The sequence below is a fragment of the Bacillus sp. FDAARGOS_527 genome (genome assembly GCF_003812125.1).
In the GTDB taxonomy this organism is placed as follows: Bacteria; Bacillota; Bacilli; order Bacillales; family Bacillaceae_G; genus Bacillus_A; species Bacillus_A paranthracis.
In genome coordinates, this window is the sequence record NZ_CP033795.1 from 1,366,230 (window position 1) to 1,596,915 (window position 230,686).

Here is a 230,686-nt window from a genome sequence, read left to right on the forward strand (position 1 = left end):
AATTTCTTTATAACAAAATATAAAATAAAGCAGATTCTAAATATGGAATCTGCTTTATTATGAAATACTTCTAATCAACTATCCTCTTTCAAGTGTTTTTCCTACATATTTTACTTGCGTTATTCCAAAAGATTCACGAAGAATGCGAGCATAATCTTTTGATTCTATTGGTCGTTTGTTTTTGGTGCCTTTAAAGGTTTCTGTATAATTTTTATTTGTTAATGATACGTGACCATAATCAGTTAATTTACAAGTGATAGCCCCTTTATTAAAAGGAGATTCTTTATGTTCTACAATGACTTTCTGAATGTTATTCACCTTTTTCTCATCTATTGGATCTAAAGTGAAGGCATAGCCTATTTTCCATTCATCTGAAGGTTCAGATTGCAAGAAATTTGTAGATTCCCCGTTAGCTCCTTTTCTCATTTCTAAAATGTGTGTACCTTTTCGGGTAATTCGTTTGCGAATTCGATATTCACCCGTTTGAGAAGAGATGACTTCTCCGTTAAAAGGGACTGGATGTAAAGGTAGATGAGAGGCAAAACCGGCGTCTATAACATAATCTTTATTATTATGATGTAATATGATAATGACATGACCATCATCGGGTTTCCATTTATTATCATAAAGGTCATAAACAGTACCAGCTACTTTATATACTTGAAATCCACAATCCATTAAAAAGTAATACAATAAGGAGTTTAATTCATAACAAAGACCGCCTCGTTTTTGAATAAGTAACTTTTCTATTAAGTTATTTTTTGAGATGTTTTTAATAGTACCAGCCATAATATCGAGATTTTCATAGGGGAGAATCAATCCCATTTTTAAGAGAATTGCATCTAAATCATCAAATGTTATTTCTTTTGCAGGAATTTTTAACCGTTTAAAAAACTCCTTTTGTAAATCGGTCATCATAAAGCATTCTCCTTTCTTTTTACAGAATTTTCTTCTGCTCACCGATAGGTTAGTACTTCTAAAAGTTTAATTCAAGTCTGCGAAAATTATCATAATATATGTTTCTGGAAATGTTATTTTATATTCAGAAATTTCAGTTTAATATTTAATGGTAGGAAATTCTTATAAGATAAGCGTCTATTTTGTTTAGTTTGTATTTAATTAAATAAAAGTACATATCTTCATTACCTTTTTTTATAACTGGCTGGTAATAAAGTGTTTTTTTACTAAAGTTTTTTCAAGATTTGTATGCTTTATATAAACAATAATAATTGGGGGATATTAGATTCAGTAAAGTTAACAATTGTTGAGAAACTTTTTTGTAGCATTCACTCAAAAGGAAGAGATAGAAACAAAGAGAATAACGTGTGTTAAGGAAGAAGGGGGACTAGTAATCTCTTAAGAATAGGGACAGGGTCTTGTTTAAGTACAAAGATTATCTAGTATTAAGAGAGAAGATAAAAAATATTACAACGAGCACCTTCTTTCAAAAAAAGTGGGGGGAGTAACATGCGATTGATGAGAAGATGTGTTGCCTTACTAATTGTATTTTTTATCATGGTTCCAATGATTAGCACAAATGTGCGAGCAGAAGTTGTAAAAGAGCTTAAAACAGGCTTTCCAGATCAAGAAGTCTTTACACCTGGAGAATGGTTTTTAGGTCAAAAACCTGCTAATTATGATGAAAGTAAGCCTCCAATTCTCTTTGTGCAAGGAAGGAATGGTAATGCTGATAGTTGGTATGGAAAGACAGTATATCACGATATGAATGATATGTATGACTATGCTTTGAAAGCAGGCTATCAAACAGTATTCATACAATTATATGATGCTGCTGGGAAAGGGTCAGCTAGTCAGTGGGATAATGGAAAATTGTTGGCACAAAAATTAGAAGAAATATATAATCATTTCGGTAAAAAAGTTAATATTGTAGCACATAGTAAAGGTGGTATCGATACACAAGCTGCATTAGTAGGATATGGGGCAAATCGATTTGTCGGAAATGTTATTACACTTGCGACGCCACATCATGGATCGAACTTAGCGGATTTATCATATAGTTGGTGGGCAGGATGGCTTGCTTCTATATTAGGTCAAAAAGATGATGGTACGTATTCATTACAAATGGGCGAAATGGCAAAATTTCGTTCAACGATTGATAATAATCCAGCAGCTAAATTAAACCGTTATTATACAGTTACTGGGACTAGCTGGGGCCCTGTATTTTCGGCGTTATCAATGGGTGGATTATATTTGTCATCATACGGTTCAAATGATGGACTAGTAAATGAGTGGAGTGCTAAGCTGCCGTATGGAACGCATTTATTTACAGATTCTAGATTTGATCATGATAATATACGAAAAGGATCTGCTGTGTTCTCACGAATTGAACCATATTTACGTACGTCAAATGTAGCCGTACCAGATTTAGTAGCATCCAGCACTAGTTCAAATGAAAACATAGAACCATTAAATACAACTTCAAACCAAAACATTTTAGGCGGAGAATTGCCACAAAATCAGTGGATAGAGCAAACTGTTGCGGTTGATAAAAAGGCAGAAGGAATTGTTTCAATATTAACTGCTTCGTCGGATGTAGAAGTACAAATGATATCACCAAAAGGAAAAGTGTATACAAATAAAGATAGTGTTATAACTACTGGTGAAGATGAATCTTTCTTTGGTGGCGCGACAATTAAAACATTTAAATTTGATAAAATGGATGTAGGAGAATGGAAAGTTAAAATGGTGGCGAAGCAGTCGAAAGATGCATATTTAGTTGTAAGCGATTACAAGACTGGCGCACCATTTGTTCTTCAAATGCCTACAAAAGTAAAAGCAAATAAATCTGAGTATAAACTGAAAAAATCACCTGTGGCACCTGAAATGAAAGGAAATCTTTCCATAACAGTAAGAGTCGTGAATAAAGAAGGGAAACTAGTCTCTGAATATAATGAATTACAAAATGTGAATAACAATACATTTACTGGTGCTTTGAAGGACATAAAGCAACCAGGAGTATATAACGTTACGATGGATATAAAAGGGATGAATAAAGAAGGACAACCATATAATCGTACAATCGTTAAGTCGGTTTATGTGGAGAAATAAGAAAGAATGAGAAAAAAAGTACCGAACTTTTGTAGTAGTAAAGTTCGGTGCTTTTTCATGTTTATTAGATTAACAAAAAGGTACAAAGGTTAAGTATTTGGTAGAGAATTCTTGAAATGTAGCAGGAATGCTTTTTATACTGTAATTGCACCTGCAAAAGTAAAACGAGTATTTTCAGTTACAATGATGTGATTGTTTAAGTGAATTTATGTCTTTTAAATATTTGTATATATAAGGTTTGGAGTCGTTGACCTTTATTTACGTAGCACGGCAGGAAGAAGAGAAAAAGTATCGAATGAATGTACATATGTAGTATTGTTTGCTTTTGGTGTGAATAGTAGTTAAAGATACGTTGAAATATTTTATACGGTAACAAAAGAGTAATTAAATAATAGAGGGAGCAACTTACATGGAAAATATATTAAAAGTATCTTCAAAATCAAGCCCCAATTCAGTCGCAGGTGCAATAGCAGGTGTACTAAGAACAAGTGGAAATGTAGAAATTCAAGCGATTGGAGCGGGTTCATTAAACCAAGCGATTAAAGCAATTGCAATCGCAAGAGGATTTGTTGCTCCAGGTGGTATTGACTTAGCCTTTGTTCCAGCATTTCAAGAGGTTACTATTAATGATCAAGAAAGAACGGCGATTAAATTGATTATAGGGCCTAGGAAGAAAAGGTCTTAAAAGAAAGTGTTGATATGAATCATTTGAAAAGGTTGATAGATAAAGTAATAAAAAGACCACTCTCATTTTGAAGTGGTCTTTTGTATTTTCGTATTTCATATTGTGGATACGCCCCACATACTGAATTCGTAGTGATATTCAGTGCGCTCAATAACGATCCCGAATTCTAAATCATCCCCAACTAATACAAAATCTGCATATCCAGTTAGAAATTTTGATATGGTTGATAACGCTTCTAAATTCTCAAATACTTCACCAATGTTCAGTTTAACTGCTTCAATTTTACCACCCTTAGAGAAAAAGAGTCTCCCTTGATCAACTGGAAATTTAATGGTTTTAGCTGTTTCTTTTAACAGTACTATTGATAGTCTTCTGTTTTCTTCATAATTAGTGCTACCAAAGTTTTTTATGTTTGAAGTTTGTGTTAGCGTGTTAAATAAGTCTTTACAAAATAAATCATTAGATTTTGGATCCATAAATGAGTCCATAGAAACTGTAACAATATTAGAAAGTTCGTCTACGAGTTCTTTTCTACTACCAGTTCTTTTTGCTTTCATTTTTAGAATTTCAATTCGGCTTTTATTCATATTACTCAAAAATTTTCACACCTTTACTCGCGTAGTGGATGAATAAAACCACTTACTTCGACAAAGTAATAATAACATATGGGAGTAATCTTGGTGGGAATTAGAAAAGAAAATCTTGTTGAAATGACAGCTGAAATTGATTTAGAAATAAACGGAATATATATTGTTGAAAATGGTCAGGTTCAGCTAATAGAACCACCCAAAAGTGGATTTGGTGAACAATCATTTGTATATCAAAGTGGAAAAGTAATTCGGATAGAAGAGCGGAAGACAAGATTAATTTAATACTATTTTAGAAAAGATATAACGTGAAAAATAAAAAGTGCCACAAATGTTTGTACAGCAGACATTTGTGGCACTTTTATCTTTTTATATAGCATAAAATGAATGAAACTAAAACTGCTCATTCTTCTCCCAAGATTCTACAATATAATGCGCAATTGTCGGATTAAATCCTTTCCCAACTAAAAACATAATCGCAGCAACTTCTGTTAAAGCGTGTTTGTGTGATGTATGTTTCGCTTCATTTAAACCATAATCTACCCAAGGTTTTACGAAATCTAGTACAGGTTTCTTTAAAGGTAAGAACTGTGTACCGACAACTTGTTGAATCTGTTGTTGCGTTGGTTCTGTAATTGGTCCAGGTGGTAAAATTTGAGGCTGTGTAATATCCAGTGTTGGTCCAGGCGGTAAAATTTGTGGTTGTGTAATATCTAATGTTGGCGGTTTAGGTGGTGAGACACGTGCGTCGTAGTTTGGTGGATACATTTGTTGTTGTACTTGAGTTTGTTGTGGCTGAGTTTGGTATGGGTTTTGTTGAAACTGTTGTTCTTGAGTTTGTGCTGCTACATATGGATTTTGTTGAAATTGTTGTTCTTGAGTTTGCGGTGCTACATATGGATTTTGTTGAAATTGTTGTTCTTGAGTTTGCGGTGCTACATATGGATTTTGTTGAAATTGTTGCTCTTGAGTTTGTGGTACTGCATATGGATTTTGAGGATATTCGTAACTTGGACGTGTGTCATATGCATTTTGTTGAAATTGTTGTTCTTGAGTTTGTGGCGCTGCATATGGATTTTGTTCATATTGTTGCTCTTGTTCTTCATATTGTTCTGTATATCTTTGTTCTTGTTGCTGAGGGTAAAATGGTTGTTGTGGGTAAGGCGGTTGATTATTATAGAACATATTTATTCCTCCTTCATGATGATGCCTACCACCTAGTGTATGGGCGGACAAGAAAATATGTGATGAAAAAATGCGGGCGTGTTACAATAAGTAACTGGGTGAAGATAAAATGACAAAACAAGAAAAGATAGAAAAAACAATTACTTTTGTAAAACATATTTTAGAAAAAGATTCCAGTGGGCATGATTGGTATCATATTGAGCGTGTACATAAACTGGCGATTTCTTTATCCGAGCAAGAAGGAGGAAATCGTTTTATAATTGAAATGGCAGCATTACTTCACGATGTGGCAGATGAGAAGTTAAATGAAAGTGAAGAAGCAGGAATGAAAAAAGTTTCTGATTGGTTAGAAGAGTTACATGTTGAAGAAGAGGAAAGTAAGCATGTTCTTCATATTATCGCCAATATGTCTTATAAAGGTGGTCATGGCGGTAAAGTGGAGTCAATTGAAGGGAAGATTGTTCAAGATGCAGATCGCTTAGACGCTCTTGGTGCAATTGGAATAGCTCGCACATTTGCGTATGGCGGGGCGAAAGGGAGACTAATGTATGATCCAACTATTCCTCCTCGTGAAGTGATGACGAAAGATGAATATAGAAAAAATAATGACCCATCTTTAAATCATTTTTATGAAAAACTTTTAAAACTAAAAGACTTAATGAATACGAATGCAGCAAAAAAAGAGGCTGAAGTTCGTCATCGTTATATGGAACAGTTTATTGAACAATTTATGAAAGAGTGGAATGCACAAATATGAAAATGTTAACTGTGGAAAACTTATCAAAATCATATGGAGAGAAACCGTTATTTGATGGATTATCATTTAGTATTGCAGAAGGACAACGTGCCGGAATTATCGGTGTAAATGGTACTGGTAAATCAACGTTGTTAAAAATTATTGCAGGGGCAGAAATTCCTGACACAGGTGATATGACTCATTCACGTGGGTATACAATTAGTTATTTATCACAGCAACCAGAGTTTGATGAACAATTAACAGTATTAGAACAAGTCTTCCATGGTGATACACCTTTAATTCGTCTTCTTCGTGATTATGAAAAGGCGCTATTACATATCGAAAAAGATCCAAGTAATGAAAAGGTACAGGAACAATTATTTGCAGTGCAACAACGTATGGACGCAATGAGTGCGTGGGAAGCAAATGCGAATGCAAAATCGTTATTAACGAAACTAGGAATTACGGATTTCACAGCAACTGTTGGAAATTTATCTGGTGGGCAGAAAAAACGTATTGCGATGGCGCAGTGTTTTATTGAAACACCGGATCTATTAATTTTAGATGAGCCTACGAACCATCTTGACCATGAGACAGTTGAGTGGTTAGAGGAATATTTAGCAAGGTACACAGGTGCGGTATTACTTGTAACCCATGATCGTTATTTCTTAGATCGTGTGACGAATCGTATTTTCGAATTAGATAATGGAAAATTGTATAGTTATGAAGGGAATTACAGTACGTTTTTAGAAGCGAAAGCACTTCGTGAAGAACAAGAACTTGCACAAGAATCAAAACGTCAAAACTTATATCGCCGTGAACTAGCTTGGATTCGCCGTGGTGCAAAAGCTCGTTCGACAAAGCAAAAGGCACGTATTCAACGATTTGAAGAGTTAAAAGGTCAAGAAGGTCCAGCTGCAAAACAGTCAGTTGATATTGCGCTTAGCGGTAGTCGCCTTGGAAAAAAAGTACTTGAGTTAAAAGATGTAACGAAAAAATTTGGCGATAAAACAGTATTAAACAACTTCAATCATATCGTGAAACCAGGCGATCGTATCGGAATTATTGGAGCGAATGGAAGCGGGAAATCTTCGCTATTAAATATGCTTGCAGGTAAAATATCTCCTGATAGTGGTGAAATTGAAGTTGGGCAAACAGTAAAAATCGCTTACTATACGCAAGAAAATGAAGAGATGAATTTAAATCAACGTATGATTGAATACATTAAAGAAATCGCGGAAGTCATTCATACGACAGACGGAAAAGTAATTGGTGCGTCTCAAATGTTAGAACGTTTCTTATTCCCACCACATTCACATGGTACACCGCTTGGCAAATTATCTGGCGGTGAAAGAAGACGTTTATACTTATTACGTATATTAATGGGAGAACCGAACGTACTATTACTGGATGAGCCTACGAATGATTTAGATACACAAACATTAACGGTGTTAGAAGATTATTTAGAAGATTTCCCAGGTGTCGTTTTAACTGTATCGCATGACCGTTACTTCTTAGATAAAGTAGTAGATGAATTGTTCATCTTTACGGGAGAAGGAGAAGTGCGCGAATTTCTAGGTAGTTATACTGATTACTTAGAAATGGAAAAAACGAGAGAACTTATTGAGAAAGCGGAAGTGCAGAAAGAGAAAAAAGTGGTAGAAGAAGCACCGAAACAACAACGTAAGCGTAAACTTTCATATAACGAGCAGCGCGAATGGGAAACTATTGAAGATACAATTGCGGAACTTGAAGAAAAGCTAGAATCAATTGGAGAAGAGCTTGCGAATGTTGGTTCTGATTTTACGAAAGCGCAAGAATTGTCTGAAGCACAGCAGAAAACAGAAGAAGAGCTAGAAAAAACGATGGAAAGATGGAGTGAACTATCGGACATTGTTGAAGGATTAAAATAAAAACAAGCTGCATATATTGAAAAGTAAAGAGAAAAACTTTACACTATTGGTAGAACCTATTTTAGGAGGGAAAAAATGAGAACATCTAATCCAATGTTGAAAAAAGAGGCATTCCGTAAAGAAGGAGCAAGTGCTTCTGCGATGACTATTGGCGGAACAGTAGGCAAAACGTTTATTATGCTTATCTTGCTACTTGCAACGTCTGTCTATTCATACATACAGATGATAGAGGGTACGATGAAGATGCCAGTATTAATTGGCGCTTTAATCGTTGCGGCAATCATCGCATTTGCGTCTATGTTCTTCCCACGTATTTCACCTTTTGGTGCACCAATCTATGCAGCAGTAGAAGGGGTTGTGTTAGGTAGTATTTCAGCGGTTTATACAATGAAATTTGGCGATTCCATCGTTTTAAATGCTGTTTTACTAACAATCTCAATTCTATTTGCAATGTTAGTGTTATATGCAACACGTGTAGTAAAAGTAACGGATAAATTCCGTACAGGCGTGATGGCAGCGACACTTGGAATTATGGTTATGTACTTAGTCGTATTTCTACTAAACATGTTTGGTGTAACGGTTCCGTACATTCACCAAGGCGGTACAATCGGTATTATTATTAGTGCAGTTGTTATCGTAGTTGCTGCACTAAACTTATTACTAGATTTCGATTTAATCGAAAATGGTGTACGTAGTCAAGCTCCGAAATATATGGAGTGGTACACTGCAATGGGACTAATGCTTACATTAGTTTGGTTATACTTAGAAATTCTTCGTTTCGTTTCTTACTTTACGAAAAATGACTAATAAAAAATCCTGCATGAAAAATGCAGGATTTTTTTATTTTCAAAGATAAATTGATGATGTGGTATAATATGGATGTTGGTAACTTTAAATTGAAGTGGATGGAATATGATGAAAGAGAAGAAAGGGATTATGAAAAAATTATTTTCTAAAAGTTTTTTCATAGAACTAGATGATGCTTTAACGTATCCATCGGGAGAAGTTATTACTTCAGCTATTGAAAGTTATGCAGCTGAATGTAATGAACAACTTAAATTTGAGAGTAAAGTAAAACCGATAACTTTTTACTTAGAAGAAGTATTGTATCGTGCGGAAATAAAGATGGCTCGTGGAGGATATTACATTTCATGCAGTGAAGTATAATTTTTGAAACCTTACATGTTTAAAATATGTAAGGTTTCTTTTTTTCTTTTATAGCATAAAAAATAATCTTTTTTACTTTAAAATATATTATTTTACGCTTTTTACCCTTCATACATTTTTATTTACAATGAAGAAAAATATGTGAGGTGGTATAACTTATGATGAATCGAGTTGTATTAATCGGTAGATTGACAAAGGAGCCAGAATTATACTACACAAAGCAAGGCGTCGCATATGCACGAGCATGTGTTGCGGTGAATAGAGGATTTCGAAATAGTTTAGGTGAACAACAAGTAGATTTTATTAATTGTGTCGTATGGCGAAAATCGGCTGAGAATGTAACTGAATATTGTAAGAAGGGCTCACTTGTTGGGATTACAGGGCGTATTCAGACGAGTAATTACGATGATGAACAAGGCAAGAGAATATATAGAACTGAAGTTGTGATTGAGAGTATAACCTTTTTGGAGAGAAGGCGGGAGGGGGCATCGTAATAAGAGGGTCTAGTAACATAGCCCTCTATCACTTTTGATTAATACCTTCCCAAACAACATCTAATTGTTGATTGAGAATATTTTTCGCAATGATTTCATTTCCATGTAGTAGCGAATGCGACATTAGTGTATAAAAATAAGTGCTCATAACAGTAGAAGTGATAATATTTATATCCCATTGACTGTTTAATTTTCCTGCCTCTTTCGCTTCTGTAATAATTGAAGACAAACCTTCTTGTAGCTGTTGTATACTTTTTAATTCATTTTCTACTAAGTAGTTTGACTTTATAATCTCAAAGACGGCATGCTTCATTAAATCACCATGTCCAGTAAATCGATCCAGTAAATCGCCTAAAACAAGTTTGATTCTTTCTTTTGGATGTTCCACATTTTCGTAAGTTTTTAAACTTTCATTCCATAGCTCAATTTGAGAATCACCTAAAAATAATAATATGTTTTCCTTTTTCGGAAAGTAGTTGAAGAAAGTGCCCTTCGCTATCCCACATGCAGTAGTAATATCTTGAACCGTTACATTTTCGTACCCGCGTTCTTGAAAGAGCTGTACTGCTTTTAGGAATATAAGTTCCTTTAACTCTTTTTTTCTCGTTTCTCTAAGCATTTTATCTACTCCTAACAAAAACAATTATATCTGTTTAAGAGATAATCTCAAATAGAATCTTACGTCATAATTCTGTTTATAGTTTTCATTATAGTTACATGTTATAAATGAAAACTATATAGTTCATGTGTTTGCTTTTCAGAAACCCATTTTGGCATACGTTTCATTACTTCGTTTCTTACTATAGTTAAAGGTTTACTTTCTATTTGTGCCATTTTTCCAACTTTCCATGCAGTATTTGAGATTTTTTCAATTCTATCTCGTCGTTTTTGTTCGTATTCTAAAAATGCTTGACGATAATGAGCATTATTTTTAATGCATTCAGCCAGAATAATCGCATCTTCAATTGCTTGGCAAGCACCTTGGCCTAAATTCGGAGTAAGTGCATGGGCAGCATCCCCAATGAATACGATGCGTTTGTCAAAAAACTGTTTCATTGGAGTGATGTCTATAATATCACGATGAATCATATCAATGTCCGATGCGTTCTTTAAAATAGATGGGATTGGATTATGGTAAGTTTTGAAATGATTATATAAATCTGTTGTTGTGTAAGCTTTGTATTTTTGATCTCTAGCTTTCGCGTTTATGAGCGCATACCAGTATACTTCGTTGTTAGGAAGAGGGACGATACCAAATCTACCGTTTGTTCCCCAAGTTTCAATAAAATCATTTGTTAAAGAAAGATTATTAGCAGGAGTTACGCCGCGCCAACACGTATATCCTGCATAACGATAATTATCGCCTTGTGTTACTTGCTTTCGAATGACAGAATGAATACCATCAGCCGCAATGAGTATATTACCGAGTGCTTCACTACCATCTTGAAATACTATCTTTAAGGCGCTTGCTTCATTCTGTTCTATTTTTACGCATTCTTTTCCCCACTTGACAGTATCTTCTTTTAGTTCAGAAAGTAGTAATTGGTGTAAATCTTTTCTATGAATGGAGTACATTTTTGGATAGCAAGTTGGAATAATTAACTTATTGAAAGTAGTACCTTTTTCGGATACAAGGTTAAAACCGTCACTTTCGTTGCCGAATTTTTTGATTTTCTTAGAAATGCCGTATAGTTCAAGTGCTTGCATTGCGTTTGGGGCAATGATAATACCTGCACCAGCAACAGTAGGCTCATTGTTTTTATCATATACTTTTACTTCTATTCCTATTTTTTGTAAGGAAATTGCTGCGCAAAGTCCAGCAATACCGCCACCAATAATTATGACATTGTTCATTTGTTATCACTCCACCTTTGAATGACTTTGTTCATAAAATGACCACGGTCATTTTATGAGTTAAGGTTAATCCCTTTTTATGTAATTGTCAATTATACTTTTAACTATAGTTATGGAATGATTAGGTGAAAATAGAATGAATGAAACTTTCCGGCGATGTAGAAAGGTAAATAGTAAAATTAAGCATCCGAGTAGGAGTATAGCGTGATAACATGTTACAATACAGCTAAGAACATGCAATAAAGGAGAGTTATTTACGTGAAGATTAAAGCAATTGAACCGACGCCAAGTCCAAATACAATGAAAGTTATTTTGAATGAAGTATTACCATCAGGAGCACGTAATAATTATACAAATGAAAATAAAGAACAAGCGCCAATGCAAGTGCAAGAAATTTTGAAAATTGAAGGCATTAAAGGTGTATATCATGTAGCTGACTTTTTAGCAGTGGAGCGAAATGCAAAGTATGACTGGAAAGTGTTATTACAACAAGTTCGTGCTGTTTTTGGCGAAGAAGTAGTGGAAGAAAGTGAAGAACAACAACTTGCTCATTTTGGGGAAGTGAAAGTGTTTGTTCAAATGTTCTTTACAATTCCAATGCAAGTAAAGTTAACAGATGGAACGACGGAAGAACGTGTTGGTTTACCTGACCGTTTTAAAGAATCAATTATGAAAGTGCAAATGTCTGCACCAAACGTTGTAAAAGAACGTAAATGGGTGGAACAAAGTACACGTTACGGTAATTTTGAAGAAATCGGGAAAGAAGTAGTAGAAGAGATTGTTGCTGCTTATCCGGAAGAACGTGTAAATGAAACGGTTAAAGAATTATTAAATCAGGCAGGTGCTGTTGAAGTAACGATTCAAAAGCGTGAGCCATATAAAGTAACAGAAGAGATGATGAAAGGTGCTGACTGGAAAAAACGTTTTGCAGCTTTAGAACAAATGGATCCTACTGAAGAAGATATTCCAGTGTTGAAGATGGCGTTAGATGATGAAAAAGTTTCGATTCGCCGTTTAGCAACAGCATATTTAGGTATGGTAAAAGGTGATGAAGTATTACCGTTATTATATAAAGCCTTATTAGATCGCTCTGTAAGTGTTCGTCGTACAGCAGGTGATTGCTTATCAGACGTAGGTGACCCAGCAGCGATGTTCGTTATGATTAAATCTCTGAAAGATCCAAGTAAATTAGTACGATGGCGTGCAGCGATGTTCTTATTTGAACTAGGAGACGAAAGTGCGATTCCAGCATTAAAAGCAGCGCAAGATGATCCAGAGTTTGAAGTAGCAATGCAAGCACGTCTAGCGTTAGAGCGTATTGAAGGCGGAGAAGAAGCAAAAGGTTCTGTATGGAAACAAATGACGGAGTCTCGTAAAGGGGAATAATGTATGATTGTTTTCTATGATAGTTGGTGTCCGATGTGTACGGCGGTTGCAGAACGTACGAAAAAATTAGATAAAAAGGGTAAGGTGAAATTTTTTTCATTTCGAGATGAAGATGTAGTTGAGAAGTATGAACTTTCTCAAGAACTACAAAGTAAGATGGAACAAAGATTGTATATTTTAAAAAATAATAAGTGGTATGACGGCATTCATAGCATATATGTATTAGCAAAGGTCGTTCCATCTTATTGGTTTGCCGTACCTTTTATAAAGCTATCTATCGTACTTGGTTTTGGAAGTAAAGTATACGATTATATCGCTAACAATAGAAAACTTGTCCCAGTTGGACATTGCCGCGAAGGGATTTGTGAAATCCCTACAAAAAAATGAAATCATCGTTATCTTTCTTTTGCACCTATTAATAGAGCGTGATATGATGAATTTGGAATGAAAGTTGAAGGAGAGATTACAAGATGTCAAATGCTTATGAAGAATACATGCGCCAAATGGTAATCCCAATGCGCCAAGAGTTAGTGCGTTCTGGGTTTGAAGAGTTAACTACAGAAGAAGCTGTAACAGAATTTATGGAAAACGTAACAGGTACAACTTTAGTAGTTGTAAACTCTGTTTGTGGTTGTGCAGCTGGTTTAGCACGTCCATCAGCAGGTCAAGCGGTTGTTCGTGCTGAAAAACAACCTGATCATCTTGTAACTGTATTCGCAGGTCAAGATAAAGATGCTACTGCAAAAATGCGTGAATACTTCGGAGAAATTCCTCCGTCTTCACCATCTATGGCATTGTTAAAAGGAAAAGAAGTTGTTCACTTCATTCACCGTCATGAAATTGAAGGTGCAACTATGGACGAAATTATTACGAATTTAGAACAAGCTTTCGAAAAGAATTGCTAAAGAAGGGGGAGAGTAAATCTCCCTCTTTTCTTTATATAGAGGTGAAAAAATGATAGTAACAACAGCAGGAAGAACGAACAAAGAAATGACAGCTTATGCAAACAGGGTAGCAGCAGAATTAAATGCTTCTTTCGTTAAACGTAATGACATACCAGTACATAAGCTGCATGAACAGTATGAACAAGATGTACTTGTCGTAGGGAAGAACCGATTAGCTATTTATCCAAAAGGTACGGAAGAATCGTTTTTCTTTCATCCGAACTCAGCGATGTTTCGTGTGAAAAGGTTAATGCGCGGAGAACATGATCCGTTTGTACAAGCCACGCAATTAGAGAGAGGAATGACAGTGTTAGATTGTACGCTCGGGATGGCATCAGATAGTATTGTAGCTAGTTATATTGTTGGTGAAAGCGGAAAAGTAACAGGACTTGAAGGCAATGAGTATATGGCTTATATTATGGAAAATGGTTTGAAAACATGGTCTTCATCTGTTTCTGAAATTGATGAAGCAATGCAACGAATTGATGTAAAGCAAACGGAGCACTTCGCATTTTTAAAACAATGTGAAGATAATAGCTATGACATCGTTTATCTCGATCCGATGTTTGAAGAAACTGTCATAGAATCTGACGGAATTAAAGGATTAAAACATTTCGCTTTGTATCATGATATTACTGATGAAACAATTGCGGAGGCGAAGCGAGTGGCGAGAAAGCGTGTTGTATTAAAAGATCATTTCCGTAGTTCTAGATTTGAAAAACACAATTTTCACGTATACAAAAGAAAAAGTGCTAAGTTTCACTTTGGTGTAATTGACCCTTGCTAATTGTTTGAAAAGATGTATAATAAGCAATAATTAATTAAATATACTGTCTGTGATGAAGAGAGTAGTCTTTTTTAGAAGGAAAGCGAGCTAGGGATGGTGTGAGCCTAGTGCGGAAGAAAAAGATGAAGCGCACTTCGGAGATGCTTCTTGAACGAATAGTAGAGTAAGCCGAGGCCCCCTGTCCTCGTTATAAACGGGAAAGTGGTTCGTAATGAACAACAAGGGTGGTACCACGGGTTCAAACTCGTCTCTTTTTTAGAGACGAGTTTTTTGTATTTTAAAAATGAAGGAGGTTGTAGCATGGATTATAAAAAGCAGTTTGCAGAAAGTTTATCTAATATTTTTACGAATGAATTAACGCAACAGCAAATTTTAGATTTAATTGAAACACCGAAACAAGATGAATTCGGAGATGCAGCGTTCCCATGCTTTTCATTAGCGAAGCAATATAAAAAAGCACCGGCTATTATTGCAAAGGAAGTTGCACAGAAATTAAGTGATCCGTTTTTTGCGAAAGTAGAGGCTGTTGGTCCTTACGTAAATGTCTTTTTTAATCGTGAAACGGTAAGTGATACAGTATTAAAAACGATTTTAGCGGAGAAAGAAGAGTACGGTCACAATCATTTTGGATATGAAAAAACGGTCGTTATCGATTATTCCTCTCCTAATATCGCAAAGCCATTTTCAATGGGGCATTTACGCTCTACAATGATAGGAAATTCATTGAAACATATCGCTGAAAAATGTGGCTATGAAGTTGTAGGAATTAATTATATTGGAGACTGGGGAACACAGTTTGGAAAGTTAATTACAGCTTATAAAAAATGGGGAAATGAAGCAGTAGTGAAAGAGGATCCAATACGTGAATTATTTAAGTTATATGTTCAATTTCATGAAGAGGTAAAAGACGACGAAGAATTAGAAGAAGAAGGACGCGCTTGGTTTAAGAAATTAGAAGAAGGTGATGAAGAAGCTGTTGAGCTTTGGAATTGGTTCCGCCACGAATCCTTAAAAGAATTTTCTCGTATTTATGAACTTCTCGGTGTGGAATTTACTAATTTTCAAGGAGAAGCTTTTTATAATAATTTAATGGAAGACTTTATTGGGATTTTAGAGGAACATGATTTACTTGAAGAGTCAGAAGGCGCATTAGTCGTTAATTTAGAAGAAGAGGGAATGCCACCTTGCTTAATTAGAAAATCAGATGGTGCGACGATTTATGCAACGCGTGACTTAACAGCAGCGCTATATCGTCAAAACACATTTGGTTTTGATAAAGCGTTATACGTAGTTGGCCCGGAACAAAGTTTACACTTCAATCAATTTTTCACTGTATTAAAAAAGTTGGGCTACACTTGGGTTGACGGCATGGAACATGTACCGTTTGGGTTCATTTTAAAAGATGGTAAGAAAATGTCGACACGTAAAGGAAGAGTTATTTTACTAGAAGAAGTACTTGAGGAAGCAATCGAACTTGCAAAACAAAATATTGAAGAGAAAAATCCGAATTTAAAACAGAAAGAAGAAGTAGCAAAGCAAGTCGGTGTAGGCGCAGTTATCTTCCACGATTTAAAAAATGAGCGTATGCATAATATTGAATTCTCATTAGAAAATATGCTGAAATTTGAAGGGGAAACAGGCCCATATGTACAATACACACATGCACGTGCTTGCTCTATTTTAAGAAAAGAAAGCGTAGAATTTGAAACGTGTACGTTTGCATTAAAAGATGATCATAGCTGGAGCGTTGTAAAATTACTTAATAAATTCCCACAAGTAATTGAAATAGCCTTCAACAAAAATGAACCATCGGTTATTTCGAAATACGTATTAGATGTGGCACAATCGTTTAATAAATATTATGGAAATGTGCGTATATTAAATGAAAACGCCGAAAAAGACAGTAGACTGGCATTAGTGTATGCTGTGACGGTTGTATTAAAAGAGGGGTTACGTTTACTTGGGGTGGAGGCACCTGAGGAGATGTAACATAGTAATAAACTGACAAACTGGGTTTAGTATATAAACCTGGTTTGTTTTTTATTTGGATATATAATTAATTTTCAAAATCAATTAAAATCTTTTTAGAGAGGAGGATTTATATTGATTCGAAATATGATTTTACAAATTCCTTGTCATAGAAAATCAGATAGAAGTTTTCTTAAACTACAAAAATACATACCTTTATGTGCGCGTTGTACAGGCATGCTTATCGGTATATTAATGTTTCCAATTTATTTTTATATAACACTTTCATTTCTTTTTGCAATTATACTATCATTTTCTGCTCAAATTCCGTTACTTATTGATGGATTTACCCAAAAGTGGAAATGGAGAAGTAGCACAAATTTACTAAGAGTAACTACTGGTGTATTAAGCGGTAATGGTATGGGGTTATTTATTTCATCAAGTGTTATTTGGATATTATCTTAAGGTATATAGTAACGGAGGTATTTACATAGATGTTCTGGATTTACTTAATTCTAATTTTTATTTCAGGTGGAAGTGGAATTGGTTTTATGATTCAAAATAAGTATACAGAAGCAATAATAGCTTTTACTATTTGTATACTATTGTTTGGGCTACTGTATTATTATCTTAAGAGAAACAAAAGAAAGAGAAAAGCAGATTGTGGCGATTTAGATTGTACGGATTGTTTTGATTGTGATTGTACTTGTTAAATTTTTCTTCCAAATAAAAAGCTAGTGTATTTTTAATAACACACTAGCTTTTTGCTTTGAAATTTTAAGAAAAGTGTAGGAATACGACTATTATATAGAGAACTTTAGTTTTGTATATAAAAGGAGGCGTTAAACGTTGGAAACGTATGATTGGAACAGTAAACTAACTTATTTAAAAAATACAAGAGATTTATATTACAATGACGATTATGTAAGCTTTTTAGTAAATACAGTTTGGAGAATCACTAAGCCAGTACATATCGTTGATTACGGTTGTGGATATTGGTTATTTAGGCTTAATATTAATGCCATTACTTCCAAAAGGATCAAAGTATACAGGCATTGATAGCGGGGGAACATTAATAGCGGAAGCGAGAGAGTTGTTTCGTTTACTTCCGTATGATTCAGAATTTCTTGAAGGAGATGCTACAGAAATTGAACTGAACGATAAATACGATATAGCAATCTGTCATGCTTTCTTATTACATATGACTACTCCAGAAACAATGCTACAAAAAATGATACATTCAGTTAAAAAGGGCGGAAAAATAATCTGTTTTGAACCACATTGGATATCAAATATGTCTTCATACTTTTTAGATGGGGAGAATCAATCGGAATTTATTAGGTTAGGCACTTTGCAGAAGTTATTTGAAAGTGACACACAGAGAAGCGGAAAAGATGGAAATATTGGTATGAAAATACCGATATATTTAAGTGAATTAGGCGTGGAAAATATTGAATGTAGAGTAAGTGATAAAGTGAACTTTTTAGATTCTAATATGCACCATCATGGTAAAGCGAAGTTGTATCATTCATTAAAGGAAGAGGGGATTGCGGGGAATCCAGGTGATAAACAGCAATTTATAGGACGTTTAATAGACAGAGGATTAACATATGATGATGCGCTAGCTCAATATGAAGCTGAACTACGATTTTTTAAGGCATTTCATCTTCATTCTTCTTTAGTATATGCTCCGAATATGAAAATTACATTTGGTGAAATAGAATGTTGAAAGATAGCAATTTATTAAGGATTGCTACCTTCAATATATGGAACCATGATAGTCTTTGGTTGGAGAGATTGGAAGCTATTTGTGAGGAGATTCGAACTATTTCTCCACATATTCTTGCTCTACAGGAGGTTAGAAGTTGTGTTAATTTGAATTCAAAGAAAAATGTTGCACAGTATATAGCGGGTCAAATAGGGTATCCGTTTGGTATATTTAAGGAGTACCCTGATTCTCCAGATGAAGGCTTAGCCTTTTTAAGTAAAATACCTATTATAGCTGAAGAAGCAATTTGGGAAACTGATATAGAGGAATCAAATTATTGTGCTATTCGAATCACGTTTACATATAAAGGTTGCAAGTTCGGAGTTACGAATGTTCATTTAAATTGGAAATCTAGTAGGATAAGACAAGAACAAATGAACACTGTGAATAATTGGATTGAAAACAGAGCCAGTGATTATGAATTATTATGTGGCGATTTTAATGATGATCCATTTTCAATGGTGCATCAATACTTAATTCGGAAGCATTGGATAGATGTAGCTCAGTTTAAAGAAATCGAAGAGAACATGATAGCTCAACCAACTTTAGATTATAGAAAGAATCCGAATTTAAAAGACGATGTAAAGCAAGAAAAAAGATATGATTGGATTATGATACAAGAAAATGCTGCATTTGAATTTCCTACGATTGAAAACGTATCTATATTTGGGGATTCGGCACTAAATTCAACTGGTATGTTTCCTAGTGATCATTACGGTGTTTTTGTAGATTTGAAATTTAATGAGTGAGAAAAATGTCATCTTTTGTCGGTAAGTCGATATTCACCGTATAATCGCTGATATATTTTAAGAATCGCTGATATATTTGAATTATCGCCGATATAATTTTATGTACTGATTTCAGCTATATAAAAATAAGATCCACATGTTACGTTATTCCATATAATCAAACAAAATACAGAGAAAAACAATCATTTTGACTATATTTTGTTATAAATTTGAATAATATTAAATAATACTATCCATTATAGGAGATTTTAGTTGAATACATACAATATGATGTGTAAAATCTAAGCAAGTAGCAGTATAAATAAATATTCGAGGTGAATACATGCTAGATTTTAAGCAGTTAGATGCTTGTTTGAAAGACAAGAGATTTATAGATGGATTACAGGAAATAAATAATGAAATTTCATATATAAAAGAAAAGAATACTTTATCTTATGTAAAGAATTGGCTTGCTAATATTCCTTCACATAAGGAGTTTGATATATTAATACGTCTTACTGATGAAGGGCTTATGCACCAATACAGTTCATTCCTCATTCGCTATGCCTATAAAAAATTCCCAAATATGAGAACGCTCTCTTTATATTGTGATGAGTTAATTGATGAGCGGAAAATTCTTGAAGCAGAACAGTTGTTAAAAGACTCATTAGAAGAGGTAAATAAAGAAGAAATTGAAGTTGATCTTTTAGCGAAAACATATTTTACTTTAGTACGATGTTTGTTGGAAATGAAACGAAATGAAGAAGCGCTAATCTATATGCAAAAAGCAGAGGAGTACAGTGAACGTGCCGTGTTTGATAAATGGGGATACGTCTATATGCATACAGGTGAATGGGAGAAAGCAGAAGAACAATTTATAGCTGGTATGCAGCATAAAGATTGTGAAGAGTTATCTACCTATTTATTATCACAGTTATATGCGAATAAAGGAGAACAAAAACGTGCATTGCAGCTAATTGATGATGCAATTGTAAAGTTCCCACAAGTACCATATTTTCATTTTGAAAAGATAAAATATGTATTAGATTTAGGGAAGTACGAAGATATGTTATCAGTAATAGATAACATAAATAAACAGCTTCCTTATCATGCGTATAAAGCTTATTTCGTACATTTACGAGCAGAAGCACTGTACAAAATGAATAAACTTGTAGATTTACAACAGTTATTAAAAGAAGAAAAAAGTTTAAAAGGGTCTTTATATCATAATTTAGAAAAAAATCCAGATGGAAAAAAGGTTCACCTGCCGATCGTTCCCATCGTACAAAAGGATAATTATTGTGTGCCGACAAGTTTAGAAATGATGTTGCAATTATGGGGAGAAAAACGTACACAAGATGAAATAGCGGAGTTTATTTTTGATATGACAGGATCCAAGTTTTCAGATACTGTTTCTTATTTAGACGAATTAGGTTATGAATATCGTTATTTTAAAGGTAATGAAGAGAATTATAAGAGACTGATTGATGAAGGAATTCCCGTATTATTAAGTATAGATATTGAACATGCTTCACATGTACAAGTACTAGCTGGATATGATGATACATTGCAGGCCTTTTATGTTCAAGATCCGAACTTTATAGAGCCAGTTATTGTGGAATATAGTAAGTTACAAGAAAAATATCGTTATACAGGTTGTTTAGCAATTACGTTTGTTCCGCAAGAAAAGAAGGAACTACTATCATTTTTAAATGAAGAAGAACATCATTATTTTAAATCTATTTTTTCTTTAACAGATCATTTGGATGAACAAGATAAAGAGGGGATTCATGACTTAGTACAGTTTTTAAAAGGGACGAGTGATAATCCGAATACGTGGTTATATACGGTTAAGCATTTAGATGTTGAAGTAGATAAAGAATTTATTTTATATTGTATAGAAAAGTTAATGGAGAAATTTCCTAACTCAGATTTTGTTAAATTACATGGTGCACAGTGCTTTATTCGCCTGGAAGAGTTAGAAAAAGCCGGGCACATGCTTGCGAGTGTTGAGAAGAAAAATAATCGTGCTTTATATCATTTCATAAACGGAAGGTATGCTTTTGAGCAGGAGAGTTATATAGAAGCGATTTCAAGTTTTCGTTCCTCATTACAATTAGACGCAGATCAGCCGATTGCTTGGAGTTTCCTTGCGTTATCCTATATGTATATCGATCAATCTGATAAGGCATTGCAGTTTTCTCAAGTTGCTTTAGAACGTAGTCCAGAAAGATTTACTTTAACGAATCACGGGTTAATATTAATAGATTTAGAAAGATATGAAGAAGCGTATGAAATCTTTAACGACCTGTTAAGAGAGTATAAAAATGAGGCGCATGTATGGTATGAGCGAGCGAGATGTGCGCATCATTTAGGGAAATTACATTTAGCGATAAAAGGGCTTAAAGTAGCGATTCATTTGGATAGTAATGCACCTTACATTTATACGAAACTTTCGGAAATATACGAATCTGATTTGAAGGATGAGGAAAGTACGAAAGAAATTTTATTAAAAGGTATTGAGAATTGTGATGATAAGGCGCCTCTATATGTAAAACTGGGTGACTATCATTTTCAAAATGATAGCCTGGAAGAAGCAGAATCGTTGTATACTCGTGCTTTAGAAGAAAATCATGATGATGTTTATTCTCACTTCGGACTTACGCAAGTTTATATGGCAAGAGAACAATATAAGGAAGCAAAAGAATATATTCTCGGTATTGAAAAACAAATTGAAAAGAGCCAAGATTTTCTTATGAATGCAGGAATGGTTTTATGGGATGCTGAAGTTGAACTTGGTGGAAGTGAAGAAGGGTTTAAAGTAGCATTGTCTAAGTTAGAGAGTGGTATAAAGCAGAGCGAATATAATGTAGCAAGCGCGTTAGATGAATATGTGAACCGAATTAAAGGAACGGTATTTGTGCAGCGAGGTATAGCATTCTTAAGAACGTTACACAAAGAAAGAAATGAAGTAAGTGAATACGGTTGTTATACAGGTATTTTATATGAATCTATCGGACAGTATGGCCAAGCGATGAAAAGATATAATAAGGCGATAGAACAAAAGGAAACGGCATTACCGTATTACCGAATTGGTGAAACACTTATGGCATTAGGACAATTGACGGAAGCAAAACAGGCATATGAAACATGTTTAGAGCTTGATGGGAATTTCGTCGGTGTACATTTACAGCTTGCGGAAATATATGAAAAAGAAGAAAATCGTTCTAAAGAACAAAGTCATATGGTTCAGGCGATGAAAGAAGAGCCGCTGCATATTAATATGGAATATTTGGCGCAGCTTTCAGTAGAAATGAATCTTCAGGAAGAATTGCTGACTGAACTAGAACAATTAGTGGACGAAGTGCCTGAAACATGGCGATTAGATGCGATTGCATATGTGTATGGAGCGATGGATGAAATAGATAAAGAACAAGTACAGATTGAAGAGGCACTACGATTAGATAGTGAGCATACAGAAGTTTTATATCATTATGCAAAAGTATTATTGAAAAATAGAAATGCAAAAGCAATTGAAATTGCAATGAAGGTTATACAAAAAGATGTAAATAATGAACGTATATTTGATGTATATGTAAAAGCGATAGAACAACATAAGAAATGGTCTAACATACGAGATTTTCTTCACATATTAAAAGTAAAAAAGGCAGAAAGAAGTATGGCGTTTATGTATGCTGCATCTGCAGTTACAGAAAGATGGATTGAACGTCAACAAAATGAACAGCCGAAGAAATCCATATTTACGAGAGCTCTTTATCGTATGAAAAACCGTGCGAAAGAAATTTCGATTATTACTACAATCATTGATTTATATGAAATTTCGTTACAGTTAAATCCGAAAAATAGTATGGCAGCGCAGCGATTTGCACTATTTTATGAGAATGTGGCGATGTATAAAGAGGCGATAGATGTATTGCAAACATCATTAGAAAGTAAATGGGATTACGATGTAGCCAAGCAACTTGTAAATCTTTTCATAGAGTGTGAGGAAGAAGATAGGTTACGGGATGCTGCAGAATTAACGAAGCAAATGGTTCGAGAGTTACCAGATGATTACGATACTCTTCTTCTTCAGGCACAAGTATTCTTTAAAGCAGGAGAAGAAAGAAAAGCAGAAAAGATTACTTTACAATTAACGGAGCAAACACCATTTGTAAGTAGAGCATTTCTTGCTTTAGGAGAAATATATCAAAGTCAAGAGAGGTTTGAAGAGGCAATTCATGTATTAGAAAATGCTTCTATACATCATCCGAATGAAACAGCAATTCTTCTTTCTTTAGCATCTTCATATCATGGTGCTGGCCAAACGATAAAGGCAGAAAAAATAACAAATGAAGTAGTAACAATGGATGCGAGTGATTTGTTAGCAAGATATGATCGTGCTTGTTATTTAGCACAGTTAAACAGGAATGAAGAGGCGAAGGAAGAGCTTGAAATTGTACTTCGTGAGGATGAGTCGGGATTTTTCGCTGAACTTATCGAGGATGATGAAAATTTAGCAGCACTGCGAGAATTTGAAAAGTAATTGTATAAGAATAGTGAAAAAAGGGTATAATTAAATATATATTTCGAATTAGTTGACAATTGGTTACCAAATGGCATAAAATAGCTTTTAACAAAGTATACAAATCTGAAGACGAGAAAGAGTAAAATAGTGTACTGTTCCCCAGAGAGCCGGTATGTTGCTGAAAGCCGGTGTGCAGACGTTATTTGAAAATCATCTCCGAGGAGCCGAGGCTGAAAATGAGTAAGCTCGGACGGATGTCTACCGTTACAAAGAACACGTATGATAGTACGTTGCTAAGTGCTATTAGTGAAGAGCTAATAGAATTAGGGTGGTATCGCGGGTAAACCCGTCCCTATTTTATAGGGACGGGTTTTTTGTGTGCTTTAAAACATTCAAAAGGAGTGATTGTAGATGAAGAAAGTAGATGTAAAAGAGTCAGCTGTAGGGAGAGAAACACGTATTCGTAAACAGTGGAACGAGCAGAGCATTTTCGAACAATCAATTCAGAATCGAGAAGGCGCACAATCTTTTGTGTTTTATGAAGGACCACCAACGGCTAACGGACTACCGCATGTAGGTCATGCACTTGGACGAACAATTAAAGATGTAGTAGCAAGATATAAAACGATGGCTGGTTATAAAGTATTAAGAAAAGCGGGATGGGATACGCACGGCTTACCTGTAGAATTAGGTGTTGAGAAGCAACTCGGTATTTCTGGTAAACATGAAATCGAAGAGTATGGAATTGAACCATTTATTAAGAAGTGTAAAGAGAGTGTATTCACATATGAGAAACAGTGGCGTGAATTCACTGAAAGTATCGGTTATTGGGTAGATATGGATGATCCATACGTTACGTTAGAGAATCCATATATCGAAAGTGTATGGCATATTTTAGGGACGATTCATGAAAAAGGATTATTGTATAAAGGGCATAGAGTTTCACCATATTGCCCAAGTTGTCAAACTTCACTAAGTTCACATGAGGTTGCCCAAGGGTATAAAACAGTAAAAGATTTAAGTGCAACAGTTAAGTTTAAAGTGAAAGATAGTGACAATGAATACTTCCTAGGTTGGACGACAACACCTTGGACACTTCCAGCAAATGTTGCACTCGCTGTACATCCAAATATGGAATACGTGAAAGCGAAACAAGAAGGTCATGTATACATTGTTGCAAAAGAACGTGTACAAGATGTATTAAAAGAAGACTATGAAGTACTATCTGTCCATAAAGGTGAAGAATTAGTAAGCACATCTTATATGCCGCCATTTCCAATGAACGAAGTTACAAATGGCTACCACGTTATCGGAGCAGATTTTGTAACGGCAGATAGTGGTACAGGACTTGTTCATATTGCTCCAGCATACGGAGAGGATGATTATAGAGTCGTTCAAAGTGAAGGATTGTCATTCTTACATGTTGTAGATGAGAAAGGTGAATATACAGAAGCAGTACCATTTTTGAAAGGTAAATTTGTAAAAGATTGTGACGTAGATATCGTTCGTTATTTAGCGAAGGAAGGTTTACTTTATCATAAAGAAAAGTATGAACATAGTTACCCACATTGTTGGCGCTGTGATTCACCACTTCTTTATTATGCAGGCGAAAGTTGGTTAATCCGAACGACTGCAATTAAAGATACATTTTTACAAAACAACGATACTGTTACTTGGTATCCAGATCATATGAAACATGGAAGATTTGGTAAGTTTTTAGAAAACATGGTGGACTGGAATATTAGCCGAAATAGATATTGGGGAACACCATTAAACGTATGGGAATGTGAAAGTTGCGATCATCAATTTGCACCGAAAAGCATTGTTGATTTAAGAAAGCATAGTATGAAAGAGACACCTGAAGACTTAGAATTGCATAAGCCATATGTAGATGAAGTGCAAGTTTGCTGCGAAAAATGCGGAAGTACAATGAATCGTACACCAGAAGTAATTGATGTTTGGTTTGATAGTGGTTCGATGCCATTTGCGCAATATCATTATCCGTTTGAAAATAAAGAGTTATTTGAAGAACAGTTTCCAGCAGATGTAATTGCAGAAGGAATTGATCAAACACGCGGCTGGTTTTATAGTTTATTAGCTGTATCAGCACTATATACTGGAAAAGTACCGTATAAACGAGTGCTATCACTAGGGCATGTTCTAGACGAGGAAGGACAGAAAATGTCTAAAAGTAAAGGGAATGCACTAGATCCAGTTGATTTAGTAAATCAGTTTGGTGCAGATGCTTTAAGATGGGCACTTCTCGTTGACAGTGCTCCGTGGAATGCGAAGCGTTTTTCTGAAAGAACAGTATTAGAAGCAAAATCTAAATTTGTAGATACATTAGTCAATGTGTATAGCTTCTACGTTTTATATGCAAATTTAGATGAGTATAATCCGAACGAAACGTATGACGTAAAGCGGACGAAATTGGATGAATGGGTATTATCAAGATTGCATAGCACAACGAAAAAAGTGAGAACTGCACTTGATGATTATCAATTTACGAATGCAGCTCGTGAAATCGCGGCGCTTGTAGATGAAGTAAGTAATTGGTACGTAAGACGATCACGTAATCGTTTCTGGGAATCTGGTATGAATGCTGAAAAAGCAGCTGCGTATGAGACACTTCACGAAGTGCTTGTGACAATTAGTAAATTAATCGCACCGTTTACACCGTTTGTCGCTGAAGATATTCATTTGAATTTAACTGGAAGTAGCGTTCATTTAGAGGATTATCCAGTTGTAAATGAATCACTACTTCAGCCGAAATTAGAAGCGGAAATGGATGCAGTTTTACAAGTTGTTGAACTTGGAAGAAGTAATCGTAATCAACATTCTTTAAAAGTAAAACAGCCGTTAGCGGAACTTGTATTACTTGAGCATAATGAAAATGATATGGATTGGGAATCTTATCGTGATATCGTTATGGATGAGTTAAATGTAAAAGCGTTCCATGTTGAACTCGATGAAACGAAATACACGTCCTATCAATTAAAGCTGAACTTTAAAACGGCTGGGCCGAAGTTCGGTAAAAATGTGAATGCAGTAAATGGCTGGCTAAAACAATTATCACAAGACGAGGTACAAAACTTTGTCTCTACAGAAAGAGCAGTTTACGAAGTAGCATCAGGAGAAGAAATAGTTGTAACGACTGAAGATGTATTAGTAGAGAAAGTTGCGAAATCTGGATTCTCTAATACAACTAACGGACAATATACAGTAATGTTAGATACGAATGTAACGGAAGAATTGCTACAAGAAGGGGTAGCACGTGAATTCATTCGCGCCGTTCAAGAATATCGTAAGCAGTTGAATTTACCTGTTAATTTACGAGTAGATGTAATTCTTGATACAGAGGAAGAACTACAGCAAACGTTAACGAATCATAAAGAGTTGTTGGAAGAAAACTTACTCGTTAAACAATTTACATTTGGTCACTTAACGAATGAAGATGATGAACTATCTTTAGGTGAGACGAAAGTTCGTATTAAATTAAGCGCGACTAAGTAAAGAAAAGGAAGTTGGAATCATTCCAACTTCCTTTTTTGTATGATAGATATTTATCCGGCTAATTTTTTCATAATCGATTCGATAGGACCTCAAGAAAATTTCTTTCTAAAGTATTGTTTGCGCTTTACACATAAATATTGAGAAATTTTCACGCCTCTTTAATGGAAAGGTAATAGAACTGTTCATAGAGAATTACTCGTAGATTCAATTTTTATCCCCCCATTTTGTGGGGAATGATTGCCTAGTGGTAATGGGATAAGGTTGAGCTACTTTATTAGGGGGAGTGGTTCTATGTTTAATAAAAAAATGGTGGCAATGGCAATGACTGTGCCGTTAGTAATGGGGACAATTTCTACAGTTTCGGCATTGGAAAAACAACAGCAAGTAAAGCTAGAAGCTTATTCGCCGCAGAAAAAAGCAACAGAATATTTAAAAGAAAATGCTGCGCAGTATGGATTAAAAGCAGACCTTTCAGACTTACAATATATTTCTACAACAGAAACGTCAGTAGCTTCATATGTTAGGTTCCAACAAGTTGTGAATGGTGCGCCTGTATTTTCAAAACAAATTACAGTTACTCTTAACGGAGAGGGAAAGGGAGTACTTGCTGTTTCTGATTATCAATCTGTTAAAGGTGTGAAGGAAGCTACTACAAAAATTAGTGAAAAAGATGCAATACAAAAATCAATGGCGTATGTTGGAGAAGTAAGTGAACAAAACTTATGGGCTCCTACAGAGAAAGAATTTGGATATATTGTTGAAGAAGGAATTGCTCGTCCAGTATATAAAGTTGTAGTCCATTCTAATAATCCATTTGGTGCATGGGAAACATTTGTTGATGCAGAAAATGGAAAGTTAATTAAAAAGGTTGATATAAACCGTAAAGCAGAAGGATCAGGAAAAGTATTTTTACCTAACCCAGTCGTATCTAGCGGTAGTAAAGTAGGTTTAAAAGATAACAATGATGCAGATTCAACAGCATTAACGAACCAATTAAAGACTGTTACGTTAAAAGGTTTAGATGGGACAGGATTTTTAATTGGAGAGTATGTAACGATTTCCTCAAAAGCAAAAACGAAATCTACAAACTTACAATTTAACTATACACGTGCAAATGATAGCTTTGAAGATGTGATGTCGTATTATCATATCGATACTTTACAACGTTACATTCAAAGTCTAGGTTTTAAAAATATTAATAATCGCTCTATTAAAGTGAATGTAAATGGAACGACGGCGGACAACTCGTTTTATTCTCCGACAACGAAAGCTTTAACCTTTGGTACTGGTGGAGTAGATGATGCAGAAGATGCAGGTATTATCGCACATGAATATGGACATTCAATTCAAGATAACCAAGTTCCTGGCTTCGGTAGTTCTGCAGAAGGTGGAGCGATGGGAGAAGGGTTTGGTGATTTCTTAGGTGCTACGTATGAAGATGCAGTATCGACAACAGGCTACGGAAAAGCATGTGTTGGAGAATGGGATGCGACTGCTTATTCTAGTTCAGATCCGACGTGCTTACGCCGATTAGATAATAATAAAGTGTATCCGAAAGATATTACGAATGAAGTACATGATGATGGAGAAATTTGGGCTCAAGGACAATATGAGATGGCGCAAGCATTTGGTCGTGATGTAGCAACGAAAATTATTTTACAATCGCACTGGTCGTTAACACCAAACTCTAAATTCAGTGATGGAGCGAAAGCAATTAAGCAAGCAGATGCTCTTTTATATGGCGGACAACATGCCGCTGATATCGATCGTATTTGGGCAGCGAGAGGAATTAGTACGAATTAATATAAAAAGTCGTGGCATGTATAAGCCACGACTTTTTAATTTGCCTTAGAACTGGTACTAGTAAAGTAAGCTATATGAATGATAATGTGAATTTATTCGCATTTCATTTATTTTTTTTCGTCTTTAAAAACAAAATGCTCTTTAAATTTTCTAGACTCCACTTTTTGACCATTTCGCATGGAGCGGAAAGGGTGTTCTTGCCATGTAATAATAACATCAACTTCATCTGCTTTTGTAGCAACAGGTAAATTAGCGTGTTCAAATCCAGTTTTTCCACTTGCTAAACGACTTTCCTTTAGGGAGAAGAGTTCATATTTCGTTTTTGTTTTTGGTTCGTTGCGGAATACTTCGACTTGTACGTTATATACTTCACTGTTTCCAACATTTTTTACTGAAAATTGATAAGTTTGGAATTCATCTTTTTTAGCTTGAAGCTTTTTTTTGTTTACTTTTTTCGGTTCAGCAATATTCACTTGCCATTGATCAGAGTTTTGAGAGATTGGTAAAGATTTTGGTGAATAGGCGTATGTTTCGTTTACTACAATTAGGCAAAACAATAGGAGAAAGAAACTAATCGCTTTTTGCATATACACACCTCGCTATAAAATTTTTATTAATATGTGTAAATAAAACAGTAAGTATGTGATTTAATGGAAAAAGGTGATACTTTGATTCAGATGAATTTGAAAAAACTTGAAGAAGTAATAGATGGAGAAGGGTTATACGAATCATTTCATCATTTAGAAATACATGGTGTCTGTATAGATTCCAAAAACATGAAAGAAGGAAATTTATTTGTTCCAATCATTAGGATGAAAGATGGGCATGAGTATGTGAAAGAAGCAATGGATAATGGAGCTGTCGCTTCCTTGTGGAAAAAGTCTTACGGTACTCCGCCAAAAGGGATTCCAATTATATTTGTGGATGACACTTTGTTTGCTTTGCAACAATTGGCACAATTTTATCGAAGAGAGATAAATGTAAAAGTAATAGGAATTACAGGTAGTAATGGCAAGACTACGGTAAAAGATATAATAGGAAGCATTTTAAGTTCAACTTATAGAGTGCATAAAACAAAAGGTAATTTTAATAGTCAAATCGGTTTGCCGTTAACAATTTTAGAAATGGAACGAAATACTGAGTTCTTAATACTTGAAATGGGAATGAGTGAAAAAGGACAAATTCGAAATTTATCACGAATCGCACAGCCAGATGTAGCGATTATTACAATGATCGGACAGTCACATCTAGAGACGCTTGGATCAAGAGAAGAGATTGCGAAGGCTAAATTTGAAATTGTAGACGGATTACATGACGATGGACTGTTCTTATATAATGGTGATGAGCCATTACTTTCTCAACATATTAATACGCTAGGTATAGAAAGTAAGTCGTTTGGTGGAAAGTATACAAATGATTTGTTTCCAACGAACGTACAATTAGATGAATATGGTGTTCATTTTAAATTAAATCATTCAAAAATACAGTACGATGTTCCCTTACATGGAAAACATAATATTTTTAATACGATTGTCGGAATCGCTGTAGGTCAATTTTACAAAGTCTCTACAGAAAAAATACAAGAAGCATTGCAGCAAATAAATATTACACAAATGCGCTTTCAGTTTTTAACCGCTAAAGCAGGTTTTACGATTATTAACGATGCATGGAATGCCAATCCTTCCTCCATGAAGGCTGCAATTGAAACGTTACAGAAGTTAAATGCCTATAAGAAAAAAATGATAGTGATTGGGGATATGTTGGAGTTAGGCAAGAAAGCTGAAACATATCATAGAGAAATTGGTAAAATGTTAAATGAGGATAGTATTCAATATGTATTTACGTATGGAGAGTTAGCCAAAATTGTAGCGGAAGAAGCAAGAAAGAACTATCATGCAGGAAAAGTACAATCATTTGATAATAAAGCCGAGATAGCAGAGGAAGTATTAAAAGTAGTAACGAAAAAAGATGTTGTATTATTAAAAGGCTCACGTGGAATGGCTTTAGAGGAGATTGTACAAAAGTGGATTTGAAAAATTAAAATATATTTAAAAGTGCTTGCATTTTATAGTGCGAAGAGATAGAATACTCTGTAAATATAAAAAGTGATGATCAGGAAAAGTACATGATGCAAAGGTCTACAGAGAGCAATTGGTTGCTGAGAAGATTGCGATACTGCATGATAGAAAGACACCTGTGAGTGTTGCTTTGAACGTGATAATTAGTAAAAGCAAACGGTACCTACCGTTATCAGGACTAAGATGGTCATTATGACAATTTGGGTGGTACCGCGGAAAAATCCGCCCCTATTTATAGGGGCGGATTTTTGTATTCTTTTAAGGGAGGTGAGTGACCGTGGATGATGACGATGACAACAATAACGTAAATAAATATAAAATTACCGGAGGGAAAAATAATGGAGTCAATAATGAAGCGTTCACTCACAAAAGAATGTACAAAGCAAGGCGGAAAAGTTGTATTACTTCAAGGATGGGTAAAAAAGATTCGTCATCTTGGAAATGTTAGTTTTTTATTAATAAGGGATCGATCAGGGGTTATGCAATGCGTATTAGAAAACGAGCTAGCTGGATTTAAAGTAGATGTGGAGAGTGTTGTTCAAGTCGTAGGCCAAATAGTAGAGACTTCGAAAACAGAATTAGGGATTGAAGTGCTTGCTCACGAAGTGAAAATATTAAATGGCGCAGAACCACTTCCATTTGAAATAAATAAAAAGAAGTTACAAGTTGGCTTAGATCAGCTACTTAATGAGCGGGTATTATCATTAAGACATGAGAGAATCGCGGCGATATTTAAAGTGAAATCTACGTTCGTTCATAGTTTTAGTGAATTCCTTGCAGAGAACGATTTCACACGTATATTTACTCCGAAAATTGTTTCGCAAGGGGCAGAAGGAGGAGCAAATGTTTTTAAGCTTCCATACTTCCAAAAAGAAGCTTATTTAGCACAATCACCACAGTTTTATAAGCAAATGATGGTAGCTGGGGGATTAGAACGTGTTTTTGAAATTGCACCTGTATATAGAGCGGAACATCACAATTCTTCCCGTCATTTAAATGAATATATATCGTTAGACGTAGAGATTGGCTTTATAAATGATTTTCATGAAGTGATGCAATTAGAAACGGATGTATTACAATATATGTTTCAACAAGTAGCAAAAAACTGTGAGAAAGAACTACAACTATTACAAATAGAAGTACCTGTTATTACAGAAATACCGAAAATTACATTGTTACAAGCACAAGAAATTTTGAAAAGTAAGTATCGGAAAGAATCGCCAATTGGGGATTTAGATACAGAAGGTGAGAAGTTACTAGGGAAATATGTGAAGGAAACATATAAGAGTGAATTTGTTTTCATTACACATTATCCGAAAGAAGCGAGACCGATGTATACGATGCCGAATAACGAGAATCCATCTATTACTGATTCGTTCGACTTACTATATAAAGGATTAGAAATAACATCAGGGGCACAGCGAATTCATAATTATGAAATGTTACTTGCTTCTTTTAAAGAAAAAGGATTACATCCAGATAAATTTCAATCTTATTTAAATACATTCCGATACGGTTGTCCTCCGCACGGTGGTTTTGGAATTGGCTTAGAGAGAGTTGTTTGCAAATTGTTAGAATTAACAAACGTACGAGAGGCGAGTGCTTTTCCAAGGGACTGTACAAGGCTTATCCCTTAATAATAGGGGAAGGAATTCCGCATTTTCTCATTAAAATTTAATATGTCCCTTGACAGTTACTAATATAACCGATATACTTCATATTAATTTCAAAAGAAAATATATTCTAAATATTTAAATGTGTTGAATAGGAGTAGTAAGGTCGTATATTTGTACAGAGAGCTATGGGTTGGTGTGACATAGTCAAATGACATCCTGAACTCGCCTAGGAGCAGTAAGGTGGAACGGAATCACATTCTTAGTAAATCTTAACGGTTAACCTTCGATATTAGGTTTGTAATCAAACGATTACTACTAAGGTGGATTCATAATGGAATCAATAAGGGTGGTACCGCGTTAAGTAAATGGCTTAGCGTCTCTTTATATAGAGACGTTGAGCCATTTTTTTATTTTATGGAAATAGAAATGGAGGGTTTATTCGGAGTGGTCTATAAAATTTAATTATTTATATAAAATGATTTTATTAGGAGGAAAATGAGATGAAACAGACGGAGCAATGGACTTCGAAATTAGGTTTTATAATGGCAGCAGCAGGATCGGCAATTGGACTTGGCGCAATATGGAAGTTTCCTTATATCGCCGGCAAGAGCGGGGGAGGAGCATTCTTTTTAATCTTTATATTATTTACTGTATTAATTGGATTACCACTACTTATAGCTGAATTTATGATTGGACGTAGTACGCAGAAACGAGCAGTTGGCGCATTTAAAAGTATTGCACCAAATACAGGGTGGCACTGGATTGGACGCCTTGGCGTCGGAACGTGTTTTATACTACTTTCGTTTTATAGTGTTGTAGGTGGATGGGTGTTAATTTATTTATTCAGAGGAGTAACGGGACAACTTATTACTCCAGGACAAAATTACGGTGCATTATTTACTGAAACAATTGGAAATCCGGCTTGGGCGATTATGGGACATTTCGCTTTTATGTTCATTACGATTTGGGTCGTATCAAAAGGTGTACAAAACGGAATTGAAAAAGCAAGTAAATATATGTTGCCAGCGTTGTTCGTTTTATTTGTCGCTCTTATTATTCGTTCATTAACACTTGATAATGCAATGGAAGGTGTGAAGTTTTTCTTACAACCAGACTTCTCAAAGATTACTTCAGAAAGTATTTTGTTCGCAATGGGGCAATCTTTCTTTGCGATTAGTATCGGGATCTCGATTATGGTCACGTATAGTTCCTATTTAAATAAAAAAGAAAGTTTACCAAAATCAGCAATAACAATTGTTGGATTGAATTTATTTGTTTCATTATTTGCAGGACTTGCAATTTTTCCGGCCGTATTTTCATTAGGAATGGAGCCAACAGAAGGGCCTGGATTACTATTTATCGTATTACCATCAGTATTTAGTCAAATTCCATTTGGTGGGTTTTTCTTAACAGTATTCCTTGCACTATTTACATTTGCGACATTAACATCGGCATTTTCACTATTAGAGACAGTTGTTTCAGCAGTAGCAAATGGCGAACAAGAAAAAAGAACAAAGTTATCATGGATGATCGGTTTCTGCATTTTCTTAGTAGGTATACCATCAGCGTTATCATTTGGAGTATGGAGTGATATTACGATTTTCGGAAAAAATATTTTTGATGCAGTAGACTTCTTATCTAGTAATATATTAATGCCACTTGGTGCACTATTCATTAGTATTTTCGTTTCATTTAAAATGGAAAAGAAGGTATTAGAAGCAGAGTTTTTTGTAGGTGGAAATTATGGAAAGAAAGTATTTACTTGTTGGGCGTTTTTACTTCGATTTGTAGCACCACTCGCAATGATTATCGTCTTTTTAAATGTAATAGGGATTATTTAACAGTAGTTGTTATAATATTCAGTAAAAAAAGAAGGTGATGATCATAAAGGCGAATTTGATAGAAGCAGGGAAATACATGCATATTAGAGGAAAAAAGCTATACGTTGAAACGCATGGAAACCCTAAAAATAAACCAGTTCTATACTTGCATGGTGGACCAGGAGAAAGTTGTTACGATTTTTCATTTCATCAAGCGGAACGTTTAAAAGATTCTTTATATGTAATTATGATAGATCAAAGAGGTGTCTGTCGCTCAGAAGAAATTACTGAAGACGAAGCTTTTGGATTAAATGATTTGATTGAAGACTGTGAGGAATTAAGAAAATCATTACAAATTGAAAAGTGGTCTATAATTGGACATTCCTTCGGTGGATATGTAGCGTTGTTATATGCGTCGATATATCCAAGTTCAATAGAGAAAATAATATTTGAAGGACCAACTTTCGATTTTGCATTAACAAGTAAAGCTTTGTTACAAAAGACAGCGGACTTATTAAAAAAGTATGGAAAAGAAGAAGTAGCAAAAGCATGTTTAGTTTATTTATCTAGCAATGCTAGTTCAGAAGAGTTGTTAGACGCTTATATAAGACTAAGTGACGAACTAGAAGAAAATAGAATGGAGATTTACAATTACAAGGAAGATGTGACAGACGAGAGTTTATATAGTGATGAAGAGTGGGAAGTATTTTCAAATCGCTCCAAGATCCACTTTGATAGATTAAAATTAGAAGGAGCATTTCATACTTCATTATTACGAAAAATAAAAGATGTACAAAATCCAATGTTATTAATAGTAGGAAAACATGATGTAGTAACGTGTGAAAAACAAATTGAAATATTTAATAAAGATGCCCGAAACGGCAAGTATATTGTATTTGAAGAAAGTGGTCATTCACCTCATTATGAGGAAGCAGATAGGTTTGCAGAAACAGTCATACATTTTTTGAAATGAAGAAAAGGGTGCTTCTATAAATGAGAAGCACCTTTTTAAATTTATGGATATGTGATTGTAATGTTGGGCCAATTACTTTGCCAGTTCTTTTTAATAACTCTGTTTTTGTACATATGTATACGCTCTTTCGATTCCAGAAAATGAGCTGTTGGTCTCACTTGTAAGGAAAGAACATCTTCAATGCCGCACGGAGCTGTTAATATAACATTGTTTTTTTCGTCTAATGTAACCCCTAAAGACGTTGCTGTTTCAGGGAATTTAGAAATAGCATCAACAGAAGAAGAATACGGTGGCATATTATTTACTACGTGCATACGAGCTTGATTCTTTACAGACCAAGCGATAGAGGCATCCAAATTTATCAGTTTCTTTTCTAATAATTGTTCGTATATCTCATCTTTACGAAAAGGATCAAAATAAATGACATCAACGTCTGGTATAGTTGTTCTTATTTCGTAGTTATGTAAAGTATCCCAAATTTTAGAACGAACAAACCCGGCACAAATCCACCAATCAGGTAATTCTAGTGATTTTGCTAATTGTAATACGTCCATCATCCATTCGTCGTTTTCTATCAAGCGAATGATATGTTGCTCTGTTTGGATATTCATTGATATATTCACCTTTCTAGTAAATTAATGTATTAGTTCAATAATCCATAAAATCCAGTAAGCACCTGGTACAAATAGTAGTTGTGCTAATAATGTACCGAAAAGTCTAGAAATCATTAGCCAACCGTACATTTTACTCATAGACTCAGCACCATTCTCTGATTGTAAAGCACGTTCTGTTAAAAGAGCGATGCGTGGATCGAGTAGTACGGTTAATAAAATTGTAGCAAAACCATTTACAAGACCAGAAGCTGTACTTGCGTTTGTTGCATAATCTGGATTTAGAAATGAAGCGTAAAGGGCAGAAAGAACACCTGCTGTATAAATGGCAGTAGCAAACATATTAATAAGCATAATACGTTTTGGAATACCACCAATGCGTAGTCTATGAATCATTTCTAACTTTGGAAAGCGTACATATTTTTTTGTGTACTTTAACTTTTGAATATTATTCGTCTTCATCATTCGAATGAATGAACCATCTGTTTCAAAATTTTGAATGACGTATCCAAATAGTTTTGTCAAAGTTGGATACAGTATAATCGCAAGTAATGTACCGATAGAAGCAGATAATAGAACGAGACGTATAATATGCTCTAAATCAATAGAAGAATCTAGTTTTGCTTCATCGACAATACCACCGATTAAAAAGGCTTGTAGTAAGTTAGATGTTCTAGAAATAAGCAGTACCATTCCTACGACGGATAAGGCAACGGCAATCTTTTTTAAACGTACACCAGCTAATCGAATACTATAAGAGCTAGTTTCAACCGCATGGATAATAATTGTGAAAGCCATTATAAAAATTAACGTAATTGACATTTGTTTCACCAGTTTCTATTAAAATAATTGTAACTTTTTCACTTTACCATATGTATCTTTTTTTGTAACTGAAAGTATGTGACATAGGAAAAGTAATTTTTCAGAAAAAAAGATAATGATAGTATTATAATAGAAGGGAAAGAGGGGAGATCTGTTATAGGTTACTTATAAAGTAAAATGAGTGGGGGATTGAAACGTGTACACAACATATTTATTTGATTTAGATGGAACATTGACGGATCCGAAAGAAGGGATTGTCAATTCAGTATTGTATGCATTAAAAAAGGTTGGCATTGAAGAATTACATATAAGCGAGTTAGATTCATTTATTGGTCCACCCATCCAGCAATCATTTGTAGAGAGATATAATATGAATGAAGGAGAAGTTGAACGAGCTGTTTTTTATTTCAGAGAATATGTAAAGCAACGTGGATTGTTGGAGAATAATGTTTACGAGGGTATTCCAAATCTTTTAAAACAATTAAAAGATACTGGAAATCGTTTATTTATAGCAACTTCAAAGCCTACTATATTTGCTGAACAAGTTGTAGAGCATTTTCAACTAACAAATTATTTCGAAGGTATCATTGGAAGTAATTTAGATGGTACAAGAATAAAAAAAGAAGAAATCATTGCTCATATTTTACAAACAAATGAAGAACTTAATAAAGAAGAAATTGTCATGATTGGAGATAGAAAGCACGATATAATCGGCGCGAATCATAATGAAATTGCATCGATCGGCGTTTTATATGGCTATGGTAGTGAAACGGAATTGACTGAAGTTGGTGCGACTCATATCGTAAATGATGTAAAAGAACTACATCATTTTTGTTTAGAAAATAGTTTGATAAAGAAGTAAATATAGAGACTAATAATCCCTTTATAACGTATGATGATGAAATCGTTTTTTGTTTAAAGGGATTTTTCATATGTAATCGAATACTTATAATTAGACATTTTTAGCATGAAAAATTTGTATGAATAAGAGGAGGGATGTCAGAATCAAAAGATTAGTAGTAGAAGTTTATCAATAAAAGTTTGAATCTTCTGTTAAAGGAGGGGTATAATTGGAGCTAGTTATTATATTATTAGCACTTAGTTTACTTATGTTTGTAGCTTATAGAGGCTTTTCTGTTATTTTATTTGCACCGATTTTTGCTTTATTTGCAGTGTTTTTGACAGAGCCTAGTTTTGTATTACCTTTCTTTTCGAATATTTTTATGGAGAAAATGGTAGGTTTTATTAAACTATATTTTCCTGTATTTTTACTCGGGGCAATATTTGGGAAAGTAGTAGAAATGTCAGGAATTGCGGACTCAATTGCAAAGACAATTATAGAGTTAGTTGGTGAAAAACGTACAATATTAGCAATTGTATTAATGGGTGCTATTTTAACGTATAGTGGTGTTAGTGTGTATGTAGTAGTGTTTGCCGTATATCCGTTCGCAGCTAAGTTGTTTCGACAAGCGAATATTCCAAAACGTTTAATTCCTGGAACAATCGTTCTTGGAGCGGTCACGTTTACGATGGATGCGCTACCTGGATCACCACAAATTCAAAACGTAATACCTACAACGTTTTTTAAAACAGACATTTATGCTGCGCCGATACTTGGTATTGTAGGGGCAATTTTTGTACTTACGTTAGGTTTACTATATTTAGAGAGTAGACGTAAGAAGGCGAAAGCAGCTGGAGAAGGATATTTTGGTTTTAACGATGGGAATACGGAAATGGCAGCTTCTTTACAAGTAGAACAAAAAGATATGCCGTTACTGAAAAGCCTTGAAATTACAAGAGCACAGCAAGTAATTGCTTTTATACCACTTGTTTTAGTAGGTGTAATGAATAAAGTTTTTACTATCATGATACCGAAGTGGTATCCGAATGGTTTTGATTTTTCTACAATTGGTATGAAAGCATTTGGAAAAGTAGAATTAAGTGCAGTAGTTGGAATTTGGTCGGTAGAATTGGCACTTATAATAGGTATTGTAACAACGTTATTATTATATTGGAAACGAGTCGTAACAGGATTTCAAGCTGGATTGAATACAAGTATTGGCGGAGCGTTACTTGCGACAATGAATACAGGAGCTGAGTTTGGTTTTGGTGGTGTCATCGCCGCACTTCCAGGTTTTGCGATTATGAGAGATGGCATTTCTGCCACATTCACAAACCCTCTCGTGAATGGAGCAGTCACGACGAATATTTTAGCCGGTATTACAGGCTCTGCATCAGGAGGAATGGGAATCGTTTTAAGTGCAATGGGAGATAAGTTTATTGCAGCGGCTCATCAATTTGATATTCCGTTAGAAGTAATGCATCGTATCGTATCAATGGCATCAGGCGGAATGGATACACTACCACATAACGGAGCTATCATTACTATTCTTACAGTAACTGGATTAACTCATAAACAGTCATATAAAGATATATTTGCAATTACAGTTTTGAAAACGCTTGCTGTATTTTTAGTTATCGCGTTCTATACTTTAACAGGGATTTATTAAATAGATATTTTATAGACGAAAACATGAATTAGGGAAAGAAGGGGTGGAGTAGTTGCAAGAAGTTGCTTAGTTTCGTATGCCGAAGTCTGTATTATATGGAAGAAATTCGCTTGAAAAACTGGGGGAACAATCCAAGAAATTCGGGAAAAGAGCGTTTATAGTTACGGATACAATTATGGAGAATTTAGGATATGTTGAGAGGTGTATACAACAACTAAATACGAAAGGGATTACTGTTATTACATATAATAAAGTAAATGCTGAGCCTACAAATATACACGTGTTAGAGGCGCTAACTATTTGTAAAGAAGAAAAGTGTGATTTTATTATCGGTCTTGGTGGTGGAAGCTGTATTGATGCAGCAAAAGCAGTTGCGGTGTTATATACAAATGGCGGAGAAGTGGAAGATTATGTCCAAAAGGATAGGGAAATAGACAATGATCCGCTACCACTTATTGCAATTCCAACAACTTCGGGTACTGGGTCAGAAGTAACAAGTGTAGCAGTAATTACGAATAAACGAACAGATGTAAAAATGATGATGAAGCATCCGAGTTTTACCCCGCAAGTAGCGATTATTGATCCGATTTTAACACGTTCTGTACCACCTCATATTACAGCAGCAACAGGGATCGATGCATTATGTCATGCAGTCGAAGCATATATTTCTAAAGTTTCACAATCACTTACAGATGTACTCGCTCTTTCAGCAATTGAAAGTATTATGAAATATTTACGTATTGCTTATGAAGATGGGGAGAATATGGAGGCAAGAGAAGCGATGATGATTGCTTCCTTACAAGCTGGAATTGCATTTTCAAACGCATCTGTTACGTTAGTTCATGGAATGTCGAGGCCAGTTGGGGCATTATTTCATGTACCACACGGTATATCAAATGCAATACTATTACCTACAGTTTTAGAATATACAAAAGGTAGTGCGGTAAAAAGATTAGCGGAGATTGGCCGCTGTTTAAATAAAGATTTGTATTCCTATTGTGATGAAGAAGTAGCCGACTACACGCTGATGGAAATAAAAAAACTTTGTTTTGATCTTCGTATTCCAAATTTAAAAGAATACGGAATTGGTGAAGTTGAATTTGAAAAAGCTATTTCTAAAATGGCGTCAGATGCAATTGAAAGTGGAAGTCCAGCAAATAACCCACGTGTGCCATCATATGATGAAATTAAACAGTTGTATCGAGAATGTTTTCATTATCGATATGAAGATTCTATAAAAACATTAGGTAATTAATTTCAGAATATTCTTATAAAATTTCCTTGGAAATAGTTAAAGCAAGACTTTATATTTCAAATGTAAAGTCTTGTTTTATTATGTATAATATACATAATAAAATGTCGTGATTATCTTGAATAAATAGTATAAGGTGGGTGGTTATGAAAACGATAGGTCTTATTGGTGGTATGAGTTGGGAATCAACTGCTGAATATTATCGAATTATAAATGAAGAAATAAAAAGTAGATTAGGTGGGTTACATTCAGCTAAATGTTTAATTAATAGTGTAGACTTTGAAGAGATTGAAGGATTCCAGTCTAGCGGTGATTGGGATAGTGCAGGAGAAATTCTAGGGAATGCAGCATATTCATTACAAATGGGAGGCGCAGACTTTATTATTATTTGCACAAATACAATGCATAAAGTAATTGAGAAAATAAAGAAGAATATTCATATTCCAGTTTTACATATCGCAGATGCAACTGCGAAAGAAATGAAAAGAAAAGGTATTCAAACTGTTGGTTTACTTGGAACAAAATATACAATGGAGCAAGATTTCTATAAATCACGTATTAAAGAGAATGATATAAAAGTCATAGTGCCATTAGAAAAAAATAGAGAAAAAATAAACGAAGTCATATATACAGAATTATGTTTAGGAAAAATCGTATCTCAATCCAGAGAGTATTATAAAACAGTTATAGAAGATTTAGTGCAAAAAGGCGCACAGGGTATCATTTTAGGATGTACAGAAATAGGATTATTAATAAAGCAGGAAGACGTATCCATTCCAATATTCGATACGACTTATATACATGCAGTTGAAGCAGTTAATTTCGCCGTAGAAAATAGATTATAATTATATTATGTAACCTAATTTGTATATGTGGAAAACATTCAGAAAATATTTTATAATGTAAGTGGTTACATGTAAGGGGGAATGCGTATGTTTTCAGTTCAACCAATCGCATTTGTACATAATGAAAGAAAGGAAATAAAAGACGATGAGTGGGGAGAAGTAAAATCCTATATTACTTTAACGGAAATGTATACAGAAAAAAGTATACAAGGGATTGAAGATTTTTCTCATATTGAAGTAGTTTTTTATTTTCACAAAGTAACTGATGAACAAATTCAATATGTTGCTAGACATCCTAGAAATAATCATGATTATCCTAAAGTAGGGATTTTTGCACAGCGCGGGAAAAATCGTCCGAATCGTATAGGAGCAACAATTGTAAAGGTAATGAAAAGAGAAGGTAAATCAATTATTGTTGAGGGGTTAGATGCTATTGATGGCACCCCTATATTGGATATAAAGCCAATAATGAAAGAGTTTATGCCGAGAGAAGAAATTGTACAGCCTAAATGGGCAACGGATATAATGAGACAGTATTGGAAGGGGAATGGAATAAAATGAGAATATATGAGGCAACAATTGCAGATTTAGATGGACTAGCATCAGTTTTTAATAACTATCGTATGTTTTATAGACAAGATTCCGATCTAGAAGGAGCAAAAGTATTTTTACGAAATCGAATGGAGAGAAAAGAATCCGTTATTTTCGTGGCAGTTGAAGACGGTGAATATATTGGATTCACGCAATTATATCCATCATTTTCTTCTATTTCGATGAAAGAATTATGGATATTAAATGATCTGTTTGTACAAGCCACTAAGCGCGGAGCAGGAACAGGAAAAAAATTATTAGAAGCTGCGAAAGAATTCGCCTTAGAAAATGGTGCAAAAGGTGTAAAATTACAAACAGAGATTGATAATTTATCAGCACAGCGATTATACGCTGAAAATGGATATTTGAGAGATAATCGTTATTTCCATTATGAATTAACGTTTTAAATAATATTAGATGAAAAGAGGCGCTTTCATTTTGAAGGCGTCTCTTTTCATTTGCATTATAGTTGATTTAAAACCCAATTTGTCGCATCTTCAAAGTTTTCTGCAATGTAGTTTGGTTCAATATGTGCCCACTTGTCTCGGTACGTATGTAAAGCGTCGTATCCAGCGCCTGTTCGTACTAAAATTGTTGTCGCATTCACTTTTGCTCCTGCAACGATATCAGTCCAGCGATCACCAATTACAGCACATTGTGTTAAATCAAGCCCGTGTTTTTCAGCTGCTTGTAGCAGCATGCCTGTATTTGGTTTACGACATTCGCAACCATCACCGTGTTTATGAGGACATACATAAATATCATCAAAACCGAAGCCTTCTAATTCTTGTACAAAATCGGCTACAGTTGCTATCCCATCCGCGATACCTGGCTGGTTTGTAAAAGAGAAAATTTTTATATGATTAGCTTTTAGTTTTTGTAGAGCTACTTTTGTAAAAGGGAATAATGTAAAGGATCCTGGGTAATGTATGGTAGTATCGCCACCAATTGTACCGTCACGATCAATGAAAATTGCTTGAATGTTTGTCATAGTTATAGTCCTTTCAATTAACAAGTAGTTTAAAAATGTTTTACAAATCGATATCCATTCACTTCATATCCTAATTTTTTGTAAAAAGGATGAGCTTCTACTCTTTTTATTCCACTAACTAGCCATGTGCCAATGCAATTATGCTTCTTTGCTAATTGCTCAGCATAATCCATTAATACTTGCCCAATGCCTTTCCGGCGTATTGTAGAATCAACGCTAATAATTGAAATTTCCCCATAACGAGTTACATCTTCTAAATTTTCACGTATACGAAACCCAAGTAATCCAAATATAGTTTCTTCTTCCTCATAAACATATAAAAAATCAAAAGGACTCATTTGTACGAATTGCAATCGGTTGTTCATATCTTCATAGGAAATAGAGGAACCTTTTAATTCTTTCGTCAAAGAGCAAAGCGCATCTATATCGTCTATCGTAGCTTCACGAATTTGAAAAGACATATTATCCACTCCAATTAAATGTAATCAAACATTAAGTATTCTGTTAAAAAATATTTATTCCTGCTATGAAAGTAAATATTTTATAATGATATATAGATAGTTATATGTTATTCTTTTCCTAGTTTGTATTGGAAATGGAAAGAAGGGGAATGTATGTTAGAAGTAAATATCCGTTCTGCTGGATATGAAATAGGTGAAAAAACAATTCATGATATTGCCTTTTCGATTGAGCAAGGCGAATTAGTTGCTCTTATTGGCGCAAATGGTGCCGGGAAAAGTACGACGATTAAAACGATGCTCGGGTTACTTATAAATGTGGATGGTGAAATATCATTTGGCGAGAAGAAAAATCCGTATGCATATGTGCCAGAACACCCGACATATTATGATTATTTGACGCTTTGGGAACATATTGAATTATTAATGGCAGCTCGCGAGAACGAAGCCGGAAGCTGGGAACGGAAAGCTGAAGAGTTATTACATCTGTTTCGAATGGATAAGCATAAACATGAGTATTTATCAAAGTTTTCTAAAGGTATGAAACAAAAATCGATGCTTATATTAGCGTTTTTAACAGAACCAGATTTTTATATCATTGACGAACCTTTTATCGGACTAGATCCAGTAGCTACGAAAGAGTTTTTAAGTTATTTATATAAAGAAAAAGAACGCGGGGCAGGAATTTTACTTTGTACGCACGTATTAGATACAGCTGAAAGAATTTGCGAAAGATTTTTACTCATCTCTCAAGGTACATTAGTCGCAGATGGCCATTTAGAGGCAATTCAAACGTTAGCAGAAATGCCAGGAAGTTCATTATTAGATTGTTTTGATGTAATCGTAAGGCGTGAACAGCATGATTAAAAAACAATTTTATAAAAGATTACGCCATGAACTGGGGCGCAAATGGAAGTCCATACGTTCTATAACTGATTGGACGGTTGCGCTATATATTATTATTCCGGCACTTATATTTATGGGAATTTATTATCGCTCACTATGGATGGAGGAACTATCGATAGGAGAGACGGTTTATTTTGGATTAGGCCTACTCGCATTTTATGTGATTACATATGCAAGAGGAGTTCGCTCATTTTTTGAGCAAGCGGATAGTTTATTTTTAATTTCGTATCCTGCTCACATGCAAAAGTTAATCCAGTATGGCATGACATATACGTTTATTCGAATAGCAATAACGAATGTAGTAGTTGTTGTTGCGATGTTACCAGTGTTGATGAAAAGTATTGGAGTGACGAAGATACAAGTCGTATTAATTTGGCTATTCTTTACTATATTTCGATTTATGTTGTCGTTATTAACGAGATTTATTCATGTACGTGTGGGGAAGCGATGGTTACTATGGATTATAAAAAATGTAATATTTTCTATAAGTCTATCCTTTTTTGGATTGAGTTTGTTTCTTATTTATAAAAATCCATTGTATTCTATACTAAGTATCGGTCTAGCAATGTTTCTAATTATCATATTGATAAAAGAAAAATTAAATTATAAAAATTGCTTTTTTAAAGAAGTTGAGAGAGAAAAAGAAGAAAGTATGCGCTGGACGAGTGGGATTATGCAAGTTGGTGGTCATGCAGCTAAACCGAGTAGTTCGAATAAAAAGCCGTGGATGTTTCCGCGTTCTAAAAAGTTTTTAGGAAAGAAAACGGATTATCGTATTGTTGAATCCTTTTTAAAAGAATTTTTCCGTACAAGTAGTGCACGAATATTTTATATTCAAATTGTATGTATAAGCACTGTCAGTATTATTATGAGTCCGAAATGGATCGCCGCTATTATTCTTGCATTTGCTTTATTTGCAATTTCCCGTTATGCGCGCGACTATTGGAATGAGTTTACGAACAAAATGTTTCTTCATTTATATTGTGATGAAGGCAAATTACTCTTGTTAAGATGGAAGACAAATCGCTATTTATTACTTCCAGTAATACTTTTGTATGGAATAGTTATACTTTCTCATTTTTATTTATTGCCAGCTGTAATTGCCGGGATTATTTTTATAGTATTAATTGGTTGGATAGTATTCTTACCATAGAAAAAAGAGCCGAAAAAGGGCTCTTTTTTCTAATCCGTAACACATTGATAAATAAAATATACTAAAACGAGTATGCTTGCGGCGGAATACATGGCATCTAAAGTCATCGGATCTCCTCCTCATTGTTGTTGTATTTTATTGTATGAAATCTTACAATTTCATATTCAAGTGAAAAATATGTGAACGTTAACAAAATTGTAAAGTGCAAAAATTACAATCATTTTGTATAATAGAGGAAACAACCGTTATATAAAATATAATGAGTGAAAGGGGAGGAAACATACATGCCAAATTGGTTTAGAAAAACCTTAGTCGCATTAATTACCGTATTTACATTTGGTTTAGTGACGCCTCCTTCCATATTGCTTGATAATGCCAAAGCTGCGGACAAGCCTACGAGCACAGCTGGGCAACAAAATTTGGAGAGTACGTCCTATACATATGAAGAAACGAATGACAGGTTAACCACCGATACTTTTATTACGTATGCAATGCAAGAAGCAGAGAAGCAGTCGATGCAAAAATTTGGGACTAAAATTGGTCCGGTAATTGAAGATGAATTTAAAGATGTAATATTACCAAAAATTGAAGAGGCAATTGCTGAACTAGCAAATGATGTGCCAGAAGAATCGCTACAATCATTAGCGATTTCTCAAAAACCAGCGGGTGGAAATAATGAAAAGATTTTTCACGTTTACGATACGAAAACAGGAAATGACTTATTGCGTTTCCACGTAAGAAGAGATCATCCACCGCAAGATGGGTATTATTTTAATTTCCACTATCACCGTTTTGATGATGGGTACTCCGGACATCATGAGTTGGGAAATATTTATTGGAATACGAATGTGCCGCCAAAATGGCTTTCTTAAAAAGAACAAGAGAAATCTTGTTCTTTTTTTATGTTTATAGAAGGGTAAGACGACTATGTTGTTGAATAAAATAGGTTTAGAAAAAGAAGTAAAGGGAGTAGGACAATGCAAAAATATATTGTTTTTGACTTTGATGGCACATTAGTAGATTCACAAAATATATTTGTACCAATTTATAATCAACTTGCTGAAAAGCACGGATATAAAACGGTAAGGGAAGAAGAAATTGAGTATTTACGTAAATTAACGATGCCAGAAAGATGTAAACAACTTGATGTACCGCTGTATAAACTACCAATATTAGCGCTGGAGTTTTATAAATTGTATCAACCTGCCATAAAAGATCTTATTTTGTTCCATGGGATGAAGGAAGTATTAGATGAACTACATAAAAAAGGTTACGGAATTGCAGTCATATCATCGAACTCAGAAGAGCACATTCGGGCATTTTTACACAATAATGATATAGAAAATATACAAGAAGTGTATTGTTCTAAAAATTTGTTCGGTAAAGATAAAATGATTAAAAGGTTTTTAAAATCGAAAAAGATAACGGAGAAAGATATGTTATACGTCGGTGACGAACAGCGAGACGTAGCAGCGTGTAAAAAGGCTGGGGTGAACGTAATATGGGTATCTTGGGGATATGATGTCATTGAAACAGTGAAAAAAGATGCACCAGATTATATGGTTCATAAGCCGATAGAAATTGTGCAAGTAGTACAAGGAGCGTATTCTTAATATGAATACAATGCGAGCAGGTATTCATCATATTGAATTTTGGGTAAAGGATTTAGAGGAATCCATTTCTTTTTATGATATGTTATTTTCAATAATTGGGTGGAGAAAGTTAACTGAAGTATCATATAGTACGGGAGAAAGTGAAATATATTTTAAGGCAGTAGAGGAGGAAATCGTAAGGACTTTAGGACCAAGACATATTTGTTACCAAGCTATTAAAAGAGAAGTTGTTGATGAAATAGCAAATTTTCTTTCTAGTACGCAAGTTAACGTAATACGTGGTCCGATTGAAATGAATCATTATTCGGAAGGGTACTATACGATTGATTTTTATGATCCGAATGGGTTTATTATAGAAGTAGCTTACACACCAAATGTAGAAATGTAAGGGGAATAAAAATGAAAACAATGACAGCATGGCAAAATAATATAAAAATAGTAAAAGATGCAGTGGGTATTGAGGAAATTTCCAAAGGTTTTTCACCTGATAAGAAATATATCATTACGAGTGCAAATAATGAAAAATATTTATTACGGACGGGAGATATAAAAGAGTATAAAAGAAAGAAAATAGAGTTTCAAATTTTAAATGAAATGCAAAACCGTAGTGTGCAAGCACAAAAACCAATTGTAATGGGTTTGTTGGCAGAAGAAGGTTTATGCTATGGCATTTTTTCGTATTTAGAAGGGGAGGATGCGAAGAAGCTATTGCCTACGTATTCACCAAAAGAACAATATGAAATTGGTATAGAGGCAGGAAAAGATTTAGCAAAAATGCATACATATGAAGCTCCTAATGATATACTTCCATGGTATGAAAGAGCAATGAAAAAACATAGTAAATATTTAGAGGCATATAAAACATGTGGAATAAACATAAAAAATGATGATAAAATCATAAAGTTTATTGAAGAAAATGAAATATCTTTAAAGAACCGCCCCAATCGATTTCAACACGATGATTTTCATTTAGAAAATATAATTGTACGGGATGGAAAATATGTAGGTGTTGTTGATTTTAATGGCTACGACTGGGGCGACCCACTTCATGATTTTGTGAAAATTGCACTGTTTGCAAGGGACATTAGTATTCCGTATTCAATCGGACAAATAGAAGGATACTTTAATAGAAAAATACCAGAGGAATTCTGGAAATTATACACGGTGTACGTTGGTATGACAGTTTTCTCCTCAGTTGTCTGGACATTACGAGCAGCGCCGCATATGTTAGATGATATATTAGAGCGCCTTACTATAGTTTTAGAGGATCATAATAACTTTGAGTTATCGAAGCCAATTTGGTTTCAACCAGATAAGATTGATATGAAATAGAAAAGGTAGGTGTGATTCGCACCTACCTTTATTTTTTACCATCAAAATACTTATTTAATTTTCTTAAATGTAAGCGGCTGAGTACTTAATGTAGCTGGTACATGTAACTGAAGGGAAGGGAATTCACCGTTCACACTCATTTCATATGCAAATAATAGATTCATCTTCATTTGGAATAAATCAACTTTTGCAGAGAAGATGTCGTAATGATGATGTGTTAATTGAATGTCCATTTCCATGAATTGCACAAATAATGAATCATCACGCTCGTATACTTGTAATGTTCCGTATGCCGGATGTTCGAAAGTACCAGTATAATCCTCTAATTTATGAGAAGGTGTAGTTTCTTTAATTTGTTCTGGAATGGATTCAGTTGCTTCTTTCATCATTTCCTTCATTTTTTCAGTATCTTCTACAGCGCGTTTATGCCAATCAATGGATTCTAATTCAAGTAGTTCGTCATAAATTTGATTAGCGAGATAAGTAGGCAGTAATGTGCCTCCAGCATTCGTTAAAATGACAAGGCCGATGTTTTCTGTTGGTATGAAAGAAACAAGCGCTGAAAATCCATCAATATTACCGCCGTGATGAATCACCTTATTCCCACGATAAGCGCTAATAAACCAACCAAGCCCATAACTATTTAATGGAGATTCAGGAAGTGATAAAACTGGTTGATCTGGAATGGAATTGTGCGGTATATACATTTGTTGTAATAATTCAAAGGAGATTAATTCATGATCTCCAAATTTACCTTTGTTTAAGTGAAGAAGGACCCAATTGGCCATATCTTCAATTGTAGAATTAATACATCCAGCAGCTCCGACTGTATCGATGTTATGGAATGGAACTTCTTTTATTTCACCTTCATTTTCAACGTAAGGTAAAGCATAATCATCTGTAGTTTGTGAATCTGTAACAGAGAAATTTGTATGTCTCATATTTAAAGGATCTAAAATATGTTCTGTAGCGTATTGCTCCCACGTTTGATTTGTAATGTTTTCAACAATGTAGCTAATTGTTGCATACATTAAGTTGTTATAAAGAAATGCTGTGCGGAACGGTGCATCAAGTGGTAAATGTTTTATTTTTTCAACGAGGTCTTTTCGAGATAAGGAAGAGCTATACCAAAGAGCATCATGACGACTTACCCCAGTGCGATGAGAAGCTAAATCTCGTCCTGTAACTTGTGAGCTAGCAAGTAGTTCAGATAAAGAGAAGTTAGGTATATAAGACTGGACAGGAGTATCCCAATTAAACTTTTTTTGCTGTGCTAACAAACATAATGAAAGTGTGCCAAAAGCTTTCGTTGAGGAACCGATTGCGAACAAAGTACGCGGTGTAACAGGGTCTTTTGTGTCTAAATTACGATAGCCAAAGCCTTCTGAAATAATGACTTCACCGTCTTTTATAACAGCTACAGCAGCGCCAGGAACCTTTAAATCCTTCATCATTTTTTCAACAGTTGTTTGCAAAGAAGATATAACAGGAGTTTCAATTTTAGACATACTTCTAACCTCCAAATATAAATTTTGTTCTACCGCACAATACTTTCGGTAATAGAAAATAAAAACCTTTTTAATTATGGAAAGTTAATAATTTTGTAAGGATGAATAAAATTATTATTTATTTAGAATTTTATTTTTATTATAATTAATTTAAATTAAGATTTAGAAAAGATGGTGAAGAAGTGTGCTAACAATAAAAAAATTGCTCTGTGATAATAAAAATAATCCGATAGGTATAGATTCGAAAGTTGTTAAAATTAGTTGGCAACTCGAGTCGAGTAAACGAAATGTAAAACAACTTGCGTATCAATTGCAGGTTGCGAAGGATAAAGAGTTTCAAACTATAGTATTCGATTCACAGAAGGTAGAAACAGATCAAAGTTTATATATACCAATCAATTCGTTTTCATATAGTACGGAAACACGTTATTTTTACCGAGTGAAGGTATGGGATACTCATGAAGAAGAATCACCTTGGTCAGAAGTAGCATTTTGGGAGACCGGATTACAAGGGCAAGGTAACTGGAGCGGAAAATGGATTGCTGCGAAAAAAGAACGCACGCAAGTTATGTCCTTTCATAAAAGCTTTTCTATTAAAAAATTAGTTAAAAAAGCACGTTTATATATGACTAGTTTAGGATTATACGAGGCTTCTATAAATGGAGAGCGTATTGGAGATTGTTATTTTACCCCTGGATGGACAAGTTATGATAAAAGGATATTGTATCAAACATATGATATAACGCATGTATTAAAGATTGGGTATAATGATATTTCTACTCTGGTAGGTAACGGCTGGTATAAAGGGCCGATTACTATGCAGCATGTACGTAATTATTACGGGAAAAGACGTGCGATAATTGCTCAAATACATATAACATATGAAGATGGAACGAAAGAAAAAATTGTAACAGATGAAACATGGAAAGTAATGCCAAGCCCTATTTTGTATTCGGAAATATATGAAGGGGAGGTTTATGACGCTAGGCTAGAAGAAAGTGATCAAAAGCTAGAAGATGTTGAAGCAATTGTGCATTCTAAACAAATAATTGTTGCACAAGAAAATGAAGCAATTCGTAAAATGAAAATTATAAAACCAATCGCTATTTCAAAACTACCCAATCATGAATGGCTTATTGATATGGGGCAAAATATGGTAGGTTGGGTTCGGTTTAAAGTCCGTCATGTTTATACTGGACAAAAGATAGAATTGCATCATGCTGAAATATTAAATAAAGACGGTAGCTTTTATACTGGGAATCTCCGAAAGGCAAAACAAAAAATAGTGTATATAGCAAAAGGAGAGGAAGAGGAAACGTTTGAACCTCATTTTACCTATCAAGGCTTTAGGTATGTGAAAATAAGTGGATTAACCCAGCCCCCTCAAATAGCAGATTTTGAAGGGGTTGTATTACATACAGATATGGAAAAAGCGACTGAATTTGAAACGTCTAATCCATTAATCAATCAACTGCATCAAAATGTGGAATGGTCTCAAAGAGGGAACTTTTTTGATGTGCCAACAGATTGTCCGCAGCGAGATGATCGACTTGGATGGACAGGAGATGCACAAATGTTTATTGGGACAGCTACGCAAATTATGAATGTGCAATTGTTCTTTAAAAAATGGCTCCAAGACTTATCATTAGATCAAAATGTGAATGGAGCTGTGCCGTTAGTTATTCCAGATGCATTTGGGAAAAGAGCGGATTTTGATTTACATACTTCTGGCGGTTGGGGCGATGCAGCAATTATTTGTCCATGGGTTCACTATTTACATTACGGAGATGTATCCATTTTAAAAGAGCAATATGACAGTATGAAGAAGTATATAGATTACATACGTTCACAAGGTGAAAATGAGTATTTATGGGATACAGGCTATCATTTAGGGGATTGGCTCGCATTAGATACGAAACCTGATGTATATGAAGGCGGAACAGACAAGCATTTTATTGCGACAGCTTATTACGCGTATTCTACATCGCTTTTACGAAAGGTTGCTGAGATTTTAGGTAAAAATACAGATGCTAAGTTTTATGCTGAGCTACATGGAAATATTGTTCAAGCGTTTCAAAATGAATTTGTTACACCGAATGGTAGGTTAATTTCAAATACCCAAACAGCCCACATATTAGTACTTCTTTTTGAACTAGTGAAAGATAATGTGAAGGAGAAAGTATTTAATCGATTAATTGAGCTTTTAAAAGCAAATAAAAATCATTTAACAACAGGTTTTATAGGAACACCGTATTTAAATTTAATATTAAGCAAGTTTAACCGTCATGACCTTGCTTGTAAGCTTCTATTTCATGAAGATTATCCATCATGGTTATACCAAGTGAAACGAGGTGCCACAACGATTTGGGAACATTGGGATGGTGTGAAAGAGGATGGAACCCTTTGGAATGATAGTATGAATTCGTACAATCATTACGCATATGGTTCTATCGTTGAATGGATATACCGATATATTATTGGATTAGAAGTGGATGAAACAAAACCAGCATATAAACATTTTTATATTCAGCCTCATTTTAATTCTAATCTAGATTGGGTTTGTATTAAGCGTGAAACAGCATATGGGGAAATTAAAATTGATTGGCATGTAGAACATGGACAAGCAGTATTAAACGTTGATGTGCCAACAAATACATCTGCTACATTACGAATAGTGGAAGATGATTGGAGGTCAAGTGATATGCCTGAAATGAAATTAGGTTCAGGCGCATATGAATTTAGATTTTGTAAGAACATACAGAAGTAGAATTTTGTTAAGTATAGAAATGTTTTTTTATAAATTTAGTTTGTTCAATCTGTTAGCATTAAATTTATGATAAAATCCATATAGACTAGAGATTTGAAAGAAGGTTTTTCTACATATGAAACATGCTGAAAATGAATACTTAAATTTATGCCGCCATGTAATGGAGCATGGTACGAAGAAAGAAGATCGTACAGGGACAGGCACTGTATCTGTATTTGGTTATCAAATGCGTTTTGATCTAAGTAAAGGTTTTCCTTTATTAACGACAAAGAGGGTGCCATTTCGCCTTGTAGCAAGTGAATTGCTTTGGTTTATGAAAGGCGATACAAATATTCGTTATTTATTGCAGCATAATAACAACATTTGGAATGAATGGGCATTTAAGAGTTGGGTAGAAAGTGACGAGTATACGGGTCCTGACATGACTGATTTCGGTCTTCGCTCACAACAAGATGAGGAATTTAAAGTTCAGTACGATGAGCAAATGGAATTGTTTAAAAAGAACGTTTTAGAAGATGATGATTTCTCAAATAAATATGGTTATTTAGGAGACGTATACGGTAAGCAGTGGCGTGCTTGGAAAACGACAGCTGGTGAGACGCTTGATCAATTAAAAGATGTAATTGAAATGATAAAAAAAACGCCAGATTCACGTCGCCTAATTGTATCTGCTTGGAATCCTGAAGATGTACCAAGTATGGCATTACCACCTTGTCATACGTTATTCCAATTTTATGTAGCAGATGGCAAACTTTCTTGTCAGCTATATCAAAGAAGTGGTGATATATTCCTTGGAATTCCATTTAACATTGCAAGTTACTCGTTACTAACACATTTAATTGCACATGAATGCGGACTTGAAGTGGGAGAATTTGTTCATACAATTGGAGATGCCCACATTTATACGAATCATTTTGAGCAAGTAGAAAAGCAATTGGCGCGTGAACCACGTCCGTTCCCAAAACTTACATTAAATCCAGATGTGAAATCTGTGTTTGATTTTGAAATGGAAGATTTAACGATTGAAGGATATGATCCACACCCAGCAATTAAAGCACCGGTTGCAGTGTAATTGTAGAGGAGATGAAAAAATGATAGTTTCATTTATGGTCGCAATGGACGAGAATAGAGTAATTGGTAAAGATAATAATTTACCTTGGCGTTTACCGAGTGAATTACAATATGTAAAGAAAACAACGATGGGTCATCCGCTTATTATGGGAAGAAAGAACTATGAAGCGATTGGTAGACCACTGCCTGGAAGACGTAATATTATTGTAACTCGCAATGAAGGGTATCATGTTGAAGGATGTGAAGTAGCACATTCTATAGAAGAAGTGTTTGAGCTATGCAAAAATGAAGAAGAGATCTTTATTTTTGGCGGAGCACAAATTTATGATCTCTTTTTACCTTACGTAGACAAGTTATATATAACAAAAATCCATCATGCATTTGAAGGAGATACATTCTTCCCAGAAATGGATATGACAAATTGGAAAGAAGTTTTTGTTGAAAAAGGTTTAACGGATGAAAAAAATCCGTATACGTACTATTATCATGTATATGAGAAGCAACAATAGTAAAAAAGATTGATGTGAAAATTCGCATCAATCTTTTTATTTATATCCATCAATATAGGTTTATAGATGAGATTCGATAGTGCTATAATGAAAGGTAGCATGTGAAAATGCTAAAATTTTCAAGAGTATTAAGAGAGAAAGAGGAGGAGAATCGATTGAGAAAGATATGGGGGATTCTTTTTCTTTGCTTAACATTCATGTTAGTCGGATGCGGTAAAGAAGAAAAACCACAAGAAGCATTTGATACATATGCAAAAGCATGGAATAAACAAAAATTTGCAGAAATGTATGATCAACTATCAGAAAAGGCAAAAAAAGATATTTCAAAGAAAGAGTTCACTGAGAAATATGAAAAAATTTATTCTGGCATTGAAGTGAAAGACTTAAAAGTAGAAGCAGGAGAAGTAAAAGAAGATAAAAAAGATGAAGGTCCTGTTCCTTTTAAAGTAAGTATGGATACTGTTGGTGGTAAAATCAATTTTGCCCATGAAGCAAAAATGGTGAAAGAAAAGGATGGAGATAAAGAATCTTGGAAAATAGATTGGACTCCTGATTTTATATTCCCAGGTATGACGAAAGATAGTAAAGTGCGTATGCAAACGACAGAGCCGAAGCGCGGAGAAATATATGACCGTAACGGTAAATATCTTGCGGTAAATGGTAAAGCTTCTGAAATCGGATTGATTCCTGAAAAATTAGGGGATGCAGCTCCGCAAACGAAAGAAACGGTAGCGAAGTTACTAAATATGTCTATCGAAGAAATTGACCAAAAACTAGCAGCTAAATGGGTAAAACCAAATTACCTTGTACCAATTGGAATATTGCCTGAAGGAGCAACACAAAATACGTACATAGATTTACCTGGTGTTGCAACAAAGCCAGTAAATGTTCGCTCATATCCATTAGGAGAAGAAGCCGCACATCTTACTGGCTATATTGGAAAAGTGAATGCTGAAGATTTAAAAACGTTACAAAAGAAAGGTTATCAAGCAGATGATCCAGTAGGTAAAGCTGGTTTAGAGCAAGTACTGGAAGAAAAGCTACGCGGTAAAAAAGGTGGTCGTGTCTTCGTAGAAGATGCACAAGGGAAAGAAATTAAAAATTTAGCAAAAACAGATGCTGTTGATGGAGAAAATGTAACTTTAACGATTGACAGTGCAGTTCAAAGCGAAATTTATAATGAAATGAAAAATGAGGTAGGATCAAGTGCAGCAATTAATCCAAAGACTGGAGAAACACTTGCACTTGTGAGCACACCAGCTTATAACCCAAATACCCTTACAAGAGGGGCGTCAAAAGCGCAACGTGATGCGGTAAATAATGATCCGAAAAAACCGATGACGAATCGATTTACACAATTATCAGTTCCAGGTTCTGTATTTAAACCAATTACAGCAGCAATTGGTCTTGAAACGAAAACGATTGATCCAAAAGAAGAGTTAAAAATTGAAGGATTAAAATGGACAAAAGATTCTTCTTGGGGTAATTATTATGTAACGCGTGTAAAAGATGCAAATCCGATTGATTTTGATAAGGCGATGAAATACTCGGATAATATTTACTTCGCACAAGAAGCTTTAAAAATCGGAAAAGACAAGTTTATGAGTGAAGCGAAAAAATTCGGATTCGATGAGAAACTACCAATTGAATATGGATTCCCAGCTTCTAAAATCGCAAATGATAGTATTAAAAATGATATTCAAATGGCAGACACAGGTTATGGACAAGGGCAAGTATTAATGACGCCACTCCATCTAGCATTAACGTACGCACCAATTGTTAATGAAGGAAACATACCTTCCCCATATATTATTAGAACAGATAAGCAACCGAAAGTTTGGAAAGAGAATGTAATTTCAAAAGGCAATCAGGATATATTAAAAACTGCTATGACGAAAGTAATTAATGATCCAGATGGTACTGGGAAAATTGCTAAAATTGATGGCATGACTCTTGCTGGAAAAACAGGTACAGCGGAATTAAAAGTATCAAAAGAGGCTGAAGGAAAAGAACTAGGCTGGTTCGCTGCATTTGATTTAAATTCACCAGATATGGTTATTACTATGATGATTGAAGATGTAAAAGGTAGAGGCGGAAGTAATATTCCAGCTGAAAAAGTAAAACATGTATTTCAAAAATAATATGTAATAAAAGGTTAGCTCTATAATTTGTAGAGCTAGCCTTTTTCTATGAAAGAATTCTTAATATCTATATACTGAATTTTAAGGAAACAAAATAAATCATTAACTTACGAAAAAAAAGTAGCTATTTTTTATTGACATCGAATGAAACTTTTTGTATTATACTTACATAAGGTAAGTTATTTACTTTCAAATTATAAATCTCAAATTAAAGATAAAATGTAGAAAAGGGAGAGAATACAATGACAAAAGTACTATTTATTACAGCAAATCCAAATTCAGCAGAAGGTTCTTTCGGAATGGCAGTAGGGGAAGCATTCATCGAAGCTTATAAAAACGAACATCCACAAGATGAAGTTGTAACAATTGATTTATTCAATACTACAGTACCAGCAATCGATGCAGATGTATTCGCTGCTTGGGGTAAATTTGCAGCAGGTGAAGGATTTGAAGCTTTAACTGAAGCTCAACAACAAAAAGTTGCAGCAATGAACACAAACTTAGAAACATTTATGAATGCAGATCGTTATGTATTTGTAACTCCAATGTGGAACTTTAGCTACCCACCAGTAGTAAAAGCATACTTAGACAACGTAGCAATCGCAGGTAAAACATTCAAATATACTGAAAATGGTCCAGTTGGCTTATTAGAAGGTAAAAAAGCACTTCACATTCAAGCAACAGGTGGCGTATATTCTGAAGGAGCATACGCAGCTGTAGACTTCGGACGCAATCACTTAAAAACTGTATTAGGATTTGTCGGTGTAAATGATACTGAATATATTGCAGTTGAAGGTATGAATGCAAACCCTGAAAAAGCACAAGAAATTAAAGAAGCAGCAATTGCTAATGCTCGTGAATTAGCAAAACGTTTCTAATATATCATACTTAAAAATGTCCAAGCACTTGTTGTTTGGACATTTTTTCTTCTTTTTCCTTCGTTTGTCTAGTATAATGAAGGTCGGAATGATAATAGGTGGGGGTTCTGTATGATTCAAACGTTTTTTAAAATCTTTTATTTAATTTTAATCGTAATTGCGATTACACCGAGAATGTGGCGCCTTAAAAGACAAGTAAATACGATGTCGCCACAAGAAAAAGATAATGCTGTGTACAAAACGACAAATTGGTTTGGTAAGAAAATGGTACGTGTAGCTGGAGGAACAGTAGAAGTTAAAGGACTTGAAAATGTTCCGAAAGACAAGCCGGTACTAGTTGTAAGTAATCACCAGAGTAATATGGATATTCCTGTTTTACTAGGTTATTTAAATAAACCAATTGGCTTCGTTTCAAAGGCAGAGATTAAAAAGTTCCCAGTTGTACCAACTTGGATGGAACTTATGAATTGTGTATTTATGGATCGTAGCGATCGCCGCCAGTCACTTCAAGCGATTAAAGATGGGATTGAACTATTGAAGAATGGACATTCTATCGTAATTTTCCCTGAAGGAACGAGAAGTAAGGGTGGGGAAGTTGGAGAGTTTAAGGCTGGTAGTTTTCATCTTGCTGTAAAATCTGGTGTAGCAATCTTACCTGTAACATTAGATGGGACATATAAAATGTTTGAAGCGAATGGAAACCGTATGAAGCGAGCTCGTGCAACAGTAACAATTTCTAAGCCGATTACACCTGAAGAGTATGCGAATATGGATATTAAAGAGTTAACGAAGCATACACAGGATGTTATCGCATCACAATTACATAAGTAATAAAAAAGGTTTCAGCTTACATAAAGCTGAAACCTTTTTTATTATGCCGTAGGTAAGACGTAAAAGAGTACGCAGAAGAACATCATCGCGCTACCACCTAATACGAAAAGATGCCAAATGGCATGATTGAACGGTAACTTTTCCCAAAGGAAGAATATAGCTCCTACAGAATATAAAATACCACCTGCTAAAAGTAGTGAAAAACCATGTCCAGTTAGATTTTCATAAAGTGGTTTAATAGCAACGATTATGAGCCATCCCATTATGATATAACATAGCGTTGATGCCTTAATAAAGCGACGTACAAAGAAAATTTTGAAGATGATACCTCCGATTGCAAGGATCCATATAATAGCAAGTAATGTCCATCCTAATGGGCCGCGGAGTGTAATAAGTAGAAAAGGAGTATACGTGCCAGCAATCAATAAGTAAATGGCTGAATGATCTAAAATAGTAAATATTTTTTCTACTTTAGGATGATGAATGCTATGTAGCAACGTTGAAAATAAGTACAGTAAGAACATACTTACACCATAAACAGTAAATGCAACTACAGCTGATGCGGTACCATGCTTAGAAGCATGAATAATCAATATGATTAAGGCAGGGATGCTTAAAATGGCACCGATACCATGTGTTATTGCATTTGCAATTTCTTCTTTTACAAATTGGGTCATTCGTGTCATTTTTTCAGTCATAATGGTAATCCTTTCTACTATTATAAAGTGAAACTTTAATCAGTGGAGGGGCATCCCCCCCACTGATTATTAGTTGAATCAATCGGGCTTTTACGGGCAGCCCATCCCCCACGTAACTTCTTTGCTTGCACTGAATTTTAAGGTGGTGGTTCTTACTGCCCGTTAAAGCGGGATAAAATAATATGTCTTTTCCCTTACCATATCATACACAAGAGCAATAGAAAATGAAATTTGTATAATTGATTATATTTTTGAATTTTTTTGACAAAAGGTAATGGTTTTGTTGACGTTTTCAAACTTTTTTGACAAAATAAAATTATGCAATAGTAGGACAAGGAATCTACTAATAAAGGGGATGGAGAAATGTTTTCAAATATTGGCTTTCCAGGATTAATTTTAATTTTAGTAGCTGTACTTATTTTATTTGGGCCGAAAAAATTGCCGGAAATCGGAAAGGCTTTAGGGGAAACGTTAAAAGAATTTAAAAAATCAACGAAAGAATTGACTGATGATGCATTTCAAGAGAAGGAAAAGAAAGAAAAAATGTAATGAAATTTCTTCGAAATGGATAAATAAAGTGTGGTGAACGAGATGGAAGATCGGGAAATGAGTGTAGTAGAACATATAGTTGAGCTTCGCAAACGAGTAATATATACAGTGTTATCCTTTGTACTATTTTTAATTGTTGGGTTTACTTTTACGAAGGATATTTATTTTTGGCTTGTAAAAGACTTACCAATGAAATTAACTGTTCTCGGTCCAAGTGATGTATTGTGGATTTTTTTCTCGATTGCTACAGTATTTGCTATCGTTTGTACAATTCCTTTTGCTGCTATACAAATTTGGTTATTTGTAAAACCGGGTTTACATCCAAATGAACAAAAGATGACGTTAATGTATATACCGGTATTGTCTATATTATTTATTGCAGGTTTATGCTTTGGATATTTCGTTGTAATGCCGTTTTTATTTCATTTTTTAACTACGATAGGTAATGAAATGTTTAATACGATGTTTACGACAGAAAAGTATTTTCATTTTGTTCTTAATTTAACAGTTCCATTTGCTGTAATTTTTGAATTGCCAGTAGTAGTAATGTTTTTAACGAGTATTGGACTATTGACGGCGGAATTTCTAATAAAAATAAGAAGGTATGCTTACGTAGCATTGATTATCATTGCATCGTGTATATCACCGCCAGATTTTTTATCACATAGTTTAGTTGCGGTACCGCTTATTTGTATTTATGAAATTAGTATCGCTTTATCAAAGATTGTTAGTAAGCGAAAAAAGAAAAGAGAAGAAGAAATTCAGTCGAAAAGTGCCTCGTTATAAAGGCACTTTTTTTATCCCACTTTAATGGGCAGTAAGACCCCCACCTCAAAATTTAGCGAAAGCAAAGAAGTTAGGTGGGGGATCAACTGCCCATAAAAGTCCGATTGGTTCAACTAATAATCAGTGGGGCTGAAGAAAACCCCCACTGATTAAAGTTTCACTTTATTTATTTGTTATACTCTAGTTATAAACGTATACAATATAGAGAAGAAAAAAATTATAGAATCTCCAAAATTTAGACAAACTTTGCGCTTTTATAAGTTTATACTGAATATATTAAGCAATATACGGATAACGAGTCCTTATCTTATTAGGAATTTAGGGTGGGGGATGGATTAGGTGAAGATGAATAGAGTATAAATCTTCTAACCAAAAGGACTACAGAGATTGTCTAAGGATACTTTTGTATTCATGGGAGTCGCCACTTTAAACAACGTGTTACAGCGTAAAGTAGAAGAAGTTCAAAAATCCAATGAAAAAGAGGATTGATATTGTGATTACGAAAAGTTTTTATTTCACTCATTCAACAGGGGAGTGTATTAAAATATTTGAAATCCCTGTCCTACAAGCGCAGCATCCATTATCGTTTCTAATACAGTCTCGTCTTCAATTATTTATTGCAAAAATTCAAAAACAAAAACACCCAAGATTTTCGTATTCTTTCCGTGAATATTTACAAAATTGTTTGAAGTGGAATGATTATTTAAATGTATATAAAACAAATACTCTTGAAAAAAATGCATGATATAGAGTGGGGACAGGGTTAAGAGCTCTGTCTTTTTCATTTTAGATATAAAAATATAATTAATTTAATGAAATTTCGTTTCAAATTGTTGAAAGCAATGGGAATACTAGTATAATAACAAGGAGAGCGTATTGGAAAGGGAAGAATATAATATGCAAAAAATTAAAATTGTAACAGATTCAACGGCAGATTTATCACAAGAGGTAATTGAGAAGTATGACATCCATGTTCTACCATTATCAATCTCTGTAAATGGACAAACATATTTAGATCGCGTTGATCTACAACCAGATGAATTTATTGAAGAAATGATTAAATCAGAGGAACTACCAAAAACATCACAACCAGCAATGGGTACATTTGTAGAAATGTATGACAAGTTAGGGGAAGATGGAAGTGAAGTACTTTCCATTCATATGACAAGTGGAATGAGTGGTACTGTGGCAACTGCAAATAGTGCTGCATCAATGACCGACACAAAAGTAACAGTTGTTGATTCGCAATTTATTACACATGCTTTAGCATATCAAGTAGTTGAAGCTGCGAAAATGGCAAATGAAGGACGCTCACTAGAAGAAATTTTAAAACGTGTAGATGAAGTAAGGAAAAATACTCGATTATATGTAGTAGTAGATACATTAGAAAACTTAGTGAAGGGTGGGCGTATCGGTAAAGGAAAAGCGTTTATCGGTTCGCTACTTAATATAAAGCCAATTGCTAGCCTTGAAGATGGTGTTTATAACCCTGTAACGAAAGTGCGTAGCCAAGGTCAAATTGTAAAAACGTTAGCTAAGTTATTTGAGGAAGATACAGCTGGAAAAGTTGTAAAAGCTGTGGCAATTCCGCATGCGAAAGCAATTCCTTTAGCTGAAAATGTAAAAGCGGCTGTTGAAAAAGTAAGTGGATTTGCTCAATCAGAAATTTTCTTTACAACGCCTATTATTAGTACTCATACAGGTCCGGGTGCAATCGGATTTATGTATTTAGCAGAGTAATAAAAAAGCTACTTGAAATTTATTTCAAGTAGCTTTTTTATGTGAATAGAAAGTAAGAAATAAGAAGGGCTATACAGGCACTCCCGCTAATGATATAGCGAGTCTGTAAATATTCATTCATAAAAAACACCCTTTATGATTTTCTATATTATATGTTGAATATAGAAAATCAGTAGTTACGTTATACATGTAATGTTTCAATTTTTTCATTCACTTTCTTATAATGTGTTTCGCTATTATAAATGAAAGTTTGACCTAAAAAGAGTACATGCAGTTGTTCCCACGGTAACATACGTAAATTCCAATTATTTCGAAGCCTTGTTATTGCCTCGCGAGGTGTTTCATCAGCGAGTGCAAAAGCTCCGTAATGCATTGGTATAAAGTGTGTAGCATTTAAATCTAAATAAGCTTGCACTGCTTCTTCAGGTGAAACGTGAGATATTTTCATAAACCATTCTGGTTCATAAGCTCCAATTGGCATAAGGGCAACATCAATTGAAAAGCGTTTGCCAATTTCTTTGAAACCTTGGAAATAGCCACTGTCTCCACAAAAATAAATGGTTTCTTCCATATTGTCATTTTTAATAATCCATCCACCCCAGTGAGATGTGTTCATATCAAATAATGATCTTCTCGTCCAGTGCTGAGCAGGTACGAAGTGAAAGGAAACATCATGAATAGTCGTACTTTCCCACCATTTATACTCTTCTACATTATTGAATTTTTTACGAGTAAATAATTTTTTTAGCCCAATGGGTACTAGGTATAATACGTCATCATTAAGTTGGCGAAGTGTTGAAAAATCTAAATGATCATAATGACCATGTGAAATGAGGACAATATCAATTTTAGGTAGTTCTTGTATAGAAAGACCAGGTTCAGTAAGTCTTGAGACTAGCTTCAATTTATTGGCCCATACTGGATCCGTTAGTATATTAAGTCCATTCGTTTGGATAAGAAAAGTAGAATGCCCAATCCATGTGACAGTCGTTTTTTCAATATTACTTTGCAAAAATGCACTTTGTTTAACGGGTGATTGTTCTACTAAGAAAGAAAAATCTTTTTTGTTTTGCTTTCGTTCTTTACGCCAGCGTATAAAAGAGCGAATTGATTTTTTTGTACTCACATTATCCATATTTTCATAGCGCTTTGCCATGAACATCACCTCATTTAAAATCGTTGTAATTGTATTGTACCGAAATGTTGTTAAGGAATACAGTGTATAACATGGATGAATGTTTAAGGAATTGTTAAAAAATAGGGGGATCTATTTACAAAAGTAACAACAAAATTAGTTTTGCAACTTCTATTTAGAGAAATAATAGTAAAAAAATATCTTTTGTCTAGTAATTCGCTTGAAATAAAGAAGTAACATACGTAAATTCGTACGATTTCGTGAACAAATGTAGTAAACAATTTTCTCGTAGTGTTAACTTTTGTTATGATAAACATAACCTATTTAAATTTAGGATAGAGAAAAGAGGTTTATAAATGAAGCGTTATCAAAAAATAATTGGTCTTATGGTTGTATTTTGTCTCTTTGTACTTGCTGGATGTAGTGGATCAGGTTCAAAGCTTCGTAAACCATTGAATTGGGATTTAGAAACTTTCCAATTTACAAATCAAGATGGAAAGCCATTTGGTACAAAAGATTTAAAAGGGAAAGTTTGGGTTGCAGATTTTATGTTCACAAACTGTCAAACAGTTTGTCCGCCAATGACTGCTAATATGGCAAAACTGCAAAAGATGGCAAAAGAGGAGAAATTAGACGTTCAGTTTGTTTCGTTTAGTGTAGATCCAGACCTTGATAAGCCGGAGAATTTGAAGGCTTTCATTCAAAAGTTTACAGAGGATACTAGTAACTGGAATTTATTAACGGGTTATTCGTTAGAAGATATTACAAAGTTTGCAAAAGATAATTTCCAATCACTTGTAGATAAACCTGAGAATGGTCAAGTTATGCATGGTACATCATTTTATTTAATTGATCAAAACGGAAAAGTAATGAAAAAGTACAGTGGTATTAGTAATACGCCGTATGAGGACATTATACGTGATATGAAGCGATTAGTAGAATAAAAAGAAGGGTGCAGATTAAAGCACCCTTCTTTTTTTACATTAGTCTATGGATAAAATGTCATGTTGTTGAGGAAGTTTGGGTGCCCGAATTTCTAACACGCCATTTTGATACGAAGCTTTCGCTGCTTTTTTATTAATGGAGTACGGTAATTTAATCAATCTAGATGCTTCTGAAATGGAACGTTCTCGGCGATAATAGTTATGAGATGTTTCTTCTTCAGCCTCTTCAAGTATTTCTTCTTTTACAGAGACTTTTAAGTATTCACTTTGTATTTCAATTTGAATTTGTTCTTTTTGTATACCTGGTAGTTCAGCTGTAACAACGAGTTCTTCACCAACTTCATATAAATCTACAGGGAATGTTAATAAACGGTTTCCTTTTTGGAAAAAATGATTTAAATCAGCGATTACATTACGAAGTGGTGTTTGCTCGAAGAAATCATCAATTTGCTTTAAATAATTACGAACCGGTGGGCGAGAAGAGTCTTTTTTTTCTTCACTCATGATATTCCCTCCTAAAAATCAATTTGCAATATCATATGACAAAAGCGGAGAAAGGTGAGTGCCTAGTTTTCATGTTTTCATAAAAAAATGTTAAAAATGTGAAATGGAGTGATTTTTTTATAGTTTTTGGTCGCCATATTCAGTTGATTATGCTAGTATAAATAGGGTTGATATAGTAGTATAGAGACAGAATGAAAACTGAAAGAGGGTAAGAAGTATGTGTGGTTTTGTAGGATGTTTATGTGAAAACCCTAGAGAGTTTTCAGAAACAGAAAAACATCAATTTGAAAATATGAACACGATGATTTTCCACCGTGGTCCAGATGACGAAGGATATTTTCGTGATGAACATGTACAATTTGGCTTCCGCCGTTTAAGTATCATTGACTTAGAGGCAGGACATCAGCCGCTAACTTATGAAAATGATCGATATGTAATTATTTTTAATGGTGAAATTTACAACTATGTAGAATTACGTGAAATGTTACTTGAAAAAGGTGCAACGTTTGCAACGCAATCTGATACAGAAGTTATCATTGCATTGTATGCACATATGAAAGAAAAATGTGTAGACTACCTTCGTGGTATGTTTGCATTTATGATTTGGGATCGTGAAGAGAAGAAACTTTTCGGTGCACGTGATCACTTCGGTATTAAACCTTTATACATCGCACAACAAGGTGATACTACATTCTTCGCATCTGAGAAGAAAAGTATTATGCATGTGATGGAAGATAAAGGTGTTAATCCAACGTCTCTACAACATTACTTTACGTATCAATATGGTCCAGAGCCAGAAACATTAACAATTGATGTTAATAAAATCGAGCCTGGTCATTATTTCGTGAAAGAAATTGGTAAAGAGATGGAAATCCATCGCTACTGGAAGCCTTATTTCAATGCTTCAAGTGCAACGAAAGAGGAACATATCCAAGCAATTCGTGATGTGTTATATGATTCAGTAAAAGTGCATATGCGCAGTGATGTACCAGTAGGTTCATTCTTATCTGGTGGTATCGATTCATCTATCATCGCTTCTATCGCAAGAGAAATGAATCCAAATCTTTTAACATTCTCTGTTGGTTTTGAGCAACGTGGTTTCAGTGAAGTTGATGTTGCGAAAGAAACTGCTGAGAAATTGGGCGTTAAAAACCATAATGTATTCATTTCTGCAAAAGAGTTTATGGATGAGTTTCCAAAAATCATTTGGCATATGGATGATCCTTTAGCTGATCCAGCAGCTGTACCGTTGTACTTCGTTGCTAAAGAAGCACGTAAACATGTAACAGTTGTTCTTTCAGGTGAAGGGGCAGACGAGCTATTTGGTGGTTATAACATTTACCGTGAGCCAAACTCACTGAAAATGTTCTCTTACATTCCTAGCCCAGGTAAGAGCGTTCTAAAAGCATTAAGTGGTGCTCTTAAAGAAGGCTTTAAAGGAAAGAGCTTCCTAGAGCGTGGATGTACGCCAATTGAAGAGCGTTACTATGGAAACGCGAAAATCTTCCGTGAAGAAGAGAAAGCTGAATTAATGAAGTATTACAATGAAAGTGTTAACTATATGGATATCACGAAACCATTGTATAACGAGATTAAAGATTATGATGATGTAAGTAAAATGCAATACATTGACATGTTCACTTGGTTACGCGGTGACATTTTATTAAAAGCTGATAAAATGACAATGGCGAACTCATTAGAACTTCGTGTACCGTTCTTAGATAAAGAAGTATTCGATGTTGCATCTAAAATTCCAACTGAATTTAAGATTGCTAACGGAACTACGAAAGCTATTTTACGTGAAGCAGCACGCGGAATCGTTCCAGATCACGTATTAGATCGTAAAAAACTTGGATTCCCAGTACCAATTCGTCACTGGTTAAAAGACGAAATGCATGATTGGGCTATCAATATTATAAACGAGAGTAAGACAGAGCATTTAATCGACAAACAGTATGTATTAAACTTACTGGAAGCACATTGTGCAGATAAAGGCGATTATAGCCGTAAAATTTGGACTGTACTTGCGTTTATGGTATGGCATCAAATTTATGTTGAGCATAAATACGATACGAATAAGTTCCACGAAGAAACGAAACGTGCGTATAGCTTAGTTTAATTAGAAAAACCTTAAGATCGCATACGGTCTTAAGGTTTTTTTCATAAATAGGACGTATGATTGATACAATAATAGTAAAAGGATGGACAACATATGATTACGTTTGAAAAAGTAACTGTAGAAAATGAAAGCGTTGTTAAAGAAATGTTTCACTCACATAGTTTAAGTGAGAAACAGGTACAGTATTGTGTGAAAGTCGATGATACATATATTGGTGTAATAGATTATCGTGTTCAAGGGGAGACTGCGGTTTTATCTCAGTTAATTATTCACTTTGATTATCAAAGTTACGGTTATGGAACAAATGCGTATTTTACATTTGAAACAATGATGAAAGAAAGAAATGTGAAAGAGATAAAGGTAGTACAAACGGAATTAACAGAACAAGCAAAATCATTTATAGAGAGCTTTGGGTTTAATGAGGGAGATGGAATATATGTGAAGAAAATATAGTGATGAGTAGTTATGCGGGATAAATATAAGGCAGGTGGATGTATGACGATGACTTCAGGTCTTGTATTAATTGGAGGGTGTTTTTTAGTAGCGGAGCTAAGCCATATGCTTATTCAAAAAAGAATGAATAAGAAGAGAAAGCCGTATGAATTACAATATGCTCCAGTGTTTTTCCTTTTGTTTTGTATGCTACTTACATTACAAAACATAACGAACTTTCCACCGCTGTTAAATATTTTTTTGAAGTTTGGTTTGCTGTATAGTACCACTGGAATAGCCCTTTTATTTCTTTTATTTTGCATACGTTATATTCACTATCAATCGTATATATTTATATTAAATTGGTTAAAGCAAAATGATAGTAACCGCCTTACTTAAGGGCGGTTTTTTTATTTGTAATTAGAGTGATTTTGTATATAAAGCCCAAAAATTATTGGAAATCTATAAAAATGATTGGATGTTTTAACATGTTATCTATTATTAGTATGTGGTACTATATGTTCTTAACATGTAAAGTAAGTAGGTGTATAAATTTGAAATGTTAATCAACTAGTTTATCCCACTTTAATGGGCAGTAAGAACCCTACCTCAAAATTCAGCGAAAGCAAAGAAGTTAGGTGGGGGTCCGGCTGCCCATAAAAGTCCGATTGGTTAGGGCTAATAATCAGTGGGGGATGAAGAAAACCCCCACTGATTAAAGTTTCACTTTATATGAAGTGTTAAAAAATAGCAGAATTAAATTTTAGGGAGGTATCATTTTGTATGTTTAATATTGATATGTTATTTCTTGAATGGATGACAAGTTTCGAAGGAAGTGTACTTACAACATTTTTTAAACTTGTATCTAGTCTTGCAAATGAAACATTGTATTTAGTTATTATTTCGTTTTTATATTGGTGCGTTTCTAAAAGAAAGGCATTTTATATGATTGTTATGCTTTGTTTTTCTGGATATATAGGGATAGTGATAAAAGAATTTATGAAAATTCCACGACCGTATACATACGATGGAATTCAATCTTTATATGAAAAATCAGCTGTAAGTTATTCTTTCCCAAGTACCCACGTGCAGTTAGCGACAACGTTTTGGGGTTCATTCATGATTTTATGTAAAAAGAGAATCATTTGGATCATTGGTATTGTTTTTATTATATTAGTTGCTACTTCTCGTTTATATTTACGCGTACATTGGCTCAGTGATATAATGGGGGCTGTTTTAATTAGTGTCATCGTTGTTTATTTATATACGAAAGTAACAATAAAATTAAGTAATAGGAAATTTATATTGTTACAACGAATTGTATTGGTAGTTTCACTTATTCTGTATTTTATGACAGACCAAATAGATAATTTTAAATTGCTAGGAGTTTTGACAGGTTCTACGATTGGTATTATGCTAGAAAATCATTTTATTAAAATGAATGAAACTAATAATTTAAAAATACAAGTGTCAAAAACAGTATTGGGTCTTAGTATTTTGTTAGTGGTACAGCTCCTATTAAAAAAAGTCATACCTGATATGTATTATTTACGTTATGTATTGACTGGATTTACAATTACTTTCTTATGTCCATTTATGTTTCACATGTTACGAATAAAAAATGTGAGTAGCAAATAAATATAAAAATAGTTTGAATAAAAATGAGGTCTAAATTATATATATTGAAAAAGTTTTCTGATATATCTATTGACAATGTATGATATATACATTAATCTTTAAAAAGTAAATGATAATCAATTTCAACTAGGAGGACTTATGGCACGCACTAAAAATATACTTATATTTTGCGTTATGCTACTAACGATCATAATCGCAGGGTGTAGTAAAGAAGAGAAGAAAGAAAATGAGACATCAGCTAAAGCAAAAGATTCGTATACGATAAAACATGCAATGGGCGAAACGACAGTGAATGGTACGCCAAAAAGAGTTGTTGTTTTAACAAATGAGGGGGCTGAGGCACTTTTATCTGTTGGAGTAACGCCGGTTGGAACGACGAAACCACGAGCTGGTGATGAATGGTATCCTCATTTAGCGAAAGAGTTAAAAAATACGAAAGTAGTAGGAACTGAGCGTGACATTAATTTAGAAGCAGTAATGAAGCTTCAGCCGGATTTAATTATCGGAAATAAAATGCGTCACGAAAAAATATACGAACAATTAAAAGAAATCGCGCCAACAGTATATGCTGAAACATTACGCGGTGATTGGAAAGAAAACTTTACACTTTATACGAAAGCTGTAAATAAAGAAAGAGAAGGGCAAAATGCTCTTAATGATTATAAAAAGCGTATTGCAGGAATAAAAGAAAAATTAGGTGATAAAGTTAACTCTAAAGTTTCTATTATTCGTTTCGTCCCTGGTGACGTTCGTATTTATCAAAAAAATTCATTCTCAGGTGTTGTATTAAATGATATTGGATTTAAACGACCACCATTACAAGATAAAGATGAATTTGCAATTAAAGGAATTACAAAAGAGCAAATTCCAAATATGGACGGGGATTATTTATTCTATTTCACATCTGATAAAGACGCGGATAAGAATAATGAAGGAAATACATTAGCAAAAGAATGGACAGAAGATCCAATATTTAAACAACTGCAGGCTTCTAAAGAGAATAAAGTATTCCAAGTAGATGAAGTGATTTGGAATACAGCAGGTGGTATTGTAGCTGCAAATCTTATGTTAGATGATATTGAAAAATATTTTCTGAAGTAAATAAAAAGTGCATCACTTTAAATAGGTGATGCACTTTTTATTTTGTTAAAATACAGAAAATTCCTTCTTTTGATCGTGCATAAGTTGTACAATTAAAACAATCATGAAATAAAGGAGTGGGAATAAATGAAAGCTACTCATAAAGATTGGATTGTATTTAACGGAAGAATTGTAAATACGAAGGAAGAACAGCCGATGATTCCATTAGAGGAGAGAGGCTTTCAATTTGGTGATGGTATATACGAGGTATTCAGACTATATGATGGGAAGCCACATTTATTAGATTTACATTTAGAACGATTCTTTCATTCTATGGAAGAAATAAAATTAATTCCACCGTTTACTAAGGAAGAGTTAGTGGAAGAGTTATATCAAATGATTGAAAAAAATAAATTTCAAGAAGATGGGAATGTATATTTGCAAATATCAAGAGGGGTTCAAGCACGTAATCATGTATATGAGTCAAATATGCAACCAACATATTTTGCAAACATTGTTTCTTTTCCACGACCAATTGCTGCTATGGAACGAGGAATAAAAGTTACTGTAGAAGAGGATATACGCTGGAAGTTTTGTCATATAAAATCCTTAAACCTGCTACCTAATATTATGATCAAAAATAAAATAAACGAACAAGGCTATCAAGAAGCGATATTAGTACGAGATGGAATTGTAACGGAAGGGTGTCATTCAAATTTCTTTATGGTGAAAAATAATAAATTGATTACACATCCGGCTGACAATTTCATTCTACACGGCATTACACGTCACTACGTTATTACATTAGCGAAAGAGCTACATATTGAAGTAGAAGAAAGAGAATTTCCACTTCAAGAAGTATATGAGGCCGATGAATGCTTCTTCACAGCGACGCCACTTGAAATATTCCCAGTCGTTCAAATTGGTGACGAGCAGTTCGGGAACGGCGAAAGAGGACCGATTACAAAGAAACTCCAAGTTGCATATGAAGAAAGTATTCGTTTGTTTAAAGTTACGAACTAATATTGAAGAAAAAAGCTGGTATTCTTCCAGCTTTTTTTCATGATATAATTCAAACATAGGACAAGATTTGAAAACGCTGTAAAAAGGGGATTTAATGTATGAATTATGAAGATTTTAAAGAAGTAATTCACGGTAGACGAAGTGTTAGAAAGTTCACAGAACAAGAAGTATCCACTAGTGATATAAAAGAAATTATTGATTGTGCTCGTTATGCACCGAGTGATACGAACTCACAAACTTGGGAGTTCTTGGTCATTATGAACCGAGAGAAAATTAAAGAAATTGAACAAATGACGTGGGATGCATTACATAAACTTGCGGCAAAAGCAGCAGAAAATGGAGAAGAGAAAGCAGGGAAATTACTTACACGTTCTTTCGGACCATATGCGACAGCTTTCTCGGAGGCACCAGTATTAATCGTATGTTTGGCAACGCCATATGAATCAAAGTTCCGTGAAAAGATATTTGATCCGATTGCTTTTGTTCCAGATTCAGTTTGGGAAGAAGAAGGAATTAAGAGTAGCTGTTTAGCGGCACAAAACTTAATGTTAGCTGCACATGCGAAGGGGCTTGGTACATGCCCAATGACAGGGCCAGTATTGTTAGCTCAAGATGAACTACGACAATATTTACAAATTGAGCCTGAAAAGCAAATAAATATGGTTATTTCACTCGGATTTCCGAAAGATAAACCGAAGAAACTTCCAAGAAAAGAAGTAGATGAGATTACAACGTTTGTTTTTTAATTGCTGTATAGAAAAGACATTGAATTAACAATGTCTTTTTATTTTTGAGGGTATGTAATTCATATGTTGGGCTAAAATGATAGATAAGAGGAAATTACTATTTATTTCATAAAAAAAATTAATGTTCTATTAAGGAAAGTATGATACATTAATCGTGAGCAAGATTCTAGTTGTTCATGAAAGTGTTGAAAGTAGTCTTAAAATTTAAAAGTTATTTTTGTATAATAAATTATAATGAAATGACAGGGGGGATGAATTTTGAAAAAATTCATAATCACTGGATTGTCTGTATTGTTATTAGTTGGTTGCGGTGCTCCAAAGGAAAAAGAGGGTACACAATCAAAGCCTGAAGAACAAGTCGTAAACGCAAGTAATGAGAATATAGTTGTATTTCCTGAAGGCGTAATGCCAATTGGAGAAGGAAAAGTGAAAGTTATTACTCCAGATGGTACTTCTGACAATGGCAATATACCAACCGTATTCATCAAAAAGGATACTTTAATTCAACACGTGGAATTAGAGCTTTCTAATTTTCAAAATGATAAAGAAACATTCGTATTTGTAGATCAAGTATTTGCAGATAAACATCAAGTAACTAGTACAACACAGACAACAGTACAATTAAAAGAAAAGGCGCTTGAAACAGGTAGTCATACGATTACTGCAGTTCAGTATGAAAACAATGACCCGAAAGGAAAGGTTATTAGTTTTAATCAAGCGACATTTGAGACAAAACCTGCGTCTTAATAAGGATAAAAAGTACATTACTCAAAAAAGTAGTGTGCTTTTTTGTTTGGACTAGAATGTACAATAGTGAATCACTTGTTTCGTTTTCTAATACAATTAAATAGAAAGAAATCACTTGTTACTACTATGATAGAAAAAAGGTTGAAGATGTGAATCGGTGTATTTATATCGTCTTGATTAGTATGAGGATGGCAGTAATTTGGTTTATGATACAAGAGGTTATACAAGTTACGCTCAAGGATCAAATTCATGACTTATTAAAAGGAGCTATTTGTTTTACCATTGTTTCTCTATTATATGATAAACTCGGACTAAGGTAAGTTTCAGAAGAAAAATGTAGGTATTTCATTTGAAATGTCGAATAGTACATACGATGTCGTAATAACAAATTTTCTATTGTTTACTGTGAAACAGAAGAAGGAGAGATAGTGGTTATGAAACGAGCTCTTATTAATATTGATTATACATATGATTTTGTAGCTGAGAAAGGTGCTTTAACATGCGGAAAACCAGGACAAGAAATTGAGAAGGAAATTGTCCATTTAACGAAGCAATATATTGAAAATGGAGATTACGTAGTCTTTGCCATCGATATACATGAAGAAAATGATGTATATCATCCTGAATCAAAGTTATTCCCGCCTCATAACATAGCCGGTACAAATGGAAGAGAGTTATTTGGTGAATTACAAGATGTGTATGAAACATATAAAAATGCAGAGAATGTATATTATATGGATAAAACACGATATAGTGCATTTGCAGGAACAGACCTAGAGATGAAGTTACGAGAAAGAGGAATAGAAGAAGTTCATCTTGTAGGTGTTTGCACTGATATTTGTGTTCTTCACACAGCAGTAGATGCTTATAATAAAGGATTTAAAATTGTAGTTTTTGAAAAGGCGGTTGCATCTTTCAATGCGCAAGGGCATGAATATGCACTTGGACATTTTAAATCTTGTTTAAACGCAGAAGTGAAGTGAAAAAAGAGACCTTTAAAAAAGGTCTCTTTTTTACGTTTAAATAGAAACGACATTTTGCTCGATTAGTTTTTTTATGAACGGGCTTATTTTTTCTGGTAACGCATTTATATCAAAAAATTGTACATGTAATGATTCAATTCCATCAGCTTTTAACGTACCGCCTGTAATGTTTTTGCAAAGGTAGGCAATAGTTATAGGGTAAAATTCATCACCGTTCGGTAATTTTACAAAAAATTCTTTTCCAGAAAATACGCTTATTAATTGTAAGGTTCCTATTTCAATCCCTGTTTCTTCGAGCACTTCTCGTCTCCCAGCTTCTTCTGTGGATTCACCAAGTTCAACGAATCCACCAGGAACACCCCAAATACCATTTTGCCTTTGCTGAAGTAATATTTGTCCTTGTTCATTGAAAACAGCTACAGCAACTCCTGCTAGATTGAGTGGTCTTGATCCGACAACTTCTCTAAGTTCTTCAATATATCCCATTGTATGTAACCTCCGTAAGAAAAAATAAAAGCAAATAAACTATTCGTTATTATGTAAATATATTCCTCTTTATAAGGGGAGAGATGACATATAACTTATTTGTGTTATTTGGTAAAATATACATCAAAAAAGGTCAAATAAAATCTTTGACCTTTTTTGACCAAATGTTATAATAAAGACAGAAAGAGATAATCTTTCATTCATAAACAATAAGGAGGAAAAAATATGCGTAATTTATTTCCAGAAATAACAAAACGTCAAAATGGTATTTTTGATTTTGGGCCTTCTTTATTAGAGGGGATGACAGATGCTTTCTTTAAACCGATGAACATGGATACTTTTAAAGTAGATGTTCATGAACAATCTGATAAATATACAGTGAAAGCAGATTTACCAGGTTTTCAAAAAGAAAACATTCAAGTTGAATTTGAACAAGATGTATTAACGATTCAAGCAACTAATCATAATGAAGTAGAAGAAAAAAATGAGAATGGCATATATATTCGTAAAGAACGTTCTATAGGTTCTGTAACTCGACGCTTTAATTTTAAACAAGTTGAGGAAGAAAATGTTAAAGCAAATTATAAAGATGGCGTACTGACAATTGAATTGCCAAAATTGAAAGAAGAAAAAAGTAGTAAGACAACAATTAATATCGAATAAAAGAGCTGATAAATTCAGCTCTTTTTTTACGTAGTTAATGAATAAATGAGTTGAAATCATAATGAGATGAATAAAGTTTTAACGTATAAAAAAATTTCAAGATTTGCTCCCCCTTAGGTTATTAAAAAGGGTATATTTAAAGGGAAAGGAAAAAGAACATCTAGACATACTGTATAAACTGAATTAGTAATAAAGTCAAAATACATAGTAAGGGTAGTGACATTTTAGATTAGGATAATAGATTTTCCTAGAATAAACTGAGACGATTATGAATTTTTTAATTAGTAAGGAAGTGGTTAGATGAGTTTATTAACGTATACTGAAGAATTTTTTAATTATGTAAGGGAGTTTTTGCTTTTAAGATTTTTACTATTTGCTTTCGTTCTAATCATTATTTCTTTTGTAATAAACCGCATTATTGATTGGTTTTTTAGGAAATCAAGCTTTTTTGATGAAGAGGTAGAGCAAACGATTCAAAGTGTGATTCGATCTATTTTTAGATATATCATTATCATCAGTCTAATTATATATTTAATTAGCCAATTTGTAGATATAAAAAGTATCATTGCAGGTGCAGGGATAGCAGGGGTTGTTATCGGTTTTGCTGCACAACAGATGCTGAAAGATGTTATATTAGGCTTTGCGAGATTAGCGGACAAAGAGTTTCGTGTTGGCGATTTTGTTACTTTTAACGGAACAAACTCAGGAACAATTGAGGAAATTAGTATTCGTTTTATGCAAATTCGTGAATGGTCAGGAAAACTCCTTACCATACCACATGGAGAGATTAGAACGATACAAAATTTTAATAAAGGCTGGATGCGCGTAATTGAACGGATTACAGTAAGTTATCAGGAAAATCCTACAAGAGTTAAGGAATTGTTAGAAGAAGTTTGTGTGAATTGTAATGAAAAATTGGCCCCAAGTCTTTATAAAGTAGAGGATGAAGCTGTTGAACCATTTAAATATGTTGGTGTTACAGATTTAAACCCGAATCTGAAATACGTTGGATATGAATTTTGTATTACAGGTTTAATAAAACCGGAAGATTATTTTGAAACTTCTAGACAAGTAAGATTTGAATTAATGTCTATGTTCCATAAGAATCAAGTGCAAATGCCAGCAGCAAATATGGTTGTTACTACTGAAAGTTTACAGCATAGCCAAGGTGGACAATCTTTATCGGACAGCTAAAGTAGAATAGTTTGGTAACGGAAGTGCTGCTTTCAACATTGGATAGAAAAATAATAATAAAATGATTGATATAAAAAAGAGCTGAAGGAATTCAGTTCTTTTTAATTTGTAGAATTTAGAAATTTCTTAATGTTATAATGATAGATGGTGATGAAAATGAACTTTGAAGAAAAAGAGATGCATCGTTTAGAAGCATTAAAAGAAATTGCTGAATTATTAAATGAAGCAACGGACTTACAAGACATGTTAGAAAAAGTGTTACATACATTGTTGCAAGTTATGAATTTACAAACAGGCTGGATCTTTTTTATTGATGAAAGCGGAAAACACCGTATGCTTGTAGATCAAAACTTACCGCCAGCTCTTACGTGGCAAGAGAAGAAGCCGATGTGTGAAGGAGACTGCTGGTGTGTAGAGCGTTTTGTAAATGGAAGATTAGAAAAAGCGACTAATATTATTGAATGTAAGCGGATAGAGGATGCGATTGAATGTAATTGGGGAGATACCGAAGATGTTACGCACCATGCGACAATTCCATTAAGGTCCGGGTCGGAGAAGTTTGGTCTCTTAAATGTGGCCGCGCCTCAAAAAACACATTTTTCAGAGGAAGAATTAGCATTATTAGAATCAATTGCATTTCAAATAGGGACGACAATCCAACGTATTCAGTTAGTGGATAAAGAACGTAAATATGTAGTAGTAGCTGAACGAAATCGACTTGCACGTGATTTACATGATTCAGTAAAACAATTGTTATTTTCTATTATGCTAACCGCAAAAGGTACTCTAAATATGACGCAAGATAGAGACTTGCAAGAGATGTTGAGCTATATTGGAGAATTATCACAAGAAGCATTACAAGAGATGACACTTTTGATTTGGCAATTAAGACCGGAAGGATTAGAGAAAGGATTAGCAGAAGCAATTAAAAATTACGGAAAGTTGTTAGGAATTCACGTGGAAGTTCGAATTGATGGAATGGTTTCAATTGGAGATGAAATAGAAGAAGTTTTATGGCGTATTAGTCAAGAAGCAATACATAATTGTAAAAAACATGCTTCATGTGAAAAGGTAAATGTTCTTTTGAAAATAGAAAATAACCAGCTGTATTTTTACATAGAGGATAACGGAATAGGATTTATACAAGATCACGTAAGAGAGTCAGCGCTCGGTTTAAAAAGTATGAAGGAGCGAATTCAGTTAATGAGGGGATCATTTCAAATAAAAACTGAGCTGAAAAAGGGTACGAAAATTGAAATTCAATTGCCAGTTTGAAGGGGAGAAGAAGGTTGAAAATTAAATTACTACTAGTTGAGGATCATCATATCGTTCGAAGAGGACTTGTATTCTTTTTGAAAACGAGAGAAGAATTTGAAATAGTTGGGGAAGCGGAAAATGGTGAAGAGGCATTCACATTCGTTCGAACGGAAAGACCAGATGTAGTATTAATGGACCTATCAATGCCGAAGATGGATGGTATTGAAGCAACAAAACGAATAAAACAATATGATGAAACAATAAAGATACTAATATTAAGCAGTTTTTCAGAGCAAGATTATGTTATACCAGCACTTGAAGCTGGAGCAGATGGCTATCAATTAAAAGAAGTACAACCTGAACAACTTGTAGCTTCTATCGTTGCAGTACACCAAGGAAATGCGAATTTTCATCCGAAAATAACACCAGCACTATTAGGACGGTCAGCAGTCAAAAAAGAAAATCCTTTTTCCATGTTAACAAAAAGAGAGCAAGAGGTACTTCGTGAAATTGCGAAAGGGCGAAGTAATAAGGAAATTGCAGCAGAGCTTCATATTACAGAACAAACTGTGAAAACACATGTTTCAAATATTTTAGCTAAATTGGAAGTAGATGATCGTACGCAAGCTGCATTGTACGCAGTGAAACACGGCGAGAAATAATAAGTATGAATAATTGTGTCACTTATTATGAAAGAATACATAGGAACAATTAAAAATTTATAGTAATGCTGAATAAAGGTTTTTCTTCTTTCAATAATTAGGTACAATAAAGTGAAACTTTAATCAGTGGAGGGTCTATCCCCACTGATTATTTGCCCACACCAATTGGTTTTTTACGGGATAAAGCTAAGATACGCTATGCCTGAAACGAGAAGTGGAATTGGAAAGATTCAGGCTTCGTTAAACGGTTTGTCACCGAAATTACGAAGTATTGCCGAACATATTTTGAAACATCCGCAAGATGTTGTACATAAATCTATTACTGAATTAGCAGAAGTTACAAATAGTTCTGAAGCTACGATATTCCGCTTATGTAAACACCTTGGCTTGCAGGGATTTCAAGATTTAAAGATTACATTAGCTCGTGAAATTGTACATACGCCGATGCAAAATATTCATGAAGAAGTTTCAGCAGAAGATAGTATGGTAACTGTTGCTAAAAAAAGTTTTTCATTCACATATTACAGGACTACAAGATACATTGCATTTGTTAAATGATACAGCATTAGAGCAAGCTGTAAAAGTCTTACAAGAAGCAAGCCGTATTGAGTTTTACGGAAATGGTGGCTCTGGTATTATTGCGATGGATGCGTATCATAAGTTTATGAGAACGGGTATTTCATGTATCGCTCATACGGATTCGCATTTTCAAATTATGGGAGCAGGTTTGCTCTCGAAAAATTCAGTTGTTATCGGCATTTCTCATCCTGGTAGCAATAAAAGGTTACTTGAAGCATTAGAAATAGCGAGAGCAAGAGGAGCTAAAATTATTGCGATTACGAGCTATCAGAAATCGGCATTAAGTCAACTTGCTGATATAACGCTCTATACTTCAACACGTGAGACAGAATTCCGCACAGAAGCAAGTTCATCACGGTTAGCACAGTTAAGCTTATTAGATACTTTGTATGTAGGATTGTCGCTGCAACGACAAGAGGAAACACTAAAAAATTTACAAAGTATACGTGAAACGATTTCAATGAAACGAATATAAGAAAAGCTCTTCAAATGAAGAGCTTTTTTTATTGGCGAATAGTTTACTGATTTATTTTCTTGTAGAAATATGCGACTTACTTATAGTTAGTGAGAGGCTCTCATATTTTAAAAATATAAAATAAAAACCAACTTATGCAATAATTCAAACATTGTTCATAAATTCACAAAATGTTTATGAAGTGTCATGTTATGATGAATATGTAATGATGATTGAACACTTACATTTGGTGTAATGATTAGCCAAACTAGTGAAGACAGAAGTTATGAGATGAACTCATGAAAAATTCTAAAACACTAAAGGGGAGATCACATATGAAAGCAGTAGTAGTTAATAAAAATAGTAAAGCAAACATTGAAGTTATTGAAAAGGAATTACGTCCGTTACACTCAGGTGAAGCACTAGTAGATGTAGAGTATTGTGGGGTTTGTCATACTGATTTACACGTTGCGAATCATGATTTTGGAAACACAGATGGCCGTATTCTTGGTCATGAGGGTATAGGTATTGTGACGAAGATTGCTGATGATGTTACGTCACTAAAGGTGGGAGACCGTGTAAGTATTGCATGGATGTTCCAATCTTGTGGGCGTTGCGAATATTGCGTAACAGGTAGGGAAACATTTTGCCGTGAAGTTAAGAATGCTGGTTATTCAGTAGATGGTGGTATGGCTGAACAATGTATTGTGACAGCTGATTATGCGGTGAAAGTACCAGAAGGATTAGATCCAGCTCAAGCATCATCAATCACATGTGCGGGTGTAACTACATATAAAGCTATAAAAGTATCAAATATTAAACCTGGCCAACCTATCGTCATCTATGGTTGTGGTGGATTAGGTAACCTAGCTATTCAATATGCTAAAAACGTATTTGGTGCAAAGGTAATTGCAGTAGATATTAATGACGATAAATTAGCCTTAGCAAAAGAGGTTGGAGCTGATATGACAATCAATCCAATTTCTCAAGGTCCTGCTGATAAGATTGTTCAAGATGAGTTTGGTGGTGCTTATGCTGCTGTAGTAACAGCTGTTTCAAAAGTAGCATTCAACTCTGCAGTTGATGCAGTACGTGCTTGTGGTAAAGTCGTTGCAGTAGGTTTACCAGTAGAAACGATGGATTTAAATATTCCGCGACTTGTACTAGATGGAATTGAAGTGGTTGGCTCTCTAGTCGGTACTCGTAAGGATCTAGAAGAGGCATTTATGTTCGGTGCAGAAGGAAAAGTAGTGCCTGTTGTTCAAACTTGTTCTCTAGATAAAGTACAAAATGTATTCGAAGAAATGGAACAAGGTCGAATTCAAGGACGTATGGTAATCGATTTTAAACAGCATAATTGTGATTGCAAATAATTCACTTTAAATATAAAAAGTATGCGTCTAACAAAGTACATGTAAAAAAGTTAGACTGCATAAAAAGATGATCCCTGTATGCAATAGGGATCATCTTTTTTATATTCTACTAATATCAATGCCAATTCATACTTGATTAATGAGACAGGATTAAAGGTTCACTTTATTTACAAACGAAAAGGAATCTTTATTTTTAACAAATTTTTTATGATCAGGAACGGTTTGAATTGCTACAGTTTGCGAATCTCTTGCTTTCAGTGCATCTTGAATCCCGAGTGTCATAAGCTTAATAAATAGAATCGTAATAAAGAATGAAGCGAGAGTATAAAAAATGATCCACCATGAAAGATTCATTTCATTACGATTTAAGCCAATAAGGCCTGCCCAATCATTAGATAGAGAAACAGGTCTGAGCACTCCGTCATACAGTTCACGCATTTGTATCCCACCAATTACAATGTTAAGCAACGCTAAATGGATAACGAGTATGAGTGTTTGGACGATATGTTCCATAAATAATACAAATAAGCGGTCAAGTAATAAGACTCGTAAGTGTTTTTTCATAATATGAAAACGGCTAGCACCCAATAATTGTGAACTTAAAATGTAATCTCGTTTCATAAATTCATCAACCTCTGAGGATATATATAAAGAAAGTGTAGGCAGCGCAACGAAAATAAGTACGAGTACTTGATAAAACGTAAATGAAATATTTGGATCTAACCCATCAGCATTTGATGTGATTACAATATTAACGGGCGTGATGAGTATGAATGCGATAAATAGAGTTGGAATATAATAAAAAACTTCTGAGCATGCTTGGAAAAATCTCTTGAATTTTGGAGCATATAAACTTAAGAGAATTCCTATACATGTTCCGAATAAAATTCGAAAGAAGCTAATTGCCACGGCTAATAAAATAGTGAATTTTGCTCCTTCTACAATTTGTAAGAAAACAGACTCTCCAAAACGATCAGATCCAAAAGGCGGAATTAACGATGGTGGAAAGGGAGCCTTTCCAAGTAATTCGTTATTGTCATTGTAAAGTAACTGAGGAGGTTTTGGGATATTATCTTTAAAGAACCAACTATAAATAAAACTAGCTGAAATAAGTATGAATAAATATGTAAAGCCGATTAAAAAGCGTTTTGATTTCCAAATAGATTTCATAATGCTACTCCTTTCAATTGCTTTTGCCATCTATTCATCATGAATGAGATTATTTGAAAAATAGTATAAAACGGTAAAATAATCATAACCAGTACGATAAATGCAGCTGGAGGTGAAATAAACGCCTTATTAAATAAGAATTGAATAATACCTTCCATATTAAAAACAAATTCTAAAATGAATAAATTAGAAAGTAAGAAAACAAAAATCGTTTTTAAATGGTGGAAGAAGTGAATAGATATATTTTTGAATAAATGAATGCATAGTATATAACTTGATGAAAGGCCTTTTCCATAGGCAACCTCTACATAATCTTTTCCATGTTCTTCTTTTATGTATAACACCATCATTCGAAACATTTGTAATGTAGGTAAGACTGCTAAAGATAAAATAGGGAGTAAATAAGCTCGATTTTCATTAAAAGAAATAATGGTGACAGGAGATTCACCGAATTTTTTAAGTACCCATATAAAAAATATTTGCAAACAAATCATCATCATCATATCAGGGACAGCTTCTAATATGAACACAATTCGATTTATCCATTTTTTTATATAATCTTTTGCTAAAAAATAAAAAAATGCCATGCTAGATGATAGAAAGAGCGCAAGTAAAAAGGCTAAAAATAATACAGTAAATGAATATAGGTAAGGTTCTAAAACAGTTGGGAATAAAGGTGTTTTTTTGAAACTACCAAATTTCGGGTCTGATCCTATAACCACTAATGATTCAGGGGAGAAAACTTCCTTTAACATTGTAACAATCTGATTAAAAAAAAGAATGGGTTGAAAGGTAAATCCATTTTGAGTGATAAATAAATAAGGTAAATTTAATAATAGTAAAAGTGATAAAAGAATGGATGAAAGCTTAATTGTAAATTGAGATATTTTATTTAACATTAAATCCCTCCGACATCTTTTTACAACATTATACAATAAATTCCGGGATATTTTTATATTTTTCTGAAAAATAAGAAATTAATTGGATTTTATAATTATAATACGGAATATATTTACATAAGGAAATCTCTATATTGAGGACCGGATTTCTATGTCCATCAAGAGAAATGCCCAGTATTTCCATTTTCAAAGCATTTACTTTACTTCAGTTGATTGGCATTTGGTGTTATTCCAATGTTACCAAGTTAATAGAACTAAGTTTTCTTAAAACAAAAACCACCGAAATATAGAAGTAGTTTGGAACGTAAGGAATTTGTAAGGAAGGAGTAAGAAAAAAGAGATTTTCAATGTGTATGATCAAAATATAGAGAAGAACGGGAGGGGGAGTAGTTACTATCTATTTATATAAACACAAATTAATTAATAAAACGCTATGGAAGAAAAGAAGAAATTATAGAAGTTAACAGATATCTGAAGAAGAGGGATTAATCATTTATTAGGTCAGAGAGTTGTTTGAAGAAATAATTGGTCTATAGATGATTGCAAATTCAGTATTGACTTTTATCATTGGGAGGGTTGATAGCTGTGTGATTAGCATATGACATAAATCAGCCAGCAATACAATTTAAATAGAGGAGAGGAATGCTTTATGAAAACACGCAGTAAATTTATATGTGGAAGTCTAGCACTTTTAATAGCTGGAAGTTCCCTGTTATACATAACACCAAACTCAATTGTAAAAGCAGAACCCACGCAAAATGTATCTAGTTCGTTACAAACAAGTGCGCAAAGCGATCGAAATTCCGTTAAGAAAGCAATCCGGGATGCACTGCAACTTGGATATCCGGGAATACTCGCTCAAATTTCTAAGGGTGGTAAAACTTGGAGTTATACCGCTGGGGTAGCGGATCTGAGAACTAAGAAACCAATGAAAGCAGATTTTCGCTTTCGTATTGGCAGTGTGACGAAAACGTTCATTGCAACAGTGCTACTGCAATTATCTGGAGAGAACCGTTTGAATCTAGATGACTCCATTGAAAAATGGTTGCCTGGTGTCATTCAAGGAAACGGATATGATGGTAACCAGATTACAATCCGGCAAATATTGAATCATACAAGTGGTATTGCTGACTATATAAATTCAAAAGACTTCGATATTACGGATATAAAAAAATCGTATACGGCTGAAGAATTTGTAAAGATGGGGATTTCTCTTCCCCCAGACTTTGCCCCGGGAAAGGGTTGGTCTTATTCAAACACAGGATACGTATTACTGGGGATCCTTATTGAAAAAGTAACTGGCAACAGCTATGCGGAAGAGGTTGAAAATCGGATTATTGAACCGCTTGATTTGTCAAATACATTCCTACCTGGTAATTCAAGCGTGATCCCAGGCACCAAGCATGCCCGTGGCTATTTCCAACTAGACGGAGCAAGTGAGCTAAAAGACGTTACATATATGAACCCAGGTAGCTCGGATGGAGATATAATTTCTACTGCTGACGATTTAAATAAATTCTTCTCTTACTTACTCAGTGGTAAATTACTGAAGGAACAGCAGCTAAATCAAATGCTTACTACAGTTCCTACAGATAGAGAAGGAGCGGGATATGGTCTTGGAATCGTTGAATTTAAGCTTCCGAACGGTGTCTCGGTATGGGGACACAGAGGTAGTGTGCTAGGGTTTTCCACTTTTGTTGGTGGAACACTTGGAGGTAAGCATACATTGGCCGTCAATTTGAACAGCTTTAACTTTAGTAATCCTGATCCTTTTAAAAGTATTTTACTTGCTGAATTTAGCAAGTAGGCAAAAAGGAAAACGGGATAAGTTTTGTCATAGTTTTATAGTTTGAAATATACCATTTTGGTGCAAAAAACAACTTGCTCAAAAAAATTTAATACTCGTAATTAAGTATAAAAGAACTCTATCGTTTTAAGTAAATATTTCAGGAGGGTTTTATGAAAAAGAAAATGATTACTGCACTTGGTGTTTCTGCTATAATACTGACTAATTTTGTAGGAAGTACTTATGCAGACTCGAAAACAGGAGTTTCTGTTACAGCTCCTTACAATAAAAATCAAATAGCGGAATGGTTAGAAATGCACGCGAAGCCTTTAAAAACAACCAATCCAAATGAACCTTTTAATGATTTAAAACCACTTAAGAATATGGTGGGTTCAGCTTCAATTGTAGGTTTAGGTGAAGCTACGCATGGGGCTCATGAAGTTTTTACGATGAAAAACCGTATTGTGAATTATTTAGTATCTGAAAAGGGCTTTACCAACCTAGTTTTAGAAGAGGGGTGGGACAGAGCTTTAGAACTTGATCGATATGTTCTTACTGGTAAGGGAGATCCAAGCCAACATCTATCACCTATATTTAAGACGAAAGAAATGTTAGATTTACTTGATTGGATTCGGCAATATAATGCTAATCCAAAACATAAATCTAAAGTGCGTATCATCGGGATGGACATTCAATCAGTAAACAAGAATGTTTATAACAATATAATAGAATATGTTAAAAGAACCAATTCAAAACTTGTGCCGAGGGTAGAAGAGAAGATAAAAGGTCTTATTCCTGTAACAAAGGATATGAATACTTTTGAAAGCCTTACGAAAGAAGAAAAAGAAAAGTATATTTCAGATGCTAAACAAATTAGTGCTTTATTAGAGGAAAATAAAAGTTATTTAAATGGGAAATCTAAAGAGTTCGCATGGATAAAACAAAATGCTCGTATTATTGAACAGTTTACTACAATGTTAACGTCACCTCCTGATAAACCATCTGATTTATATTTGAAACATGATATTGCAATGTATGAAAATGCGAAGTGGACTGAAGAACATTTAGGAAAAACTATTGTATGGGGGCATAATGGCCACGTTTCGAAAACAAATATGCTTCCTTTTGTATACCCTAAAGTAGCTGGGCAGTATTTAGCAGAGTATTATGGAAAACAGTACGTATCTATTGGAACGTCAGTTTATGAAGGACAATACAATGTCAAGAATAACGATGGTGAATTTGGCCCATATGGAATATTAAAATCGGATGATCCAAACAGTTATAACTACATCTTTGGACAAGTTAAAAAAGATCAATTTTTTATTGATTTACGTAAGGCAAACGGCGTAACAAAAACTTGGTTGAACGAACAACATCCAATTTTCGCTGGAGTAACTACCGAAGGGCCTGATATACCAAAAACAGTTGATATATCATTAGGTAAAGCGTTTGATATACTTGTTCAAATTCAAAAAGTGAGTCCATCTCAACTACATCAATAAATTTAGAATAATATACCTTAATGAAGTGTAGTGTTAGGGGCAATAGAGTTGTTTGAATATGTCAGTTAGGTTATTTTCATTAAAGGATTATTAAATGGAATAAATGTTTTCAAATTAGAGACGATGTGGGATAGAAGCACAGTATTATCAAGTTAACAAAATAAAATTCTATCTAAAATGAAAAAAACGCTATTCTTTCTATAGAATCATAGGAAAGGATGGCGTTTTTGTATCTGATCTATTACAACAATTTGGTCAAGGAATTTAAACGTTTTTATCTCTTAATACCTTACGAAATATTACTAAAATGTAGGTATTGTACAACGAACAACATACCCATTAAGCTAAAAAAATAGTTACCGAAAAACTAGAAAAAAAGTGTGTTGCAAAACGAATATGATGCAATTTTACCGGACGGAAAAGCTACATAGAGTATGTAAATGAAATAGAATGAGGGGATTTATTTTTTTGTTATGAAAAAAAATTTCTTTTTATAACTTGATAAAAAAGTATGGGCGAACGGATCAGTTATCCGTGGTTGGTTAATGGACTTAACTGAAAAAGCATTTGCAGAAGATCCGAAACTAGATGGCATTAAAGGTGTAATGAACTCTTCAGGAGAAGGAAAATGGACTGTTGAAACTGCACTTGAACTGCAAGCTGCAGCACCAGTTATCGCTATGTCATTATTTATGCGCTATCGTTCTCAGGAAGATGATACATTCCATGGAAAAGTAGTTTCAGCATTACGTAATCAGTTCGGTGGACATGAAGTTGTGAAAAAATAAGGATGTTTTTGAAAAGAAATATTAAATTTAAAAATACCAATCAATCATTGTTTTTTGTACGGGATGTATCAAATGTAAAGGAAGGCATGAAATATGTCCCAACATAAAAATAAGAATAAATAAAATGAAGTTTTCATAAATAGTAAAAGGATGATTATGTCATCAGTGTAGCTAAGAAATGATGTTACATATGGAGAGAGCGTGTTAAAAAAATATGAGGTGGTTAAATGGGAAATGAGCAAGTGAAGAATGCAGGGGAAGAAAAAAAGTTATGTCTTTGTATGATTGTTAAAAACGAGTCTAGAATTATGGAAAGATGTTTAAATGCTACGAAATCAATTGTAGATTTTGTTTCTATTTGTGATACTGGATCAACTGATCATACACCTGAAATTATTGAAAATTGGTGTAAAGAAAATGAAATCCCTGGAACAGTTCATCATGAACCATTTAAAAACTTTGGTTATAACAGAAGTTTAGCTGTTTCATTGGCACAAAAAACATATCCAGAAGCAGATTATTTATTAATATTAGATGCAGATATGATATTAGAAGTTGATCCCGAATTTGATAAGACGAGTTTAACAGAAGATCATTATCTTACATTGCAATATGATATTCATATTAAGTATTGGCTTACACGCCTTTTAAAAGCTTCTTTACCATGGAAATCTGTCGGTGTTACTCATGAGTATTGGGATATAGATCGTTCAAAAGTTGGAGCGAATTACAATACGAGAGTAGCTAGGCTAGAGACGCTTGTCGTTAACGATCCTGGGGATGGTGGTAGTAAAGCCGATAAATTTGAAAGAGATGAGAGGTTGTTGTTACAAGGAATAAACGACCCAGAAACAACGCCAGACTTGCATATAAGATATTTATTTTATTTAGCCCAAACTTATTTTCATTTAAGTCAATTTGAAGATTCGATTAAATGGTATAAAAAACGAGTGGAAGCAGGCGGATGGGTTGAAGAGGTATTCTATTCGTTATTGCGAATAGGATTTTGTTATGAACAACTAGCAACTCGTTCAGCAAATAAACAACTTGAAGTAACAGAAGCGGATGAAAAAGAAAATGCTAAGAAACAAGAAGAGCAATATACAGCATTAGCTGTTCTTTATTTTCAAAAAGCGTGGGAATATAGACCAACTAGGGCTGAGCCATTATATCAACTTGCAAGAATGTATCGATTAAAATCTCAAAATAATATTGCTTTGATGTATGCCCTGCAAGGGAAGGAAATTCCTTTTCCGAAAAATGATCTTCTATTTGTAGATTATCATGTGTATGATTACTTATTTGACTATGAGATTTCTATAAATGCTTTTTATATACCACATAAAAAGCATTTAGGTGCAGTGTCACAAAAATTTTTGGAATCGAAAAAAGATGAGTTACCGTTGCATATAGCAAATATGGTAGAAAGTAATGCGAAATTTTATTAAATACAATTTCGGTTAAAGGAGTAGTGGAGTAATAATGGAATTAATACGATGGGCGCTAGAACTAGGGGAATCTGTGCATGGAAATACGTATGAAGAATTGATGCCACTACTAGACTATTATTATGATCGTGATCATTTAAAAGCGTATTGTATCGCAAATCTTCTTTTAAACATGGATGTATCAGATGAACATCGGGAAAGAATCGAATTAAGAAGATGCATCGCTGCTTATTATGCTGGATTATATAAAGTAGCAAAAAAACATGCAAATGATCTTTTACTGAAATATCCGGATGTGGATTTATATAAAAATAATTTAAGACTAATGGAAGCTTATTTGAATAAAGAATATGATTATTCTCTGTTTATATGCCCAAAGACGTATGGTAGTTTTATAGATGTTGCGCGAGCTTTAAAGTGGCGGTTGGAGCAGGAGGGAAATACAGCAATTATATCAGAAACAATACTGGAAAATGTAAAGAATACAGTTGTTTTTGGAGCACATACATACGCATATAACCCAAACCTTCTTCCGAAAGATGCAATTATTTATAATTTAGAACAGCTATACGAAGGAAGTCCATATGCGCACCCCCTTTATTTAATATTATTAAAAGATAGAGTGATTTGGGATTATAGTAAACAAAATATAGAATGGCTTAAACAAAAAGGGGTAGGAAAAGAAATAAAACATGTAGAAATGAACTATGCTCCAACTTTGGAAATAAAAAAAGATGCATTTGAAGATGAGATTACGGAAGACATTGATATACTGTTTATAGGTGCTCTTAACCCAAGGCGGCAAGCTATATTCGATCAATTAAAAGCAGTTGCCCCGAATTTAAATATAGTTTTTAAAAATAATGCGTGGGGAATTGTTAGAAATGAATTGATTGCTAGAGCTAAAATTATATTAAATATTCATTTTTACTTATCGGGCATCCTTGAAACTCCTCGCGTTTCTTATGCAGTGGCAAATAAGAGATTTATTATTTCGGAAAATAGTAACCCAGAGGACGAAATAGAGTGGCCGGGAATTGTATTTACTCCGTATGAAAAAATAATTGAAAACGTAATGAAATATATAGAATTACCAGAAGAACGGAAAAGATTAGCGGAAAAAGCATATAACCATTTTAAAGCAAATGAAAGTTTAGGTACATTGAGCATGAGAGATGAAACAAAGTAATTGTACGAAACTCATACGAAAGTATGAGTTCTTTTTTTGTTTATCATACTATTTTATGAAACAAGTTAACTCTTTATATTGTATTTTGTATAGAAATTTCTGATAATATATAAGTAGAAATTGAAAACAAAGGGGAGAAATAATCATGAAACTAGTTGTTATTAACGGTACACCAAGAAAATTTGGTAGAACTCGCGTGGTGGCAAAATATATTGCGGATCAATTTGAAGGGGAATTATATGATTTAGCAATTGAGGAGTTACCTTTATACAATGGAGAAGAGTCACAACGTGATTTAGAGGCAGTGAAAAAATTAAAAACGTTAGTGAAAGCTGCGGATGGGGTTGTATTATGTACACCAGAATATCATAATGCGATGAGCGGTGCGCTGAAAAACTCTTTAGATTACTTAAGTAGTAATGAATTTATTCATAAACCAGTTGCGTTGTTAGCGGTTGCCGGTGGCGGTAAAGGTGGAATAAATGCATTAAACAGCATGCGAACGGTCGCTAGAGGTGTTTATGCAAATGCAATTCCAAAACAAGTTGTTCTTGATGGATTACATGTGCAAGATGGTGAACTTGGGGAAGATGCAAAACCATTAATTCATGATGTAGTTAAAGAATTGAAAGCATATATGAGCGTATATAAAGAGGTGAAAAAGCAACTAGGAGTTGAGTGATATGTCATCTCTTTATAAAGATTCACGCTTGTATTTCATTCTAGGGGCCAATAGTCTATCAGCTATTGGTTCCGGTATTGTAATGATAACGATTCCATGGTTGTTAATTAAAGAGAGTGGAGGAGAGACAACGTTTGGTTATGTTTCCATCATCTCAACACTGATTATGTTTTTGTTAACTCCGTTTATCGGGCAAAGTATTGATCGTTTTTCAAGAAAATCTTTATTATTATGTAATGAAGGTATTGGGATAGCCGTAATCGGAATAATGGTTATATGGGGATTTGCTGGGCAATCCTATCATTCTATTCATTATATTCTTATTTATATAGCAGGCTCTTTTTACTATCTATTATTTTATCCTACAATTTTTGCGTTCAACCAAGAAATTTTTCAAGCAGAACATTATAAAAGTTTAAGTGGAACGATGGAAATACAAGGACAGTTAACACAAGTTATTTCAGGAGCAGCCGCGAGCTTTCTAATTGAAGTTGTGTCTTTGAAGTGGATATTGTTAGTAGATATGTTAACTTTTGCAGGAGCATTTTTGCTGTTTTTATGTATACCGTATGTCAAGAAAAAAGAGATTAAAAAGAAAATAACATTTAAGAAGCAATTGTTCGAAGGAATTCACTTTATGAAAAACCGTCCTAAGCTCTTTTGGTTCTTACTTGCCACTTATATGCCGTTTATAGGTGTCATGATGGCAAATTATTTAATACCAGTTTATATTTCGGATATACTTAAAGCTAATGCCTCTGTATACGCGATAGAGGGAATGATGTACGGTGTTGGAGCTGTTGTTGCAGGAATCTGTATTCCACTCATAATGAAATATGTCAAAACAGAAGTTTCAATCGTTATGACGATGTGCATTTATGTAATTTCAATTACCGCAATGATTATTGAACCTTCCGTAATGTTGTTATATGGACTAGCGATTTTTCATGCGATTGGAAATGCGGGGACAAGAGTGGCGAGAAATGTATTGATGATGGAGGAAATTCCAAACGAAGTAATGGGACGTGTAGACAGCTTATTTCGATTAATTGGTACAGGGATACGAATCGTATTATTAATGCTGTTTACAGCTGGTGTATCTAAAGCTGGGGTAATGCTCCCGTTTTACGTATTAAGCTGTATATTGATCTTCTCATTAGGAATCGCTATTTATTATGTACTATCACAACGTAAAGTAGCGGCGAATGTTTCTAATAAATCAATCGTTTGAAAAAACACTTCTGCCTCCCTTTCTTTTTTTATATAATAAAAAGAAAGGGAGCGAAAACTTATTTATGAACAAATGGATATTACTTATCATCTTATTATTACCACCACTATACATTCTTTATATGACCTTTCGAATGAAGAAAGTTGCTCGTGAAAAGTTGAGCCATCACTCTCCGTACCTTCTTATACTGGGTGCAAAGTTATTTGGTGATAGACCGTCTTTATCTCTTCAAAATCGTTTAGATGTAGCGCTGGAATATTTATATTCTCATCCTGAGGTAAAAGTAATTGTTTCAGGCGGCCAAGGGGAAGATGAAGATATACCGGAAGCTCATAGTATGAGGAACTATTTAATGGTACATGGTATAGATGAGAGACGTATTTTAATAGAAGATCAATCTACAAATACGTATGAGAATGTAAAGTTTAGTATAGATTTATATGATGTGAAACATGCGGTAGTTGTAAGCAATACGTATCATTTATATCGAACGAAAATAATTGCAAAACGTTTAGGAATGAAGATGGAGGCATTAGCTGCTGAAACACCAATACGTTCTAAGAGAAAAATGTATGTACGTGAATATGTAGCAATAATGAAAACAATATTGTTCGACCGTTAGGGCTCAAATTTGAGCTCTTTTTTTGTAGAATAATGCGTATCATTTGAAATGAATTCCATATTCCATCAAAATAAAGGAAACAACGATAAAGGAGTTGTATTTGTGATTCAGTTTAATCAAGTGTCAAAATCATATGAAGATGGCACAAAAGCAGTGGATTCATTGCATTTAGAAATTAAAAAGGGAGAATTTTTTGTTCTCATTGGTCCGAGTGGTTGCGGGAAAACAACGACAATGAAAATGATTAATCGTTTAATTGAAACGACAGAAGGCTCAATTTTAATCGATGGAAAAGATATTCAAGAATACAATATTAATGAATTACGATGGGATATAGGGTACGTGTTGCAGCAAATCGCTTTGTTCCCTCATATGACAATTGCTGAAAATGTTGCAGTTGTTCCTGAAATGAGAAAGTGGAGCAAAGAAAAAATAAAAGCTCGTGTCGATGAGTTGCTCCAGATGGTCGGGCTAGATCCAGACGTATATCGCGATCGCATGCCTGATGAATTATCAGGAGGACAAAAACAACGTGTAGGTGTCGTGCGGGCATTAGCCGCAAACCCGAAAATCGTTCTTATGGATGAACCATTTAGTGCGCTAGATCCATTAAGTAGAGAACAGCTTCAGAAGGATATCGTACAATTGCAAAAGAAGATTCAAAAAACAATTGTATTTGTAACACATGATATGCAAGAAGCATTATCACTTGGAGATCGCATTTGTGTTATGAAAGAAGGAAAAGTTGTTCAATTAGATACGCCAGAAGGAATTATACATAACCCAAAAAATGAATTTGTAGAAGAGTTCATTGGAAATCGTGGGCGACCTTGGTATGAGGGGAAAAGTATAGAAGATGTATTGCCACTTGATGAAAGTATGCGGATAGAAGGAGAGGCACTATCATTACATTCTTCTTTACAAGAAGCATTAGTTCGTCTGCGAGCTGATGAAGTCGTTCCAGTTGAAGAAAATGGTCGATATGTTGGAGCTTTAACGAGTCGTCATATTGTCAATTATATTGTTGAACAAATGAAGGAAAGAGGCTAAACAGTGACTGATTTTATACAAACGTTTCAAGAACGAAAAATAGAATTACTAACTGCATTAAGTGAGCATTTACAAATATCGCTTATTTCATTATTTTTTGCAGTAATTATTGCGGTACCGCTTGGCATTTTATTAACGAGAAAAGAGCGAATGGCTGAATTTATAATAGGAACTTCTGCAGTAATGCAGACGGTGCCATCACTTGCATTACTCGGACTATTAATTCCGTTAGTAGGAATCGGAAAAATCCCGGCCGTTATTGCATTAGTTGTGTATGCACTATTACCTATTTTACGCAATACATATACAGGAATACGGGAGTTAGATGAATCTTTAATCGAAGCAGCGAAAGCTATGGGGATGAATAGTTGGAGAAGACTGTGGAAGGTAGAGCTTCCTCTTGCATTACCAATTATTATGGCCGGTATTCGTACGGCAATGGTATTAATTGTTGGAACGGCTACATTAGCAGCTCTTATAGGTGCTGGTGGGCTTGGTAAACTCATATTGCTTGGTATCGATCGGAATGATCATGCGCTTATCATTTTAGGGGCCGTACCAGCCGCGTTACTTGCTTTATTCTTTGATATAGTACTTCGGGTGCTTGAGAGTCCAAAACGTTCGTCTAAGCTTGTTATATTGACGATATGTATTGTTTGTATAATGGTTGCTTCTCCATTTCTTTGGAATACAGAAAAGAAAGATATTGTTATTGCGGGCAAACTTGGATCAGAACCTGAAATTTTAATTCAAATGTATAAGCAGCTTATTGAACAAGATACCGATTTACATGTACAATTAAAACCAGGTCTTGGAAAAACATCATTTGTATTCGAAGCATTGAAATCAGGGGAAGTAGATATATACCCTGAGTTTTCGGGAACAGCTTTATCTACATTCGTGAAAGAAGAGCCAAAAAGTACAAATCGGAATGAAGTATATGAGCAGGCTCGCGTTGGAATGGAAAAGAAATATAGTATGGTTATGTTGAAACCAATGGAGTATAACAATACATATGCACTAGCTATGCCGAAAAAAATAGCAGATCAAAAGAATATAAGTACAATTTCTGATTTAGGAAATATTGCACAGGATGCTAAAGTAGGGTTCACATTAGAATTTGCTGATCGTGAAGACGGTTATAAAGGAATGCAAAAAATATATAACTATAAGTTCTCGAATGTTAAAACGATGGAACCGAAATTACGTTACAGTGCAATTCAATCAGGGGATGTTAATGTAATCGATGCATATTCAACAGATAGTGAATTGGAACAGTACGGACTTAAAGTGTTAAAAGATGATAAAGGGTTATTCCCACCATATCAAGGTGCACCGTTATTAAGAAAAGAGACATTACAAAAATATCCTGAACTTGAAAAAGTATTAAATAAATTATCTGGAAAAATTACAGATGAAGAAATGCGAAAAATGAATTATGAAGTAAATGTGAATGGTAAAAGTAGTGAAGAAGTCGCAAAACAATTTTTACAAAAAGAGAATTTACTTCGTTAAATTTACAAAAAATATACAAATTCATATGTATGAAATGACCGTTCATTATAAAATGAACGGTTTTTTTGTGCATACTTATACATTTTTTCAAAAAAGTATTCCATTTTTCTTCATTTTCTTTTAGAATAAGTAATGTTTTCCTGAAAAAATATAAGAGAAGCGTCTATTAGAGAAAAAGGTGACTTTAATAGTTGAACGAACATAACACCTAGAATGACAGATGGGGTGGTACAAATAGAAAAGAAGTTAGGATTTTTTCCATTAATTGCATTAGTAGTCGGAACAATGGTTGGTGGCGGTGTTTTTAGTTTACCGCATGATTTAGCAGTAGGAGCAAATAGCGGCTCTATCATAATTGGCTGGTGTATTACAGCGATGGGAATGATTCCACTCGCGCTCGTATATCAAACGTTAGCAAGAAAGAAACCAGAGCTTGAGGGCGGGATTTATAGTTATGCACGTGCTGGTTTCGGTGAATATATCGGATTTAACAGTGCTTGGGGATACTGGTTAGCAGGAATTTTAGGAAACGTTGCAACAATCATGTTACTGTTTAGTACATTAGGTTATTTCTTCCCCATTTTTAAAGGTGGAAATAGTGTTGCGTCTATCGTAGGAGCATCACTTTTATTATGGACACTTCATTTTCTAATTTTATTTGGCATTCGTGAAGCATCTATTATGAATGTGATTGCAACAATAGGGAAATTGGTACCAATCGTATTATTTATTGTTGTAATGGTAACAGCGTTTCGCTGGGATACATTTACACATGATTTTTGGGGAGAAGGAACTATTTCAGTTTCCTCTATACTTGGTCAAGTGAAGAATACAATGCTTGTAACTCTTTGGGTTTTCATCGGGGTTGAAGGAGCGGTAGTATTATCTGGAAGAGCGAAAAATAGTCGAGACGTCGGTAAAGCGACAGTATTAGGACTTATTTTAGTAATGTCTATTTATATTTTAATTTCTGTCTTGTCAATGGGAGCGATGACAAGAGGAGAACTTTCTGTTTTAGAAACGCCGTCAATGGGACATGTATTAGAACATGTTGTTGGGACGTGGGGCGCAGTAGCGATTAACATCGGGTTAGTTGCTTCACTTGTAGGTACATTAATAGGTTGGTTTTTACTTGTTTCTGAAATTTCCCATGTAGCAGGAAAAGATGGCGTGTTTCCGAAAGTCTTTACGAAAACAAATAAAAAACAAACACCGCATATGGCATTATGGATCTCAAATGGCGTTGCCCAAGTTATATTTATAATCGTTCTGTTTTCAGAGTCAACATATCAAATTATGTATTTCATAGCGTCAACATCAATTTTAGTACCATATTTATTATCAGCGTTATTCCAATTCAAATTAGTGATTACAAATGAACTAAAAGATGCAAAAGTGAAAAATGGTTCGCTAGCTTTAATTGCTTCACTTTACTCTATATGGCTTATTTATGCAGCTGGTTTGAAGAATTTATTGCTCGTTTCAATCGTATACGGAATTGGGATCATTGTTTATGTGTACGCAAGAAAAGAAAAAGGAAATCGTTGTTTTACTCGTATAGAGAGATATGTAATGTGGGCAATTGTCGTAGCAGCTGTTACATCTCTTTATATGTTATTGACTGGAAATATAAAAATGTAAAAGTCCTTTTCATTTAAAGGGCTTTTTTCTTTGTCTATAGAATATTTAATACATAAGATATTCAGGAGGGATGAAAATGGAAGGAAAAGAACAGTTGAACAGAATTATTGATTTAGCGAGTGAAGTAAGGAAAGTGTTAGTGCAAGAATCTTTTTTTAATCATCATCCTGAACTGCGAGGAGTGATTGAAAATTTAGCGAGTGCGGTAGAGAATTTGGCGGAATTACAGCAACATAAAGATGAAAACGCTGAAGATCGTTTACGATATGTACTTGCTAAAATGAAAATTGCTCATAATGCCATCTTACAAGAGAAAAACGCATTTCCATCTCATTAATATACGATTTCATTTTGAACCTGGCGGATAACGTCAGGTTTTTTGTTTCTAGTTTTGCGTTTCTTTCATACACTAAGAATAGTATGAAAAAAAGAAGGTGACGAAGGTGAAATTACATAAAGCTCTTCAGCCAAGTTTTATAAAACGAATGTACTATATGAGGTTTATTGGGAAGTTTACAAAAGCAGAGAGTGAGAAGAGTGGAGAGAATTTCTTTGTACAATGCCTATCGCCAATACCATTCACATTGCAAGAGCAATTGAAAAATGAACCATATGTATTTGAAGGTTTATGTAGCAATAAAAAGAATGAAAAAGTCTTTTCGGAATTAAAGAAAAGAAAACTAGAAAAGCAATTGATTATGTTTCGTCTCTATTATGAAAGAGGACATATATACGTGGAGTTAATTTGTACAGAAGAAGCGCGAGAAATAGCAAACGGTTATAAAATGATTCCAGTACCTAAAGTTTCCGATTATAAAAAGGGAGAGTCTTTAGAAAGAAAACTTAGTAATGGTTATTTGTCATTTCTAATGCCAAAATATCCGAAAGACTTTGAGCCCCCTGAGTTATTGTGGCATGAGGGAAGGTTATATGGAAATATATCTTTAAAGTCATCGTCAATTAGTTCAATCGCATATTTTGAACAGCAGCGGGAATGTAAGTATATAGAACTTAATGACTGGATGAAGTATGTAGAAATAGCGGTAGAAGATCAATTATATTTTGTAAGCAATCATGTGTATGAGCAATTAAAAAAACGAATAACTGAAGAAGGTAAGCTTGTAGAGGTAGAGGAAATAAAAGTGCAAAAGGATGAATGGGAATGGGATGAGCGTGAATCCGTCTTTTTACAGTATGTGAAAAGTTTTGTACGTAATAAAGGGCTATATCTGGATGAAACAGATATTTATAACTTTCATATAAGTACAAAAACAAATATGTTGACGATTCTGGGGGGGATACCAGGTGCTGGAAAATCACGTTTTGTGCAAGCTTATGCAGAAGCACTTGGATTACAATACGGGGAAGAATTGGTTTGGATCCCGATTTCACCATCATATCAAGAACCACATGATTTACTTGGTTACCTTCATCCAAATGGTACTTTTATTGAAAGTGAAACAAAATTAGTTAGGGCGTTAATGAAGGCAAAAGAAAATCAAAATCAGCTGTATATAATCGTTTTTGATGAAATGAATATGTCACATATTGAGCATTGGTTTACTCCATTTCTATCTGTTCTTCAACTTGAAAAACAAAATCGTATTTTAAATATATATGAAGGTGTGCAAGAAAAAGAAAATTCAATTCCGCCAACAATTGAAATTGGAGAAAATATTATATTTGTTGGTACTGTGAATTTTGATGAAACAACGAAGGAGCTCTCAGATCGATTATTAGATCGGACGAATGTAATAACTTTACGAAAGATTCCGTTTTGTGAGATGTGTATGGAGCAAGAGAAAGTTGTATTACAACCACCTCTGAAAGTAACTGCAGGAGAATTTCGCATAAATTGGGTCAGGAATAAAACGATGATTGAGGTGTTTTCTGAAGAAGAGTTAGAGCTATTAGATAAGTTACATGGTGTATTGTCATCACACGATACGTCAAAGGGAATTTCTTTTCGATGTGCAAATGCAATTGCTACTTATTTGCAAAATATACCGTTCCAAAATAATCATTCTTATATGATTAGTAGAGAGGAAGGATTTGATTTACAAATAAAGCAACGTGTATTGACGAAAATAAGAGGGACTGAAATGATGGTTGGGTCTTTACTTTCAGAGGAAGTAAAAAGGGGGGCAACATTAGTACCTCTTTTGCAATCTCCACTTGCAAACAGAGTATCTACATTTGAACACTCTTTAGCATATATAAGAGAAAAGCGTAGAGAACTGGAGTTGTATGGTTATGCAAAATGATGGGCGATACGAAACAGAAATCGTTGATACGAAAGAAACGCTTCCTTTTGTATTAAAGTTAATTATTGGAACGGAGTCAAAAGGAGAATATATTTTATTAAATCGTCTTTGTACCTCTGCAACAGCATTAGCTCAATGTATTTATAAAGTGCAAGAATTAAAACCAATTAGATTGCAATACCATTATGAAAATCCAATGAATATTACTTTTATATGGAATAAAGTATATGAGGGACAGAAAAATATAAAAGAGACAAAATATGAAATAAATGAAAAAAAACAAAAGGTATTAATATATGAACATGGAAAAACGGAATTCTTTTATCCATGGCGTTGTGGTTTATATCATTTTGAAGTGAATATAGAAGATCGAACGTATTATGGCGCTTTTCAAGTCGTCCCCAAAAATTTTTTTGATGATCAATTTGAAATGATTCAAAACTATGTGAAGTCAATTTTAAATGAGTTGATTTTAGATAGAGGTTATTATAAAAAGACTTTCTCTGCACTTAGCGATATTGAAGATTCTTCTTATCTAGTGTTACTTAGAAAGTTGCCGCAAAAAATGAAAAAGATAAAGCAAATTTTTAAGAAAATAGAATCGAGTTCAAAATTTATACATGAATATAAATGGGAAGAAAAGGAGCGGAAAGTAACGAGGAAAGGAGCGGTAGTGGCGGAAAGAAAACCGTACGCAAAATATTATAATCGTAAGTTTATCGAACAAAAAAATAGTATAGAAAATGCATTTCTTAAATTTAAAGCGATGCAATTTTATCTTTATTTACTTGAAGCCGAAAGTTTTTTGCGTCAAACAATTGAAATATTAGAAAGAGAAAAAAAGAAGAAATCAGAAGAATTTCAAGCTGTAAAAACGATTATACAAACAATTGAGCGTAATGGATCAGTGACCGATAGAGAGAAACAAAAATATAAAAATATACATTTACTAAAAGAGGCGGATTTACGAAAAAGTTCTATGAAGATACAAGAATATAAAATTTTAGCGCATTTCGTACATGATAGTGTACAATATTTTCAAACTTTAATGCATTCTCCATTTTGGAGAGAAGTTTCTGAAACGGGTAGAATGAACGCACATAATTTACCGGTACCACATCAACAATTACTACAGCATTTAGATTTACTCCCACAATATACAGATCAATCTCCATCTTTATTATTTGTTTATAAACCAACTTTTTTAGTGTATGAATATTACGCTTTTTTTATCGTTATTTCCATGTTAGAGCAAATTGGTTTTGAAGCTAGAAATTCCATTCGTGAACAAATACAAGAACATTTTTATGTAGATGGATTACAAGATGGAACGACAGTAGTTTTACATCGAGATGATATGAAAGTCCATGTCGCATTTAATGATTTAATTGAGACAAATCCTCTTATTGCATTAAGTAAAGGGAGTAATTTTTATAATGGAGAAGATACGAAGAAGCCAGATATTCGATTAGACTGTTATGTAAAGGGGGAAGAGAAATACGTCTATCAATCTTCTATTATTATTGAAGTGAAGTATAGCCCAATGTACAATATTTTTCAGCACGTTGGGAATACGAAAGCAACTGAGCAAATGTATAAGTACTGGTCTATAAAATTTGTAGAAGAACAGGATGGAAAGCGAGTCTATCATCGAAGGGCCATTTATGAAGTCATTTGTGTATATCCAGGAAGTCATATGCATAGTAAAAAAATTGAGTCTGGTTGTGGTATCTTCTTACAATTATATCCATATAAAACAAAGCAAGGGGAAGAGAAATTAGCTGGAAAACATGGAATGGTACAAATTTTTGAGAAGTGGTTAAAAAGCATGAAGAAGTAAAAGAAATCCTTTTTTATAAAGGATTTCTTTAGATTAAGAAGAATTATATGCAGTAGGGGAGACGGCTTCATACGATATGAATTTGCAAGTAATATAAATATATTGTGAGAAGGATGGTACATGAGGGATAAGAGATGATTATGATGGAATTTAATTCGTTTTGCAGAATATAATAAGTCATAAATATTTTTAGTTGCATACGAAGATTTGTTCTTATATGATAGATAGTGAAAGCGTTATCAAAAACAGAGCGGCGATGGGAAAGGCGGGGAAATATGTTCCAGCGTGTTCAAACAAAGGAAGAACATTTTTGGTTCGAGCAACTATGGGGAGATTTTTGTGAAGAAAGAAACTTAATGTTCGTAGAACGTAATTTAAATCCATCACGATTTTTATTAATAGAAGATGAACATCATATCGGTACAGTAGAATGTATGAAGTATACGGTACCAGAACAATCAAATTCTGAGTTTTTCTATCCGTTTTCTAAAAATGATTTAGTGAAAGATTTGCAAAATGTATATGAAATAGGCAAGTTAAGTATCGCGAAAACGTCTCGTGGGAGAGGACACTTCAAAAGACTAACGGCTATTTTATTTATGCATGCATTAGAAACAAAAGCAGAATGGTATATCGCAGCGGTTACAAAAAGAATGTATATGTATTTATTAACACTCGGTTTCCCAATTGAAACGATAGATAAGCCATTTCAATTTCATGATACTTTACAAGGTGTACCAGTACGAATTCATGCCCGAAAAGGGGCTACGCATTTGTATTCTTTAAAAGAATTCCGAGATGTAATTCAAGGAAATGCCCATGCACAGGCATTAATCGCAGAATACAGTAAGAATATTATGTTAACCAAATAAAACGAAATGAATATGTATAATAAAGAGAATGCGATTTTAAAATGAAATTATTCTTCATGAAAAAGACCCTTATTATTTTAATAAGGGTCTAAAAATTATAATCCAAATATACTAAAAATCATTTTACGGCGCTTCGGTTTCTTTTCACGTTCATATATTGGCTTTGTATCGGGAGTAATATAGATTGGTTCTTCTTTCTTGAGGATAGCTTCTAGTTTTTGAATTCGCTCTAACATTTCCTCCATTTCACGGCGATGTTGTAAAAGTTGGTACGTAACAACATCATTTGCCTTATCTTGCATTTGTTCTTCCATTCGATCTAGTCTTCTCGTAATTGTGTTTAATTGAGCGGTTAATTGCTCAAAATCATGTGATGATATGTTTTGAACAATTGTATTTACTTGAGTTTTCAATTCTTCAACATCATTTGATGATGTTTTTTGAGTAGGGTGAGTGTTTTGGGACTTCTCTATTTGTGAAAGATGGTATTCTAACATTTGGTCTAAATCATCTTGTGTAAAAATAAAGTGACCATATTTATTTTTTTCTATAGTAAGATTTAATTGTTGTGCAATCCGGACAACAGCCTTTGGGCTAACACCTAATTTTTTTGCGATAAATGGTGTTTTATATTCCAAAATAATCCCTCCTATATATATCCTGTTGAATGATTTCGATCTATGAAGTAAGTTCCCTTCCAGTGTGACAAAAGAAGTGTGGAATCGGCAAAGAAAGTGTTTTTTCACGAAATGAAGCTAGGAAGAATATATCGTGAATATAAAAGTTTTTATCTTGAAATTTAGAATCATTTGACTGAGGGAAATGAATTAGATTATCATAATGATAAATATCTTTTTTATGTATGCATATAATATATAAAAAGGTGGTTGCTAATGTAGAATTTTGTTAGAGTATTAGAATGCTTACTTCACTTGAATAAAATTAAGTAGGAGGTGGCTTCCTTGCTTACAATGTAAGTAAGGAAAAGTATTTGGACATATATAGTATAAGTATAGTGATTGTTTTAATTGCCTTAACGGCATTTTTCGTTGCAGCAGAATTTGCAATTGTTAAAGTGCGAAGTTCAAGAATTGACTATTTAATTGCAGAAGGAAATAATCGCGCAACATCTGTCAAAACAGTCATTACAAACTTAGACGAATATTTATCTGCTTGTCAGCTAGGAATAACAGTTACAGCACTGGGAATTGGGTGGTTCGGTAAACCTGCGTTAAAGCAAATGTTTGACACATTTTTTGTGAATTTGAACATTTCTACTCAACTAGCAGATATTTTTGCTGTAATTTTAGTGTTTTTGTTTATTACATTTTTACATGTTGTAATAGGGGAATTGGCCCCAAAAACATTTGCGATTCAAAAAGCTGAACAGGTGAGTTTATTTGTTGCTAAACCGTTAATTTTCTTTTATCGTATAGCGTTTCCATTTATTTGGGTCTTAAATGGATCAGCTCGAATTATTACGAAGTTGCTAGGGCTGAAACCACCGAAAGGGCACGATGAAGTTCATTCAGAAGAAGAATTACGGTTGTTAGTTTCAGAAAGTTACAAAAACGGAGAGATTAATCAGTCTGAATATAAATATGTAAATAAAATCTTTGAATTTGATGATCGTATAGCAAAAGAAATAATGGTACCCCGAACTGAGATGCATATCATAAGTAAAGAAATGCCTGCTGAAGAAGCGTTGCAAAAAATGTCTCAGGAAAAATATACGAGATATCCAGTTGTTGATGGTGACAAAGATCACGTAATAGGATTTGTAAACTTTAAAGATATTTTCACAGATTTTGTGCAGCATAATGCGGTTAGTAATAAGAAAGTAGAGCAATATATTAGGCCGATTATTTTAGTTATCGACTCTATCCCAATACACGACTTATTTTTAAAAATGCAAAAAGAAAGAACACATATTGCTATATTGATAGATGAATATGGTGGTACGTCTGGACTTGTTACTGTTGAAGACATTTTAGAAGAAATAGTTGGAGATATTCAAGATGAGTTTGATACAGATGAACAGCCAGAAATCCAACAAGTTAGTGAAACGAAAACGATACTAGAGGGAAAAGTACTTGTTAGTGAAGTAAATACGTTATTAGGTTTAACGATTGATGATAATGGTGTTGATACAATAGGTGGATGGATTTTAACGAAAAATATAGAAATTGCCGAAGAGGATTTCATTGAAATCGAAAATTATAAGTTTTGCGTGAAAGAATTAGATGGACACTATATAAAGAGACTAGAAGTTACAAAAACTGTAGAATCAATTGTTATTTTAGAAGATGAAAAACAAATTTCATTACAAGAACAAATTAGTTCGTAGACTCTGCTAGATGGCAGAGTTTTTTTTGAGCATAATGTTTTTGGCAGAATAAGGGCTATGTTACAATGGAACAAGTCAGACCTTTCACTAGGTGAAGTATTGTTGTATACATATATTTGAAAGGGGAAGAATTATGAAAAAGCATTTATATATAAATGGAGATTGGAAGTCTGTAAACACGTATAAACCATTATACGCACCATACTCTGAAGAAACATTAGCGGAAATTGCGCAAGGAACGGAAGAAGATGTAAAAGAGGCTGTTACTGCCGCAAAAAATGCAATGAAAGAAATGAATACATTATCTGCATATGATCGAGCGACTATTTTAGAGAAAGTCGCACAAAAAATGGATGAAAGAAGAGAAGAATTTGCAGAAATTATTGCAAAAGAGGCTGCAAAACCAATACGTGCTGCAAGGGGAGAAGTAGATCGTACTGTTCAGACATACAAATTTGCAGCTGAAGAAGCGAAGCGTATATACGGTGAAACACTACCGCTTGATGCAGCACCTGGTGCAGATGGGCGCATTGCATACACAATACGTAAACCGATTGGGGTTATAGGGGCGATTACACCATTTAATTTTCCATTAAATTTAGTGGCACATAAAGTGGGCCCCGCAATTGCTGCTGGAAATACAGTTGTATTAAAACCAGCTGATCAAACGCCTCTATCATCTTATGCATTAGTTGAACTATTTGAAGAAGCAGGATTGCCAAAAGGGGCTTTAAATATTGTTTCTGGTCCTGGTTCAACTGTTGGTGAGGCAATAGTTACAAATGATGATGTTGCTTCCATTACTTTTACAGGAAGTCCGAAAGTTGGAATTGGAATTAAGGCAAAGGCTGGGTTAAAGCGAGTTACGTTAGAGCTAGGATCAAATGCGGCAGTTATTATTGATAAAGATGTAGAATTAACAGATGAATTAATTGAACGTGTAAAATGGGGAGCATTTGTTAATAATGGACAAGTTTGTATTTCGGTGCAACGTGTTTTTGTACATGAGGAGAGAATGGATGAATTTTTATCTAAGTTACAGAAAGCGATGGAAACAGTTGTTGTTGGTGATCCGCTGATTGAGGAAACGGATGTATCAGCTTTAATTTCGAAAAAAGATGTCGACCGTATCGATAACTGGGTGCAAGAAGCAGTTAAAGAAGGAGCGAACGTTTTATATGGTGGTAACAAACGTGATGAAAGGATTTTTGAACCTACTGTATTAACGAATGTTCCAGAGCATGTATCTGTACAGTGCCAAGAAGTATTCGGTCCACTTATGACCGTAAATACATTTAAAGAATTTGATGAGGCTATAGAGCAAGTAAATCATTCACGTTACGGTCTACAAGCAGGCGTATTTACAAATAATTTGTTTAAAGCAATGCGTGCAATTGATGAATTAGAAGTTGGTGGTGTCATAATAAATGATATTCCAACGTTCAGAGTAGATCATATGCCTTACGGTGGTGTGAAAGAAAGTGGCACAGGGCGTGAAGGAATTAAATATGCAATAGAAGAAATGACAGAAATGAAATTAGTATGTATTAAAAAATAAAGTATATAGAATTTAAATAGCGCAATAAAAAACGAGTAGGAAATGTTTACGATTCCATACTCGTTTTTTATTGTTTGCTTTACGTTTTTCAGGACGATTTCATTTAATCAAGTGTACCATTTACTTCATTTCTTGTTTGTAAATAGCATCTTCTACATAAATTTGTTCTTTGTCAACAGCAGTGCTATGAGATAATACTAAGCCGATTGGTGTTTCTATGCCTTTATTTTGAACAATTGTAAAAGGAATATTTTTTTCATTTGCCAATTTAATGTATTTAGATAAATGTGGGTAAGCAATGCCACCATTTAGGAATATTTGTAATGAGTGAGAAGAGCGCATGCTACTAGCTACTTCAGAATATACATTACTTTGCATTACTTGACCGATAGTTAAAGCGATTTCTACACGCTCACGTAATGTAGTTAAATACATATTACGTTCTTCTGGTTTGTTTTGCTTTTGGCCGTAAATGCCTTCTTGGAGATAATCTTCCACATTTTTATTTACCATATTTTTCACACCTTTCCTTTTCTATTGTACGAAAGAATGAAGCAGGATGCAAAAAAAGTCGCATCGAATATAAAAAATTTGAATGAAAGGAAGGAAAATGGAATGTAACAATCTAAACAATTAATAAAGTTATAAAAATTTTATCAACACATATTAACAAAATGTGACAATAATCTATTAACGAATCATGTTTTTTGTGTTAATATTCAAAATATAAAGGGTGTTCGTCGCATGGAAATGGAGGAATGGAGGTTTTTCCAATCGATAAGGATATTAAAGAAGTATTTTGTTCGCACTTGAAAAACAACAGGCACCAATTCGTTGAGAACTGGAAAAACAAAATGATAATTTCCGATAAAGATCCATTTAGACTAGAAGCAGTTCAAAATGGAGAGGATTTATTAGAGTTTATTATTGAACTTACTATGGAAGAAAAAGATATAAATTATCTTCAGCCATTATGCGAGAAAATTGCTATTGAACGTGCAGGAGCAGATGCGAATATAGGTGATTTTGTTTATAATGCAAATGTAGGAAGAAATGAACTTTTCGAAGCGATGTGTGAATTAGATGTTAGTGCACGTGAATTGAAACCAATAATGGCCCAAATACATACTTGTTTTGACAAATTAATTTATTACACTGTTTTAAAATACTCGGAAATTATAACAAGAAATTTAGAGGAAAAACAGCAATATATTAACGAAACACATAAAGAAAGGCTGACGATTTTAGGGCAAATGTCAGCTAGTTTTGTACATGAATTTCGTAATCCGCTTACTTCCATTATGGGGTTTGTCAAATTATTAAAGGCAGACCATCCTAGTTTATCGTATTTAGATATTATTTCTCATGAATTAGACCAATTGAATTTTCGTATTTCGCAATTTTTGCTCGTATCGAAAAAAGAAATGTGGACTGAATCTGAACGATTTTGGCTAAATGACTTGTTTCAAGACATAATACAGTTCTTATATCCAAGTTTGGTTAATGCAAATGTTTCGATTGAAAAGAATTTGCCATATCCAATTCCGCTTACTGGTTATCGGAGTGAAGTGAGACAAGTATTTTTAAATATATTAATGAACTCAATTGACGCTCTTGAATCCATGAAGGAAGAACGAAAAATTATCATTGATGTATTTGAAGAAGATCAATCGATTCGAATCGTAATAAAAAATAACGGGCCAATGATTCCAGCTGAAAATGTAGAAACGATTTTTGAACCATTTGTAACTACTAAAAAGTTAGGAACTGGTATTGGGTTATTTGTATGTAAACAAATTGTAGAAAAACATAATGGGTCCATCATGTGTCGTTCAGATAACGATTGGACAGAATTTCAAATTGCATTTCAAAAATAAACAGTCTACACCAAATAAATGGTGTAGACTGTTTTAATTCGTAAGTATAACGGCTTCTAATTTAGGGTCTTTCGATGAATAACCTAAAATTGAAATTGTATAAATAATGTTTGGTTCGACTTTGAAATCCGGTATAGTTAGCAAGACATTTTGATTATCTGCGAGTGAAACTTCAATATCCGCTGTACCAGGGCTAACTTCTAAAAAATCTGTTATTTGTTTAAAGAGTACATTTTCAAATAAATGATCGCCACCTTTTAAACTTACATTTACAACAGGGGTATCGGGAGAAAAGTGCGCAAAGCGTATTTTTGCCTGGCCTGCTGGTAAATGAGTATTATCAAGCATAGGTTGTAATTGTAGATGATTATCACTATTTATTGCGGCAAAAGTATAAGTGTGATTTCCCATTATTGGTACTAAAGCTGAAAAGATGGGCGTTTCATTTCCAACAGGAACGATATCTATTCGGTACTTACCTTGTACTAATGTTAAATAAGGACTAAATTGTTTAAATGAAATATTTTTAATAACCTTTTGCCCGTTTACTAAAATGTCAACGGCAGGTGTATTTGAAGCAGAGTGAAAAAATCTTATGTGCGATGGTAAAGCAGCTTCTTGTGAATTTCTTTTTTCGTATGCCTGTACAAGATTCGTAAGCGCATCATAATATTTCATATATAGTTCTGCATATTTTTTTGGATTATGAAATTGATAGTAACGAGCGAGCTGTTCGTAACGTGCAGCTTCTTGTCCATATTTTTCGATTTCAGATTGAGACATGAACATTCCTCCTTTGTCATCATTAAAACTATATGCTTAGCAAGAATGAGGTTATGCGAAAAAATTGTTTTTTAAAGGAGAAAGGTTGAAAATTAATAATAAGTATTTTTTAAGGATAAGTTAAGTTTAGGTGAACGAGAGTTATAATTTTCTAGAGGATACAAAAATATATCATCCATATTGGCTGAGGAAGTGTGTATTTCGAAATGAAAAATTTGAGAGCATAACACGTGACATGTCGAAACCATGTCCTAAAACGCTTAGGAAACTAGGGATTTTTTTAATTATGGGCAAATACACATACAAAGTAATAATTGTCCTACATAAATTATAAAGGAAAGGTAGTTTGAAATTAAGGAAAGGAATGAAACGTTGGGATGGGGATATCCCGCAAGGAATTGCGAATGGAGTTATGGACGGTTTTGTGCTTTATACTGTAGGATGAATTGTGATTTTGTAATACTATTGTTTCTATTTATGTTAGCAAGTGACGGTATTAACTGATAAAAGAGCGTCGTGCCGAACTGATTAATGTGGTTAATCGGTTCTTTTTTTATTGTATAAAACGGATGGAGTTGTATGTGAAATATTGATTTCTTTAAAATAATTGCTATGCATTTAGTAGGATTAATTGTCGAGTTTTGTTTAAAAATATGCAATATAAAGTAGGAGAACAGGAAGGAGTTTAAAGGGAGTTTCGTCGAAGTTTACACAATGTCGGCATTTGAGGGAAGCTGACATTATGTTAGAAAAACATTTAGTGAAGCATTAATTTTATATAAGGGAGGGTTATTTGAGCGTATAGATAAGGGTTGGTCTTCGAATTAAGTTCTGAATTTTCTGTTTTTAAAATTGGTATTTAGCACTCATTTGTATATTTTATAATAGTTTTTTGATAAATTCACTGCTTTCGCAGAGGGTTCTTTTTTATGAAAGAAACGTCAATTTTCTTCATATATATATACAAATTGGAGAAATGGGGGAGCGCTATGCGCGATTACTTAATTAAACCACTTGTTGGTCAGCCGTATCCAATGATTTCACATGGAAAAGGTGTCTATTTGTATGATCAAAACGGAAATAAATATTTTGATGGCTCGTCAGGAGCAATTACGGCAGGTATTGGGCATGGCGTAAAGGAGATTGCGGACGTTATCAAAAAGCAAGCTGAGGAGATTGCTTTCGTTTATAGATCACAGTTTACGAGTGAACCAGCTGAAAAATTAGCTAAGAAACTAAGCGATTTAAGTGTAGGAGATTTGAACTGGAGCTTTTTTGTAAATAGTGGTACGGAAGCAAATGAAACAGCTATGAAAATTGCAATTCAGCATTTTCAAGAGCGAGGTATTCAAGGGAAACATAAAATATTGTCACGATGGATGAGTTATCACGGTATTACGATGGGAGCCTTATCAATGTCTGGGCATCCACTGCGTAGACAACGTTTCGTGTCAATTTTAGAAGATTATCCAACTATTCCAGCTCCATATTGTTTTAGATGTCCGGTACAAAAGGTATATCCAACTTGTCAGCTTGCTTGTGCGACTGAACTAGAAAGATCAATTGAAAGGATTGGAGCAGAACATATTGCGGCTTTTATTGCTGAACCGATTATTGGAGCAGCTGGAGGTGCAGTCGTTCCGCCGAAAGAATATTATAAAGTTATTAAAGACATTTGTAGTCATTACGATATTTTATTTATTGCTGATGAAGTGATGACTGGGCTTGGGCGTACTGGTGCATGGTTTGCGATGGAGCATTGGGGTGTAGAACCGGATATTATGACCCTTGGTAAAGGTTTAGGAGCTGGATACACACCGATGGCAGCGACGGTTGTAAGCGACCGTGTTATGGAGCCGATTTTACGAGGATCGCGTTCTGTTATGAGTGGGCATACGTTAAGTGCAAATCCATTATCTGCAGCAACAGCTCTAGCTGTTATTGAATATATGGAGAAACATAATCTACCTGAAAAAACAGCGGAAAAGGGAGAGTATTTAATAAAAGGATTACAGAAAGTTCAGCAACAATCGACAATCATTGCTGATGTGCGTGGAAAAGGATTGCTGATTGGAGTAGAATTGCAACCGTTTACAAAAGCGTCGGAACTTATTTCGGTTGCAGCTAAAAATGGTCTTCTTTTATACCAAGCTGTTTCAGGGCAAGCAGGAAAAGAAGATAGCGCACTGCTTGTAGCACCGCCAATGACAACTACATATTCCGAGTTAGATGAATTACTTTCAATTTTTGCAAAAAGTGTGGAGGAAATGATGCAAAAAGGAGGGCATAGTATCGCATGACAACTATTACGAATACATTCAGTAAATTAAAAGAGATAGAGGAAGTAATTTCTTTGTTTCACGATGATATGACATTAATGTTTGGGGGATTTGGGGGGATTGGATCCCCTCCATCTTTAATACAGGCCATTTTAGAAAAAGGAGTTACAAATTTAAATTTAATTGGAAATGATACGGGATTTCCTGATGTAGGAATCGGTCGTCTCGTTACGAATGAAAGAGTAAAATCATTAATTACTTCTCATATTGGTTCAAATCCAAATGCAGGAAGACAGCTAAACGAAGGAAGGTTACAAATTGAGTTTTCTCCTCAAGGAACATTAGCAGAGCGTATTCGCGCTGGTGGTGTAGGACTTGGTGGCGTATTAGTTGATGTAGGTGTTGATACGATTGTAGAAGAGGGAAAACGTACTGTTGAAATGAATGGTAAAACATATTTAGTTGAAACAGCATTAACTGCTGAGGTTGCGATTGTATACGCGAAAAAGGCAGATCCGTTCGGTAACCTTGTGTTTGATAAGAGTGCTCGTAACATGAACCCTCACGTTGCTATGGCCGGGGATATAACGATTGTAGAAGCAGAAGAAATCGTTCCACTGGGAAGTTTAGATCCAGAAGAAATTGTTGTCCCAGGAGTATTTGTAAATTATATCGTACCGTCGGAAGGAGTGAATTGGAAATGGGTATGGGCGTAGAAGTGAGAGATAAGATTGCTAGACGTGCAGCGAAAGAAATGCAAAATGGTATGATTGTAAATTTAGGAATTGGTATACCATCGCTTGTACCGAATCATTTGCCTGACGATATAAACGTTATGTTTCATGCGGAAAATGGAATTGTAGGTATGGGACCTACGCCAAGCAAAGGAAATGAAGACGAAAATTTATGTAACGCAGCAGGTTTGCCAACTTCTCTTATTACAGGAGCAAGTTATTTTGATAGTTGCACAGCGTTTGGGATGATTCGAAAAGGTTTACTAGATATAACGATTCTTGGTTCATTACAAGTAAGCGAGAATGGTGATTTAGCAAACTGGATTGTTCCAGGAAAACGTGTTCCAGGTATTGGAGGAGCAATGGATTTAGCTCAAAAAGCGAAGCAGGTCGTTGTTGTGATGAATCATGTCGATAAATACGGAAATGCAAAAATTGTTTCGGAGTGTACATTACCATTAACTTCAAAAAAATGCGTAGATTTAATTATTACGGATATGGCAGTAATGGAAGTAACGCAGGATGGACTTATTTTACAAGAATTGATGAGCCCATACACAGTGGAAGATATAAAAAAACATACAGAAGCGGATTTTAAAATTGGCTCTAACTTACTAGTAATTGAATGAGGGGAGATATAATATATGGAGCAATTAAAAAAACAAGTTTGTGATTATATTGAGAGTCATGAAGAAGAAAGCGTAAAATTTTTAAAACGATTAATTCAAGAAAAGAGCGTATCTGGTGATGAAAGTGGTGCGCAGGCAATTGTAATTGAAAAATTACGTGAGCTAGGTTTAGATCTTGATATATGGGAGCCTTCATTTTCAAAAATGAAAGATCATCCTTATTTTGTATCACCGCGTACAAGTTTTGCAGATAGCCCGAACATTGTGGCAACTCTTAAAGGAAGCGGCGACGGGAAATCTATGATATTAAATGGGCATATTGATGTCGTACCAGAAGGAGATGTGAATCAGTGGGACTATCATCCTTATAGTGGTGAGAAAATAGGAAATCGTATATATGGTCGTGGAACGACAGATATGAAGGGCGGAAATGTCGCATTAATGCTTGCGATGGAAGCAATTATTGAATCTCGTATTGAATTAAAAGGAGATATTTATTTTCAAAGTGTAATAGAAGAAGAAAGCGGCGGAGCAGGAACATTAGCAACTATATTACGAGGATATAAAGCAGATGGTGTTATTATTCCGGAGCCAACAAATATGAAGTTTTTCCCGAAACAACAAGGATCCATGTGGTTTCGTCTACATGTGAAAGGGAAAGCAGCACACGGTGGGACGCGTTATGAAGGAGTAAGTGCAATTGAAAAAAGTATGTTTGTTATAGATCATTTGAGAAAGTTGGAAGAGAAGAGAAATGACCGAATTACAGATCCATTATTTAAAGGAATCCCGATCCCAATTCCAATTAATATTGGGAAAATTGAAGGCGGTAGTTGGCCAAGTTCTGTTCCTGATTCGTTAATTTTAGAAGGAAGATGCGGTATTGCGCCGAATGAGACTATAGAGGCAGCAAAAGAAGAGTTCGAGAATTGGATCGCTGAATTAAATGATGTGGACAATTGGTTTGTTGAAAATCCTGTAGAAGTGGAATGGTTTGGAGCAAGATGGGTTCCAGGTGAACTAGAAGAAAATCATGAGTTAATTACAACGCTTGAACATAACTTTGTTGAAATCGAAGGGAACAAACCGATTATTGAAGCATCACCGTGGGGGACTGATGGAGGTTTATTTACACAAATCGCAGGTGTACCAACGATAGTATTTGGCCCAGGAGAAACGAAAGTAGCGCATTATCCAAACGAATATATAGAAGTTGATAAAATGATAGCTGCCGCAAAAATTATTGCATGTACATTACTAGATTGGTGTGAGGTGAAAAAATGAAATACTATGAATCTTTTAGAGAACAGACGAATGGCTATACAGTAGAAGGCGTTTTGGACTATTTTAATAAACGTATTCGAGTAGACCACTACACAGGAAATATTGAGAGAATCATCCAAACAATTGACGAATTAGCAGAGAAACATTCTTTCACTAAATGTATTGTTAAAGGAAAGGGAGAGCATGTTTCAACATGGCTCTCTTTCGGTTTTTTATTAGAAGCAACAATACCACATTATTTTCAAGGTCACGATGCATACTTCTTCGTGAAATTTAATAATGATGAAAGACGAAATAGTATTCATTGGGCTGAGGAAGATACCATTTTAAGCGGTGTAAAAGCAAAAGAAGTAAAGGAAAAAATAGTTCCGGAAAAATTCCTATTAAGAAAAGCGACAGAAGAGGACGCAGAAGAATTAGCAGCTGTCTTTGGAGAAGTATTTGAAGTGTATCCGACTCCTTTAAACGAAGCGAGTTATGTAAAACAAACGATGAAAGAAGACGATACAATTTACTATGTGTATGAATTCGAGGGGAAAATAATTAGTACAGCGTCTGCAGAAATGAATATAAAAGAAGGAAATGCAGAATTAACGAATTGTGCGACCTTACCCGAATATCGTAAACATGGGTTTATGAAAAGTTTATTAATTAAGTTAGAAGAAGAACTTCAAGAAAAATCGATTTTCTGTTCTTATACAATTGCTCGATCGCTTTCTTTCGGAATGAATGCAGCCTTTCATCAGTTAGGCTATACGTATACAGGAAGATTGGCGAACAATTGCTACATTTTTGATAAGCTAGAAGATATGAATATATGGGTAAAAGATTTGTCTAAATAGTACGTTATAAAAATAGAACGGAATCGTCATGCTTATAATCGCACATAGGTATGCCGGAAATTCGGCATAGTATTTGCTGGATTTTCGGCAAGAGGGGGGATGACATTGCTAGCAGTTTCGACACAAGAAGTCATTGAGGCGATTTTGGGCAGTATTGATGAGGCTATACACGCAGTAGATGAAAATGGTATTACAATTTTCTATAATACTGTAGCTGCAAAACACGATGGATCAAAAATTGAAAAAGTGTTAGGTAAACATTTGTTAGAAGCGTTTCCTTCTTTATCTAGGGAAACAAGTACGTTGATGAAAGTATTAGATACAAAAAAGCCAATCGTTCATCAAGTGCAGCACTATCAAAACTTAAATGGGGAAGACATTTGTACAGTAAATACGACGTTACCTATTTTCATAGATGGAAATATTGCTGGAGCTGTTGAAATTGCAAAAGATTATTCCACAGTACAAAAACTTACCGATACAATAGTCGATTTGCAGTCGAAAATAAAGCGGTCATCTAGAAAAAAAGCGGTCAAAAAGGATGTTGCATTTGAGACGATCGTGACGAATGATGCTCGGTTTAAACAGACGAAAGAATTAGCACAAAAAGTAGCCCCAACTGATGCGAATGTTTTAATATATGGGGAAACAGGAACAGGGAAAGAATTATTTGTACAAGCGATTCATGAAGCCTCTAAGCGGAAGAACAAGCCGTTTATTGCACAAAACTGTGCAGCTTTGCCAGAGTCTCTATTAGAAAGTTTATTGTTTGGAACGACGAAAGGTAGTTATACGGGGGCAATTGAACGAGCGGGATTATTTGAACTTGTAGATGGAGGGACATTGTTTTTAGATGAACTGAATTCAATGCCACTCGATTTACAAGCGAAAATGCTACGTGTATTAGAAGATGGTGTTATTCGGCGTATTGGTGATAATAAGACGAGAAAAGTAGATGTTCGCGTTATTACCGCAATGAATCAGCCACCAGAAATATGTTTAAAAGAGAATAAAATTCGCACTGATTTATACTATCGATTAAATGTCTTTTCATTATATATTCCGCCGCTCCGTGAAAGAACGGAGGATGTATTATTGTTAGCGTCTTATTTTTTGAAAGAATATAATAAAAGTTATAAAAAAGGTGTACTTCAAATGGATAAGGAAGCGAAAGAAAGATTACAAGCTTACCAATGGCCTGGAAATGTTCGAGAGTTAAAACATACGATTGAACATGCTGTCATTATTGCAGAAGGGAATACATTAACAGCCAATTGTTTACCGCGTACATTTCGGAAAGAGAGTTTTCCAAAGAAGAAGGGCATATTGCCTCTTAGAGAAGCACTTCATCAAACGGAAAAAAAATTAATAGATCAAGCGTTAATTGAAACAGAAGGGAATATATTACAGGCTGCAAAAATGTTAGGTATCCCTCGTCAGACGCTTCAATATAAACTGAGTAAGTACGACAAAACCGCCGAATAATTGGCGGTTTTTGTGTGTTTGCACCAATAAAAGAGCGTTTACATATATAAAAAGTAATGAATATGATAGTATGTATGGATTTCATACAGTGCTTAAAAATATTTTTTTCGCTTATATAATAGGGTTATCCGTACGTTTACTTATCAATAAAGTAAAGTTGGCATAACTATTGCTTATATAAAGGATGAGCGTATAAAAAGGGGGAATAGCAATGTTACATGATGTATACAAACCAAATCGTCACTGGAAGGATATCGAATTATGGAAAGATGTTACTGAAGAGCAATGGAATGATTGGGTTTGGCAATTAACGAATACGATCAAAACGTTAGATGACTTAAAGAAAGTGATTAACTTAACACCTGATGAAGAAGAGGGCGTTAAAATTTCAACGAAAACGATCCCGTTAAATATTACACCGTACTATGCTTGGTTAATGAATCCTGATGACCCACGCTGTCCGATTCGGATGCAATCTGTACCGATCTCGGAAGAGTTATATAAAACAAAATATGATTTAGAAGATCCGCTTCATGAAGATGAAGATTCACCAGTTCCAGGGTTAACACATCGTTATCCTGACCGCGTACTATTCTTAGTAACGAATCAATGTTCTATGTATTGTCGTTACTGTACACGCCGTCGTTTTAGTGGACAAATTGGAATGGGTGTGCCGAAGAAACAATTAGATGATGCAATTGCTTACATTCGTGAAACACCACAAGTACGAGATGTATTAATCTCTGGTGGTGATGGTCTTCTTATTAACGATAAAATTTTAGAATATGTATTAAAAAATTTACGAGAGATTCCGCATGTTGAGATTATTCGTATCGGAACGAGAGCGCCGGTAGTATTCCCGCAGCGTATTACAGAAAACTTATGTAACATTATTAAAAAATATCATCCAGTATGGTTAAATACACATTTCAATACATCTATTGAAATTACTGAAGAATCGAAAAAAGCATGTGAAATGTTAGCGAATGCTGGTGTTCCAGTCGGAAACCAAGCAGTAATTTTAGCTGGTATTAATGACAGTGTTCCAATTATGAAAAAACTAATGCATGACTTAGTAAAAATCCGTGTACGTCCATATTATATTTATCAATGTGACTTATCTGAAGGTATTGGTCATTTCCGTGCACCAGTTTCTAAAGGTCTTGAAATTATTGAAGGTTTACGCGGACATACGTCTGGTTATGCAGTACCAACATTCGTTGTTGATGCACCAGGAGGAGGCGGTAAAATTGCGCTTCAACCAAACTATTTAATCTCGCAAAGTGCAGATAAAGTTGTACTTCGTAACTTTGAAGGTGTTATTACAACGTATCCAGAGCCAGAAAGCTACATTCCAGGAAGAGCAGAAGGGTACTTTAAAGAAATTTATCCAAACTACGAAGAAAAACGTTCAGATGTTGGTATCGCAGGCCTTATGAGTGATAAGAAATTTAATCTTGTTCCAGACGATTTACAGCGTATGAACCGTCGTAAAGACTATGAGGATAATGAAACGCATGCAACATTAAAAGATAAACGTGATAAGCGCGACCAATTGAAAGATAAAAAATATCAAGCACAAATGGCTAAATTAGAAGAAAACGACAAAAAAACTGAGGGTGATGCAGTATGAATTGTATGTGGTGTGACAGTACAGAAGCAAAAGAAAGCTTAAATACTGTATATTGGGAATTACCAGATGGTACGAAAGCCATTGAAATTCAAGAGACACCATGCATTTCTTGTTCCTCATGTGGTATGGACTATCAATCAGATCAAACAGTGAAAGAAATAGAAGATCAATTGTTTCTAATTTATACGAAAGACTTACCAAAACAACTAACATATGAAGAATTAATGGGAAGACCACGTCTATTAAAAAGAAATTATTTCGACTTTTAACCAGCTTTTATGCTGGTTTTTTTCTTTTTTGCCTTGTATAATGTACCCAAGCTAGAAAGGTAGGGAATATTTTTGAAAAAGACATTTTACCACTATATGATGAAGCATCGTGCAGCTTTATTTAGTAATGAAATATCGAATTTAGCAGAGGCAATGTATGATGATTTAAGTTTTCCGAAGCAATCTGAAGATTACGATGAAATTAGTTCATACTTAGAGCTAAGTGGAATGCTAGAAAGTATGTCTATATTTGATGAAGCGTGGGATTTATACATACAAGATAGATAAAAACTATATGAACTTTTTTCGACATGAAGCTAGTCTATTTGCTAGCTTTTTTTACGTTGTAAATAAATTTTCATATGATGATATTTTTTATTGAAAAAATTTATGAATATACGCTTCTGTGATAAGCGTTTTTAAGTAGGTTGCATATACTGTTATCAAAATCACGACGTCAAAAAAAGGAGAGATATAGATGGCAAGGAAAAAGCAACCTAAATATAACGTAGGGGACATAGTCGTGATTACGCTATATGGAACCGTTGGTAAAATCACAAATATGAAGGTTTTAGATGGAGTTTACGTATACGAAGTCAATAATCACGATGGATTTTACGTAGAGCAAACATTGCAGCACGTTACAGAGCAAGATATGAAAAAAGGTGAAACTGAGTGGATTGAATTAAACTATAATTTCACATTTGGTGATCTCGTGCAAGTAACAGGATACGATAAAGATGTGTTTCGAATTGTTGGTTTTCGTACAGAAGTATGGAGATATAAAAATGACGCATGGGAAGATACAATATATGAACTGTCACGAATTACGGATGGTGAATGGTTAGAAGCGGATGAGTCAGATTTAACGTTACTTGCCAATGCTCAAACGGCAAATGCAATTTTGAAGAAAATGAAACAAGATAAAGCAGGTATGAATAAATTAGATTTAGGAAAATTAAAGTCAATTAACAACTCGAAAAAAGTGAGTGTTAAGACAAATCGTCAAGAAATCATTGATGGATTACTTGATATTTATAACGATTATCAATTGTTATTTGATACATTTAAAGATGAAGAATACAAAATTGTTATGGATGTTGTTCATAATTATTTAGTTAAATTGACAGAGAAAAAATAGTTAACTAGAAAGAGAGAATGAATTGAACAACAACATATGCAGTATAAGGTATGCCTACAATTATTAAAAAAATAAAAAGCCATTTAATAAGAGAGTCTGCCCATTGATCTTCATGCATGAACTCTTCTTTTGTTTGTCCTACTTCTTGCTTTACCTCGTATTGATATTCCATAATTATATCCCCCTTTTTGATAGCTTGTACTACCATCGTATGCACCTTGTCCAAAGGATATGACCTATAAAAAAGAAAAACTATTTTTCTAATCTCATATACATATTTTTGAGATTTTTTCATAAAACAGAAATAAAGGAGTGATGCTCATGAAGGAAATTGAAGTCGTAATTGATACGGAAGAGATTGCGGAGTTTTTTTATGAGCAACTAATTGAAAGAGGATACGTCCCAAAACGAGAAGAAATTGAAGATCTCGCAGATATTACATTCGAGTATTTATTAGAGAAATGTATGATTGATGAAGTGTTTGATGAAGAGGATGAGTGAAAGTAACGACGGGCTTAACTCGTCGTTTTTTACTCTTTACAAACTTGTCACAAATGTAGCCAGCAATACTTGGTATAATTAAAAGAAAATTTTACTCAAGAGGTGAAGGGATGTTCAAAAAAATTATTGATTCTTTATTAGGAAAGAAAAAATATCGTTCGTATTCTAGTAGTGATTATCGCCATAGAGGTCGCTCTTATTCAAGTAGCGATTATAAACGACGTTCATCTGGTTATGGGCATCATCATTATAAAAGAAAACGTAAAAGCCGTAGCTTCTTTTCAAGTAGTTGATGAAATGGCGTCGTATACTAGCTTTATTTGATAGACCACTGCGAAAAAATACAATTGTTGTAGAACGTTATAAAATTGAATCAGTAATTGGAATGGGTAGTTATGGGGTTACATATGTCGTTAATGATTTACAAATAAATAGATATAAAGTCTTAAAACAATTAAGACAAAGTAAACAAAGATATGAGTCTGGTAGAAAATCATTTGAACAAGAGAAAATGATTTTACAAACATTAAATCATCATGCAATTCCTAGTTTATATGATCATTTCGTATGGGAGAAAAAAAGCTTTTTTGTGATGGAATATATGCCTGGTAAAAATTTTGAAGATTATATTTTCTTAGATGGACATGTATATACAGAACGTGAAGTTTTAAAAATTTTATATAAAATATTAGAAATTGTATCAGTGTTTCATAGTAAAGGTATTATTCACCGAGATTTACGCATTCCAAACATATTAATGAAAGAAAACCAAATTAGTATTATTGATTTTGGGTTGGCGAAATTGAAAGGTGAGGGTGATGAACGAGCTACAACGTATGAAGGTGAACAAGCTTTGATGCGAGAAGTTCACTTTCGTAGCGATTTTTATGCGCTTGGTCATTTCTCATTATTTGTATTATATGCAGGCTATGAATCTAATGAAAAATATGAAAAACCATGGTATGACGAATTAACTTTGGAAAATTACAACCGTGAAATGCTGATGCGTATGTTACAAATAAAAACGCCGTACTATGAGAATGTACGAGATTTAAAAAAAGATGTAGCTTTTGCTTTAGAAAGGATGGAGGATCCATGTTTCAAAAGTTTTTAGCAAGCGTTGGTATCGGTAATGCAAAAGTAGATACAGTTCTTGAAAAAGATGAGTATATTGTTGGTGAAGAGATATACGGAAAGGTTCATATAACTGGAGGTTCCGTTAGCCAACAAATTGAAAGCATTTACTTAACGCTATCAACATCGTATGTACGAGAAGTAGATGATAAAAAAGTAACAACAACATATGATTTAGAGCGAGTTCGTTTAACAGAACCTTTTTCTGTTGAGCCGAATGAAAAAAGAGAAATTCCATTTTCATTTAAAATGCCGCTTGAAACACCGCTTACTCTTGGAATGAAAACAGTTTGGGTTCACACAGGCCTTGATATTAAACGTAGTATAGATCCAAGTGATCGTGATTACATTCAAGTGTTGCCAAATGCACTATTAAATAGTGTGTTAGAAAGTGTGAATCAATTAGGTTTTAAAGCGCGTCATATAGAATGTGAAGAATTACCGTATCGATTACGTAAGCAAGTTCCATTTGCACAAGAATTTGAGTTTGTTCCTGTTTCCGGACAGTATTATGGGAAATTAGATGAACTAGAATTATTAATTTTACCAAGTGCTTACGATCGCCTAGAGATTATTATGGAAGTAGACAGAAAATCTCGTGGATTAGCAGGTTTATTTGCAGAAGCACTTGATCTTGATGAGAAAGTGATGCGCTTTACAGTAACGAATGAAGATATTCCAATGATGAAAGAAACAATTAACAATTATATTTTTTAATAAACTATGCATAAAAAAGAAATGGAGAGGAAAACTAAAACAACCGCTCCATTTTTTTGCATAGTGAGGTTATGTATGTGAAACGATATCGACATTTATACTTGTTAAGTTTTACGCTACTCATTTGTTTTGTCGTATTATCACTTTCGTATCATACCGCTTGTATTGAGAAATTTGACAATATAGTCGCGCATTTTATTCGAAGTTTTCGAAACGATTATTTGACAGCCTACTTTACTTGGGTGTCTTTTATCGGTTCCAAAAGAATATATTTTCCGTTACTCATTATTCTTGTAATGTATTTTCTCGTTAGAAAAAAGTTGCTTAGTGCATTACTTCTAACAATTAATTATTATGGATCTCGTTATTTAAACAGTATGCTTAAACTATGGTACGAGCGAGCAAGACCTGATGTGTCGCAGCTTGTTACTGCAACTGGATATAGTTTCCCGAGCGGTCATACGATGAATGCTACTGCTTTTTTAGGATTTATTGCATACGTCACGATTACAGAAGAACGTATTACATTGCATAAAAAATTGTTGATTATTTTTATAGCGAGCTTTGTTGTATTATCTATTTCAGTTAGCCGAATATATCTTGGCGTTCACTATCCATCTGACATATTAGCAGGATGGGCAGCTGGCGGTAGCTGGCTCGTTTTATGCGTAATATTTCATAAAACGTTCATTAAAAAAGAACCTATGTCATAATAGGTTCTTTTTCCATTGGCTCAACATGAATGTGCGCATGATAAATGCCAAACTTTTTCCGAAGCATAGCCTCGATGTTGTCAGTGATACAATGACTTTCTCCAACATCCATACGAGCATCTACCTCGATTGTAATATCAACGTACGTTTGATTCCCGTACATACGCGCTCTAATATCTACGATGTTTTCCACGCCACCAATATGTTCAATCGCATCAGCATACTCTTCCATCTTATCTGGATCGATTCCATCCGTTAACATATGAGAAGCTTCTACGAAAATTTCCCATGCAGTTTTACAAATAATAAGACCGACAATTAAAGCGGCAATAGGATCTAAAATAGGCATTTGGAACTGTGAACCGACAATGCCTACTACTGTACCGATACTTACGAGGGCATCTGATAAATTATCCTTTGCAGCTGCTTCTAATGATTTACTTCTTGTTCGTGCTGCAATCTTTTTCGTATACAAATACACACAGTACATAACGACAGCAGAAAATAAAGCTACCCATGCAGCAAGTACATTAGGTGCTGCTTGTTTCGGATTTAAAAAAGATTGAATGGCACTAATAACAACTTCTAATCCGACCGTTGCCATAATAAAAGAAGCAACAAGTGATGCAATTTGTTCTGCACGCGAATGCCCATATGGATGATCTGGATCACGAGGTTTCCGAGAGATTTTTAGACCAATTAATATCGCTAAAGAAGCACCGATATCGGTTAAGTTATTTAAACCGTCAGCACGTAATGCGCTGGAGAGGGTAATATAACTGATGATGATTTTCATAGAGGATAAAAATATGTAGGCCAAAATGCTGACAATCGCACCTTTATCAGCTTCTTTATGAGAAAGAGTATCCATTTTAATCACTCACCTTTCTACAAGGAATTTCTTTCTATAAATAGAGTATCAAACGAAAGTCGTGTGGGTCTATACAAACATTGTTGACGTTTTATAGCTTTTTAAGAAGTGGATAACAAAGTTTCGTGAAGGAAAAATATGTTGTAAAGTGCAAAGTTAGGATATGAACGCGATTTGGATCTATGTATAAGGGGTAGGAGAAGGGAGTTTAAATATGTACACTTCTGACAGCTGATTTGGAAAAAATAAAAAACCCTCTAGAAAATATTTTTCAGAGGGTTTTCATCTTAGTATGCTTCTAAAAACTCAGTAACTTGCTCTTCAGTTTTTGCATTAGCACTATGTAAGTGGCCTAGCTTCTCGCCATTTTGATATACAAGTAAACTTGGAATACCCATTACTTGATACTCTTCAGCGATACTTGGGAACTCATCTTTATTAATAGAATACCATTCAAACTTATTGAACTCTTCCATCACATCGCCGATAAAGTTGTCCATACGCACGCAATCTGGGCACCATGTAGTAAAGAACTTAACAACTACTGGCTCCTCGCTTGCGATGATGTCTTTGAATTCCTGTTCAGATTTGATTTCTTTCATGTTAGTTTCTCCTTTTTCACTATCAATATTTTTGGTTATTTAGTTGGTGTATTTGCTGTGAAAGGAAAGCTTATAACGAGAGCCTTTCTTTTCGAATAATTCGTTAGCAAATTGATCCACCGCAGTTTCTTGAAGTCCTGGCATAACATGTGAGTAGATATCCAGTGTGATTCTACTTTTTATGTCCTAGTCTTATATGCATCTTAAATCTAGAAATGAATATTAGGAACCTCACTTTTCTTTATAAGCTTTTTCGTGAGCTGTGTCAAACTTCTGAAATTGTAAGGCTACTATTTATTAGTAAGGTAAATTGTATTCATGATAGCCATTGCTATAAAGTTCTTTTCCCCATATATTTTTATGAGGTGTTGTGAGAGAAGAGATTAAGTGGCGTTAGCGGAGTTCCAGCAACAATTACACCTAAATAAAGTAATGCAGGTAAAAGAAGCAAGGCTAACAAGAAGGGAAATTGCGGCACTGTATAGAGTGAAAGAAAAACATGATATGGAGCGAGAAAGGAATGGTAAGAACATGTTAGGAAGTATTTAGCGGTAGAAGTCAGGGGGAATGTAGATGTGATAGAAAGACAGTATTATATTATTCTTTCAAAGGGGGTAACTAGGATGTTGAAATGGGTAAAGAAATTAATTTTTTAAAATGCCCACCCTGCATTGTTTGTGAGAAACAAGAAGGTGAGCTTCCATTAAACGAAATGAATGTAGTTTGTGAAAAATGTGATCAAATTACGTATGAATAAGACATAGAAAGAGATTCCTAAACCCTTTATATCTTATTCCATAAATAACAAAGCTGGTGAGCTTCTGATTCAAGAGCTATTACATGATCATTATTAATAGAGTTATTCGTATACATTTTGTTCTTTTGGATATTAAGGACCGTATAATTCACATTGTTATGTTCATTCGAAAATGTTGATTCGTTTAATAATGTTAATGTTGAGTTGATGTTATATTTATCAATTCGCTCTTTTTTTCCTTTGAAAAACAGTTTAATAAGATGTGGCTCATCATTAATGAGCAAACCAAGTTCAGGTGATGAGCGGACGATTAAATTATGTGATAACCAATGTGATTTACCTGGATCAAACCAAGAGACGTCTTTGTTTTTAATAAATTTTTTATACTGCTTTATAACATCAATGTAGTTTTGCTTTTTCTTCTGGTCAACAGTTTGTACTAATGTTTCAAAACAGTCAAAAGCTAGTTTGTTTTTATGAAATTTAATAACAGTTTCTCGTAATTGTTTCCAGTAATCAAAAACTGGGTGATATTCAGGTTGGGATTTAAGATTCTTTACGAAATTTGTTTTAGCTGCACTACTTTTCAGTGTAAAGTCTAAAAATTGTGTAAGTCCTACCTTAATTTCCGCCATGTTACACCCCCTTTCCGAACATTACTAATTCGATAGTGGAAAGGGAAATCCTGCATTTTGAAGGCGGTGAACGAGATGCTAGATGATGAAGAGTTGACGGAACAAGAACGGCTCTTTTGTTTGTATTATGTGAAATACTTTAAAGGGAAACAAGCTGTACGGAAAGTTAGGTATGTAAAGAGAAGCACGCATAGTACGAGTAGTCAATTACTTAAAAGAGAACGTATAGAATTTCAGGTCCGAGAGTTTAAAGCAGAAATAGTTGAAAATATATTTGGGGAATTGATGAATGTATTGAATGAGTAAATCAAGATTGCTTTTACTAATACGAAAAAAGGTCCTGTTGTTTCCAACAGGACCTTTCCTAAAATGGCAAAGAGTAACTCTTACCTTACTCTTCTCGTATATAATACATGAAAAAGATAGACGTGTATACAACAAGAAATTCCAATATAATTATTTGAATATAGTGTTGAGGATAATTATATTGGAATTCAACATAAGGAATTAAATTATAAACGCTGATTTATCAATTGTTTTGAATGTTTTTTTATTAATTCGTAGTAAATAAAGTGATATTGAGATAATCAAATATACAATTTTGCATATCTGATTGTGAAGCTGAATAAGGTTGTAAATAATTTAAATGATATGGAAATTGAGGGAGAGTAATACTAAATTTTTATTTACCTATTTATTGTGTGAAATAAATTCGGTTGAATAGACGCAAAAATAGAGGTTTGCCTTAGACATTTATGAAGGTCAAGAATATTTATAACAAAAGGAGTAAATGCACAGGTCCGATTTTTGTAATGATGGAGGGAATTGTTGTGGACATAACTCAAAGTATGGCACGAATAGTAGTTAATGGGAAAGATCTTCCGTTTCGTTCAGTTAGTACTTCTGTATGGAATCAAGGGCCTGTAAATGATTTAATTGTTTCAACAAACCAGAGAGTTGAGGAGTTTTTTCAATTTATGTGGTCGCAAGTACCAGTAATGCTTGCGATGTATTTTCTTCAAGGGGCAGACTTAATGAGGTTTGCTAGAATTACTGGGATTAATCAAAATGTAACGGGAGAATATATTTATCATTTCTCTTGGGGGTAAAATGAATGTAAAGTAGCGTAACAGCTGCTTTTTTATTGTGGAAAGGAATTTTAGAAGGTGATGGTATAGGAGGTTAGGAAAATAAGGTTAGAGTGTGATATAGATAATTTGTGACTGTTTTTAAACTCATAAATATAATTAGTTGCTTCTTTTAACACAAGGGAGCGATTGATAGACTAGCTTAAAAAATAAGATTGTAACTATCTTTTAAAATAATAAATGGTAATTTTTACTTTTTGGGATGAACTATTTTTATATAAAAATCATATAATATGTTGTGGGACAAGCAAACAGCTTATAAACTATTGAATACTCAATGAGATTACCTTTTGTATATCTTCGTATTTACTGATCCAGATGTTCTTTTTTATCGAACAAAACGCCCATTATGATAGGGGGTTAATAATGGGGATGACATTAGAGGAATTAGAAAAGTGTTATATTAAAGCCTTAATTGAGGGAGCAGAGTACGTAGCTGTTCAGATTGAAATAGATGGATTTCATAGTGAGGAAGTAATTATTAACGACAAATATAATATAGATTCTGAATTAAAGTATTATAAGAAAACATACAATGAAAATTTAGAACATAGATGGACCCCAGGGATTCGTATTATAGGTTTTGCATATGGCTATTCGTTCTCAGAAATTCTACATGAATTAGGGTTGCTAGTGAAGTAATGATAAAACAAATCGCAATTATTGTACGTGATGCCGTGATTTTAATGGCGTCTTTTTTTGTTGTGAAGGAAAGGTAAAAATAAAAAGAGGGCTTAAGCCCTCTTTTTATAAATGCCTAACTTTTATGCACAGATTGGAATTCCTAATGCTATTAAAGTCAATGCTACTTGAAGAGAAAGTTCTAATCTAGCAATTTCGATTCCAGCAACTGATACCACTAAAAGAGGTTGTCCATTAACGAACAAAACACAACTTTCCATATTTACACCTCCCTTCTACTAATCTACTACAATATATGAATTAAATTTAAATAACGTTATAGTTAAATTAATGAATTTTATAAAATTGATAAATTAATCTATCATATAAAACGAATTTTTATTGGTCTAACAACTGCTTCTTTATCACCTTATATAAAGGGTATGAATATATTAGTAGTATATAAAAGCATAGGAGTGATAGATATGTTTTTTGCAAAGCTACGTGGTAGAAATGAAGTTCCACCAGTAGAAACAGACGCTCGAGGGGAGGCTTTCTTTAAATTAAGCCAGGACGAGCTTAGCCTAAAATTTAAGTTGGATTTATTTGATATAGAGGATGTAGTAGTTGCCCATCTGCATATTGGAGCAAAAGGAACTAATGGTCCTGTTGTAGCTTTTTTATTTGGACCTATAACAAATCCGGTTTCAATAGAGTGTGCAACGCTTACGGGAATAATTACTCAAGAAGATTTGGTTGGGCCGTTAGCGGGTCAAACATTAGCTACTCTTGTAAATGAAATCATATCTGGAAACATTTATATTAATGTTCATACAGTACAACATCCTAATGGTGAAATTCGTGGACAATTGAATTATTGCTAAGAAATTATAGTAGTGAAAAATAAAGCATCCGTTTAGGGTGCTTTTATTTTGTGGAGGATGTATAGATAGATAATTTACCTTTAATAATCTTAAAAATTCATTTGTATAGTTTTGAAGGTAATCGAATGGAATTAGAAATAGTGAATTTTTTACCTTTTTAGTTTGTAAAATAATTATCGAAAACTTGTAAATGAAATGCCCCTACGAAAATTAAATTAGTATTAGGAGATAAACTTTGTAAATGAAATATGAAAGTGTAAGAGAGAATAGAAATTTTTAAACCTAATCAAAGCTAATAGACTAACTTTCAGCACCCACTGAAATAAAGAATCATAACATAATTTGTAATAACTTATATGAAAGTGAGCTGACAAAAATGTTTTATTCGTATTTTTATTCTCAAGCGGGTATGCGACCAGCATATGGTACATCAATAACGTTTAGCGGAGCACAAAGTACAGTTCAAGCTGTTCAACAAGCGTTACAAATGCAACAACAAATGCAAATGCAACAACAAGGTATCCAGCCGTATTATTCATCTATGGAGTATTTTTATCCAGTGCATCAAATCACACCGTATGGAAGTTCTTTTCTTACGATTCCATATGGAACTGTCTTCAATCTATAAGCTGAAAATTTTATGAATAGGAGCAGGTATCCCAAACCGATTATTAACCTAACCATTACCAATTGGATATATACGGGAAACCCAGCTCCCACCTACCTTTATCACAGATGCCGAATTTTGAGGTATCCGCAAATAGCGGAAATAATTGAGGGGGGTGAGTGTATATGTAAGCGTCAAATAGTTCCATCTTCAATTTGTAAATAGCTGATGAGATAATCTTTGTACATACTCTACAAGTTGTTTTTTGGTAAGAAAATATCGTCGATCGAAGAAAGAATGAGAATTATCTTATCATGACAAATGATGGATAGTGGCACTATATGAAAAGATACATGAACATTTACTAACGCGAACCAGGACGAGAGGTAGCAACGAAATCCTATCTGTGGTTATATCGTACAGGAAGATTGTCCTATGACTATCAATTTACAAGAGCAGGAGAACATCCGGACCGTTTTTCCCCATTTTGAAGTATATTTATAGCCATAACATCTTATGTTTTGTTTATAATTGTAAATAGTTATTGAAATGTATAAATATTTTTTATGAATAAAAAGGAAAAATAATGCAACTTTTTAATTTGTTTATTCGTGTTATATATGAAAGGAGGAGGGGGATGGAGATTGAAGAAATATATAAAGTTTATATAAACGGTGTGTACCGGTATTTATTTTCCCTTTCTCGTAGCCATCATGTAGCGGAGGACTTGATGCAGGAGACTTTTTATCGGGCGTTTCTTTATCTAGAAGACTATGAAAACCAAAAGGTGAAATCATGGCTTTTTAAAGTGGCATATCATACCTTTATTGATTTTGTTAGGAAAGAGAAAAAAGTAGCTTTTGTAGGAACGGAGGAATTAGAAACAATTCAAGCAGGTGAATCTACAGAAGAGTATATAGTCGCAAAAAATAGTTATGAAAAATTAATTCAGATTATTCATACTTTATCAGTGGTAGAGGCGCAAGCTATTTTATTATGTGACGTACATCAATTAACGTACGAAGAGGGTGCTTCTGTATTAGATTTAAAGTTAAACACGTATAAAAGTCACATATTTCGCGGGAGAAAGAGATTAAAAGAATTGTTAAAGGAGGAAAAGAGTCAAAATGACAAATGATAAACCTCATTCTGAACAAGATGATTATAAAGAATTGTTACAAGAAGCTCTTCATCAAAGGCCAGATGCACTTTCTAATGGAAAACAGGAGCAAGTGATGAAAATAGGGAAAAAAAGAGCGCGTATTACGAATGTTTTAATTGTATTTACTTTTTTATTACTTATTCAACCTATATTATATATCTACTCTCGCATACTATGTATTTGCACCTACAAACGCAATGGAGATACGGAATGTAGTAAATCAAACATTAAGTGTAACAGAACCAAATGTATTTTTGAAAGATAGGGACATGGAGCAAACATTGTTACCGCTTAGTTTACAATTGCATTTTGATTTGTATAAAAGGGTAGGGAAGAAAGATATTCGAATAGGGGAAGAGAAAACAGATTATATATTTAGTAGAGCAACGAAAGTTAGCCGTAAATATACAACAGATGAAAAAATTCCGGAAGTCCCATATATAGATAACGAGGTATTGTCTCATCCTAATAATTATAATTCATCCTATAATAGTAGTGAAGAAGCGCAAGTATTAAAGGGTCTTCCGCAAGAATCTGTTGTAGAAGCATTTATATCTTTTAGAGAATTGTTGAGTGTACAAGAGGTAACGAATATGTTTCCCACTATTGATATCGTCTGGTATGCCGTTAATACAGGGTTAGAGGAGAAGCAAACGAATGACGAGGGTATGTATGTTGCTCCGATTGGTTTTCCAGCAGATATGATTTCAAGACCAAGTGGTGCTTTTGTGAGTGATTCACCTCATGAGGAACAATTTATTGATGTGTTAAAGTCATTACAAAAGCATGAAGATTTAGCGATGAAGCTATCTAGAGCGAAAACATTAGAGTTGTCAAAGCGTATTTCTTTCCTTGAAAAAATGGGGTAAAAACATACGGGGCAGTTGTAACTGGACCTAAAGGGGAAGTTGAAAAATTGATGAGCCATGAAAAAGTTAGAAACTTGAAAGTAGGTGAAGCGAGATTATGGAATTGGCATTCTTAAAAAAAAGAAAGAGTCATAGTTATAAAAAAGAAACATGGATGGGGACTATTTCATTAATTATTGCCTTTCTAGCGTTATTGTATTTGAACATTACATTGCTTAGTCAAGAAACATTTATAGGCGAAGGTTTTCGGGAAATAGTTGGCGTTGGATTGTTATGTTCAGTCGTAGGTATGATCACAAAAAGAAAAAGTCGAAAATATGCATTGTGGGCATGTAGTTTATTTGTTTTTATGCTACTGTTTTCTATATTTGGATTTATGTTAGGTTGGATGATAAGCTTTGGACCATAAAAATGTGTGAAAGGACGAATGTAAGTTCGTTCTTTTTTATGCATAAAAAGTAAAACAGAAAGGAAAGGGATTTATCAAATTTGAATAGAGATTACTATACTACTAGGTTGTTGTGTTATTGAAATGTCTTCCGCTTACGTGTATATAAATAGGCGACAAGTATAGGGGGGAAACAATAGTTCGTCCAAACATTGTGAATCTCTTTTACATAATATGGAGTAATAAGCATGAAAGGGGAACGAGTATGTCTTGCTATTACTACTGTAAGTATTGTAAAGAATATAAAAAGAAACAGCATAACGGTTGTAAGAACGATAGTAAGTGTAATGATAACAAGGATAGTCTTGTTAGGGCATCAGCATTTAGAGCTAGAAATACGGTGAATCAACCTGTTCCTGCTAATACTTTTGTAAAAGTATTGTTCCAAAATGAACAATTTGATTTAGCAAATGAGTATAATCCAGCAACGTCTATTTTTATTCCGAAGACTAAAGGAGTATACTCTGTTATTGGAACGATTGGTTTTTTTCCAAACGATCCTAGCTTAAATTATAGAGCTCGTGTAGAAATTCGTGTGAATGGAAACGCGGCAATAGCTATAGATAATGACTTTTTTGGTCCAATCGGTTTTGGAAATGTAGTAAGTGTTTCGACGATTATTCAATTGCATGCAGGAGATCAAGTTGAGGTTTATGCACAAAGTAGCATAGATGGAGTTTTAAGTACTTCGGAAGACGGCTCACATTTTGAAGCTGCAAGATTCCCTTCTCCAATTAAATAACGAAGAGAATAAAATATTTTTCAGTAGGTCTAGTTAATCCCCTGTACCGAATGGTGGGGGATTATTATTGTTTATTTAAAATATACAAGTGAATCGATTAAATATAGTTTGTTTCATGAAAATTTCACATGCTAAAGATGTAATGATGAAAGGTAAATTTTAAAAATTATTTTTTACAGTTTTGATGTTGAAAGGGCTATCTTATTTTAAGTATTAGATCTTCTGCAGGTAATAAAAAGAGTAAGTAACTAGGTTGTAAAAGTTCTTTGGCGTTACATTTGCTAGTTGCCTAATGGTATAAAAAGACATCTTAATTTATGTCCGTATAATTAAAGGCTTTTTCATTACTATATAGAAATTACATATTTAACATCGGTTTGTGCAGGTATTACTATTGTATGGAAAGGAATAACATGAAGGCAAGTACACTATATAAAAATAAAATAAATCCTAAGATGAGTAGTATGGGATACAACTTGAACATATTTGACCTCCTTGAGTATATAAAGAATTTTAATACATCTTTGGTGAATTTAGAAGGAAAATATATTAGATAAATGGTGCTCGAATGGATACACGAATTTAATAGAGTAGTGAATGTCTAATAAATAAAGAAGTATTATGGGGGACACCTTGACTAGATTATTTATAAAGGGCAGGTCGATTTACCCGACGTGAAATATAAAAGTGATCAGATTTATATGTACAGAATAAGGGATAAATAAAAAAAGAGCATACATAAAAAGTACGCTCTAAAGAAAGATAGGTTTTATGAGTGGATAATCTCCATACGATAATATATGTTCGGTCGATGTAAATGTGTGAAAAATCAATAAATTATCAATGAAATATCATGAAATGAGTAATCTTAGTCTATTAATAAGGTTTTGTAGTTAACCAAATTGTAAGGATTTTGTATAGAATGGATTAACAACTCGATAATGATCGTACTTCAGTTTCATATTTCGTATAGTTTGGATATTGTGTAATAGTTTGACATTTAGGTGTGGAAAGTTGATTAATTATAGAAACATTTGTAATTACTTCGTTACAAGGACCGAAAAATGTAACTTTTAATTTTGAATTTGGTGGGACTTTGAAAACAATAGGTTTTTTCTCCATGAAATCAGCTCCTATGATGCAGAATTGTATACTGCGTTTTTTCGTTCATATTATAAAGACGTACTAATATAATATGAAATTTTAGTTGAGTTGATAATGATATGGAGTTCTATGGCATGGTGAAAATGTGGAAAATACAGTAAAAACTGAGAATGTTCTATACAATGTATAATCAATATAATAGGTAAAATTAAAAAATAAGTAATTTATCTAATACGCTTTTTTTCTTGCTACATATTATAGTAGTAAGAATTGTATTAGGAGGTAATGAAAGATTGCAAGAAAATGTACAAGCTCAACCTCAGCTTTCACCACCATGGATCACATATTTCAATGAGTTAAAAAATTCAATTGGTGCTGATCCAACAGTTACAGTTGGTCCGCTAATTCCAGTTGGAGGGAATTATATTATTTTAGTGCACGCGTTAAGTGATGAAAAAGCGAGAGCGTTAGCAACGCTCCTAAAATCTTTTGTAGAATTTGGGAATGTAAGTGTAACAGTTATTGTAACTAATAATGAAAATGACATTGTAAATCCACTGCCATGTCCACTAGATGCATTTGAAATTGCCCATTTATTTCAAGTGGCGCTAGAAAATAATCCTTATTTCGAACAAGTTGTTGTACAGCCTCAACTCCCTGGTGGGGCAAATGTTGTCTTTCCTGTTTTTGCTGCACAAGTAATTCAATTTTTTAATGATGATATTTCAAATTTATGTCAAACATTTACTGGTGTTGCTGCAGATGTATTTCATGATGTAATGAACGATGATGTTTGTGGTATCCCAATATTATTCTCCACAAGCTGTGTTCCGAGCAGTGAAAGTGCACAATTACAAAATACAGATTTAACACCAAAACTGTTTTATTAAATTGTGAGAAGACATTTTCATTAATAGAAAATGTCTTTTTCGTATGCATTAACGTTATTTTGTAGAGTTATTGCGGACGATAAACGAGGCTTCCACTGATAAAATTGTTACTGAATCTTATATAGAGTGTAAAGATAGTATTTTTGAATTGAAATATAAAAGAAATGAGAGATAAATTGTTTTCGTTAATATAGAATAATCACAAAAAATACAGTAAATTAACTTTCATACATATGTTTCATAGTATAAAGAAGATTAATTACAAAAAACGAAGATTAGTAATAGAGAAAATGGTTCTAATATTAGCGCAAAAGATAGATTGATTAACTAATGTTATCTACTGATACATAGTTTTTTTACATGAAATGAATTACATGTAGAAAACACATTGTTTACACAAGGTTATTGTATAGTTATTCTTATATAATAATAAAAGTGAGGTATTTTGAATTGAAAAAGAAAAAGTTATTTTTAGGAACAATTATTTCATGTGTAGTACTGGCATTATCTGCATGTGGTTCCTCAGACAACGTAGTAACATCAAAAGTAGGAAATGTTACAGAGAAAGAGTTAAGTAAAGAATTAAGACAAAAATATGGGGAAAGTACTTTATACCAAATGGTGTTAAGTAAGGCGTTGCTAGATAAATATAAAGTTTCAGATGAGGAAGCGAAAAAACAAGTTGAAGAAGCAAAAGATAAAATGGGCGACAATTTCAAATCGACTCTAGAGCAACTTGGATTGAAAAATGAAGATGAATTAAAAGAAAAAATGAAGCCAGAAATTGCATTTGAGAAAGCGATTAAAGCGACTGTTACAGAAAAAGATGTAAAAGATAACTATAAACCAGAAATGAAGGTAAGTCACATTTTAGTAAAAGATGAAAAGACTGCTAAAGAAGTGAAAGAGAAAGTAAATAACGGAGAAGATTTTGCGGCTTTAGCGAAGCAATACTCAGAGGATACTGGTTCAAAAGAACAGGGCGGGGAAATCGCTGGTTTTGCTCCAGGGCAAACGGTAAAAGAATTTGAGGAAGCTGCATATAAATTAGATGCAGGACAAGTAAGTGAACCAGTAAAAACAACTTACGGTTACCATATTATTAAAGTGACAGATAAAAAAGAATTAAAGCCATTTGATGAAGTAAAAGATTCAATTCGTAAAGATATAGAACAGCAAAGACTACAAGACACGACAGGTAAATGGAAACAACAAGTAGTCAATGAATTATTGAAAGATGCTGATATTAAGGTGAATGATAAAGAGTTTAAAAATACATTTGAATTTCTAGAAAAGAAATAATGACTGTAATTAGAAAAGGGAACCTTTAAAGGTTCCCTTTTCTAGTTAGTGTGTGAGTTATAAATAGATAGTAAGACAATACAATATTACATATAAATATTAAGAATTACAATGGAAATTTATGTAATTATTTTGAAGTAGATTAATCATCACTTCATAGAATGTTGATATTATAATGTTTTGTTTCATCTCATTAAATATAAAACGAATTAATTAATTTTAGCCCATTATTTGTAGGCAGTAAGATTTGCGTAGGCTGATTATTAGTCAGGAATGAACAAAGCTTGAGTGGATTAAAGTTTCACTTTATAGAAGTGGATAAACATAATTTGCAGAATGAAACATACAATAAGATTGAAATATATTGACGTTAAATGAAGTGAAAAGCAGAGCATTCTATTAAGATGGATGTTCTTTTTCGTATGAAATTTTAAGGTAAAGAATGAATTATTGGATAGATAAATAAATGATGTAGGGGGAGAAAATGTGAAAGTAATTTTTCAAAGAGAAGACGGAGGGAAAATTTTTGAATCGTATGATGAAGATATAAATAACCTATTAGCTATTTTAAAAGAAACGAAAGGAATTAAGATTGGGATGGTTGGCTATGAAGTAGTAAAATACGAATTAGAGTATTTTCGAAACCCTAAAAAAGCAGTAACAGAGAGGGAATTACATATAATAGTGCAACCAAAATATAGTTAATAATTTTACGCAGTATGTACGAAAAGAGAGCGTTTAAATTGCTCTCTTTTCATAGGAATTCATAAGAAACGAATTGAGGTCCATTATAAATCCCTTAAATTTTGTGAGTTTGTTCTTTATAATATATGCTTTCAGTTTTAGATGGTTAATAAACTCGAAAAAAATAAAACTTTTTAGTGTAGGAAGGGATTTTATAGTTGAGTAGATACATGTTCATATAAAGTATTTTTTATACGAATATTGGAGGAGTAAAAATGAGTTTAGCAAGTTATATAGGCTGAAATGTAGAAATTCCATTAACGGATCCAGATTTTAATGATGTAATTGTTTTTGGCCCATGTTTTTCAGATGAAAGTATGCTTGAAATTGAAACAATGTGGGGCATTGAACTTGATGAGTGGCAAACTGAAAGGGAGAAGAAAGAAGCTAAAAAAGCTATTAGCTTTATGCGCGATTATGGAAAGGTATTTAAATAATGGGGACTATTTTGAATTATTCAGTGGTTGGGTTGGTAATGAAGATAAGGAACGATTGGGAGAATTAAAATTAAAAATAAATCATTTTAATATAGATGAGATTCGTATTCCAGAAAGAACACTTGTCAGGATAGAAAAATAAATATAGAAATATAGGTGATTAGAAAAAACGACTTCTCTTTAAGTGAAGTCGTTTTTTAGTTGATACGTGAACTTCCTATTAAATGGGAAAAAGGCTCATTTGATGAAGAAAAAATAAATTCCTTCTCAAAAGAACGTAGGTTCGTGTATAATTAGAACGAATGTTCTTGTATGTGTAGGTAGTATACGATTTAGAAATAAAGTGAAAATGTAATTAGTGGGTGTTCATCATCCACTAATTACATTTTCACCAATCGGCTGTTTACGGGGAGTTGATTTTCGACTTACTTTCCTTGTATGTTGTGAATTTTGAGGTGGGAGATTTCCTATCTGTTCGTGCGGGAGCAATATGAGCCGAGCAATGATTAAAGAATAATCGAAGCGCAATATGTTTGAAATAGAATGGATAAATAATCGAGGAGATAGAGAAATGAATGATGTAAAGATGCAAAGAGCAAAAAGAGAATGGGTTCCATTTACAGTAATGTCGGAACAGTTATTAAGTATGCGAAAGGTTATTGGGGAGAAATTTAAAGTACAAAAACCATTTTTAACAAAAGAAGCAAAAGAGGGAATTTCTGATAAATTATTAATGTCATTATTGTCTGAGAAAGAAATATTGGTGACATATTTTGAAGATGGATACATACTTACAAGCTACATGACAGTTGTACATATAAATCCGCTAAAGCGCATTGTAATGTGTACTGACGCGTTTTATAAAACTTACGTATTTAATACCACGGATATTATTGAAATAGCGTAAAGTAAGCTATGTTAGATGTGAAACAGAAAAAATGAAACGGAAAAGCAGCTAGCTTCATACTAGCTGCTAAGCCCCAGGGAAAGGGAGAAAAAGATAGGGTACTCCAAAAATCAACAATAGCTGTATAACAGCCTGATTATAGTATGGACAAATTAAAAATTCTTAAACAGAACGATGAAAAAATAGGGTTAAGCTGTACCGACTTGGTTTTGATCCGCAAGGTCAGAATCAAACGTATTAGTCGCACTCACACCATTAAAAGTATTAACAACAAAACCAACGTTGGAAGCACCAGATCCATTATAAGCCTTCGTGTTTTCTTTTGGAGAAACGTTATAGAAATCACCTAAATTAAATGAACCGTTACTATTTTGTACAACTAAATTCCCTACAACTGAGGGCATAGTTCTCACCCACTTTACAATCATTTGTTAACACTACTATATGGTCTTATAGTCCAAAGGGTTCATCTAACGAAAATTGCGGAATAATAAAACGTTTGAAGTGTAGCTTAATCCTATAATAAAAGTGTGTTAAACTGAATGTAAGGTTACGTAATTAAAAATGGAAATTGTATAATTGTCATATATGAAAACAAAGGAGGCAAAATGTAATGAATAAAGTTATAAAAAAAGTAGATTTAACAGATGCAAAGTCAAGTAATCTTGTTGCACTTATTTATAGCAATGAAGTTATATTGGTGGAAGAAGCATTTTGTCCAAAGGAAATAAAATTAAAGTTTAATGAAATTGCAATTTTATCGGCTATTAAAACAGCGCATATAATGAAAGTATCCATTAGAAAAGAGCTTGACGCGTTTTTTCATGACACGGGTGTTTTATTGGTGAAGCATAGTGCTGAGTATGGAAACAGTCAATCTATCACTATGCATTTTGAACAATTTAAAAAGTTACAACATGAGGTTGAGTATTTAAGTAAAAGTATGTAATAAGGCAAGATGAAGATTCTTTCATAGAGGTGAACAGTTCTATGTTGAAAAAATGGTTTGAAAAATTTTTAGACGAATCTCACTGTAAACATAAATATAGTTTTATTAAGATGCAGGATAATAAAGATTTCAAAAGTGGTAAGCTAGGTGTAGCTTATGTGTATAGGTGTGAGAAGTGCGGGAAAGAGAAGTTGAAATTTAAAAGCAATAACGAAATAAATAATGATTTTTTTGATATATAGGAAAGAGTAACTGTTATGGGTTACTCTTTTTTGTATTTTTAACACATTATAGAATGCACAAAATTACATATAGAAAATAAATATGAGTTAAAGGATGCCATTTATGTATTTCGAAAGCACTAGAAAATTTCTAAATAGGTGATAAAAATGAATCCAAACGGTTTAAAAGTGACAGGAGCATGGTTTCAAGTAGGAGGGAATCTTACAGCGGCAATTGGGACGACAAGAGGATTTATAGGGGAAGAGAAAGTTGAATCGGAGATTGTAATTGTAGGAAGTTCATTACAAGCCCTCGGGTATATATTGCAAATTATAGGGAGTAATGAAACCGAAGATAAAGTTGAAAAAGAAAATCAAAATATGTGTTTGGAAAAAAAGTGAAATGCTCGATAAAATGGGCATTGAGTTATTAGCGTTAGGGAATATATCAAATGTAATAGGAACATATTTTAATATAAATGAACAATTGAAAGAAAATGATTATCTTATAATTGTAGGGAATAGCTTACAATCAATTGGAGCTTTTTTAGGAGTAGAAGCGGCTTTACTTCAGATGAAAATGTTGCAGAAAATTATAGTGATAGGAAATTCTCTGCAAAGTTTAGGCGCTGGACTTCAAGCGTATCAAGGTATTGTTAATGTAATGCAGAATAGAATACAAAATGAAGACAGTAAGGTTGATAAGAAAGATGAGAGAATAATAGCACTTATTGGTGTTTGGATACAAGCGATAGGAACTGCTATTTCGGCAATTGGATTAACTATAATAGAGAAAGAAAAAAGATTAGAAAAAATAATCATATGAAATTGTTCATGGAAAGATGGTATGTAAAATTTCAATTTTACATAAGTAGAAAAGTTGAAGTGGTAGGTTTTTTTGCATTGAAATAGAATATATAATGGTAGAACAGTTATTAGTGGGTAATAAAAATATCGGAAATGTAAAAGTTACTGGTTTTTATAGTGTATGGAGAGAGAAAAATACAAAACAAGGAGTTTTCAAGAGATGATGTATTTGTTGGCAATTCTTCTTCCACCTGTAGCCGTATTATTTTGCGGAAAACCATTTCAAGCAGTAATTAATTTCATATTAACATTAATATTTTGGGTTCCAGGTGTTATTCATGCGATATTAGTTGTACATGATAAAAAAGCAGATCGGCGTTTAAAAAAACAAATTCAAGCATATGATGAAATAAATAAAAAGAACAGAAGATAGCTGAGTTGTGAAATGATTTAAAAAAGAAAGGGGGACTACCTCCTTTCTTTTTTCATTCTAGTTAAGTTTAAATTTTAGTGTAGCGGTAAGAATTTTTAATATAAGTATTGTGATAATTCGTTTTGGAGTGTGCGTTTAATAAACCGGTGTAAATGTTTTCAGGAACGTTAAAGAAATCATACAGTCCATGCTTTAATTGAATGCGTAAAATCATAGAAAAAGGATTATAGCCAACAGCAACTATAGTTTTGGAAATCACGGGAGATAGTTCCATTATTACGCAACTCCTCACTTTTCATTTTTAATAAATTCTTATAGATGTTGAGGTTGTGGTGTTGAAGTCTTTATAATTAAAGAGGTATTATACTTATATGCAATATATTAAATGTTCGTTATACGTAATTATAAGGAAGTTCACACGAAGTACATATCGTTGTGCTATTTTTATTTCACCTTTGATTTATAAATAAGAAAATATTGACCATTTGAAAAAAAGGTATATTATTTATACGAGGTATTAAAATTTCACTTTTTACATTCTATGCTTAAAGGGGCAGCATTATTAGAAAAATAGAAGTGAAAATACTTAGTATAAGAAGTATTCTAAAATTTATAATCTGTGAATTAGGAAAATATTGAATGCTCCAGGTCAATATACTTTCTTAATTAAATTCATTTTAGAAAGTGACCTCAATATTTTTTAGTAAATCAACGGGAGAATTGAAAGGCAGGAGAAAGTAACATGTCAGAAAATTATCGTTCTCGAGAGGAGCGACGACAAGTTAAAAAGAAAAAACAGCCAGCTTCTAAAACACAAAAACCAAAAGGTAAAACATCATTCTTTCGCAAGTTTTTAATTACTTGTTTATTACTTGGTATTGTTGGTTTAGTGGCGGGGGTTGCTACCTTCTTCGTAATGATTAAGGACGCACCGAAACTTGAGAAAGCAAAACTTGTTAATCCGTTATCCTCAAAAATTTATGATAAAAATGGCGAGTTGGTATATGAATATGGGAAAGAGAAACGGACGAATGTTACGTATGATCAAATTCCTAAATTAGTAGAAAATGCATTTTTAGCAACAGAAGATGCACGATTTTACGAGCATAGCGGAGTAGACTTTAAAGGTACTGCACGTGCTGTTTTGGTGAGTCTTAAAGGAGATTACGGTTCACAAGGTGGAAGTACGATCACGCAGCAAGTTATTAAAAACTACTTCTTATCGATGGAAAAAACATCAAAACGTAAGGTTCAGGAAATTTATTTAGCGTATAAGCTAGAACAACAGTATTCAAAACATGAGATTTTAGAAATGTATTTAAATAAAATTAATTTAGGTAATCGTTCATATGGTATCGCAACAGCAGCACAGAACTACTACGGTAAAGAATTAAAAGAGTTAACCTTACCAGAAGTTGCGATGCTTGCAGGTTTACCAAAAGCACCGAATAACTATGATCCAACGAAGACAGAAAATATTCAAAGAGCAACAGAAAGAAGAAATGTTGTCCTAAAATTGATGAATCGACATGGTTATATTACGAAGGCAGAAATGGAAGAAGCTTCGAAAGTTGAAGTGACAAAGGGACTTAAGACAGCAACGGAACTTCAAACAATGCCGCATACTGCATTTATGGATGCCGTAGTGAAAGAAGTAGAAAAAGAAATACCAGATGTTAATATTGGATCTGATGGCTTAGAAATTTATACAACATTAGACCCGAAAGCACAGGAATTTGCTGATAAGATTTTAAATGAAAATATTATTAATTATCCAAATGATAAATTCCAAGGTGCTTTCACATTTATGGATACGAAAACAGGTGAGATTCGTGCTATAGGTAGTGGGCGCGGTGAAAATAAAGCCGTATTTAAAGGGCATAATATGGCCATTGAATTAGATCGTGCAGCTGGTTCAACTATGAAGCCAATCTTTGATTACGGTCCTGCAATTGAATACTTAAAATGGGCTACGTATCATCAAATTGATGATTCTCCATTTAAATATTCAACTGGACAAGAACTTCGAAATGCAGACAGAAGTCATTTAGGTCCAATTACTATGCGTGAGGCGTTAAAAATGTCACGTAACGTTCCAGCAGTTAAAACTGCAAAAGAAGTAGGACTTAATAAATCAAAGGAATTCTCTGAGAAATTAGGTATTACATTTAAAAAAGCGCCAACAGAATCTACAGCTATTGGTACAAACGAAGTATCACCAACTGAAATAGCGGGTGCTTATGCGACATTTGGTAATGGTGGAAAGTATGCAAAACCGCATTTTGTTAAGAAAGTAGTTTATCCAGACGGTAAGTCACAAAGTTTCGGGCAAAAACCAAAACAAGTTATAGCTGACTCTACAGCATATATGATTACTGATATGCTTCGTTCAGTAGTGACATCAGGTACTGGTACAGCAGCAAATATAAGTTCTTTAGATGTAGCTGGAAAAACAGGTACAACAAACTATGATTCAAAACAATTAGCAAAATTTAATATTCCGGAAAGTGCAACTCGTGATAGTTGGTTTGCAGGTTATACGCCGCAATATACGATGGCAGTATGGACTGGGTATATGAAAGATGGTAAAGACGAGTATATTAGTAGTAAAAATACGAAAATTGCACAGTTGATCTTTAAAGCAATGATGAGCCAGATGGCTACAGATAAATCAAGATTTAAAATGCCAAGTAGTGTAATTCAAGAAGGTAGTGAGCTGCGTATAAAAGGTGAAAAACGTGATTCTTCTCCAAATACGAGCGTACCGGATACAACGGAAAAACCAAAACAAGATCAACAGCAAAAAACTGAAGAAGAGAAAAAGCAAGAAGAATTAAAGAAACAGGAAGAACTGAAAAAACAAGAAGAACAAAAGCAACAAGAGGAACTTAAGAAGCAAGAAGAACAAAAGAAACTAGAAGAGCAAAAGAAACAAGAAGAAGAAAAGAAACAAAATGAACAAAATAATGGAGGAGGCCAAGGGAATACGACACCTCCAGCAAATAATGGGGGAGACCAAGGGAATACGACACCTCCAGCAAATAACGGTGGAGGCCAAGGGAATACGACACCTCCAGCAAATAACGGAGGAGGCCAAGGAAATACGACACCTCCAGCAAATAACGGTGGAGGTCAAGGAAATACGACACCTCCAGCAAATAATGGAGGAGGCCAAGGAAATACAACTCCACCAGCGACCACACAACCAGAAACTGGCGGTAATGCAGGAGAGGCCCCTGCTAATAATGGACAATAAGAAAATTTTATAAAAAATATTAAAAAGCACTTAAGATTTGTAAAATTACAATCTTAAGTGCTTTTTTCTTTTAAATGCAGTAGCTATGAGACAATGTATTTTAAATATTAAAAGTACCATAGAAGTTTTGAAAATAAATTGAAGGAAAATGATAAAAAATTTGAGATTGAGGTAACGGAGGATAAGCGTGGCTTTGAAAGGGGGTACTACTTGGATGTGCGCCATGATGCCAAAATGAGGGAGTAATTTGACCGGGAATTTGATAGTGTTGCCAAGTTGCGGGAAGTTCAATACCGACATCAGAACTAGCTGTATGAACAGCGGGAACGTGTATTTCGGGGGTCGAAGGAACTACGGCAGTTACTCTTGATGATACCCACATAAAAATATTCACTCCTAAGTTGCGATAATAAAGTAGTATATTCTTTTCACACATATAAAGGTACAAATAAATGGGACTTTAGGCTAAAACATACGTATAAAGTTGTAAGACCAATTTAAATTGATTTTGGACCATTTATTATAAAAAGATACGTCTATTTACGGAGGGAAAAGGAACGAAGAAACTGTAAAATGGAGGTGTTAATTGCAATAACTTACGTGTTTATGGAGGAATATGAATGGAACGATTATGGACGAAATCATTTATTCAAATGACTTTCGCAATGTTATTTTTATTTACAGGATTTTATTTACTAGTTCCAACGCTCCCACTCTTTATTAAAGAGATAGGTGGTAATGAATCACAAGTAGGACTTATGATGGGAATGTTTACAATAGCGGCAGTTGTAATACGACCGATTATTGGAGGAATGTTGGATCAATATGGTAGAAGATCCTTTATTATTTTCGGGCTCATCTTTTTTGGGTTAACGATGTATTCTTATAATTTAGCGTCGACTATTGTCCTTTTAGCTGTTTTGAGGGTTATTCATGGAGTAACATGGGCTGTTTCTACAACAGCTGTTGGAACAGCGATAACTGATATTATTCCAGATTCACGCCGTGGTGAAGGGATGGGTTGGTACGGAATGGCTATGACGATTGCAATGGCCATCGGGCCAATGATTGGATTAGCGGTTGTACAAAATTATTCATTTCACGGCCTATTCTTGTTAGCAACTCTTTTATCCTTTATGGCAGTCTTATTATCGTTAATGACGAAAATGCCATTCACACCACAAAAAGAAAAAGGGAAAATACAACTGTTTGAAAAATCCGTTCTATCCATTACGATAGTTGTATTTTTTTTATCATTTGCATATGGAGGCATTACGACGTTTTTACCGCTATTTGCATCGTCAATTGATGTGAATCCTGGGACATTCTTTCTTGTATATGCAATTGCTTTAACAATCGTAAGACCAATTTCAGGAAAACTATTAGATAAGTATGGAGAAGTATTTATCATACTTCCGGCACTATGCATTACTATTATTGCAATAGTTGTATTAACGATTTCAAATAATTTAATAGGTGTAGTTATCGCAGCTACATTATATGGTGTTGGATTCGGTTCAGCACAGCCAGCTTTGCAAGCGGCAATGCTTACAATTGTCGATCCGAGTAAAAGAGGAGTTGCGAACGCTTCATTTTTTACAGCGTTTGATTTAGGAATTGGATTAGGTGCTATTTTACTTGGGGTTGTTTCACAAATGTTTGGTTATCGTATTTTATTTTCAGGGAGTGCAATTTCAGCATTAACAGCCTTAATTATTTTCGTCTTCTTTGTAAAACAACGATTAGGAAAAAAAGAGTTTGCATAAACTGGGGGGAATAAAGATGAAAATTTCAATTGATCGTAAAGCTCTACAATGGTTCCAGGAAGAATTACGTATAAAGCACGGTGAATCTGTACGTTTTACTGTAAGGTACGGAGGGAACAGTTCAATTCAGCCGGGATATTCTTTAGGCATTGTTGCAGAGAAACCAGATGGGGAAATCGTGTCAGTTGAGAAGGAAGGTATTATATTTTTTGTAGATTCTGATGATCTTTGGTATTTTCAAAACTATGATTTATTTGTAAGTTATCATGAGGAAATGGAAGAAATTCAATTTAATTATGTAAAATAATAACTTTATTAAAAATAAATAAATTTTATATGGGAATTATATTTAGGGAATAGTGAAATAAATATAATGCGAAAAGCGAGTTGTATATGAATACAGCTCGTTTTTTTATTTAGTAAAAGAAATTGTAAAGTAGGTATATATTTAACGGGATTATATGAATCAACTTTATATTTTGTTTTAAAGATGAAGAAAGAGAAGTCTGTCCTTTCTTTGTAAAATATGAAAATTATTGTTGAAAAACTGTATTGTTACATCGGTAAAAGTATAGGAAACTTATCATTATAAAATAAATTGAAATCTTCTAAAAACTCTGATACATTGAAATAGAAATGTAGTTTCGCAATATTGTAAAGGCTTACAGTTATGTGCACGAAGATCTATTAGGATTGGAGGAAATAATGATGAAAGCTGAAGAAAAATTTTCCCCGGGATTAGATGGTATAGTGGCAGCGGAGACGAAGATTTCGTTTCTTGACACAGTGAAAGGTGAAATTGTAATTCAAGGGTATGATTTAATCGAACTCTCAAAAACAAAAGAGTATTTAGACATTGTGCACCTTTTATTGGAAGAACATCTACCGAATGAAGATGAAAAAGCAACACTTGAAAAGAAATTAAAAGAAGAATACGCAGTACCAGAAGGTGTATTTAACGTACTGAAGGCGTTACCGAAAGAAACACACCCGATGGATGGATTGCGTACAGGTGTGTCCGCATTAGCTGGTTACGATAATGATATTGAAAATCGCTCGTTAGAAGTAAACAAAAGCCGCGGGTACAAATTATTGAGTAAAGTACCAAACATTGTAGCGAATAGCTATCATATTTTAAATAATGAAGAGCCAATCGAACCACTTAAGGAATTATCATATAGCGCGAATTTCTTCTATATGTTAACAGGTAAAAAACCAACTGAACTTGAGGAGAAGATCTTTGATCGTTCCCTTGTTTTATATAGTGAACATGAAATGCCAAACTCTACATTTACAGCGCGCGTTATTGCGTCTACGCAATCCGACTTATATGGTGCTTTAACAGGTGCGGTTGCATCTTTAAAAGGTAGCTTACATGGCGGTGCGAACGAAGCGGTTATGTACATGCTTTTAGAAGCTGGTAATGTTGAAAAGTTTGAAGAGTTATTACAGAAGAAACTATATAACAAAGAAAAAATTATGGGCTTTGGACATCGTGTATACATGAAGAAGATGGATCCAAGAGCATTGATGATGAAGGAAGCTTTAAAGCAGTTATGTGATGTAAAAGGTGATTATACACTATATGAAATGTGTGAAGCGGGAGAAAAGATTATGGAGAAGGAAAAAGGAATTTATCCAAACCTTGATTATTACGCAGCTCCAGTATATTGGATGCTTGGTATTCCAATTCAACTGTACACACCAATTTTCTTTAGCTCTAGAACAGTAGGACTTTGTGCACACGTTATTGAGCAACACGCGAACAATCGTTTGTTCCGTCCACGTGTAAATTATATTGGCGAGCGACATGTGCTTAGTAAATAAGAACAACTGGGGAGTTGTTAGCACCGCCCGCCAGATGGGTGTTTGACCGACACCCATCATTAATAATAACGAATTTTCGACAGAAAGGGAAGAATTGCATGATTAAAACAAATGAAATTAAACAAAAAGATGCGTTATTAGAAGAAATTACGGATTATGTATTAAATAAAGAGGTAACTAGCGCAGAAGCATTCAGTACTGCTCGTTACGTCTTACTTGATACGCTTGGATGCGGAATTTTAGCACTACAATATCCAGAATGTACGAAATTATTAGGACCAGTTGTTCCAGGAACAATCGTGCCAAATGGTACACGTGTACCAGGTACGTCATATGTACTTGATCCAGTGAAAGGTGCATTTAATATCGGATGTATGATCCGTTGGTTAGACTATAACGATACTTGGCTTGCAGCAGAGTGGGGACATCCATCTGATAACTTAGGCGGAATTTTAGCAGTTGCAGATTATATTAGCCGTGTTCGTATTTCAGAAGGAAAAGAACCATTAAAAGTACGTGAAGTACTAGAAATGATGATTAAAGCACATGAAATTCAAGGTGTACTTGCTTTAGAAAACAGCTTAAACAGAGTTGGTCTTGACCACGTATTATATGTAAAAGTAGCAACAACTGCAGTAGTTGCAAAAATGCTTGGCGGAACACGTGAAGAAATCTTTAATGCATTATCACATGCATGGATTGATAATTCTAGTCTTCGTACATATCGTCATGCTCCAAATACGGGATCACGTAAATCATGGGCAGCAGGTGATGCAACGAGCCGCGGTGTTCATCTTGCAATGACTGCTCTAAAAGGTGAAATGGGTTATCCAACAGCTTTATCTGCACCAGGCTGGGGATTCCAAGATGTATTATTTAATAAACAAGAATTAAAGTTAGCGAGACCATTAGATTCATATGTAATGGAAAATGTATTATTTAAAGTTTCATATCCAGCAGAATTCCATGCACAAACAGCTGCAGAATGTGCTGTGAAATTACATCCGGAAATTAAAGAAAGATTAGATGAAATTGACCGTATTACAATTACAACGCACGAATCAGCAATTCGTATTATTGATAAAGAAGGTCCATTAAATAACCCAGCGGATCGTGATCATTGCTTACAATACATTACGGCAATTGGTTTATTAAAAGGGGATATCGTTGCGGATGATTATGAGGATGCAGTAGCAAATGATCCACGTGTAGATGAATTACGTAATAAGATGGTTGTTGTTGAAAATAAACAGTACAGTTTAGATTACCTTGACCCGAACAAGCGCTCAATCGCCAACGCTGTTCAAGTTCATTTCAAAGATGGAACTGTAACAGAAAATGTGGAATGTGAATATCCACTTGGTCACCGTTTCCGTAGAGACGAAGCAATTCCAAAAGTTGTTCAAAAATTCACTGCAAATATGGCAGGTCATTATTCTAGTAAGCAACAAGAACAAATTCATGAAGCTTGTTTAAATGAAGAGAAACTAGAAAATATGAATGTAAATGAATTTGTAGATCTATTCTTAATTTAATAATAGGGGGAATCTAGAATGGCTTGGGTTGTGGATAAACAGTCAACACAAGAAGAGCTTGCGAATCGCTTCCGAGCTTTAGTAGAAGCAAATGAAATTTTACAGATTCCAGGTGCTCATGATGCAATGGCAGCTCTTGTTGCGAAAAATACAGGTTTTTCAGCTCTTTATTTATCGGGAGCTGCTTATACTGCAAGTAAAGGGCTACCGGATTTAGGAATCGTAACGTCTACTGAAGTAGCAGAGAGAGCAAGAGATTTAGTAAGAGCTACAGATTTACCTGTTCTTGTTGACATTGATACAGGGTTTGGTGGTGTATTAAATGTAGCGAGAACTGCTGTAGAAATGGTGGAAGCGAAAGTAGCAGCTGTCCAAATTGAAGATCAGCAATTACCAAAGAAATGTGGCCATTTAAATGGTAAGAAACTCGTTACGACAGAAGAATTAGTTCAAAAGATTAAAGCGATTAAAGAAGTTGCACCGAGCTTATATATTGTAGCGCGCACAGATGCTCGTGGTGTAGAAGGATTAGATGAAGCAATTGAAAGAGCGAATGCATATGTAAAAGCAGGTGCAGACGCAATTTTCCCAGAAGCGCTACAATCAGAAGAGGAATTCCGTCTATTTAATAGTAAAGTAAATGCACCTTTACTTGCCAATATGACTGAGTTCGGGAAAACGCCGTATTATAGTGCAGAGGAATTTGCGAATATGGGCTTCCAAATGGTTATTTATCCTGTAACTTCACTTCGCGTAGCAGCGAAAGCGTATGAGAATGTGTTTACTTTAATTAAGGAAACTGGTTCTCAAAAAGATGCACTTTCTAATATGCAAACGAGAAGTGAGTTATATGAAACAATTTCATATCATGACTTTGAAGAACTAGATACTGGAATTGCAAAAACAGTATTATCAGAGGATCAATAGATAAAACAACTAAGGCGATGAGAATACATCTTTGGCAAGACAAACTGCTTGATGTGAAAATTCATCGCCTTCTGTTTTCAAAAATAAGATATTCCACTCATCGTAGACGAGCATATGTAGTAGCAAGTAAGGCCGAAATGATAGGGGGATTCAGATGGAGAAAACGAAGTTACCGTGGGATGAATTTTTTTCACTTAATAAAGATGTGAATCATGCTTTCTTTACGCCAGAAGATTTTTCAGGAGACGAAGATTTAATCGCAAAAACGACTGAACAATTCGTTAAACAAGAAATTGTTCCACAAATGGAGAATATTGAACAACATAACTATAAAGTTTCTCGTCAATTGTTTGAGAAAGCTGGAGAACTTGGATTATTAAGTATCGAGGTTCCAGAAGAATATGGCGGATTTGAATTAGGAAAGGCAGTTTCAGGGCTTGTAGCAGAAAAAATGGGATACGCTGGTGCATTTAGCGTTTCATTTAATATACACGCAGGTGTAGGTACATTGCCTTACATATATTACGGAACGAAAGAACAAAAAGAAAAATATTTGCCGAAAATTGCATCAGGAGAATGGATTGGGGCTTATGCTTTAACTGAACCAAATGCTGGTTCTGATGCTTTAAGTGCAAAAACGAGTGCAGTATTAAATGAAGATGGTACTGCTTGGAAGTTAAATGGTGAGAAGCAGTGGATTACAAATGCTCATATGGCAGATGTATACGTTGTTTTTGCGAAGACAAATAAAGGAATGACAGCGTTTATTGTCGAAAGAACATGTGAAGGTGTATCTATTGGGCTAGAAGAAAAGAAAATGGGGATTAAAGGTTCTTCAACAGCGACGCTTATTTTAGAAGATGTTGTCATCCCTGCAGAAAATGTTTTAGGGGAAGTTGGGAAAGGGCATCATGTAGCTCTTAATATTCTTAACTTTGCTAGATTAAAACTTGCCTTTGGAAATATTGGAACAGCAAAGCAAGCAATTGGATTGTCCGTTCAATACGGAAAAGAACGTAAACAGTTCCAAACGGAATTAGTAGACTTTACGATGATTCAAGAGAAAATTGCAAATATGATCATTGCTACATATGGAGCAGAAAGTGCAGCGTATCGTACAGCAGGTGTAATTGATGAAGCAATTCATGAGAGCGATGAAGATCTTATGAAGAAAATGTCTCAATTTGCAATTGAATGTGCACTGAATAAAGTAAATGCTTCTGAAACACTTGGTCATATCGTAGATGAAGCTGTACAAATTCATGGTGGTTACGGTTATATGCAAGAGTATGAAGTAGAACGATTATACCGTGATGCTAGAATTAGTCGTATTTTTGAAGGGACGAACGAAATTAATAGATTAACAGTTGCCAAAATGTTAATGAAGCAAATGGAACAAATTGAAGATACTGAAATAGAGATTGATGTAGAAAATGTCGAAAGAAACCATCGTTACATTTTATTAGCGAAAAAATTGTTGAAACAATCTTTGAAAACGCTCTCTAAAACTCCAGGTTTAAAAATTGATCAAGAGCAAGAATATTCACGTGTATTATCAAATATGTTAACGGACGTGTACGTAATGGAATCAGCATTTTTACGTACGAGTAAAGCAATTAGTAAAAATGGTGCAGAAAAAGAGCGTACGAAACAAATGATAACTGACGTTATTTGTGAAGAAGGCTATCGCAAAGTAGAAGAATCAGCGATTTCTATACTTTCCGCGGCTATTACAGAAGAACAAGATAGACACGTGATTTTAACTGAAATTCGTCAATTATTAGTGCCTTTATACACGAACGTATTTACAAAAAAGAGAGAAATTGCGAAAGCTATTATAAATCGCGGAAAGTATATTGTGTAAATAGGAGGAAAGCGATATGAAAAAGATTGGTTTTATCGGTTTAGGTAACATGGGTCTTCCGATGTCTAAAAATTTAGTTAAATCAAGTTACACAGTATATGGTGTGGATTTAAATAAAAATGCTGAAGCTTCCTTTGAAAAAGAAGGAGGAATTATTGGCTTATCAATCTCAAAATTAGCAGAGACATGCGATGTAATTTTTACAAGTTTACCTTCACCTCGTGCTGTTGAAGCAGTATATTTTGGAGAAGAAGGATTATTTGAAAATAGTCACTCGAATGTAGTTTTAATAGATACAAGTACTGTATCTCCACAATTAAACAAACAGTTAGAGGAAGCGGCAAAAGAAAAGAAAGTAGACTTTTTAGCAGCCCCTGTAAGTGGTGGGGTAATTGGAGCCGAAAACCGTACATTAACGTTTATGGTCGGTGGATCAAAAGAGGTATATGAAAAAACGGAATCTATCATGGGTGTATTAGGTGCAAACATCTTCCATGTTAGTGAGCAAATTGATAGTGGTACAACTGTTAAATTAATTAATAACCTATTAATAGGTTTTTATACAGCTGGTGTAAGTGAAGCATTAACATTAGCGAAAAAGAACAATATGGATTTGGATAAAATGTTTGATATTTTAAATGTAAGTTACGGCCAAAGTAGAATTTATGAGCGCAATTATAAAAGTTTTATTGCATCAGAAAACTACGAGCCAGGTTTTACTGTAAATTTATTAAAGAAAGATTTAGGGTTTGCAGTAGATTTAGCGAAAGAAAGTGAACTTCACTTACCAGTAAGCGAAATGCTATTAAATGTATATGAAGAAGCAAGTGAAGCTGGGTATGGTGAAAACGATATGGCTGCTTTATATAAGAAAGTTAGTGAACAATTAATTTCTAATCAAAAATAATAGACTTATAAACATCATAAAAAAGGAGAGAATATAATGATTACAACTGAAATTAAACGAGTAAAAAATCATATTAATGGTGAGTGGGTAGAATCTACTGGTACAGAAGTAGAAGCAGTTCCAAATCCGGCGACTGGAAAAATTATCGCTTACGTTCCGCTATCTCCGAAAGAAGATGTTGAAAAAGCTGTTGAAGCGGCAAAAGCAGCATACGAAACATGGTCTAAAGTACCAGTTCCGAATCGTTCAAGACAATTGTATAAATATTTACAGCTTTTACAAGAAAACAAAGAAGAACTTGCAAAAATCATTACGCTAGAAAATGGTAAAACATTAACGGATGCAACTGGTGAAGTACAACGTGGTATTGAAGCAGTAGAACTTGCAACATCTACTCCAAATTTAATGATGGGACAAGCACTTCCGAATATTGCAAGCGGCATTGATGGATCAATTTGGCGCTACCCAATTGGAGTTGTTGCTGGAATTACGCCGTTTAACTTCCCGATGATGATTCCATTATGGATGTTCCCGCTTGCAATTGCTTGTGGTAATACATTCGTATTAAAAACATCTGAAAGAACACCACTTTTAGCAGAGCGACTTGTAGAGTTATTCTATGAAGCTGGTTTTCCAAAAGGCGTATTAAATTTAGTACAAGGCGGAAAAGATGTTGTAAATAGCATTTTAGAAAATAAAGATATTCAAGCTGTTTCGTTCGTTGGTTCTGAGCCGGTAGCTCGTTACGTATATGAAACAGGTACGAAACATGGGAAACGTGTACAAGCGTTAGCTGGTGCGAAAAACCATGCGATTGTTATGCCAGATTGCAATCTTGAGAAAACGGTACAAGGTGTAATTGGATCTGCATTTGCAAGTAGTGGAGAGCGCTGCATGGCATGTTCAGTAGTAGCAGTAGTTGATGAAATTGCAGATGAGTTCATCGACGTACTAGTAGCAGAGACGAAGAAGTTAAAAGTAGGTGACGGTTTCCACGAAGATAATTATGTTGGACCATTAATTCGTGAGTCTCATAAAGAACGCGTATTGGGCTATATTAACAGCGGTGTAGCAGATGGAGCTACTTTATTAGTAGATGGCCGTAAAATTAAGGAAGAAGTTGGAGAAGGTTACTTTGTAGGTGCGACAATCTTTGACGGTGTAAATCAAGAAATGAAAATTTGGCAAGATGAGATTTTTGCTCCAGTATTAAGCATTGTACGTGTTAAAGATTTAGAAGAAGGTATTAAACTAACAAATCAATCTAAATTTGCAAATGGAGCGGTTATTTATACATCAAGCGGTAAACATGCACAAACATTCCGTGATAACATCGATGCGGGCATGATCGGTGTAAACGTAAACGTTCCAGCACCAATGGCATTCTTCGCATTCGCAGGAAATAAAGCTTCATTCTTTGGTGATTTAGGTACAAATGGTACAGATGGCGTTCAATTCTATACACGTAAAAAAGTTGTAACTGAGCGCTGGTTTTAATATAAAGTAGACAGCCAAATCAGTTGTTAAAAGAAAACCACCACTATGAATAGTGGTGGTTTTCTTCTTGTTAATTGCTTTTTTCAAAAGCGAGTTTAATACCAAAACCAATTAAGACAATTCCTGTTAACCCTTGAATATAACGTTGTGTCTTCGGTTTTTTCATAAAAGCACTAATTTTATCAATTAAAAATATATAAAAAGCGAACCAAATAACTGTTAAAACTAGGTAAGTAAGGCCCATTATAAGAAGTTGGATAAACGTATTATGATTTGGATTTAAAAATTGCGGTAAAAATGTTAAAAAGAAGACTGCGATTTTAGGGTTTAATAAATTTGTAAGAAACCCTTGGCGAAAGCAAGAAGTATTCTCGTTTGCGTTATTCAAAGATATATCGTTCGTATTGACGCCTTCTTTATTTCTTACTGCTAAAAGAGCTTTAATACCAATATAAATTAAATATAGAGCTCCAACGTACTTGAAAATAGAAAATAAAAGAGCTGACTTTACAATAAGTGCGGAAAGTCCGATTACTGCTGCTAAAGTATGAATCAATAGTGCAACACATGTACCGAACACTGTTTTCACCCCGCCTACCTTACCAGCAACTAATGTGTTTTTCGTAGCCATTGCAGTATCAGGACCAGGTAAAATAATAAGACAAATAGACATAATGATGAAAAGAAAATAATTTTCAATCATAGTCGCTCCTCCTTCTTTTATTTTTAGAATATTTAATTAAAAATAGTGTAGCACATAATTCGATTTAATAAAATTAAATTTTATTAAAATTTATTAAATAGGAAAAAGGCTATATAGGCGTGTAATTATACGACTATATAGCCTCAATTTAATCCCGTATGAAAGGGCGATTGCTTCTACTAATAATAAGAGGGAGATAAACCCTACTTATTAAATTCTCACTTTACGCATTAAGTAAGTTAAAGAACCGGTTTACATCTTCTTCTGAAACATCACTTAACTGCTTATATTTATAATTTGGATTTTGGTCTTTATCAACGACAACAGATCGTACTCCTTCAAAGAAATCTTCATGTCTCATGAAGTTTTTAGCAAGTACAAGGTCAGTAGCGAAACATTCTTCAACGGACTTATTTTGTCCATCAATAAACTGTTTTAATGTTACTTTTAGTGAAATAGGAGATTTTGATAATAACGTTTCTTTCGCTTTTAAAGAAAAGGAACTTTGATCTTTCTCTAATGAATGAATAATTTCTTCAATTGTATCGAATGCAAAATGTGAATTAATTTCTTCTAATGAAGGAGCAAGCTCGCTTTCTAATGTTGGAGCAGTTGCAAATGTACGAATGACTTCTTTTAAATGAGTATGTACATCATCTTCTTTAGACCAATTTACACTTTCCAGTTCAGTAAGGAAATTTGGTAATGAATCAGATGCAATAAAATAATCAGCAGCGTTTATAAATAATACGTCAGAAGCTTTTAAAATAGATGCTGTTAAAGCGACATAGCGGCCGGCATACCCTGGAGCTTTATTTAAGAAATAAGCAGCACCGACGTCTGGGAAGAAGCCAATATTCATCTCTGGCATTGCCCATTTCGTACGCTCAGTTACAATTCTGTATTTCGCACCATTTGTAAGACCGACACCACCACCCATTACAATTCCATCTAAACAAGCGATAATCGGTTTTTTATATTGATAAATATATGTATCAATTTCATACTCTTCTTCAAAGAAACGTTCCGCATGCTGCAATGCAGCTTCATTTGAACGTGCTTCATAAAGAGTTTTAATGTCGCCACCTGCACAAAAACCTTTTGTGCCAGCTCCTTTTAATACGATAAGCGCAATTCGCTCATCATGTTCCCACTCTTTCAGTTTTTGCCCAATTGGTTGCAACATGTCATAAGATAAAGAATTAAGTGCTTTTGGGCGGTTTAAAGTAATTGATGCAACGCCGTTTTCGCTAACAGAAAATAAAACGTGTTCAGTCATAATTCATCCTCCCTTACATATCTTCTTATTCTTAATTCTTTATACGTACTGAAATGTCCTTTATAAATTTTGTCTAAAGTTGGCGGTATATGTTAATTTATCCACTGCATATTTTGACGAGTTATATTTGCAGGATTTTGGAGGTTGAAAATGAATATTACAACATTACTGTAATTGTAATTATTTGAAGTTACCATGATAAACACGCTATTATATATGTGTAAATTGTACATAATCACTTCGAAAAGAGTATTTGAAGTGATTATAATGAAAGAAAAATTGCTTTTCATTAGAAATAGAGAAAGGAGAAATCGGAATGCCAGTACCTTTACTATTGTCGGTGATTATTTTGTCTTCTTTAATGATAGGGATAACGCAATATTTTCATCATACAGATACGACAGAGGAAGTGAAGGATAAAGTACGACTTGTATTTCCGATTTTTATCATATCTATTTCTTTTTGCATTTTATTAAATAAAGATGGGTACATTGTTGCAGTATTTTCATTTTTTGTAGCGATTGTTTTCATTACAGTTTTATATTATGTAATGAAAGAATTTATCCAAAAATAAAGATGTCATATGAGACATTTTTATTTTTGGAAAGAATAAAATTTCACATACCGTATTATATGTGAAATTAAAAAAACATATCGCAATAGAAAAGTATGTACTTTACCGTGTATGTACTTGTCAATCTTGCATAGCCAATATACTATTAATAGTGTAGAGATTAGAAAAAGGGGTTGTATCTATCATGAAATTTGAGATGCACACAAAAATTATTTCAAATGAAAAAGAAGTAAGATTACATATAGAAGAAAACATATTTCAATTAAAATTGGATGGTTATCACTTATTTACAGTTCAAGAAATATTACCTTTATATAAATCAAATGAAGAAAGAATCGGTAGTGCAATGATACAAAAGTTAGAATGGGAGAACGGAAAAACTACAATAAACTATCAACTTGTATCACTAAATTCAGTAAATTAAAAGGAGCAGGAAACGATGAAGTTATTTCATACAGCCGATTGGCATTTAGGAAAGCTTGTTCATGGCGTGTATATGACTGAAGATCAAAAGATTGTATTAGATCAGTTTGTACAAGCTGTTGAAGAAGAAAAACCAGATGCCGTAATTATTGCAGGGGATTTATATGACCGAGCAATTCCACCTACAGAAGCAGTAGACTTATTAAATGATGTGCTGCAAAAAATAGTGATTGATTTACAAACGCCAGTTATTGCAGTTGCAGGAAACCATGATAGTCCAGATCGTATTCATTTTGGAAGTAGTTTAATGAAGAAACAAGGATTATTTATTGTGGGGCAATTTCAATTTCCATATGAGCCAATTATATTAAATGATGAATATGGGGAGGTTCACTTCCATCTCGTTCCATATGCGGATCCAAGTATAGTGAGACATGTATTGAAAAACGAAGACGTACGTTCTCATGATGATGCGATGCGTATTTTTATGAATGAGCTTTCTGAAACGATGGATAAAGAAGCGAGACATGTATTTGTTGGTCATGCATTTGTAACTTCTGCTGGAGAAGCAGAAGAGAATACTAGTGATGCCGAACGACCGCTTTCAATTGGTGGTGCTGAATACGTAAATAGTCATTATTTTGATAAGTTTCATTACACAGCGCTTGGACATTTACATCAAGCGCATTTCGTACGTAATGAAACAATTCGATATTCAGGTTCGCCACTTGCCTATTCTATTTCTGAAGAAAAACATAAAAAAGGATACTATATTGTGGAGCTGAACGAGCAAGGTGAAGCAACAATTGAAAAAAGGTTACTTACACCACGTCGTAAAATGCGAACAGTAGAAGCGAAAATAGATGAATTATTACAACATCCAGTAAGTGAAGATTACGTGTTTGTAAAATTATTAGATGAAAATCCTGTCTTACAGCCAATGGAAAAAATACGCTCTGTATATCCAAATGCCATGCATGTTGAAAGATCCATTCAAAGGCGAGAGTTCACAGAGTCAAATGAAGTAACTGTTTCAAGACATAAAACGGATGATTTATCACTATTAAAAGCTTTTTATAAAGAAATGAAAGGCTTAGATTTATCAGAAGAGAAAGAACGTCTATTTGTAGAAGTATTACAAACAGTGCAAGAACGGGAAGGTGAACGAGGATGAGACCGATTCAGCTTATTATGACGGCATTTGGCCCGTATAAACAGAAAGAAGTAATTGATTTTGACGATTTGGGAGAGCATCGTATTTTCGCTATTTCGGGGAACACGGGCGCTGGAAAGACAACAATTTTTGATGCGATTTGTTATGTGTTATATGGTGAGGCAAGTGGAGAAGAACGAAGTGATACGAGCATGCTCCGCAGTCAATTTGCTGATGATAATGTGTATACAAGCGTAGAATTAACCTTTCAGCTAAAAGGGAAACGTTATGAAATAAAACGACAACTGGGACACAAAAAACAAGGGAACAAGACGATTACGGGACATGCAGTAGAATTATATGAAGTAATTGATGAAGAGAAGATTCCGGCTGTTGATCGTTTCCATGTAACGGATGTAAATAAAAAAGTAGAAGATTTAATTGGTTTAAGTAAACATCAATTTAGTCAAATTGTTATGTTACCGCAAGGGGAATTCCGAAAACTATTAACATCTGAGACTGAAAACAAAGAAGAAATTTTGCGTCGTATTTTTAAAACAGATCGTTATAAGTTAATGCGAGAGTTACTTGATCAAAAACGAAAACAATGGAAAGACGTCTTACAAGAAAAACAAAAAGAGCGAGAGCTACATTTTCGTAATGTTTTTAAATTACCGATCCGAGATGGAGCATTATTAGAGACATTAGTGGAACAAGACCATGTAAATACGCATCAAGTAGTAGAGGCATTAGAACAAGAGACAGCTGCGTATAAGGCAGAGGTGGAGCAATTACAAGTAGAACAAGATATTCAAACGAAGCAATTAAAGGATGCTGAAACACGTTTTCATGCAGCGAAGTCTGTAAATGAGAAATTTATAGATTTACAACAAAAGAATGAGAAATATAATACTTTACAAGAAAAACGTTCAGTAATTGAAATGAAAGAACTATCTTTTAAGCGTGCGGAACAAGCGAAGCGCTTATTACCATTTGAACAGTGGTATGAAGAAGCAATGCAAAATGAGCAGAAAGCTGAAAGTTTGTTAAAACAAATTATCGCTAAAAAAGAAAATATAATGAATAATTTTGAACTTGCTCAGGAGAAATATGAAGCAGTAAAGAATAAAGAACCTGAGAGAGAAAATGCAAAAAAACTTGTTCAAAGATTAGAAGAGTTACAACCGATTATTGCATCATTAGCTGAGAAACAGTTGAATTTACAAAATGCAGAAATTCAACTAGGAAAATTAAAAGAAAGTATGCAAAACTTAGATCGACAATTAGAAGAGCATACAAATCAAAAACAGCTAATGTCTGGTGAATTACAGCAATTAGAGCGAGCGCTTGAACGATATATAGATAAAGTAGAAGAACTAACGAATATGCGAGAAGATGCAAAAGTTTTAAAGCAAGCATATGACGTATGGCAAGAAAAACAAAAATTCGAGCAAGAAAAAGAAACTGCATTTATTAAGATGCAAGAGACAGTTCGTGCATATGAGAATATGGAACGTCGCTGGTTAAGTGAACAAGCTGGTATATTAGCTCTTCATCTACATGATGGTGAATCTTGTCCAGTATGTGGCAGCACGAACCATCCGAAAAAAGCTTTAGAGCAAAGTGATGCCATCAATGAAAAAGAGTTAAATGATTTAAGAGACAAGAAGAATCTTGCTGAAAAATTACATGTGCAAGTAGAGGAGAAATGGAATTTCTATCATCTTCAATATGAACAAGTAATAGAAGAGGTTAAGAAGCGGGGTTATCGCTCAGAAGAATTAGCTGAAACATATAGTGCGCTTGTTCAAAAAGGAAAACAATTAGCAACTGAAGTGAATACGTTAAAAGCAAGTGAAGAAACGCGTAAGCAAACAGCTGTGAAAATAAAAAGCATAGAAGAAAAAGTAGATGCACTTCAGAAACAAAAACATGAGGTAGAAACAGAACAGCACCGTATCGAAATGGATTGTATGCAGCTGCGTACGTCATATGAACATGATAAGAAAAACATTCCTGAAAACTTACAAACAGTACAAGCTTGGAAAGTTCAATTTGATCAAGCTATGCATGAGCTCAAATTAATGGAGGACGAATGGAAGAAAGTGCAGGAGGCGTATCAACATTGGCAAAATGAAAATATACGTATTCAAGCAGAACAGGAAGGTGCTTCTAATCAATTTGAAAGTGCAAAATCGAAGAAAGAAGAGACTTTCACGCGCTTTATGAAAGAGCTTGAACAGAGTGGATTTACAGATCAAATTACGTATAAAGAAGCGAAATTAAGTGATGCCGAGATGGATATGTTACAAAAAGAAATTCAAAGCTATTATTCATCTCTTGAAGTACTTGCAAAACAAATTGAAGAGTTACAGGGTGAATTAAAAGATAAAGAGTATATGGATATTACAGCGTTAGGTGAACATATAAAAGATCTAGAAATTAACCTTGATATCATAAAAGAAAAACGTCAACGTGCGCAAAATGCGGTAACATATATTTCTGATTTACATGAAAATATTAGGCGTATTGATGAGCAAATTCATGAGGAAGAAAAAGCTTTCCAAGAACTTGTTGACTTATATGAAGTAATGAAAGGTGATAACGAAAGCCGTATATCATTTGAACGTTACATCTTAATTGAGTATTTAGAACAAATTGTTCAAATTGCAAACGAACGATTACGTAAATTATCAAATGGACAATTTTATTTAAAACGAAGTGAACGAGTTGAAAAGAGAAATCGTCAAAGTGGATTAGGTCTAGATGTATACGACGCGTACACAGGCCAAACACGCGATGTAAAAACTCTATCTGGCGGCGAGAAATTTAATGCATCGCTTTGCTTAGCGCTCGGAATGGCAGACGTCATTCAAGCATATGAAGGTGGTATATCCATCGAAACGATGTTTATCGACGAAGGGTTCGGTTCATTAGATGAGGAGTCATTAACAAAAGCAGTTGACGCCTTAATTGACTTACAAAAATCAGGCCGATTTATTGGTGTAATCTCACACGTTCAAGAGCTAAAAAACGCAATGCCAGCTGTATTAGAAGTAACGAAGCAGAAGGATGGGTGTAGTCAGACGCGGTTTGTGGTGAAGTAAGTTCAATTGTAATTCATATTATTTGCGATTCTTTAGTATAGAACTTTTGATAAAATAAAGGGGCTGTCTCATAAGTCTCTTTCGAAGTAAGATCACATGAAATCGAAAAGGCAGAAATGTTATAAAATCAACATTTCTGCCTTTCACTTTTTATACGATTTTGGCTAAAAAGCATCTTTTGGGACAGCCTCTTTATTTGTTATTCAAAATTAGATAATTCACCTATGAGTTATCTGTAGAAGACGGCGTATTTTCCAAACGATTATAAGCTTTAAAAGCCGAAATTGCCGAGATAACACCGCCTACTAAAAATAAAGCCGATCCACCGACCAAAATGATACGACTGACATATGTTTCGCGCGCTTCTTCAACTTCTTCTTGTAACATTGTAGGCATTTGAATTCCCCCTAAATAACATTTATTTTGTAGATAGTATATACAAACGCCTAAAATATGTTAAAATCACTGGATAGTGTTAGGAGGAAATATGTAGTTAGATGTGAATTATTTGAAAAATCTTCATTACAAATTTATGCGAACTTCACATAGAGCACATATTAACATTGTATTATGTATATGTACCAAATAAATAAAGTGAATGTAAGTTCTGTTTTCAAAAATTTAAAATCCTTTTATTTCTATATGAAAGTTTTAATCGAGGGTTTTAAAAATTTTGGAAATAGATCTTATAAAAATGGAATTCATATAAAAGGGGAATGTCTTATGACAACATATACGAGTGAAATGAAAAAAACTTTAGTTTCAGAAGAAGATGTAGATATTTTAAAAATTATGGCGCATCCAATCCGACTGCAAATTGTAAATGAATTAAGTACAAGAAAAACTTGTAATGTAACACAATTAACAGAGTTACTGAACATCCCGCAATCTACTGTTTCACAACATTTATCAAAAATGAAGGGTAAAGTGTTACGAGCAGAGAGAAGAGGTTTAGAAATTTATTATCATATTAACAATTTAAAAGCGAGTAAGATTGTTAATGTTTTAGGATATATAAACTAATGAAGTATTTTTATATAAAATAGCCGCTGCTGGTGAGCAGGGGCTATTTTGTGTTGTTTTATCCCGCGTTAACCGACAGTAAAACTCCCACCTCAAAATTCAGTTGGAGCAAAGAAGTTAGGTGGGAGTCGGGCTGTCCGTAAACGTCCGATTGGTTCAACTAATAATCAGTGGGGGATGAACAAAACCCCCACTGATTAAAGTTTCACTTTATGTATTCGTATTTAATATTTTATAGTTTTTATGATTTACAATTGTTCGTTCAAATTCAAAAGTACCACCGCTTACATTTGTAATTTCAACTAAGACCGATTCAGTATAAAGTTTTAGTACAGATCCTGTAATCTTTAAATTGTTTCGTTGAAAAAGTATAGTATCCCCTACGTTTGCTTTCATAGTACCTCCTCATTAAAGACAGAAATATTTTTTATTATATATATTAAACCACGTATAAGTATATTAGTGAATATTTAGTTTTATTTATCAAAAAAATATTTGTAGTCTAATAGAAGAGTGTAAAGTACTCCTATGCTAAAAGTTATATTTTATTATAAGCAAAGTAAATTGTTTTCAGCGTCAGCGAAACAATATTTCTATGTAAATACTGCAGCTAAACAAATTATTTAAAAGACAAATACTATGTAGCCCGAAACGTAAAGTAAATAAGTAAGGGTTTTTTAGGAGTACAAAAAAATATACGTTTAGGAATAAGATCTCTTTTTGGTAAAATTCCAATTAAAAACATAGAAAAACTTCAATATAAAAAGGTAATCAATTACAAATGGAGAAGTAATATATACGAAAGGAGAGATTTATATGAATAAAGGGAAAAAACAAGTTAGTCAACTTAGTTTTCTGGTGAATTTTTTGAACGACAAGGGGAGTTGTGTAAAGATTTAATAGCATCCCCTTGTGAAAAATTGGTTGGGGGAATATATAAATGATAACAGAAATGAATATTAAAGTAGTTTGTGAAGAATCATTTTCAAAAAGAGAAATAAAAATTTTAGAGACATTTCTTTCAACTTTAGCGGGGCATTCTAACGCTCTCGTTACAAAAGAGGGGATGTTTTTAAACCCTTTAAGTAAAGAGAAAAGTGTGATTTATTATCACAACTTTGTATTTGTAAAATCACTTACAGAAGAAATGTGTGCAGAATTAAAAGAAGTTTTGACAAGACGTATTAAAAATGCTTTCATTATGATGGAATTTGTAGAGCCAATTATTACATTTGAAGAAACAATTATAAATGTATAAAGAAAGTCAGGCTTATGAATTAATTTAATAAAACCGTCTCTTTAATGTTTATTAAAGAGACGGTTTTATTGTTTTACTATTGAAAAAAGGATTCAAAAACATATGTAAATTTAACTTATACAAAACAATATGAACAACTATTACGTATTTAAAAAACATTTTTTTGTATTTCATCCTTCGTTTTCTGTAACTGATTCCATGTTTTTGACGCCCTGCCTTGTAAGTGCTTACATAACTGAAAACATCTTATACAATGAAGGTGTTAAATCAAAAGAGATGACCAAAATGAACATAAAAAAACAAGACTTAGCGAAAAGCATTGAAATAGAAAGAGGAGGCGGAAAGGTATGAAAAAATCAAAGGTTAATCCATGGCTTGTTGTCCTTGGTACAGTAATAGTTCAAATGGGACTTGGAACGATATATACATGGAGTTTATTCAATCAGCCTTTAGTTAGTAAATACGGTTGGAGTCTTAACGCGGTTGCGATAACTTTCTCAATTACTAGTCTTTCCTTAGCATTTTCAACTTTATTTGCAAGTAAATTGCAAGAAAAATGGGGACTTCGTAAACTTATTATGATAGCTGGACTAGCATTAGGACTAGGATTAGTACTTAGTTCACAAGCTTCTTCGTTAATATTGCTTTATATACTAGCAGGAGTTGTTGTAGGTTACGCAGATGGTACAGCTTATATTACTTCACTATCTAATTTAATTAAGTGGTTCCCTGAACGTAAAGGTTTAATCTCTGGTATATCTGTATCTGCATATGGTACAGGTAGCTTAATTTTCAAATATATAAATGCAAAGTTAATCGATTCCGTTGGTGTATCGCAAGCGTTTATATATTGGGGTTTAATTGTTACAGCTATGATTGTCCTTGGAGCTTGTTTAATCCATCAAGCTGCTGATCAAGGTGCAGTTCAGGAAACAAACACTCATGAATATACAATGAAAGAAATGTTAGGCACAAAACAAGTATACTTATTATTCATCATGTTATTTACATCATGTATGAGTGGCTTATACTTAATTGGTATGGTAAAAGACATTGGTGTTCAACTTGTAGGGCTTAGTGCAGCGACAGCAGCTAATGCGGTGGCTATGGTTGCAATATTTAACACATTAGGTCGTATTATTCTAGGACCGTTATCAGATAAAATTGGTCGTTTAAAAATCGTTACGGGTACTTTTGTGGTTATGGCGAGTTCGGTATTAGTTCTAAGTTTCGTAGATTTGAATTACGGTATCTACTTCGTATGTGTAGCAAGTGTAGCGTTTTGTTTTGGTGGAAATATTACTATTTTCCCAGCTATTGTTGGTGATTTCTTCGGTATGAAAAACCATAGTAAGAATTACGGAATTGTGTATCAAGGATTTGGATTTGGAGCGCTTGCAGGTTCCTTTATCGGTGCACTTCTAGGTGGATTCAAACCAACCTTTATGGTGATTGGCGTACTATGTGTCGTGTCATTCATTATCGCAATTTTAATTCGAGCACCTAAACAGAAAAAAGAACAAGAAGAAGAGTATCGCAGCGTAGCATAAGTATATAAATCTTCTATAACACTATAGTTACGAAAAAGCATCCTGTTAAATAGGGTGCTTTTTTGAGTTATTTTAACAAGGTTAAATTACTTTTTATTTTTTTTGATATAAAAGTGAGTGAAATATCCGTTTGGATTATATTGGAATATAATAAATCGATACATCGTATTCGAAATATGTATTAAATCTTAAATAATAAAGAAAATATGAATTGATGTTTGCAAGATATATTTTCAGACAAATATTGAGAAAATAAATGCTCGACTTTTTGTTAAGGCTTTGTAACTGAAGAGACCTTCAGTTTATCATCTTCAATTTTTACAAAGAGGAGTAAGAATTAAAGTATTAATGTAAGTGTTTATTAATACTTTTAGATGTAATTGTATTGAAAAGCACTAAAGTTTTTATCTGAAAAATAAAAATAGGTTGACAAGTTTATTGAGAAAGATTATCATTTCGGTGTAAGAACATTAAATGAAAAACATTATCAATGAATAATATTTTAATGAAAAGTACACTTGACCAATTAGTTTAGTAAGTGTATTATTTTTTACACCGATAATGATAATCGTTATCATTATTTGTTTAATTAGATTGATTTTTAAATGAAAGGATAGAGGAAATGAACTTAGGGGAATTTGATGGGAAAACTGTTTTAGTAACAGGTGCAGCTCAAGGTATAGGTAGTGTTGTTGCTAAAATGTTTTTAGAAAGAGGAGCTACAGTTATTGCGGTTGATCAAAATGAAGAGGGATTAAACGAACTCTTAAATGAAATACATTTGAAAACGTTTTGCTTAGATGTGAGTGATAGTACCGCAGTTGAACAGATGGTAAATGATATTGAAAATGAAATAGCTCCAATAGATATATTAGTAAATGTTGCAGGGGTTTTACGTATGGGAGCGATTCACTCGTTAAGTGATGAAGATTGGAATAAAACGTTTTCTGTAAATTCTACAGGAGTTTTCTATATGTCCCGAGCAGTAAGTAAACATATGATGCAAAGAAAGTCAGGGGCAATTGTTACAGTTGGTTCAAATGCAGCAAATACGCCGAGAATGGAGATGGCTGCATATGTTGCATCAAAAGCTGCTACGACGATGTTTATGAAATGTTTAGGATTAGAACTTGCAGCGTATAACATTCGCTGTAACGTAGTTTCTCCAGGTTCTACTGAAACTGAAATGCAAAGGTTACTATGGGCTGATGAGAATGGAGAAAAAAATATAATTGCTGGTTCTCAAAGTACATATAGACTCGGTATACCGTTACAAAAAATTGCACAGCCTTCAGAAATTGCTGAAGCAGTATTGTTTTTAGCTTCAGATAAAGCTAGTCATATTACAATGCATAATTTATGTGTTGATGGCGGAGCTACATTAGGCGTTTAATAAAAAATTCAGGGGGTTACTATACAATGAAGGAATTTACGGCTGTAAAGGAACTGTCAGAAAAATTACTAGAAGATTATAAGACTGAATCTTCATTCTTTTTCGCTTCACCAACTCGAACGATATTAGCAGAAGGAGAGTTTACTACAGTAAAGCATCATGAAATTGAAAGTTTTCCAGAGCTTGTACAAGCAGTGTTACGTAATGCAAAACAAGCAGGAAATCCGAATCCTATCGTCGTCGGTGCTTTGCCATTTGATCGTAGAAAAGAAGTTCAACTTATCGTACCAGAATATAGCAGAATTTCTGAGCGTTTACAATTGAATACAACAAATCAGTTTGAAACAAATGAGAACGTAACATTCGAAATGACGTCAATGCCAGAGCCTGAAGTGTATATGAATGGTGTGAAGCAAGGAATTGCAAAAATAAAGGGCGGGGATTTAAAGAAAATCGTTCTATCCAGATCGTTAGATGTTAATTCTTCCGAAAAGATTGATAAGCAAAAACTTCTTCGAGAATTAGCAGCGCATAATAAGCATGGGTATACATTTGCTGTGAATGTATCGAAAGATGAAAATGAGAATAGTAAGACGTTAATTGGAGCGAGCCCTGAATTACTCGTCTCACGTAATGGTATGCAAGTTATTTCTAATCCGTTAGCTGGTTCAAGGCCACGTAGTGAGGATTCAGCTGAAGATAAGAGAAGAGCAGAGGAATTACTTTCTTCTCCAAAAGATTTACATGAACATGCGGTAGTAGTAGAAGCAGTTGCTGCAGCGCTTCGTCCGTACTGTCATACATTACATGTTCCGGAAAAGCCATCCGTTATTCATAGTGAAGCGATGTGGCATTTATCTACTGAAGTGAAAGGTGAACTAAAGGATCCGAATACTACTTCTTTGGAATTAGCAATTGCTCTTCATCCGACGCCAGCAGTTTGCGGCACACCGATGGAAGAAGCGAGAGAGGCGATTCAAAAAATTGAGCCATTTGACCGTGAATTCTTTACAGGAATGCTAGGGTGGAGTGATTTAAATGGAGACGGTGAATGGATTGTTACAATTCGTTGTGCTGAAGTACAAGAAAATACACTCCGTTTATATGCAGGAGCGGGCGTTGTTGCTGAGTCAAAACCAGAAGATGAATTAGCAGAAACATCAGCTAAGTTCCAAACAATGTTGAAAGCATTAGGATTAAATGATAGTTCACTTAATGAAAAGTAGGGGGCAGAAAGAATGCTAACAGGTTATACAAAATGGCCAAAAGAATTTGCAAATCGTTACCGAGAAGAAGGCTGTTGGCTTGGGGAAACATTTGGCGGGATGTTAAGAGAGCGAGCTGAAAAATATGGCGATCAAATTGCAGTTGTAAGTGGTAATACGCATATTACGTATAGTGAGTTTGATAAAAAAGTAGATCGATTAGCTTCAGGGCTACTGAATTTAGGAATAAAGCAAGAGGATCGAGTTGTAATCCAGCTACCTAACGTTATTGAGTTTTTCGAAGTATGTTTTGCGCTATTTCGAATTGGGGCACTTCCTGTTTTTGCATTACCTTCACATCGAAGCAGTGAAATTAGTTATTTTTGTGAGTTTGGTGAGGCGAGTGCTTACGTTATTTCAGATAAAGCTCTCGGTTTTGATTATCGAAAACTAGCAAGAGAAGTGAAAGAGAAAGTGCCAACTTTACAACATGTAATTGTAGTGGGAGAAGAAGAAGAATTTGTGAACATAAGTGATTTATATATAGATCCCGTTCCATTACCAGAAATTCAGCCAAGTGATGTTGCGTTTCTCCAATTATCAGGGGGGACAACAGGACTTTCTAAATTAATTCCTCGAACGCATGATGATTATATTTATAGTTTACGTGTTAGCGCTGAAATTTGTAATTTAAGTGCAAAGAGTGTCTATATGGCCGTTCTTCCAGTAGCACATAATTACCCGATGAGCTCTCCTGGAACATTTGGAACTTTCTATGCGGGTGGAAAAGTAGTGCTGGCAACTGGAGGTAGTCCAGATGAGGCATTTGCACTTATTGAAAAAGAAAAAGTTACGATTACTGCTCTCGTACCACCATTAGCAATGATATGGCTTGATGCTGCATCTTCACGTAATAACGATTTATCGAGTCTAGAAGTGATTCAAGTAGGTGGCGCGAAATTTAGTGCTGAAGTTGCAAAACGTATACGCCCTACATTTGGATGTACATTACAGCAAGTATTCGGTATGGCGGAAGGATTAGTGAACTATACAAGATTAGATGATCCGGAAGAAATTATTATTTATACACAAGGTAGACCAATGTCTGCACTCGATGAAGTACGAGTTGTTGATGAAAATGACAACGATGTAAAACCTGGCGAAGTAGGTAGTTTATTAACAAGAGGGCCATATACAATTCGTGGTTATTATAAAGCAGAAGAGCATAATGCACAATCGTTTACAAAGGATGGATTTTATCGCACAGGAGATCTTGTGAAAGTAAATGAACAAGGTTACATCATTGTAGAAGGAAGAGATAAAGATCAAATTAATCGTGGTGGTGAGAAAGTTGCCGCGGAAGAAGTTGAAAATCATCTATTAGCACATGTTGCAGTACATGATGTAGCGATTGTATCTATGCCTGACGATTATTTAGGAGAACGTACTTGTGCATTTGTTATAGCTCGCGGACAAGCTCCGGCAGTAAGTGAATTAAAAAAATTTTTAAGAGAGCGTGGTATAGCAGCTTATAAGATTCCAGATCGAATTGAATTTATTGAATCATTCCCGCAAACAGGCGTTGGAAAGGTAAGCAAAAAAGAACTACGTAAAGTCATTGCTGAAAAACTTATTACAGTAAAACAATAATAAAAACCGGAAGGAAGTGATTAGATGGCTATCCCATCTATTTCAGTATATAAAATGCCAATTGAATCAGAACTACCAAAAAATAAAGTGGATTGGAAACCAGATCCGAAACGTGCGGTTCTTCTAATCCATGACATGCAAGAATATTTTCTTGATGCATATAGCGATAAAGAGTCACCGAAAGTAGAACTCATTTCAAATATTAAGGTGATAAGAGAAAAATGTAAGGAACTTGGTATACCAGTTGTTTATACAGCGCAACCGGGTGGACAAACACTAGAACAACGAGGGTTATTACAAGATTTTTGGGGGGACGGTATTCCTGCTGGACCAGATAAAAAGAAAATTGTCGATGAACTTACTCCTGATGAGGATGATATATTCTTAACAAAATGGAGATATAGTGCATTTAAAAAGACAAATCTATTAGAAATTTTAAATGAACAAGGAAGAGATCAACTCATTATTTGCGGTATTTATGCGCATATTGGCTGCCTTTTAACAGCTTGTGAAGCATTTATGGATGGAATTCAGCCGTTCTTTGTAGCGGATGCAGTTGCTGATTTTTCACTAGAACATCATAAACAAGCGTTGGAGTATGCGTCAAATAGATGTGCAGTAACGACATCAACTAATAGTTTGTTAACAGAGTTACAAGGTTTAAAAGATGATGATGAAATCACTTTACAAAAAGTACATGAACTAGTTGCACAATTACTTCGTGAACCAGTAGAGAGTGTTGGGACTGATGAAGATTTATTAAATAGAGGACTTGATTCGGTCAGAATTATGAGTTTAGTAGAGAAGTGGCGTCGCGAAGGAAAGGAGATTACTTTTGCGGATTTAGCAGAGAACCCAACAGTTGTTGATTGGCATCGCTTATTATCTCTGCAAACAGAACGTGTACTTTAATATAGACTACATAATAAAGGGGTAGTGAAGAATGCCTAATAGTCAAAAGATTCGTCATTCGTTATCATCTGCGCAGTCTGGTATGTGGTTTGCGCAACAATTAGATCCGCTTAATCCAATTTATAATACTGGGGAATATGTAGAAATAAACGGAAATATTCATCAAGACATTTTTGAATTAGCTGTACGTAAAGTTGTAATGGAAGCAGAAGCACTTCATGTTCGCTTCGAAGAGGATGAAATTGGCCCATGGCAAGTTATTGAAGAATCACAGTTTCATATGCATTTTATTGACGTTCGTAAAGAAGAAAATCCTGAAGAGGCTGCTAAAGCATGGATGAAAAATGATTTATCTATGCCAGTCGATTTGAAAAAAGATACTTTATTTATTGAAGCACTTATTCAAGTTGAAAATAATCGTTTCTTTTGGTATCAGCGCATCCATCACATTGTGATGGATGGCTATGGATTTTCACTTCTTAGCCAAAAGGTAGCGAATGAGTATACATCACTTATAGAAGAAACAAACAAGAATGAAAAGACATTTGGTTCTCTTGCAAAAGTTGTGCAAGAAGATATGGAGTATCGTGAGTCTAAACAATTTCAGGAAGATCGTGCTTTTTGGTTAGAAAAATTTGCGGATGAACCAGACGTTGTAAGTTTGGCAGAACGAGCACCGAGAACATCAAATGGATTTTTACGCGAAACAGCTTGTTTATCTAGTTCTAGTACAAAAACTTTACTAGAAGATATCAATATTTCGTTAACAAGTTGGCCGGAATTCATTGTCGCTGTAACAAGTATTTATATGCATAAATTAACAGGTGAAAATGATATTGTTTTAGGTTTACCGATGATGGGGCGTCTAGGTTCTGCATCTATTCATACACCGAGTATGGTAATGAATTTAGTACCACTTCGTCTTACTGTAACCCCAAATATAACTCTCGTAGAATTATTACAGCAAGTTTCTAAAGAAATCCGAGACGTACGTCGCCATCATAAATACCGTCATGAGGAATTAAGAAGAGACTTAAAGTTATTAGGTGAAAATCAAAGGTTATTTGGACCGTTAGTGAATGTTATGCCTTTTGATTACGGGCTTAACTTTGGTGGGAATCGTGGTATTACACATAATTTATCAGCAGGACCTGTCGATGATTTATCAATAAATGTATATAAACGTTTTGATCAAAATGAGCTAATGATTCATTTTGATGCGAATCCGGAAGTATATAATGGTGTGGAGCTAGCATTGCATAAAGAAAGATTTATGCAATTATTAGAATTAATGATAAATGCTTATCAAAAAGACGAGTCGATTGGAAAAATAAATATTACTCTTCCTGAAGAAAATCATAAAGTTTTATTGGAATGGAATGAAACGAAGGAAGACGATGAGTTAATCAGTCTACCTATATCATTTGAAAAACAAGTGCAAAAAACTCCAAATAAACTAGCGATTACTTGTGACGGTGTAAACTTTACGTATAAAGAGCTAAATGAACGAGCGAATGAACTAGCACATTATTTAGTAGAAGAAGGAATAAGACCAAATCAGTTTGTAGCTTTAGTATTTCCAAGATCAATAGAAATGGTAACTAGTATGCTAGCAGTTTTAAAGGCTGGTGCAGCGTATTTACCAATAGATCCAGAATACCCAGCTGAGCGAATAAATTATATAGTAAATGATGCAAAACCAGTTTGTATCATAACACATTCATCTGTTTCATCTAAGTTAGTTATAGAAAATGATATGAAAAAAATTGTATTAGATGACGAAGAAACGAAACTAGCATTACATACATATTCTCGTATGAATATAGAATGTAAGAATGATGTATCAATTTTAAACCCAGCCTATACAATATATACTTCAGGCTCAACGGGTAACCCAAAAGGTGTAATTGTTCCTATGAGAGGTTTAAGTAACTTTTTAATGGCTATGCAACAAAAGTTTTCGTTACATGAACATGATCATTTATTAGCAGTAACAACATTTGCGTTTGATATTTCTGCTCTAGAAATTTATTTACCTCTTATTAGTGGGGCAAGTTTAACAATTGCGCAAAAGGAAGACATTCAAGAGCCTTCTGCATTAACGACACTTTTACAGGAAGAAAGAGTGACCATTATGCAGGCTACACCGACGCTTTGGCAGGCGTTAGTAACTGATTATCCAGAGAAGCTACAAGGGCTAAACATACTAGTTGGTGGTGAAGCTCTTCCAGCGCATTTAGCAAATAAATTAAAAGAATTAGGTTGTTCATTAACTAATTTATATGGACCAACTGAAACGACTATTTGGTCTACTGTCATGAACATCGATGAAAGGGAAAGTGGTATACCTCCTATTGGAAAGCCAATTTGGAATACAGACGTGTATGTATTAGATGCAGGTTTACAACCAGTACCACCTGGAGTAATGGGTGAATTGTATATTGCAGGGGAAGGGCTTGCAAGCGGATATTTAGGAAAACCGGAGTTAACAGCTGAACGGTTTGTTGCAAATCCTTATGGAAAACCAGGGCAGCGCATGTACCGTACAGGTGATCTAGTAAAATGGCGCAGTGATGGTGTTTTAGAGTACATGAACCGCGCAGATCATCAAATTAAAATTCGTGGTTTCCGAATTGAATTAGCTGAAATTGAAATGGTATTACAACGCCATGAAAATATTAAGCAAGCAGTGGTTATGGTACGAGAAGATCGTCCAAATGATAAACGAATCATTGCGTATATTGTTGCCGAAGAGAAGGAAACGATTCATCTTTCAGAAATTCGTTCTTATGTTTCAGAAAGTTTAGCGAATTATATGGTGCCATCAGCATTTGTATGGCTAGAAGAATTACCATTAACGCCAAATGGAAAGGTTGATAGAAAGAAATTACCTGCTCCTGATTTTAATGGCATGAACAATGAGAGAGTTGCTAGAAATCCGAAAGAAGAAATATTATGTGATTTATTTGCAGAAGTACTTGGTGTTTCTCGCATTAGCATTGATGATAATTTCTTTGAAATGGGTGGACATTCGCTTCTTGCATCGCGTTTAATGGCAAGAATTCGTGAAACGTTAAGTGTCGAATTAGGAATTGGAAAACTATTTGAATCGCCAACTGTTGCTGAATTAGTGAAACAATTGGATCGAGCAAAAACTGCAAGACCAGCGATTAAGAAAGTAAGTAGGCCAAATGAAGTTCCACTTTCATTTGCACAGCGTAGATTATGGTTCTTACATTGTTTAGAAGGTCCAAGTCCTACTTATAATATTCCATTAGTCATTCGTTTGTCTGGAAAGTTGAACGAGGGAGCATTACAAGGTGCCTTTTATGATGTAGTCGAGAAACATGAAACACTTAGAACAATTTTCCCTAACGTATTAGGTAGTTCCTACCAGGAAATTTTACATATGGAAAACTTAAATCTTGAAATGATTATAACAAATACATGTAAAAATGAATTAGAAAGTGTACTTGCGGAGGCTGTAAGATATAGCTTTAACCTCGATGTTGAACCAGCAGTTCGTTTGCAACTATTTACAGTGAATGAAAACGAACATGTATTACTAATTCTATTGCATCATATTGTAGGGGATGGCTGGTCGTTACAACCGTTGACGAGAGATTTTACAGCGGCGTATAAAGCGCGATGTCAAGGGAACAAAGTACAGCTGGAGACACTTCCAGTTCAATACGCAGATTATGCACTTTGGCAACAGCAATTGTTAGGGGATGAAACTACACAAGAAAGTCTCATTTCAACACAATTAGATTTTTGGAAGAAAGAGTTAAAGGGATTACCAGATCAATTGGAGTTACCTACAGATTATCAGCGTCCAATGGAAACGAGTTACAGAGGAGAAACAATTCATTTTCATATAGATGCAGGTATGCATAGTAGGTTAGTAGAGCTCGCACGGAAAAACGGAGTTAGTTTGTTTATGGTATTGCAAGCAGGACTAAGTGCGCTATTTACAAGATTAGGTGCAGGCACTGATATACCAATTGGAAGTCCGATTGCTGGAAGAAATGATGATGTACTTTCAGATATTGTTGGTTTATTTGTAAATACATTAGTGTTACGTACAAATACTTCAGGAGATCCAAGTTTTAAAGAATTATTAAATAGAGTGAAGCAGGCAAATCTTGCAGCTTATGAAAATCAAGATGTTCCATTTGAACGACTCGTTGAAGTGTTAAACCCGGTGCGTACTCGAAATAGTCATCCGCTATTTCAAGTTATGTTAGCTTTCCAAAATACGCCAGAAGCAATCTTTGATGTCCCGGATATAGAAACGAGCCTTGAAATTCAAAGTGTTGGCTCTGCGAAGTTTGATTTAACATTTGAAATTAGTGAGAGTCACGGGGTTGATGGTACTCCGAACGGTTTACATGGTTTACTAGAGTTTAGTACCGATTTATATAAACATGAAACGGTTCAAAAACTAATAGAACGATTCATTTTGTTATTAGATGATGCGGCGACAAATCCAGATCAATCCATTGGCAGATTAGAAATATTAACTTTAGCAGAGAAAAATACAGTGTTAGAAAAGTGGAATGGTGGTTTTCAAATTGCACCAGAAATGACATTGCCACAATTATTTGAAAAGCAGGTTCATATTAATCCAAATGCTATTGCTGTCGTCTTTGAAAATAAGAAATTAACTTATGAAGAGTTAAATAGAAAAGCAAATAAAATAGCTCGATTCCTAATAGCAAAAGGAATTGGTCCTGATCAACTCGTTGCTTTAGCAATGCCAAGATCATTAAACATGGTTGTAAGCTTATTAGCTGTTCTTAAATCTGGTGCTGGATACCTACCGTTAGATCCAGATTACCCGTCAGATCGTATTTCATTTATGCTCCATGATGCGAAACCATCATGTGTTTTAACAAATTCAGAAGTGGAAATTGAATGTGATGAGGCACTAAAAGTTTTAGTTGATGATGTGAAAGTAATAGCAGAAGTTGACAAATATAGTGAAGACAATATTGATGAAGTGGAACGAATTAACCCGTTATCTCCATCACATATTGCTTATGTTATTTATACGTCAGGCTCAACGGGTAGACCGAAAGGCGTTATGATACCTCATCAAAATGTAGTAAGACTTTTAGGCGCAACTGATCATTGGTTCCAGTTTGACGGAAACGATGTTTGGACGATGTTCCATTCTTACGCTTTTGACTTCTCGGTTTGGGAAATTTGGGGACCTTTATTATATGGAGGGCGTCTAGTCATAGTACCGCATACTGTAAGTCGCTCGCCGAAAGAATTTTTACAACTTCTTGTTAAAGAAAAGATAACTGTTTTAAACCAAACTCCATCAGCATTCTATCAATTGATGCAAGCAGATCGTGAAAATGAAGAGATTGGCCAAAATTTATCTTTACGATATATTGTTTTTGGAGGCGAAGCACTTGAGCTAAGTCGATTAGAAGATTGGTATAGTCGACATCCTCATAACGCACCGAAGCTTATTAATATGTACGGTATTACTGAGACGACAGTACATGTTAGTTATATTGAGCTAGATGAGAGTACCGTTTCTTTACGAGCAAATAGTTTAATTGGGTGCAGTATACCTGATCTTAAAGTATACGTATTAGATCATTATTTACAACCAGTGCCACCTGGAGTAGTTGGAGAAATGTATGTTGCAGGTGCAGGGCTTGCTCGTGGATATTTAGGAAGGGCAGGTTTAACTGCAGAACGTTTTATTGCAGATCCATTTGGCAAGCCAGGTACAAGAATGTATCGTACTGGAGACTTAGCACGCTGGCGTCAAGATGGGACGCTAGATTATATAGGACGTGCAGATCATCAAATAAAAATTCGTGGATTCCGAATTGAATTAGGAGAAATAGAAGCGGTCATAATGAAACACCCTACAGTTGAGCAAGTAGCAGTTATTGTACGGGAAGATCAACCAGGGGATAAACGATTAGTTTCTTATATCGTCGCATCAAATAATGAAGCGATTGATACGAATGAAATGCGTCAGTTTGCTAGTGGTAGTTTACCAGATTATATGGTTCCATACGCTTTTGTAGTAGTAAATGAGTTCCCTTTAACTCCGAACGGTAAGTTAGATAGAAAGGCATTGCCAGCTCCAGAATTTATCGTATCATCTTCTAGTCGTGGACCAAGAACACCGCAAGAAGAAATGTTATGTGACTTGTTTACAGAAGTGCTAAGTGTACCTCAAATTGGAATTGATGACGGATTCTTTGATTTAGGTGGTCATTCACTCCTTGCAGTGCAGCTTATGAGCCGTATTAAAGAAGCACTTGGGATCGAATTAAATATCGGAACTTTATTTGCAGCACCTACTGTCGCAGGCCTTGCTGAAAGACTTGAAGTGGGAAATGGACAAAGTGCACTCGATGTGTTGCTTCCGTTACGAGCAAGTGGAAACCAATTGCCACTATTTTGTGTACACCCAGCAGGTGGATTAAGTTGGTGCTATGCAGGACTTATGAAATCTTTAGGAACAGATTATCCAATCTATGGTGTACAAGCACGTGGTATCGCTAAAAATGAAGAACTTCCAAAAAGTTTAGAGGAAATGGCAGCGGATTATTTAAAACACGTTCGTGAAGTACAGCCTCACGGACCATATCGTTTACTCGGTTGGTCGCTCGGAGGAAATGTTGTGCATGCAATGGCAGCGCAACTACAAAATGAAGGGGAAGAAGTAGAATTACTCGTTATGCTAGATTCTTATCCTGGTCACTTCCTACCGAATACGGAAGCGCCTACTGAAGAGGAAGCGTTAATCGCATTACTTGCTTTAGGCGGATATGACCCAGATAACATGGATGGTAAACCACTTACGATGGAAAGTGCAGTTGAAATCCTTCGTACAGATGGAAGTGCATTAGCAAGTCTTGAAGAAGAGACTATATTGAACTTGAAAGAAACATATGTAAATTCGGTAGGATTATTAGGGAGATACGTACCGAAAGTTTATAATGGAGATATTTTATTCTTTAGATCTACTGTTATACCAGACTGGTTTGATCCTATTTCTCCAAATACATGGCTAAATTATTTAGATGGGAAAATTGTGCAGCATGATATTGACTGTAGACATAAAGATCTATGTCAGCCAGGTCCACTTACGGAAATTGGACAAGTATTAGCGAAATATTTGCAGAATAAGAAAGGGGTAAGGAGAGTATGACGAATCCATTTGAAAATGATAATTACACATATAAAGTATTAATAAATGAGGAGAACCAGTATTCTCTCTGGCCTGTCTTTCTTGATGTACCTATTGGGTGGAATGTCGTACATGAAGAAGCTAGCAGGCACGATTGCTTACAATATGTTGAAAATACCTGGACGGATTTGAATCCAAAAAGTAATCAAGCTGGTGAAAAAATAGTAGTAGGAAAACGATAATGAAAGCAAAAATAAATCCAAAAGTAGTTGTAAGCATCGTATATATAACAGCGATGTTTATGGCTGCCATGGACGCAACGATTGTAAATGTAGCACTGCAAACGATAAGTAAGGAACTGCAGGTGCCACCATCTGCTATGGGGACAGTTAATGTTGGATATTTAGTTAGCTTAGCTGTTTTCCTTCCGATTTCTGGTTGGTTAGGAGATCGATTCGGTACGAAAAGAGTATTTCTAGCTGCTCTTTTCGTATTTACAACCGCATCTGCGTTATGTGGGATAGCGAACGATATTACATCCTTGAATATTTTTCGTATTATTCAAGGTGCTGGTGGGGGGCTTTTAACACCAGTTGGGATGGCGATGTTATTCCGAACATTTTCACCAGAGGAAAGGCCGAAAATTTCTCGGTTTATTGTGTTGCCAATTGCTGTCGCACCGGCAGTAGGACCAATTATTGGTGGCTTTTTTGTAGATCAAATGTCTTGGCGCTGGGCATTTTATATTAATCTACCATTTGGAATCGTTGCATTGCTATTTGGACTTCTATTTTTAGCAGAGCATGTTGAAAAATCAGCTGGTCGCTTTGATTCTCTCGGCTTTATTTTATCAGCACCAGGATTTGCGATGCTCATATATGCACTCAGCCAGGGACCGTCAAAAGGGTGGATTTCTCCAGAAATTATGAGTACTGGGATAGCTGGGGTTGTATTCATTACATTGTTTATAATCGTAGAACTGAAAGTAAAGCAACCGATGTTAGATTTACGCTTATTAAAAGAACCAGTCTTTAGAAAGATGAGCCTTATTTCATTATTTTCATCAGCTGGTTTACTAGGAATGTTATTTGTTTTTCCGCTTATGTATCAAAATGTAATAGGAGCATCCGCACTGGAATCAGGTCTTACTACATTCCCAGAGGCCATTGGATTAATGATATCGTCACAGATCGTACCATGGTCATATAAGAAATTAGGAGCTCGTAAGGTAATTTCTATCGGGTTAATTTGTACGGCGATTATCTTTATTTTATTAAGTTTTGTAAATCACGATACGAACCCTTGGCAAATACGGGTATTATTGTTTGGCATAGGTATTTTCTTAGGTCAATCAGTTGGAGCAGTTCAATTTTCTGCATTTAACAATATAACGCCGCCTTCTATGGGGAGAGCAACTACTATATTTAATGTGCAAAATCGATTAGGTTCAGCGATAGGGGTTGCTGTTTTAGCTAGTATACTAGCTGGTTTTGGAAATAACAGTGCACAACATAATGCTCATTCAGATTTCTTACCATATCAAGCGGCATTAATTGGATCAGCAATATTTTTACTCGTAGCATTACTATTTTCTTTACGTATTTCTGATAAAGAGGTAATGTCAAAAAAGAAGAAAAAACCGTTACCTGTATTACAAAAAGAGAAAGAAGTTGTAAATGAATAGGTTTGAAAATGGTCTTTTGAAATAAAATGATATTGGTATTTAGAAGGAGAGAGTTTACATGATAGAAAGTAAAGTTGTAGATTCTATACCGATTTTGAATGAGAATGATTGTCAAATATGGTGGGGAAGGATTTCGGATTTACAATCATGGCATTACAATTTACTAAATGATGTTGAACGAGAGAAAGCAAATTCATATCATCATTCGGCAGATCGTGCTCGTTTTATAATCGGTTGTGTAATTAGTAGATTAGTTCTAGGTAAAATACTTTCTATGTCACCAGTTCAAGTGCCAATTGATAGGCTGTGCCCAGTATGTAAGTTACAACATGGTAGACCACAATTACCAGAGGGGATGCCGCAGTTATCGGTTTCACATTCGGGTGAGTGGGTTGTAGTTGCATTTACAAAGTCTGCACCTGTAGGCGTTGATGTTGAACAAATGAATCCAGATGTTGATGTTATGAAAATGGTAGAAGGCGTATTAACCGACATTGAAATAGCGCAAGTTATGAAGTTGCCTAATGAACAAAAAATAGAAGGTTTTTTAACATATTGGACTAGAAAGGAAGCTGTGCTCAAAGCGACAGGTGAAGGTCTAATGATTCCACCAGTGGATATTACTATATCAGCTCCAAATGATCCTCCAAACTTGTTAGTTTTTAAGGATAGACAAGAGTTAGTAGAAAATACAGTGATGAGAGATTTAAGGCCAAGTATAGATTATATAGCTTCAATTGCAATATGTAGTAAAGAAGTCACCGAAATCATACAGCTGGATGCAGTAGCGCTTTTAAATTATAAATAAGTTTAATAAAATATTTTATAGAAGAGGTGTTCCTCATGCTAGTAGCGGAAAATAGAACAAATGAATCCACTTATAATGTACAAGCAATTAAAAATATTTTATTTTCTGGAGATACATCATCTATTCATGCTTTAGAAAAGTTATTGAATGATACAGTTCAGTTTGATGTTCTAGAACAAGAGGTGCTGGATAGACAGTATATCCCGAAAGAAGCAAAGAGTTTCTTTGATAAAAACGGAACATTTCTTTACCGTGTATCCAATATTAGTTATAAAGGGAAAGTATTATCTGAAAATCTCATTTTTGCGGATACCTCGTTTTTACCAAATACAATAAAGAGGGAGCTAGAGAGTGGAAACATTCCAGTTGAAAAACTTATAGAAAAGATGGAAGTAAGAAGGAACGTATTATATGAAGGATATCAGCCTTCTGGGAATATTATTGAATTATTTGATGGATGCTCTGTTTCGGCGCATGTGTATCCAACAAGAAAATATCAAATTGTAAGTAACTGCAGATGCATATTTTATATTTGCGAGGTGTATCATGCAGAAAATATAAAGCAATTACTAAATTAAAACAAGAAACCAGCCTATAAAATGGCTGGTTTCTTGTTTATTTCACAGCTTCTTTTAACTCTTTACCTGCTTTAAATGCAGGAACTTTACCAGCAGCGATTTGAATTTCTTCGCCGGTTTGTGGATTACGTCCTGTACGAGCAGATCTTTCACGCACTTCAAAAGTTCCAAAGCCGATTAATTGAACTTTATCGCCAGACTGTAATGCAGTAGCAATTGTGTCAAATACAGATTGTACAGCTGCAGAAGCATCCTTTTGAGAAATATCAGCTGATTGTGCGACATTTTTAATTAATTCTGTTTTGTTCATGTTTTCACCTCATAAAAAAATTTTTTGGAATGAATGATTTAGTATAATAGATAGTAAAGATAAAGCTATTTATATTGTTAGAAAGAATGCTATATAGTTATGTTAATTTCGTTGCAGGAAACTGAATCCCTGCTAATAATTAGGGATTAATTAAGAAATGATGCATAGAAAACGCTATAATATGAGGATGAGGGGGAGTATACGAGTGATTTTTCGTGAAAAGGATGAGAAAGAAAGTACATTAATTCGTCAACATGATCATGGTTTTTTAGCTGGAGAGATTGCAAAGCATATAAAAGAAGATTTTTTTGAAGATGACACATATTTAAAAGAGACAATTGATGCAATATATGAGCATGATAGAGGATGGATAGAACTTGATAAAGTACCAATTTTAAATGATGCTAAAAATATCCCATATACATTTATGGATTGTCCAAGTTCATTACGTTTTGTCTTTTATACGATTGGTTTGAATGAAATTGAAGATTCCAATCCATACGGAGCATTACTTTGTAGTAAGCATTTTTTATCATTTCCATTAAATGAGGAAGATGAAGAGATGATGTCATTTTATACAGGGGAATTGGAACGACAAAAAAGAATATTGACGACGCTAACAAAAGAACAATTTGCGATGTTCGATAAACATTATAGATTATTAAAGTTTTGCGATGAACTTTCTTTATATGTCTGTATGAATAAACCGGGTGTAGAAAAGGAAGAGGAAATTGATTTGTTTAAAGATGGTTTTGAAGGAACAGAAATGTTTAATAGTAAGGAGGAGAAACCTATACAAGCTGAATGGGTGGACAAGGAAACAATTCGGATTACACCGTTTCCATTTCAAACGGAATTTCATACGTATGTAAAATATAAAACTATAAATAAACAAGAAATTGAAGAAAAAGGAATTGCAAAAGCTGATAGAGAATCAGAAATAAAGAAACAAACTATTCGTTTCATACAATAAGGAGGCGATTTCGATTGAAAGAGTACATGTTAAAACAAGTGGATTACCATGCTTGGGCTAATCTACGATTATTCAATCGACTAAAAGAATTACCAAACTATGAGACGATTTTTACTGAACAGATGCAGAGTGTATTTCCATCAATCAAGGATACGTTTGCCCATATTTATATTACAGATCAAGTGTGGTTACACATATTGCATGGTAAAAGTATGAATGAAGCAATACAAGGCCGAGAAGATTTACGAAAACAAATGGAAAACAAATCGTTACATGAATTAGAAAAAATGTTTGAAAACATGGCAGATCAATATAAAGACTTTTTAAGTACAATACAAGATGTGAATGCTGTATTTGTTATCGAGAATCCATATGTAGGAAAATTAGAAACTTCAATTTTAGAGTTAGTACAACATGTCGTAAATCATGGTACATATCATAGAGGAAATATAACAGCGATGATCCGTCAACTTGGTCATTCGTCGACAATGATGGATTTTGTACTGTATTTACATATGGTTAAAAAGCAGGGAGAGTAATATAGTTTATAAGAAGGAGAGGCTTTAGTTGTAGAAGTCTCTCCTTCTATTTTATTCCGCATGAATGGTAGATCAACTGATTAAAGTTTTACTTTATTTCTTAAGAAGCTTTATTTTCTTGTAATTGCTTCGCATATTGTACAGCTTTATATGCATTGACTCTACCGTTTTTCCAGTACGTACCTGTACCAGTAATTTTATCAGAAGTTGACTCAATAATTTGGCGAATTTGTGTATTGCTATATCCTTGATTTGCTAAAAGAGCAGCAACTCCTGCGACATGAGGTGTTGCCATAGATGTACCACTTAATGATTGATACGTGCTTCCTTTATAAGTAGAATATATATTTGAACCTGGTGCTGCAACATCAACCCAGCTACCATAAGTAGAAAATGAAGATTTCTTATCTAATTGGTCTGTAGAAGCAACTGCAATTACTTCGCTGTAATAAGCAGGGTAATTAGCTTTTGTATTTCCAGCATTTCCAGCAGCTGCAACTATAACAGAGCCTTTATTCCATGCATATTGAACGGCTTGTTGTAATGCAGTACCACCATTTGGAGCTCCTAAACTTAAACTAATTACTTTTGCACCCGAATCAGCAGCTTCTCGAATACCTTGCGCTACAGCATCGAGAGTACCACTTCCTTGATTATCTAATACGCGAACAGCATAAATGGAAGTTTGTGGGGCAACACCAGCAATTCCGACGCTGTTATTCGTAAGTGCTCCAGTAATTCCAGCGCAATGTGTACCATGACCATTCCCATCATCAGATGTATTGTCGTTATCAACATAATCATGCCCGTAAATTACTTTCGAAGCCAAATCAGGGTGTGAGCCTTGAACTCCTGTATCAATAATGGCTACTTTTACACCAGGATTACTTCGTTGGCTATCCCAAGCTTGTGGAGCTTGAATTTTTTGTAATCCATATTGATTTTTAAAATATGGGTCGTTTGGAGTCCAAAAGGCGTGAACGTAATAATTCGGTTCTGCATATTCCACATCTGGATTATTTTTATAACTCTTTATTTTTTCTTTTACAGTACCTTTTGAAAATTGAACGACTTCAAAACCTAACTTATCATCTTTAGATAAGACATTAGCTCCGACAGATTTATGAAAAGATTGCACATTACTTAAAGATGCATTTTGCTTGAACTTAACGATTAATTGGTTGGGAACGTAATCAGTAGATGATGTTTCAGCGCTTGAAGTATTCGTGTTAAAGAAGAAACCACCAATAATAAAAGATAAAACAGATAGGAAAACAATGATTTTGTTTTTCAAAAGATTTTTCCTCCCTTTTCTTGGATGAGTTTTTCAGCGACACTTTAATGTCGCATTCCTTTTCAACTATATAGTTAGACCATACGATTTATGACATTTATGTGAAAAACTTTTGGAGGAATAAAAAGGAGTAAACATTGATATAAATATATTTTTAATGATAGTAATAAAGTAAAAGAGGGGATGAAAAAAGGAATGCTCATCATGTATGAGTCATTCCTTTTTTCATAGATTAACTTGCCTGTTTTTTATTATTTTCTTTCAATTTCTCTGCTTGTAAAAAGCGATTCGTTTCAGCAACAACAATACCACTTAACCCAATAAGACCAATTAAGTTTGGAATCGCCATAAGTCCATTTGCAATATCCGCAAATGTCCATACGATGCCTAATTTTAAATTCGCACCAATAGCAATCATGACAATAAAGATTGCTTTATAATATTTAACAGCACTTTCTCCAAATAAATAAGCCACGCATTTCTCACCGTAATACGACCAGCCTAAAATAGTAGAGTAGGCGAATAAAATAATTGCGATACCAAGAATCATACTACCAGCAGTACCGAATACAGATTGAAACGCAAGTGTTGTAGCTTCAACCCCAGTTTTACCAGACTTCCATGCACCTGTAGTAATTAATACTAGCCCTGTAATTGTACATACAATAAATGTATCTAGAAAAGTACCAGTCATTGAAACTAAAGCTTGCTTTGCAGGGGAATCAGTTTTTGCAGCCGCCGCGGCAATAGGGGCACTCCCTAAACCAGCTTCGTTCGCAAATACGCCGCGCGCCATTCCAATTTGAATAGCTGATGCAACTGTTGCACCGATAAAACCACCAGTAGCTGCAGTACCATTAAACGCACCAGAAAAAATAAGTGAAAATGCTTCAGGAATTTGATCGTAGTGATAGAAAATAATGATAAGACCAGCAATGATATAAAAGAAAGCTTTAATAGGAACAACATATCCTGTTACTTTCCCGATTTTTTTTACACCGCCTAAAATAACGATAGCGATTAAAAATGACATTACTATACCAGTTAAAGCAGGAGGGAAAGAGAAATTAATTCGCATTGCCTCTGCAACTGAATTAGATTGCACCATATTACCGATACCGAAAGAAGCAGTTGTACCGAATATAGCAAATAAAACTGCAAGCCATTTCTTACCTAAACCACGTTCTAAATAGTACATTGGCCCACCCGAATATTCACCATTTTCATTACTAACACGGTACTTCACCGCAAGAATTGCTTCGGCATATTTTGTTGCCATACCGAATAAAGCAGTAATCCACATCCAAAAGATTGCACCAGGCCCACCAATCGTCACAGCGGTTGCAACACCAGCTATATTTCCCATACCAATCGTTGCCGCCATAGCTGTCATAAGTGCTTGGAAGTGGCTAATATCTCCAGAGGAAGATGTATCTTCTGATTTTTTAAAAGCTAGTTTGTGAGCGTATAATAGTTTACTAAACTGTAAACCTTTTAAACGCACTGTGAGAATAATACCAGTACCAACGAGTAACAACAACGTTGGTAATCCCCACACATAGTGATTGATTTGTTCTAATACTTTACTTACTGTCTCCATCTTTATTCTCCTTTTTTAGAAAAAATAAAAACCACTTCAAGTAAATGAAATGGTCTCTGGAGAAACAAGGGATAGAAAAATAAACCGATACAAATCGGCATTTTCTTTCGCTTGTCTCTGTCCTTTTACCTGAGAGATTATCCGCTATAGTAGCGGATTTGCTCCTTCGGTGCTCGTTTTCCTCTACGCTATATAAAGCGAGAGGGAGTCTCTCCAGAGATTCGTCCCCATGCAGTTCTACTTGTAAACAAGACCTGAGAGTTTCAAAGTCGGTTAACAACTTTTTGCCCCGTCGGTAGATCAATAGACCTTCTCCTGAATGGTTCATCCGAATTATAAAATTAATAACCTATACGCATTGAATGTGTATAAGATCAATAAAAACATTATAGATATACAATTAGTGAAATGCAATCATTTTTTATTTTAAAATAGTAAAGAATTCTATTTTTTCGAAAGTCCTAATTTCTCTTCAATTTCAGTTAAAGTAGATAAAGCGATGACAATATGTTGATCTGCAAGCCCTAAAGCATGTTTCGTATTTTCAATTGTTGCACTGTTTGGAGTAGAGTTACTATCTCCGTCTATAATTAAATCTGCCGCGTTTTTCATAAATTTAGAAGCAGCTTTAAACTCAGTTGTGAAATAAACTAGTTGTTCTTGTATTTGTACTTCCGATATATTTTCTTTAATTTTCAAAGTGTCTATTTCGTTCAAAATATTTTCATATTGTTTGGAAACAGCATTCATTGTAACTAATAGTTTATCTCTATTTACTGAATCTCCGTTCGTGTTAATTTCTTCCCAAGCAGGCAACCAATCTTTTTCGATGATGTCATTATAATTAGTAGTCAATTCATTAATTTTAGGTTGCAATTTAGTTTTGAAAGTTGTTGTATCCGCTGTTTCTACAGTTGCTTTTTCGTTGTTATTTTTACCATTAGTAACGTAGAAAATTGTACCGAAAATGATGAAAATAGAAATAACAACTGTCCATTTAGTAAAAAGTAATTTCTGCAATATGTAACGCCTCCAAAATTTAAAAACTTATAATTATAATATATAACAATAATGTTGTTTGAAGTAGAGAAAATAAGAGTTTTAGTGAAAATGAATAGAAGAAAACTAGTTTCAAATATTTCAATGACTGTATTATTAGTTGGTTTAATTGCATTCATATTTATGAATAAAGAATCTAACATTAAAGATTTTCCAGTGCTAATGTCAGTAATTCATATTAATGATGATAAGGAAGAGGAGTATAAATATATGAGTGTAATGCTTATTACACTGGTAAGTGGAGCGGAGGGGAAAGCGGGTATACTGTTAGTTTTAAAAAGTGGAAAGAAAGGTAAAGATATTACATTACCCAGGAGAAATTACGTATTATATATTTGAAAAATAATTGATAATAAAAGAGAGAGGAAGTGAATGATATTGTAGGATTGTTTACTTTCTATCTCTTTTGATTTTTAATTCCGAATTATTTAAATTATAATTACTATGTGTATAGAATAAAATAATATTTAGTATGGAGATGAGATAATAAATTGCCAAATATAAAAAAGATAGGTCGTTTTTGTCCTACTGATGATGAAGGATATATTATAAATGATGCACATATTGAAAAAGTTCAACCTATATTTATGGAGGTAATACAAGAAATAAAAAATACTTGTTGTGAATTGCTACAGGATGATTTACACAGTGTTTATATAAGAGGCTCAATTCCAAGAGGGATTGGAATTGAAGGAATTGCAGATATAGATGTGATTATAGTAGTACGAAAGGATCCTAAATTAATAGACTTAAGCTGGCGAAAGAAACTAGAAGTTCAAAGTTTGCAAAAGTTTAGTTGTATAACAGGAGTGGAATTGAGTTTTTACAGTGAAAAAGAAGTGATAAATTCCAAGAGTTTTTCTTTTATAAGCTTTATGATACAGACACATGGAGTATGTATATTTGGTCAAGATGTAACATTGTCTTTACCTAAATATAAAGTAAGTGAGGAGTTAGCCTATGAACACCTTATTCAATTGCGGAAACAAATTGGACAAGCACGCGAAGAATTAATTCATAATAAAGGCGTGGATGATATTGTGGATTGTTGCCGTTGGATTATGAAAATAATAATCAGGTCAGGTCTAGCATTGACAATTGAGAGAGAAGGACTTTACTCCAGAGACTTATATCCTGCCTATGAATTATTTAGTAAGCATTTTCCCGAACAAGAAAAAAATATGAGAAAGGCATTACAATATATAATTGAACCGATAAATGATATAAATGAAATTTTATTATTTTTAAGTACGTTTGGTGAATGGCTGATAGAAAGAGCGGATGCTTTTTTGAATACTATAGATAACTAGAAGGATATAATTATGTTATGTAAACAAATAGGTGATCTAAGTGTTCGTGATTTTGCAGACTATTATGGGATTCCGAAAGACGTGGCAACAGGAAGTTCAAATGGATGTTTAACAGCGTATCTTTTAAAGTATCGTTGTTTGGAACAGAAAAGATAAATATGCGTGTTGAACAAGGATACGAGATGAAATGGTCCTCTTTAATACATATAAGAGCTGAAGAAATAGAGAGTAAAAATAATGTTCGTTTAGGGGAAAAGTAGAAAGTATTGCAGATGAGAAATGGAATGTAAGATAAGGGGGAATTAGATATGCTACTAAAAACAATCTATTGTAAGGTAGAAGAAGAGAAAAAGGAATTGTTTTCAAAAGCACAAGAAAAATGGCGTGATATACAGCATCTAGATGGATTTCATGGACAATTTGGTGGGTGGCATGAAAATGAGGCATGTGTATTTACTTTATGGGAAGATAGAAATGCATATCAATCATTTATGAATGGTGCTCACGATACAATTTATTTAAATAGTAATCAAGAGGATACGTTTCTTTCATGTGAAATCGAATTATTTCAAACATTGTATGATATAGCAGAAGTGCCTTTGAAAGACGTTGTTACAGAAGGATCCTTCGTAAGGGCGGCTGTATGTGATGTAAAGGAAGAAAAAGAAAAGCAATTTTTACATAAACAAGAAACAATTTGGAATAAAGGAATGAAAAATATAAAAGGGATGCTAGGTGGGATAGTTGGGAAGTCTTTACAAAATGAAAATCGTTACATCGTGTTAACTTATTGGCAAGATGGAATGGCACATCAAAATTATGTAGAAGAGATTTTAACTGAGTTGTATAAACTAGCTAATATTCATGAAGATATAGAAGATATGAGAGGTAAACAAGTTGTATGTAAGGAAGAATGGTTTGTATATTAAGCACGGAAAAAGTGTATAAATGAATGTATAATAAAGATATTTTCTTATAAATAAGTAATTAATAGAAGACGTTATATGCCCTTTCATGTTAATATATTTAAGTTATAATAGGAGGCTTACCCTTTTTTATTGTACGGTAGAAGCAGTGTGAGCTTGAAATTTTTTTAGAAAAGGATGTGCCTAATTTGCGTATCAATAAATTTATTAGTGAAGCTGGAAAAGCGTCTCGACGCGGAGCAGATAAATTAATTAATGAGAGAAGAGTAATTATTAATGGTAAGGTTGCAAAAATTGGTGACCAAGTGAATCCAGGTGATGATGTACGCGTAAATGGAGAGCAACTTCGCATTGCTCGAGATCACGTATATATCGCTTTAAATAAACCAGTAGGTATTACATGTACGAGTGAAAAATCAGTAAAAGGTAATATTATCGATCTAGTGAATCATCCATTACGAATTAGTCACATTGGACGTCTTGATAAAGATTCAGATGGTTTAATTTTGTTAACGAATGATGGTGATATTGTTAATGAAATTTTACGTGCTGAAAACAAACATGAGAAAGAATATATCGTTTCAGTAGATAAGCCAATTACACCTGATTTCTTAGAAAAAATGGCAGCTGGTGTGAAAATTCTAGGTACAAAAACACTTCCTTGTGAGATCACACAGTTATCAAAATATGAGTTCAAAATTATTTTAACACAAGGATTGAATCGTCAAATTCGCCGTATGTGTGAAGCTTTAGGGTATCAAGTATATACGTTAAAACGTACGAGAATTATGAATATTGAATTAAATAATTTACCGGTTGGACAGTGGAGAGATTTAACGAAGAAAGAGAAACGCCGTCTATTTGCAGACTTAAATTACGAACCACAAGAGTGGTAAAATTGAGAAGGAGAAACCAAAAACATTTTTTGGTTTCTTTTTTTATTAAATAAAAAATCTTTTCCAAACACTTGCAAAAATAAAATGAATAAGATATAGTAAATAACAATTAATGGATGTATTTAAAAAAGCAAAGAAAAGGACACGAGTTATTTTCCCCGGTTATACAGAGAAGGAAGGAAAGCTGAGAACTTCCTAACGCAGAAAAATAACTTACCACCTTAGAGCTGCACTAGGGAAACGAAGTATCTAGTGCCGTGTAAGCGACGTTATCGCAAAAGAAGCCATTATGTTTTTTGTGATGGGAATCTGGGTGGAACCACGGATATAAGCATATTCGTCCCTATTTTAGGGATGAATATGCTTTTTTGCATTCAATTTCATAATAAGCGAAGAAAAGGACACGAGTTATTTTCCCCGGTTATACAGAGAAGGAAGGAAAGCTGAGAACTTCCTAACGCAGAAAAATAACTTACCACCTTAGAGCTGCACTGGGGAAATGAAGTATCTAGTGCCGTGTAAACGACGTTACCGTAAATGAAGCCATTATGTTTTTTATGATGGGAATCTGGGTGGAACCACGGGTATAAGCACGCTCGTCCCTATTGTAGGGATGAGTGTGCTTTTTATTATGAAATGGAGAGATGAAAAATGAAAGAACAAATGATTGAAATTAAATTTCCAGATGGTAGTGTGAAAGAATTTGTAAAAGGAATTACTTTAGAAGAAATTGCGGGATCCATTAGCAGTAGCTTAAAAAAGAAAGCAGTCGCAGGGAAAGTAAATGATGGGTTATATGATTTACGCCGTAATATTGAAGAAAATGCGGAAGTAGAAATCGTTACTATAGATTCAGATGAAGGTGTAGAAATTGCAAGACACTCTGCGGCACATATTTTAGCGCAAGCTATAAAAAGAATTTATGGTAATGTAAACCTTGGTGTAGGACCGGTAATTGAAAATGGATTTTATTATGATATGGATCTTCCAAGTAGTGTAAACGTAGAAGATTTACGGGAAATTGAAAAAGAAATGAAAAAGATCATAAATGAAAATATCAAGATAGAACGAGTTGAGGTTTCTCGAGAAGAAGCAGCTAAACTGTTTCAAGAAATGAACGATCGCTTGAAATTAGAACTTTTAGAAGCAATTCCTAGTGAGGAAAGTGTAACACTATATAAGCAAGGTGAATTTGTAGATTTATGTAGAGGACCACATTTACCATCTACAGGTTATTTGAAAGCCTTTCAATTAACTCACGTTTCCGGTGCATATTGGCGAGGAGATAGTAACAATCAAGTGCTTCAGCGCATATATGGTGTTGCATTCTCTTCCCAGAAAGAATTAGAAGAGTATTTACATTTCGTTGAAGAAGCAGCAAAAAGAAATCATCGTAAATTAGGGAGTGAGCTTGAGTTATTTATGTTTTCTGAAGAGGCTCCGGGAATGCCATTTTATTTACCGAAAGGTCAAATTATTCGTAATGAATTAGAAGCTTTTTTAAGAGAAATTCAAAAAGAATATAATTATCAAGAAGTACGCACTCCATTCATGATGAACCAAGAAGTATGGGAAAGATCAGGGCACTGGGGACATTATAAAGATAATATGTATTTCTCAGAAGTGGATAATAAAAGTTTTGCATTAAAACCAATGAACTGCCCAGGTCATATGTTAATGTTCAAAAATAAATTGCATTCTTATCGCGAATTACCGATTCGTATGTGTGAGTTTGGTCAAGTGCATCGACATGAATTTAGTGGGGCGTTAAACGGATTATTAAGAGTACGTACTTTCTGCCAAGATGATGCACATTTATTTGTAACTCCAGAACAAATTGAAGATGAAATCAAATCTGTAATGGCGCAAATCGATTATGTATATAAAACTTTTGGATTTGAATATGAAGTAGAACTTTCTACTCGTCCAGAAGATTCAATGGGTGATGATAAGTTGTGGGAACAAGCAGAAGCGGCGTTAGCAAATGTATTACATTCATTGAATTGTAAATATAGACTAAATGAAGGTGACGGTGCATTTTACGGACCGAAAATTGACTTCCATATTAAAGATGCTTTAAATAGAAGTCATCAGTGCGGAACAATCCAGCTAGATTTCCAAATGCCCGAAAAGTTTGATTTAAATTATATAGATGAGAAGAATGAAAAGAAAAGACCAGTTGTCATTCACAGGGCAGTATTAGGATCTTTAGATCGTTTCTTAGCGATATTAATTGAGCACTTTGGAGGCGCATTCCCGGCATGGGTAGCGCCAGTTCAAGTGAAGGTCATTCCAGTTTCGAATGCAGTCCATGTACAATACGCAGATGAGGTTGCGGATAAATTAGCACAAGCTGGTGTTCGTGTCGAACGAGATGTACGAGATGAAAAATTAGGATATAAAATTAGAGAAGCACAAATGCAAAAAATTCCTTATGTACTTGTTATTGGGGATAAGGAAATGGAGAACGGAGCTGTAAATGTACGTAAATATGGGGAAGAAAAATCAGAAGTTGTTGAACTAAATGGATTTGTGGAAAGTATGAAAGAGGAAATAAATAATCGGAAATAGAGTTTAAAGAGAAAACACACCAATTCATAATGGTGTGTTTTCTTTTTTACCTTACAAAAATGTAAGGTAAATGTAAGCGAAATCGAAGGAACGAGTTGTAGAAAGATGAGAATATGAAGTAGGAAATAGGTTCATGTTATCTGTATAACCTTTTTAGTTTGAAGAATTAAAAAATTCTTAAGAATTTACATGAGAAAAAGATAAGAAATGTGTGAGAAATTAAATTTATACAAAAGGGATGGAGTGAAAGAGATGTCAACAAATGTAGTTACTGTAGAAAGTGTAGAAAAAACGTATGGGAAAAGAAATGAGAATCAGTCAAAAGCATTAAGGGGTGTGTCATTAAGTATTAAAGAAGGGGAATTTGTAGGGATTATGGGTCCTTCTGGATCTGGAAAGACGACTTTACTGAATGTGATTAGTACATTGGATCAAGCGACAGGTGGCAGTGTGACAATAGCTGGTACAAATATTACTTCTATGAAGGGGAATGCATTATCAGATTTTCGATCTCAAAAATTAGGGTTCATCTTTCAAGATTTTAACTTACTAGAAAACTTATCAATTTATGAAAATATTGCTTTACCACTTTCTCTGCAAGGTGTACCTTCAAGTGAGATTACTGGAAAGGTAAATGAGGTGGCGAAGAAATTAGGAATTACTGAAATTTTAACAAAATATCCAACTGCTGTTTCTGGTGGACAAAAGCAAAGAACAGCGGCAGCACGAGCTTTAGTACATAATCCAGCAATCGTATTAGCAGATGAACCGACAGGAGCACTTGATAGTAAAAATGCAAAAAGCTTATTAGAAGCGATGCAAGATTTACATGAAAATCACAATGTAAGTATTTTGATGGTTACACACGATGCATTTAGTGCGAGTTATTGTGAGCGTATATTATTTATTCAAGATGGTCTTCTATATAAAGAATTAAAGCGTCAAGGAACGCGAGAAAGTTTCTATCAAGACATTTTAGGTGTGCTCGCTCATATGGGCTCAGCTGCTGAGTCTAAGTAGGGGGCGAGACTATGTTATTCAAATTATCACGTCATAGTATGAAAAAGATGTTAAAAGATTATATGGTTTTACTTATCGGTCTCGTTATTAGTATTAGTATTTTTTACATGTTCCAAACGATGGCGATGAATAGTGAATTTACGAAGGATAATAGTCTTATTAGTAGTATTAGACTCGTATTCTGGGTAGGTGCAATACTATTATCTTTCATCACTGTATTTTATATTATATATGCCAATTCTTTCTTACTCACGTTAAGAAGAAAAGAACTCGGTATGTACATGATGCTTGGTGCGAAAAAGAAAAAAGTAGCACAATTATTATTTATTGAAACATTCGGTATGGGTATTGTTAGTATTATTATCGGGATTTTAGTAGGGATGTTACTAGCAAGTGTAGCAGGAAACTTTTTAATGAATGGTATGGAAATTTCAGCAAAGGGTAGTTATTCATCTGTATATACACCAGCAATCATAGTTACAGCTATTTTCTTTTTAGTACTATTTTTTATTACTGGTTTAATGAATAGCATCCGCTTATTACGTAAAACAGAATTAGAATTAATACGTGAAGATGAAACACTAGATGAAGTGAAGAAAAGCAAAACTCGCATTATTATAATGACTGTACTTGGTGTATTACTAGTAAGTACAGGATACTATTTTATGATAAATATAAAAACGTTTGCTGAACTCGGTTTTATAATAGCGACAATCGTTACAACACTTGGAACATATTTTATCTTTAGTTCATTGCTCCCATTTTTTGTGATGAAAATTAAAGGGAATAAAAAACGAAATGAAACGGGCTTAAATAGTTTTACATATGCACAGCTACGCTTTCGAGTAAATAGCTTATCGAGAGTATTAGGTACTGTAGCAATGTTAATTGCATTAGGCGCAGGTGCGATGACTGCAGGTATGGCATTCCAAAAAAATGTAGGTATTATGACAGACTTCTCACGTGTATATGATGTCGTAATTCATGATCCAAATGAACAAGATACAGCTGCATTAAAAGAAATGGAAATTGTGGAAGAAAGCCAGTACAAGTATAAAGTAGATGGAGAAGCGGTTTATTACTTACGTAACGATTTAACTGCGAAACCGCCACTTGTTTCAGACCACTTTGATACAAAAACTTTAAAAGAGCCTGTTCGTAAACGTGTGACTGAACCTTTAACTGAACCTGTATATTCTGCTTTAGAGGCTCCTGAATCAGCAAAATTCCCTCGTATGCCGAGAGATTGGGAAGATGCAATTGTAAGAGAAATACAAATTACACATAATCAATTTAACGGAAAACCTGTAAGAATTGCAGATGAAGCACATTATAAAGGAATTCAAGAAACAGAACACACTGTAACATTAGCAAAAGTAGATGATATGAAAAAGTATAAACCGTTGTTGATCGAAATAGATAAGAGACAAAAAGAACAAATTGAAAAAACAACAGGTACAAAAGTAGACTTATTTACGAAAATGACAATTTATCAATTTATGAACAGCTTCATGAGTGGAACAATGTTTATGGGATTTTTCCTCGGAATTGCATTTTTAGCAATGATGGCAAGTTCCCTTATGTTCAAAATATTAACAGGTGCTTCTCGTGACGTACGACGTTATGAAATGTTACGAAAAATCGGTGTGAGACGTAGTATGTTAACGAAAAGTATATATAAAGAAATTTCATATTTATTTATCTTCCCAGCAATCATTGGTATTTCTCACGTGTTAGTAGGGCTTAACTTATTTAGCTTCATATTAGTTGACCCGTTTGTAAAAGTGTGGGTGCCAATTGGGATTTTCTTAGTCATTTATTTCATCTATTACTGGATAACTGTTCAACTTTATAAAGGTATGGTAATGCCGAAAGAAGAAGTAGCTAAATAGTTTATGAAAAGAGTCCTTGTTTGAAAACAAGGGCTTTTTTCATAATGTTCTCTATGCAGAAGGAAAAGATTGGATAATGGTCGAAAAATATAATATAACTTCCGAGAAATGACTAAAATAATACTATTTTGTCGAGAGAAAGGATACGAAATATGAAAGAAATGCTACAGTTATTTCGCAACAAAGTGTATGCACGATTTTTTCTAGCGAATATTTTAGAACGACTCGGTTCTATGATTGCTGGAATTTCTTTAATGTTTTACTTGTTAGATCAATACGGAAAACAACCAGTTTACGCAACAATGACGCAAATTATGATTGCGTTACCTGCATTAATCTTTTTTCTATTAGTAGGGACAGTAGTGGATCGTTTTGATAGACAACGTATTTGTACGATAAGTAATATATGTTGTTCGCTCTGTAATATTGGAATCCTAATTTCGCTTTATTACGGGATGATTATACTTGTCTTTATATTTTTGTTTTTGGAAAATGCATGTATACAATTTTTCTCTCCATCAGAACAGTCGATGATACAGGGAGTGGTTGAATCAGACCAATACGGTGCAGCAGCGGGTATGAATCAAATGGTAAATAGTTTGTATGCTTTGTTTGGTGTAGGAATTGCAACGATGGTGTACTGGACTTTTGGAATTTACGGGAGCATTTTAGTAAATACGCTCACTTTTATTATGAGTGGTATTTTGATTCAAACGATCTCCATTCCAGAAAAAGTTCGTTTACCAAATGGGAGAACAAAATGGAAAGAAGTTAATTTGAAGATGTTAATAACAGAGTTTAAAGAAGGGATCAAGTATATATACCAAAATGAAACTTTAAAAAAATTACTTTTAGGATTTATCGTGTTTGGTTTATTAAATGGTATTTTAAGCGTATCTACTACTTACATATTAAAATACAAATTGGCACCAGCAACGTATGAAAGTTTAGCAATGGTGGGCGGTGTAGTTGGAGGGATTTCATTATTAATTGGAAGTATAGTAGCAACGAGTATAGGTAAGAAATATGCTCCTAAACCTATTATTGTATTTGGTATGGCAGGTTCAGGGATCTTCTTCGGTATGTGTTACTTTGTAAATCATGTATGGTCTTTTTATGTATGTATCGCTTTTGCGACTTTCTTTTTACCGTTTATTAATGTTGCAATATCGGGCTGGATGTATGAAATTGTAGAAGAGTCATTCATGGGGCGTGTACAAAGCTTGCTTAGTCCATTAACGACAGGATTCCAGCTTTTATCTCTCGGTGCGATAGCGATGTTATTCCCAAAATGGATTCTTGCAGATACATTGTATATTATTTTATTTGGTTTATTATTGTTTGTTACATGTTTATATCAAGCTATTTTACCAAGTGGGCAAAAGCAAGTACATACAGTAGCTAAAGAGATGTGATATATTTAGTTTTTTATTTCTGAATATTCTATCGTATGGTAAGGGGAAATTGTTATGTTGATGCGAATGGTTAAGTGGTGTGGGATTACTTGTTTACAACTAGTAGCTGCAATTTTATGTATAATCTGCCTAGGAGCGCTACCACGTTTATTTAAGGGATTACAAATTGATTTAATCGGTTTTTGGAATACGATTGTATTTCTTGGAGGGAAGTTACTACAACCAGGTGAAATAACATATGGTTTTCGAGACTCAAGAAAATTATTTCCGCAAATATGGATTCATTATATTGAAACGATGATTGTATTTCTTTCAGCTTTTTTACTCTCTTTGCTTATAGCGTATATACTTGTCATTTGGGTATTACAGCGTTCTCATATGAAACAGAAAATGTGGAACGGGATTTTTCTTACGCTTGAGAGTATACCAGATATATTACTTATTTTATTATCGCAACTTCTTGTCGTAATTATGTTTCAAAAAACAGGATTTATGCCGATCAAACTGGCTGGATTAGGGGAAGAAAGGATACGTTTGTTACCAATTATATGTCTTACAATACCAACAACATTATTGTTTATTAAACTGTTGTTATTACGGTTTAAAGAAGAATTAGAGAAAGATTATAGTTTATTTGCTAAAAGTAAAGGGCTTAGTTTAAGACATATTTTAACACATCATATTTCAAGAAATGTTTTGTTAACAACGATCTATTATGCAAAAACAAATATTTTATTTATGTTATCAAATTTATATATTATTGAATGGATATTTAATACGTACGGTATGTTTGTTTTTGTAAAAGAAAATTCGAAATTAGAAATATTTACAGTGAGTCTAGTAATATTATACGTACCGCTTTTTATACTGTTTCGTTTATTACATACGTTCTTACAAAATGTTATAAAGGAGCGTGTGTAACATGTGGCAAGTTGTAAAAAGAGATGTGAGATTTTGGATAGGTATTACTTTTTTGAGTGTACTAATGATTGTTAGTATTGGATATACGTTGTTTTTTGATGGGAATATTCGTGAACTTACGATGATGTATAACGAAAAAGGGGAACTAGAGGCAGCTCCATTTGCACCATCAAGTAAATTTTGGTTTGGAAGTGATGTGAAAGGTCGTGACCTTGTTCAATTAATAATAGAAGGTGCAAAATGGACAGTTGGTGCAAGTATAATTATAGCGATTTTACGAGTTATAGTTGGAGGGGGAATTGGTTTACTTCTTGGTATGTATGGTAAACGTTCTTTTCCAGTTATTTCATCCTTTTTTGATCCTTTTAGTATTGTACCGATGGTTATGATTTCTTATTTTATGTTAAATGAAGTATTAACGTTTGATAGTGGAGCAGAAGTTGTGCCGTTATATTTGCGTGTGGCATTTCAAATTATAGTTCTTGTATGTCTCGCTGTACCCACAGTAATGTTGTATGTAGCGCAAGAAGTAAAACGTATTAAGAAAGAAGAATTTATGTTGGCAGCCACTGTGCTCGGCGGTAGTAAGTGGCAGAGGTTGAAGCGCCATATATGGCCTCATATGTTACCACCATTTCTTTTATTAGTAGCACAACAATTTGTAAGTACGTTATTACTTCTTTTACATCTTGGTTTGTTACAATTATTTTTTGGCGGAACAATAACCTTCAGTGGAATGGATCCAGATAGTGTAACAAAAGAATGGACTGGCCTAATTGGTCAAAACTTCCGCCATTTAACTACACATACATGGATTGTACTTATACCGATTGCTTTTTATAGTATGACAATTCTCGCAGGAAATCTAGTTAGTAATAGTATGCAAGATGCGATTAAGTTAGGAAATACGAGAAGGCCAGAGCGGAAAGGTAGAGAAGTGCAAGCAGAGAAACAAGTACAACCAACTACGAATGACTTTTCTTTTTATAGAGAGATACAAAAATAAAAAGATAGCTGAAAGCAACTTGTTTTCAGCTATCTTTTTCAGTTTATAGTGGTGGTAAATCAATCTTACCTTCTTCAAATAATTCTTTTATCATATGCTTCGTATAACCAGCAGCTTGACCAAATGTGATTTTTGCTGGCATTGGTGCTTCGTTAGCATCTACAACTACATCGATAATACATGGTTTGTTTTGTTTTACTGCGTTTTCAAAAGCTGGGAGTAATTCATCTATATGTTCAACGCGGTATCCGATACCTCCACACGCCTCTGCATATTTTGCAAAATCAGGGTTCGTTAAGTCTGTTTCGAATTCGATATTACCCATGACTTCTTGCTCGAATTTAATCATCGCAATTTTATTATTGTTTAATACGACGACAACAATTGGTAGTTTATATTTAACAGCTGTTACGAAGTCGTTCATTGTCATTCCAAAACCACCGTCACCACAAACTGCAAATACTTGTTTATCCGGGAATGCAATTTTTCCAGCAAGAGCACCAGGTAAACCGCAACCAAGTGTTGCGAGCCAGCTAGAAATGATAAATTGTTGATTTGTCATACGGAAGTGCCTTGCTGTCCATACTGTTACATTTCCGACATCGACTGATAGAATTGCGTCATCATGTGCTACTTGCTGCAGAGCATGCATAACGCGTTGTGGTTTAATTGGAATGGAAGAGTCTTCTTCTTGATCGTGTAATTTTTCTTCCCACTTTTTCATCATGTCTTGGTAATGTTCTAAGAAGGAATGGTCTGTGTGTTCTTCAACATTTTCAATTAACCATCGTAAAGTTTTTTCAGCATCACCAGCTAAACCAATATCTGTCGCATAACGTTTCCCAATTTGGGCAGGATCTGTATCGATATGAATTGTCTTAGCTTTTTCAGGTAAGAAACCGGTGAACGGATAAGAAGTACCAACCATAATTAAAGTATCTGCATGCTTCATTGCTTCATAAGAAGGTTTCGTTCCGATTAATCCTAATCCACCAATACAAAGAGGGTGTTCATCTGGAATAACGCCTTTAGCTGGTAATGTAAGTACGATTGGAGCACCAATATGTTCTGCAAATGCAAGTAAAGATTCTCTCGCATGTTTTGCTCCTTTACCAGCTAAAATAACAGGTTTTGTCGCTGCATTTATTGCGAGTTTTGCTGCATCTAAATCTTCTTTTTGTGGAAACAACTCAGGCAAAGTAAAAGAAGTATTTGTAATACGAGCACCATTTTTTACTTCGAATTTCGGGACATCATCTGGAATTGTAAGAACGGATACACCTTTTTTCGTATAAGCCATTCGAATTGCTTGATTCACTACGGCAGGTAGTTGCTCTGCTGACATAATACGCTGGTTATAAACCGCGACATCATCAAACATTCTTTCTAAATTTACTTCTTGGAAAAAATCCGTTCCGAGTAAATCGGTTTCTACTTGACCTGAAATTGCTAGAACAGGGGCTTTATCGAGTTTCGCATCATATAAACCATTTAATAAATGAATAGCACCAGGTCCTGCAATTGCCATACAAACGCCAAGTTTTCCTGTTAATTTCGCATAGGCAGCCGCTGCTAATGCACCAGCTTCTTCGTGGCGAACTTGAATGAATTTAATTTTATCTTGTTTTTTTCTTAAAGCTTCAATGATAGAATTGATGGAATCTCCAGGCATACCGTATATGTGTTCTACCCCCCAGTCAATTAATAAATCAACTAATGCTTCACCGGCTGTTTTTCCAAACATAATTGTTCCTCCTTATAATTAGGTAGATACTATTATGTTTTGGAGAAAAAGGAAAAATATACAAATGATAATATTATTATCTTTAATGATGACCAGCGAATAGTGTAAATACTGTTATTAGTAAAAATCCACTAGATGCCCATGTTAAAAATGAAAGGAAAGAGAGCTGCTTCTTTGCTTTCCAAAGCATTTCATGAATTGTGACATAGCCAAGTGAACCGATAGCACTTCCCATAATGAGTCCTTGTAAATGAAGCGCTTTTCCTTCCATTAAAATGCCAAAAACTGTACCGGTACCGAGAATAAGAGATAGTAATAAAGTTGTTAATAAAAAGGAAATATATTTATGTTTTGTAAATAGAAAGGGGATAATTAATGCTAAGCCTTCAGGAATATGGTGAACGACGATTGCTATTAAAAAAGGTATGGCAGAGTCAGCATGATTAATAAAAGCAGTACCTAAAGCAAATCCACTCGGCAAATTATGAATAAATATAGCGAAAGAGAGAAAAAGGAAAGTTTGCCATGCTTGTTGATCTTTTGTATGTATCATTGGATGGTGACAATAGTTATCTAATAAGCTCATAATTAAAATACCGATAGCCATACCAAGTATAGGTCCAATCATTTCATAACTTGAAAATGTTTCAGGAATAATTTCAAGTAGTAAGAGTCCAAGTAAAATTCCGCCACATAATGCATATAAACGATGCATTTTTTCTTCAATTAGCTGGCGCGTAGCAATGCCAACAGCACCGCCTAATAATAAGCCACCAAATGAAAAAAATGTAACTATCATAGGAATCCATAATCGTTCCATCGTATCACACTCCGATTCTTCCACCTTATTTTTAGCTTACGAAAAGGAAAGTTAGATTAGTCCAAGTAATTGTGTTTGATTATAGAGAAAAAACTAATAATTCGTTATAATTTATATATTAAATTTAAGTGTAAATATGAAATGAGGAATAATTTTGCAAACAAAATGGAGTTTATCTGAATACGAAAATCCAAAACGATATGATATAGAAAATAAAAGTTTATCAGATTTTCCGTTTTTACTATCATGGGCACAAAAACTACATATACAAAATGAATGGATTCTAGATCTTGCCTGTGGTACAGGAAGGGTTACAATTCCATTTATAGAAAATGGATATCAAATGATTGGTGTAGATATACATGAAGGCATGCTTGCTGAAGCAAAGACAAAAACTACGGATTGTAAGAAGGTAAAATGGTTACAACAAGACTGCTTACAATTGAACATTGAAGATACCATTTCGCTAGCATTTATGGTGGGGCATGGATTCCAGCATTTCCTTACAAATATTCATCAAAATCAATTATTAACATCTATTCATCATGTGTTAGCTGAGAATGGTATATTCATATTCGATACACGTTTCCCTTCAAAAGAAGAATTAATACAACCATCTATAGAAGAATATTGGACAACTGTTAATGATGAAAAGGGAAGAAAATGTGATTTATATACTGAAATGACATACGATTCAATTCAACAAATACAGCACTACATAACAACAAGAAGGTTTTATGAGGGGGATACTCTAGTAGAGGAAATAAAAACAACGATAGATCTTCGTTATACGTACCCGCAGGAGTTAGAAAGATTATTAGTAGCGAATGGTTTTGAATTATTACATATATATAATGATTGGGAAGGCAATGAGTTGGGAGAAGATTGCTATTCTATGGTAGTAGTCTGCCGGAAGAAAAAATAGTATTATTTTAAAAATATGAATGTGAAAAGCCTTTAAGGAGAGGAAAAAATGACTTGGTACTTAGATAATGTTTATGAATTAAATAAAGAAGCGCCCTATACATTCTACCTTCCTAGCTCAGAAGTTTTGGAGAAATTAAAGGTTGGGGATTTGGTAAAGCTAATTTTTGTATCTAAAAATGAGGAAGAAGATGGATTTAATGGTGAAAGAATGTGGGTTGAAATCATTGAAAGAAATGAGAAGAAGTTTGTAGGGGAACTGAGCAATGAACCATATCGCTTAGATTTAAAAATAGGTGATAAAATTTCATTTGGGATGGAAAATATATGTGGTGCGAGACGTTCTCGAGTAAGTAATGCGGGAGCATAGGCGACAACGAGGACTATTCTTAATTGTAGAAACATCGAAAACAATAAAGAGTAGGATAACTGTTCAGGCGAGTGAGAGGAATGAAGGAGTAACGCCCCGAAACTCTCCCAGTGAGATTCCCAACTGCATACACTCGGCAGAGTGAGATGTTGGAAGCAGGGTAAAACATGCGGTTACGGTTCGTAGTGTCTATATGGATAACCGAAAGCCAGCAGGAATAATAAACCGGCTGGAACTAACTAAGTACCGTATGCTGTCAACCGACAAGGTGAGAATGTGTAAACACTGACGAACTTGCGAATGTACACCTCGATAGGTTTACGGGTCAGAAATGATTCGGAGTCTGAAAATAAGACTTGTCTAATGGATTGGAAACATCGCATAGTGACCAATCCTAACGTTGTTACAGGCAACGGAGCTAGACACGGGGTAAAGCAAGCACCTAAATCGGAGATTGAAAGATCTTTAAAACAACGATAGTCTGAACGGAACGTCGAAAGCCACTAACGTTGGGTCTATGACTCTATCGGCGGATATAGTTGAATACGAAACGGGTAACCGAGGGAAGTATTCTTAATAGTGGTGAGAGTAGTGGCACGACCGTTGAAGATTCTGTAATGGAATTGGAGGAACAGCCACAAGCCTATTTGTAGGAACTGAAATTTCATCTAATCTTGCATGGATTCTGGTAAGACTCAAAAGGTCACCAAATCAATATGAGAGTAGGTGATAGACCATGAATGATAGAACTAAGTCCACGCCAAAGAATAAGAAACTAAGACACAACGAATACTACGGTATCCAAACTTTCTTAGATAACTTATACCAGAAGGCAACAAAGAAAAATTCTTTTAAAAATTTAATGCCTATCATTATATCAGATGAAAATATACTCCTCGCGTTTCGTAATATTAAAGGAAACAAAGGGAGTAAAACAGCAGCTTGTGACAATGTAAACATTAAGGATATTGAGAGAATGGAACAAAGCTATTTCTTGAACGAAGTAAAAAGACGCTTTCAAAACTACCAACCGCAGAAAGTAAGGCGCAAGGAAATACCGAAACCCAATGGGAAAACCAGACCTCTGGGAATACCAAGTATGTGGGATAGGATTATCCAACAATGCATCTTACAAGTAATGGAGCCTATCTGTGAAGCACACTTCTGTAACCGAAGTCATGGATTTCGCCCAAACAGAAGTGCTGAAAATGCTATAGCAGACGCAACAAAACGGGTAAATCAGCAAAACCTTACATATGTGGTGGATATAGACATTCAGGGATTCTTTGACGAAGTAAGTCACGTCAAACTCATGCGCCAACTATGGACACTGGGTATTCGTGACAAACAACTACTAGTCATTATCCGGAAAATATTGAAAGCGCCAGTGCAACTGCCTAACGGCAAAACGATATTTCCGACCAAAGGTACCCCGCAAGGTGGTATCCTTAGTCCACTACTCGCCAATGTTAACCTTAACGAATTTGACTGGTGGATTAGTAATCAATGGGAAACTTTCAAAGCCAAGAAGGTAAAGCCGAGATTGAAAGATGGGATTTGGAGTAATGACACTGTAACATATTGTCTATCCAAAACATCCAAGATGAAACCAATGTATATCGTAAGATACGCAGATGATTTTAAAATCTTTACAAATACACGTAGGAATGCGGAGAAAATTTTCGAAGCAACTCAAATGTGGTTAGAAGAACGTCTAAAACTGCCTATCTCAACCGAAAAGTCTAAAGTAACCAATCTGAAAAAGCAACAGAGTGAATTCTTAGGTTTCACTCTTAAGGCTGTAAAGAAAGGTAAGAAGAACGGTAACACACGATACATTGCAGTAACACACATCTCTCCAAAAGCACTGGAAAAAACAAAACAAGATTTAGCAAAACAAGTGAAAAGGATACAGAGAACCCCAAACTCTAATGAAACAATTAAGAGAATCAGTATATACAACAGCATGGTCATTGGTAAGCACAACTATTATAAAATAGCAACGCATGCTTCCCTGGATTTCAGTAAAATGAACCATAGTCTTGGTCACATGATGTATAACAGATTCCCAAAGTCAAAAATTAGAGGAAAAAGCAACACAAACGGATACACGAATATAGGGAAATATAAAGGGAAAGACAGAGGTATTAAACCATACCTAAAGTCAAAAGCGATGAGATTTCTCATGAAATGTCCTATTTTACCAATCTCCTATATTCAACACAAAAAACCGATGATGAAAAAGCAATCTATTAACAGATACACCGCAGAAGGACGAGCCCTTATACACAAAAACTTGGCAGAAATAACCGAAGCGGAACTGAAATGGTTAAGAGAAAACCCAGTTATAAATGAACGGGCAACCATAGAATACAATGATAATCGAATTTCTCTTTATATTGCACAAAAAGGAAGATGCAGTGTAACAGGTGAGAAACTCTCGCCTTGGGACATCCACTGTCACCATAAGCGATTATGGAGTGAAACAAGGGATGACAGCTACAAAAATCTTACCATCATCAAGCCAAGTGTCCATACACTAATACACGCGACCAATATAGAAACCATAAACCAATTCCTCAATAAATTAAAACTCAACGAGGAACAGTTAGGCAAACTTAATAAATTGCGGAAATTAGTCAAAAATGAGGAAATCTGTATGTAATCACAAAATGAAGTGGATATGGAACATGAACAACTAGCGTTGTTTGCTTAGAGCTTATCATTATTAGATGAAAAGAAAACTACAATATAGGTGGACCGCGGTATGCCGTGAAAGTGGCACGTACCGTGCGGATCGGGGGAAAAGTTGGAGATAACCTCAAAGACTTACCTATCGACAATATACGGAATATGACGATCCATCTTCAAAAGATTGGGATTTTTATTTTGATACGAAGGTAATTGTTAGTAATGATGTACTTGAAAAAAGAGAATTTAACTTTATGCTTAAAGAGGATTCAAGAGAAAAAGGTGACTCTGGTTGGTCGATACTGAGTGGTTATGAAAGTGATGACTATGTCAATAATCCTAAAAACTTTCAAATTATTTCAATTGGAGTCATTTTGAATATAGATGATTCTATTTTAAAATTTCTTGAGGAACCACCTTTATGTGCATATGAAAGAAATGATGAAGGTAGATTCTATAAAATTGAAGACTACGATTGGGATGCATATTTAAATGGATAGAAAAAGTTATTACGTTTTAAAGAAAGCAATATAATTTCACCCTATGTGCTTGATAAAGGTTCTACAGATAATAATTCAAGAGAGTAATAGTAAATGGAGGAACAAATGATGCAACAAATTAAAAAAATAGGAAACTCATTTTGGTATATGACACCAGTTTCTGAAACAGATAGACCTATATTAGGAATGGTCATTGGAAAAGAAAAAACGTTAATGATCGATGCAGGGAATTCAGAGGAACATGCACAATTATTTTTAGAAATGTTAAAAGAAAAAAATGTATCGAATCCTGATTTTGTAGCACTAACGCATTGGCATTGGGATCATATTTTTGGATTATCTGTATTACAGAATGCATTAACTATTTCACACGCTGAAACGAAAAAAGAAATGCAGGCAATAGTATCTTATGAATGGACAGATGAAGCGTTGGACGCACGCGTAAAAGAGGGTATGGAAATTGCATTTTGTGCGGATTGCATCAAAAAAGAGTTTGAAGAAAAAGCGAGAAATATTAAAATTATTCTTCCAACCTTAACGTTCCAGGATCAAATTGAATTAGACCTTGGTGAGGTGACCTGCGTGTTAAAACATGTGGGCGGAGATCATGCACATGATTCAGTTGTTATGTACATAAAAGAAGAAAAGATATTGTTTTTAGGAGACTGTATATATGCAGATATTTTTTCTTCGAAGTGGAACTATACGACGAAAAGAACGTTTGCATTAATAGATGAATTAGAAAAATTTGATGCTGAGACATATATTCTCTCTCATGGGGAAGCGATAAATCGAGAGGAGTTTTTACAAGAGATTCGTATGTTAAAAACAGTAGGAACTTATACTGAAATACATAAAGGCGATGAAGGGAAGATAAAGGAAGCGTATAAACGAGACATAGATAGAGAATTAAATGAAGATGAATTAGAAACAATAACGTTTTTTGTAAATGGTTATGAAATGAATAATCAATAAGACACGACATGAATCCAATATAATTAAATTGCACAAAAAGAGTATTGAAATTTAATTCAATACTCTTTTCAATACTTAAATATGTAGTTTCAACCAAATTCTAAATGGGGAATCATTGTCTGGAGGGGTGTCATTCTATTTATTTTTCGTATAGATAGTGGTTCAAGTAGAAGCTTTCTTTACTAATTCAGTTATATAGTTGAAAAATCCATTGTGGTTTACATCATATACTACATTTACAGGTCGCCCACCATCAAATTCCACTGTACGCCCCTGGCTTGGTCCGTATGTATGAACGATACTATTAATCGTTTGAGTTTTTGCGAGGTTAGTGTTTCCGACAAGCGCAGTTGTTAGTACATCCCACAAGTAGTAAGTAGAGTTCGTTGAAAAGTGAACGAGGGGAGGAACCATCGCATAGCATTGGCCAAGGAAGTCTACACCAATATAATTTCGTTCTTTTGCCCAACGTTCACGTATGTCTATAGTTAATGGAACTTGGTTTGTACTTTCTAGTGTCACTAAGTCGATTTCAATTTTTGATTCCCATACACGAGCCACTGCTTCAGGGTCCCAAAATGAATTCCACTCAGCTGTTCCGTCATGCTCTGGTTCATGTACATTGCCTGCGGTAAGAAATGTACCACCCATCCAAACGAGACGTTCAATTTTATCTTCGACTATGGGAGCTTCATATAATGCACGAGCAAGGTCAGTTAGGGGTCCCGTAAATAATAAAGTTGTTTTTCCTTCCGTTTGTAGAAGCGTTTCTATTAAGTGATGATGTGCAGACTTTGCTGCTACAGGTGTTATAACTTTTCCAGCCTCATTTAAAATTGGTAAAGCATCTACATAAAATGCATGCATCCGCCAGTCTTTTGGAAATGGATTTTTCGCACGGGAATTTGATGCGGCTACTTCAATATATTCTTTGCCGAAGCGATCAATAATTTTGCGACTTGCAGATATTGCTGGTTCCAAATAGCAATCAGCAGGGATAACTGAAACACCTGTAAGTTTGACATTATCCATCTGAAGTAATAAAAATAGTGAAATTAAATCATCTACACCACCATCATGATTGAAGTACACTTTTTTCATCATTGTAATCTCCATCCTATTTGATTTAGTTAGAAATTAAACATGCATTGAGGAGAAGTCATCAATAATTTCGACTACTTCAATTTCGCCATTAATGAGTAGCTCAGGGAGTTCGTTATTCACATTTCCTTTCCAATATTCTCTAGCTTGTTCCATTTTTTGAGAAAAAGGAATAGCATCTTCTTTCGGTAAAAGATTCCCGTCACCTTCAAAAGAACTTCCGATTACTCGTAGTTTAACAATCTGCAAAACTTCTCGATTGTAAGAATCAAATAATGCTTTCCATTTTAAAGCATCTTCATAGCTTTTAGCAGCATATAAACAAGACAATCTTGATGGATAATCAGGATATTCTTGCAGCCTAACCATTTCCACAATCGTTTCTCTAATGGCTCTAATTGTTTGATCCATGTAATTCATAACGACTGTAGCATTTTCATTCTTTATATGTAATTCTTCATTTGTATAATGTTCTTTTAAAATTTGTATAGAATCTTTACCATTAGAATTTAAATGTTTTCTTTCAAAAAAGAAGTGGAATAGCGTATTCGTTTGATTTTTATTAAATTGAATGCTTTGTCCGATCTTCATTTTTTTCCTTGTTACGATATGATATACGAAAAATCCTTGTTCATTCATGGTTCTCCTCCTAGTAGTAATGTTTCAATTTAGTAATTCAACATTGAAATATATAAAACCTTTATAAGTAAAAGTGAGAATTTGAGTTGAAAGCAAAGAAAATATATGAAAACGTTTTAAATTTGTTCACAAAATGTTCACTTACGAAGAGGTTTCCAATATCGATATAATGACAAAGACTCAAAGAGAAAGGATGATGAATTTTGCCAACAACAAGAAAGGAAAATCTCCAATTTGGTATGATGATGTGCCTTGGGATGGTTATCGTAATGACGTTTTACAATTTACTAATGAATGGATCAGGAGGACAGATTCATATTAAGGAGATTGCATTAGAGCTATTAATTGGATTTATTATTGCACTATTAGTTGAAATATGTATCGTTGGACCTTGTGCGAAAAAAATTGTATTCATGTTGCCATTTGACAAATCTAAGAAAATAAATATTATCGTTGCAATGGCGACAACTATGGTAATCGGAATGGTGTTCTTTATGTCATTTTTCGGTATGGCTATGATGCATTTACATGGTGGACTACAAGGAGATTCATTTGTTTCAATTTATTTTACAATTTTTATTAAAAATTTCATTATGGCTTATCCATTACAATTAATTATTATGGGGCCACTTGTGCGTTTCTTATTTGCAAAGTTTATTTTGAAGAATAAAGCTGTAAAAGTAGCGTAAATGAATTTGTATTATCTAATTATAAAAATTATATAATATTAAATGTGATCTATTGAAAGATTGTAGCATGCATAATGAAGATAATCTAAATCATACGTTTAGTTAGGTGAAAACATTATGAAAATTAGGAAGGTATTATGATTCAAAAGAAAAAATATAAGTAGAGCTATGTGTGAAAAAGAGATTTTAAAGTAAAACAGTGATATGTACAAAGAGGGGTGCAAATGCAACCCTCTTTATACATTCTATAAGCTTTACCATGCCAAGGAATATGGTATATGTAAGAGTCTTGATAGGTTTATTGCTTGGATTGAACCAACTTAAAAAAGGATTGTACGTTTTGTGGGCTTGAAAAATTATCAAATACAATAAAATCGTCTCCATGGTTCATAGTTATTTTTTTGATAAAGGGGATTGCAGACATCTCTAATACAACCCCATCCGTATGACTGAAATCTTCTATTTCAGTGTATTTGAATTCCCATTTTAGTCCTTTTCTAAACATAGCATCAGAACAGAACAATAATCTTTTATTTGTAGCAGCTAAAATACCAGATCGGCTCATATAACCAAAATTTATTACGCAGTAGAGTGTAGAAAGAATATTTTCCTCACTGTTTAAGTATTTTTTTATTGTACTTAGATTCGCCTTCATAAGCAGGTCTCCTTATTGTTGAAAGTAAAGTGTAGAGTTGTTTAATCTATTTTACCATATATTAATCTTTTCGGATTTATAAAAGTGTAATTTTCTATAGAATAGAAGCGTCTAGTAAGGACTTTTAGGTGAGGGATGAAAAGGAGAAGAGAATTCTTTTTAGTTTCTAGTACAATAAAAAACAATGAGAATATGACTAGAAATTAAAATATTACTAAATATACGTAACTAATGAATACAATGTCTTTTTCAGTTATTAAGTTGTAAATCATTTTATGATAAAATCTTTTACATAATTTAATAAAGGGGTAGTATTCAATGGGTTATTTCTCAAATGGTTTATTAGTTTTGTTTGTGCTTATCGTATGTAGTTGTATAATTTTTGGTTAATAATATAATGAGAGTCTTATATAAAAGAAGTTATCTCAAGTGAGATAACTTCTTTTTATTTTATGTTGAGAAGGAATTCTATTTTTCTTATTGAAGTTTGTTCTAGTTATTTTCACGTCAATCGCAATTTTCATAAGGGGCATTTTATGGAACATTAACAAACTATAGAATAAGGAGTATTTACATGAAAAATAGTATACACTACACAAGTGAACATCCTACAAAATTTAATGAATTATTAGCTTTATATGAATCTTTAGGATGGAATTCTCTTAAATTAACAGTGAATGAATTAGAACAAATGTGTAAACAAAGTTGGTATGCAATATATGCATTTAAAGAGGAACAATTAATTGGGATGGGGCGTGTTATATCCGATGGAGTAATAACAGGCGTTATTTGTGGTGTATGTGTAATGCCGGAGTATCAGTATATTGGTATTGGAAAAGACATAGTGAAACGATTAATCCATCACTGCGAACAAAACAAGGTTATTCCGCAACTTATGTGTGTGGAAAAATTGCAATCTTATTATGAATCTATAGGGTTTGAAGCATTCTCTATTGGGATGACAAAACATATTATGAGATAGCGGTGCTTTATATTTTCAGTTTACTCGTACATATTTTCAAACTTCAGTTATAAAGGAGAATTGCTGTATGGAGATTGCTAAAGGAGTAGAAATGTTACAACTTGAGTTTCAAGAATTTATCATTCACCCAATTCTTTTATGGGATGATGAAATGGCAGTTTTAATAGATACTGGTTTCCCTGGACAATTCGAAGATATACAAGTAGAGATGGAGAGAGTTGGGGTATCTGTTGATAAGGTAAAAGTTGTGATTTTGACACACCAGGATATAGATCATATAGGTAGCCTTCCTAATGTATTGGAGAATGGTGTAAGCGATATTAAAGTATATGCGCACGAGTTAGATAAGCCATATATTGAGGGAGATTTACCTTTATTGAAAGATGTACATGTAGAGAATCCACCAAAAGGAAAAGTGAGTGACACAGTGATTGACGGGCAAGAACTTCCGTATTGCGGTGGGATACTAATTCTCCATACTCCAGGGCATACTCCAGGGCATATTAGTTTATATTTGAAACCAAGCAAAATTCTTGTCGCTGGAGACTCGATGTATAGTGTGAATGGAGTGTTAGGAGGAGTTCATGCTCCAACAACTTTAAATATTATGGAAGCACGGCAGTCTTTGAAGAAGTATTTAAATCTAGATATTGAATCTGTAGTTTGTTACCACGGGGGATTAAGTAAGGGGAATATAAAGATTCAACTTCAAAATTTGTAAAAGGTAAAGATAATAATTTTTTAATAATGGATGCTAAAGTGTAGTCTAATTGTTGGTATATACATAAAACACTTAAATGATAAAAAAGCATGTTTGAAGAAATACAAACATGCTTTTTTATTAAAGGAAACCCATGTAATTTTAACGTCCTAATCCGTTCCAATAAAAAGAAACGATTTCTTGTGCTAATTCATCTATATTTGTAAGAATAGGATTGTCATTTTCATCTTTAAAATTCCCAATTGATAATAAAGATACGAATGCATGAGCGGCAAATTTAGGGTTTCCTTTTTGGATTTCTCCAAATTGCATCGCTTTAGCGAGTGCTTTTTCTAACACTTCATACATGCTATCTTCAGCTTTTTTTAATTCCTTCAATTGTTCTTCAGATAACGACAATTTTGCATCTTTCATAAAATTTTTCATATCGATATCCATTGTGGCATGTAAGTAAACTTTAGCAAAGTTTAATAATCTCTCTTCTAAAGTATTGTTTGTAGAGAGTATTTGAGACATATTCTCACGTATACGTACCATCATTTGAATCATAGTAGCGGTAAATAAATCTGCTTTTGTTGAATAGTAATAGTAGACGGTTGCTTTCGTAACACCACAAACTTTTGCTACTTCCTCCATAGAAACGACTTGATAATTTTGAGTAAGAAATAACCGAGTTGCAACTTCTAAAATGGTTTCTTTTGTAGATTTTGTATTTTTATTTTGACGAGGCCTTCCAAGAGGGCGTTGTTTTTGTTCCAAATCCATTCGCTCCTGACATGTATTGTTTAGATAATTATAACATAATTTTTATTCATTCTTGATTAATTAACCGACCAGTATATATAATTAATAGTGGAGGAAAAAAGGAAGGTGGGTTTTTTATGAAAAAGCATCCGTTACATATGTTAGGGAGGCTTGTAGCAGGGAAAAATACGCAATGGATCACTTTATCGGTATGGATTCTTATTACGTTATTACTTTCATTTACGTTACCACAAGTAAATAGTACGAAAGAACCGAACCCGAAAAATTTACCTGAAACAGCTATGTCGCAGCAAGCGGAAGCACTTATGAAAAAAGAGTTTCCGAATAATGCGGGGAATCCGTTGTTAGTAGTATGGTATAGGGATGGTGGATTACAGTCACAAGATTATAAACTTATACAAGATGTGTATAAAGAGTTAAAAGCTAGTCCTTTAAAGGAACAATCAACGTTACCACCATTTGATACGATCCCGGAACAAGTATTATCAAAAAGTGCATCAAAAGATGGTACATCATTTGTTACACCGGTATTTTTTAACAAGTCAGCTGGAACAGATATATTAAAAGGAAATCTTGATGATTTAAGAAAGATAGTGAATAGTAAGGTGGATGTAGATCCATTTAAACAAAAAATAAGTGATTCTGGATTACATGTTCGATTATCTGGACCAGTAGGCATTCAAACAGATGCAGTTAGTTTATTTAGTCAAGCAGATGTGAAATTGTTAGTTGCTACTGTACTTCTCGTATTGGTTCTATTAATTTTACTGTACCGTTCACCAATTTTAGCAATTTTACCTTTACTTGTTGTTGGCTTTGCATACGGTGTTATTAGTCCTACACTCGGTTTTTTAGCTGATCACGGATGGATTAAAGTAGATGCCCAAGCGATATCAATTATGACAGTACTATTGTTTGGTGCTGGAACGGATTATTGTCTATTTTTAATTTCGAGATATCGGGAGTACTTGTTAGAAGAAGAAAGCAAATATAAGGCGCTGCAACTTGCAATTAAAGCTTCTGGTGGGGCTATAATAATGAGTGCATTAACTGTTGTACTTGGATTAGGCACATTATTGCTTGCTCATTATGGTGCCTTTCATCGATTTGCAGTACCATTTAGTGTTGCTGTATTCATTATGGGAATCGCTGCTTTAACAATTTTACCAGCTTTATTATTAATTTTCGGTAGAGCCGCATTCTTCCCATTTATACCGAGAACAACTTCGATGAATGAGGAATTTACTAGAAAGAAAAAGAGAGTCGTAAAAGTTAAAAAATCAAAAGGCGCCTTTAGTAACAAACTTGGAGATGTTGTAGTACGAAGACCGTGGACAATCATTATGCTTACTGTATTTGTATTAGGTGGATTGGCTTCATTTGTACCACGTATTCAATACACATATGACCTATTAGAATCGTTTCCAAAGGATATGCCTTCACGCGAAGGGTTTACGTTAATTAGTGATCATTTTTCAGCTGGTGAATTAGCGCCAGTAAAAGTTGTCGTTGATACGAAAGGAAAAGAGCTTCCTATTAAACAAGAACTAGAGAAATTCTCTTTCGTAAAAACAGTGAAAGAGCCAAAAGAGGGGAAAGAAAATAAGCAAATTAAAATGTATGAGGTTTCTTTAGCTGAAAATCCATACTCAATTGAAGCATTAGATCAAATCCCTAAATTGAAAACTCGTGTAGAAAAAGTATTAAAAGATGCTGGGGTTAGTAATGCAGAAGATCGACTATGGATTGGCGGAGAAACGGCTTCATTATATGATACAAAGCAAATTACAGAACGTGATGAAGCGGTTATTATTCCAGTAATGATTAATATTATAGCTTTATTATTACTTGTTTACTTACGATCAATTGTCGCGATGATTTATTTAATTGTAACTGTTGTTTTATCATTTTTCTCTGCATTAGGAGCCGGATGGATATTACTTCACTTCGGTATGGGAGCACCGGCCATTCAAGGTGCAATACCGTTATACGCATTTGTATTTCTAGTTGCTTTAGGTGAAGATTATAATATCTTTATGGTTTCAGAAATATGGAAAAACAAAAAGACACAAAATCATTTGGATGCAGTAAAAAATGGCGTTATACAAACAGGTAGTGTCATTACATCCGCAGGTTTAATTTTAGCTGGAACTTTTGCTGTATTAGGAACACTTCCAATTCAAGTGCTCGTTCAATTTGGTATTGTAACAGCAATTGGTGTATTACTAGATACGTTTATTGTAAGACCACTACTTGTACCGGCAATCACAGTCGTTTTAGGCCGTTTTGCTTTTTGGCCAGGAAAACTTTCAAGGAAGAGTGAAGAGATACAAAAAGTGGATGCGTAGTTGAAAAAGCCAAGGATACTTTCCTTGGCTCTTTCAATGTAATTAATTTTTTGAAGTCAAATCATCAGATGCAGCATGATCAGCATCTTCAATAGCGGTTTCTGGCATTCCATATAAGCCGTTCATTGCTTGCTCTTCGATAGTAAGATTGGCAGTAGTATTATTTTGAATAGGTGTAGCGTTTTCGATAACATTTTCTTTTTTATTTACATTTTTGTTATTCATGTATGAATCCTCCAAATTTCATTTGATTTATTTATAGTATGTGGATGGATTTCCAGAAATATGTGAATGGATTCTTATAGATGTTATATAATTAAATAAACAATTAGAGTGAAATGTAAACTGTTAGGAGTGAACAATTATGGTGAAAGCAAGGAAATTAGCCTCCTAAAATAAAAACTAATTTTTAATTATATACAAGTGAAAATAAATAATAGAAGAGATCATGTTTATATTGCATGGTCTCTTTTTTATTCATTAATAATAAGTAAAAGTGGAAAATATAGGTTTATTTGTAGTTTAATAGTAAGAGAGGTATTGTTTTAATTTTTTTTATTTTCAATCAGCTAAAATTTTAAATGATTTAATAGGGGGTAGTAAAGTGAAGTTCGTAAGTATTGAAAAAGAAGAGATTCTAATTGAGAATATGGCAAAAGTGTATTGTAAAGCATTTGAGAAAACAAATTTCAATGAGATGATTGAGCGAATGAAAAGACATGTAGAATATGCAGATTTTAAAGGTATAGTAGCAATAAATGATGAAAATGAAGTGGTTGGTTTTACTTATGGTTATCGTTCATTAGAAGGACAGTACTATAGTCAATTAATGAGAGAAGCGTTAAATCTAGAGCAAGTAGAAGAGTGGTTACAAGATTGTTTTGAATTTGTAGAGTTAGCAGTTCATCCACAACATCAAAATGAAGGTCTTGGAACGAAATTACATAATGAACTACTAAAAGGGATTTTAAATAGAACGAGTGTTTTAACAACACAAATAAACAATGAAAAAGCGCGTTCGTTATATGAAAGATTAGAGTGGGTAAATATATTGGAGCCATTTCACCCAAGTACAAATGATGTTCCATATATAATAATGGGAAAAACTTTAAAAACAAAAGTGAATTGATAATTATTTCGTTCGCAAAGGTTATTAGCTTGTAACAATAAAGGGGAAAACAAAAATGACAATAATATCTATAGAAAAAGCTACAATTTTAGATGCAGAAAAGTTAACAGAAATAATGACAAGAACATTTGATGAAGAAGCAAAACGATGGCTATACGGTCAAGGTGATGTTATTGACTATAACATCCAACCACCAGGGTATTCTTCAGTAGAAATGATGAGATATTCAATCGAAGAATTGAATTGTTACAAAGTGATAATGGATGGAAAAATAATCGGGGGAATTATAGTTACGATCTCAGGTAAATCATATGGCCGAATTGATCGTATTTTTGTAGAGCCTGTTTATCAAGGGAAAGGAATTGGATCAAATGTTATTAAATTAATAGAAGCGGAATATCCAAGCATAAGGATTTGGGATCTCGAAACATCGAGTAGACAAATTAATAATCACCATTTTTATAAAAAGATGGGTTACCAAACAATTTTTGAATCAGAAGATGAGTATTGTTACGTGAAAAGAATAGGAACGAGCTCAAACAAAGAAAGTGTATTTAAAAATGAAGACATGAAAAATAGCCAATACGAAAACTGCAACTTGGAAAATACAGAGTATTATCAAGTAAATTTAAAAAATAGTTCATTTGTTGGCAGCAATATAAGGAATATGAATATGAGCAATTGTAATGTAAGTCAATCCAAGTTTAGAAATATTAATTTTAGAAGTTCTTCATATGCAGATTTAAATCTTTCTGGCAGTAAATTTAGTTTGGTGATTTTAGGTGGAGTTCAATTTAAAGATACAAGTCTTGGAGAAAATAAATATCCTATTTCATTTAATAGATGTGATTTAGAAGGGAGTACGATAAGTAGTAGTAATCTAAAAAATATGGAAATAGAAAATTGTGATATAGCCGGTATGAAAGTAAATGGTATTCCAATGGAAAAGCTGCTTGCGTTATATAATAAAGTAAAAAGTTAACCGGTTAATGTAGATAAGTTTGTTCGTAAAGCTAATATTATGCCGAAATAATTATATAAAAATAACATAAAGAAATAAAGGAGAGAAGGGGTTTCATGCGGGAGGCTAGAATGAATATATGTATTGTTAAGAATATGGAGGGAAGAAAATATGACGATCAAAGTAAGAGCAGTAGAAATACAAGATGCCAGAGCGATTCACCGTATATGCATACAAGATGACGTTTTACCTTATATGATTTTCTTACCTAGCATGCGTGTAGATGCGATGGAAAATAGAATTCGAAATTTAGCACCAAATCAATTTGAATTTGTCGCAGAGTATGATGGGGAAGTTGTAGGATTTGTTGGGTTAACCCAAAGTCCTGGACGTAGATCTCATTCGGGTGATTTGTTTATCGGGGTAGATAGTGAATATCATAATAAAGGCATTGGAAAAGCTCTTCTTACAAAAATGCTTGATTTGGCTGATAATTGGTTAATGTTAGAGAGAGTAGAACTAGGTGTTTTAGAAACGAATCCTAAAGCGAAAACTCTATATGAAAAATTCGGATTTGTAGAAGAGGGAGTAAAGATAGGAAATTTGAAAGCTCACGGAAAGTTTATTAATGAAATTATGATGAGTCGTTTTAGACCTGATGGTTTAATTGTACATAATGGATAGTGAAAGCATGACAGTATAATGTCATGCTTTTTTATTAGAATTTGGTTGTAATAAAAATAATGCAAGACCAATAAAAATAACTGTAATGCCTAGTCCTTGTTGTAAAGAAATAGTCTCATTTAATATAAAGTACGCTAGTTGTAATCAACGATTGTAAAATACCCAATAACAACGGTTTTAAATTCCCCAAAAATAACAGATAATCGTTTCGAAACAAACATCAAAGATGGAGTGAAGAAACGGTGCTGAAGATTGGGGAGTTTTTTATGATTAGAGAGTTATTTCAGAAAGGGTGGACGAAAACAGCCATTGCAGAAGCAACAGGCTTCGATCGTAAAACGATCAGCAAATATCTAAAAAGCAATCAGTTGCCGGAACGTAAGGCAAGCGAGCAGCAGAAAGAGAGTAAGCTCGAACCCTATAAGTCCTACATCCTTCAACGAGTCAAAGAAGGAACAACCAACTGTGTCGTACTGTTAGAGGAAATTCAAACGATGGGTTACGAGGGGAAGATGACAATTTTAAGAGACTTTGTTCGTCCTCTTCGTCAACAGCCAAAGAAACAGGCAACCTTACGGTTTGAAACACCACCAGGGAAACAAGCCCAAATGGATTGGGCGTACGTGGGAAAATACTTAGTGAATGGCAATCTGCAAGACATTTATGCATTTGTGATGATATTAGGTTATTCCCGAATGAAGTACGTAGAGTTTACAACCAACATGAATCTCGAAACCCTCATGAAGTGTCATATGAATGCTTTTTCTTACTTTAATGGGGTACCAGAACAAATTCTCTATGATAATATGAAAACCGTTGTAATCAAGCATAGTCCTGTAGAGATTCGTTTCAATCGCAAGTTTGAGGATTTCTTAGCCTACTATGGGATTGTGCCAAAAGCCTGTCGTCCTAAACGTCCGCAAACAAAGGGGAAAGTAGAAAGAACCATTAAGTATTTGAAAGATAACTTCTTTCAGCGAAAACACGAACCAACTTTACATGCATTAAATGAAGCCGTACGTACATGGTTGGATCAGATAGCTAACAAGAAAACCAATCAGACTACTAATGAGTCACCATTTCAACGATTTGAGCAGGAACAGAAGTTCCTGCAGATATGGGGAGTGAAGCCTCTGTTTCCCACTTCACATTGGGAAACCAGAGAAGTCAGTCGGGACTGTGTGGTGTCGTACCGCGGAAAAAGGTATTCAGTTCCTTACCGTTACGCTGGACAAATGGTTAAGATTAAAGAAACACTCGATCATCATTTAGAGATTTACGATGAACGTGAATGTATCGCAAAACATCCGGTTCTTACAGGAAAAGCAACTACTCATATCCGAATGGAACACTATGATGGGCTACATACAAAAGAAAAAGGGCAGAAAGCGAAGAACGTTGAAGATTTGGCGACCGACGGTCTTCACTCTCATACCCCATCTCCAAATGTGGAAAAACGCCCTCTCGCTGCTTACGCAGCACTGGAAGAAGGTGAGTCTGTATGATGAACGAACTCTTATTGGAGCGTTTAAAGAAGCTCGGCTGGCATCATACAGCCAACCAACTTGATAGTTTACTAGAAGACGCTTCTAAGGATAATGTATCATATTCTGAGTTTCTTCACACTATCGTTTTGCATGAAACGGAGCAACAAGATTCTGATCAACTAGAAAAGCGAATGAAACGGGCAAAGCTGCCTTACACCAAAACGATTCATGATTTTGACTTTACATTTCAACCAAGTCTGAGCGAGAAAAGGGTCAAGGAAACCTTAACATGTCGCTTTATTGCCAATGGGGAAAATCGCATATTACTGGGTCCTCCGGGTGTAGGAAAAACTCATTTAGCCGTCTCCTTTGCGATTGAAGCGATTACCCAAGGATATACAGCCCTATTTTTGTCGGCCGACGACTTAGTGGCTCAGTGCCGCAAGGCCAATGATAAAGGGACACTCCAGCGACTCGTAAATCGTTGGAGTCGTCCAGACGTGTTAATTGTAGATGAAGTAGGTTATTTTCCTTTTGATGAACTAACCGCCAATGTTTTCTTCCAGGTTGTTTCAAAGCGATACGAACAAGGAGCAATGATTTTAACATCTAATAAATCGTACCTTGAATGGGGAAAAGTTTTTGGTGACGATGTATTGGCAACGGCTATCTTGGATCGCCTCTTACATCATGCGATTACATTTAACATCAAGGGTGACTCCTACCGTTTGCGAGAAAAGAAAAAAGCAGGAATTTATCCTGCCCAAACAACGATTTAGCCGTTCATAATGGGGAATTTCATTTCGTTGAAATTGGGGAAATTTGAATCGTTGTTGACACTAGTATACAAGTCCCAATTGTTTCTCCTAAAATGCTCATGGAGATTACAGTAGCACTCATCCATTTTAATAACCAATTAAAAATCGTTTGCCCTAAAATCGTAGCAATAAACGCCAAACCAATAAAGCATAGCCAAGTTTGTGTAGAGTAATGGATAAGAGATTCGTGTTTCATATAAGCAAATATACCAAGAAAACAGGCGCTACTTCCATAACTAATGAGCGAATACGGTATAAGTGACAAATCTTTACGAACATATTGGCTAATGAAAAAGTATGCGGTAATAATTCCTGCCGCAATAAATGCTAAAATATCTCCGTATAAGGCTTCCCCGCTAATTTGGAAATCTTGCCAGCCAATGATGATACTTCCTGAAATAGCAATGAGACAACCGATAATCGCGCCTCTCGTAAACCTTTCCTTGAATAAAAAATAACCACCAATCATTGAGAATAAAGGTTGTAACGTTACGATAACAGTAGAGCTTGCTACAGAAGTATATTGTAACGATTCAAACCATAGTACATAATGTGCAGCTAAAAATAGCCCAGAAATGAATCCGAATCCCCATTGTCTTCTTGTTATTGTTTTTAGTTCGTTTCGATTGTTTCGATTAAAAAGTAATAATGGCAACAGAATTAATGCAGCGAAAAATAATCGATAAAAAGCAATGATAGTTGCAGGAGCATCTGCCAATTTTACAAAAATCGCTGAAGTTGATAAGGCGAATACACCGAAAAATAAGATGCAATATGAAAGAATAGGTGATTTCAAAGTTTGTCCCTCCGATAGATTGTCTATTATAATGAACTAAATACGATAAAATGTACAAAGGTAAGTATATAAGTCTCGGAGACGATAGAAAAGGATTATTTGCCTTTGTTTAGTAAGTCAACACAAAAGCGATGAAATATATATTATGATGGAAGAAGGAAGGATTTACTATGATACATGATAGGCTTGGACAAACTGTATTAAGTTATCGTAAGAAAAATAAGATGACAATTCGCGAATTTGCGGATTATGCAGGAATTAGTACTTCATTAATTAGTCAAATTGAACGAGGACATGCGAATCCCTCGTTAAGTGTATTGGAATTAATAGCGAAAGCGTTAAATGTACCGCTATTTACATTATTTATTAATGAGATTGATACAGATTCACTCATTTCTAAGAAGAAAGATAGAAAGAAAGTATATCGAGAAAATAGCGATCACATAGTTTACGATGTATTAACACCAGATTTTATGAAAGCGCGTATTGAAATGTTAATGATGGACCTAAATAAACAAGCAAATACAACGGAAAATCACTATTCACATGAAGATAAAGAAGAAATTGCTGTTGTTATGAAAGGAGAAGTTTATGTGGAGTTAGAAGGCAAAGAGTACTTCTTAGAAGAAGGAGATGTTGTACGTATCCCGCCAAATGTGAAACATCGTTTTTTGAATAAGAGTGATGAATCCAATCATATTTTATTTGTATTGACGCCATCTTTAGGATGAGTATAAAGTGATTTTTTTACGGGGGATAGAAAGATGGAAAATAAAACTGTTTTAAAAGGTGGCTTGTCAATTGATTGGGATTTTGGACATGTTTTTAAATTCTCATATAGTTACTTTGATCATATTAGGAGGGCTCCAAAATATAAAGATATAACTTTAGAGAAATTCCGATTTGTTATGAATACGTAATGAAGCCTAATGGTCTGTATTAAGGTACAAAAATATAAATTTATTTGTTGTTAGTATATTATTTTAAAATATGTAAGATTTTACATGAGTATTTTACTTTTACTAATTATGTAAATAGGCTATACTAAAATACATACATTTTAGTATTGGAGAGAGAAGTAAAACGACATGGAATTAGTGAAATTGGAAAAAGTAATTGAAATAAAGAAAGAAGAACTTTTATATTTAGTATCAGATTACGGAATTCAACATGAAAAAGTATTGGCATTAAGTCAAGAAATAGACAAACTGATTAATTACTTTATGTTTTTAAAATAGGAAGAACTATGACATGATGTGAAAATGTTATAGTTCTTTTTTATTTGGAAATTCAGATGTATATTCTATATACTAATAATAGATGGAATATTCTGTTTTAGAGGAGGCGGATACATGATATTACATACGTACATTTCAGGAGAAGGGGAACCAATCGTACTTTTACATTCTGGTGGTATGACAGGTTTAGTAGAATATGAAGAGCAGGTAGCATTTTTTCGAGAACAAAATTATCAAGTCATTCGCCCTGATTTAAGAGGGCATGGAAAATCAGGGGGGACATTGGAGAATTATTTCCTACGTTCTGCAAAGGATTTATATGATACGTTAGAGCATCTACAAATTGATAGATGTCATATAGCGGGTGTTTCACTAGGGGGATTAATCGCTTTATTATTTGCAAAAAAGTATCCAGAGAAAGTGAGAACATTAACTTTTTCAGGAATCTTTCCGGTTAAGAGGGATAATTGGGAAGAGTCTCTGGAGTATGAAGCGAAGTGTCACGAGCAATTGATGAAAAATGAAGAAGTTATAACGTATATGAATCAAATTCATGAAAAAAGTGATTGGAAAGCATTGCTTGAATCGTGGCAAGTTAAAGATTGGTATCCTTTCGATGAAACTGGTGATGTAGCGAATCTTCAAATACCTACACTCTGTATTGCTGGGGGAGATTCAGAAGATGAAGTTACAGCTGTTACAACGTTCAAACAATTAAACGGAAATATTCATATTGCCGTTATTCCGTTTGCCGGTCATTTAGTACATAATGATCAACCAAAAATTTATTCGGATATATTGTCTAATTTCTTACAGAATGCGCAAGTTGCTAGTCGAATATAAGGACTTTTGGGTATAATAATAAAGGAATTATTAATTGTATCGGTTAGGAGCGCAATACATATGAAAACAGTTGTTGTCATCGGTGGAGGTATAACGGGACTTTCTACTATGTTTTATTTAGAAAAATTAAAAAAGGATTATAATATAGATTTAAATTTAATCCTTGTAGAAAAAGAAGAGTACTTAGGTGGGAAAATCCATAGTGTAGAAGAAAAGGATTTTATTATGGAATCCGGAGCAGATTCTATCGTTGCTCGTAATGAACATGTCATGCCGCTTATAAAAGATTTAAATTTAGAAGAAGAAATGGTATATAATGAAACGGGTATTTCTTACATATATTCGGATAATATTTTACATCCAATTCCTTCTGATACTATATTTGGGATACCGATGAGTGCCCGATCGTTGTTTAGCAGTACGCTAGTATCAACGAAAGGGAAAATTGTTGCTTTAAAAGATTTCATAACGAAAAATAAAGAGTTTACAAAAGATACTTCTCTTGCTGTATTTTTAGAAAGCTTTTTAGGAAAAGAGTTAGTAGAAAGACAAATTGCTCCGGTGCTTTCAGGTGTATATTCTGGTAAATTGAATGAGCTTACTATGGCGTCTACACTACCGTATTTACTGGATTATAAAAATAAATATGGAAGTATTATTAAAGGTTTTGAAGAGAATAAAAAGCAGTTTCAATCAGCAGGAAACAAAAAGTTCGTATCATTTAAAGGTGGATTATCTACGATTATTGATCGTTTAGAAGAAGTGCTGACTGAGACGGTTGTTAAGAAGGGTGTTGTAACGACAGCTGTAAGTAAACAAGGTAATCGCTATGAAGTCTCCTTTGCAAATCACGAATCAATCCAAGCTGATTATGTTGTTTTAGCAACTCCGCATGATATCGCAGAAAGTTTATTACAGTCTAATGAGTTAAACGAGCAGTTTCATACATTTAAAAATTCATCACTTATAAGTATTTACTTAGGATTTGACATACTAGATGAACAATTACCAGCGGACGGCACAGGATTTATCGTAACAGAAAACAGTGATTTACATTGTGATGCTTGTACATGGACAAGCCGGAAGTGGAAACATACATCTGGAAACCAAAAGCTATTAGTGAGAATGTTTTATAAGAGTACGAATCCGGTATATGAAACGATTAAAAATTATAATGAAGAAAAACTAGTACGAGTCGCTTTATATGATATTGAAAAGAGTCTCGGAATTAAAGGTGAACCAGAAGTAGTTGAAGTGACAAAATGGAAAGATTTAATGCCGAAATATCATTTAGAACATAATCAAGCAGTTCAAACATTACAAGAAAAAATGACGGATCTATATCCTAATGTATACTTAGCAGGTGCCTCATATTACGGTGTCGGTATTGGTGCGTGTATTGGAAATGGAAAGAACACTGCAAATAAGATAATTGCAACATTAAATGAACCGACAAATTAATATAGCATACATATATAAATAAAATGTCCCTCCAATATAACGGAGGGACATTTTATTTATTTTACTTGAATTGAGATCTTTTTATTCGTTGTATGATTCTCAGTAATCGTTAATGTTATATTACCGGATTCTTTAAATGAATATGATGAGAGTTGATAAAGCTCTTTTATACCATGTTTCTCTTTTAATTTATTGGCAGGAAGTAATGTTATGTTCGGTTTCCATGTTTCCTGTTTACCTGAAGGATAGTTTACTATTATTTCTGGATTATTTAATTGCATTGGTTTCCAAGAGGCAAAATGTAGCTTAACTTCTGTATCTTTTTTTAATAATTCTTCTGAGAAATATCCAAGCTCTCCAACGTTACCGAAAACAGTAAAGTTTTGATTTTGTAATGTGATATCTAAATGTTTAGGTTGATATGTTGCTGCGTGATAGATTCCATATGAAAGAGAAAGAGTAGCGGCGATTAAAATGCTGATTGAAAATGTCTTAAAGCTATTGCCTTTAAAACTAGTCATCATGAATGAGTTTGGAGTGAACTTTTTTGCGAATAAAAATATGAGTAATATGAGTAAGAGGGATAAGCTGATGAATATATACAAAGGAAATTTACACCTCCACAATAAAATAATGTATTGACTATATTTTACCATAAATGTATGGGGTAGGGTGTTGTTTTAGAAGGGAAAAGTGAGTATGGAATAAAGAGATGATCAATGTACTATGATCATCTCTTTATTTTTCGCATCATGTAAATGCAAGAAGGGTTACTCTTAGTTCGTATTGAATTAAGAGGGTAGGCTACTCTTGAAATATTTGATTAATGGGACATTGAGGACTTTCCTAATTATAAATATGTTTTCTGCTATAATGAATAAGTAGAAAGAAAGGAGTGATCCTATGGCATTTCCTATATTAGAAACAGAACGTTTGCGTTTAGTTGAAATAGAACAATCTTATTGTCAAAAAATATATGAAATCTTTTCATTGGATGAGGTAACGTGTTATTACGGTATGAATTCTTTTACAGAGTTTGGACAAGCTTCACGTATGATTGAATCTTTTTTAAAAAATTACTTTGAGAAAAAGGCAATACGATGGGGGATTGTATTAAAAGAAACAAATACTTTAATAGGTACAATTGGATTAAATAATTTACAATTATGGAGTAAACGATCTGAAATTGGATATGACTTACATCCTCGTTATTGGGGGAATGGTTATGCGTCAGAAGCAGCCAGGGAAATTATTCGTTATGGATTTCAAGATTTAGGCTTATTTAGAATTGGTGCTATTACATACCCTGAAAATGTTACTTCTTGTAAAATGTTATGTAAAATAGGTTTTCATAAAGAAGGATTATTACGTGGATATATTCATCAAGGAAATAAGCAACATGATGCATTATTGTATTCTATAGTTCGAACGGATGTTGAAGATTTAAATTTATAATAAAAAACCCCTCTTAAATAAGAGGGGTTAAGTAAAAAATTAACCTAACTTAGGTAATAAACGTTCTCCGCTTTTCATGCTACTTTTACATAAAGGGCATTTAGGCTCTTCTTCAAATGAAAAGTTCTTTCTCATCCATCCTAAACAATCCTCTGCTTCACATTCCCAGACAGGGGTTTGTTCTGGTGGTACTTCTGCTACATCGTTCTTTCGATTGCGATACATGTAACCACTCCTTTTATGTAAAAAATTTTAGTTATATATTAAAAAGGTTGTTAACCGTGCTGGTAACAACCTTTTTATTGTTTGAATTATAGCTTTACAACGTTTTTAGCTTGAGGTCCACGGTTACCGTCTTCAACTTCGAAGCTAACTTCTTGACCTTCGTCAAGAGATTTGAAGCCGTCGCCAGTGATAGCTGAGAAGTGAACGAATACGTCGTTGCCACCTTCAACTTCGATGAAACCGAAACCTTTTTCGCTGTTAAACCATTTTACTTTACCTGTTAATGTCATGGTAATGCCTCCTAAAAATTAAAAAGATTACAATATGTTCGGCCTTATTTGAATGAAAAATAAAATTTCACATATTATCAAAAACCCATAAGGAATATAAAATGTTCCTTATTGATACTTGATAATATGCAAAGAAAATATACTGTTAAATTGACCTTAATTACTATCTTACAACAAATGGTGGGAAATAGCAAGTGCTGGTAATACCAGTGTGAAATAGGATGGTAAAAGACACAAAAACATCTCTTTTATTTATATATTATTCCTAATTTTGGTTTATGCTAAACTAAGAACATTTTTATTGAAAATTTGTATTAGTGAATCGATATATAGTATAAGAATAGTGTTGATGTATTTGTTAAGGAGGCGAGAATATTGCAGTCCAATAAATTTAAAATAATTGAAGCAGCCAAAGAAGGAAGAAGAAAAGTTCATCCAGTATTCGCTGTTATACTTGCAATTGTATTTTTAACTTTAGGTGAATTGTTCATGTTATTTATGTTGTTTTTACCGAAAGCAGAAACGCTTTTAATGAAAGCAATTTATAGTGATATTGAAATGATATTGACGTTTGGCGGAGCTATATTTTTTGTTTTTTTATGGATTAGATTTGTAGAGAAAAGATCAATTTCATCCATTGGGTTTTGGAGAAATCAGTGGATAAGAAAATATTTAAGAGGTGCATTAATAGGTTTTGTTTTTATTTCAATACCAGTCATGCTACTTTTATTAACTGGAAATGTACAACTACAAATGCAACACATTACACCAACCGCTATACTTGGAATTGTGGGATCTTTAGTTGCTTTTTTGGTACAAGGTGCAACAGAAGAAATTGTTGTTCGGGGTTGGTTATTTCCAGTTCTTTCTGTTAGAAGCCGTATATGGATCGGTATTGTTGTAACTTCATTTTTATTTGGTTTTCTTCATTTACTAAATCCAGGTATTACAATTCTTTCAATATCGAATATAATATTAGTTGGTGTGTTTGCAGCTTTTTACGTTTTGAAAGACAGTAGTCTTTGGGGGATATGCGCATGGCATTCCATTTGGAATTGGGCACAATATAACGTATTTGGTTTTGCAGTTAGTGGAATGACAATGTATTCTACACCACTTTTTAAACCTGTAACAAGTGGATCGGAATTCCTTCATGGAGGCTCGTTCGGAATTGAAGGGAGTATCATTACAACTATAATGCTCTCCATCGCTTCAATTGTTTTATGGAAACAGTTATGGGGGAGAAAAGCGAAACAAAGAGATTTTAGTTAATGAAAGAGGGAGAAACTATGGGGATTATAGCGTTTGAGGGAGCGAGTGCGGTTGGTAAGAGCACAACGTGTCGTGAGTTAGAAAAGAATTATGGTGCTTATATTATACCTGAAGTGAATTTATTATTTGAAAGACCAAAAAATGAACATAGAACATGGTATTTTGAAAAACAAGTAGAGCGCTGGAAAATAGCAATGCAGAAGTCAGAGCAATATAAATTAATAATACTTGATGGAGACATTTATCAGCCGCTTAGTTATAATTGGTGTTTCCATTTTGAAATATTTGATCAGCCATTATCTTTAATAGAAAACTTTTATAAAGAAAAGCTGATTAATAGGGAAATTGGTTTTCCTGATCAATATTTTTATTTATATACGAATGATGAAGAACTTAGAAAACGGAAAGAATCTGATGAGACAAAAAGAAGAAGAAATTTTGAAAAACATTTACATATATCAAAATCGTTTCAACGTTATTATGAAAATTTAAATACTGTTACAGACGGTTACTGCAAAATAATTGAAGCGAAAAGTGTAAAAACGAATGAACTAGAAATTGTAAATAACTTAAACAGTTTACATGTGTGTGAAGAGAATCGTTTTGATGTTTCGAGGTTAGATGCGATTACGAAGTGGTTAAAAGAAAAGCGTGCATAAAAAGAACGAGTACCTTATAAGGTACTCGTTCTTTTTACGCATATTGAATATGTAAGTTCGTTTCATAAATTGTTTTTAAAATTTGTAAGTTTGCTTGTTCATTTTTCTGAATAGCATTTTTATATTTAGGTAAGAAAAGTTGAGAAGGATAAACTGGGAGTTCACCGCAAATATCAATACCATAAATAGATTTATTCATAATTAGAGAATGAATAAATTGTAAAAGTCTAGATAATTTCATGTGCCCTTGATCCCAATTGGTAATAGTAACTTTTGGATCTAAAACATCTTTATCAATGCTTACATATATTGTTTCTGTATGAATATGTGAAAGTATTGTATGTATGGATACTTCATGTGATATATCAATTGGAAAAATTTCTACGTATGGACAATCATTAGAATGAATTGTAAGAGAAGAAGGCCCAATAATGATTACTTTCTTTAAATTATCATTATTTCGAAGAGAAAATGATACCCAAGATCCACAGGAAATAAGAGTTTGTTCATTTGCTCCCTGTAAGTTCATATCAGTATGATGATCAAATAGTATAAGGGTAAAAGGCTTGTTTATTTCTTCTAATAATAAATAAGATACATAATGATAATTTCCAGAACCTATAAAAGTAATTCCTTTATTCTTTCTACGATTTAATGCTCTTTTTATATGCATTAAAGAAGTGTTTTCGCAATATAGATTTGCGTGTTCTAAATGAGTAAAATCAATATCTTCATGTGAATAAGAATGTAGTTTATTTTGTAATAAATACGTATCATCAAAGTTTAAAAAAGTTAAACCGTTATGCAATAAACTCATATTTATTCATCTCCTTTAAATATAAGGCTATCATTTATTTTTATAAAATTAAAATGAAATGCTTTGAGTGGAATTAGTATTTAGAAAAGATAGTGTTTTTTTGACAGAATAATCTTTCAATTTTTAAAGAAAAGAAATACAATATAAGGAAATATGTATGTACTTCATGAAATAAAAAATATATAACAAATGGAAATGATATTTGGAATTAAATTGAGAAAAAAAGAAAGTTGAGATTAACTATCCGCAGCAGCGCTGGTGATCCAAAAAATAACCAATATTTCGAATTATTATTTGTGAAAGGAGAATAAAGATAAGTATGAAAAAGATTATTATTTCAGACCTTGATGGGACTTTATTAAGAAGTGATAAAACAATTTCAGAGAAATCTATTAATATTTTAAGGGAATGTAAAAATAATGGAGACGAATTGATTTTTGCTACAGCAAGGCCGCCAAGAGCTATAAAACAGTATATTCCCGACGTGTTAAAGAGTGAGATTATCATTTGTTATAACGGGGCTCTAGTACTAAAAGGGAATGATATTTTATATGAAATGAAGATTTCTAAAAATAACATTTTAGAAATCATAGAAATAGCAAACAAGTATAATCTTCATGAAATTTGCCTTGAAATAGGTGATAAGTTGTATTCCAATTTTGATGTAACTGATTATTTTGGTAATGTACCATGTGAAATTATGGATGTAAGAGATTTGAACTTTGAAAAAGCTTCTAAAGCAATTATTTGTACTAAAGGTTCAATAAACAAAGAATTCATTAAAGAATTGCCTGATGAATGCAGGGGAGTCATTACAGATGATGGGACATTGTGTCAAATTATGCATGCAGAAGTTTCAAAATGGAATAGTATTCAATATGTTCTACAGCACTTAAATCGAGACGTATCTGAAGTTATTGCTTTTGGAGATGACTACAATGATATGGAAATGATAGAGAAGTGTGGGATTGGTGTAGCGATGAGTAACGCTGTTGAGGAATTAAAGGCAGTCGCTAAAGTTATTGCTAAAAGTAACGATGAGGATGGAGTTGCTACATTTCTAGAAAGTAAAAGTTATGTTTATGTTGACTAGTATGAAAAAATTGTAGTAAGCAGCGAAAAAAGAGATGCTGCATCTGTTTTTGATAAATAGATATTATGAATGAGATATGCGGGAGGAAACAAGCAAGATGAAAACATTCTTTAAAATAATTGGAATTATAGCTGGCATGGCGGTAATCGGAGTAGGTTTAACATATGGTATGCTGTATTATTTGAATAATAGTAAACCAGCTGCGAAAAAGGCATCACCCGCTGCTCCGGCAGCAGAAGTGCTGGCTGATAGTAATGTAAAAGCTGAAGATGCAAAGGTTTTAGAAAATGGCAATCATTCATTACCAAATAGCGGCTTTAATAAAAATTTTAAATGGACAGATGAGAAAATACAGACAGCGTTACATGAAATGGCGCATCAAAAAACGAAGGCTGATCAAAAATGGGGTTATATTTTTATTACACAAGAACGAATTGAAAGTTTGCTTGATATTGTAAAAAGTAATGATCTAGTACAAGGAACTACATATGCAGACATTTTAGAGAGATGGAAACAAGGAAAATATGAAAAGATGGATGCGGATCATAATAAGATTTGGAAATTACAAAGCGGGAATTTAGGAGAAGGAAAAGGAGTAATGTCAGAAGCGGAACAAAAAGAGTTAATTAATCAAGTGTTTATGCAAAAAGGTACATATTCAGGTAGTAAATTAATTGCAGGTGGGGGACAGGCTAATAAATAAGAGATATGCTGATTTTGAAACACCTTTGTTGTTATAATTACAAAGGTGTTTTTGTTGACACAAGAAATAAATGGGAATATGATTCATATATGAAATAAATTAGAGGGGCTTACATATGAATAACAGAGAGCTTTACGGTAATATTCGTGATGTTTATCATTTACTCCAAAAAAATCTAGATAAAGCAATTGAACAGTATGATATAAGTTACGTACAATTTGGAGTGATTCAAGTACTCGCAAAATCTGGGAAAGTATCTATGTCAAAGTTAATTGAAAACATGGGATGTGTTCCAAGTAATATGACGACAATGATTCAACGGATGAAGCGTGATGGTTACGTAATGACAGAGAAGAACCCGAATGATCAACGTGAAACGCTCGTATATTTAACTAAAAAAGGTGAAGAGACGAAAAAGCAAGTAGATGTGCAATATAGTGATTTTTTAAAAGAGAATTGTGGTTGTTTTACGAAAGAAGAAGAGGGGCTTTTAGAGGCTCTATTATTAAAGTGGAAGAAGCACTTGAATTAAATATAGTAAAAATGTAACATTCTGTTACATTTCTATTTATATAAATACTTCATATGTGAAATAAAAACTAGTACAGTGAAAATTAAAGAAGGGATAATAATAAATAATTATTTCATATATGAAATAAAGGGGAGTTATATATGGAGTTAAAGTCAATGATACGTATTTTGGCAATTGTAGCTTTTTTTGTTGGATTAGATTCATTATTAGTGGCACCTTTATTACCAGTAATTACAGAAACAATTAGTATCCCTGATGGGAGTGGAGGGTTATTAATTACTATTTATGCACTTTGTTATGGAATAACTGCACCCGTATTTGGAATGATGTCTGATAGAGTTGGAAGGAAACGTATGATTATAATAGGGTTTATTATTTTTTCTATTTCTACATTTTGTACGGGATTAGCGAAGAATTTTGAAATTCTTTTATTATTTCGCGGTCTAACAGGTTTATCTGGTGCAATGATTATGCCAAGTATTTTTGCATTAGTGGGAGATAAAGTTACATATGAGTCAAGAGGAAAAGCGATGGGAACAATTATGGGAGCAATGATAGGTTCAACAGTCATTGGAGTACCTATAGGCGCATTTTTATCTGAAATAGGAAATTGGCAATGGACATTTTATAGTATAGGACTTTTAACTTTATTTCTGACATTACTAATTAATCACATATTAAGAAATGAAAAAGAGAGAGAGGATGTGCATGTTTCTTTAACGGAAACGGTGGATGCACCATTGAAAATGACTGTAGTAAATATATCAGTTTTATTTGCATTATTAGCAACTTTTCTATGGACAATTGGATTACACGGCATGTTTTCATACATAGGTGTTTATTATGGGGATAATTTTGGACTTTCCGTTGGTAAAATAGGTATTGTAATCTTTTTGGCGGGAGTTGGTAGTGTAGCTGGTAACATTTTGGGTGGGAAGTTAGCTGATAAAATAGGAAAGAAGAGTGTTATAGTCATTGCGAGCATTGTATCCTCAATTAGTGTAATGTTATTCTCGCTTTCCACAGAAAATCTAGTAATTGCAATTATTGTACATATTATTTGGAGTTTATTTATTGGATTTGGACAAGCATCATTAACGGCACTAATTTCAGAATTAAAACCAGCTGTGCGAGGGACTATAATGGCATTAAATAGCTCTGCCATGTATATTGGGATGACTATTGCTTCTGGCGTAGCGTCACTTGCCATAAGTAATGGATTTCCGTTTTTTTCTTTAGGAACAATCTGTGCAATTGCTAGTTTACTTGTCCTTCCAATCATATTTGTTCTAGTTAAAGAAAAAACATCACCTAATAAAAAGAAGATGACTATATAAGTGGTAGTAAAGAAAACGTGGGTTGATATTCTTTAAAGGATTTCAACTCATGTTTTCTTTCATATTATTTTATACTTTCATAACCTTTAATAGTGAAAGAAACGACTGTACTACAGGGGAAATCCATCTAGATTTATGATAGATTACATGGCTTTGAATAACTGTTGGAGTTTCAATAGGCTGAAAACAGAGTTGCTCTTTTTGACAACTTTCTTGTACAACGATGTAAGGAAGAATTGAAATTCCTAACTCACACATAACAGATTGTTTAATAACTTCAACGTTGGACGTTTCAAATGTTTTAGCTGGAATATTCCCGCTTTGACGTAAAAAACGATCTACCATTGGTCTATAACCGCAGCTTTGTTCGGTAAAAATAAACTGAGTATCCTTTAATAAATAAAATGGGTTAGAGTGTATACAGTAATGGGGAGGTAAAATCCATCCAAATGTTTCATTACTAAAAGTACGTGTAATAAAATCATTATGTTCTATACTTTCTCCAATTATGAAGACAACGTCTGTTTCTCCTTCACGTAATTTTTGTAATGCTTGTTCATTTGTGTTTGTTTCAAGTACGATATTTACTTTCGGATTTTTCTGTTTGTAAGTACGTAATAATTGTGGTAAACGATATACTGCTAATGATTCGTTTGATGTAATACTCAATGTACCTTCTAATTGATCGGTATTTTGAGGGATTTCTTGCGCCTTTTCATAAATTGCAAGTAACTCTAAAGCATAAGGATGAAATTGATGACCTGCTTTTGTAAGAAGTACTTTTTTTCCTAACCGATCGAAAAGAGGAATATGTAAATCGTTCTCTAATGCTTTCATATGCGCTGTAACTGTAGATTGCGCATAACCTAATGCATGAGCAGCTTTAGAAAAACTACCATACTTAACAATCGCACAAAATGTTTTAACATGTCTCATTTCCATAAGCAATCCCTCTTTTATTATCATGATTTGTGAATGATTATATCACGTATTTCAATTTTCCAAATGATTAAATTCCTTATAAAATGAAATTGTAGAAATATTTATTCATTTAATATTGGAGGAGAAAAGATGAGTGAAAAGGGCTATCATGTAGCTGTTGTTGGGGCTACGGGTGCAGTAGGTCAGAAAATTATTGAACTGTTAGAAAAAGAAACAAAGTTTAATATAACTGAAGTTACGTTACTTTCGTCAAAAAGATCGGCTGGTAAGACAGTACAATTTAAAGGGCGAGAGATCATTATACAAGAAGCAAAAATAAATAGCTTTGAAGGGGTAGATATTGCCTTTTTTAGCGCTGGAGGAGAAGTTTCTAGACAATTTGTAAATCAAGCTGTCTCTAGTGGTGCCATCGTCATTGACAACACAAGTAAATACCGAATGGCACATGATGTACCGCTCGTTGTTCCGGAAGTGAATGCGCACACTTTAA

224 protein-coding genes, 10 pseudogenes, 1 riboswitch and 5 other annotated features (1 of these 240 running past the window's edge) are annotated in these 230,686 nt (G+C 34.1%); of the genes and pseudogenes, 182 read left to right on the forward strand and 52 right to left on the reverse strand.

Going from position 1 to position 230,686, the window contains the following annotated elements; all coding sequences use genetic code 11:
* Positions 1–78: 78 nt before the first annotated feature.
* Positions 79–918 carry an arylamine N-acetyltransferase family protein gene (locus EGX95_RS09440; protein WP_000988050.1) on the reverse strand — a complete coding sequence of 280 codons (840 nt, stop codon included), beginning with the start codon at positions 916–918 and terminating at the stop codon, positions 79–81.
* 549 nt (positions 919–1,467) lie between these two features.
* Here EGX95_RS09440 and EGX95_RS09445 point away from each other — a divergent pair.
* Together EGX95_RS09445 and spoVS are read left to right on the forward strand one after the other, a co-directional pair.
* A complete protein-coding gene (locus EGX95_RS09445) occupies positions 1,468–3,069 on the forward strand; it encodes a lipase family alpha/beta hydrolase (protein ID WP_001238725.1) in 1,602 nt (533 codons plus the stop codon).
* A gap of 409 nt (positions 3,070–3,478) precedes the next feature.
* Entirely contained in the window at positions 3,479–3,754 is a 276-nt protein-coding gene (gene spoVS, locus EGX95_RS09450) for a stage V sporulation protein SpoVS (protein ID WP_000427804.1), read from the forward strand.
* A gap of 95 nt (positions 3,755–3,849) precedes the next feature.
* On the opposite strand, the gene EGX95_RS09455 is transcribed toward spoVS, so the two are convergent.
* Positions 3,850–4,350: a YxiF family protein gene (locus EGX95_RS09455; RefSeq protein WP_000069080.1), complete on the reverse strand. Its 501-nt coding sequence runs from the start codon at positions 4,348–4,350 to the stop codon at positions 3,850–3,852.
* A gap of 84 nt (positions 4,351–4,434) precedes the next feature.
* Here EGX95_RS09455 and EGX95_RS09460 point away from each other — a divergent pair, with 84 nt between their 5' ends.
* Positions 4,435–4,626 (forward strand): DUF3954 domain-containing protein, encoded by a 192-nt coding sequence (locus tag EGX95_RS09460; RefSeq protein ID WP_000512846.1) that lies wholly within the window; start codon positions 4,435–4,437, stop codon positions 4,624–4,626.
* Between the two features lie 108 nt (positions 4,627–4,734).
* Here the strand turns inward: EGX95_RS09460 and EGX95_RS09465 are convergent, their stop codons facing one another.
* Positions 4,735–5,526: a hypothetical protein gene (locus EGX95_RS09465; protein WP_000499680.1), complete on the reverse strand. Its 792-nt coding sequence runs from the start codon at positions 5,524–5,526 to the stop codon at positions 4,735–4,737.
* Between the two features lie 109 nt (positions 5,527–5,635).
* On the opposite strand from EGX95_RS09465, the gene EGX95_RS09470 reads away from it, so the two are divergent.
* From EGX95_RS09470 to EGX95_RS09490, 5 genes are all read left to right on the forward strand, one after another.
* Positions 5,636–6,283 (forward strand): HD domain-containing protein, encoded by a 648-nt coding sequence (locus EGX95_RS09470; RefSeq protein WP_000165947.1) that lies wholly within the window; start codon positions 5,636–5,638, stop codon positions 6,281–6,283.
* The gene (locus EGX95_RS09475; protein WP_000783207.1) at positions 6,280–8,175 is read left to right on the forward strand and encodes an ABC-F family ATP-binding cassette domain-containing protein; all 1,896 of its coding nucleotides are present in this window, start codon (positions 6,280–6,282) and stop codon (positions 8,173–8,175) included. The genes EGX95_RS09470 and EGX95_RS09475 overlap by 4 nt, the downstream gene beginning before the upstream one ends.
* Before the next feature lie 75 nt (positions 8,176–8,250).
* Positions 8,251–8,982, forward strand: a complete 732-nt coding sequence (locus EGX95_RS09480; RefSeq protein ID WP_001260642.1) for a Bax inhibitor-1/YccA family protein — start codon at positions 8,251–8,253, stop codon at positions 8,980–8,982.
* 105 nt (positions 8,983–9,087) lie between these two features.
* Entirely contained in the window at positions 9,088–9,342 is a 255-nt protein-coding gene (locus EGX95_RS09485; RefSeq protein WP_000975123.1) for a DUF4318 domain-containing protein, read from the forward strand.
* 158 nt (positions 9,343–9,500) lie between these two features.
* Positions 9,501–9,836, forward strand: a complete 336-nt coding sequence (locus EGX95_RS09490) for a single-stranded DNA-binding protein (protein ID WP_000982010.1) — start codon at positions 9,501–9,503, stop codon at positions 9,834–9,836.
* Positions 9,837–9,864: 28 nt separating this feature from the next.
* Here EGX95_RS09490 and EGX95_RS09495 read toward each other — a convergent pair whose 3' ends face one another.
* Positions 9,865–10,455, reverse strand: a complete 591-nt coding sequence (locus EGX95_RS09495; RefSeq protein WP_000943173.1) for a TetR/AcrR family transcriptional regulator — start codon at positions 10,453–10,455, stop codon at positions 9,865–9,867.
* 101 nt (positions 10,456–10,556) lie between these two features.
* Entirely contained in the window at positions 10,557–11,690 is a 1,134-nt protein-coding gene (locus EGX95_RS09500; RefSeq protein ID WP_001066845.1) for an FAD-dependent monooxygenase, read from the reverse strand.
* 258 nt (positions 11,691–11,948) lie between these two features.
* On the opposite strand from EGX95_RS09500, the gene EGX95_RS09505 reads away from it, so the two are divergent.
* The 12 genes and pseudogenes from EGX95_RS09505 (at position 11,949) to EGX95_RS09560 (ending at position 29,115) form a co-directional block, all read left to right on the forward strand.
* On the forward strand, positions 11,949–13,076 hold the full coding sequence (locus EGX95_RS09505; RefSeq protein ID WP_000692573.1) for a conserved virulence factor C family protein: 1,128 nt from the start codon (positions 11,949–11,951) through the stop codon (positions 13,074–13,076).
* 3 nt (positions 13,077–13,079) lie between these two features.
* A complete protein-coding gene (locus tag EGX95_RS09510; protein WP_000634897.1) occupies positions 13,080–13,463 on the forward strand; it encodes a thiol-disulfide oxidoreductase DCC family protein in 384 nt (127 codons plus the stop codon).
* Positions 13,464–13,546: 83 nt separating this feature from the next.
* Complete coding sequence (locus EGX95_RS09515; protein ID WP_000063713.1) at positions 13,547–13,981, forward strand: BrxA/BrxB family bacilliredoxin; 435 nt, start codon at positions 13,547–13,549, stop codon at positions 13,979–13,981.
* 49 nt (positions 13,982–14,030) lie between these two features.
* The gene (locus tag EGX95_RS09520) at positions 14,031–14,807 is read left to right on the forward strand and encodes a class I SAM-dependent methyltransferase (protein WP_000637441.1); all 777 of its coding nucleotides are present in this window, start codon (positions 14,031–14,033) and stop codon (positions 14,805–14,807) included.
* A 40-nt stretch (positions 14,808–14,847) separates the two neighbouring features.
* Positions 14,848–15,062: a binding site (T-box leader), on the forward strand.
* 45 nt (positions 15,063–15,107) lie between these two features.
* On the forward strand, positions 15,108–16,796 hold the full coding sequence (argS, locus tag EGX95_RS09525) for an arginine--tRNA ligase (protein ID WP_000384854.1): 1,689 nt from the start codon (positions 15,108–15,110) through the stop codon (positions 16,794–16,796).
* A gap of 114 nt (positions 16,797–16,910) precedes the next feature.
* Positions 16,911–17,240: a DUF2085 domain-containing protein gene (locus EGX95_RS09530; protein ID WP_000620800.1), complete on the forward strand. Its 330-nt coding sequence runs from the start codon at positions 16,911–16,913 to the stop codon at positions 17,238–17,240.
* Positions 17,241–17,269: 29 nt separating this feature from the next.
* Complete coding sequence (locus EGX95_RS09535) at positions 17,270–17,488, forward strand: hypothetical protein (RefSeq protein ID WP_000498599.1); 219 nt, start codon at positions 17,270–17,272, stop codon at positions 17,486–17,488.
* Between the two features lie 136 nt (positions 17,489–17,624).
* Positions 17,625–18,504: pseudogene (locus EGX95_RS09540) on the forward strand (class I SAM-dependent methyltransferase).
* Complete coding sequence (locus tag EGX95_RS09545) at positions 18,498–19,292, forward strand: endonuclease/exonuclease/phosphatase family protein (protein WP_000910411.1); 795 nt, start codon at positions 18,498–18,500, stop codon at positions 19,290–19,292. The pseudogene EGX95_RS09540 and the gene EGX95_RS09545 overlap by 7 nt, the downstream one beginning before the upstream one ends.
* A 322-nt stretch (positions 19,293–19,614) precedes the next feature.
* Positions 19,615–23,817 (forward strand): bacteriocin-processing peptidase family protein, encoded by a 4,203-nt coding sequence (locus EGX95_RS09550; protein WP_063246715.1) that lies wholly within the window; start codon positions 19,615–19,617, stop codon positions 23,815–23,817.
* A 99-nt stretch (positions 23,818–23,916) separates the two neighbouring features.
* Positions 23,917–24,156 (forward strand) — a binding site (T-box leader).
* Positions 24,157–24,210: 54 nt separating this feature from the next.
* Entirely contained in the window at positions 24,211–27,312 is a 3,102-nt protein-coding gene (gene ileS / locus EGX95_RS09555; protein ID WP_000754904.1) for an isoleucine--tRNA ligase, read from the forward strand.
* Positions 27,313–27,603: 291 nt separating this feature from the next.
* Positions 27,604–29,115, forward strand: a complete 1,512-nt coding sequence (locus tag EGX95_RS09560) for a M36 family metallopeptidase (RefSeq protein WP_000482267.1) — start codon at positions 27,604–27,606, stop codon at positions 29,113–29,115.
* A 107-nt stretch (positions 29,116–29,222) separates the two neighbouring features.
* On the opposite strand, the gene EGX95_RS09565 is transcribed toward EGX95_RS09560, so the two are convergent.
* On the reverse strand, positions 29,223–29,702 hold the full coding sequence (locus tag EGX95_RS09565) for a hypothetical protein (protein ID WP_001167904.1): 480 nt from the start codon (positions 29,700–29,702) through the stop codon (positions 29,223–29,225).
* Between the two features lie 63 nt (positions 29,703–29,765).
* On the opposite strand from EGX95_RS09565, the gene EGX95_RS09570 reads away from it, so the two are divergent.
* The 4 genes from EGX95_RS09570 to EGX95_RS09590 all read left to right on the forward strand — a co-directional run bounded on the left by EGX95_RS09570 (position 29,766) and on the right by EGX95_RS09590 (position 35,602).
* Complete coding sequence (locus EGX95_RS09570) at positions 29,766–31,148, forward strand: UDP-N-acetylmuramoyl-tripeptide--D-alanyl-D-alanine ligase (RefSeq protein WP_000410670.1); 1,383 nt, start codon at positions 29,766–29,768, stop codon at positions 31,146–31,148.
* 66 nt (positions 31,149–31,214) lie between these two features.
* Positions 31,215–31,426, forward strand: a binding site (T-box leader).
* Between the two features lie 105 nt (positions 31,427–31,531).
* Positions 31,532–32,830: an aspartate--tRNA(Asn) ligase gene (aspS, locus tag EGX95_RS09580; RefSeq protein ID WP_000443904.1), complete on the forward strand. Its 1,299-nt coding sequence runs from the start codon at positions 31,532–31,534 to the stop codon at positions 32,828–32,830.
* Positions 32,831–32,944: 114 nt separating this feature from the next.
* Positions 32,945–33,193: a binding site (T-box leader), on the forward strand.
* A gap of 116 nt (positions 33,194–33,309) precedes the next feature.
* Entirely contained in the window at positions 33,310–34,650 is a 1,341-nt protein-coding gene (locus tag EGX95_RS09585; protein ID WP_063246716.1) for a sodium-dependent transporter, read from the forward strand.
* 37 nt (positions 34,651–34,687) lie between these two features.
* Positions 34,688–35,602, forward strand: coding sequence for an alpha/beta fold hydrolase (locus EGX95_RS09590; protein ID WP_000584219.1), 915 nt, complete (start codon positions 34,688–34,690; stop codon positions 35,600–35,602).
* Positions 35,603–35,643: 41 nt separating this feature from the next.
* Here the strand turns inward: EGX95_RS09590 and EGX95_RS09595 are convergent, their stop codons facing one another.
* Positions 35,644–36,213 (reverse strand): nucleotidyltransferase family protein, encoded by a 570-nt coding sequence (locus EGX95_RS09595; protein ID WP_001025799.1) that lies wholly within the window; start codon positions 36,211–36,213, stop codon positions 35,644–35,646.
* A 24-nt stretch (positions 36,214–36,237) separates the two neighbouring features.
* Complete coding sequence (locus EGX95_RS09600; protein WP_000028910.1) at positions 36,238–37,035, reverse strand: lipid II flippase Amj family protein; 798 nt, start codon at positions 37,033–37,035, stop codon at positions 36,238–36,240.
* 196 nt (positions 37,036–37,231) lie between these two features.
* Here EGX95_RS09600 and EGX95_RS09605 point away from each other — a divergent pair, with 196 nt between their 5' ends.
* The 6 genes from EGX95_RS09605 to EGX95_RS09630 all read left to right on the forward strand — a co-directional run bounded on the left by EGX95_RS09605 (position 37,232) and on the right by EGX95_RS09630 (position 42,640).
* On the forward strand, positions 37,232–37,897 hold the full coding sequence (locus EGX95_RS09605) for an HAD family hydrolase (RefSeq protein WP_000288837.1): 666 nt from the start codon (positions 37,232–37,234) through the stop codon (positions 37,895–37,897).
* A 208-nt stretch (positions 37,898–38,105) separates the two neighbouring features.
* Entirely contained in the window at positions 38,106–39,545 is a 1,440-nt protein-coding gene (locus EGX95_RS09610; protein WP_000424306.1) for a GntP family permease, read from the forward strand.
* A gap of 76 nt (positions 39,546–39,621) precedes the next feature.
* On the forward strand, positions 39,622–40,800 hold the full coding sequence (eutG, locus tag EGX95_RS09615; RefSeq protein ID WP_063246717.1) for an alcohol dehydrogenase EutG: 1,179 nt from the start codon (positions 39,622–39,624) through the stop codon (positions 40,798–40,800).
* 143 nt (positions 40,801–40,943) lie between these two features.
* On the forward strand, positions 40,944–41,642 hold the full coding sequence (locus EGX95_RS09620) for an aspartate/glutamate racemase family protein (protein ID WP_000848550.1): 699 nt from the start codon (positions 40,944–40,946) through the stop codon (positions 41,640–41,642).
* Positions 41,643–41,729: 87 nt separating this feature from the next.
* The gene (locus tag EGX95_RS09625) at positions 41,730–42,203 is read left to right on the forward strand and encodes an SAM-dependent methyltransferase (RefSeq protein ID WP_000493236.1); all 474 of its coding nucleotides are present in this window, start codon (positions 41,730–41,732) and stop codon (positions 42,201–42,203) included.
* Positions 42,200–42,640: a GNAT family N-acetyltransferase gene (locus EGX95_RS09630; protein WP_001223875.1), complete on the forward strand. Its 441-nt coding sequence runs from the start codon at positions 42,200–42,202 to the stop codon at positions 42,638–42,640. The genes EGX95_RS09625 and EGX95_RS09630 overlap by 4 nt, the downstream gene beginning before the upstream one ends.
* A gap of 56 nt (positions 42,641–42,696) precedes the next feature.
* Here the strand turns inward: EGX95_RS09630 and EGX95_RS09635 are convergent, their stop codons facing one another.
* Both EGX95_RS09635 and EGX95_RS09640 read right to left on the reverse strand, forming a co-directional pair.
* A complete protein-coding gene (locus tag EGX95_RS09635; protein WP_000181893.1) occupies positions 42,697–43,224 on the reverse strand; it encodes an HAD-IIIA family hydrolase in 528 nt (175 codons plus the stop codon).
* 29 nt (positions 43,225–43,253) lie between these two features.
* Positions 43,254–43,685: a GNAT family N-acetyltransferase gene (locus tag EGX95_RS09640; RefSeq protein ID WP_000009781.1), complete on the reverse strand. Its 432-nt coding sequence runs from the start codon at positions 43,683–43,685 to the stop codon at positions 43,254–43,256.
* 153 nt (positions 43,686–43,838) lie between these two features.
* Between EGX95_RS09640 and EGX95_RS09645 the strand changes: the two genes are divergently transcribed.
* From EGX95_RS09645 to EGX95_RS09670, 6 genes are all read left to right on the forward strand, one after another.
* A complete protein-coding gene (locus EGX95_RS09645) occupies positions 43,839–44,549 on the forward strand; it encodes an ABC transporter ATP-binding protein (RefSeq protein ID WP_000895243.1) in 711 nt (236 codons plus the stop codon).
* A complete protein-coding gene (locus EGX95_RS09650) occupies positions 44,542–45,741 on the forward strand; it encodes an ABC transporter permease (protein ID WP_000592562.1) in 1,200 nt (399 codons plus the stop codon). Before EGX95_RS09645 ends, EGX95_RS09650 begins: the two co-directional genes overlap by 8 nt.
* 284 nt (positions 45,742–46,025) lie before the next feature.
* On the forward strand, positions 46,026–46,613 hold the full coding sequence (locus EGX95_RS09655) for a YpjP family protein (protein WP_001134414.1): 588 nt from the start codon (positions 46,026–46,028) through the stop codon (positions 46,611–46,613).
* A gap of 105 nt (positions 46,614–46,718) precedes the next feature.
* Positions 46,719–47,354, forward strand: coding sequence for an HAD family hydrolase (locus EGX95_RS09660; protein WP_001174999.1), 636 nt, complete (start codon positions 46,719–46,721; stop codon positions 47,352–47,354).
* A 1-nt stretch (position 47,355) separates the two neighbouring features.
* Positions 47,356–47,742 carry a VOC family protein gene (locus EGX95_RS09665; protein ID WP_001095149.1) on the forward strand — a complete coding sequence of 129 codons (387 nt, stop codon included), beginning with the start codon at positions 47,356–47,358 and terminating at the stop codon, positions 47,740–47,742.
* An 11-nt stretch (positions 47,743–47,753) separates the two neighbouring features.
* Positions 47,754–48,686 carry an aminoglycoside phosphotransferase family protein gene (locus EGX95_RS09670; protein WP_000855703.1) on the forward strand — a complete coding sequence of 311 codons (933 nt, stop codon included), beginning with the start codon at positions 47,754–47,756 and terminating at the stop codon, positions 48,684–48,686.
* 50 nt (positions 48,687–48,736) lie between these two features.
* Here EGX95_RS09670 and EGX95_RS09675 read toward each other — a convergent pair whose 3' ends face one another.
* Positions 48,737–50,194: a serine hydrolase gene (locus tag EGX95_RS09675; protein WP_000034304.1), complete on the reverse strand. Its 1,458-nt coding sequence runs from the start codon at positions 50,192–50,194 to the stop codon at positions 48,737–48,739.
* Positions 50,195–50,378: 184 nt separating this feature from the next.
* Here EGX95_RS09675 and EGX95_RS09680 point away from each other — a divergent pair, with 184 nt between their 5' ends.
* From EGX95_RS09680 to EGX95_RS09705, 6 genes are all read left to right on the forward strand, one after another.
* Positions 50,379–52,961, forward strand: coding sequence for an alpha-L-rhamnosidase (locus EGX95_RS09680; RefSeq protein WP_000955699.1), 2,583 nt, complete (start codon positions 50,379–50,381; stop codon positions 52,959–52,961).
* A 115-nt stretch (positions 52,962–53,076) separates the two neighbouring features.
* Positions 53,077–54,033, forward strand: a complete 957-nt coding sequence (locus tag EGX95_RS09685) for a thymidylate synthase (RefSeq protein ID WP_000679600.1) — start codon at positions 53,077–53,079, stop codon at positions 54,031–54,033.
* A gap of 19 nt (positions 54,034–54,052) precedes the next feature.
* A complete protein-coding gene (locus tag EGX95_RS09690; RefSeq protein WP_123805491.1) occupies positions 54,053–54,541 on the forward strand; it encodes a dihydrofolate reductase in 489 nt (162 codons plus the stop codon).
* Positions 54,542–54,696: 155 nt separating this feature from the next.
* The gene (pbpC, locus tag EGX95_RS09695; protein WP_001227207.1) at positions 54,697–56,682 is read left to right on the forward strand and encodes a penicillin-binding protein 3; all 1,986 of its coding nucleotides are present in this window, start codon (positions 54,697–54,699) and stop codon (positions 56,680–56,682) included.
* 242 nt (positions 56,683–56,924) lie between these two features.
* The gene (locus EGX95_RS09700; RefSeq protein ID WP_000170021.1) at positions 56,925–57,560 is read left to right on the forward strand and encodes an FMN-dependent NADH-azoreductase; all 636 of its coding nucleotides are present in this window, start codon (positions 56,925–56,927) and stop codon (positions 57,558–57,560) included.
* A gap of 111 nt (positions 57,561–57,671) precedes the next feature.
* Complete coding sequence (locus EGX95_RS09705) at positions 57,672–58,391, forward strand: lysophospholipid acyltransferase family protein (RefSeq protein WP_000616589.1); 720 nt, start codon at positions 57,672–57,674, stop codon at positions 58,389–58,391.
* 41 nt (positions 58,392–58,432) lie between these two features.
* Here the strand turns inward: EGX95_RS09705 and trhA are convergent, their stop codons facing one another.
* A complete protein-coding gene (gene trhA / locus EGX95_RS09710) occupies positions 58,433–59,089 on the reverse strand; it encodes a PAQR family membrane homeostasis protein TrhA (RefSeq protein ID WP_000136884.1) in 657 nt (218 codons plus the stop codon).
* A gap of 363 nt (positions 59,090–59,452) precedes the next feature.
* Between trhA and EGX95_RS09715 the strand changes: the two genes are divergently transcribed.
* From EGX95_RS09715 to EGX95_RS09730, 4 genes are all read left to right on the forward strand, one after another.
* Positions 59,453–59,638 (forward strand): twin-arginine translocase TatA/TatE family subunit, encoded by a 186-nt coding sequence (locus EGX95_RS09715; RefSeq protein WP_000492443.1) that lies wholly within the window; start codon positions 59,453–59,455, stop codon positions 59,636–59,638.
* Between the two features lie 42 nt (positions 59,639–59,680).
* Positions 59,681–60,424, forward strand: a complete 744-nt coding sequence (gene tatC / locus EGX95_RS09720) for a twin-arginine translocase subunit TatC (RefSeq protein WP_000390139.1) — start codon at positions 59,681–59,683, stop codon at positions 60,422–60,424.
* Positions 60,425–60,917: 493 nt separating this feature from the next.
* A complete protein-coding gene (locus EGX95_RS09725) occupies positions 60,918–61,169 on the forward strand; it encodes a DUF2535 family protein (RefSeq protein ID WP_000629015.1) in 252 nt (83 codons plus the stop codon).
* A 152-nt stretch (positions 61,170–61,321) separates the two neighbouring features.
* Positions 61,322–62,164, forward strand: a complete 843-nt coding sequence (locus EGX95_RS09730) for a DegV family protein (protein ID WP_003266758.1) — start codon at positions 61,322–61,324, stop codon at positions 62,162–62,164.
* 181 nt (positions 62,165–62,345) lie between these two features.
* Here EGX95_RS09730 and EGX95_RS09735 read toward each other — a convergent pair whose 3' ends face one another.
* Complete coding sequence (locus EGX95_RS09735; RefSeq protein WP_001129619.1) at positions 62,346–63,320, reverse strand: MBL fold metallo-hydrolase; 975 nt, start codon at positions 63,318–63,320, stop codon at positions 62,346–62,348.
* Between the two features lie 335 nt (positions 63,321–63,655).
* Between EGX95_RS09735 and EGX95_RS09740 the strand changes: the two genes are divergently transcribed.
* Entirely contained in the window at positions 63,656–64,243 is a 588-nt protein-coding gene (locus EGX95_RS09740) for an SCO family protein (RefSeq protein ID WP_000833338.1), read from the forward strand.
* Between the two features lie 39 nt (positions 64,244–64,282).
* Here EGX95_RS09740 and EGX95_RS09745 read toward each other — a convergent pair whose 3' ends face one another.
* Complete coding sequence (locus EGX95_RS09745) at positions 64,283–64,747, reverse strand: Hsp20/alpha crystallin family protein (protein WP_001288083.1); 465 nt, start codon at positions 64,745–64,747, stop codon at positions 64,283–64,285.
* Positions 64,748–64,964: 217 nt separating this feature from the next.
* On the opposite strand from EGX95_RS09745, the gene asnB reads away from it, so the two are divergent.
* The 10 genes from asnB (at position 64,965) to EGX95_RS09790 (ending at position 73,515) form a co-directional block, all read left to right on the forward strand.
* Positions 64,965–66,866, forward strand: coding sequence for an asparagine synthase (glutamine-hydrolyzing) (asnB, locus tag EGX95_RS09750; protein WP_000333816.1), 1,902 nt, complete (start codon positions 64,965–64,967; stop codon positions 66,864–66,866).
* 93 nt (positions 66,867–66,959) lie between these two features.
* Positions 66,960–67,319 carry a GNAT family N-acetyltransferase gene (locus EGX95_RS09755; RefSeq protein ID WP_000627508.1) on the forward strand — a complete coding sequence of 120 codons (360 nt, stop codon included), beginning with the start codon at positions 66,960–66,962 and terminating at the stop codon, positions 67,317–67,319.
* Positions 67,320–67,367: 48 nt separating this feature from the next.
* Positions 67,368–67,697, forward strand: coding sequence for a hypothetical protein (locus EGX95_RS09760; protein WP_000200474.1), 330 nt, complete (start codon positions 67,368–67,370; stop codon positions 67,695–67,697).
* Between the two features lie 384 nt (positions 67,698–68,081).
* Complete coding sequence (locus EGX95_RS09765) at positions 68,082–68,936, forward strand: phosphatase PAP2 family protein (protein WP_000481805.1); 855 nt, start codon at positions 68,082–68,084, stop codon at positions 68,934–68,936.
* A gap of 138 nt (positions 68,937–69,074) precedes the next feature.
* On the forward strand, positions 69,075–70,037 hold the full coding sequence (locus EGX95_RS09770; RefSeq protein WP_000124635.1) for an ABC transporter substrate-binding protein: 963 nt from the start codon (positions 69,075–69,077) through the stop codon (positions 70,035–70,037).
* Between the two features lie 126 nt (positions 70,038–70,163).
* Positions 70,164–71,039 carry a D-amino-acid transaminase gene (gene dat / locus EGX95_RS09775; protein ID WP_000648392.1) on the forward strand — a complete coding sequence of 292 codons (876 nt, stop codon included), beginning with the start codon at positions 70,164–70,166 and terminating at the stop codon, positions 71,037–71,039.
* 98 nt (positions 71,040–71,137) lie between these two features.
* Positions 71,138–71,785 carry a nitroreductase family protein gene (locus EGX95_RS09780; protein ID WP_001105300.1) on the forward strand — a complete coding sequence of 216 codons (648 nt, stop codon included), beginning with the start codon at positions 71,138–71,140 and terminating at the stop codon, positions 71,783–71,785.
* A gap of 258 nt (positions 71,786–72,043) precedes the next feature.
* The gene (locus tag EGX95_RS09785) at positions 72,044–72,532 is read left to right on the forward strand and encodes a hypothetical protein (protein ID WP_000713489.1); all 489 of its coding nucleotides are present in this window, start codon (positions 72,044–72,046) and stop codon (positions 72,530–72,532) included.
* A 182-nt stretch (positions 72,533–72,714) separates the two neighbouring features.
* Positions 72,715–72,852, forward strand: coding sequence for a hypothetical protein (locus tag EGX95_RS30715; RefSeq protein WP_163247587.1), 138 nt, complete (start codon positions 72,715–72,717; stop codon positions 72,850–72,852).
* Between the two features lie 114 nt (positions 72,853–72,966).
* Positions 72,967–73,515 (forward strand): cysteine hydrolase family protein, encoded by a 549-nt coding sequence (locus EGX95_RS09790; RefSeq protein ID WP_000816773.1) that lies wholly within the window; start codon positions 72,967–72,969, stop codon positions 73,513–73,515.
* A gap of 36 nt (positions 73,516–73,551) precedes the next feature.
* Here the strand turns inward: EGX95_RS09790 and EGX95_RS09795 are convergent, their stop codons facing one another.
* Positions 73,552–74,001 carry an NUDIX hydrolase gene (locus EGX95_RS09795; RefSeq protein WP_000540503.1) on the reverse strand — a complete coding sequence of 150 codons (450 nt, stop codon included), beginning with the start codon at positions 73,999–74,001 and terminating at the stop codon, positions 73,552–73,554.
* A gap of 225 nt (positions 74,002–74,226) precedes the next feature.
* On the opposite strand from EGX95_RS09795, the gene EGX95_RS09800 reads away from it, so the two are divergent.
* From EGX95_RS09800 to adhP, 6 genes and pseudogenes are all read left to right on the forward strand, one after another.
* Positions 74,227–74,664 (forward strand): Hsp20/alpha crystallin family protein, encoded by a 438-nt coding sequence (locus EGX95_RS09800; protein WP_001245059.1) that lies wholly within the window; start codon positions 74,227–74,229, stop codon positions 74,662–74,664.
* Positions 74,665–74,964: 300 nt separating this feature from the next.
* Positions 74,965–75,858 (forward strand): mechanosensitive ion channel family protein, encoded by an 894-nt coding sequence (locus EGX95_RS09805; protein ID WP_000055422.1) that lies wholly within the window; start codon positions 74,965–74,967, stop codon positions 75,856–75,858.
* 177 nt (positions 75,859–76,035) lie between these two features.
* Complete coding sequence (locus EGX95_RS09810) at positions 76,036–77,133, forward strand: GAF domain-containing sensor histidine kinase (protein WP_014297812.1); 1,098 nt, start codon at positions 76,036–76,038, stop codon at positions 77,131–77,133.
* 14 nt (positions 77,134–77,147) lie between these two features.
* Entirely contained in the window at positions 77,148–77,777 is a 630-nt protein-coding gene (locus EGX95_RS09815; RefSeq protein ID WP_000694648.1) for a response regulator, read from the forward strand.
* Between the two features lie 198 nt (positions 77,778–77,975).
* A pseudogene (locus tag EGX95_RS30720) lies at positions 77,976–78,831 on the forward strand (MurR/RpiR family transcriptional regulator).
* 314 nt (positions 78,832–79,145) lie between these two features.
* Positions 79,146–80,183, forward strand: coding sequence for an alcohol dehydrogenase AdhP (gene adhP, locus EGX95_RS09830; protein WP_000649112.1), 1,038 nt, complete (start codon positions 79,146–79,148; stop codon positions 80,181–80,183).
* A 150-nt stretch (positions 80,184–80,333) separates the two neighbouring features.
* Here the strand turns inward: adhP and EGX95_RS09835 are convergent, their stop codons facing one another.
* Positions 80,334–81,353, reverse strand: a complete 1,020-nt coding sequence (locus EGX95_RS09835) for an ABC transporter permease (RefSeq protein WP_000836573.1) — start codon at positions 81,351–81,353, stop codon at positions 80,334–80,336.
* Complete coding sequence (locus EGX95_RS09840; protein ID WP_000932678.1) at positions 81,350–82,252, reverse strand: ABC transporter permease subunit; 903 nt, start codon at positions 82,250–82,252, stop codon at positions 81,350–81,352. The genes EGX95_RS09835 and EGX95_RS09840 overlap by 4 nt, the downstream gene beginning before the upstream one ends.
* Positions 82,253–82,901: 649 nt before the next feature.
* On the opposite strand from EGX95_RS09840, the gene EGX95_RS09845 reads away from it, so the two are divergent.
* From EGX95_RS09845 to EGX95_RS09915, 15 genes and pseudogenes are all read left to right on the forward strand, one after another.
* Positions 82,902–84,059, forward strand: a complete 1,158-nt coding sequence (locus EGX95_RS09845) for a serine hydrolase domain-containing protein (protein WP_000857775.1) — start codon at positions 82,902–82,904, stop codon at positions 84,057–84,059.
* Positions 84,060–84,211: 152 nt separating this feature from the next.
* Positions 84,212–85,543, forward strand: a complete 1,332-nt coding sequence (locus EGX95_RS09850) for an erythromycin esterase family protein (protein ID WP_123805493.1) — start codon at positions 84,212–84,214, stop codon at positions 85,541–85,543.
* A gap of 506 nt (positions 85,544–86,049) precedes the next feature.
* Positions 86,050–86,331: pseudogene (locus tag EGX95_RS09855) on the forward strand (hypothetical protein); the annotation flags it as partial.
* 227 nt (positions 86,332–86,558) lie between these two features.
* Positions 86,559–87,779, forward strand: coding sequence for a tetratricopeptide repeat-containing glycosyltransferase (locus EGX95_RS09860; RefSeq protein ID WP_000526205.1), 1,221 nt, complete (start codon positions 86,559–86,561; stop codon positions 87,777–87,779).
* 34 nt (positions 87,780–87,813) lie between these two features.
* On the forward strand, positions 87,814–88,968 hold the full coding sequence (locus EGX95_RS09865) for a CgeB family protein (protein ID WP_000420439.1): 1,155 nt from the start codon (positions 87,814–87,816) through the stop codon (positions 88,966–88,968).
* Between the two features lie 145 nt (positions 88,969–89,113).
* Positions 89,114–89,650 (forward strand): NADPH-dependent FMN reductase, encoded by a 537-nt coding sequence (locus EGX95_RS09870; protein WP_000780354.1) that lies wholly within the window; start codon positions 89,114–89,116, stop codon positions 89,648–89,650.
* Position 89,651: 1 nt separating this feature from the next.
* Positions 89,652–90,881: an MFS transporter gene (locus EGX95_RS09875; protein ID WP_000097177.1), complete on the forward strand. Its 1,230-nt coding sequence runs from the start codon at positions 89,652–89,654 to the stop codon at positions 90,879–90,881.
* Positions 90,882–90,945: 64 nt separating this feature from the next.
* Positions 90,946–91,503, forward strand: a complete 558-nt coding sequence (locus tag EGX95_RS09880) for a YdcF family protein (protein ID WP_001992206.1) — start codon at positions 90,946–90,948, stop codon at positions 91,501–91,503.
* Positions 91,504–91,605: 102 nt separating this feature from the next.
* Positions 91,606–92,553, forward strand: a complete 948-nt coding sequence (locus tag EGX95_RS09885; RefSeq protein ID WP_000614094.1) for an ABC transporter ATP-binding protein — start codon at positions 91,606–91,608, stop codon at positions 92,551–92,553.
* Between the two features lie 3 nt (positions 92,554–92,556).
* Entirely contained in the window at positions 92,557–94,068 is a 1,512-nt protein-coding gene (locus tag EGX95_RS09890) for an ABC transporter permease/substrate-binding protein (protein WP_000129125.1), read from the forward strand.
* A 213-nt stretch (positions 94,069–94,281) separates the two neighbouring features.
* Positions 94,282–95,709 (forward strand): arginine-ornithine antiporter, encoded by a 1,428-nt coding sequence (arcD, locus tag EGX95_RS09895; RefSeq protein WP_000129462.1) that lies wholly within the window; start codon positions 94,282–94,284, stop codon positions 95,707–95,709.
* A gap of 76 nt (positions 95,710–95,785) precedes the next feature.
* Complete coding sequence (locus EGX95_RS09900) at positions 95,786–96,046, forward strand: hypothetical protein (RefSeq protein WP_000398575.1); 261 nt, start codon at positions 95,786–95,788, stop codon at positions 96,044–96,046.
* A 106-nt stretch (positions 96,047–96,152) separates the two neighbouring features.
* Positions 96,153–97,973, forward strand: coding sequence for an AAA family ATPase (locus EGX95_RS09905; protein ID WP_000766182.1), 1,821 nt, complete (start codon positions 96,153–96,155; stop codon positions 97,971–97,973).
* Positions 97,963–99,813, forward strand: coding sequence for a hypothetical protein (locus EGX95_RS09910; RefSeq protein ID WP_001178633.1), 1,851 nt, complete (start codon positions 97,963–97,965; stop codon positions 99,811–99,813). Before EGX95_RS09905 ends, EGX95_RS09910 begins: the two co-directional genes overlap by 11 nt.
* 275 nt (positions 99,814–100,088) lie before the next feature.
* Complete coding sequence (locus tag EGX95_RS09915) at positions 100,089–100,685, forward strand: hypothetical protein (RefSeq protein ID WP_000487806.1); 597 nt, start codon at positions 100,089–100,091, stop codon at positions 100,683–100,685.
* Positions 100,686–100,780: 95 nt separating this feature from the next.
* Here EGX95_RS09915 and racA read toward each other — a convergent pair whose 3' ends face one another.
* Positions 100,781–101,323, reverse strand: coding sequence for a chromosome-anchoring protein RacA (racA, locus tag EGX95_RS09920; protein WP_123805495.1), 543 nt, complete (start codon positions 101,321–101,323; stop codon positions 100,781–100,783).
* A gap of 353 nt (positions 101,324–101,676) precedes the next feature.
* Between racA and EGX95_RS09925 the strand changes: the two genes are divergently transcribed.
* Together EGX95_RS09925 and EGX95_RS09930 are read left to right on the forward strand one after the other, a co-directional pair.
* Entirely contained in the window at positions 101,677–103,032 is a 1,356-nt protein-coding gene (locus EGX95_RS09925) for a hemolysin family protein (protein WP_000356244.1), read from the forward strand.
* Between the two features lie 133 nt (positions 103,033–103,165).
* A complete protein-coding gene (locus tag EGX95_RS09930) occupies positions 103,166–104,590 on the forward strand; it encodes an aldehyde dehydrogenase family protein (protein ID WP_000716451.1) in 1,425 nt (474 codons plus the stop codon).
* Between the two features lie 120 nt (positions 104,591–104,710).
* Here EGX95_RS09930 and EGX95_RS09935 read toward each other — a convergent pair whose 3' ends face one another.
* A complete protein-coding gene (locus EGX95_RS09935; protein WP_000247567.1) occupies positions 104,711–105,103 on the reverse strand; it encodes a YueI family protein in 393 nt (130 codons plus the stop codon).
* A 245-nt stretch (positions 105,104–105,348) separates the two neighbouring features.
* Here EGX95_RS09935 and EGX95_RS09940 point away from each other — a divergent pair, with 245 nt between their 5' ends.
* Entirely contained in the window at positions 105,349–106,467 is a 1,119-nt protein-coding gene (locus EGX95_RS09940) for a BA2291 family sporulation histidine kinase (RefSeq protein WP_000451749.1), read from the forward strand.
* 33 nt (positions 106,468–106,500) lie between these two features.
* Here EGX95_RS09940 and EGX95_RS09945 read toward each other — a convergent pair whose 3' ends face one another.
* The gene (locus EGX95_RS09945) at positions 106,501–107,250 is read right to left on the reverse strand and encodes a DUF4397 domain-containing protein (protein ID WP_000083251.1); all 750 of its coding nucleotides are present in this window, start codon (positions 107,248–107,250) and stop codon (positions 106,501–106,503) included.
* Between the two features lie 989 nt (positions 107,251–108,239).
* Here EGX95_RS09945 and EGX95_RS09950 point away from each other — a divergent pair.
* The 10 genes from EGX95_RS09950 to EGX95_RS09995 all read left to right on the forward strand — a co-directional run bounded on the left by EGX95_RS09950 (position 108,240) and on the right by EGX95_RS09995 (position 117,546).
* Positions 108,240–109,550 (forward strand): aspartate aminotransferase family protein, encoded by a 1,311-nt coding sequence (locus EGX95_RS09950; protein WP_001205894.1) that lies wholly within the window; start codon positions 108,240–108,242, stop codon positions 109,548–109,550.
* On the forward strand, positions 109,547–110,245 hold the full coding sequence (gene atoD, locus EGX95_RS09955) for an acetate CoA-transferase subunit alpha (protein ID WP_000208119.1): 699 nt from the start codon (positions 109,547–109,549) through the stop codon (positions 110,243–110,245). Before EGX95_RS09950 ends, atoD begins: the two co-directional genes overlap by 4 nt.
* A complete protein-coding gene (locus EGX95_RS09960) occupies positions 110,230–110,892 on the forward strand; it encodes a CoA transferase subunit B (protein WP_123805497.1) in 663 nt (220 codons plus the stop codon). Before atoD ends, EGX95_RS09960 begins: the two co-directional genes overlap by 16 nt.
* Before the next feature lie 15 nt (positions 110,893–110,907).
* The gene (locus EGX95_RS09965; protein ID WP_000436684.1) at positions 110,908–112,176 is read left to right on the forward strand and encodes a peptidase; all 1,269 of its coding nucleotides are present in this window, start codon (positions 110,908–110,910) and stop codon (positions 112,174–112,176) included.
* Positions 112,173–113,018, forward strand: coding sequence for a putative beta-lysine N-acetyltransferase (gene ablB / locus EGX95_RS09970; protein ID WP_000878613.1), 846 nt, complete (start codon positions 112,173–112,175; stop codon positions 113,016–113,018). The genes EGX95_RS09965 and ablB overlap by 4 nt, the downstream gene beginning before the upstream one ends.
* A 99-nt stretch (positions 113,019–113,117) precedes the next feature.
* The gene (gene rocR / locus EGX95_RS09975) at positions 113,118–114,503 is read left to right on the forward strand and encodes an arginine utilization transcriptional regulator RocR (protein WP_001997445.1); all 1,386 of its coding nucleotides are present in this window, start codon (positions 113,118–113,120) and stop codon (positions 114,501–114,503) included.
* Between the two features lie 211 nt (positions 114,504–114,714).
* Positions 114,715–116,136, forward strand: a complete 1,422-nt coding sequence (gene ablA / locus EGX95_RS09980; protein WP_000902136.1) for a lysine 2,3-aminomutase — start codon at positions 114,715–114,717, stop codon at positions 116,134–116,136.
* Positions 116,133–116,405, forward strand: a complete 273-nt coding sequence (locus EGX95_RS09985) for a YokU family protein (protein ID WP_000995764.1) — start codon at positions 116,133–116,135, stop codon at positions 116,403–116,405. The genes ablA and EGX95_RS09985 overlap by 4 nt, the downstream gene beginning before the upstream one ends.
* 72 nt (positions 116,406–116,477) lie before the next feature.
* Positions 116,478–116,693 carry a YozE family protein gene (locus EGX95_RS09990; protein ID WP_000750724.1) on the forward strand — a complete coding sequence of 72 codons (216 nt, stop codon included), beginning with the start codon at positions 116,478–116,480 and terminating at the stop codon, positions 116,691–116,693.
* 190 nt (positions 116,694–116,883) lie between these two features.
* Positions 116,884–117,546 (forward strand): hypothetical protein, encoded by a 663-nt coding sequence (locus EGX95_RS09995; RefSeq protein WP_000101501.1) that lies wholly within the window; start codon positions 116,884–116,886, stop codon positions 117,544–117,546.
* A 4-nt stretch (positions 117,547–117,550) separates the two neighbouring features.
* Here EGX95_RS09995 and EGX95_RS10000 read toward each other — a convergent pair whose 3' ends face one another.
* Positions 117,551–117,718, reverse strand: coding sequence for a DUF3930 family protein (locus EGX95_RS10000; RefSeq protein ID WP_000456537.1), 168 nt, complete (start codon positions 117,716–117,718; stop codon positions 117,551–117,553).
* A 149-nt stretch (positions 117,719–117,867) separates the two neighbouring features.
* Here EGX95_RS10000 and EGX95_RS10005 point away from each other — a divergent pair, with 149 nt between their 5' ends.
* The 5 genes from EGX95_RS10005 (at position 117,868) to EGX95_RS10025 (ending at position 120,611) form a co-directional block, all read left to right on the forward strand.
* Positions 117,868–118,047 carry a YozD family protein gene (locus EGX95_RS10005; protein WP_000658451.1) on the forward strand — a complete coding sequence of 60 codons (180 nt, stop codon included), beginning with the start codon at positions 117,868–117,870 and terminating at the stop codon, positions 118,045–118,047.
* Positions 118,048–118,157: 110 nt separating this feature from the next.
* The gene (locus tag EGX95_RS10010) at positions 118,158–118,340 is read left to right on the forward strand and encodes a hypothetical protein (RefSeq protein ID WP_000473370.1); all 183 of its coding nucleotides are present in this window, start codon (positions 118,158–118,160) and stop codon (positions 118,338–118,340) included.
* The gene (locus EGX95_RS10015) at positions 118,340–119,161 is read left to right on the forward strand and encodes a serine/threonine protein kinase (protein WP_063246690.1); all 822 of its coding nucleotides are present in this window, start codon (positions 118,340–118,342) and stop codon (positions 119,159–119,161) included. The genes EGX95_RS10010 and EGX95_RS10015 overlap by 1 nt, the downstream gene beginning before the upstream one ends.
* Positions 119,143–119,898 (forward strand): sporulation protein, encoded by a 756-nt coding sequence (locus tag EGX95_RS10020; protein WP_000486605.1) that lies wholly within the window; start codon positions 119,143–119,145, stop codon positions 119,896–119,898. The genes EGX95_RS10015 and EGX95_RS10020 overlap by 19 nt, the downstream gene beginning before the upstream one ends.
* Positions 119,899–119,975: 77 nt before the next feature.
* A complete protein-coding gene (locus tag EGX95_RS10025) occupies positions 119,976–120,611 on the forward strand; it encodes a phosphatase PAP2 family protein (RefSeq protein WP_000833368.1) in 636 nt (211 codons plus the stop codon).
* On the opposite strand, the gene EGX95_RS10030 is transcribed toward EGX95_RS10025, so the two are convergent.
* The 3 genes and pseudogenes from EGX95_RS10030 to EGX95_RS31035 all read right to left on the reverse strand — a co-directional run.
* The gene (locus EGX95_RS10030; RefSeq protein ID WP_000380376.1) at positions 120,601–121,482 is read right to left on the reverse strand and encodes a cation diffusion facilitator family transporter; all 882 of its coding nucleotides are present in this window, start codon (positions 121,480–121,482) and stop codon (positions 120,601–120,603) included. The two genes, EGX95_RS10025 and EGX95_RS10030, sit on opposite strands and share 11 nt — an antisense overlap.
* A 287-nt stretch (positions 121,483–121,769) precedes the next feature.
* On the reverse strand, positions 121,770–122,111 hold the full coding sequence (locus EGX95_RS10035; RefSeq protein ID WP_223290742.1) for a thioredoxin family protein: 342 nt from the start codon (positions 122,109–122,111) through the stop codon (positions 121,770–121,772).
* A 12-nt stretch (positions 122,112–122,123) separates the two neighbouring features.
* Positions 122,124–122,362 (reverse strand): annotated as a pseudogene (locus EGX95_RS31035) (hypothetical protein); the annotation flags it as partial.
* A 109-nt stretch (positions 122,363–122,471) separates the two neighbouring features.
* On the opposite strand from EGX95_RS31035, the gene EGX95_RS30330 reads away from it, so the two are divergent.
* A complete protein-coding gene (locus tag EGX95_RS30330; RefSeq protein ID WP_002027636.1) occupies positions 122,472–122,633 on the forward strand; it encodes a hypothetical protein in 162 nt (53 codons plus the stop codon).
* A gap of 82 nt (positions 122,634–122,715) precedes the next feature.
* Positions 122,716–122,841, forward strand: coding sequence for a hypothetical protein (locus EGX95_RS30915; protein WP_001992252.1), 126 nt, complete (start codon positions 122,716–122,718; stop codon positions 122,839–122,841).
* 26 nt (positions 122,842–122,867) lie between these two features.
* On the opposite strand, the gene EGX95_RS10040 is transcribed toward EGX95_RS30915, so the two are convergent.
* Positions 122,868–123,476, reverse strand: a complete 609-nt coding sequence (locus tag EGX95_RS10040) for a hypothetical protein (protein ID WP_000807973.1) — start codon at positions 123,474–123,476, stop codon at positions 122,868–122,870.
* A 75-nt stretch (positions 123,477–123,551) separates the two neighbouring features.
* Between EGX95_RS10040 and EGX95_RS10045 the strand changes: the two genes are divergently transcribed.
* From EGX95_RS10045 to EGX95_RS10060, 3 genes are all read left to right on the forward strand, one after another.
* Positions 123,552–123,782, forward strand: coding sequence for a terminase small subunit (locus EGX95_RS10045; protein ID WP_000883186.1), 231 nt, complete (start codon positions 123,552–123,554; stop codon positions 123,780–123,782).
* 449 nt (positions 123,783–124,231) lie between these two features.
* Entirely contained in the window at positions 124,232–124,585 is a 354-nt protein-coding gene (locus tag EGX95_RS10055; RefSeq protein ID WP_000865322.1) for a hypothetical protein, read from the forward strand.
* A 405-nt stretch (positions 124,586–124,990) separates the two neighbouring features.
* Complete coding sequence (locus EGX95_RS10060; protein WP_000525900.1) at positions 124,991–125,266, forward strand: hypothetical protein; 276 nt, start codon at positions 124,991–124,993, stop codon at positions 125,264–125,266.
* Positions 125,267–125,388: 122 nt separating this feature from the next.
* On the opposite strand, the gene EGX95_RS10065 is transcribed toward EGX95_RS10060, so the two are convergent.
* Positions 125,389–125,526 carry a DUF3956 family protein gene (locus EGX95_RS10065; RefSeq protein WP_000443219.1) on the reverse strand — a complete coding sequence of 46 codons (138 nt, stop codon included), beginning with the start codon at positions 125,524–125,526 and terminating at the stop codon, positions 125,389–125,391.
* Between the two features lie 204 nt (positions 125,527–125,730).
* Here EGX95_RS10065 and EGX95_RS10070 point away from each other — a divergent pair, with 204 nt between their 5' ends.
* The 6 genes and pseudogenes from EGX95_RS10070 (at position 125,731) to EGX95_RS10100 (ending at position 129,957) form a co-directional block, all read left to right on the forward strand.
* Positions 125,731–126,129 (forward strand): CHRD domain-containing protein, encoded by a 399-nt coding sequence (locus tag EGX95_RS10070; RefSeq protein WP_000464534.1) that lies wholly within the window; start codon positions 125,731–125,733, stop codon positions 126,127–126,129.
* 376 nt (positions 126,130–126,505) lie between these two features.
* Positions 126,506–126,757, forward strand: coding sequence for a DUF3947 family protein (locus EGX95_RS10075; protein WP_000500111.1), 252 nt, complete (start codon positions 126,506–126,508; stop codon positions 126,755–126,757).
* 616 nt (positions 126,758–127,373) lie between these two features.
* Positions 127,374–127,874 carry a sigma-70 family RNA polymerase sigma factor gene (locus tag EGX95_RS10080; protein ID WP_000401932.1) on the forward strand — a complete coding sequence of 167 codons (501 nt, stop codon included), beginning with the start codon at positions 127,374–127,376 and terminating at the stop codon, positions 127,872–127,874.
* Positions 127,864–128,883: pseudogene (locus EGX95_RS10085) on the forward strand (anti-sigma factor). Before EGX95_RS10080 ends, EGX95_RS10085 begins: the two are co-directional and overlap by 11 nt.
* Positions 128,865–129,176 (forward strand): hypothetical protein, encoded by a 312-nt coding sequence (locus EGX95_RS10090; protein WP_000417681.1) that lies wholly within the window; start codon positions 128,865–128,867, stop codon positions 129,174–129,176. The pseudogene EGX95_RS10085 and the gene EGX95_RS10090 overlap by 19 nt, the downstream one beginning before the upstream one ends.
* 244 nt (positions 129,177–129,420) lie before the next feature.
* A complete protein-coding gene (locus EGX95_RS10100) occupies positions 129,421–129,957 on the forward strand; it encodes a C1q-like domain-containing protein (RefSeq protein WP_001278096.1) in 537 nt (178 codons plus the stop codon).
* Positions 129,958–130,884: 927 nt separating this feature from the next.
* Here EGX95_RS10100 and EGX95_RS10105 read toward each other — a convergent pair.
* A complete protein-coding gene (locus tag EGX95_RS10105; RefSeq protein WP_000412568.1) occupies positions 130,885–131,079 on the reverse strand; it encodes a hypothetical protein in 195 nt (64 codons plus the stop codon).
* 275 nt (positions 131,080–131,354) lie between these two features.
* On the opposite strand from EGX95_RS10105, the gene EGX95_RS10110 reads away from it, so the two are divergent.
* From EGX95_RS10110 to EGX95_RS10125, 6 genes are all read left to right on the forward strand, one after another.
* Positions 131,355–131,951, forward strand: a complete 597-nt coding sequence (locus tag EGX95_RS10110; RefSeq protein WP_001157704.1) for a hypothetical protein — start codon at positions 131,355–131,357, stop codon at positions 131,949–131,951.
* Positions 131,952–132,401: 450 nt separating this feature from the next.
* Positions 132,402–133,253: a peptidylprolyl isomerase PrsA gene (locus EGX95_RS10115; RefSeq protein WP_000727486.1), complete on the forward strand. Its 852-nt coding sequence runs from the start codon at positions 132,402–132,404 to the stop codon at positions 133,251–133,253.
* 486 nt (positions 133,254–133,739) lie between these two features.
* Positions 133,740–133,958 carry a hypothetical protein gene (locus EGX95_RS10120; RefSeq protein WP_000864287.1) on the forward strand — a complete coding sequence of 73 codons (219 nt, stop codon included), beginning with the start codon at positions 133,740–133,742 and terminating at the stop codon, positions 133,956–133,958.
* A 290-nt stretch (positions 133,959–134,248) separates the two neighbouring features.
* On the forward strand, positions 134,249–134,434 hold the full coding sequence (locus EGX95_RS31040) for a hypothetical protein (protein ID WP_307851375.1): 186 nt from the start codon (positions 134,249–134,251) through the stop codon (positions 134,432–134,434).
* The gene (locus tag EGX95_RS30340) at positions 134,415–134,576 is read left to right on the forward strand and encodes a hypothetical protein (RefSeq protein WP_012580671.1); all 162 of its coding nucleotides are present in this window, start codon (positions 134,415–134,417) and stop codon (positions 134,574–134,576) included. Before EGX95_RS31040 ends, EGX95_RS30340 begins: the two co-directional genes overlap by 20 nt.
* 429 nt (positions 134,577–135,005) lie before the next feature.
* The gene (locus tag EGX95_RS10125) at positions 135,006–135,341 is read left to right on the forward strand and encodes a YolD-like family protein (protein ID WP_001000620.1); all 336 of its coding nucleotides are present in this window, start codon (positions 135,006–135,008) and stop codon (positions 135,339–135,341) included.
* A gap of 188 nt (positions 135,342–135,529) precedes the next feature.
* Here the strand turns inward: EGX95_RS10125 and gerPF are convergent, their stop codons facing one another.
* Positions 135,530–135,745, reverse strand: a complete 216-nt coding sequence (gene gerPF / locus EGX95_RS10130) for a spore germination protein GerPF (protein ID WP_001141565.1) — start codon at positions 135,743–135,745, stop codon at positions 135,530–135,532.
* A 209-nt stretch (positions 135,746–135,954) separates the two neighbouring features.
* Here gerPF and EGX95_RS10135 point away from each other — a divergent pair, with 209 nt between their 5' ends.
* The 4 genes and pseudogenes from EGX95_RS10135 (at position 135,955) to EGX95_RS10150 (ending at position 137,751) form a co-directional block, all read left to right on the forward strand.
* Positions 135,955–136,290 (forward strand): hypothetical protein, encoded by a 336-nt coding sequence (locus EGX95_RS10135; protein ID WP_001045106.1) that lies wholly within the window; start codon positions 135,955–135,957, stop codon positions 136,288–136,290.
* Between the two features lie 41 nt (positions 136,291–136,331).
* Positions 136,332–136,532, forward strand: a complete 201-nt coding sequence (locus EGX95_RS10140) for a hypothetical protein (protein WP_063246689.1) — start codon at positions 136,332–136,334, stop codon at positions 136,530–136,532.
* Between the two features lie 147 nt (positions 136,533–136,679).
* A pseudogene (locus EGX95_RS10145) lies at positions 136,680–137,337 on the forward strand (DUF6944 family repetitive protein).
* Between the two features lie 201 nt (positions 137,338–137,538).
* Positions 137,539–137,751, forward strand: a complete 213-nt coding sequence (locus tag EGX95_RS10150) for a YqaE/Pmp3 family membrane protein (protein ID WP_000990231.1) — start codon at positions 137,539–137,541, stop codon at positions 137,749–137,751.
* A 67-nt stretch (positions 137,752–137,818) separates the two neighbouring features.
* Here the strand turns inward: EGX95_RS10150 and EGX95_RS10155 are convergent, their stop codons facing one another.
* On the reverse strand, positions 137,819–138,025 hold the full coding sequence (locus tag EGX95_RS10155) for a KTSC domain-containing protein (protein ID WP_000423629.1): 207 nt from the start codon (positions 138,023–138,025) through the stop codon (positions 137,819–137,821).
* 468 nt (positions 138,026–138,493) lie between these two features.
* On the opposite strand from EGX95_RS10155, the gene EGX95_RS10160 reads away from it, so the two are divergent.
* Positions 138,494–141,007: a PBP1A family penicillin-binding protein gene (locus EGX95_RS10160; protein ID WP_001293971.1), complete on the forward strand. Its 2,514-nt coding sequence runs from the start codon at positions 138,494–138,496 to the stop codon at positions 141,005–141,007.
* Between the two features lie 100 nt (positions 141,008–141,107).
* Here EGX95_RS10160 and EGX95_RS10165 read toward each other — a convergent pair whose 3' ends face one another.
* On the reverse strand, positions 141,108–141,389 hold the full coding sequence (locus EGX95_RS10165) for a hypothetical protein (RefSeq protein ID WP_000270177.1): 282 nt from the start codon (positions 141,387–141,389) through the stop codon (positions 141,108–141,110).
* 238 nt (positions 141,390–141,627) lie between these two features.
* Here EGX95_RS10165 and EGX95_RS10170 point away from each other — a divergent pair, with 238 nt between their 5' ends.
* The 8 genes from EGX95_RS10170 (at position 141,628) to EGX95_RS10205 (ending at position 151,330) form a co-directional block, all read left to right on the forward strand.
* Complete coding sequence (locus EGX95_RS10170) at positions 141,628–142,773, forward strand: MFS transporter (protein WP_000440668.1); 1,146 nt, start codon at positions 141,628–141,630, stop codon at positions 142,771–142,773.
* A gap of 16 nt (positions 142,774–142,789) precedes the next feature.
* The gene (locus EGX95_RS10175) at positions 142,790–143,080 is read left to right on the forward strand and encodes a HesB/YadR/YfhF family protein (RefSeq protein WP_000703229.1); all 291 of its coding nucleotides are present in this window, start codon (positions 142,790–142,792) and stop codon (positions 143,078–143,080) included.
* Positions 143,081–143,478: 398 nt separating this feature from the next.
* Positions 143,479–144,600: a citrate synthase gene (mmgD, locus tag EGX95_RS10180; RefSeq protein ID WP_001987369.1), complete on the forward strand. Its 1,122-nt coding sequence runs from the start codon at positions 143,479–143,481 to the stop codon at positions 144,598–144,600.
* A 98-nt stretch (positions 144,601–144,698) separates the two neighbouring features.
* Entirely contained in the window at positions 144,699–146,135 is a 1,437-nt protein-coding gene (gene prpD, locus EGX95_RS10185; RefSeq protein WP_000598128.1) for a 2-methylcitrate dehydratase, read from the forward strand.
* Positions 146,136–146,153: 18 nt separating this feature from the next.
* The gene (prpB, locus tag EGX95_RS10190; protein WP_000312630.1) at positions 146,154–147,062 is read left to right on the forward strand and encodes a methylisocitrate lyase; all 909 of its coding nucleotides are present in this window, start codon (positions 146,154–146,156) and stop codon (positions 147,060–147,062) included.
* 154 nt (positions 147,063–147,216) lie between these two features.
* The gene (locus tag EGX95_RS10195; RefSeq protein ID WP_000416019.1) at positions 147,217–148,926 is read left to right on the forward strand and encodes an acyl-CoA dehydrogenase family protein; all 1,710 of its coding nucleotides are present in this window, start codon (positions 147,217–147,219) and stop codon (positions 148,924–148,926) included.
* Between the two features lie 16 nt (positions 148,927–148,942).
* A complete protein-coding gene (locus EGX95_RS10200) occupies positions 148,943–149,833 on the forward strand; it encodes an NAD(P)-dependent oxidoreductase (RefSeq protein ID WP_000719436.1) in 891 nt (296 codons plus the stop codon).
* Positions 149,834–149,869: 36 nt separating this feature from the next.
* On the forward strand, positions 149,870–151,330 hold the full coding sequence (locus EGX95_RS10205) for a CoA-acylating methylmalonate-semialdehyde dehydrogenase (RefSeq protein WP_000633358.1): 1,461 nt from the start codon (positions 149,870–149,872) through the stop codon (positions 151,328–151,330).
* A 70-nt stretch (positions 151,331–151,400) separates the two neighbouring features.
* On the opposite strand, the gene EGX95_RS10210 is transcribed toward EGX95_RS10205, so the two are convergent.
* Positions 151,401–152,033 carry a LysE family translocator gene (locus EGX95_RS10210; protein WP_000572339.1) on the reverse strand — a complete coding sequence of 211 codons (633 nt, stop codon included), beginning with the start codon at positions 152,031–152,033 and terminating at the stop codon, positions 151,401–151,403.
* A 223-nt stretch (positions 152,034–152,256) separates the two neighbouring features.
* Entirely contained in the window at positions 152,257–153,312 is a 1,056-nt protein-coding gene (locus EGX95_RS10215) for an enoyl-CoA hydratase/isomerase family protein (protein WP_000134902.1), read from the reverse strand.
* A 316-nt stretch (positions 153,313–153,628) separates the two neighbouring features.
* On the opposite strand from EGX95_RS10215, the gene EGX95_RS10220 reads away from it, so the two are divergent.
* The 4 genes from EGX95_RS10220 (at position 153,629) to EGX95_RS10235 (ending at position 158,569) form a co-directional block, all read left to right on the forward strand.
* A complete protein-coding gene (locus tag EGX95_RS10220; RefSeq protein WP_001145041.1) occupies positions 153,629–153,886 on the forward strand; it encodes a hypothetical protein in 258 nt (85 codons plus the stop codon).
* Positions 153,887–154,070: 184 nt separating this feature from the next.
* Positions 154,071–154,310 (forward strand): DUF2584 domain-containing protein, encoded by a 240-nt coding sequence (locus tag EGX95_RS10225; protein WP_000667348.1) that lies wholly within the window; start codon positions 154,071–154,073, stop codon positions 154,308–154,310.
* A 15-nt stretch (positions 154,311–154,325) separates the two neighbouring features.
* Positions 154,326–155,483: an exonuclease SbcCD subunit D gene (locus EGX95_RS10230; protein WP_000765142.1), complete on the forward strand. Its 1,158-nt coding sequence runs from the start codon at positions 154,326–154,328 to the stop codon at positions 155,481–155,483.
* The gene (locus EGX95_RS10235) at positions 155,480–158,569 is read left to right on the forward strand and encodes an SbcC/MukB-like Walker B domain-containing protein (protein WP_001247426.1); all 3,090 of its coding nucleotides are present in this window, start codon (positions 155,480–155,482) and stop codon (positions 158,567–158,569) included. The genes EGX95_RS10230 and EGX95_RS10235 overlap by 4 nt, the downstream gene beginning before the upstream one ends.
* 222 nt (positions 158,570–158,791) lie before the next feature.
* On the opposite strand, the gene EGX95_RS30345 is transcribed toward EGX95_RS10235, so the two are convergent.
* Positions 158,792–158,965, reverse strand: coding sequence for a hypothetical protein (locus EGX95_RS30345; protein WP_001142747.1), 174 nt, complete (start codon positions 158,963–158,965; stop codon positions 158,792–158,794).
* A 327-nt stretch (positions 158,966–159,292) separates the two neighbouring features.
* Here EGX95_RS30345 and EGX95_RS10240 point away from each other — a divergent pair, with 327 nt between their 5' ends.
* A complete protein-coding gene (locus EGX95_RS10240) occupies positions 159,293–159,592 on the forward strand; it encodes an ArsR/SmtB family transcription factor (protein ID WP_000214794.1) in 300 nt (99 codons plus the stop codon).
* A 210-nt stretch (positions 159,593–159,802) separates the two neighbouring features.
* Here the strand turns inward: EGX95_RS10240 and EGX95_RS10245 are convergent, their stop codons facing one another.
* On the reverse strand, positions 159,803–159,988 hold the full coding sequence (locus EGX95_RS10245) for a YkvS family protein (RefSeq protein ID WP_000646794.1): 186 nt from the start codon (positions 159,986–159,988) through the stop codon (positions 159,803–159,805).
* A 544-nt stretch (positions 159,989–160,532) separates the two neighbouring features.
* Here EGX95_RS10245 and EGX95_RS10250 point away from each other — a divergent pair.
* The 11 genes from EGX95_RS10250 (at position 160,533) to EGX95_RS10300 (ending at position 177,798) form a co-directional block, all read left to right on the forward strand.
* Entirely contained in the window at positions 160,533–160,850 is a 318-nt protein-coding gene (locus tag EGX95_RS10250) for a hypothetical protein (RefSeq protein WP_000627299.1), read from the forward strand.
* Positions 160,851–161,197: 347 nt separating this feature from the next.
* Positions 161,198–162,400, forward strand: coding sequence for an L-lactate MFS transporter (locus EGX95_RS10255; protein WP_000748918.1), 1,203 nt, complete (start codon positions 161,198–161,200; stop codon positions 162,398–162,400).
* A gap of 622 nt (positions 162,401–163,022) precedes the next feature.
* Positions 163,023–163,793 (forward strand): 2,3-dihydro-2,3-dihydroxybenzoate dehydrogenase, encoded by a 771-nt coding sequence (gene dhbA, locus EGX95_RS10260; RefSeq protein ID WP_001048423.1) that lies wholly within the window; start codon positions 163,023–163,025, stop codon positions 163,791–163,793.
* 26 nt (positions 163,794–163,819) lie between these two features.
* Positions 163,820–165,019: an isochorismate synthase DhbC gene (gene dhbC, locus EGX95_RS10265; RefSeq protein WP_000657804.1), complete on the forward strand. Its 1,200-nt coding sequence runs from the start codon at positions 163,820–163,822 to the stop codon at positions 165,017–165,019.
* A gap of 12 nt (positions 165,020–165,031) precedes the next feature.
* Complete coding sequence (locus EGX95_RS10270; protein ID WP_000955360.1) at positions 165,032–166,648, forward strand: (2,3-dihydroxybenzoyl)adenylate synthase; 1,617 nt, start codon at positions 165,032–165,034, stop codon at positions 166,646–166,648.
* Positions 166,649–166,672: 24 nt separating this feature from the next.
* The gene (dhbB, locus tag EGX95_RS10275; protein ID WP_001007245.1) at positions 166,673–167,560 is read left to right on the forward strand and encodes an isochorismatase; all 888 of its coding nucleotides are present in this window, start codon (positions 166,673–166,675) and stop codon (positions 167,558–167,560) included.
* Between the two features lie 31 nt (positions 167,561–167,591).
* Positions 167,592–174,749 carry an amino acid adenylation domain-containing protein gene (locus EGX95_RS10280; protein WP_001133893.1) on the forward strand — a complete coding sequence of 2,386 codons (7,158 nt, stop codon included), beginning with the start codon at positions 167,592–167,594 and terminating at the stop codon, positions 174,747–174,749.
* Positions 174,746–174,970, forward strand: coding sequence for an MbtH family protein (locus EGX95_RS10285; RefSeq protein WP_000184065.1), 225 nt, complete (start codon positions 174,746–174,748; stop codon positions 174,968–174,970). The genes EGX95_RS10280 and EGX95_RS10285 overlap by 4 nt, the downstream gene beginning before the upstream one ends.
* Positions 174,970–176,412, forward strand: coding sequence for an MDR family MFS transporter (locus EGX95_RS10290; protein ID WP_000644780.1), 1,443 nt, complete (start codon positions 174,970–174,972; stop codon positions 176,410–176,412). The genes EGX95_RS10285 and EGX95_RS10290 overlap by 1 nt, the downstream gene beginning before the upstream one ends.
* 58 nt (positions 176,413–176,470) lie before the next feature.
* On the forward strand, positions 176,471–177,220 hold the full coding sequence (gene sfp, locus EGX95_RS10295; protein ID WP_000572989.1) for a 4'-phosphopantetheinyl transferase Sfp: 750 nt from the start codon (positions 176,471–176,473) through the stop codon (positions 177,218–177,220).
* A gap of 35 nt (positions 177,221–177,255) precedes the next feature.
* Entirely contained in the window at positions 177,256–177,798 is a 543-nt protein-coding gene (locus EGX95_RS10300; protein WP_000959145.1) for a hypothetical protein, read from the forward strand.
* 37 nt (positions 177,799–177,835) lie between these two features.
* On the opposite strand, the gene EGX95_RS10305 is transcribed toward EGX95_RS10300, so the two are convergent.
* Positions 177,836–178,108: an HU family DNA-binding protein gene (locus tag EGX95_RS10305; RefSeq protein WP_001043907.1), complete on the reverse strand. Its 273-nt coding sequence runs from the start codon at positions 178,106–178,108 to the stop codon at positions 177,836–177,838.
* 205 nt (positions 178,109–178,313) lie between these two features.
* On the opposite strand from EGX95_RS10305, the gene EGX95_RS10310 reads away from it, so the two are divergent.
* Positions 178,314–179,081 carry a DUF3891 family protein gene (locus EGX95_RS10310; protein WP_000577275.1) on the forward strand — a complete coding sequence of 256 codons (768 nt, stop codon included), beginning with the start codon at positions 178,314–178,316 and terminating at the stop codon, positions 179,079–179,081.
* Positions 179,082–179,095: 14 nt separating this feature from the next.
* The gene (locus EGX95_RS10315) at positions 179,096–179,620 is read left to right on the forward strand and encodes a DinB family protein (protein ID WP_000666447.1); all 525 of its coding nucleotides are present in this window, start codon (positions 179,096–179,098) and stop codon (positions 179,618–179,620) included.
* 100 nt (positions 179,621–179,720) lie between these two features.
* Here EGX95_RS10315 and EGX95_RS10320 read toward each other — a convergent pair whose 3' ends face one another.
* The 3 genes from EGX95_RS10320 to EGX95_RS10330 all read right to left on the reverse strand — a co-directional run bounded on the left by EGX95_RS10320 (position 179,721) and on the right by EGX95_RS10330 (position 183,534).
* The gene (locus EGX95_RS10320; protein WP_000790934.1) at positions 179,721–180,914 is read right to left on the reverse strand and encodes a S8 family peptidase; all 1,194 of its coding nucleotides are present in this window, start codon (positions 180,912–180,914) and stop codon (positions 179,721–179,723) included.
* Positions 180,915–181,146: 232 nt separating this feature from the next.
* Complete coding sequence (locus EGX95_RS10325; protein ID WP_000451025.1) at positions 181,147–182,514, reverse strand: alanine/glycine:cation symporter family protein; 1,368 nt, start codon at positions 182,512–182,514, stop codon at positions 181,147–181,149.
* A 107-nt stretch (positions 182,515–182,621) separates the two neighbouring features.
* Positions 182,622–182,741: riboswitch (glycine riboswitch) on the reverse strand.
* Between the two features lie 217 nt (positions 182,742–182,958).
* On the reverse strand, positions 182,959–183,534 hold the full coding sequence (locus tag EGX95_RS10330; protein WP_001170877.1) for a hypothetical protein: 576 nt from the start codon (positions 183,532–183,534) through the stop codon (positions 182,959–182,961).
* Positions 183,535–183,585: 51 nt separating this feature from the next.
* Here EGX95_RS10330 and EGX95_RS10335 point away from each other — a divergent pair.
* From EGX95_RS10335 to EGX95_RS10385, 11 genes and pseudogenes are all read left to right on the forward strand, one after another.
* A pseudogene (locus EGX95_RS10335) lies at positions 183,586–183,919 on the forward strand (hypothetical protein).
* Between the two features lie 145 nt (positions 183,920–184,064).
* Positions 184,065–184,883: a nucleotidyltransferase family protein gene (locus EGX95_RS10340; RefSeq protein WP_001132913.1), complete on the forward strand. Its 819-nt coding sequence runs from the start codon at positions 184,065–184,067 to the stop codon at positions 184,881–184,883.
* A 12-nt stretch (positions 184,884–184,895) separates the two neighbouring features.
* Entirely contained in the window at positions 184,896–185,039 is a 144-nt protein-coding gene (locus EGX95_RS30350) for a PhzF family phenazine biosynthesis protein (protein WP_002080500.1), read from the forward strand.
* Positions 185,040–185,191: 152 nt separating this feature from the next.
* Positions 185,192–185,812: a YdbC family protein gene (locus tag EGX95_RS10350; RefSeq protein ID WP_000925145.1), complete on the forward strand. Its 621-nt coding sequence runs from the start codon at positions 185,192–185,194 to the stop codon at positions 185,810–185,812.
* Positions 185,813–185,997: 185 nt separating this feature from the next.
* Positions 185,998–186,705 carry a 23S rRNA pseudouridine(2604) synthase RluF gene (rluF, locus tag EGX95_RS10355; protein WP_001222168.1) on the forward strand — a complete coding sequence of 236 codons (708 nt, stop codon included), beginning with the start codon at positions 185,998–186,000 and terminating at the stop codon, positions 186,703–186,705.
* 124 nt (positions 186,706–186,829) lie between these two features.
* Positions 186,830–187,053 (forward strand) — a binding site (T-box leader).
* A gap of 303 nt (positions 187,054–187,356) precedes the next feature.
* On the forward strand, positions 187,357–189,276 hold the full coding sequence (thrS, locus tag EGX95_RS10360; protein ID WP_000663066.1) for a threonine--tRNA ligase: 1,920 nt from the start codon (positions 187,357–187,359) through the stop codon (positions 189,274–189,276).
* A 252-nt stretch (positions 189,277–189,528) separates the two neighbouring features.
* Positions 189,529–190,296 (forward strand): ABC transporter ATP-binding protein, encoded by a 768-nt coding sequence (locus EGX95_RS10365; RefSeq protein ID WP_000106430.1) that lies wholly within the window; start codon positions 189,529–189,531, stop codon positions 190,294–190,296.
* 11 nt (positions 190,297–190,307) lie between these two features.
* Positions 190,308–192,188: an FtsX-like permease family protein gene (locus EGX95_RS10370; protein ID WP_000897880.1), complete on the forward strand. Its 1,881-nt coding sequence runs from the start codon at positions 190,308–190,310 to the stop codon at positions 192,186–192,188.
* A gap of 143 nt (positions 192,189–192,331) precedes the next feature.
* Positions 192,332–193,603, forward strand: coding sequence for an MFS transporter (locus EGX95_RS10375; RefSeq protein WP_255254330.1), 1,272 nt, complete (start codon positions 192,332–192,334; stop codon positions 193,601–193,603).
* 54 nt (positions 193,604–193,657) lie between these two features.
* Complete coding sequence (locus tag EGX95_RS10380) at positions 193,658–194,524, forward strand: ABC transporter permease subunit (RefSeq protein ID WP_000929037.1); 867 nt, start codon at positions 193,658–193,660, stop codon at positions 194,522–194,524.
* Position 194,525: 1 nt separating this feature from the next.
* The gene (locus EGX95_RS10385; RefSeq protein WP_000267884.1) at positions 194,526–195,530 is read left to right on the forward strand and encodes an ABC transporter permease subunit; all 1,005 of its coding nucleotides are present in this window, start codon (positions 194,526–194,528) and stop codon (positions 195,528–195,530) included.
* A gap of 43 nt (positions 195,531–195,573) precedes the next feature.
* Here EGX95_RS10385 and EGX95_RS10390 read toward each other — a convergent pair whose 3' ends face one another.
* Both EGX95_RS10390 and EGX95_RS10395 read right to left on the reverse strand, forming a co-directional pair.
* The gene (locus tag EGX95_RS10390; protein WP_000467231.1) at positions 195,574–197,274 is read right to left on the reverse strand and encodes a pyruvate oxidase; all 1,701 of its coding nucleotides are present in this window, start codon (positions 197,272–197,274) and stop codon (positions 195,574–195,576) included.
* 82 nt (positions 197,275–197,356) lie between these two features.
* Complete coding sequence (locus EGX95_RS10395) at positions 197,357–198,094, reverse strand: ZIP family metal transporter (protein ID WP_000440593.1); 738 nt, start codon at positions 198,092–198,094, stop codon at positions 197,357–197,359.
* A gap of 154 nt (positions 198,095–198,248) precedes the next feature.
* Between EGX95_RS10395 and EGX95_RS10400 the strand changes: the two genes are divergently transcribed.
* The 5 genes and pseudogenes from EGX95_RS10400 to EGX95_RS10420 all read left to right on the forward strand — a co-directional run bounded on the left by EGX95_RS10400 (position 198,249) and on the right by EGX95_RS10420 (position 203,554).
* Positions 198,249–199,019, forward strand: coding sequence for a class I SAM-dependent methyltransferase (locus EGX95_RS10400; RefSeq protein WP_001193760.1), 771 nt, complete (start codon positions 198,249–198,251; stop codon positions 199,017–199,019).
* A gap of 48 nt (positions 199,020–199,067) precedes the next feature.
* A pseudogene (locus EGX95_RS10405) lies at positions 199,068–199,349 on the forward strand (DUF2314 domain-containing protein); the annotation flags it as partial.
* Positions 199,350–200,124: 775 nt separating this feature from the next.
* Entirely contained in the window at positions 200,125–202,053 is a 1,929-nt protein-coding gene (gene ltrA, locus EGX95_RS10410; RefSeq protein WP_000999901.1) for a group II intron reverse transcriptase/maturase, read from the forward strand.
* Positions 202,054–202,234: 181 nt separating this feature from the next.
* Positions 202,235–202,579, forward strand: a pseudogene (locus EGX95_RS10415) (DUF2185 domain-containing protein); the annotation flags it as partial.
* A gap of 108 nt (positions 202,580–202,687) precedes the next feature.
* A complete protein-coding gene (locus tag EGX95_RS10420) occupies positions 202,688–203,554 on the forward strand; it encodes an MBL fold metallo-hydrolase (RefSeq protein ID WP_001184076.1) in 867 nt (288 codons plus the stop codon).
* 162 nt (positions 203,555–203,716) lie between these two features.
* Here EGX95_RS10420 and EGX95_RS10425 read toward each other — a convergent pair whose 3' ends face one another.
* Together EGX95_RS10425 and EGX95_RS10430 are read right to left on the reverse strand one after the other, a co-directional pair.
* Positions 203,717–204,658 (reverse strand): nucleoside hydrolase, encoded by a 942-nt coding sequence (locus EGX95_RS10425; RefSeq protein ID WP_012580672.1) that lies wholly within the window; start codon positions 204,656–204,658, stop codon positions 203,717–203,719.
* 33 nt (positions 204,659–204,691) lie between these two features.
* Positions 204,692–205,294: a DUF2441 domain-containing protein gene (locus tag EGX95_RS10430; RefSeq protein ID WP_001005240.1), complete on the reverse strand. Its 603-nt coding sequence runs from the start codon at positions 205,292–205,294 to the stop codon at positions 204,692–204,694.
* A 203-nt stretch (positions 205,295–205,497) separates the two neighbouring features.
* On the opposite strand from EGX95_RS10430, the gene EGX95_RS10435 reads away from it, so the two are divergent.
* Positions 205,498–205,983, forward strand: coding sequence for a DUF2798 domain-containing protein (locus EGX95_RS10435; RefSeq protein ID WP_001143419.1), 486 nt, complete (start codon positions 205,498–205,500; stop codon positions 205,981–205,983).
* A gap of 298 nt (positions 205,984–206,281) precedes the next feature.
* Here EGX95_RS10435 and EGX95_RS10440 read toward each other — a convergent pair whose 3' ends face one another.
* Positions 206,282–206,638 carry a PH domain-containing protein gene (locus EGX95_RS10440; RefSeq protein ID WP_000646627.1) on the reverse strand — a complete coding sequence of 119 codons (357 nt, stop codon included), beginning with the start codon at positions 206,636–206,638 and terminating at the stop codon, positions 206,282–206,284.
* A gap of 574 nt (positions 206,639–207,212) precedes the next feature.
* Here EGX95_RS10440 and EGX95_RS10445 point away from each other — a divergent pair.
* Entirely contained in the window at positions 207,213–207,620 is a 408-nt protein-coding gene (locus tag EGX95_RS10445; RefSeq protein ID WP_000797949.1) for a GNAT family N-acetyltransferase, read from the forward strand.
* A gap of 67 nt (positions 207,621–207,687) precedes the next feature.
* A complete protein-coding gene (locus EGX95_RS10450) occupies positions 207,688–208,341 on the forward strand; it encodes an MBL fold metallo-hydrolase (protein WP_000401488.1) in 654 nt (217 codons plus the stop codon).
* Positions 208,342–208,482: 141 nt separating this feature from the next.
* On the opposite strand, the gene EGX95_RS10455 is transcribed toward EGX95_RS10450, so the two are convergent.
* The gene (locus tag EGX95_RS10455; RefSeq protein WP_000436042.1) at positions 208,483–209,100 is read right to left on the reverse strand and encodes a TetR/AcrR family transcriptional regulator; all 618 of its coding nucleotides are present in this window, start codon (positions 209,098–209,100) and stop codon (positions 208,483–208,485) included.
* Positions 209,101–209,222: 122 nt separating this feature from the next.
* On the opposite strand from EGX95_RS10455, the gene EGX95_RS10460 reads away from it, so the two are divergent.
* Positions 209,223–211,454 (forward strand): MMPL family transporter, encoded by a 2,232-nt coding sequence (locus EGX95_RS10460; RefSeq protein WP_063246624.1) that lies wholly within the window; start codon positions 209,223–209,225, stop codon positions 211,452–211,454.
* A gap of 42 nt (positions 211,455–211,496) precedes the next feature.
* Here the strand turns inward: EGX95_RS10460 and EGX95_RS10465 are convergent, their stop codons facing one another.
* The gene (locus EGX95_RS10465) at positions 211,497–211,679 is read right to left on the reverse strand and encodes a DUF4021 domain-containing protein (RefSeq protein WP_001060699.1); all 183 of its coding nucleotides are present in this window, start codon (positions 211,677–211,679) and stop codon (positions 211,497–211,499) included.
* Between the two features lie 379 nt (positions 211,680–212,058).
* Here EGX95_RS10465 and EGX95_RS10470 point away from each other — a divergent pair, with 379 nt between their 5' ends.
* The 3 genes from EGX95_RS10470 to EGX95_RS10480 all read left to right on the forward strand — a co-directional run bounded on the left by EGX95_RS10470 (position 212,059) and on the right by EGX95_RS10480 (position 214,228).
* On the forward strand, positions 212,059–212,583 hold the full coding sequence (locus EGX95_RS10470; RefSeq protein WP_000673975.1) for a GNAT family N-acetyltransferase: 525 nt from the start codon (positions 212,059–212,061) through the stop codon (positions 212,581–212,583).
* A gap of 55 nt (positions 212,584–212,638) precedes the next feature.
* Entirely contained in the window at positions 212,639–213,565 is a 927-nt protein-coding gene (locus tag EGX95_RS10475; protein WP_000152627.1) for a GNAT family N-acetyltransferase, read from the forward strand.
* A gap of 150 nt (positions 213,566–213,715) precedes the next feature.
* Complete coding sequence (locus EGX95_RS10480; protein ID WP_000153560.1) at positions 213,716–214,228, forward strand: GNAT family N-acetyltransferase; 513 nt, start codon at positions 213,716–213,718, stop codon at positions 214,226–214,228.
* Positions 214,229–214,249: 21 nt separating this feature from the next.
* Here EGX95_RS10480 and EGX95_RS10485 read toward each other — a convergent pair.
* A pseudogene (locus tag EGX95_RS10485) lies at positions 214,250–214,366 on the reverse strand (EamA family transporter); the annotation flags it as partial.
* A gap of 104 nt (positions 214,367–214,470) precedes the next feature.
* Between EGX95_RS10485 and istA the strand changes: the two are divergent.
* On the forward strand, positions 214,471–215,733 hold the full coding sequence (gene istA / locus EGX95_RS10490) for an IS21 family transposase (protein WP_002073783.1): 1,263 nt from the start codon (positions 214,471–214,473) through the stop codon (positions 215,731–215,733).
* Positions 215,730–216,494, forward strand: a complete 765-nt coding sequence (istB, locus tag EGX95_RS10495; RefSeq protein WP_000980839.1) for an IS21-like element helper ATPase IstB — start codon at positions 215,730–215,732, stop codon at positions 216,492–216,494. The genes istA and istB overlap by 4 nt, the downstream gene beginning before the upstream one ends.
* A gap of 19 nt (positions 216,495–216,513) precedes the next feature.
* Here the strand turns inward: istB and EGX95_RS10500 are convergent, their stop codons facing one another.
* Complete coding sequence (locus EGX95_RS10500; RefSeq protein ID WP_123805501.1) at positions 216,514–217,329, reverse strand: DMT family transporter; 816 nt, start codon at positions 217,327–217,329, stop codon at positions 216,514–216,516.
* A gap of 170 nt (positions 217,330–217,499) precedes the next feature.
* Between EGX95_RS10500 and EGX95_RS10505 the strand changes: the two genes are divergently transcribed.
* The 5 genes from EGX95_RS10505 to EGX95_RS10520 all read left to right on the forward strand — a co-directional run bounded on the left by EGX95_RS10505 (position 217,500) and on the right by EGX95_RS10520 (position 220,871).
* Complete coding sequence (locus tag EGX95_RS10505) at positions 217,500–218,060, forward strand: helix-turn-helix domain-containing protein (RefSeq protein WP_000581024.1); 561 nt, start codon at positions 217,500–217,502, stop codon at positions 218,058–218,060.
* Positions 218,061–218,093: 33 nt separating this feature from the next.
* Positions 218,094–218,249 carry a hypothetical protein gene (locus tag EGX95_RS30355; RefSeq protein ID WP_000428945.1) on the forward strand — a complete coding sequence of 52 codons (156 nt, stop codon included), beginning with the start codon at positions 218,094–218,096 and terminating at the stop codon, positions 218,247–218,249.
* Between the two features lie 168 nt (positions 218,250–218,417).
* Positions 218,418–218,567: an aspartyl-phosphate phosphatase Spo0E family protein gene (locus EGX95_RS10510; protein ID WP_000424361.1), complete on the forward strand. Its 150-nt coding sequence runs from the start codon at positions 218,418–218,420 to the stop codon at positions 218,565–218,567.
* A gap of 114 nt (positions 218,568–218,681) precedes the next feature.
* The gene (locus tag EGX95_RS10515) at positions 218,682–219,410 is read left to right on the forward strand and encodes an alpha/beta fold hydrolase (protein WP_000600658.1); all 729 of its coding nucleotides are present in this window, start codon (positions 218,682–218,684) and stop codon (positions 219,408–219,410) included.
* A gap of 60 nt (positions 219,411–219,470) precedes the next feature.
* The gene (locus tag EGX95_RS10520) at positions 219,471–220,871 is read left to right on the forward strand and encodes a protoporphyrinogen oxidase (RefSeq protein ID WP_000860369.1); all 1,401 of its coding nucleotides are present in this window, start codon (positions 219,471–219,473) and stop codon (positions 220,869–220,871) included.
* Positions 220,872–220,927: 56 nt separating this feature from the next.
* Here EGX95_RS10520 and EGX95_RS10525 read toward each other — a convergent pair whose 3' ends face one another.
* A complete protein-coding gene (locus tag EGX95_RS10525; RefSeq protein ID WP_000275268.1) occupies positions 220,928–221,476 on the reverse strand; it encodes a hypothetical protein in 549 nt (182 codons plus the stop codon).
* A gap of 298 nt (positions 221,477–221,774) precedes the next feature.
* Here EGX95_RS10525 and EGX95_RS10530 point away from each other — a divergent pair, with 298 nt between their 5' ends.
* The gene (locus tag EGX95_RS10530; RefSeq protein ID WP_123805503.1) at positions 221,775–222,326 is read left to right on the forward strand and encodes a GNAT family N-acetyltransferase; all 552 of its coding nucleotides are present in this window, start codon (positions 221,775–221,777) and stop codon (positions 222,324–222,326) included.
* 39 nt (positions 222,327–222,365) lie between these two features.
* Here EGX95_RS10530 and EGX95_RS10535 read toward each other — a convergent pair whose 3' ends face one another.
* Together EGX95_RS10535 and cspD are read right to left on the reverse strand one after the other, a co-directional pair.
* The gene (locus EGX95_RS10535; RefSeq protein WP_000286198.1) at positions 222,366–222,551 is read right to left on the reverse strand and encodes a cold-shock protein; all 186 of its coding nucleotides are present in this window, start codon (positions 222,549–222,551) and stop codon (positions 222,366–222,368) included.
* Between the two features lie 86 nt (positions 222,552–222,637).
* Entirely contained in the window at positions 222,638–222,841 is a 204-nt protein-coding gene (cspD, locus tag EGX95_RS10540; protein WP_000176368.1) for a cold-shock protein CspD, read from the reverse strand.
* Between the two features lie 375 nt (positions 222,842–223,216).
* Between cspD and EGX95_RS10545 the strand changes: the two genes are divergently transcribed.
* Positions 223,217–224,113 (forward strand): CPBP family intramembrane glutamic endopeptidase, encoded by an 897-nt coding sequence (locus tag EGX95_RS10545; protein WP_001191544.1) that lies wholly within the window; start codon positions 223,217–223,219, stop codon positions 224,111–224,113.
* Positions 224,113–224,772 carry a nucleoside/nucleotide kinase family protein gene (locus tag EGX95_RS10550; protein ID WP_000657886.1) on the forward strand — a complete coding sequence of 220 codons (660 nt, stop codon included), beginning with the start codon at positions 224,113–224,115 and terminating at the stop codon, positions 224,770–224,772. Before EGX95_RS10545 ends, EGX95_RS10550 begins: the two co-directional genes overlap by 1 nt.
* Positions 224,773–224,806: 34 nt before the next feature.
* Here EGX95_RS10550 and EGX95_RS10555 read toward each other — a convergent pair whose 3' ends face one another.
* A complete protein-coding gene (locus tag EGX95_RS10555; protein WP_000054635.1) occupies positions 224,807–225,589 on the reverse strand; it encodes an arginase family protein in 783 nt (260 codons plus the stop codon).
* Positions 225,590–225,908: 319 nt separating this feature from the next.
* Here EGX95_RS10555 and EGX95_RS10560 point away from each other — a divergent pair, with 319 nt between their 5' ends.
* The 4 genes from EGX95_RS10560 to EGX95_RS10575 all read left to right on the forward strand — a co-directional run bounded on the left by EGX95_RS10560 (position 225,909) and on the right by EGX95_RS10575 (position 229,254).
* Entirely contained in the window at positions 225,909–226,682 is a 774-nt protein-coding gene (locus EGX95_RS10560; RefSeq protein WP_000720248.1) for a Cof-type HAD-IIB family hydrolase, read from the forward strand.
* A gap of 97 nt (positions 226,683–226,779) precedes the next feature.
* Positions 226,780–227,385 (forward strand): PRK06770 family protein, encoded by a 606-nt coding sequence (locus EGX95_RS10565; RefSeq protein ID WP_000846583.1) that lies wholly within the window; start codon positions 226,780–226,782, stop codon positions 227,383–227,385.
* 115 nt (positions 227,386–227,500) lie between these two features.
* Positions 227,501–227,917 (forward strand): MarR family winged helix-turn-helix transcriptional regulator, encoded by a 417-nt coding sequence (locus EGX95_RS10570; RefSeq protein WP_001065034.1) that lies wholly within the window; start codon positions 227,501–227,503, stop codon positions 227,915–227,917.
* A gap of 140 nt (positions 227,918–228,057) precedes the next feature.
* Positions 228,058–229,254, forward strand: coding sequence for an MFS transporter (locus tag EGX95_RS10575; RefSeq protein ID WP_000421210.1), 1,197 nt, complete (start codon positions 228,058–228,060; stop codon positions 229,252–229,254).
* A gap of 69 nt (positions 229,255–229,323) precedes the next feature.
* Here EGX95_RS10575 and EGX95_RS10580 read toward each other — a convergent pair whose 3' ends face one another.
* Complete coding sequence (locus EGX95_RS10580; RefSeq protein ID WP_000425918.1) at positions 229,324–230,196, reverse strand: LysR family transcriptional regulator; 873 nt, start codon at positions 230,194–230,196, stop codon at positions 229,324–229,326.
* 129 nt (positions 230,197–230,325) lie between these two features.
* Between EGX95_RS10580 and EGX95_RS10585 the strand changes: the two genes are divergently transcribed.
* Positions 230,326–230,686, forward strand: the beginning of a protein-coding gene (locus EGX95_RS10585) for an aspartate-semialdehyde dehydrogenase (protein WP_001290627.1). 683 nt of this gene lie beyond the right edge of the window; 361 of the gene's 1,044 nt are visible here — the first part of the coding sequence; it begins with the start codon at positions 230,326–230,328; its stop codon lies beyond the right edge, outside the window.

Bases quoted from the DNA above. Each gene is read 5' to 3' on its own strand.
- arcD (WP_000129462.1), top strand. From the start codon at position 94,282: ATGACAGATGGGGTGGTACAAATAGAAAAGAAGTTAGGATTTTTTCCA.
- EGX95_RS09640 (WP_000009781.1), bottom strand. From the start codon at position 43,685: ATGTCTTTTCAAATTCGTGAAGCTACGATAGACGATATAGATGCGCTT.
- EGX95_RS09565 (WP_001167904.1), bottom strand. From the start codon at position 29,702: ATGCAAAAAGCGATTAGTTTCTTTCTCCTATTGTTTTGCCTAATTGTA.
- EGX95_RS10380 (WP_000929037.1), top strand. From the start codon at position 193,658: ATGTTGATGCGAATGGTTAAGTGGTGTGGGATTACTTGTTTACAACTA.
- EGX95_RS09495 (WP_000943173.1), bottom strand. From the start codon at position 10,455: ATGCTTAGAGAAACGAGAAAAAAAGAGTTAAAGGAACTTATATTCCTA.
- EGX95_RS09670 (WP_000855703.1), top strand. From the start codon at position 47,754: ATGAAAACAATGACAGCATGGCAAAATAATATAAAAATAGTAAAAGAT.
- aspS (WP_000443904.1), top strand. From the start codon at position 31,532: ATGGAGTCAATAATGAAGCGTTCACTCACAAAAGAATGTACAAAGCAA.
- EGX95_RS10440 (WP_000646627.1), bottom strand. From the start codon at position 206,638: ATGAAGGCGAATCTAAGTACAATAAAAAAATACTTAAACAGTGAGGAA.
- EGX95_RS10045 (WP_000883186.1), top strand. From the start codon at position 123,552: ATGCTAGATGATGAAGAGTTGACGGAACAAGAACGGCTCTTTTGTTTG.
- EGX95_RS10230 (WP_000765142.1), top strand. From the start codon at position 154,326: ATGAAGTTATTTCATACAGCCGATTGGCATTTAGGAAAGCTTGTTCAT.
- EGX95_RS10445 (WP_000797949.1), top strand. From the start codon at position 207,213: ATGAAAAATAGTATACACTACACAAGTGAACATCCTACAAAATTTAAT.
- dhbA (WP_001048423.1), top strand. From the start codon at position 163,023: ATGAACTTAGGGGAATTTGATGGGAAAACTGTTTTAGTAACAGGTGCA.
- EGX95_RS10150 (WP_000990231.1), top strand. From the start codon at position 137,539: ATGATGTATTTGTTGGCAATTCTTCTTCCACCTGTAGCCGTATTATTT.
- EGX95_RS10240 (WP_000214794.1), top strand. From the start codon at position 159,293: ATGACAACATATACGAGTGAAATGAAAAAAACTTTAGTTTCAGAAGAA.
- EGX95_RS10220 (WP_001145041.1), top strand. From the start codon at position 153,629: ATGCCAGTACCTTTACTATTGTCGGTGATTATTTTGTCTTCTTTAATG.
- EGX95_RS10000 (WP_000456537.1), bottom strand. From the start codon at position 117,718: ATGGAATATCAATACGAGGTAAAGCAAGAAGTAGGACAAACAAAAGAA.
- EGX95_RS09860 (WP_000526205.1), top strand. From the start codon at position 86,559: ATGGGAAATGAGCAAGTGAAGAATGCAGGGGAAGAAAAAAAGTTATGT.
- EGX95_RS10235 (WP_001247426.1), top strand. From the start codon at position 155,480: ATGAGACCGATTCAGCTTATTATGACGGCATTTGGCCCGTATAAACAG.
- EGX95_RS09870 (WP_000780354.1), top strand. From the start codon at position 89,114: ATGAAACTAGTTGTTATTAACGGTACACCAAGAAAATTTGGTAGAACT.
- EGX95_RS10420 (WP_001184076.1), top strand. From the start codon at position 202,688: ATGCAACAAATTAAAAAAATAGGAAACTCATTTTGGTATATGACACCA.
- mmgD (WP_001987369.1), top strand. From the start codon at position 143,479: ATGATGAAAGCTGAAGAAAAATTTTCCCCGGGATTAGATGGTATAGTG.
- EGX95_RS09690 (WP_123805491.1), top strand. From the start codon at position 54,053: ATGATAGTTTCATTTATGGTCGCAATGGACGAGAATAGAGTAATTGGT.
- EGX95_RS09755 (WP_000627508.1), top strand. From the start codon at position 66,960: ATGATTACGTTTGAAAAAGTAACTGTAGAAAATGAAAGCGTTGTTAAA.
- EGX95_RS10290 (WP_000644780.1), top strand. From the start codon at position 174,970: ATGAAAGCAAAAATAAATCCAAAAGTAGTTGTAAGCATCGTATATATA.
- dhbB (WP_001007245.1), top strand. From the start codon at position 166,673: ATGGCTATCCCATCTATTTCAGTATATAAAATGCCAATTGAATCAGAA.
- EGX95_RS09515 (WP_000063713.1), top strand. From the start codon at position 13,547: ATGTCAAATGCTTATGAAGAATACATGCGCCAAATGGTAATCCCAATG.
- istB (WP_000980839.1), top strand. From the start codon at position 215,730: ATGATGAACGAACTCTTATTGGAGCGTTTAAAGAAGCTCGGCTGGCAT.
- EGX95_RS09480 (WP_001260642.1), top strand. From the start codon at position 8,251: ATGAGAACATCTAATCCAATGTTGAAAAAAGAGGCATTCCGTAAAGAA.
- EGX95_RS09600 (WP_000028910.1), bottom strand. From the start codon at position 37,035: ATGTCAATTACGTTAATTTTTATAATGGCTTTCACAATTATTATCCAT.
- EGX95_RS10155 (WP_000423629.1), bottom strand. From the start codon at position 138,025: ATGGAACTATCTCCCGTGATTTCCAAAACTATAGTTGCTGTTGGCTAT.
- EGX95_RS09915 (WP_000487806.1), top strand. From the start codon at position 100,089: ATGTTCCAGCGTGTTCAAACAAAGGAAGAACATTTTTGGTTCGAGCAA.
- EGX95_RS09465 (WP_000499680.1), bottom strand. From the start codon at position 5,526: ATGTTCTATAATAATCAACCGCCTTACCCACAACAACCATTTTACCCT.
- EGX95_RS09790 (WP_000816773.1), top strand. From the start codon at position 72,967: ATGAAACGAGCTCTTATTAATATTGATTATACATATGATTTTGTAGCT.
- EGX95_RS09840 (WP_000932678.1), bottom strand. From the start codon at position 82,252: ATGTTAAATAAAATATCTCAATTTACAATTAAGCTTTCATCCATTCTT.
- EGX95_RS09845 (WP_000857775.1), top strand. From the start codon at position 82,902: ATGAAAACACGCAGTAAATTTATATGTGGAAGTCTAGCACTTTTAATA.
- ltrA (WP_000999901.1), top strand. From the start codon at position 200,125: ATGAATGATAGAACTAAGTCCACGCCAAAGAATAAGAAACTAAGACAC.
- EGX95_RS09475 (WP_000783207.1), top strand. From the start codon at position 6,280: ATGAAAATGTTAACTGTGGAAAACTTATCAAAATCATATGGAGAGAAA.
- EGX95_RS10300 (WP_000959145.1), top strand. From the start codon at position 177,256: ATGCTAGTAGCGGAAAATAGAACAAATGAATCCACTTATAATGTACAA.
- EGX95_RS10450 (WP_000401488.1), top strand. From the start codon at position 207,688: ATGGAGATTGCTAAAGGAGTAGAAATGTTACAACTTGAGTTTCAAGAA.
- eutG (WP_063246717.1), top strand. From the start codon at position 39,622: ATGCCGAAGTCTGTATTATATGGAAGAAATTCGCTTGAAAAACTGGGG.
- EGX95_RS09635 (WP_000181893.1), bottom strand. From the start codon at position 43,224: ATGACAAACATTCAAGCAATTTTCATTGATCGTGACGGTACAATTGGT.
- EGX95_RS09910 (WP_001178633.1), top strand. From the start codon at position 97,963: ATGCAAAATGATGGGCGATACGAAACAGAAATCGTTGATACGAAAGAA.
- EGX95_RS09960 (WP_123805497.1), top strand. From the start codon at position 110,230: ATGGGTATGGGCGTAGAAGTGAGAGATAAGATTGCTAGACGTGCAGCG.
- EGX95_RS10480 (WP_000153560.1), top strand. From the start codon at position 213,716: ATGACGATCAAAGTAAGAGCAGTAGAAATACAAGATGCCAGAGCGATT.
- EGX95_RS09500 (WP_001066845.1), bottom strand. From the start codon at position 11,690: ATGAACAATGTCATAATTATTGGTGGCGGTATTGCTGGACTTTGCGCA.
- EGX95_RS09685 (WP_000679600.1), top strand. From the start codon at position 53,077: ATGAAACATGCTGAAAATGAATACTTAAATTTATGCCGCCATGTAATG.
- EGX95_RS10395 (WP_000440593.1), bottom strand. From the start codon at position 198,094: ATGGAACGATTATGGATTCCTATGATAGTTACATTTTTTTCATTTGGT.
- EGX95_RS10005 (WP_000658451.1), top strand. From the start codon at position 117,868: ATGAAGGAAATTGAAGTCGTAATTGATACGGAAGAGATTGCGGAGTTT.
- EGX95_RS09985 (WP_000995764.1), top strand. From the start codon at position 116,133: ATGAATTGTATGTGGTGTGACAGTACAGAAGCAAAAGAAAGCTTAAAT.
- EGX95_RS09470 (WP_000165947.1), top strand. From the start codon at position 5,636: ATGACAAAACAAGAAAAGATAGAAAAAACAATTACTTTTGTAAAACAT.
- EGX95_RS09675 (WP_000034304.1), bottom strand. From the start codon at position 50,194: ATGTCTAAAATTGAAACTCCTGTTATATCTTCTTTGCAAACAACTGTT.
- dhbC (WP_000657804.1), top strand. From the start codon at position 163,820: ATGAAGGAATTTACGGCTGTAAAGGAACTGTCAGAAAAATTACTAGAA.
- EGX95_RS09625 (WP_000493236.1), top strand. From the start codon at position 41,730: ATGTTTTCAGTTCAACCAATCGCATTTGTACATAATGAAAGAAAGGAA.
- EGX95_RS09550 (WP_063246715.1), top strand. From the start codon at position 19,615: ATGCTAGATTTTAAGCAGTTAGATGCTTGTTTGAAAGACAAGAGATTT.
- rocR (WP_001997445.1), top strand. From the start codon at position 113,118: ATGACATTGCTAGCAGTTTCGACACAAGAAGTCATTGAGGCGATTTTG.
- EGX95_RS10570 (WP_001065034.1), top strand. From the start codon at position 227,501: ATGAATAACAGAGAGCTTTACGGTAATATTCGTGATGTTTATCATTTA.
- EGX95_RS09440 (WP_000988050.1), bottom strand. From the start codon at position 918: ATGATGACCGATTTACAAAAGGAGTTTTTTAAACGGTTAAAAATTCCT.
- cspD (WP_000176368.1), bottom strand. From the start codon at position 222,841: ATGACATTAACAGGTAAAGTAAAATGGTTTAACAGCGAAAAAGGTTTC.
- asnB (WP_000333816.1), top strand. From the start codon at position 64,965: ATGTGTGGTTTTGTAGGATGTTTATGTGAAAACCCTAGAGAGTTTTCA.
- EGX95_RS10385 (WP_000267884.1), top strand. From the start codon at position 194,526: ATGTGGCAAGTTGTAAAAAGAGATGTGAGATTTTGGATAGGTATTACT.
- EGX95_RS10285 (WP_000184065.1), top strand. From the start codon at position 174,746: ATGACGAATCCATTTGAAAATGATAATTACACATATAAAGTATTAATA.
- EGX95_RS09510 (WP_000634897.1), top strand. From the start codon at position 13,080: ATGATTGTTTTCTATGATAGTTGGTGTCCGATGTGTACGGCGGTTGCA.
- EGX95_RS09665 (WP_001095149.1), top strand. From the start codon at position 47,356: ATGAATACAATGCGAGCAGGTATTCATCATATTGAATTTTGGGTAAAG.
- trhA (WP_000136884.1), bottom strand. From the start codon at position 59,089: ATGACTGAAAAAATGACACGAATGACCCAATTTGTAAAAGAAGAAATT.
- EGX95_RS10475 (WP_000152627.1), top strand. From the start codon at position 212,639: ATGACAATAATATCTATAGAAAAAGCTACAATTTTAGATGCAGAAAAG.
- EGX95_RS10365 (WP_000106430.1), top strand. From the start codon at position 189,529: ATGTCAACAAATGTAGTTACTGTAGAAAGTGTAGAAAAAACGTATGGG.
- EGX95_RS09735 (WP_001129619.1), bottom strand. From the start codon at position 63,320: ATGGCAAAGCGCTATGAAAATATGGATAATGTGAGTACAAAAAAATCA.
- EGX95_RS09950 (WP_001205894.1), top strand. From the start codon at position 108,240: ATGCGCGATTACTTAATTAAACCACTTGTTGGTCAGCCGTATCCAATG.
- EGX95_RS10070 (WP_000464534.1), top strand. From the start codon at position 125,731: ATGTTTTTTGCAAAGCTACGTGGTAGAAATGAAGTTCCACCAGTAGAA.
- EGX95_RS10370 (WP_000897880.1), top strand. From the start codon at position 190,308: ATGTTATTCAAATTATCACGTCATAGTATGAAAAAGATGTTAAAAGAT.
- EGX95_RS10550 (WP_000657886.1), top strand. From the start codon at position 224,113: ATGAAAGAGGGAGAAACTATGGGGATTATAGCGTTTGAGGGAGCGAGT.
- EGX95_RS09945 (WP_000083251.1), bottom strand. From the start codon at position 107,250: ATGTCTCAATCTGAAATCGAAAAATATGGACAAGAAGCTGCACGTTAC.
- EGX95_RS10100 (WP_001278096.1), top strand. From the start codon at position 129,421: ATGTCTTGCTATTACTACTGTAAGTATTGTAAAGAATATAAAAAGAAA.
- EGX95_RS10090 (WP_000417681.1), top strand. From the start codon at position 128,865: ATGGAATTGGCATTCTTAAAAAAAAGAAAGAGTCATAGTTATAAAAAA.
- EGX95_RS09700 (WP_000170021.1), top strand. From the start codon at position 56,925: ATGACAAAAGTACTATTTATTACAGCAAATCCAAATTCAGCAGAAGGT.
- EGX95_RS09850 (WP_123805493.1), top strand. From the start codon at position 84,212: ATGAAAAAGAAAATGATTACTGCACTTGGTGTTTCTGCTATAATACTG.
- EGX95_RS10565 (WP_000846583.1), top strand. From the start codon at position 226,780: ATGAAAACATTCTTTAAAATAATTGGAATTATAGCTGGCATGGCGGTA.
- EGX95_RS09940 (WP_000451749.1), top strand. From the start codon at position 105,349: ATGGAGGTTTTTCCAATCGATAAGGATATTAAAGAAGTATTTTGTTCG.
- prpB (WP_000312630.1), top strand. From the start codon at position 146,154: ATGGCTTGGGTTGTGGATAAACAGTCAACACAAGAAGAGCTTGCGAAT.
- EGX95_RS09935 (WP_000247567.1), bottom strand. From the start codon at position 105,103: ATGGTAAATAAAAATGTGGAAGATTATCTCCAAGAAGGCATTTACGGC.
- EGX95_RS09875 (WP_000097177.1), top strand. From the start codon at position 89,652: ATGTCATCTCTTTATAAAGATTCACGCTTGTATTTCATTCTAGGGGCC.
- EGX95_RS09705 (WP_000616589.1), top strand. From the start codon at position 57,672: ATGATTCAAACGTTTTTTAAAATCTTTTATTTAATTTTAATCGTAATT.
- EGX95_RS10060 (WP_000525900.1), top strand. From the start codon at position 124,991: ATGGGGATGACATTAGAGGAATTAGAAAAGTGTTATATTAAAGCCTTA.
- EGX95_RS10245 (WP_000646794.1), bottom strand. From the start codon at position 159,988: ATGAAAGCAAACGTAGGGGATACTATACTTTTTCAACGAAACAATTTA.
- EGX95_RS10065 (WP_000443219.1), bottom strand. From the start codon at position 125,526: ATGGAAAGTTGTGTTTTGTTCGTTAATGGACAACCTCTTTTAGTGGTA.
- EGX95_RS10015 (WP_063246690.1), top strand. From the start codon at position 118,340: ATGAAATGGCGTCGTATACTAGCTTTATTTGATAGACCACTGCGAAAA.
- EGX95_RS10135 (WP_001045106.1), top strand. From the start codon at position 135,955: ATGAATAAAGTTATAAAAAAAGTAGATTTAACAGATGCAAAGTCAAGT.
- EGX95_RS10170 (WP_000440668.1), top strand. From the start codon at position 141,628: ATGGAACGATTATGGACGAAATCATTTATTCAAATGACTTTCGCAATG.
- EGX95_RS09730 (WP_003266758.1), top strand. From the start codon at position 61,322: ATGCAAAAAATTAAAATTGTAACAGATTCAACGGCAGATTTATCACAA.
- ileS (WP_000754904.1), top strand. From the start codon at position 24,211: ATGAAGAAAGTAGATGTAAAAGAGTCAGCTGTAGGGAGAGAAACACGT.
- EGX95_RS09800 (WP_001245059.1), top strand. From the start codon at position 74,227: ATGCGTAATTTATTTCCAGAAATAACAAAACGTCAAAATGGTATTTTT.
- EGX95_RS10425 (WP_012580672.1), bottom strand. From the start codon at position 204,658: ATGATGAAAAAAGTGTACTTCAATCATGATGGTGGTGTAGATGATTTA.
- EGX95_RS10080 (WP_000401932.1), top strand. From the start codon at position 127,374: ATGGAGATTGAAGAAATATATAAAGTTTATATAAACGGTGTGTACCGG.
- EGX95_RS09965 (WP_000436684.1), top strand. From the start codon at position 110,908: ATGGAGCAATTAAAAAAACAAGTTTGTGATTATATTGAGAGTCATGAA.
- EGX95_RS09930 (WP_000716451.1), top strand. From the start codon at position 103,166: ATGAAAAAGCATTTATATATAAATGGAGATTGGAAGTCTGTAAACACG.
- dat (WP_000648392.1), top strand. From the start codon at position 70,164: ATGAAAGCTACTCATAAAGATTGGATTGTATTTAACGGAAGAATTGTA.
- EGX95_RS10195 (WP_000416019.1), top strand. From the start codon at position 147,217: ATGGAGAAAACGAAGTTACCGTGGGATGAATTTTTTTCACTTAATAAA.
- EGX95_RS10250 (WP_000627299.1), top strand. From the start codon at position 160,533: ATGATAACAGAAATGAATATTAAAGTAGTTTGTGAAGAATCATTTTCA.
- EGX95_RS10165 (WP_000270177.1), bottom strand. From the start codon at position 141,389: ATGTGGGTATCATCAAGAGTAACTGCCGTAGTTCCTTCGACCCCCGAA.
- EGX95_RS10020 (WP_000486605.1), top strand. From the start codon at position 119,143: ATGTTTCAAAAGTTTTTAGCAAGCGTTGGTATCGGTAATGCAAAAGTA.
- EGX95_RS30715 (WP_163247587.1), top strand. From the start codon at position 72,715: ATGAGGATGGCAGTAATTTGGTTTATGATACAAGAGGTTATACAAGTT.
- EGX95_RS10225 (WP_000667348.1), top strand. From the start codon at position 154,071: ATGAAATTTGAGATGCACACAAAAATTATTTCAAATGAAAAAGAAGTA.
- EGX95_RS10520 (WP_000860369.1), top strand. From the start codon at position 219,471: ATGAAAACAGTTGTTGTCATCGGTGGAGGTATAACGGGACTTTCTACT.
- EGX95_RS30915 (WP_001992252.1), top strand. From the start codon at position 122,716: ATGGGTAAAGAAATTAATTTTTTAAAATGCCCACCCTGCATTGTTTGT.
- EGX95_RS10210 (WP_000572339.1), bottom strand. From the start codon at position 152,033: ATGATTGAAAATTATTTTCTTTTCATCATTATGTCTATTTGTCTTATT.
- EGX95_RS09660 (WP_001174999.1), top strand. From the start codon at position 46,719: ATGCAAAAATATATTGTTTTTGACTTTGATGGCACATTAGTAGATTCA.
- EGX95_RS09485 (WP_000975123.1), top strand. From the start codon at position 9,088: ATGATGAAAGAGAAGAAAGGGATTATGAAAAAATTATTTTCTAAAAGT.
- EGX95_RS09795 (WP_000540503.1), bottom strand. From the start codon at position 74,001: ATGGGATATATTGAAGAACTTAGAGAAGTTGTCGGATCAAGACCACTC.
- EGX95_RS09880 (WP_001992206.1), top strand. From the start codon at position 90,946: ATGAACAAATGGATATTACTTATCATCTTATTATTACCACCACTATAC.
- EGX95_RS09645 (WP_000895243.1), top strand. From the start codon at position 43,839: ATGTTAGAAGTAAATATCCGTTCTGCTGGATATGAAATAGGTGAAAAA.
- EGX95_RS30350 (WP_002080500.1), top strand. From the start codon at position 184,896: ATGTTATGTAAACAAATAGGTGATCTAAGTGTTCGTGATTTTGCAGAC.
- EGX95_RS09805 (WP_000055422.1), top strand. From the start codon at position 74,965: ATGAGTTTATTAACGTATACTGAAGAATTTTTTAATTATGTAAGGGAG.
- EGX95_RS09490 (WP_000982010.1), top strand. From the start codon at position 9,501: ATGATGAATCGAGTTGTATTAATCGGTAGATTGACAAAGGAGCCAGAA.
- argS (WP_000384854.1), top strand. From the start codon at position 15,108: ATGGATTATAAAAAGCAGTTTGCAGAAAGTTTATCTAATATTTTTACG.
- EGX95_RS09560 (WP_000482267.1), top strand. From the start codon at position 27,604: ATGTTTAATAAAAAAATGGTGGCAATGGCAATGACTGTGCCGTTAGTA.
- gerPF (WP_001141565.1), bottom strand. From the start codon at position 135,745: ATGCCCTCAGTTGTAGGGAATTTAGTTGTACAAAATAGTAACGGTTCA.
- EGX95_RS10390 (WP_000467231.1), bottom strand. From the start codon at position 197,274: ATGTTTGGAAAAACAGCCGGTGAAGCATTAGTTGATTTATTAATTGAC.
- EGX95_RS10280 (WP_001133893.1), top strand. From the start codon at position 167,592: ATGCCTAATAGTCAAAAGATTCGTCATTCGTTATCATCTGCGCAGTCT.
- EGX95_RS10140 (WP_063246689.1), top strand. From the start codon at position 136,332: ATGTTGAAAAAATGGTTTGAAAAATTTTTAGACGAATCTCACTGTAAA.
- EGX95_RS09545 (WP_000910411.1), top strand. From the start codon at position 18,498: ATGTTGAAAGATAGCAATTTATTAAGGATTGCTACCTTCAATATATGG.
- EGX95_RS10270 (WP_000955360.1), top strand. From the start codon at position 165,032: ATGCTAACAGGTTATACAAAATGGCCAAAAGAATTTGCAAATCGTTAC.
- EGX95_RS30340 (WP_012580671.1), top strand. From the start codon at position 134,415: ATGGAAAGGTATTTAAATAATGGGGACTATTTTGAATTATTCAGTGGT.
- EGX95_RS10560 (WP_000720248.1), top strand. From the start codon at position 225,909: ATGAAAAAGATTATTATTTCAGACCTTGATGGGACTTTATTAAGAAGT.
- EGX95_RS09585 (WP_063246716.1), top strand. From the start codon at position 33,310: ATGAAACAGACGGAGCAATGGACTTCGAAATTAGGTTTTATAATGGCA.
- EGX95_RS09770 (WP_000124635.1), top strand. From the start codon at position 69,075: ATGGCACGCACTAAAAATATACTTATATTTTGCGTTATGCTACTAACG.
- EGX95_RS30355 (WP_000428945.1), top strand. From the start codon at position 218,094: ATGGAAAATAAAACTGTTTTAAAAGGTGGCTTGTCAATTGATTGGGAT.
- EGX95_RS09835 (WP_000836573.1), bottom strand. From the start codon at position 81,353: ATGAAATCTATTTGGAAATCAAAACGCTTTTTAATCGGCTTTACATAT.
- EGX95_RS10055 (WP_000865322.1), top strand. From the start codon at position 124,232: ATGAAGGTCAAGAATATTTATAACAAAAGGAGTAAATGCACAGGTCCG.
- EGX95_RS09595 (WP_001025799.1), bottom strand. From the start codon at position 36,213: ATGAATATCCAAACAGAGCAACATATCATTCGCTTGATAGAAAACGAC.
- EGX95_RS10215 (WP_000134902.1), bottom strand. From the start codon at position 153,312: ATGACTGAACACGTTTTATTTTCTGTTAGCGAAAACGGCGTTGCATCA.
- EGX95_RS09570 (WP_000410670.1), top strand. From the start codon at position 29,766: ATGGAAAAAGGTGATACTTTGATTCAGATGAATTTGAAAAAACTTGAA.
- EGX95_RS10305 (WP_001043907.1), bottom strand. From the start codon at position 178,108: ATGAACAAAACAGAATTAATTAAAAATGTCGCACAATCAGCTGATATT.
- EGX95_RS10530 (WP_123805503.1), top strand. From the start codon at position 221,775: ATGGCATTTCCTATATTAGAAACAGAACGTTTGCGTTTAGTTGAAATA.
- EGX95_RS10105 (WP_000412568.1), bottom strand. From the start codon at position 131,079: ATGGAGAAAAAACCTATTGTTTTCAAAGTCCCACCAAATTCAAAATTA.
- EGX95_RS09900 (WP_000398575.1), top strand. From the start codon at position 95,786: ATGGAAGGAAAAGAACAGTTGAACAGAATTATTGATTTAGCGAGTGAA.
- EGX95_RS09760 (WP_000200474.1), top strand. From the start codon at position 67,368: ATGACTTCAGGTCTTGTATTAATTGGAGGGTGTTTTTTAGTAGCGGAG.
- sfp (WP_000572989.1), top strand. From the start codon at position 176,471: ATGATAGAAAGTAAAGTTGTAGATTCTATACCGATTTTGAATGAGAAT.
- EGX95_RS10325 (WP_000451025.1), bottom strand. From the start codon at position 182,514: ATGGAGACAGTAAGTAAAGTATTAGAACAAATCAATCACTATGTGTGG.
- EGX95_RS30345 (WP_001142747.1), bottom strand. From the start codon at position 158,965: ATGCCTACAATGTTACAAGAAGAAGTTGAAGAAGCGCGCGAAACATAT.
- ablB (WP_000878613.1), top strand. From the start codon at position 112,173: ATGAAATACTATGAATCTTTTAGAGAACAGACGAATGGCTATACAGTA.
- EGX95_RS10580 (WP_000425918.1), bottom strand. From the start codon at position 230,196: ATGGAAATGAGACATGTTAAAACATTTTGTGCGATTGTTAAGTATGGT.
- EGX95_RS10255 (WP_000748918.1), top strand. From the start codon at position 161,198: ATGAAAAAATCAAAGGTTAATCCATGGCTTGTTGTCCTTGGTACAGTA.
- EGX95_RS09715 (WP_000492443.1), top strand. From the start codon at position 59,453: ATGTTTTCAAATATTGGCTTTCCAGGATTAATTTTAATTTTAGTAGCT.
- thrS (WP_000663066.1), top strand. From the start codon at position 187,357: ATGAAAGAACAAATGATTGAAATTAAATTTCCAGATGGTAGTGTGAAA.
- EGX95_RS10350 (WP_000925145.1), top strand. From the start codon at position 185,192: ATGCTACTAAAAACAATCTATTGTAAGGTAGAAGAAGAGAAAAAGGAA.
- prpD (WP_000598128.1), top strand. From the start codon at position 144,699: ATGATTAAAACAAATGAAATTAAACAAAAAGATGCGTTATTAGAAGAA.
- EGX95_RS10030 (WP_000380376.1), bottom strand. From the start codon at position 121,482: ATGGATACTCTTTCTCATAAAGAAGCTGATAAAGGTGCGATTGTCAGC.
- EGX95_RS09780 (WP_001105300.1), top strand. From the start codon at position 71,138: ATGAATTATGAAGATTTTAAAGAAGTAATTCACGGTAGACGAAGTGTT.
- EGX95_RS09445 (WP_001238725.1), top strand. From the start codon at position 1,468: ATGCGATTGATGAGAAGATGTGTTGCCTTACTAATTGTATTTTTTATC.
- EGX95_RS10010 (WP_000473370.1), top strand. From the start codon at position 118,158: ATGTTCAAAAAAATTATTGATTCTTTATTAGGAAAGAAAAAATATCGT.
- EGX95_RS09745 (WP_001288083.1), bottom strand. From the start codon at position 64,747: ATGAGTGAAGAAAAAAAAGACTCTTCTCGCCCACCGGTTCGTAATTAT.
- EGX95_RS10200 (WP_000719436.1), top strand. From the start codon at position 148,943: ATGAAAAAGATTGGTTTTATCGGTTTAGGTAACATGGGTCTTCCGATG.
- EGX95_RS10430 (WP_001005240.1), bottom strand. From the start codon at position 205,294: ATGAATGAACAAGGATTTTTCGTATATCATATCGTAACAAGGAAAAAA.
- spoVS (WP_000427804.1), top strand. From the start codon at position 3,479: ATGGAAAATATATTAAAAGTATCTTCAAAATCAAGCCCCAATTCAGTC.
- EGX95_RS09995 (WP_000101501.1), top strand. From the start codon at position 116,884: ATGGCAAGGAAAAAGCAACCTAAATATAACGTAGGGGACATAGTCGTG.
- EGX95_RS09650 (WP_000592562.1), top strand. From the start codon at position 44,542: ATGATTAAAAAACAATTTTATAAAAGATTACGCCATGAACTGGGGCGC.
- EGX95_RS09865 (WP_000420439.1), top strand. From the start codon at position 87,814: ATGGAATTAATACGATGGGCGCTAGAACTAGGGGAATCTGTGCATGGA.
- EGX95_RS09620 (WP_000848550.1), top strand. From the start codon at position 40,944: ATGAAAACGATAGGTCTTATTGGTGGTATGAGTTGGGAATCAACTGCT.
- EGX95_RS09655 (WP_001134414.1), top strand. From the start codon at position 46,026: ATGCCAAATTGGTTTAGAAAAACCTTAGTCGCATTAATTACCGTATTT.
- EGX95_RS10555 (WP_000054635.1), bottom strand. From the start codon at position 225,589: ATGAGTTTATTGCATAACGGTTTAACTTTTTTAAACTTTGATGATACG.
- EGX95_RS10160 (WP_001293971.1), top strand. From the start codon at position 138,494: ATGTCAGAAAATTATCGTTCTCGAGAGGAGCGACGACAAGTTAAAAAG.
- EGX95_RS10175 (WP_000703229.1), top strand. From the start codon at position 142,790: ATGAAAATTTCAATTGATCGTAAAGCTCTACAATGGTTCCAGGAAGAA.
- EGX95_RS09630 (WP_001223875.1), top strand. From the start codon at position 42,200: ATGAGAATATATGAGGCAACAATTGCAGATTTAGATGGACTAGCATCA.
- adhP (WP_000649112.1), top strand. From the start codon at position 79,146: ATGAAAGCAGTAGTAGTTAATAAAAATAGTAAAGCAAACATTGAAGTT.
- EGX95_RS10515 (WP_000600658.1), top strand. From the start codon at position 218,682: ATGATATTACATACGTACATTTCAGGAGAAGGGGAACCAATCGTACTT.
- EGX95_RS10505 (WP_000581024.1), top strand. From the start codon at position 217,500: ATGATACATGATAGGCTTGGACAAACTGTATTAAGTTATCGTAAGAAA.
- EGX95_RS09810 (WP_014297812.1), top strand. From the start codon at position 76,036: ATGCATCGTTTAGAAGCATTAAAAGAAATTGCTGAATTATTAAATGAA.
- EGX95_RS10075 (WP_000500111.1), top strand. From the start codon at position 126,506: ATGTTTTATTCGTATTTTTATTCTCAAGCGGGTATGCGACCAGCATAT.
- EGX95_RS10125 (WP_001000620.1), top strand. From the start codon at position 135,006: ATGAATGATGTAAAGATGCAAAGAGCAAAAAGAGAATGGGTTCCATTT.
- EGX95_RS10205 (WP_000633358.1), top strand. From the start codon at position 149,870: ATGATTACAACTGAAATTAAACGAGTAAAAAATCATATTAATGGTGAG.
- EGX95_RS09535 (WP_000498599.1), top strand. From the start codon at position 17,270: ATGTTCTGGATTTACTTAATTCTAATTTTTATTTCAGGTGGAAGTGGA.
- EGX95_RS09765 (WP_000481805.1), top strand. From the start codon at position 68,082: ATGTTTAATATTGATATGTTATTTCTTGAATGGATGACAAGTTTCGAA.
- EGX95_RS10460 (WP_063246624.1), top strand. From the start codon at position 209,223: ATGAAAAAGCATCCGTTACATATGTTAGGGAGGCTTGTAGCAGGGAAA.
- EGX95_RS10040 (WP_000807973.1), bottom strand. From the start codon at position 123,476: ATGGCGGAAATTAAGGTAGGACTTACACAATTTTTAGACTTTACACTG.
- tatC (WP_000390139.1), top strand. From the start codon at position 59,681: ATGGAAGATCGGGAAATGAGTGTAGTAGAACATATAGTTGAGCTTCGC.
- EGX95_RS10465 (WP_001060699.1), bottom strand. From the start codon at position 211,679: ATGAATAACAAAAATGTAAATAAAAAAGAAAATGTTATCGAAAACGCT.
- EGX95_RS09520 (WP_000637441.1), top strand. From the start codon at position 14,031: ATGATAGTAACAACAGCAGGAAGAACGAACAAAGAAATGACAGCTTAT.
- EGX95_RS09740 (WP_000833338.1), top strand. From the start codon at position 63,656: ATGAAGCGTTATCAAAAAATAATTGGTCTTATGGTTGTATTTTGTCTC.
- EGX95_RS10575 (WP_000421210.1), top strand. From the start codon at position 228,058: ATGGAGTTAAAGTCAATGATACGTATTTTGGCAATTGTAGCTTTTTTT.
- EGX95_RS10535 (WP_000286198.1), bottom strand. From the start codon at position 222,551: ATGTATCGCAATCGAAAGAACGATGTAGCAGAAGTACCACCAGAACAA.
- ablA (WP_000902136.1), top strand. From the start codon at position 114,715: ATGTTACATGATGTATACAAACCAAATCGTCACTGGAAGGATATCGAA.
- EGX95_RS10510 (WP_000424361.1), top strand. From the start codon at position 218,418: ATGGAATTAGTGAAATTGGAAAAAGTAATTGAAATAAAGAAAGAAGAA.
- EGX95_RS09590 (WP_000584219.1), top strand. From the start codon at position 34,688: ATGATCATAAAGGCGAATTTGATAGAAGCAGGGAAATACATGCATATT.
- atoD (WP_000208119.1), top strand. From the start codon at position 109,547: ATGACAACTATTACGAATACATTCAGTAAATTAAAAGAGATAGAGGAA.